This window comes from Paraburkholderia sp. GAS199 (assembly GCF_050436585.1).
Lineage (GTDB): Bacteria > Pseudomonadota > Gammaproteobacteria > Burkholderiales > Burkholderiaceae > Paraburkholderia.
Genome location: NZ_JBNDMM010000003.1, coordinates 399,299 through 629,984, shown reverse-complemented (window position 1 = coordinate 629,984; position 230,686 = coordinate 399,299). Strand labels below are relative to the sequence as shown.

At 63.8% G+C, this 230,686-nt stretch carries 202 protein-coding genes (2 of these 202 cut by a window edge); 91 read left to right on the top strand and 111 right to left on the bottom strand.

From position 1 onward, the window contains the following. Positions 1–237, bottom strand: partial view of a J domain-containing protein gene (locus tag P3T18_RS14500; RefSeq protein WP_429300608.1) — the beginning only. 420 nt of this gene lie to the left of the window's left edge; 237 of the gene's 657 nt are visible here — the first part of the coding sequence; it begins with the start codon at positions 235–237; its stop codon lies off the left edge, out of view. Between the two features lie 419 nt (positions 238–656). On the opposite strand from P3T18_RS14500, the gene P3T18_RS14495 reads away from it, so the two are divergent. The 5 genes from P3T18_RS14495 to P3T18_RS14475 all read left to right on the top strand — a co-directional run bounded on the left by P3T18_RS14495 (position 657) and on the right by P3T18_RS14475 (position 5,541). Further along, positions 657–1,340, top strand: coding sequence for an NADPH-dependent FMN reductase (locus P3T18_RS14495; RefSeq protein ID WP_429300607.1), 684 nt, complete (start codon positions 657–659; stop codon positions 1,338–1,340). Between the two features lie 446 nt (positions 1,341–1,786). Continuing rightward, positions 1,787–1,999, top strand: a complete 213-nt coding sequence (locus P3T18_RS14490; protein WP_429300606.1) for a transcriptional regulator — start codon at positions 1,787–1,789, stop codon at positions 1,997–1,999. Between the two features lie 81 nt (positions 2,000–2,080). Beyond that, a complete protein-coding gene (iaaH, locus tag P3T18_RS14485) occupies positions 2,081–3,535 on the top strand; it encodes an indoleacetamide hydrolase (protein WP_429300605.1) in 1,455 nt (484 codons plus the stop codon). Positions 3,536–3,564: 29 nt separating this feature from the next. After that, positions 3,565–4,305: a CDP-diacylglycerol diphosphatase gene (locus P3T18_RS14480; protein ID WP_429300604.1), complete on the top strand. Its 741-nt coding sequence runs from the start codon at positions 3,565–3,567 to the stop codon at positions 4,303–4,305. Positions 4,306–4,458: 153 nt separating this feature from the next. Next, a complete protein-coding gene (locus P3T18_RS14475; RefSeq protein WP_429300603.1) occupies positions 4,459–5,541 on the top strand; it encodes a fatty acid desaturase in 1,083 nt (360 codons plus the stop codon). On the opposite strand, the gene P3T18_RS14470 is transcribed toward P3T18_RS14475, so the two are convergent. Together P3T18_RS14470 and P3T18_RS14465 are read right to left on the bottom strand one after the other, a co-directional pair. Continuing rightward, positions 5,494–6,069, bottom strand: a complete 576-nt coding sequence (locus P3T18_RS14470) for an O-methyltransferase (RefSeq protein WP_429300602.1) — start codon at positions 6,067–6,069, stop codon at positions 5,494–5,496. The two genes, P3T18_RS14475 and P3T18_RS14470, sit on opposite strands and share 48 nt — an antisense overlap. Before the next feature lie 12 nt (positions 6,070–6,081). Beyond that, positions 6,082–6,267 (bottom strand): hypothetical protein, encoded by a 186-nt coding sequence (locus tag P3T18_RS14465; RefSeq protein WP_429300601.1) that lies wholly within the window; start codon positions 6,265–6,267, stop codon positions 6,082–6,084. A 253-nt stretch (positions 6,268–6,520) separates the two neighbouring features. Here P3T18_RS14465 and P3T18_RS14460 point away from each other — a divergent pair, with 253 nt between their 5' ends. After that, the gene (locus P3T18_RS14460) at positions 6,521–6,799 is read left to right on the top strand and encodes a DUF1488 family protein (RefSeq protein ID WP_429300600.1); all 279 of its coding nucleotides are present in this window, start codon (positions 6,521–6,523) and stop codon (positions 6,797–6,799) included. A 26-nt stretch (positions 6,800–6,825) separates the two neighbouring features. Then, positions 6,826–7,617: a phosphate/phosphite/phosphonate ABC transporter substrate-binding protein gene (locus P3T18_RS14455; protein WP_429300599.1), complete on the top strand. Its 792-nt coding sequence runs from the start codon at positions 6,826–6,828 to the stop codon at positions 7,615–7,617. Between the two features lie 18 nt (positions 7,618–7,635). Here the strand turns inward: P3T18_RS14455 and P3T18_RS14450 are convergent, their stop codons facing one another. The 4 genes from P3T18_RS14450 to P3T18_RS14435 form a co-directional block, all read right to left on the bottom strand. After that, a complete protein-coding gene (locus P3T18_RS14450) occupies positions 7,636–9,684 on the bottom strand; it encodes an acetyl/propionyl/methylcrotonyl-CoA carboxylase subunit alpha (RefSeq protein ID WP_429300598.1) in 2,049 nt (682 codons plus the stop codon). Between the two features lie 120 nt (positions 9,685–9,804). Next, positions 9,805–10,590 carry an enoyl-CoA hydratase/isomerase family protein gene (locus P3T18_RS14445; RefSeq protein WP_429300597.1) on the bottom strand — a complete coding sequence of 262 codons (786 nt, stop codon included), beginning with the start codon at positions 10,588–10,590 and terminating at the stop codon, positions 9,805–9,807. 25 nt (positions 10,591–10,615) lie between these two features. Next, positions 10,616–12,223, bottom strand: coding sequence for a carboxyl transferase domain-containing protein (locus tag P3T18_RS14440; RefSeq protein ID WP_429300596.1), 1,608 nt, complete (start codon positions 12,221–12,223; stop codon positions 10,616–10,618). Positions 12,224–12,303: 80 nt separating this feature from the next. Further along, the gene (locus P3T18_RS14435) at positions 12,304–13,485 is read right to left on the bottom strand and encodes an isovaleryl-CoA dehydrogenase (protein ID WP_429300595.1); all 1,182 of its coding nucleotides are present in this window, start codon (positions 13,483–13,485) and stop codon (positions 12,304–12,306) included. Positions 13,486–13,750: 265 nt separating this feature from the next. Between P3T18_RS14435 and P3T18_RS14430 the strand changes: the two genes are divergently transcribed. The 3 genes from P3T18_RS14430 to P3T18_RS14420 all read left to right on the top strand — a co-directional run bounded on the left by P3T18_RS14430 (position 13,751) and on the right by P3T18_RS14420 (position 16,677). Further along, the gene (locus P3T18_RS14430) at positions 13,751–14,545 is read left to right on the top strand and encodes a TetR/AcrR family transcriptional regulator (RefSeq protein ID WP_429300594.1); all 795 of its coding nucleotides are present in this window, start codon (positions 13,751–13,753) and stop codon (positions 14,543–14,545) included. A gap of 64 nt (positions 14,546–14,609) precedes the next feature. Then, on the top strand, positions 14,610–15,413 hold the full coding sequence (locus P3T18_RS14425; protein ID WP_429300593.1) for a DUF72 domain-containing protein: 804 nt from the start codon (positions 14,610–14,612) through the stop codon (positions 15,411–15,413). A gap of 145 nt (positions 15,414–15,558) precedes the next feature. Next, on the top strand, positions 15,559–16,677 hold the full coding sequence (locus P3T18_RS14420) for a 3-deoxy-7-phosphoheptulonate synthase (protein ID WP_429300592.1): 1,119 nt from the start codon (positions 15,559–15,561) through the stop codon (positions 16,675–16,677). 168 nt (positions 16,678–16,845) lie between these two features. Here P3T18_RS14420 and P3T18_RS14415 read toward each other — a convergent pair whose 3' ends face one another. After that, on the bottom strand, positions 16,846–17,124 hold the full coding sequence (locus tag P3T18_RS14415; RefSeq protein WP_408498383.1) for an HU family DNA-binding protein: 279 nt from the start codon (positions 17,122–17,124) through the stop codon (positions 16,846–16,848). Positions 17,125–17,730: 606 nt separating this feature from the next. Here P3T18_RS14415 and P3T18_RS14410 point away from each other — a divergent pair. Then, positions 17,731–19,698, top strand: a complete 1,968-nt coding sequence (locus P3T18_RS14410) for a putative bifunctional diguanylate cyclase/phosphodiesterase (RefSeq protein ID WP_429300591.1) — start codon at positions 17,731–17,733, stop codon at positions 19,696–19,698. A 10-nt stretch (positions 19,699–19,708) separates the two neighbouring features. On the opposite strand, the gene P3T18_RS14405 is transcribed toward P3T18_RS14410, so the two are convergent. Next, positions 19,709–20,437, bottom strand: a complete 729-nt coding sequence (locus P3T18_RS14405; protein ID WP_429300590.1) for a DUF899 family protein — start codon at positions 20,435–20,437, stop codon at positions 19,709–19,711. Positions 20,438–20,630: 193 nt separating this feature from the next. Between P3T18_RS14405 and P3T18_RS14400 the strand changes: the two genes are divergently transcribed. Next, the gene (locus P3T18_RS14400) at positions 20,631–21,569 is read left to right on the top strand and encodes a LysR substrate-binding domain-containing protein (RefSeq protein WP_429300589.1); all 939 of its coding nucleotides are present in this window, start codon (positions 20,631–20,633) and stop codon (positions 21,567–21,569) included. 83 nt (positions 21,570–21,652) lie between these two features. After that, entirely contained in the window at positions 21,653–22,906 is a 1,254-nt protein-coding gene (locus tag P3T18_RS14395) for an MFS transporter (RefSeq protein ID WP_429300588.1), read from the top strand. 9 nt (positions 22,907–22,915) lie between these two features. Here the strand turns inward: P3T18_RS14395 and P3T18_RS14390 are convergent, their stop codons facing one another. Further along, entirely contained in the window at positions 22,916–23,530 is a 615-nt protein-coding gene (locus tag P3T18_RS14390; RefSeq protein ID WP_429300587.1) for a peroxidase-related enzyme, read from the bottom strand. A 325-nt stretch (positions 23,531–23,855) separates the two neighbouring features. On the opposite strand from P3T18_RS14390, the gene P3T18_RS14385 reads away from it, so the two are divergent. Further along, positions 23,856–24,875 carry a VTT domain-containing protein gene (locus tag P3T18_RS14385; protein WP_429300586.1) on the top strand — a complete coding sequence of 340 codons (1,020 nt, stop codon included), beginning with the start codon at positions 23,856–23,858 and terminating at the stop codon, positions 24,873–24,875. Between the two features lie 12 nt (positions 24,876–24,887). Here the strand turns inward: P3T18_RS14385 and P3T18_RS14380 are convergent, their stop codons facing one another. Then, a complete protein-coding gene (locus P3T18_RS14380; protein WP_429300585.1) occupies positions 24,888–26,381 on the bottom strand; it encodes an aldehyde dehydrogenase in 1,494 nt (497 codons plus the stop codon). Positions 26,382–26,490: 109 nt separating this feature from the next. Continuing rightward, positions 26,491–27,042 carry a cupin domain-containing protein gene (locus tag P3T18_RS14375; protein WP_429300584.1) on the bottom strand — a complete coding sequence of 184 codons (552 nt, stop codon included), beginning with the start codon at positions 27,040–27,042 and terminating at the stop codon, positions 26,491–26,493. 396 nt (positions 27,043–27,438) lie between these two features. On the opposite strand from P3T18_RS14375, the gene P3T18_RS14370 reads away from it, so the two are divergent. From P3T18_RS14370 to P3T18_RS14320, 11 genes are all read left to right on the top strand, one after another. Then, positions 27,439–27,660, top strand: a complete 222-nt coding sequence (locus P3T18_RS14370) for a hypothetical protein (RefSeq protein WP_171983793.1) — start codon at positions 27,439–27,441, stop codon at positions 27,658–27,660. Positions 27,661–27,964: 304 nt separating this feature from the next. Further along, entirely contained in the window at positions 27,965–28,759 is a 795-nt protein-coding gene (locus tag P3T18_RS14365) for a gamma-glutamyl-gamma-aminobutyrate hydrolase family protein (RefSeq protein WP_429300583.1), read from the top strand. 34 nt (positions 28,760–28,793) lie between these two features. After that, positions 28,794–30,128 carry a glutamine synthetase family protein gene (locus tag P3T18_RS14360; RefSeq protein ID WP_429300582.1) on the top strand — a complete coding sequence of 445 codons (1,335 nt, stop codon included), beginning with the start codon at positions 28,794–28,796 and terminating at the stop codon, positions 30,126–30,128. 46 nt (positions 30,129–30,174) lie between these two features. Beyond that, entirely contained in the window at positions 30,175–31,611 is a 1,437-nt protein-coding gene (locus P3T18_RS14355; RefSeq protein ID WP_429300581.1) for an aspartate aminotransferase family protein, read from the top strand. 73 nt (positions 31,612–31,684) lie between these two features. Further along, entirely contained in the window at positions 31,685–32,806 is a 1,122-nt protein-coding gene (locus P3T18_RS14350) for a polyamine ABC transporter substrate-binding protein (protein ID WP_429300580.1), read from the top strand. 216 nt (positions 32,807–33,022) lie between these two features. Then, entirely contained in the window at positions 33,023–34,186 is a 1,164-nt protein-coding gene (locus P3T18_RS14345) for an ABC transporter ATP-binding protein (RefSeq protein ID WP_429300579.1), read from the top strand. Then, complete coding sequence (locus P3T18_RS14340; protein WP_429300578.1) at positions 34,183–35,157, top strand: ABC transporter permease subunit; 975 nt, start codon at positions 34,183–34,185, stop codon at positions 35,155–35,157. Before P3T18_RS14345 ends, P3T18_RS14340 begins: the two co-directional genes overlap by 4 nt. Continuing rightward, a complete protein-coding gene (locus P3T18_RS14335) occupies positions 35,154–36,065 on the top strand; it encodes an ABC transporter permease subunit (RefSeq protein ID WP_429300577.1) in 912 nt (303 codons plus the stop codon). The genes P3T18_RS14340 and P3T18_RS14335 overlap by 4 nt, the downstream gene beginning before the upstream one ends. A 36-nt stretch (positions 36,066–36,101) precedes the next feature. Beyond that, the gene (locus P3T18_RS14330; RefSeq protein ID WP_429300576.1) at positions 36,102–37,682 is read left to right on the top strand and encodes a DUF3138 family protein; all 1,581 of its coding nucleotides are present in this window, start codon (positions 36,102–36,104) and stop codon (positions 37,680–37,682) included. A 71-nt stretch (positions 37,683–37,753) separates the two neighbouring features. Then, the gene (locus tag P3T18_RS14325; protein ID WP_429300575.1) at positions 37,754–39,046 is read left to right on the top strand and encodes an NAD(P)/FAD-dependent oxidoreductase; all 1,293 of its coding nucleotides are present in this window, start codon (positions 37,754–37,756) and stop codon (positions 39,044–39,046) included. Then, the gene (locus P3T18_RS14320; protein WP_429300574.1) at positions 39,046–40,368 is read left to right on the top strand and encodes an NAD(P)/FAD-dependent oxidoreductase; all 1,323 of its coding nucleotides are present in this window, start codon (positions 39,046–39,048) and stop codon (positions 40,366–40,368) included. Before P3T18_RS14325 ends, P3T18_RS14320 begins: the two co-directional genes overlap by 1 nt. Positions 40,369–40,383: 15 nt before the next feature. Here P3T18_RS14320 and P3T18_RS14315 read toward each other — a convergent pair whose 3' ends face one another. Next, positions 40,384–41,265, bottom strand: a complete 882-nt coding sequence (locus P3T18_RS14315; RefSeq protein WP_429300573.1) for a LysR family transcriptional regulator — start codon at positions 41,263–41,265, stop codon at positions 40,384–40,386. Between the two features lie 221 nt (positions 41,266–41,486). Here P3T18_RS14315 and P3T18_RS14310 point away from each other — a divergent pair, with 221 nt between their 5' ends. The 4 genes from P3T18_RS14310 to P3T18_RS14295 are packed head-to-tail and all read left to right on the top strand — an operon-like array spanning position 41,487 to position 45,881. Continuing rightward, positions 41,487–41,711: a DUF3311 domain-containing protein gene (locus P3T18_RS14310; RefSeq protein ID WP_429300572.1), complete on the top strand. Its 225-nt coding sequence runs from the start codon at positions 41,487–41,489 to the stop codon at positions 41,709–41,711. Further along, the gene (locus P3T18_RS14305) at positions 41,708–43,186 is read left to right on the top strand and encodes a sodium:solute symporter family protein (protein WP_429300571.1); all 1,479 of its coding nucleotides are present in this window, start codon (positions 41,708–41,710) and stop codon (positions 43,184–43,186) included. The genes P3T18_RS14310 and P3T18_RS14305 overlap by 4 nt, the downstream gene beginning before the upstream one ends. 5 nt (positions 43,187–43,191) lie before the next feature. Continuing rightward, a complete protein-coding gene (locus tag P3T18_RS14300) occupies positions 43,192–44,388 on the top strand; it encodes an amidohydrolase family protein (protein ID WP_429300570.1) in 1,197 nt (398 codons plus the stop codon). Between the two features lie 32 nt (positions 44,389–44,420). Then, entirely contained in the window at positions 44,421–45,881 is a 1,461-nt protein-coding gene (locus tag P3T18_RS14295; RefSeq protein ID WP_429300569.1) for an amidohydrolase family protein, read from the top strand. Between the two features lie 15 nt (positions 45,882–45,896). Here P3T18_RS14295 and P3T18_RS14290 read toward each other — a convergent pair whose 3' ends face one another. Continuing rightward, the gene (locus P3T18_RS14290; RefSeq protein WP_429300568.1) at positions 45,897–47,099 is read right to left on the bottom strand and encodes an amidohydrolase family protein; all 1,203 of its coding nucleotides are present in this window, start codon (positions 47,097–47,099) and stop codon (positions 45,897–45,899) included. A gap of 291 nt (positions 47,100–47,390) precedes the next feature. Between P3T18_RS14290 and P3T18_RS14285 the strand changes: the two genes are divergently transcribed. The 3 genes from P3T18_RS14285 to P3T18_RS14275 are packed head-to-tail and all read left to right on the top strand — an operon-like array spanning position 47,391 to position 50,057. Continuing rightward, on the top strand, positions 47,391–48,086 hold the full coding sequence (locus P3T18_RS14285; protein WP_429300567.1) for a DUF969 domain-containing protein: 696 nt from the start codon (positions 47,391–47,393) through the stop codon (positions 48,084–48,086). After that, a complete protein-coding gene (locus P3T18_RS14280) occupies positions 48,086–49,036 on the top strand; it encodes a DUF979 domain-containing protein (protein WP_429301101.1) in 951 nt (316 codons plus the stop codon). Before P3T18_RS14285 ends, P3T18_RS14280 begins: the two co-directional genes overlap by 1 nt. A gap of 10 nt (positions 49,037–49,046) precedes the next feature. Continuing rightward, positions 49,047–50,057, top strand: coding sequence for a DUF2891 domain-containing protein (locus P3T18_RS14275; RefSeq protein ID WP_429300566.1), 1,011 nt, complete (start codon positions 49,047–49,049; stop codon positions 50,055–50,057). Between the two features lie 209 nt (positions 50,058–50,266). On the opposite strand, the gene P3T18_RS14270 is transcribed toward P3T18_RS14275, so the two are convergent. After that, complete coding sequence (locus tag P3T18_RS14270; protein WP_429300565.1) at positions 50,267–50,692, bottom strand: PRC-barrel domain-containing protein; 426 nt, start codon at positions 50,690–50,692, stop codon at positions 50,267–50,269. Between the two features lie 216 nt (positions 50,693–50,908). Between P3T18_RS14270 and P3T18_RS14265 the strand changes: the two genes are divergently transcribed. Together P3T18_RS14265 and P3T18_RS14260 are read left to right on the top strand one after the other, a co-directional pair. After that, positions 50,909–53,275, top strand: a complete 2,367-nt coding sequence (locus P3T18_RS14265; protein ID WP_429300564.1) for a DNA polymerase II — start codon at positions 50,909–50,911, stop codon at positions 53,273–53,275. A gap of 9 nt (positions 53,276–53,284) precedes the next feature. Continuing rightward, on the top strand, positions 53,285–54,244 hold the full coding sequence (locus P3T18_RS14260) for an LLM class oxidoreductase (RefSeq protein ID WP_429300563.1): 960 nt from the start codon (positions 53,285–53,287) through the stop codon (positions 54,242–54,244). Positions 54,245–54,277: 33 nt separating this feature from the next. Here the strand turns inward: P3T18_RS14260 and P3T18_RS14255 are convergent, their stop codons facing one another. The 3 genes from P3T18_RS14255 to P3T18_RS14245 all read right to left on the bottom strand — a co-directional run bounded on the left by P3T18_RS14255 (position 54,278) and on the right by P3T18_RS14245 (position 58,828). Then, the gene (locus P3T18_RS14255) at positions 54,278–55,720 is read right to left on the bottom strand and encodes an MFS transporter (protein ID WP_429300562.1); all 1,443 of its coding nucleotides are present in this window, start codon (positions 55,718–55,720) and stop codon (positions 54,278–54,280) included. 135 nt (positions 55,721–55,855) lie between these two features. After that, the gene (locus P3T18_RS14250; RefSeq protein ID WP_429300561.1) at positions 55,856–57,796 is read right to left on the bottom strand and encodes an aconitase family protein; all 1,941 of its coding nucleotides are present in this window, start codon (positions 57,794–57,796) and stop codon (positions 55,856–55,858) included. A gap of 129 nt (positions 57,797–57,925) precedes the next feature. Beyond that, positions 57,926–58,828: a LysR family transcriptional regulator gene (locus P3T18_RS14245; protein WP_429300560.1), complete on the bottom strand. Its 903-nt coding sequence runs from the start codon at positions 58,826–58,828 to the stop codon at positions 57,926–57,928. Between the two features lie 157 nt (positions 58,829–58,985). Between P3T18_RS14245 and P3T18_RS14240 the strand changes: the two genes are divergently transcribed. Further along, positions 58,986–59,903, top strand: coding sequence for a hypothetical protein (locus P3T18_RS14240; protein ID WP_429300559.1), 918 nt, complete (start codon positions 58,986–58,988; stop codon positions 59,901–59,903). A gap of 203 nt (positions 59,904–60,106) precedes the next feature. Continuing rightward, positions 60,107–61,033, top strand: coding sequence for a LysR family transcriptional regulator (locus P3T18_RS14235; RefSeq protein ID WP_429300558.1), 927 nt, complete (start codon positions 60,107–60,109; stop codon positions 61,031–61,033). Positions 61,034–61,216: 183 nt separating this feature from the next. Here P3T18_RS14235 and P3T18_RS14230 read toward each other — a convergent pair whose 3' ends face one another. The 3 genes from P3T18_RS14230 to P3T18_RS14220 are packed head-to-tail and all read right to left on the bottom strand — an operon-like array spanning position 61,217 to position 63,702. After that, a complete protein-coding gene (locus tag P3T18_RS14230; protein ID WP_429300557.1) occupies positions 61,217–62,419 on the bottom strand; it encodes an FAD-dependent oxidoreductase in 1,203 nt (400 codons plus the stop codon). Further along, on the bottom strand, positions 62,416–62,586 hold the full coding sequence (locus P3T18_RS14225; RefSeq protein WP_429300556.1) for a rubredoxin: 171 nt from the start codon (positions 62,584–62,586) through the stop codon (positions 62,416–62,418). The genes P3T18_RS14230 and P3T18_RS14225 overlap by 4 nt, the downstream gene beginning before the upstream one ends. A gap of 60 nt (positions 62,587–62,646) precedes the next feature. Further along, a complete protein-coding gene (locus P3T18_RS14220; RefSeq protein WP_429300555.1) occupies positions 62,647–63,702 on the bottom strand; it encodes a Rieske 2Fe-2S domain-containing protein in 1,056 nt (351 codons plus the stop codon). Between the two features lie 482 nt (positions 63,703–64,184). Between P3T18_RS14220 and P3T18_RS14215 the strand changes: the two genes are divergently transcribed. Beyond that, positions 64,185–65,363 (top strand): porin, encoded by a 1,179-nt coding sequence (locus tag P3T18_RS14215; protein ID WP_429300554.1) that lies wholly within the window; start codon positions 64,185–64,187, stop codon positions 65,361–65,363. An 83-nt stretch (positions 65,364–65,446) separates the two neighbouring features. On the opposite strand, the gene P3T18_RS14210 is transcribed toward P3T18_RS14215, so the two are convergent. The 3 genes from P3T18_RS14210 to P3T18_RS14200 all read right to left on the bottom strand — a co-directional run bounded on the left by P3T18_RS14210 (position 65,447) and on the right by P3T18_RS14200 (position 68,026). Continuing rightward, complete coding sequence (locus P3T18_RS14210) at positions 65,447–66,358, bottom strand: helix-turn-helix domain-containing protein (RefSeq protein WP_429300553.1); 912 nt, start codon at positions 66,356–66,358, stop codon at positions 65,447–65,449. Between the two features lie 70 nt (positions 66,359–66,428). Then, positions 66,429–66,986 carry a carboxymuconolactone decarboxylase family protein gene (locus tag P3T18_RS14205; RefSeq protein ID WP_429300552.1) on the bottom strand — a complete coding sequence of 186 codons (558 nt, stop codon included), beginning with the start codon at positions 66,984–66,986 and terminating at the stop codon, positions 66,429–66,431. A 116-nt stretch (positions 66,987–67,102) separates the two neighbouring features. Beyond that, positions 67,103–68,026, bottom strand: a complete 924-nt coding sequence (locus P3T18_RS14200; protein WP_429300551.1) for a LysR substrate-binding domain-containing protein — start codon at positions 68,024–68,026, stop codon at positions 67,103–67,105. A 173-nt stretch (positions 68,027–68,199) separates the two neighbouring features. Between P3T18_RS14200 and P3T18_RS14195 the strand changes: the two genes are divergently transcribed. The 4 genes from P3T18_RS14195 to P3T18_RS14180 all read left to right on the top strand — a co-directional run bounded on the left by P3T18_RS14195 (position 68,200) and on the right by P3T18_RS14180 (position 72,404). Continuing rightward, positions 68,200–69,132 (top strand): transketolase, encoded by a 933-nt coding sequence (locus P3T18_RS14195; RefSeq protein WP_429300550.1) that lies wholly within the window; start codon positions 68,200–68,202, stop codon positions 69,130–69,132. Continuing rightward, the gene (locus P3T18_RS14190) at positions 69,129–70,130 is read left to right on the top strand and encodes a transketolase family protein (protein ID WP_429300549.1); all 1,002 of its coding nucleotides are present in this window, start codon (positions 69,129–69,131) and stop codon (positions 70,128–70,130) included. Before P3T18_RS14195 ends, P3T18_RS14190 begins: the two co-directional genes overlap by 4 nt. Before the next feature lie 9 nt (positions 70,131–70,139). Next, positions 70,140–70,985 (top strand): NAD(P)-dependent oxidoreductase, encoded by an 846-nt coding sequence (locus P3T18_RS14185; RefSeq protein ID WP_429300548.1) that lies wholly within the window; start codon positions 70,140–70,142, stop codon positions 70,983–70,985. A 93-nt stretch (positions 70,986–71,078) separates the two neighbouring features. After that, the gene (locus P3T18_RS14180) at positions 71,079–72,404 is read left to right on the top strand and encodes an MFS transporter (RefSeq protein WP_429300547.1); all 1,326 of its coding nucleotides are present in this window, start codon (positions 71,079–71,081) and stop codon (positions 72,402–72,404) included. 316 nt (positions 72,405–72,720) lie between these two features. On the opposite strand, the gene P3T18_RS14175 is transcribed toward P3T18_RS14180, so the two are convergent. From P3T18_RS14175 to P3T18_RS14140, 8 genes are all read right to left on the bottom strand, one after another. Further along, positions 72,721–73,020, bottom strand: a complete 300-nt coding sequence (locus P3T18_RS14175) for a hypothetical protein (protein WP_429300546.1) — start codon at positions 73,018–73,020, stop codon at positions 72,721–72,723. Positions 73,021–73,220: 200 nt separating this feature from the next. After that, a complete protein-coding gene (locus P3T18_RS14170) occupies positions 73,221–73,625 on the bottom strand; it encodes a hypothetical protein (RefSeq protein ID WP_429300545.1) in 405 nt (134 codons plus the stop codon). Next, positions 73,622–77,278 (bottom strand): RHS repeat-associated core domain-containing protein, encoded by a 3,657-nt coding sequence (locus tag P3T18_RS14165; protein WP_429300544.1) that lies wholly within the window; start codon positions 77,276–77,278, stop codon positions 73,622–73,624. Before P3T18_RS14165 ends, P3T18_RS14170 begins: the two co-directional genes overlap by 4 nt. A gap of 39 nt (positions 77,279–77,317) precedes the next feature. Continuing rightward, positions 77,318–77,608, bottom strand: coding sequence for an RHS repeat domain-containing protein (locus P3T18_RS14160; RefSeq protein ID WP_429300543.1), 291 nt, complete (start codon positions 77,606–77,608; stop codon positions 77,318–77,320). Between the two features lie 280 nt (positions 77,609–77,888). Next, positions 77,889–79,109 (bottom strand): porin, encoded by a 1,221-nt coding sequence (locus tag P3T18_RS14155; RefSeq protein ID WP_429300542.1) that lies wholly within the window; start codon positions 79,107–79,109, stop codon positions 77,889–77,891. 129 nt (positions 79,110–79,238) lie between these two features. Then, on the bottom strand, positions 79,239–80,582 hold the full coding sequence (locus tag P3T18_RS14150; RefSeq protein ID WP_429300541.1) for an MFS transporter: 1,344 nt from the start codon (positions 80,580–80,582) through the stop codon (positions 79,239–79,241). Positions 80,583–80,689: 107 nt separating this feature from the next. After that, a complete protein-coding gene (locus P3T18_RS14145) occupies positions 80,690–81,049 on the bottom strand; it encodes a protocatechuate 3,4-dioxygenase (RefSeq protein WP_429300540.1) in 360 nt (119 codons plus the stop codon). After that, positions 81,046–81,891 (bottom strand): gallate dioxygenase, encoded by an 846-nt coding sequence (locus P3T18_RS14140; RefSeq protein WP_429300539.1) that lies wholly within the window; start codon positions 81,889–81,891, stop codon positions 81,046–81,048. The genes P3T18_RS14145 and P3T18_RS14140 overlap by 4 nt, the downstream gene beginning before the upstream one ends. A 402-nt stretch (positions 81,892–82,293) precedes the next feature. Between P3T18_RS14140 and P3T18_RS14135 the strand changes: the two genes are divergently transcribed. Beyond that, positions 82,294–83,541 carry a LysR family transcriptional regulator gene (locus P3T18_RS14135; protein WP_429300538.1) on the top strand — a complete coding sequence of 416 codons (1,248 nt, stop codon included), beginning with the start codon at positions 82,294–82,296 and terminating at the stop codon, positions 83,539–83,541. A 44-nt stretch (positions 83,542–83,585) separates the two neighbouring features. On the opposite strand, the gene P3T18_RS14130 is transcribed toward P3T18_RS14135, so the two are convergent. Further along, positions 83,586–84,731, bottom strand: coding sequence for a 4-oxalomesaconate tautomerase (locus tag P3T18_RS14130; RefSeq protein WP_429300537.1), 1,146 nt, complete (start codon positions 84,729–84,731; stop codon positions 83,586–83,588). A gap of 303 nt (positions 84,732–85,034) precedes the next feature. Here P3T18_RS14130 and P3T18_RS14125 point away from each other — a divergent pair, with 303 nt between their 5' ends. Then, positions 85,035–85,634, top strand: a complete 600-nt coding sequence (locus tag P3T18_RS14125) for a molybdopterin-dependent oxidoreductase (RefSeq protein ID WP_429300536.1) — start codon at positions 85,035–85,037, stop codon at positions 85,632–85,634. A gap of 51 nt (positions 85,635–85,685) precedes the next feature. On the opposite strand, the gene P3T18_RS14120 is transcribed toward P3T18_RS14125, so the two are convergent. Further along, the gene (locus P3T18_RS14120) at positions 85,686–87,854 is read right to left on the bottom strand and encodes a tetratricopeptide repeat protein (protein WP_429300535.1); all 2,169 of its coding nucleotides are present in this window, start codon (positions 87,852–87,854) and stop codon (positions 85,686–85,688) included. A gap of 382 nt (positions 87,855–88,236) precedes the next feature. On the opposite strand from P3T18_RS14120, the gene P3T18_RS14115 reads away from it, so the two are divergent. Together P3T18_RS14115 and P3T18_RS14110 are read left to right on the top strand one after the other, a co-directional pair. Then, positions 88,237–89,031, top strand: a complete 795-nt coding sequence (locus tag P3T18_RS14115) for a DeoR/GlpR family DNA-binding transcription regulator (RefSeq protein ID WP_429300534.1) — start codon at positions 88,237–88,239, stop codon at positions 89,029–89,031. Then, a complete protein-coding gene (locus tag P3T18_RS14110; RefSeq protein ID WP_429300533.1) occupies positions 89,028–90,200 on the top strand; it encodes an MFS transporter in 1,173 nt (390 codons plus the stop codon). Before P3T18_RS14115 ends, P3T18_RS14110 begins: the two co-directional genes overlap by 4 nt. On the opposite strand, the gene P3T18_RS14105 is transcribed toward P3T18_RS14110, so the two are convergent. The 17 genes from P3T18_RS14105 to P3T18_RS14025 all read right to left on the bottom strand — a co-directional run bounded on the left by P3T18_RS14105 (position 90,173) and on the right by P3T18_RS14025 (position 106,544). After that, on the bottom strand, positions 90,173–90,874 hold the full coding sequence (locus P3T18_RS14105) for a methyltransferase family protein (RefSeq protein ID WP_429300532.1): 702 nt from the start codon (positions 90,872–90,874) through the stop codon (positions 90,173–90,175). The genes P3T18_RS14110 and P3T18_RS14105 overlap by 28 nt on opposite strands. Positions 90,875–90,881: 7 nt before the next feature. Continuing rightward, positions 90,882–92,222: a vWA domain-containing protein gene (locus P3T18_RS14100; protein ID WP_429300531.1), complete on the bottom strand. Its 1,341-nt coding sequence runs from the start codon at positions 92,220–92,222 to the stop codon at positions 90,882–90,884. 31 nt (positions 92,223–92,253) lie between these two features. Continuing rightward, positions 92,254–92,913 carry a TadE/TadG family type IV pilus assembly protein gene (locus P3T18_RS14095; protein ID WP_429300530.1) on the bottom strand — a complete coding sequence of 220 codons (660 nt, stop codon included), beginning with the start codon at positions 92,911–92,913 and terminating at the stop codon, positions 92,254–92,256. Between the two features lies 1 nt (position 92,914). After that, positions 92,915–93,424: a TadE/TadG family type IV pilus assembly protein gene (locus P3T18_RS14090; protein WP_429300529.1), complete on the bottom strand. Its 510-nt coding sequence runs from the start codon at positions 93,422–93,424 to the stop codon at positions 92,915–92,917. Beyond that, complete coding sequence (locus P3T18_RS14085) at positions 93,421–94,287, bottom strand: sterol desaturase family protein (RefSeq protein WP_429300528.1); 867 nt, start codon at positions 94,285–94,287, stop codon at positions 93,421–93,423. The genes P3T18_RS14090 and P3T18_RS14085 overlap by 4 nt, the downstream gene beginning before the upstream one ends. Positions 94,288–94,336: 49 nt before the next feature. Further along, positions 94,337–95,296, bottom strand: coding sequence for a type II secretion system F family protein (locus P3T18_RS14080; protein WP_429300527.1), 960 nt, complete (start codon positions 95,294–95,296; stop codon positions 94,337–94,339). A 39-nt stretch (positions 95,297–95,335) separates the two neighbouring features. Further along, complete coding sequence (locus P3T18_RS14075; RefSeq protein WP_429300526.1) at positions 95,336–96,313, bottom strand: type II secretion system F family protein; 978 nt, start codon at positions 96,311–96,313, stop codon at positions 95,336–95,338. A gap of 43 nt (positions 96,314–96,356) precedes the next feature. Continuing rightward, positions 96,357–97,736, bottom strand: a complete 1,380-nt coding sequence (locus tag P3T18_RS14070) for a CpaF family protein (RefSeq protein WP_429300525.1) — start codon at positions 97,734–97,736, stop codon at positions 96,357–96,359. A 52-nt stretch (positions 97,737–97,788) separates the two neighbouring features. Beyond that, positions 97,789–99,018 (bottom strand): AAA family ATPase, encoded by a 1,230-nt coding sequence (locus tag P3T18_RS14065; RefSeq protein WP_429300524.1) that lies wholly within the window; start codon positions 99,016–99,018, stop codon positions 97,789–97,791. 45 nt (positions 99,019–99,063) lie between these two features. Next, positions 99,064–99,351, bottom strand: coding sequence for a hypothetical protein (locus P3T18_RS14060; RefSeq protein ID WP_429300523.1), 288 nt, complete (start codon positions 99,349–99,351; stop codon positions 99,064–99,066). Positions 99,352–99,373: 22 nt separating this feature from the next. Further along, the gene (locus P3T18_RS14055) at positions 99,374–101,338 is read right to left on the bottom strand and encodes a type II and III secretion system protein family protein (RefSeq protein WP_429300522.1); all 1,965 of its coding nucleotides are present in this window, start codon (positions 101,336–101,338) and stop codon (positions 99,374–99,376) included. Between the two features lie 87 nt (positions 101,339–101,425). Next, positions 101,426–102,259 (bottom strand): Flp pilus assembly protein CpaB, encoded by an 834-nt coding sequence (gene cpaB, locus P3T18_RS14050; RefSeq protein WP_429300521.1) that lies wholly within the window; start codon positions 102,257–102,259, stop codon positions 101,426–101,428. A gap of 37 nt (positions 102,260–102,296) precedes the next feature. After that, complete coding sequence (locus P3T18_RS14045) at positions 102,297–102,836, bottom strand: A24 family peptidase (RefSeq protein WP_429300520.1); 540 nt, start codon at positions 102,834–102,836, stop codon at positions 102,297–102,299. Positions 102,837–102,971: 135 nt separating this feature from the next. Next, on the bottom strand, positions 102,972–103,157 hold the full coding sequence (locus tag P3T18_RS14040; protein ID WP_429300519.1) for a Flp family type IVb pilin: 186 nt from the start codon (positions 103,155–103,157) through the stop codon (positions 102,972–102,974). 79 nt (positions 103,158–103,236) lie between these two features. Further along, positions 103,237–103,752: a hypothetical protein gene (locus tag P3T18_RS14035; protein ID WP_429300518.1), complete on the bottom strand. Its 516-nt coding sequence runs from the start codon at positions 103,750–103,752 to the stop codon at positions 103,237–103,239. A gap of 435 nt (positions 103,753–104,187) precedes the next feature. Next, positions 104,188–105,504, bottom strand: coding sequence for a chloride channel protein (locus tag P3T18_RS14030; RefSeq protein WP_429300517.1), 1,317 nt, complete (start codon positions 105,502–105,504; stop codon positions 104,188–104,190). A 95-nt stretch (positions 105,505–105,599) separates the two neighbouring features. Continuing rightward, complete coding sequence (locus P3T18_RS14025) at positions 105,600–106,544, bottom strand: LysR family transcriptional regulator (protein WP_429300516.1); 945 nt, start codon at positions 106,542–106,544, stop codon at positions 105,600–105,602. Between the two features lie 161 nt (positions 106,545–106,705). Here P3T18_RS14025 and P3T18_RS14020 point away from each other — a divergent pair, with 161 nt between their 5' ends. Further along, positions 106,706–107,584 carry an NmrA family NAD(P)-binding protein gene (locus P3T18_RS14020; protein ID WP_429300515.1) on the top strand — a complete coding sequence of 293 codons (879 nt, stop codon included), beginning with the start codon at positions 106,706–106,708 and terminating at the stop codon, positions 107,582–107,584. Between the two features lie 59 nt (positions 107,585–107,643). Here P3T18_RS14020 and P3T18_RS14015 read toward each other — a convergent pair whose 3' ends face one another. The 6 genes from P3T18_RS14015 to P3T18_RS13990 form a co-directional block, all read right to left on the bottom strand. Then, positions 107,644–109,317, bottom strand: a complete 1,674-nt coding sequence (locus tag P3T18_RS14015) for an FAD-dependent oxidoreductase (protein WP_429300514.1) — start codon at positions 109,315–109,317, stop codon at positions 107,644–107,646. Between the two features lie 186 nt (positions 109,318–109,503). After that, positions 109,504–111,510 (bottom strand): putative bifunctional diguanylate cyclase/phosphodiesterase, encoded by a 2,007-nt coding sequence (locus P3T18_RS14010; protein ID WP_429300513.1) that lies wholly within the window; start codon positions 111,508–111,510, stop codon positions 109,504–109,506. 135 nt (positions 111,511–111,645) lie between these two features. Beyond that, positions 111,646–112,716, bottom strand: coding sequence for a rhodanese-like domain-containing protein (locus tag P3T18_RS14005; protein ID WP_429301100.1), 1,071 nt, complete (start codon positions 112,714–112,716; stop codon positions 111,646–111,648). Positions 112,717–112,836: 120 nt separating this feature from the next. Beyond that, a complete protein-coding gene (locus P3T18_RS14000; protein WP_429300512.1) occupies positions 112,837–115,122 on the bottom strand; it encodes an LPS-assembly protein LptD in 2,286 nt (761 codons plus the stop codon). Positions 115,123–115,273: 151 nt separating this feature from the next. Continuing rightward, positions 115,274–115,687 (bottom strand): hypothetical protein, encoded by a 414-nt coding sequence (locus P3T18_RS13995; RefSeq protein ID WP_429300511.1) that lies wholly within the window; start codon positions 115,685–115,687, stop codon positions 115,274–115,276. Beyond that, positions 115,680–115,856, bottom strand: a complete 177-nt coding sequence (locus P3T18_RS13990; protein ID WP_429300510.1) for a hypothetical protein — start codon at positions 115,854–115,856, stop codon at positions 115,680–115,682. Before P3T18_RS13990 ends, P3T18_RS13995 begins: the two co-directional genes overlap by 8 nt. A 397-nt stretch (positions 115,857–116,253) precedes the next feature. On the opposite strand from P3T18_RS13990, the gene bamA reads away from it, so the two are divergent. Continuing rightward, positions 116,254–118,509: an outer membrane protein assembly factor BamA gene (bamA, locus tag P3T18_RS13985; protein ID WP_429301099.1), complete on the top strand. Its 2,256-nt coding sequence runs from the start codon at positions 116,254–116,256 to the stop codon at positions 118,507–118,509. A 21-nt stretch (positions 118,510–118,530) separates the two neighbouring features. Here the strand turns inward: bamA and pstS are convergent, their stop codons facing one another. Further along, positions 118,531–119,613, bottom strand: a complete 1,083-nt coding sequence (pstS, locus tag P3T18_RS13980) for a phosphate ABC transporter substrate-binding protein PstS (protein ID WP_429300509.1) — start codon at positions 119,611–119,613, stop codon at positions 118,531–118,533. Between the two features lie 331 nt (positions 119,614–119,944). On the opposite strand from pstS, the gene P3T18_RS13975 reads away from it, so the two are divergent. Beyond that, positions 119,945–120,349 (top strand): PPC domain-containing DNA-binding protein, encoded by a 405-nt coding sequence (locus tag P3T18_RS13975; protein ID WP_429300508.1) that lies wholly within the window; start codon positions 119,945–119,947, stop codon positions 120,347–120,349. An 83-nt stretch (positions 120,350–120,432) separates the two neighbouring features. Here P3T18_RS13975 and P3T18_RS13970 read toward each other — a convergent pair whose 3' ends face one another. The 5 genes from P3T18_RS13970 to P3T18_RS13950 form a co-directional block, all read right to left on the bottom strand. Then, on the bottom strand, positions 120,433–121,284 hold the full coding sequence (locus P3T18_RS13970; protein WP_429300507.1) for a carbohydrate ABC transporter permease: 852 nt from the start codon (positions 121,282–121,284) through the stop codon (positions 120,433–120,435). Between the two features lie 10 nt (positions 121,285–121,294). Next, positions 121,295–122,278: a carbohydrate ABC transporter permease gene (locus tag P3T18_RS13965; protein ID WP_429300506.1), complete on the bottom strand. Its 984-nt coding sequence runs from the start codon at positions 122,276–122,278 to the stop codon at positions 121,295–121,297. Positions 122,279–122,362: 84 nt separating this feature from the next. Next, the gene (locus tag P3T18_RS13960; RefSeq protein ID WP_429300505.1) at positions 122,363–123,616 is read right to left on the bottom strand and encodes an ABC transporter substrate-binding protein; all 1,254 of its coding nucleotides are present in this window, start codon (positions 123,614–123,616) and stop codon (positions 122,363–122,365) included. 143 nt (positions 123,617–123,759) lie between these two features. After that, positions 123,760–125,733: a beta-galactosidase gene (locus P3T18_RS13955; RefSeq protein ID WP_429300504.1), complete on the bottom strand. Its 1,974-nt coding sequence runs from the start codon at positions 125,731–125,733 to the stop codon at positions 123,760–123,762. Positions 125,734–125,744: 11 nt separating this feature from the next. Continuing rightward, complete coding sequence (locus P3T18_RS13950) at positions 125,745–126,902, bottom strand: ABC transporter ATP-binding protein (RefSeq protein WP_429300503.1); 1,158 nt, start codon at positions 126,900–126,902, stop codon at positions 125,745–125,747. Positions 126,903–127,105: 203 nt separating this feature from the next. Between P3T18_RS13950 and P3T18_RS13945 the strand changes: the two genes are divergently transcribed. The 6 genes from P3T18_RS13945 to P3T18_RS13920 all read left to right on the top strand — a co-directional run bounded on the left by P3T18_RS13945 (position 127,106) and on the right by P3T18_RS13920 (position 133,744). Next, a complete protein-coding gene (locus P3T18_RS13945) occupies positions 127,106–128,137 on the top strand; it encodes a LacI family DNA-binding transcriptional regulator (RefSeq protein WP_429300502.1) in 1,032 nt (343 codons plus the stop codon). A gap of 286 nt (positions 128,138–128,423) precedes the next feature. Further along, on the top strand, positions 128,424–129,188 hold the full coding sequence (locus P3T18_RS13940; RefSeq protein ID WP_429300501.1) for a flagellar brake protein: 765 nt from the start codon (positions 128,424–128,426) through the stop codon (positions 129,186–129,188). Positions 129,189–129,571: 383 nt separating this feature from the next. Further along, the gene (locus tag P3T18_RS13935) at positions 129,572–130,576 is read left to right on the top strand and encodes a sugar ABC transporter substrate-binding protein (RefSeq protein WP_429300500.1); all 1,005 of its coding nucleotides are present in this window, start codon (positions 129,572–129,574) and stop codon (positions 130,574–130,576) included. 92 nt (positions 130,577–130,668) lie between these two features. Next, positions 130,669–131,655 carry an ABC transporter permease gene (locus P3T18_RS13930; protein ID WP_429300499.1) on the top strand — a complete coding sequence of 329 codons (987 nt, stop codon included), beginning with the start codon at positions 130,669–130,671 and terminating at the stop codon, positions 131,653–131,655. A gap of 27 nt (positions 131,656–131,682) precedes the next feature. Further along, positions 131,683–132,480, top strand: a complete 798-nt coding sequence (locus tag P3T18_RS13925; protein ID WP_429300498.1) for an ATP-binding cassette domain-containing protein — start codon at positions 131,683–131,685, stop codon at positions 132,478–132,480. A 37-nt stretch (positions 132,481–132,517) separates the two neighbouring features. After that, positions 132,518–133,744 carry an ROK family transcriptional regulator gene (locus P3T18_RS13920; protein WP_429300497.1) on the top strand — a complete coding sequence of 409 codons (1,227 nt, stop codon included), beginning with the start codon at positions 132,518–132,520 and terminating at the stop codon, positions 133,742–133,744. A gap of 29 nt (positions 133,745–133,773) precedes the next feature. On the opposite strand, the gene P3T18_RS13915 is transcribed toward P3T18_RS13920, so the two are convergent. Beyond that, entirely contained in the window at positions 133,774–136,893 is a 3,120-nt protein-coding gene (locus P3T18_RS13915; protein ID WP_429300496.1) for a transglycosylase domain-containing protein, read from the bottom strand. A gap of 254 nt (positions 136,894–137,147) precedes the next feature. After that, the gene (locus P3T18_RS13910) at positions 137,148–138,086 is read right to left on the bottom strand and encodes a LysR family transcriptional regulator (protein ID WP_429300495.1); all 939 of its coding nucleotides are present in this window, start codon (positions 138,084–138,086) and stop codon (positions 137,148–137,150) included. Positions 138,087–138,213: 127 nt separating this feature from the next. On the opposite strand from P3T18_RS13910, the gene P3T18_RS13905 reads away from it, so the two are divergent. The 5 genes from P3T18_RS13905 (at position 138,214) to P3T18_RS13885 (ending at position 143,095) form a co-directional block, all read left to right on the top strand. Next, positions 138,214–139,152 (top strand): dihydrodipicolinate synthase family protein, encoded by a 939-nt coding sequence (locus P3T18_RS13905; protein ID WP_429300494.1) that lies wholly within the window; start codon positions 138,214–138,216, stop codon positions 139,150–139,152. A gap of 441 nt (positions 139,153–139,593) precedes the next feature. Next, positions 139,594–140,163, top strand: a complete 570-nt coding sequence (locus P3T18_RS13900) for an RNA polymerase sigma factor (protein WP_429300493.1) — start codon at positions 139,594–139,596, stop codon at positions 140,161–140,163. Beyond that, on the top strand, positions 140,163–140,948 hold the full coding sequence (locus tag P3T18_RS13895; protein ID WP_429300492.1) for an anti-sigma factor: 786 nt from the start codon (positions 140,163–140,165) through the stop codon (positions 140,946–140,948). Before P3T18_RS13900 ends, P3T18_RS13895 begins: the two co-directional genes overlap by 1 nt. A 44-nt stretch (positions 140,949–140,992) precedes the next feature. Further along, entirely contained in the window at positions 140,993–142,291 is a 1,299-nt protein-coding gene (locus P3T18_RS13890; protein WP_429300491.1) for an NAD(P)/FAD-dependent oxidoreductase, read from the top strand. Between the two features lie 108 nt (positions 142,292–142,399). After that, entirely contained in the window at positions 142,400–143,095 is a 696-nt protein-coding gene (locus P3T18_RS13885) for a TetR/AcrR family transcriptional regulator (protein WP_429300490.1), read from the top strand. Between the two features lie 110 nt (positions 143,096–143,205). Here the strand turns inward: P3T18_RS13885 and P3T18_RS13880 are convergent, their stop codons facing one another. The 3 genes from P3T18_RS13880 to aroQ are packed head-to-tail and all read right to left on the bottom strand — an operon-like array spanning position 143,206 to position 145,934. Next, positions 143,206–144,567, bottom strand: coding sequence for an MFS transporter (locus P3T18_RS13880; protein WP_429300489.1), 1,362 nt, complete (start codon positions 144,565–144,567; stop codon positions 143,206–143,208). 48 nt (positions 144,568–144,615) lie between these two features. Further along, positions 144,616–145,482 carry a shikimate dehydrogenase gene (locus P3T18_RS13875; RefSeq protein ID WP_429300488.1) on the bottom strand — a complete coding sequence of 289 codons (867 nt, stop codon included), beginning with the start codon at positions 145,480–145,482 and terminating at the stop codon, positions 144,616–144,618. Beyond that, entirely contained in the window at positions 145,479–145,934 is a 456-nt protein-coding gene (aroQ, locus tag P3T18_RS13870; RefSeq protein ID WP_429300487.1) for a type II 3-dehydroquinate dehydratase, read from the bottom strand. The genes P3T18_RS13875 and aroQ overlap by 4 nt, the downstream gene beginning before the upstream one ends. Positions 145,935–146,266: 332 nt before the next feature. On the opposite strand from aroQ, the gene P3T18_RS13865 reads away from it, so the two are divergent. The 3 genes from P3T18_RS13865 to P3T18_RS13855 all read left to right on the top strand — a co-directional run bounded on the left by P3T18_RS13865 (position 146,267) and on the right by P3T18_RS13855 (position 149,121). Then, positions 146,267–148,150 (top strand): bifunctional sugar phosphate isomerase/epimerase/4-hydroxyphenylpyruvate dioxygenase family protein, encoded by a 1,884-nt coding sequence (locus tag P3T18_RS13865; RefSeq protein ID WP_429300486.1) that lies wholly within the window; start codon positions 146,267–146,269, stop codon positions 148,148–148,150. Positions 148,151–148,312: 162 nt separating this feature from the next. After that, positions 148,313–148,645 carry a hypothetical protein gene (locus P3T18_RS13860; protein ID WP_429300485.1) on the top strand — a complete coding sequence of 111 codons (333 nt, stop codon included), beginning with the start codon at positions 148,313–148,315 and terminating at the stop codon, positions 148,643–148,645. A gap of 218 nt (positions 148,646–148,863) precedes the next feature. Next, positions 148,864–149,121, top strand: a complete 258-nt coding sequence (locus tag P3T18_RS13855; RefSeq protein ID WP_429300484.1) for a hypothetical protein — start codon at positions 148,864–148,866, stop codon at positions 149,119–149,121. 83 nt (positions 149,122–149,204) lie between these two features. Here P3T18_RS13855 and P3T18_RS13850 read toward each other — a convergent pair whose 3' ends face one another. The 3 genes from P3T18_RS13850 to P3T18_RS13840 all read right to left on the bottom strand — a co-directional run bounded on the left by P3T18_RS13850 (position 149,205) and on the right by P3T18_RS13840 (position 151,348). Then, positions 149,205–149,534, bottom strand: coding sequence for a hypothetical protein (locus P3T18_RS13850; protein WP_429300483.1), 330 nt, complete (start codon positions 149,532–149,534; stop codon positions 149,205–149,207). Positions 149,535–149,543: 9 nt separating this feature from the next. Then, on the bottom strand, positions 149,544–150,311 hold the full coding sequence (locus P3T18_RS13845; RefSeq protein ID WP_429301098.1) for a helix-turn-helix domain-containing protein: 768 nt from the start codon (positions 150,309–150,311) through the stop codon (positions 149,544–149,546). A 314-nt stretch (positions 150,312–150,625) separates the two neighbouring features. Beyond that, on the bottom strand, positions 150,626–151,348 hold the full coding sequence (locus P3T18_RS13840; RefSeq protein WP_429300482.1) for a response regulator transcription factor: 723 nt from the start codon (positions 151,346–151,348) through the stop codon (positions 150,626–150,628). Between the two features lie 414 nt (positions 151,349–151,762). Between P3T18_RS13840 and P3T18_RS13835 the strand changes: the two genes are divergently transcribed. Together P3T18_RS13835 and P3T18_RS13830 are read left to right on the top strand one after the other, a co-directional pair. Further along, positions 151,763–153,073: an MFS transporter gene (locus P3T18_RS13835; protein ID WP_429300481.1), complete on the top strand. Its 1,311-nt coding sequence runs from the start codon at positions 151,763–151,765 to the stop codon at positions 153,071–153,073. Positions 153,074–153,220: 147 nt separating this feature from the next. Next, complete coding sequence (locus tag P3T18_RS13830; RefSeq protein ID WP_429300480.1) at positions 153,221–154,717, top strand: MFS transporter; 1,497 nt, start codon at positions 153,221–153,223, stop codon at positions 154,715–154,717. A gap of 123 nt (positions 154,718–154,840) precedes the next feature. Here P3T18_RS13830 and P3T18_RS13825 read toward each other — a convergent pair whose 3' ends face one another. The 6 genes from P3T18_RS13825 to P3T18_RS13800 all read right to left on the bottom strand — a co-directional run bounded on the left by P3T18_RS13825 (position 154,841) and on the right by P3T18_RS13800 (position 157,557). After that, the gene (locus P3T18_RS13825) at positions 154,841–155,113 is read right to left on the bottom strand and encodes a hypothetical protein (RefSeq protein WP_429300479.1); all 273 of its coding nucleotides are present in this window, start codon (positions 155,111–155,113) and stop codon (positions 154,841–154,843) included. Between the two features lie 69 nt (positions 155,114–155,182). Further along, on the bottom strand, positions 155,183–155,614 hold the full coding sequence (locus P3T18_RS13820; protein ID WP_429300478.1) for a DoxX family protein: 432 nt from the start codon (positions 155,612–155,614) through the stop codon (positions 155,183–155,185). Positions 155,615–155,777: 163 nt separating this feature from the next. Continuing rightward, positions 155,778–156,185 carry a VOC family protein gene (locus P3T18_RS13815; RefSeq protein ID WP_429300477.1) on the bottom strand — a complete coding sequence of 136 codons (408 nt, stop codon included), beginning with the start codon at positions 156,183–156,185 and terminating at the stop codon, positions 155,778–155,780. A 124-nt stretch (positions 156,186–156,309) separates the two neighbouring features. Next, a complete protein-coding gene (locus P3T18_RS13810; protein ID WP_429300476.1) occupies positions 156,310–156,774 on the bottom strand; it encodes an RbsD/FucU family protein in 465 nt (154 codons plus the stop codon). Then, on the bottom strand, positions 156,768–157,160 hold the full coding sequence (locus P3T18_RS13805) for a hypothetical protein (RefSeq protein WP_429300475.1): 393 nt from the start codon (positions 157,158–157,160) through the stop codon (positions 156,768–156,770). Before P3T18_RS13805 ends, P3T18_RS13810 begins: the two co-directional genes overlap by 7 nt. A 28-nt stretch (positions 157,161–157,188) precedes the next feature. Further along, positions 157,189–157,557 (bottom strand): nuclear transport factor 2 family protein, encoded by a 369-nt coding sequence (locus P3T18_RS13800; protein WP_429300474.1) that lies wholly within the window; start codon positions 157,555–157,557, stop codon positions 157,189–157,191. 200 nt (positions 157,558–157,757) lie between these two features. On the opposite strand from P3T18_RS13800, the gene P3T18_RS13795 reads away from it, so the two are divergent. The 4 genes from P3T18_RS13795 to flhC all read left to right on the top strand — a co-directional run bounded on the left by P3T18_RS13795 (position 157,758) and on the right by flhC (position 161,488). Beyond that, positions 157,758–158,648, top strand: coding sequence for a helix-turn-helix domain-containing protein (locus P3T18_RS13795; protein ID WP_429300473.1), 891 nt, complete (start codon positions 157,758–157,760; stop codon positions 158,646–158,648). A gap of 170 nt (positions 158,649–158,818) precedes the next feature. Continuing rightward, positions 158,819–160,042: a YeeE/YedE family protein gene (locus P3T18_RS13790; RefSeq protein WP_429300472.1), complete on the top strand. Its 1,224-nt coding sequence runs from the start codon at positions 158,819–158,821 to the stop codon at positions 160,040–160,042. A 543-nt stretch (positions 160,043–160,585) separates the two neighbouring features. Beyond that, on the top strand, positions 160,586–160,906 hold the full coding sequence (gene flhD / locus P3T18_RS13785; RefSeq protein WP_007177882.1) for a flagellar transcriptional regulator FlhD: 321 nt from the start codon (positions 160,586–160,588) through the stop codon (positions 160,904–160,906). Between the two features lie 12 nt (positions 160,907–160,918). Continuing rightward, positions 160,919–161,488, top strand: a complete 570-nt coding sequence (flhC, locus tag P3T18_RS13780; protein ID WP_408499993.1) for a flagellar transcriptional regulator FlhC — start codon at positions 160,919–160,921, stop codon at positions 161,486–161,488. Positions 161,489–161,639: 151 nt separating this feature from the next. Here flhC and P3T18_RS13775 read toward each other — a convergent pair whose 3' ends face one another. From P3T18_RS13775 to P3T18_RS13750, 6 genes are all read right to left on the bottom strand, one after another. Further along, entirely contained in the window at positions 161,640–162,968 is a 1,329-nt protein-coding gene (locus tag P3T18_RS13775; protein WP_429300471.1) for an Nramp family divalent metal transporter, read from the bottom strand. Positions 162,969–163,028: 60 nt separating this feature from the next. After that, positions 163,029–164,231, bottom strand: a complete 1,203-nt coding sequence (locus P3T18_RS13770; RefSeq protein ID WP_429300470.1) for an acyl-CoA dehydrogenase family protein — start codon at positions 164,229–164,231, stop codon at positions 163,029–163,031. Positions 164,232–164,359: 128 nt separating this feature from the next. Continuing rightward, a complete protein-coding gene (locus tag P3T18_RS13765; protein WP_429300469.1) occupies positions 164,360–165,016 on the bottom strand; it encodes a methionine ABC transporter permease in 657 nt (218 codons plus the stop codon). Continuing rightward, positions 165,009–166,169, bottom strand: coding sequence for a methionine ABC transporter ATP-binding protein (locus P3T18_RS13760; protein ID WP_429300468.1), 1,161 nt, complete (start codon positions 166,167–166,169; stop codon positions 165,009–165,011). Before P3T18_RS13760 ends, P3T18_RS13765 begins: the two co-directional genes overlap by 8 nt. Before the next feature lie 13 nt (positions 166,170–166,182). Next, positions 166,183–167,541, bottom strand: a complete 1,359-nt coding sequence (locus P3T18_RS13755; protein ID WP_429301097.1) for an LLM class flavin-dependent oxidoreductase — start codon at positions 167,539–167,541, stop codon at positions 166,183–166,185. A 90-nt stretch (positions 167,542–167,631) separates the two neighbouring features. Further along, positions 167,632–168,471, bottom strand: a complete 840-nt coding sequence (locus P3T18_RS13750) for a MetQ/NlpA family ABC transporter substrate-binding protein (protein ID WP_429300467.1) — start codon at positions 168,469–168,471, stop codon at positions 167,632–167,634. Positions 168,472–168,588: 117 nt separating this feature from the next. Between P3T18_RS13750 and P3T18_RS13745 the strand changes: the two genes are divergently transcribed. Continuing rightward, complete coding sequence (locus tag P3T18_RS13745; protein WP_429300466.1) at positions 168,589–168,852, top strand: hypothetical protein; 264 nt, start codon at positions 168,589–168,591, stop codon at positions 168,850–168,852. Positions 168,853–168,920: 68 nt separating this feature from the next. Here P3T18_RS13745 and P3T18_RS13740 read toward each other — a convergent pair whose 3' ends face one another. The 4 genes from P3T18_RS13740 to P3T18_RS13725 form a co-directional block, all read right to left on the bottom strand. Further along, the gene (locus P3T18_RS13740; RefSeq protein WP_429300465.1) at positions 168,921–170,477 is read right to left on the bottom strand and encodes an efflux transporter outer membrane subunit; all 1,557 of its coding nucleotides are present in this window, start codon (positions 170,475–170,477) and stop codon (positions 168,921–168,923) included. Between the two features lie 13 nt (positions 170,478–170,490). After that, positions 170,491–173,676 carry an efflux RND transporter permease subunit gene (locus P3T18_RS13735; RefSeq protein ID WP_429300464.1) on the bottom strand — a complete coding sequence of 1,062 codons (3,186 nt, stop codon included), beginning with the start codon at positions 173,674–173,676 and terminating at the stop codon, positions 170,491–170,493. Between the two features lie 76 nt (positions 173,677–173,752). After that, on the bottom strand, positions 173,753–174,964 hold the full coding sequence (locus P3T18_RS13730) for an efflux RND transporter periplasmic adaptor subunit (protein ID WP_429300463.1): 1,212 nt from the start codon (positions 174,962–174,964) through the stop codon (positions 173,753–173,755). A gap of 64 nt (positions 174,965–175,028) precedes the next feature. Next, entirely contained in the window at positions 175,029–175,883 is an 855-nt protein-coding gene (locus P3T18_RS13725) for an alpha/beta hydrolase (protein WP_429300462.1), read from the bottom strand. A 176-nt stretch (positions 175,884–176,059) separates the two neighbouring features. Between P3T18_RS13725 and P3T18_RS13720 the strand changes: the two genes are divergently transcribed. Beyond that, positions 176,060–177,064 carry a LysR family transcriptional regulator gene (locus tag P3T18_RS13720; protein ID WP_429300461.1) on the top strand — a complete coding sequence of 335 codons (1,005 nt, stop codon included), beginning with the start codon at positions 176,060–176,062 and terminating at the stop codon, positions 177,062–177,064. Between the two features lie 233 nt (positions 177,065–177,297). Continuing rightward, entirely contained in the window at positions 177,298–177,603 is a 306-nt protein-coding gene (locus tag P3T18_RS13715; RefSeq protein ID WP_429301096.1) for a DUF4148 domain-containing protein, read from the top strand. 870 nt (positions 177,604–178,473) lie between these two features. Here the strand turns inward: P3T18_RS13715 and P3T18_RS13710 are convergent. After that, positions 178,474–179,547 carry a purine-nucleoside phosphorylase gene (locus P3T18_RS13710; RefSeq protein ID WP_429300460.1) on the bottom strand — a complete coding sequence of 358 codons (1,074 nt, stop codon included), beginning with the start codon at positions 179,545–179,547 and terminating at the stop codon, positions 178,474–178,476. A 195-nt stretch (positions 179,548–179,742) separates the two neighbouring features. On the opposite strand from P3T18_RS13710, the gene P3T18_RS13705 reads away from it, so the two are divergent. Then, a complete protein-coding gene (locus P3T18_RS13705; RefSeq protein ID WP_429300459.1) occupies positions 179,743–180,723 on the top strand; it encodes an aldo/keto reductase in 981 nt (326 codons plus the stop codon). 102 nt (positions 180,724–180,825) lie between these two features. On the opposite strand, the gene P3T18_RS13700 is transcribed toward P3T18_RS13705, so the two are convergent. The 4 genes from P3T18_RS13700 to P3T18_RS13685 form a co-directional block, all read right to left on the bottom strand. Continuing rightward, positions 180,826–181,731, bottom strand: a complete 906-nt coding sequence (locus tag P3T18_RS13700) for a cation diffusion facilitator family transporter (RefSeq protein WP_429301095.1) — start codon at positions 181,729–181,731, stop codon at positions 180,826–180,828. A 147-nt stretch (positions 181,732–181,878) separates the two neighbouring features. Then, positions 181,879–186,720, bottom strand: coding sequence for an NAD-glutamate dehydrogenase (locus P3T18_RS13695; protein WP_429300458.1), 4,842 nt, complete (start codon positions 186,718–186,720; stop codon positions 181,879–181,881). 190 nt (positions 186,721–186,910) lie between these two features. Next, the gene (locus P3T18_RS13690) at positions 186,911–187,675 is read right to left on the bottom strand and encodes an alpha/beta fold hydrolase (protein ID WP_429300457.1); all 765 of its coding nucleotides are present in this window, start codon (positions 187,673–187,675) and stop codon (positions 186,911–186,913) included. Continuing rightward, the gene (locus P3T18_RS13685) at positions 187,672–188,709 is read right to left on the bottom strand and encodes a M14 family zinc carboxypeptidase (protein ID WP_429300456.1); all 1,038 of its coding nucleotides are present in this window, start codon (positions 188,707–188,709) and stop codon (positions 187,672–187,674) included. Before P3T18_RS13685 ends, P3T18_RS13690 begins: the two co-directional genes overlap by 4 nt. Positions 188,710–189,142: 433 nt before the next feature. On the opposite strand from P3T18_RS13685, the gene phnC reads away from it, so the two are divergent. From phnC to P3T18_RS13665, 4 genes are all read left to right on the top strand, one after another. Then, positions 189,143–190,045 (top strand): phosphonate ABC transporter ATP-binding protein, encoded by a 903-nt coding sequence (phnC, locus tag P3T18_RS13680; RefSeq protein ID WP_429300455.1) that lies wholly within the window; start codon positions 189,143–189,145, stop codon positions 190,043–190,045. Between the two features lie 82 nt (positions 190,046–190,127). Continuing rightward, on the top strand, positions 190,128–191,105 hold the full coding sequence (gene phnD, locus P3T18_RS13675; RefSeq protein WP_429300454.1) for a phosphonate ABC transporter substrate-binding protein: 978 nt from the start codon (positions 190,128–190,130) through the stop codon (positions 191,103–191,105). Further along, entirely contained in the window at positions 191,102–191,947 is an 846-nt protein-coding gene (gene phnE / locus P3T18_RS13670; RefSeq protein ID WP_429300453.1) for a phosphonate ABC transporter, permease protein PhnE, read from the top strand. The genes phnD and phnE overlap by 4 nt, the downstream gene beginning before the upstream one ends. A 184-nt stretch (positions 191,948–192,131) precedes the next feature. After that, complete coding sequence (locus P3T18_RS13665) at positions 192,132–192,965, top strand: EamA family transporter (protein WP_429300452.1); 834 nt, start codon at positions 192,132–192,134, stop codon at positions 192,963–192,965. Positions 192,966–193,067: 102 nt separating this feature from the next. Here the strand turns inward: P3T18_RS13665 and P3T18_RS13660 are convergent, their stop codons facing one another. Continuing rightward, a complete protein-coding gene (locus P3T18_RS13660) occupies positions 193,068–194,636 on the bottom strand; it encodes a PLP-dependent aminotransferase family protein (RefSeq protein WP_429300451.1) in 1,569 nt (522 codons plus the stop codon). 136 nt (positions 194,637–194,772) lie between these two features. Between P3T18_RS13660 and P3T18_RS13655 the strand changes: the two genes are divergently transcribed. From P3T18_RS13655 to P3T18_RS13645, 3 genes are all read left to right on the top strand, one after another. After that, positions 194,773–196,056: a 4-aminobutyrate--2-oxoglutarate transaminase gene (locus P3T18_RS13655; protein ID WP_429300450.1), complete on the top strand. Its 1,284-nt coding sequence runs from the start codon at positions 194,773–194,775 to the stop codon at positions 196,054–196,056. A 676-nt stretch (positions 196,057–196,732) separates the two neighbouring features. Continuing rightward, positions 196,733–198,184, top strand: a complete 1,452-nt coding sequence (locus P3T18_RS13650; protein ID WP_429300449.1) for an NAD-dependent succinate-semialdehyde dehydrogenase — start codon at positions 196,733–196,735, stop codon at positions 198,182–198,184. Positions 198,185–198,347: 163 nt separating this feature from the next. Then, a complete protein-coding gene (locus tag P3T18_RS13645) occupies positions 198,348–199,133 on the top strand; it encodes a substrate-binding domain-containing protein (protein WP_429300448.1) in 786 nt (261 codons plus the stop codon). 85 nt (positions 199,134–199,218) lie between these two features. On the opposite strand, the gene P3T18_RS13640 is transcribed toward P3T18_RS13645, so the two are convergent. Then, positions 199,219–200,193, bottom strand: a complete 975-nt coding sequence (locus P3T18_RS13640; protein WP_429300447.1) for a response regulator — start codon at positions 200,191–200,193, stop codon at positions 199,219–199,221. A 374-nt stretch (positions 200,194–200,567) separates the two neighbouring features. On the opposite strand from P3T18_RS13640, the gene P3T18_RS13635 reads away from it, so the two are divergent. Continuing rightward, positions 200,568–201,728: a porin gene (locus tag P3T18_RS13635; protein ID WP_429301094.1), complete on the top strand. Its 1,161-nt coding sequence runs from the start codon at positions 200,568–200,570 to the stop codon at positions 201,726–201,728. Between the two features lie 46 nt (positions 201,729–201,774). Here P3T18_RS13635 and P3T18_RS13630 read toward each other — a convergent pair whose 3' ends face one another. After that, positions 201,775–202,401, bottom strand: a complete 627-nt coding sequence (locus P3T18_RS13630) for a TetR/AcrR family transcriptional regulator (protein ID WP_429300446.1) — start codon at positions 202,399–202,401, stop codon at positions 201,775–201,777. 145 nt (positions 202,402–202,546) lie between these two features. Here P3T18_RS13630 and P3T18_RS13625 point away from each other — a divergent pair, with 145 nt between their 5' ends. Next, positions 202,547–202,876, top strand: coding sequence for an H-NS histone family protein (locus P3T18_RS13625; protein WP_429300445.1), 330 nt, complete (start codon positions 202,547–202,549; stop codon positions 202,874–202,876). Positions 202,877–202,896: 20 nt separating this feature from the next. Here P3T18_RS13625 and P3T18_RS13620 read toward each other — a convergent pair whose 3' ends face one another. The 4 genes from P3T18_RS13620 to P3T18_RS13605 form a co-directional block, all read right to left on the bottom strand. After that, on the bottom strand, positions 202,897–203,157 hold the full coding sequence (locus P3T18_RS13620) for a hypothetical protein (RefSeq protein ID WP_429300444.1): 261 nt from the start codon (positions 203,155–203,157) through the stop codon (positions 202,897–202,899). 35 nt (positions 203,158–203,192) lie between these two features. Further along, positions 203,193–203,399, bottom strand: a complete 207-nt coding sequence (locus P3T18_RS13615; RefSeq protein WP_429300443.1) for a hypothetical protein — start codon at positions 203,397–203,399, stop codon at positions 203,193–203,195. Between the two features lie 152 nt (positions 203,400–203,551). Next, on the bottom strand, positions 203,552–204,331 hold the full coding sequence (locus P3T18_RS13610; protein ID WP_429301093.1) for a glucose 1-dehydrogenase: 780 nt from the start codon (positions 204,329–204,331) through the stop codon (positions 203,552–203,554). Positions 204,332–204,414: 83 nt separating this feature from the next. Next, positions 204,415–205,029 carry a TetR/AcrR family transcriptional regulator gene (locus P3T18_RS13605; protein WP_429300442.1) on the bottom strand — a complete coding sequence of 205 codons (615 nt, stop codon included), beginning with the start codon at positions 205,027–205,029 and terminating at the stop codon, positions 204,415–204,417. Between the two features lie 82 nt (positions 205,030–205,111). Here P3T18_RS13605 and P3T18_RS13600 point away from each other — a divergent pair, with 82 nt between their 5' ends. Next, a complete protein-coding gene (locus P3T18_RS13600; protein ID WP_429300441.1) occupies positions 205,112–206,218 on the top strand; it encodes an MBL fold metallo-hydrolase in 1,107 nt (368 codons plus the stop codon). A gap of 49 nt (positions 206,219–206,267) precedes the next feature. Here P3T18_RS13600 and P3T18_RS13595 read toward each other — a convergent pair whose 3' ends face one another. Beyond that, positions 206,268–208,604 carry a cytochrome P450/oxidoreductase gene (locus P3T18_RS13595; protein ID WP_429300440.1) on the bottom strand — a complete coding sequence of 779 codons (2,337 nt, stop codon included), beginning with the start codon at positions 208,602–208,604 and terminating at the stop codon, positions 206,268–206,270. 126 nt (positions 208,605–208,730) lie between these two features. Here P3T18_RS13595 and P3T18_RS13590 point away from each other — a divergent pair, with 126 nt between their 5' ends. The 4 genes from P3T18_RS13590 to P3T18_RS13575 all read left to right on the top strand — a co-directional run bounded on the left by P3T18_RS13590 (position 208,731) and on the right by P3T18_RS13575 (position 211,247). Beyond that, entirely contained in the window at positions 208,731–209,570 is an 840-nt protein-coding gene (locus tag P3T18_RS13590; RefSeq protein WP_429300439.1) for an IclR family transcriptional regulator, read from the top strand. Positions 209,571–209,772: 202 nt separating this feature from the next. Further along, positions 209,773–210,093 (top strand): DUF4148 domain-containing protein, encoded by a 321-nt coding sequence (locus P3T18_RS13585; RefSeq protein ID WP_429300438.1) that lies wholly within the window; start codon positions 209,773–209,775, stop codon positions 210,091–210,093. A gap of 196 nt (positions 210,094–210,289) precedes the next feature. Continuing rightward, positions 210,290–210,490, top strand: a complete 201-nt coding sequence (locus tag P3T18_RS13580) for a hypothetical protein (protein WP_429300437.1) — start codon at positions 210,290–210,292, stop codon at positions 210,488–210,490. A 4-nt stretch (positions 210,491–210,494) separates the two neighbouring features. After that, on the top strand, positions 210,495–211,247 hold the full coding sequence (locus P3T18_RS13575; protein ID WP_429301092.1) for a hypothetical protein: 753 nt from the start codon (positions 210,495–210,497) through the stop codon (positions 211,245–211,247). On the opposite strand, the gene P3T18_RS13570 is transcribed toward P3T18_RS13575, so the two are convergent. From P3T18_RS13570 to P3T18_RS13535, 8 genes are all read right to left on the bottom strand, one after another. Then, a complete protein-coding gene (locus P3T18_RS13570; protein WP_429300436.1) occupies positions 211,244–211,930 on the bottom strand; it encodes an SDR family NAD(P)-dependent oxidoreductase in 687 nt (228 codons plus the stop codon). The two genes, P3T18_RS13575 and P3T18_RS13570, sit on opposite strands and share 4 nt — an antisense overlap. Positions 211,931–212,013: 83 nt before the next feature. Next, complete coding sequence (locus tag P3T18_RS13565) at positions 212,014–212,781, bottom strand: DeoR/GlpR family DNA-binding transcription regulator (RefSeq protein WP_429300435.1); 768 nt, start codon at positions 212,779–212,781, stop codon at positions 212,014–212,016. Between the two features lie 144 nt (positions 212,782–212,925). Continuing rightward, positions 212,926–214,113, bottom strand: a complete 1,188-nt coding sequence (locus P3T18_RS13560; protein ID WP_429300434.1) for a sialidase family protein — start codon at positions 214,111–214,113, stop codon at positions 212,926–212,928. A gap of 25 nt (positions 214,114–214,138) precedes the next feature. Then, positions 214,139–215,563, bottom strand: coding sequence for a sodium:solute symporter family protein (locus tag P3T18_RS13555; protein WP_429300433.1), 1,425 nt, complete (start codon positions 215,561–215,563; stop codon positions 214,139–214,141). Positions 215,564–215,722: 159 nt separating this feature from the next. Next, positions 215,723–218,065, bottom strand: a complete 2,343-nt coding sequence (gene pdxA, locus P3T18_RS13550) for a 4-hydroxythreonine-4-phosphate dehydrogenase PdxA (protein WP_429300432.1) — start codon at positions 218,063–218,065, stop codon at positions 215,723–215,725. Then, positions 218,062–219,231 carry an iron-containing alcohol dehydrogenase gene (locus P3T18_RS13545; protein WP_429300431.1) on the bottom strand — a complete coding sequence of 390 codons (1,170 nt, stop codon included), beginning with the start codon at positions 219,229–219,231 and terminating at the stop codon, positions 218,062–218,064. The genes pdxA and P3T18_RS13545 overlap by 4 nt, the downstream gene beginning before the upstream one ends. 38 nt (positions 219,232–219,269) lie before the next feature. After that, positions 219,270–220,157 carry a 4-hydroxy-tetrahydrodipicolinate synthase gene (gene dapA / locus P3T18_RS13540; RefSeq protein ID WP_429300430.1) on the bottom strand — a complete coding sequence of 296 codons (888 nt, stop codon included), beginning with the start codon at positions 220,155–220,157 and terminating at the stop codon, positions 219,270–219,272. A 101-nt stretch (positions 220,158–220,258) separates the two neighbouring features. Next, the gene (locus P3T18_RS13535; RefSeq protein ID WP_429300429.1) at positions 220,259–221,431 is read right to left on the bottom strand and encodes a porin; all 1,173 of its coding nucleotides are present in this window, start codon (positions 221,429–221,431) and stop codon (positions 220,259–220,261) included. A 411-nt stretch (positions 221,432–221,842) separates the two neighbouring features. Here P3T18_RS13535 and P3T18_RS13530 point away from each other — a divergent pair, with 411 nt between their 5' ends. The 4 genes from P3T18_RS13530 to P3T18_RS13515 all read left to right on the top strand — a co-directional run bounded on the left by P3T18_RS13530 (position 221,843) and on the right by P3T18_RS13515 (position 227,222). After that, positions 221,843–224,161 carry a sigma 54-interacting transcriptional regulator gene (locus P3T18_RS13530; protein WP_429300428.1) on the top strand — a complete coding sequence of 773 codons (2,319 nt, stop codon included), beginning with the start codon at positions 221,843–221,845 and terminating at the stop codon, positions 224,159–224,161. Next, entirely contained in the window at positions 224,151–225,377 is a 1,227-nt protein-coding gene (locus tag P3T18_RS13525; RefSeq protein WP_429300427.1) for a DUF917 family protein, read from the top strand. The genes P3T18_RS13530 and P3T18_RS13525 overlap by 11 nt, the downstream gene beginning before the upstream one ends. A gap of 8 nt (positions 225,378–225,385) precedes the next feature. Continuing rightward, entirely contained in the window at positions 225,386–226,111 is a 726-nt protein-coding gene (locus P3T18_RS13520) for an aspartate/glutamate racemase family protein (RefSeq protein WP_429301091.1), read from the top strand. A 919-nt stretch (positions 226,112–227,030) separates the two neighbouring features. Further along, positions 227,031–227,222 carry a hypothetical protein gene (locus tag P3T18_RS13515; RefSeq protein WP_429300426.1) on the top strand — a complete coding sequence of 64 codons (192 nt, stop codon included), beginning with the start codon at positions 227,031–227,033 and terminating at the stop codon, positions 227,220–227,222. A gap of 14 nt (positions 227,223–227,236) precedes the next feature. On the opposite strand, the gene P3T18_RS13510 is transcribed toward P3T18_RS13515, so the two are convergent. The 3 genes from P3T18_RS13510 to P3T18_RS13500 all read right to left on the bottom strand — a co-directional run bounded on the left by P3T18_RS13510 (position 227,237) and on the right by P3T18_RS13500 (position 230,308). Next, positions 227,237–227,932 carry a hypothetical protein gene (locus P3T18_RS13510; protein WP_429300425.1) on the bottom strand — a complete coding sequence of 232 codons (696 nt, stop codon included), beginning with the start codon at positions 227,930–227,932 and terminating at the stop codon, positions 227,237–227,239. A 61-nt stretch (positions 227,933–227,993) separates the two neighbouring features. Further along, positions 227,994–229,358, bottom strand: a complete 1,365-nt coding sequence (locus tag P3T18_RS13505) for an MFS transporter (protein ID WP_429300424.1) — start codon at positions 229,356–229,358, stop codon at positions 227,994–227,996. A gap of 134 nt (positions 229,359–229,492) precedes the next feature. Continuing rightward, complete coding sequence (locus P3T18_RS13500; protein ID WP_429300423.1) at positions 229,493–230,308, bottom strand: IclR family transcriptional regulator; 816 nt, start codon at positions 230,306–230,308, stop codon at positions 229,493–229,495. 290 nt (positions 230,309–230,598) lie between these two features. Here P3T18_RS13500 and P3T18_RS13495 point away from each other — a divergent pair, with 290 nt between their 5' ends. Next, positions 230,599–230,686, top strand: partial view of a hypothetical protein gene (locus P3T18_RS13495; protein ID WP_429300422.1) — the beginning only. The gene runs 299 nt beyond the window's last position; 88 of the gene's 387 nt are visible here — the first part of the coding sequence; its start codon is at positions 230,599–230,601; its stop codon lies off the right edge, out of view.

Sequence of the window (230,686 nt, the reverse complement as noted above, 5' to 3'; positions counted from 1 at the left end):
TTGCGCTTCCCAGCCGCGCATCTGCTCGGCGTAGACGGTGTCGTACACCTTGCGTTGCGCGGCGTCGGAGAGAATCGCGTACGCGTCCTTGATTTCCTGGAAGGTGGCGCGCGCGACTTCTTCGGCGCCGTTGTTGCGGTCGGGATGCCACTTCATCGCGGCCTTGCGGTAGGCGCGCTTGATTTCCTCGTCCGTGGCGTGCATGGGCACACCGAGCGTGTCATAAAGAGTTGCCATTGCCTGCTCGACCTCGCCGGAATTCACGTCGCGGACCATCGTAGCACGCGAAAAACGGCGCGCTCGTGACGCGTCGCGCGGACAAAAAAAATGCCCCGCCACTGGCGTGGCGAGGCCGAGTCCCATGTCAAGGAGGTGTCATGGAGGAGACAGGCCCATCCTAGCCCTACACCGTGACGCGTCCAACCAACCGTTCGACATATGCTTATCCCGCCGCACCTGAACTGCATTTCATTGCACCGGCAGGCGCGCCACCGCACGGTAGTTCACCTCGACCGGTTATATCGTTAGAACAAAAAGTCGCTTCGTGCGGGCTGCAGGCGTCATTAAGATGACACTTCAAAGACCGGTTCGTCCCGGTGTGTCTGCGCGCAGCCCCGCGCCAGCATGTCGTGAGCCGCTACCGAAGGAGCATTTCGTTGACCCGATCCGATCATCACCGCCGCCCGCTCGTCGTCGGCATTGGCGGCACGACCCGCGCGGCTTCGTCCACCGAGCGCGCGCTCGGCTTCGCCTTGCGCGGCGCCGAAGCGGCCGGCGCGACTACGCGCCTGTTCGGCGGCACCTTTCTGCATAGCTTGCCTCACTATGCCCCGGAAAACCCGCAGCGCACCGACGAACAACTCGAACTGATCGAAGCCGTCCGTCACGCCGACGCCCTCATCATCGCGACGCCTGGCTATCACGGCGGCGTCTCCGGTCTGGTGAAAAACGCGCTCGATACGCTGGAAGAGCTGCGCGCCGACGAGCGCCCGTATCTCGACGGCCGCGCCGTGGGCTGCATCGTCACCGCCTACGGCTGGCAGGCAGCGGGTTCGGTGCTCACGTCGCTGCGCTCGATCGTGCACGCCTTGCGCGGCTGGCCGACGCCGTTCGGCGCGGGCATCAACACGCTCGAAACACGCTTCGATACCATCGACACCTGCTCGGACCCGAAGGTCGTCGACCAGCTCGCTACGGTCGGTCAGCAGGCCGCGCAATTCGCGCTGGCCTTCAACGCGCATCGCCCCGCGAGCGTCGTGCTCGACAGCGCGGCAAGTTCGCTCGCCGACGCCCAACCCGCGCAAACGTCGACACCGGCGCGTCTGCTGCACGCGGTCTGAAGAACGCCTGCCCCGCGCGCCGCAAGCGCGGGCTATCCGCATCGGGTTCAAATCCAACGCCATGGACCGGCACGCCGCTCCATGGCGTTTTTTCATCGCGCCGCCGCCGGCCGTTTTACAGATAGCGGCACACGCAGCGGCACATGCAGCGGCACACCCATCGACACAAACCCTGCCCCCTCGCCGAGCGTGCGGCACATAACAGACGGCTTGCGCGGATCGCCAGATAGTGTGCTCAAAGCGATGTATGGCGACTGATCCGGCCACCTGATGTCCGTTCCAGAATCGCGCTGATTTGCTTTCGAGGAATGATTGGTTCACCCGCTGCGCGGCGCGGCCTACGCTTCACCCTGCCCGCTCGTTCACCGGTTGCCTGACGCACGACGTTGCCTCTTCGAAGCCGGCTTTTCAGCAACATATATGCGGGCATACTCACTGCCACGACTATGAATTCACATATCCGCTACAAGGGCTACGAAGTCGCGCCGGCCGCGCAGCAATTGCCCAACGGGCTGTTTGCCGCGAATCTGACGATCGAGAACACCGCGGCGAATCATCAGGCCTATTCGTTCGACGCACTCGACTATTTCTTCGACGAAGAACACGCGCTCGCCTATGCGTTCCGCTGGGGACGCATGTGGATCGACAACCATCAGTAAGCGTCCCTGCGCGGGCGGCGTCGGCTTTGCGAAGGTTGTGCCAGAATACGCGACACATTCGCTCGTTCTCTGCACGCCGCCATGACATGGACAGTCGATGAACAACTCGCGTTGACCGCAATCGAAGCGGTCGGCGCCATCCAGTCGGGGCGCCTCCCGGCGGTCGACTACGTCGGCACGCTGCTCGCGCGCGCTGCCGCACTCAGCAGTCTGAACGCATTGACCACACTCGATCTGGACGGCGCGCTCGCCACCGCGCGACGCATCGACGCGCTCACGCCCGAGGCGAAAGCGCAGTTGCCGCTCGCCGGTCTGCCGGTGGTCGTGAAAGACAACATCAATACCGCCGGTCTGCAAACTTCCGCGGGCACGCCAGCACTCGAAGGCTTCGTGCCGAAGGCCAACGCGCCGTCGGTGCAACGGCTCGTCGACGCCGGCGCGATCGTGCTCGGCAAAGCCAACATGCACGAACTGGCGTTCGGCATCACGAGTACGAATCTCGCGCAGCACGCCGGACCAGTGCGTAATCCGTACGACCCCGGCCTCATTCCAGGCGGCTCGTCGGGCGGCACGGCGGCGGCGATCTCCGCGCGCATCGCGCCCGCCGGTCTCGGCACCGACACCGGCGGCTCGACCCGCATTCCGGCCGCGCTGACCGGCATCGCGGGCTTTCGTCCGTCGGTCGGCAACGGCGGCGCCGAGCGTCGCTATCACGATCCGGATGCCGTCGTGCCGATCAGTCATACGCGCGACACAGTCGGTCCGATGGCGCGTACTGTCGCGGACATCGCGCTGCTCGACGGTGTCATCACCGGCGCCGGTCCATTGCCCGCGCTCACGTTGAACGGTCTGCGCATCGGCCTGCCCGCGCCGTTGTGGGACGGTCTCGAAAAGCAGCTCGACGACGTGGCCCGCGCCGCCCTGCAAAAGCTGGAGGCGGCGGGCGTCACCTTCGTGGCAGTGGCGATGAGCGAACTGGACATGCTCAACGGCATGGTCGGCGGACCGGTTGCGATCCACGAAGCGCGTCATGACGTGCAGGCCTGGCTCGTCGCCAATCATGCACCGGTGCAAAGCGTAGCCGAACTGGCCGCCCGCATCGCGAGCCCGGACGTGCGCGAGATTTACGACGGCGTACTGGCGGGCGTGCTCGACGCGCAGTACGACGCGGCGCTCAACCTCTGGCGTCCGCGTTTGCAGCAATACATGGCCGATACCTTCGCCGACGCGCAACTCGATGCGCTGCTGTTTCCCACTACGCGTCTCGCCGCCGTGCCGATCGACGAACTGAACGGCTCGTCCACCGTCACGATCGACGGATCGCCCTCGATCGGCACGATGGACGCCTTTCTGCGCAACACCGATCCGGCCAGCACGTCGGGCATTCCGGGGCTCTCCCTGCCCGCGGGCATGACCGCGAGCGGCCTGCCGGTCGGTCTGGAACTGGACGGCCCGCTCGGTAGCGACCGCCGGCTGCTCGCGATCGGCGTCGCGTTCGAACAGGTGCTCGGCGCGTTGCCGGCACCCGTGCTTTGATCGCCGCTCGCGCCCGCTGGCGGCGGGTTATGTCGCGCGGTGCAGTCGTCGTTGCGCTGGCTTTCGCGGCCACAGCCTGCGCGCGCCTTGCCGCGGTCGACTCCAACGCGCTGTGGAAAATCGTCTCGCTGCGCTGCGTGCCGTCGCAGGAAGCCACCGGCACGCCGGGCCAATGCACGAGCGTCGACCTAGACCAACGTTATGCGATCCTTAAAGATATCGTCGGACGCTCGCAGCATCTGCTGATTCCCACCGACCGCATCACCGGCATCGAGAGTCCGCTGATCCTCGCGCCCGACGCACGCGACTACTGGGTGGATGCGTGGACGTCGCGCGTGGACGTCGAGAAGGCCGTCAAACGCAGCCTGCCCGACAACCAGTTGAGCCTCGAAATCAACTCGCAGTTCAGGCGCACGCAGAACCAGTTGCATATCCACATCGACTGTCTGCGTAGCGACGTGAGCGCGGCGCTCGCGCTTCATGCGCACGACACGCCGGGCGAATGGCGTTGGGCATCGCTCGACGGCAATCGTTACCGCATCATGCGAGTGATGTCGCTGGCGCAAACCGACAACCCGTTTCGCCTCGTCGCGCGCGACAACCCCGGTTCGGACGCGATGGCGACGCAGACCATCCTCGTGACGGGCGCCGGGCCGTCGGCGGAACAGGACGGCTGGCTCGTGGTGAATAGCGGACTGGATATCAAGGACGGCAGCGGCACAGCCGAAGGTCTGCAAGATCACGCCTGCCACGTGGCGGACGCGGGCTGAGCATGAGCGGCTGAGACGCACATCGACGCGTTGGACAACCCGGCCCCGCCGCCTATGCAGGATCGGGCAAAAGCATTGCCGAACAAAATGGTTCTGAGCGCTGGGATTGGTCCGTAGCATGAATACGAACATGCACGAAGACCGATCCAGCCGATGGCGATTTACCTAGACGAAACGCAACGCGCAGCCCTCGCCGGCATGGCGCAAAGCCGCACCTGGCGCAGCCAGTGGCCGACCTGGCTTCTGATCGCCACGATCTACGGCGGCTGGTTCGGCACCGCGACGCACGCACGCGAACTCGGCCTGCCGCTCACCACGCTGCTGCTCGTGCTCTTCAGCACGTGGTACATGTCGCTGCAACACGAACTGCTGCACGGTCACCCCACCCGTTCCGCGCGTCTGAATGCGTCGTTCGGCTTCGCGCCGCTGGCCGTCTGGTTTCCGTATGGCGCGTATCGCGATTCGCATCTTCAACATCACGACGACCCGCATCTGACGCATCCCGAACGCGATCCCGAAAGCTATTTCGTCGCACACGTCACGTGGATTCGCGCGGGTGCGCCGATTCGCGCGCTGCTCACTTTCCGTAATACGTTTATCGGCCGGATGCTGGTCGGTCCGGCGTTCGCCATCGCCGCGACCCACGTCGCCGCGCTCGCCCGCATCCGCCGTGGCGACTGGCGCGACGTGCCGATGTGGCTCGCGCATTTCGCCGCGCTCGCCGCGCTGACGCTCTGGCTTCAGCAGAGCTGCGCATTTCCCGCGTGGCTCTTTATCGTGGGCGTGGGTTACGGCGCGTTGTCGCTGAGTTCGGTCCGCTCGTTTCAGGAGCATCGCGCGGCGCACGAACACGCGCATCGCACGGTCGTCAACGAAGCCGCGTGGATCTGGCGGCTGCTGTTCCTGAACAACAACTATCACGCCGTGCATCACGATCTGCCGCACGTGCCGTGGTTCGCGCTCAAACGCGTTTATGAAGCGCGGCGCGAGGCCTACCTCGAACGCAACGGCGGGTTTCTGGTGAAGGGCTACCGGGAATGGCTCACGCGCTATGCGCTGAGCGCCGTGGGTTCATGCGTGCATCCGCAAAGCGAACATGCGGCCGATAACGGCAAAGGCAGCGGCGTGGACAGCCGCCCGCGCTTCTCGCCGCTGCCATGGACCGGCAACGGACGCCGGCTCGAACGCTCAACAATAGCGGCTGACTTCCAGACCCGCGCCGAGCGGCAACGATAGGCTGCGCATGTGCGGCTTCGCGCGCACCGCGTCGAGATAGCGGCGCGCGTCCTCGCCGCCCGGACACAGCATGTTGTCCGCCACGATGATCGCGCCGGCGTTGAGCTTCGGATAAAGCGCGTCGAGACACGGCACGTAGAGGTCTTTCCACAGATCGATCAGCACGAAGTCCAGCTTGAACGGCAGATCTTCGATCAATGTCACCGCGTTGCCGACCTTGAAGTCGACGTAAGCCGACAGGCCCGCCTTCTCCGACATCTCGCGCGCGAAAGCGGCCTTGTCGTCGTGTAACTCCATGCTGGTGAGACGGCCGCCCGATGCGCGCGCGGCGCTCGCCAGCCAGATGCTCAGATAGCCATACGAGGTGCCGAGTTCGAGAATCTGCGGCTTGTCGAGACTCGCGGCCAGCAGCTTGACGAACTGGCCCGTCGCCGGTGCGGCGGAAGACGGGCGACGCTCCGGCGCGGCCGGCGCGTCGGCGATCCGCTCGTGATAGACGCGCAGCACGCCCAGTACGGCCTGATCCATCGACACGCTCCGTCAGCGGCAACCGATCGCACAGCCCAGCAAGCTGAATGCACCGACGATGCCGACACCCGCGCCGAGCCCGAACGTTTCCAGCGAAGTCGCACAGCCCTGCAGACCGCAGGCGAGCGATAGCGCCGAAACCAGCAGCGCCCGCCGTGCGCCGGTGCGAAGTACGCCGTAGAGACCGCCGTGGGACATCGTTCTTCCTTCTGCGTGAATTGGACTGGAGAAACTCGACTTTCGACGGCGAGTGTAGCGAGCGTCGTCCCGTGCAAAACGCTCGAATATCGGGCAGGAAGCCCATGCCGCTTACCAAAGTTTCCAAGCCTCACCCCATGCAAGATTTTCCGCGCGGCGCGCCGGCCAATTTGCGCTCAATGCCGGTTTTCCCACATACCCGCGTAGAGGCTTGCGTCATCCTGAACACTCAGGCGCTCGAGGGGAGATCGCTATGTCTGTCTATGTCGATGAAGGGTTTCGGCCCTGCGTGACCGAATGCGCGACGGTCGCATTCCGCGTATGTTTCGATGACCGTCCGATGATTTTCGAAGTGAGCGCCGAAGCGCTGATGACCTATTACGGCGCACCGAGCAGGCGGCGCCGCGATCTGCTGCTGGCCTTCGCCGGTGCGCAGTCGGAGATATTGTCGGTGGCGGCGCAGAAAGGTGCGGTCGCACCGGTCGAGCCCGTGCGGCTCGACGTGGACGAATTCCGAATGGTCAGACATTGACCGTCGGGTATGACAGAATCCCGGCCATGACCTGGATCGCCGCCCTGCCGATGTACAACGTTTCGCCCGCGCTCGCCGCCGACTGGCGCGAGTGGCTGGGCGGTGTATTGCGCCGGGTCAAGCCGGCGTGCCGCATCGTCGAACCCGACGAAGAACTGCATGGCTTCTGGCGGCGTCCCAATCTGCTGCTGTCGCAAACCTGCGGCTATCCGCTGATGCATGGTTTGCACGAAGACGTGCAACTGGTGGCCACGCCGTGCTTCGACGCGCCGGGCTGCGCGGGCTCGAACTATTCGAGCGTCCTCGTGACGCGCGCCGATGCCGCCTACGAGTCGCTCGCCGCGTGCCGGGGCGCACGCGCGGCCTACAATCAGGACGATTCGAATAGCGGCATGAACGTGTTGCGCCATGCGGTCGCGCCGCTCGCGCGCGAGGGCGCATTCTTCAGCACGGTGATGCGCACGGGCTCGCACCTGGGTTCGCTGCGCGCCGTGGCGCATCGTCACGCGGACGTTGCCGCGATCGACTGCGTGACCTGGGCCTTCGTGCGCGACGAGTTGCCGGAACTGGCGAACTCCGTGCGGGCGATCGGCGCGAGCGCGGCTTCACCCGGACTGCCGCTGATCGCATCGAGCACCGTGCCGGAAGCCACCGTCGTCGCGTTGCGCGAAGCGCTCGCGGCCGAACTCGACGCTCAACCGGAGCGCGCACGGCGGCTGCGTCTGAAAGGTTTTTCCACGCTCTCGCTGGCCGACTACCAGCGCATCGAGCAACTGGAAGACGAAGCGCACGCGATGGGTTACGCGCGCCTCGTCTGACACCCTGCATCAAGCGCCTTATTCGACGTTCAGCACCAGAAGCTGCGCGCCGTCCGCGACCTGATCGCCGACCGCATACAACACCTCGGACACCGTGCCCGCCGCGGGCGCGCCGATGGTGTGCTCCATCTTCATCGCTTCCATCACGATGAGCGGCGTGCCCTTCTCCACCACGGCGCCGGGCTCCACCAGCACCGCGATGACCTTGCCGGGCATCGGCGCGGTCAGCCGGCCTTCGCCGCCTTCCACGTCCGCGGCATGCGCGAGCAGGTTCTGCCACTCGAACGCCAGCGCCTCGCCGAGGCAGAAAACGTGGAACGTATCGCCGTCGACGAACACGCGGCCGGTCACGCGCGCGTCGCCGATGGTGGCGCGGAACTCGTGCTCGCCATTGCCGGCTGACCACGCGAAGTCTTCGCGCACGCCGTCGTGTTCGAGCGTCTGCACGGCGCCGTCGCGCGCGAACGTGACGGTGAACGCGCTCTCGTCGCCCGCGCCCTGCGCACTCGCGTGATCGACGGTGCGCCAGCCGAGCGTCTGCGTGTAGCCGCTATTCAGACGCCAGTGCGACAACGCGTCCCACGGCGAAGCGCCGTGCGCGCTGCCGCCTTCACGCGCGAGCAGGGCCGCGCAGGCAAGCGCGAGCGCTTCCCTGAACGGCTTCTTCGCGGGCGCGAACAAGGCGTCGTGATGACGCTCGATCAGGCCCGTGTCGAGGTCGCCGGTCGCGAACGGCTCGCTGGCGACGATGCGTTGCAGGAACTCGACATTGGTATGCGGACCGACCACCTCGCAGGCGCGCAACGCGCGACTCAGCCGCGCCAGCGCTTCCTCGCGCGTCGCGCCGTGCACGATCAGCTTGGCGATCATCGGATCGTAGAACGGCGTGATGGTGTCGCCCTCGCGCACGCCGCTGTCGATACGCACCGGCGCCTTGCGGCCGGACTCGCCTGAATCCGCGCCGATCGAAAACTCGACGCCCTCTGGCATGCGCAAATGTTTGAGCGTGCCGGTGGACGGCAGAAAACCGCGCGCCGGATGCTCGGCATAGATGCGCGCCTCGATGGCATGGCCGTCGATCCGCAACTGGTCCTGCGTGAGCGGCAACGCTTCGTTCGACGCCACGCGCAGTTGCCACTCCACCAGATCCTGGCCGGTCACCATTTCCGTAACGGGATGCTCGACCTGCAGGCGCGTGTTCATCTCCATGAAGTAGAACTCGCCCGTCTCGGTCATGATGAATTCGACCGTGCCTGCGCCGACGTAATTCACCGCGCGCGCGGCAGCCACCGCGGCCTCGCCCATCTCGCGCTTGACGCCGGCCGGCAGCCCCGGCGCGGGCGCTTCTTCCAGCACTTTCTGGTGACGCCGCTGCACCGAGCAGTCGCGATCGAACAGATAGACCGCGCCGCCGTGACGGTCGGCGAATACCTGCACTTCCACGTGACGCGGCCGCGTCAGATATTTTTCGATCAGCACGCGATCGTTGCCGAAGCTGCTGGCGGCTTCCCGTTTGCACGACGCGAGCGCCGCCGCGAAATCTTCGCTGCGCTCCACCACGCGCATGCCTTTGCCGCCGCCGCCCGCGCTCGCTTTGAGCAGCACCGGATAACCGATCGAATCCGCTTCGCGATGCAGCAGTTGCGCGTCCTGGTCGTCGCCGTGATAGCCCGGCACGAGCGGCACCGCCGCCGCGTGCATGAGCGCCTTGGCAGCGGCCTTCGAGCCCATCGCGGCAATCGCCTCGACCGGCGGTCCGATGAAGACGATACCGGCCGCCTCGCAAGCCTGCGCGAAGTCTTCATTCTCGGACAGAAACCCGTAGCCCGGATGCACGGCCTGCGCGCCGGTGGCCCGCGCCGCCTCGATGATCCGTTCGACGCGCAGATAACTTTCCGCCGCCGTCGAGCCGCCGATATGCACCGCCTCGTCGCAGGCCGCGACGTGTTTGGCCTCGGCGTCCGCGTCGGAATATACGGCGACGCTGGCGATGCCGAGCCGCTTGCAGGTCGCGGCGACGCGACACGCAATTTCACCCCGGTTCGCAATCAGGATCTTGTTGAACATGATCTGTCTCGATGAGAGTGCCCGAAGTACAGGCTTCGGGACTGTTGTTCTGTTGAGGGCCGGCGAGCGCTGCTTCGTTTGCTCGCCGCCGCTTCGGTCATGCTACCGCGCTCAGTGCACTCAATCGCGCCACGACGGCGTGCGTTTTTCGAGGAACGACGCCACGCCTTCGCGGCCTTCCGCTCCGGCGCGCGTGCGCGCGATGCGCGCCGCCGTGTCTTCGATCAGCGCCGCATTCAGTTCCTGGCCCGCGATGTCCTGCACCAGTTGCTTGCAGGCGCGAACCGCCTGCGGACCGTTCGCGCACAACGTGGCGGCGATCTGCTGAACCGTCGTGTCCAGTTGCTCCGCGCTCACCGCTTCGCTCACGAGGCCGAGACGCAGCGCGGTTGCGCAATCGAACTGCTCGGCCGTGGCGAAATAGCGGCGCGAAGCCTGCTCACCGAGCGCGCGAATCACGTACGGCGCGATGGTGGCGGGAATCAGCCCGAGCCGTGCTTCCGACAGACAGAAGCGCGCGCTCTCCACCGCCACGACGATGTCGCACGCCGCGATCAGTCCCATGCCGCCGGCGTAGGCATCGCCGTTCACGCGGGCAATCACCGGTTTGTTGCATCGGTAGATCGAGGCAAGCATGCCGGCCAGCAGCATCGCGTCGGCGCGGTTCTCGTCGTCCGAGTAACCGGCCATCTTCTTCATCCAGTTCAGATCGGCGCCTGCGCAGAATGCCTTGCCGTTCGCGGCCAGCACGACCGCGCGCACGTCTTCGTTCGCGTTCAACGCGGTGAAGGCCGACGTGAGTTCGGCGATCATCGTTTCGTTGAAGGCATTGCGCACGTCCGGCCGGTTCAGCGTGAGCGTGGCGACGCGGCCGTCGACTGCGAATGTCAGCGTTTCATAGTGCATGTCAGTGACTCCTTGCGCTGCGCGCTCACATTCTGAAGACGCCGAAACGCGTGTCTTCGATCGGCGCATTCATGGCGGCCGACAGACCAAGACCGAGCACGTCGCGCGTTTGCGCCGGGTCGATCACGCCGTCGTCCCACAGGCGCGCGCTGGCGTAATACGGATGCCCCTGATGTTCGTATTGCTCGCGGATCGGCTGCTTGAACGCCTCTTCTTCTTCCGCGCTCCACGCGCCGCCCTTGCCTTCGATGCCGTCGCGCTTCACGGTGGCCAGCACCGACGCCGCCTGCTCGCCGCCCATCACCGAGATGCGCGCATTCGGCCACATCCACAGGAAGCGCGGCGAATACGCACGGCCGCACATGCCGTAATTGCCCGCGCCGAACGAGCCGCCGATGATCACCGTGAACTTCGGCACCTTCGCCGTGGCCACGGCCGTGACCATCTTCGCGCCGTTGCGCGCAATGCCCTCGTTTTCGTATTTGCGGCCCACCATGAAACCGGTGATGTTCTGCAGAAACACGAGCGGAATCTTGCGCTGGCAGCACAGTTCGATGAAGTGCGCCCCCTTGAGCGCCGACTCCGAAAACAGAATGCCGTTGTTCGCGATGATGCCGACCGGATGTCCCCAGATATGCGCGAAGCCGCAGACGAGCGTGGCGCCATAGCGCGCCTTGAATTCGTCGAACGCGGAATCGTCGACGATGCGTGCGATTACCTCGCGAATGTCGAACGGCTTGCGGGTATCGACGGGAATCACGCCGTACATGCTTTTCACGTCGTAGCGCGGCGGCTTCGGTTCCTGCAGCGCAAGCGGCACATGCTTGCTGCGATTCAGATTGCCGACGATGTTGCGCGCAATGGAAAGCGCGTGCGCGTCGTTCTGCGCGAGATGATCGACCACGCCCGACAGACGCGTGTGCACGTCGCCGCCGCCGAGGTCTTCGGCACTCACCACTTCGCCGGTTGCGGCTTTGACGAGCGGCGGTCCGCCGAGAAAAATGGTGCCCTGATTCTTGACGATGATCGACTCGTCGCTCATGGCCGGCACATACGCGCCGCCCGCCGTGCACGAACCCATGACCACGGCGATCTGCGGAATGCCCGCTGCCGAGAGATTGGCCTGGTTGAAGAAGATGCGCCCGAAGTGATCGCGATCGGGAAAGACGTCGTCCTGATTCGGCAGATTGGCGCCGCCGGAGTCGACCAGATACACGCAGGGCAAATGATTTTCCGCCGCGATTTCCTGCGCCCGCACGTGTTTTTTGACGGTGACGGGATAGTACGTGCCGCCCTTGACCGTGGCGTCGTTACAGACGATCACGCACTCCTGGCCGGCGATCCGGCCGATGCCGGTCACGACGCCCGCGCCCGGCGCGTCGTCGTTGTACATGCCGTAGGCCGCGAGTTGCGAGAACTCGAGAAAGGGCGTGCCCGGATCGAGCAGTTTTTCGATGCGCTCACGCGGCAGCAGCTTGCCGCGCCCCGTGTGTTTATCGCGCGCCGCCTGTCCGCCGCCTAGCGCGAGCTTGTCGATCTTTGCGCGAAGATCGGCAACCAGCGCTTCGAGCGCCGTCGCATTGGCGCGGAAATCGTCCGAGCGCGGATTCAGCTTTGATTCGATGATCGGCATTGCGTGACTCTCCTGTTCGCCGTTTTTTTATACGCCCGCTCACGGATCGGACAACGGGCATGACGCGCTGACGCTTTCGCTCAAGCCGTCTCGGCAAACAGTTCGCGGCCGATCAGCATGCGGCGGATTTCGCTGGTGCCCGCACCGATTTCATAGAGCTTGGCATCGCGCCACAAACGGCCCACCGGATATTCGTTGATATAGCCGTTGCCGCCGAGAATCTGGATGGCCTCGCCGGCCATCCACGTGGCTTTTTCCGCGGTGTAGAGAATCACGCCCGCGCAGTCCTTGCGAACCTGGCGCACGTGCTCCTTGCCGAGCGTGTCGAGTTGACGGCCCACGGCGTAGAGGTACGCGCGGCACGCCTGCAGCGTGGTGTACAGATCGGCGACCTTGCCCTGGATCAGCTGGAATTCGCCGATCGGCTGGCCGAACTGTTTGCGGTCGTGGATATACGGCACCACCGCGTCCATGACCGCGACCATGATGCCGGTCGGGCCGCCCGCGAGCACCGCGCGCTCGTAATCGAGGCCGCTCATCAGAACCTTCGCGCCGCCGTTCAGTTGACCGAGAATATTTTCTTCGGGCACTTCCACGTCCTGAAACACCAACTCGCCGGTGTGCGAGCCGCGCATGCCGAGTTTGTCCAGTTTCTGCGCGATCGAAAAACCCTTCATGCCTTTCTCGACGATGAAAGCCGTGATGCCGCGCGAATTCGCTTCGGGATCGGTTTTCGCGTAGACCACCAGCGTGTCGCAATCCGGACCGTTGGTGATCCACATCTTCGTGCCGTTGAGCACGTAATGGTCGCCCTTCTTCTCGGCGCGCAGTTTCATGCTGACGACGTCAGAGCCCGCGTTCGGCTCGCTCATGGCGAGCGCGCCGACATGTTCGCCGGACACCAGCTTGGGCAGGTATTTGCGTTTTTGCGCTTCGGTGCCGTTGCGGTGAATCTGGTTGACGCAGAGATTGGAATGCGCGCCGTACGAGAGCCCGACCGAGGCCGAGGCGCGCGAGATTTCTTCCATCGCGATCATGTGCGCCGTGTAGCCCATGTTCGCGCCGCCGTATTCTTCCGAGACCGTCATGCCGAGCACGCCGAGGTCGCCGAACTTGCGCCACAGGTCCATGGGGAATTGATCCGTGCGATCGATTTCCGCGGCGCGCGGTGCGATTTCCTTGGCGGCAAATCCCGCGATGCTGTCGCGCAACATTTCGATTTCTTCGCCGAGCGGGAATTGCAAACCGGGCAGATTGCTCATTGCTGTGTCTCCAGAGTTCGTTGGCGGCCGGTCAACCTGGTGGGGCGCCGGCGGGTCTCTCAATACGGCCGGGCTCGCGGGCCGTCCGTTTGCCGCGTGGTACGCGTGCTCGTTCAATGCGCATTTCACGCCAGATTGCCGTATACGTCAATAGGTATTTTTGAGTGTCACTCAGAAATCGTTTATGACGCCCGGATGACCGTCTCACCGTGATAGTATCGTCTCGAACGGGCTCGACGCCCTTGCCGATCTGAACCCGACTCATATGACGCTTGCCATGAAGGCCGACCTGTCCGACCCGCGCCCATCCAGCTCTCCGCCCGACGCCATGCCCGCTTCCCGGCGTCAGCCGGCCGGACGCAAATCGCAGCAGCGCGTGAAGGAAATTCTTCAGGCGGGCCGCGACGTGTTCTCCGAGAAAGGCTACGAGCGCGCCACCACGGCGGAGATCGCGCAGCGCCTGGGCATTTCCGAAGCCACGGTGTTCAGCTACTTCCGCGGCAAGCGCGAGTTGTGCGCGCGGGTGATCGGCGACTGGTACGACGAGATCATCGAGGCCATCGAAACCGGCCTGCCGCGCGACGGCAACGTACGTCAGCAGTTCGCCTTCATCGTGCGCACGCATTTGCGGCTGATGCTGGTGAACGGCACGGATCTGTGCGCGCTGGTGCTGTCCGAGGGCCGCGCCCGTCATCACGAACTGAGCGAAGCGCTCACCGAACTGCAGCGCCGCTACACCGCGCCGCTCATGCGCGTGCTCGCGCAAGGCCAGGAAAGCGGCCAGATTCGCGCCGACATGCCGCTGCGTCTTCTGCGCTCCATGGTGTTCGGGCCGATGGAACACGTTCTGTGGGACGCCACGCTCGCGAACCGCCATATCGACATCGACGCCACCGCCGGCCAACTCATCGACGTTCTATGGACCGCGCTGACGCCGCCGGACGTTGCAGTCAACGCATTGCAACAGTTCCGCATGGAAGTCGCGGAAGCCACGCGCCGCTTCGAACAGGCGGCCGCGCAGGAAGCGGCAACGGCATCGAATAAACGCGGCAGCAAATAAACACGCCGATACGCTAATCTGTTTCTCCCGGCGCGGTCACGCGGTCATCCAGGAGAAAACGAGCATGCCCTCAGCAAAAAGCGGCAAGATCCGAATCGGCATCGGCGGCTGGACCTTCGCGCCCTGGCGCGGCACCTTTTATCCCGACGACCTCACGCAAAGCCGCGAACTCGAATACGCCAGCAGTCATCTCACGTCGATCGAAATCAACGGCACGTTCTATGGTTTGCAGAAGCCGTCGAGTTACGAGAAGTGGTATCAGGAAACGCCGGACGATTTCGTCTTCTCGCTGAAGGCGCCCCGCTATGCCACGAACCGGAAAGTGCTCGCCGACGCAGGAGAAACCATCGAGCGTTTCCTGGCCAGCGGCGTATTGCTCCTCAAGCAGAAGCTCGGCCCGATCAACTGGCAATTCGCCACCACCAAGAAGTTCGACCCGGACGACTTCGAAGCCTTCCTGAAACTGCTGCCCGCGAGCGTCGAGGGTCACAAACTGAGGCACGCCGTCGAGGTCCGCAACGAGAGCTTCAGGTCGCCCGACTTCATCGCACTGGCGCGCAAGTACAAGGTGGCCGTCGTGCTGGCCGGCGACAGCGAGTACCCGCAGATCGCCGACCTCACCGCGCCCTTCGTCTACGCGCGCATCATGGGCACGACCGACAAACCGGTTAAAGGCTACGCGCCGAAAGCGCTCGACGGCTGGGCCGAACGCGCCCGCCAGCTGGCCGCCGGCACGACGCCCGCCGATCTGGACACCTCCGCCGCGGCGCCCGGCAAAAGCGCGGCACGCGACGTCTATCTTTACGTCATCAGCGGTTTCAAGGAACGCAATCCGGCCGCCGCCATGGCGCTGATCGAACGACTCTGAGGGCGTCGATACGTCGCGAGCGCGGCAACGGCAGGCGAGTGTCATAATCGCGGGATTCCGTGGAAACCGCGCGCACGAGACCGCGGTTCCCCCTGCAATCGCGGCCGCCAAGGCCATTTCAACACCCAAGGTCCGGGAGAATATTTTGAGCGCCATCGACAATCCTTTGCACGATCAGGAAGTCGGCTCGGCCGACGCCACCCAGGACACCACGCGTATCGACGACGTTCGCATCGGCGCAGTCCGCCCACTCATTTCACCTGCCCTGCTGCAGGACGAATTGCCGGTGCCGGCGCCCGTGCAGACGTTGGTCGAAAAGACGCGCGCTGAAATCGCCGACATCCTGCACGGCCGTGACGACCGCCTCGTGATGATCGTCGGTCCGTGTTCGATTCACGACCACGACCAGGCAATCGAATACGCGCGCAAGCTGAAGGTCGCGGCAGACCGTTACAAGGACGACCTGCTGATCGTCATGCGTGTGTACTTCGAAAAACCGCGTACCACGGTGGGCTGGAAAGGCTATATCAACGACCCGCGTCTCGACGGCAGTTTCCGCATCAACGAAGGTCTGCGCCTCGCGCGCCAACTGCTGCTCGACATCAACGGCCTGGGTCTTTCCACGGCCACCGAATTTCTCGATCTACTCAGTCCGCAATACATCGCCGATCTGATCGCGTGGGGCGCCATCGGCGCGCGCACGACCGAGAGCCAGAGTCATCGTCAGCTCGCTTCCGGACTGAGCTGCCCGATCGGTTTCAAGAACGGCACGGACGGCGGCGTGCAGATCGCCGCGGACGCGATCGTCGCGGCGCGCGCGAGCCACGCGTTCATGGGCATGACGAAGATGGGCATGGCCGCGATCTTCGAAACGCGCGGCAACGACGACGCGCACGTCATCCTGCGCGGCGGCAAGAAAGGGCCCAACTACGACAGCGCGTCGGTGAACGCCACGTGCGCGGCGCTCGAATCAGCCGGCCTGCGTCAGCAGGTCATGGTCGACTGTTCGCACGCGAACTCGGGCAAGTCGCATTTGCGTCAACTGGAGGTGGCGCAGGATATCGCGCAACAACTCATCGCAGGCGAGCGCCGCATCATCGGCGTCATGCTGGAGAGTCATCTGGAAGAAGGCCGTCAGGATCTGAAGGCGGGAGTGCCGCTGCGTCACGGTGTATCGATCACCGACGCTTGCGTGAGCTGGGCACAGACCGAACCGGTGCTCGAGACGCTGGCCGAAGCGGCGCGCAAACGTCGCGCGGGCTGATCGGTCGCGCAAGGCGCCGGTCGGCGACGCACGCGCCGCGCCAACCACCGAACAGAAACGTCACGGAGTTGGGGCAGCGCGTTGTTCCTCACGCCCGTTGCATCGTTCGCCGCGCCGGATGGCGGCGTGGACCGATGCGCCAGCGTGAGGCGCGTTGCACGACAATGCTTACGACGCGTTGACGGCTTCCTTGAATGCCTTGCCGGCAACGAACTTCACGGTTTTCGCAGCAGCGATCTGGATCTCTGCGCCGGTCGACGGATTGCGGCCGACACGTGCTGCACGAGCGCCGGTCGAAAAAGAACCGAAACCGACCAGTTGCACCGTATCGCCGCCAACCACTGCCTTCGTTACCGCTTCGACGATCGCGTCGATGGTCTGGCCGGTGGCCGCTTTGCTTTCGCCCGTCTGTGCGGCGACTGCGTCAATCAGTTCCTGTTTGTTCATAGCACTTCCCGTATGGTAATCATGGAACCGGCGCCACATCTGTTGCGCCGGGACCGACACACTAACGCATAGGCGCGCATTCGCGCAAACCTTGCCTGTAAGCCTTGTATCACGCTTGCAGCGCCGGTTTCAGGATTTTTCGCCCGAAAGTGCCATAAGAATCGCGCGCTTACGCGCTTGCGTCAGATTACGCCGGCCTGGCGTTCATCACATTCCGTTGCAATTTCAGTGGCTTAGCGCGGCTCTATCGAACACTGGCGGGCGTTTGGCCGATGTTATGGTCGGCCGCACGCAAGCGTAGACAGACGCTCGGCGGCCGGTTCACGTCGATGAATTCTTAACAATTAAAACGATAAATTTCGTCGCGCACGCGTCACATCCCACCTTTGTCCGCCCCCACTGCACCGGGCTTCATGGCTGCAGCTGCACGCGACGGACCGCCGAAACACGCGCGACAAGCACAAATGACATCTCGCCTCGGCACGCCGGGCGCTTTTACCGTTCGCGCATGAATCGGGATTTCCCTTTGAAATCAGGCTCAAGCTGCCGAATATGCTGCCGTTATAAAAGGCTGCGTGCGCAGCGCAAACGTTTTCAAGGAAGCAAATGGTCCGATTAGCCAGATTGAGGGAGATGCTATCGGTCGCCGAGGGCGACCCGGAACTCGTGCGCTCGCAACTCGAGGCGTTCCGCCGCCAGACACCGCTGCTTTATTTCATCCTGCTGGTGAACACGCTGGCTGTCGCCGTCACGCACCTCGGGATGGCGCCGGCGTGGCTGACCATCTACATTCCCGCCGTGCTGTGCTCCCTGTGTGTCGTCCGTTGCGTGCAATGGTGGCACAACCGTCAGCGCGTCTTGACGCACGCCAAGGCCGTGCCCGAACTGCGCAAGCTGGTCTGGCTGTCGGGTTTGTTCGGCACCGCGTTCAGCGCGTGGTCGCTGATGCTGTTTCCGTACGGCAGCGCGTACGAACAGGCGCAAGTGGCTTTTTATATCGCCACCACCGTGGTCGGCTGCGTGTTCTGCCTGATGCATCTGCGCGCGGCTGCGTTGCTGTTGCTGTCGATTTCGATCGTGAGCTTCGCGAGCTTCATGGTGTCGACGGGTCACCCCGTTTTCATCGCGATGGCGATCGACATGACGCTCGTCGGCGTGGCGCTCGCGTTCATCATCGAACTGTATTACCGGACCTTCGCGGGCGTGGTGCACGCCCAGCGCGAATTGCAGGCAAGCCAGCAGAAAACCCAGAAACTCAGCGACGACAACTTCCGGCTCGCGAGCATCGACAGCCTGACCGACCTGCCGAACCGGCGCAGTTTCTTCGCCTCGCTGCGCGCGCTGTCGGAACAGTCGGCCGGCGGCAACGGCGGCTTCAACGTCGGGCTGATCGACCTCGATGGCTTCAAGCAGATCAACGATGTGTACGGTCACGCAAGCGGCGATATCGTGCTGCAGGAAGTGGGCTTCCGTCTGCTCGCGCTCGCCGAACCCGGCATTTTCTTCGCGCGCCTCGGTGGCGACGAGTTCGGCATACTCGCGCAGAGCAAGCTCTCGAACGAGGCGCTCGTCGAACTCGGACAACGCGTCTGCGACGCGCTCCGGCAACCGTATCGGGTCGCCGGCAACGTGGCGGAACTGACCGGCACGATCGGCTGGGCCGCGTTCCCGGAAGCCGGCGACACGGTCGCGCAGGTGTTCGAACGCGCCGACGCCGCGCTGTACGTCGGCAAGGAAAGCCGTCGCGGCACGCCGGTGATTTTCTCGAAAGAGCATGAAACGCGGATTCGCCGGTCGAGTCTCGTCACGCAGGAGTTGCGGCACGCCGACCTCGAAGCGGAACTGTTCCTCGAATTCCAGCCGATCTACGATCTGCTGACGCAGCGGCCAATCGGTCTCGAAGCGCTCGGCCGCTGGCACAACGCGCGCCTCGGCGCCGTCAGACCGGAAGAGTTCATCCGCATCGCGGAGCGCACCGAACTGATTCTCGGCGTGACCGAAGTACTGCTGCACAAAGCGCTCGCCGAAGTGTCGCGCTGGCCGGCCGAGCTGTATCTGTCGTTCAATCTGTCGGCCATCGACATCTGCACGTCGCCGCGCGCGCGCCGCCTCGTGGATATCGTGGAGGCGAGCGGCGTGCCGCCGCATCGCGTCACCTTCGAGATCACCGAGACCGCCGTGACGCGCGATTTCGAACAGGCACGCAGCTCGCTCACGATGATCAAGCAGGCCGGCTGCCGCGTCTCGCTCGACGACTTCGGCACCGGCTATTCGAGCCTCAGCTACGTCCACCGCCTGCCCTTCGATACGATCAAGATCGACCGCAGCTTCATGACCGACGTCGACACCAATACTGCGTCGAAGAAGATCGTCCGCTCGGTGCTCGACCTGTGCCGCAATCTCGGCCTCGAATGCGTGGTCGAAGGTCTCGAAACCGTTTCACAGGCCGAGGTAGTCAAAGGACTCGGCGCGCGTGCCGTGCAGGGCTATCTGTTTGCCCGGCCAATGCGCGCGGGCGCCGTGGCCGGCTACCTCGAAACCGCTACCGGCGACGACTACCTGCTGATGACGTAAGCGCGCTTCGCTAGCGCGCAGCGGCGCCGTAGTCGAGCTTCGGATACCAGTTCGTGCCGCGACCGGCCGGCGTCATGTCGAGCACGGTCCAGAGCGGCATGACGTCCGGTGCGCCGCGCGGGTCCTGACCGGGGTCGGCGGTCGACGGCCCCATCTCCGCGGCCCAGAAGTGACGCACCACCTTCCCCGAGCGCGAGAACACGTTGAAGGCCGGGATGTCGTCGCCGTCCGGATCTTCGCCGGCGTAGTCGCGATTGAAGGTATTGCCGCCCGACGAATAGAGCCGCAAATGTCGCCAGCCCCGCTCTTTCGCGAACGCCATCAGCTTGTCGATGGGCGAGCGGCCGATCACGGCGAACGCGACGCGCTGCAGGATATCGGGCATTTCGCCGTCGTAGGCACTCAGCAGCGACGTGCACATGGGACACGGCCGCTCGCGACGCGGACCGAACATCCAGTTATACGTGATCAGCGTGTCGTGCGCGCCGAACATCTGCGAGAGCGTGACCGGCCCCGTTTCGCCGACGAAAACATAGTCTTCCGGCACCACGCCGCCTGGCGGCAGCGCGCGCCGCTGCGCCGCGACCCGTTCGATATGGCGGCGCAATTCGATTTCTTCGGCCAGCAGCGCGTTGCGGGCGCGCCGGTAATCGGCGCTTTCGCCGGGAAAGCGCCTCGGCAAATCGGCCATCTGTCGGGCGGATTTCAGAGCCGGAGTGGCGGATTCGATTCCAGTCATCGGCAATCTCCTTGCATGACGTGAAGGACAATGCTGCGATGCAGCGCGACGTCTTGTCTTGTCGCGCCGCTCATCGCAGCGGCTTCAACCTGACGACGATCCGCGCGCGTCCGGATCGACATGGCGGCAAAAAATATTTTCGTGAAGGCGCGGTATTCTTCACGGTAATTTATTCACCCCGAGGAGTGCTGTCATGCCGCTTCGTCTGCCTCCGCTGCCCGCGCTGCGCTTTTTCGAGGCGGCCGGCCGGCATCGCAGCTTCAAACTCGCCGCCGCCGAACTGAACGTGACGCCGAGCGCGATCAGTCACGGCATCGTCGGACTCGAAGAGGCGCTCGGCGTCGAGCTGTTCGTGCGGGAGCCGCGCGGCATTTCGCTCACGCCGACCGGCGCCGATTACCTCTCGTATATCGCAGAAGCGTTTTCGCTGATCGCCATCGGCACGCAGCGTCTGCCGAATCACCGGAGCAACCGCCCCATCGCGCTCAGTTGCGCGCCCACCCTCGCCTCGCGCTGGCTGCTGCCGCGCCTGCAAGGTTTTCGCGCGCGCTGGCCGGACGCCAATGTCACCGTGGATACTTCCCATCGTCAGGTCGGCTTTCCCGTCGACGGCTTCGATTTCGCGATCCGCATGAGCCGCACGCCCGTTGCGGGCGCATCGTGGACGCGGCTCTTCGGCGAACGGCTCGTGCCCGTGTGCAGCCCCGCCTATCGCGACGAATTGCGCGAACGGCACGGCACATTCGATCTGCGTCACGCGACCCTGATTCACGTGAACGCGGCAAGCGAAGACTGGCAGGCGTGGTTCGACGCAACCCGCGAAACACTGCAATCGCCGACCGACGATCAGGAACCCGAACTATCAGACGGCTTACGCGTGGACACCATCCAGCTCGCTTTCGAAGCCGCGTCGATGGGTCTCGGCGTCGCGCTCGGCAGGCGTCCGCTGGTGGATCGCGATCTCGCCAGCGGCCTGCTCGTCGAAGTGTGCGCGCCGACGGTCGCTGCCAGCACGGCCTACTGGCTGGTCAGCGCGGACAACGTCGAACGCCGGCCGGAGTTGTTCGACTTCCAACAATGGCTGGTCGCGCAGGCCGAACCATTCGACGTGCCGGAAACCGCGCACAGGTGAGCGCCGCTCATCTGTCGTCAAAAACTTTTCTTTTGCCGGTTCCAGGTCTCGCTGCGACCATGTTGTCGAAGGAGACCCGAACCATGTCCAGCACTCATCACTCACGTTTGCCCCTTCGCCTCGACCCGGTCACGCTCGTGATCGTCGCCGGCGCCCTCGTTCTCAGCGCGGCGATGGGCACGCGGCAAACCTTCGGCCTGTTCATCGGGCCATTCTCGTTCGACCGCGGCCTGCCGGTCACGCTGGTTGCCTTCGCGATCGCGCTGCACAACCTGGTGTGGGGTTTCACGCAGCCATTCGCAGGCGCGGCCGCCGATCGTTACGGCTCGGCGCCGGTGGTCGCATTCGGCGCCACCACGTTTGCGGCGGGGCTCGGCCTGGCGGCCGTGGCGCCATCCGGTCCGCTGCTGATCGTCGGCATGGGATTGCTGGTCGGCATCGGCGTGAGTTGCACGACCTTCGGCGTGGTGCTGCCGGCAGTCGGCCGAATCGTCTCACCGGAGAAGCGCAGCATGGCCATGGGGCTGGTGAGCGCGGGCGGCTCGGCGGGTCAGGTGCTGCTGGTGCCGTTCGCGCAGGGCGTGCGGCTCGGTGCCGGGGTCGCGGCCTCGCTGTTCGCGCTCGCCTTCCTGATGCTGCTGATCGCGCCGCTCGGCATGCTGCTCGATCGCCGTGCGAGCGTGGGCGTGCCGCAAACGGACGCGCGTCCCGAAGCGCTGCGCGCCGTGCTCGGCCGTGCGTTCCGCCACCGCGGATACCGGCTGCTGACGCTCGGTTTCTTCACTTGTGGATTCCAGCTCGCCTTCATCGCCACGCATCTGCCCGAATATCTGATGCTCTGCCATATGCCGGTCGGCCTCGGCGCGACCGCACTGGCGCTGATCGGGCTGTTCAACATGGCGGGCAGCTGGGGCTGCGGCTGGCTCGGCGGGCGCTTTCGTCAGCATCGCGTACTCGGCTGGCTTTACCTCGTTCGCAGCGCCACCATTGCGGCGTTTTTCGTGTTGCCGAAAACGTCGGTATCGGTGGTGATATTCGCCGCTGTCATGGGACTCACGTGGCTCGGCACCGTGCCGCTGACGAGCGGACTCGTCGCCAAGGTGTTCGGCACCCGGCATCTCGGTAGTCTGTTCGGCTTCTGCTTCCTGAGCCACCAGATCGGCTCGTTTCTCGGCGCCTGGCTAGGCGGTCTGGTGTTCGATCTGACCGGCTCGTATTCGCTGCTGTGGGAAGCCACCGTGGCCGCCGGCCTGATCGCCGCGCTGCTGCACTTCCCAATCGACGACAGCGCGCTCGGCACGCCCGCGCCGCTCGCGAAACAGCCGGCACGGGCCTGAGCGCTCCGGCTACTTCTTCGCGTCCTTCTTCGTTTCGCCGGGACTCTTCGGCACGCGTCCCATCAGGAAGAACTCGTCGTTGGGCCGCATGGAAATCACGTTCGCCATGCGGTTCGAGAGCCCGAAGAATGCCGTGATGGCGGCGATGTCCCAGATGTCTTCGTCGGAAAAACCCTGCTCGCGCAGCGTGGAAAAATCGTTGTCGTCGACGGTGCCCGAAGCACGGCACACTTTCAGCGCGAAATCGAGCATGGCCTTTTGCCGTGGCGTGATATCCGCCTTGCGATGATTGACGGCCACCTGATCGGCAACCAGCGGCGCCTTTTCGTAGATCCGCAAGATCGCGCCGTGCGCGACCACGCAGTACAGGCACTCGTTCACCGCGCTGGTTGCCACCACGATCATCTCGCGCTCGCCCTTGGTGAGGCCGCCTTCCTTGAGCATCAGGGCATCGTGATAGGCGAAGAACGCGCGGAACTCGTCGGGGCGATGCGCCAGCGTCAGAAAGACATTCGGCACGAAGCCGGCCTTCTCCTGCACGTCCAGAATCCGGGCTCGAATGTCGTCGGGCCATTCGGCGGGCTTCGGCACGGGATAGCGGCTGATCGGCTGGGCGTTTGCCATGGATGTCTCCGTTTGTTTTAGCGCCTGCGCGGCATTGCATGCAGGCGCGGTCGAGGTCCGACGATTGTAGCAACCCTGCCCCGAACCGCGCGGGCGCCACCTCGCTTTCAGGTCGCCATTCCAGCCGGCACTCCTCGCCTTCGCGCCTGCTTTGCGCCGGCGCGGACGCATGCTTTCATCAACCTGTGCTTAAATCCGCCTGTCGGGTGCCGGCGTCCGCTTCTGCGCCGCGCAGCCATTCGTTCGACCGCTCGCGCGTCGGGAACGAAAGCTGCGAGGGCCCGGTCATCAGGCAATCTTTCATTCGCTCAAGAGGAACGCGGTTGTGTGGCATTTTCCCGTAGCAATTCCACCCTCGCTCGGCGTCTGGGCCGTATTCATGAGCGTGCTCATCACGCAACTCGGCATGCCGATTCCGGCCGCGCCGATGCTGATACTCGGTGGCACCATGGCCGCCATGGGACAAGCCTCCTACGCGGGCGTACTGGGCGCCGCGATCGGCGCGACGCTGATTGCCGACTGCCTGTGGTTCTTCACCGGCCGCCTGTACGGCCGCCGTCTGCTGAACCACCTCGTACGCTTTTCCCTTTCGCTCGACACCACCGTGCGGCTCACGCGTAACACGTACGAACGTTACGGCGCGCCGATTCTCACGGTCGCCAAATTTCTGCCGGGCCTCGGATTGATTTCGGCACCGCTGCTCGGCACGACCGCGATCGGCGTCGGCGTGTTCCTGATGTGGGATTTCCTCGGCGCGGCGCTATGGGCCGGTGTGTGGGTAATCGGCGGCGCGGCGTTGCACGATCAGATCGTGGCCGTCGTTCTGCTGGTGCGGCACAACGGCGGCACCATCGTCGACGCGTTTGCGGTTATCTTCGCGGCCGTGATGTTGTACCGATGGGTACGCCGCTGGCAATTTCGCCGCTGGCTCGCGGACGTGCGCATCACGCCGGATCAGCTCGACGGCATGATGAAATCGGCCGAACCGCCGCTGATTTTCGATGCCCGTCCGCGCAGTGTCCGCGAGAAGGAATCGCATCGTATCGCGGGCGCGCAGCCGCTCGATCTCGACTCGCCCGATGCCATCGATCCCGAACTGCTGAAGCGGCCTATCGTGGTGTACTGCGTGTGTCCCAACGAAGCGACCGCGAAACGGATCGTCGGTCAGTTGCACCGCAAGAAGCTCCATCATGTGCGGGCGCTGAAAGGCGGTCTGGACGCGTGGGAAAAGCGCGGCTATCCGGTCGAGCCGTTACCGGCCGACTTCGACATTACGCGCGCCCATCTGCAGGAAGACGAGGGCGACGAGGGCGAATACACCGTACGCGCCACCCTCGCCAAATAGACCCTTGCGTTTTTAGCGCAAACGCACCAGCGTGGATTTCAGCTCCGTGTACTTCTCCAGCGCGTGCAGCGACTTGTCGCGACCGTTGCCCGACTGCTTGTAGCCGCCGAACGGGAAGTTCATGTCGCCGCCCTCGTCATAGCAATTGACCCACACTGTGCCCGCGCGCAGCTTGCGCGAGACTTCGTGCGCGGTGGTCAGGTTCGACGTCCACAAGGCGGCGGCAAGCCCATATTCGCTGTCGTTGGCGATTCTGATCGCTTCTTCGATAGTGTCGAACGTGATGACCGACAACACCGGTCCGAAGATTTCCTCGCGCGCCACCTTGGCGCCGGCAGCCGGAATGTCGAAGATGGTCGGCTCGATATAGAAACCACCCGACTCTTCTTTCACACGCGAACCGCCGAGCAACAGCTTCGCCTCGGCGCGGCCCGCTTCGATATAGCCGAGCACGCGTTCGAGTTGCACCTTGTCGACGATCGCGCCCATCGAGGTTTTCGGATCGAGCGGATTGCCCGGCGTATAACTGCGCGCGGCAGCGATCAGCTTGTCGAGGAAGACGTCCTTGATGTCTTTATGCACGAGCAGACGCGAACCCGCCGTGCACATCTCGCCCATGTTGTAGAAGATCGCGCCGGCCGCCGCTTTTGCCGCGCGGTCGAGGTCCGGACAATCGGGCATGACGATGTTCGGCGACTTGCCGCCGAGTTCGAGCCACACGCGTTTCAGATTCGACTGCCCCGCGTATTGCATGATGAGTTTGCCGACGTTGGTCGAACCCGTGAAGGCGAGACAGTCCACGTCCTGGTGCAGCGCGAGCAGTTTGCCGGGCTCGCCCGCGCCCGGCAGCACGTTGAACACACCGGCGGGAATGCCGGCGTCGTACGCGAGTTGCGCGAGACGGATAGCCGTGAGCGGCGACTTCTCCGAAGGCTTCAGCACGACGCTATTGCCCGCGGCCAACGCGGGCCCGAATTTCCACGACGCCATCAGAATGGGGAAATTCCACGGCACCACGGCGGCTACCACGCCGATCGGCTCGCGCGTGACGAGTCCGACCAGATGATGATCGGCCGGTGCGACTTCGCCGCCGACTTTGTCGATGGCTTCGGCGAACCATTCCACGCAATACGCGGCGCCCGGAACGTCAACCGTGGTGGTGTCGCCGATCGGCTTGCCCGCGTCGAGCGTTTCCAGCAGCGCGAGTTCGTCCTTGTGCTCGCGAATCGAAGCGGCCCAGCGCAGCAAAACGGCCTTACGTTGACGCGGATTCAGATCCGACCACACTCCCGAGTCGAATGCCTGACGCGCGGACGCCACCGCCGCATCGACATCCTGCGCGCTACTGTCGGCCACTTTCGCGAGCAGCCGGCCGTCGATCGGGCTCAGGCAGTCGAAGGTACGGCCGCCTGCAGCGGCGCGATATTCGCCATCGATGAACGCGCGGCCTTCGATCGAAAGCGTTGCGGCTTTGTCTTGCCAGAAAGCGAGTGTCTTCTTGTCCATCAGGATGCCTCAATGTTATGCGCCCGGCGCGTGCCGGCCCGCATCGCCATCACGCGACACGGGTTTCCTGCGGCAATGAACTGCGCCGGGGCGCGTTGGCGCGGAGTCTTTAGAACGTAGGCGGCGAATTCGCCGACACGATCTCGCAGAGATGCTCCGCGCTGGGATTGCGAAAACGATGCGGTAAGCGACTTTCGAAGTAGTAGCTGTCGCCGGGGTCGAGCAACCACGTCACGCCGTCTACCGTCAGTTCGATCTGGCCGCGCACGATCACGCCGCCCTCGTGCCCTTCGTGCGCCAGCATTTCCGGGCCTGTGTCCGAGAGCGGCTGATACACCTCGCGCAGAATGCCCATGTTGCGATCTTTCACGCTGGACCCCGCGAGATAGAACTCGATCGCCTCGTTGCCGAGATTCGGCATGTCGGCGCGGCGCGATACCACCGAGCGCTCCGTTTCGACCTCGAAGGTGAAGAATTCCGCGAGACTCATCGGAATACATTCGAGCAGTTTCTTCAACGAGCCCACGGATGGGCTCACGCGGTTCTGCTCGATCAGCGAGATGGTGCCGTTGGTCACGCCTGCCCGTTTGGCCAGTTCGCGTTGCGACAGTCCGTTCTTTTTACGGATGTACTGCAACCGGGTCGCTACTTCTATAGACATCGCTAGGTTCTCTGACATGAAAACGATCGGGGCGCGTTGACTCGGGCAATGCCTGCCCGCGAGTGTTGAATATTCTAATCACTTTAATCATCGCGCCGCTGGGGAAAACCCTGAAAGGATTACGAAATATGTTTAGCGCAATGAATGTTCCCACTCCGCATGATCGGATCCACAACCTCGGGAAAGCCCTGATCCATCTTTCTTAAAAATGATTTGACGGCATTATTGGCTCGTATATGCTGGTTCCCAGGCGATCGTCATACCGAAGTCATGAAGCAAAGCGAACCCGTTCGCATCGGTGTGAATCGATTATCCCAACGTCCTGTTTCTTTAAACGCCCCGTGCGATATCGAGCAGACCGTTCAATACTTTCAACGTCGCTAGTCGAGTGTAATCGTGAGAGTCCGAGGCCCTTTGGTGAGATGGAATCGTAGTCAGGCGAGTTGTCCTCGCGCTGACGGCGCCATCGCCGACGGCAGCAACGGCAGCCTTGCGTTCCGCCGCTTCCTGTCCGTCTTCACGATCCTGTCCCGCCGTTCAGTTCGACGCCACAACTCTATCTCCGCGCGCGCCTTCATTGCCGTTCGCACGGACGAAGTCGCCTCGCTGCTGCCGTAGCGCCTCCCCCTTTTTCCCGCCGTTCGTTTCGTCCGTTTGCGTGAGCGCGCTCGATTGAGCCCTGCGTTCGTGCAGGTGCGGTGTCGTCTGCCGCGCATGCGCTTCGCACTGCATTCAAGCCGTGGCTCACGGCCGCGGACGAAGCGAACGGCCAATCCGATCATCACGCGCGGCGCGTTTCGCAACGCCACCGCCTGCACCACTCCGGTGGCTCGACGCCTCGCGTCCGGCTGCGGAATCGTGCCGCGCTGTGTTTAACGTCGTTCATGCCGCGTCCCGCGGGGAACACACACGTCTATTCGTTATGCGAAACAAACCTCTGGTCGGCATCAGCGCCGACAGAACGATGATGGGAGTTCATCCGTCGCACGTGGTCGGCGAAAAGTACATCGCCGCCATCGTGGACGGCTCGAATGCGCTGGCCATGTTGCTGCCGGCGCTCGGCGAACGCCAGGCGGCCGACGATGTACTGGCCACCGTCGACGGGCTGCTTTTCACCGGCAGCTATTCGAACGTCGAGCCGCATCGTTACGGCGGCCCGGCGAGTGCGCCGGGCACCTTGCACGACGCCGCCCGCGACGCGACGACACTGCCGCTGCTGCGCGAGGCAATCGAAGCAGGCGTGCCGGTGCTGGCCATCTGCCGGGGTTTTCAGGAAATGAACGTGGTGTTCGGCGGGACGTTGCATCAAAGCGTTCACGCGGTGGCCGGTCTGAACGATCACCGCGAGAACAAGGAAGACGACCTCGACGTGCAATACGCACCCTCGCATCCCGTCGCGCTGACGCAGGGCAGCCTGTTGCAACGCCTCGCGAGCGGCGCGAACGAAGCGCGCGTGAATTCATTGCACGGACAAGGCGTCGAGCGGCTGGGCGCCGGCCTCGCGGCCGAAGCCACGGCACCGGACGGACTGATCGAAGCGGTGAGCGTGAAGAACGCGCGCGCATTCGCACTGGGTGTGCAGTGGCACCCGGAGTGGAAGCATGCGAACGACGCGCTCTCGACAGCGATCTTTCGTGCCTTCGGCGACGCCTGCCGCGATCGAATGCGCACCAGGGCCGGCTATGGCGCGGCATCCGCCGCCGCCACGCATGCCTGAGCCGGTCGCGCACCAAAAAACAGAGAGAACAATCATGCATGACATCGACGATTTTCTGAAAAAGAACCGTGTCACCGAAATCGAAGCGATCATTCCGGATATGGCCGGGATCGCACGCGGCAAGATCATTCCGCGCAGCAAATTCGAGTCCGGTGAATCCATGCGCTTGCCGCAGGCGGTGATGATCCAGACCGTCACAGGAGACTATCCGGAAGACGGCACGCTCACCGGCGTGACCGACCCGGACATGGTGTGCGTGCCCGACGCCAGCACGATTCGCATGATTCCGTGGGCAGTCGATCCGACCGCCCAGGTGATTCACGATTGCGTCCACTTCGACGGCACGCCCGTCGCCATCTCGCCGCGCCGTGTGTTGCGCAGCGTGCTCGAACTGTACAAGGCCAAGGGCTGGAAACCGGTCATCGCGCCGGAGCTGGAGTTCTATCTGGTCGATATGAACAAGGACCCGGACCTGCCGCTGCAACCGCCGATTGGCCGCACCGGCCGTCCGGAGACCGGACGTCAGGCGTATTCGATCGAAGCGGTGAACGAATTCGATCCGCTCTTCGAAGACATCTACGAATACTGCGAGGTGCAGGAACTCGAAGTGGATACGCTGATTCACGAAGTGGGCGCGGCCCAGATGGAAATCAACTTCATGCACGGCGACCCGCTCAAACTCGCCGACAGCGTGTTCCTCTTCAAGCGAACGGTGCGTGAAGCCGCGCTGCGTCACAAGATGTACGCGACGTTCATGGCCAAACCCATGGAAGGCGAACCGGGTTCGGCCATGCACATGCATCAGAGTCTGATAGACGAGGAAACCGGCCAGAACGCGTTCACCGGACCAGACGGCAAGGCGACTTCCCTGTTCACGAGTTATATCGCCGGCTTGCAGAAATACACGCCCGCCTTGATGCCGATTTTCGCGCCGTATATCAACTCGTATCGCCGCCTGTCGCGCTTCATGGCCGCGCCGATCAACGTGGCCTGGGGTTACGACAATCGCACGGTGGGCTTCCGTATTCCGCATTCGGGGCCGGCTGCGCGCCGCATCGAAAACCGTATTCCCGGCGTGGATTGCAATCCGTATCTGGCGATTGCCGCCACGCTCGCGGCCGGCTATCTGGGTATGACGCAAAGGCTCGAAGCCACCGAGCCTTTACTGAGCGACGGCTATGAACTGCCCTATCAGTTGCCGCGCAATCTCGAAGAAGGCCTGACCTTGATGGGCGCGTGCGAACCCATCGCCGAAGTACTCGGCGAGAAATTCGTCAAAGCCTATCTCGCACTGAAAGAAACCGAATACGAAGCGTTCTTCCGCGTGATCAGTTCATGGGAACGCCGGCATTTGCTCCTGCACGTTTGAGCAGAACCCGGCAATCGACACGCAGAAACGAAAAACTGGAGGCAGTATGAGCTACAGAACCGAAGAAGTCGCTTACGTGCAACCGGCGCAGCCGGCCGCGAGCGCACAGGCAACGCAACAACGCAGCACCGCGGAATATCGCGCGCTGGACGCGGCCCACCACATCCATCCGTTCTCCGACATGGGCTCGCTCAACCGCAGCGGCAGCCGCGTGATCGTGAAAGCGCACGGCGTGTACCTGTGGGACTCCGACGGCAACAAGATCATCGACGGCATGGCCGGTCTGTGGTGCGTCAACGTCGGTTATGGCCGCAAGGAACTGGCCGACGCGGCGTACCGCCAGATGCAGGAACTGCCGTACTACAACACTTTCTTCAAGACCACGCACCCGCCGGTGATCGAACTCTCGGCGCTGCTCGCCGAACTCGCGCCCGAACCGTTCAATCACTTCTTCTACTGCAATAGCGGCTCGGAAGGCAACGACACCGTGCTGCGCCTCGTCCATCAGTATTGGGCGACGCAAGGCAAGCAGGCGAAGAAGGTCGTGATTTCCCGCAGGAACGGCTATCACGGTTCCACTATCGCAGGCGGCACGCTGGGCGGCATGGGCTACATGCACGAGCAGATGCCCTCGAAGGTCGAGAACATCGTGCATATCGACCAGCCGTATTTCTTCGGCGAAGCGGAAGGCAACCTCACGCCGGAAGAATTCGCTCTGGCGCGCGCCCAGCAACTCGAAGCGAAGATTCTCGAAATCGGCGCGGAGAACGTTGCCGCTTTTATCGGTGAGCCTTTCCAGGGAGCGGGCGGCGTGATTTTCCCGGCTGCCACGTACTGGCCGGAAATCCAGCGCATCTGCCGCAAATACGACATTCTGCTGGTGGCCGACGAAGTGATCGGCGGCTTCGGCCGCACCGGCGAATGGTTCGCGCATCAGCACTTCGGTTTCGAGCCGGACCTCATCACCCTCGCCAAGGGTCTCACCAGCGGCTATGTGCCGATGGGCGCTGTGGGTCTGCACGATCGCGTGGCCAAGGCGATCATCGAGAACGGCGACTTCAATCACGGTCTGACCTATTCGGGCCATCCGGTCGCCGCCGCGGTGGCGGTCGCGAACCTCAAGCTGTTGCGCGACGAAAAGATCGTCGATCGCGTGAAGACGGATACGGGTCCGTATTTCCAGCAGAAATTGCGCGACACCTTCGCGAATCACCCGATCGTCGGCGAAATTTCGGGTGCGGGTCTCGTGGCCGGTCTGCAACTCGCGCAAGACCCGACAACCCGCAAGCGTTTCGCCAACGGCGGCGACGTCGGCACGATCTGCCGCGACTTCTGCTTCAACGGCAACCTCATCATGCGCGCCACCGGCGACCGCATGCTGCTCTCGCCGCCGCTCGTCATCAATCGTCTGGAAATCGATGAAATCGTCTCGAAGGCCAAAAAAGCCATCGACGCGACTGCACAACAACTCGGCATTTCGTAACGGCAGTTCGTTCTGGCATGAGCACACCCACTTTCCACGCTCATGCCGGATCTTCACATCAAGGGAAAAAACCATGAGCGTTTGTCATCTTCGTCATGCGGTCGCGGGCGCCGCGCTTCTCGCCTTTACCGGTTTTGCTGCGCTGTCGGCGACGCCGGCCCTTGCGGCCGACACGGAACTGAACGTGTACAACTGGTCGGACTACATCGCGAAAGACACGATTCCGAACTTCGAGAAGCAGGACGCCATCAAGGTCAAGTACGACAACTACGATAGCGACGACACCTTGCAGGCCAAACTGCTCGCGGGAAGTTCGGGCTACGACATCGTCGTGCCGACGTCGAACTACATGGCCAAGCAGATTCAGGCCGGCGTGTATCAGAAGCTCGACAAATCGAAGCTGCCGAATCTCGCGAATCTCGACCCCGTGTTGATGAAGATGATCGCCGACGCCGATCCGGGCAACCAGTACGGCGTGCCCTGGGCGTACGGCACGGACGGCATCGGCTACAACGTGCAGGCCGTGCAGAAAGCGCTCGGCGCCAATGCTCCCGTGGACAGCTGGGCGCTCGTGTTCGATCCCGCCAATCTCTCGAAGCTGAAGAGCTGCGGCGTGTCGATTCTCGACCAGGCGGTGGACGTGTTCGCCGCCACCTTGCAATACATGCATAAAGATCCGAACAGCACGAACCCGGCCGATTATCAGGCGGCCTTCGAAGTGCTGAAAAAGATCCGCCCGTACATCACGCAATTCAATTCGTCGGGCTACATCAACGACCTCGCCAATAACGACGTGTGCGTCGCGCTGGGCTGGTCAGGCGACGTGGGTATTGCAAGCCGTCGCACCGAAGAAGCCAAGCGTTCGTATCAGATCAAGTTCTCGAACGTGAAGGAAGGCGGCCTGTTGTGGTTCGACGTGATGGTGATTCCGAAAGACGCGCCGCATCCGGAAGCCGCGCTGAAATGGATCAATTACATCTCCGATCCGAAGGTCAACGCCGCGATCACCAACGAAGTGTTCTACCCGACCGCGAACAAAGCAGCACGCCAGTTCGTCACGCCGGCGGTCGCGCAGGACAAGACCGTTTATCCGGGTGACGACGTACTCAGCAAGATGACGCTGATGAAGCCGATGCCCACCGACATTCTGCGTCTGGAGAACCGTCTCTGGGCACAGCTTAAAACCGGCCACTGATTTTCACGTTATTTAAAAGCGATTGATCCCGCGCTCAGGGATCGCTCGATCCCTGAGCGCATGAAGTTGCCATTACCGTAGTCAGCCTGCGCGCTTTTCTGCTTTTCCCAGCGGCGCGCAGTCCCATGTTTTCAGATCGCAGCGCAACGTGCGAGCCGCTTTCCGCGCCTCGCAGGGAGACACTTGCGCCCGCGATCCGCAAGGAACGGTTACATCATGAACTCGACGACCTCACATAGCGCGGCCGGCGCCGCCCAGACGGCCCGCCCCGCATCGGCGACAAAATCGAAAACGGACGAATTCGTTCGCATCGAAAATGTCGTGAAAAAATTCGGCGACAGCACGGCTGTCGACAACGTCAACCTCAGCATCGCGAAGAACGAGCTGTTTGCGTTGCTTGGCAGTTCCGGCTGCGGCAAGTCCACGCTGTTGCGCATGCTTGCCGGTCTCGAGACGGTGACGTCCGGCCGTATTTACGTCGACGGCGAAGACCTCGCCGCCATGCCGCCGTACAAGCGGCCCGTCAACATGATGTTCCAGTCGTACGCGCTGTTCCCGCACATGAGCGTGGAAGCGAACATCGCGTTCGGGCTCAAGCAGGAAGGCACGCCGAAGAACGAGATCCGGGAACGCGTCGCCGACGCGCTCAATCTCGTGCAGATGAGCAAATACGCGCAGCGCAAGCCGCATCAGCTTTCCGGCGGCCAGCAGCAGCGCGTGGCACTGGCGCGCTCGCTGGTCAAACGCCCCAAGCTGCTGCTGCTCGACGAGCCGATGTCCGCGCTCGATAAAAAGATCCGCCAGAAGACCCAGCTCGAACTGGTGAACATCATCGAGAAGGTGGACGTGACCTGCGTGATGGTCACGCACGATCAGGAAGAAGCCATGACGATGGCCGGCCGGCTCGCGGTGATGAGCGAAGGCCGCATCGTGCAGATCGGCTCGCCCAGCCAGGTGTACGAGCATCCGAATAGCCGCTTCTCCGCCGAGTTCATCGGCTCGACCAATCTGTTCGAAGGAACGGTCGTGGAAGACGAACCGGACCACATCTTCGTGGAGAGCGACGAACTCGAAGCGCGCATGTACGTGAGCCACGGCATCACCGGGCCGCTCGGCATGCCGGTCGGCATCTCGGTGCGTCCGGAGCGCGTGAAGGTCTCCCTCGACAAACCGTCGGCGCAGCACAACTGGGCGCGCGGCGTGGTGTCGGATGTCGCGTACATGGGCAGCTATTCGCTCTATCACGTGCGTCTGCCGAGCGGCAAGACGGTCGTGTCGAATCTGCCCAGCTCGCAACTCATCGGCGACGGTGCGCCGTCCTATAACGACGACGTGTTCGTCTACTGGTCGCCCGCCAGCGGCGTGGTGCTGACGCAATGAGAAATCCCGCCACCCACTCCCCCGCGGCGCTCGGCGCGCCGTCCGGCAGCCGCCTGTCCGGCTCGCTGATCAAGCGCCTCTCGTGGTTCGTGCCCTCGGGCCGTTCGACCGTGATCGGCGTGCCGTTCCTGTGGCTCACCGTGTTCTTCGCGCTGCCGTTCGTGCTGGTGCTGAAGATCAGTTTCGCGGACCTGCGTCTGGGCATTCCGCCCTACACGGATCTCGTGACGGTCAAGGACGGCATGGTGCACTTCGCCATGCAGTTGAGCCACTACGCCTTCCTGCTGCAGGACGATCTCTACGTTGCCACGTATATCAGCTCGCTGAAGATGGCGGCCGTCTCGACCTTCTTCTGTCTGCTGATCGGCTATCCGGTCGCGTATTACATCGCGCGTTCCGAGCCCACCAAACGCAACCTGCTGATGATGGGCGTGATGCTGCCGTTCTGGACGTCGTTCCTGATTCGCGTCTACGCATGGATCGGCATTCTGAAGGACGACGGCCTGCTCAATCACACGTTGATGGCGATCGGCGTGATTCATTCGCCGTTGCGGCTCTATCACACGGATATCGGCGTGTATATCGGCATGGTTTATTCGTATCTGCCCTTCATGGTGATGCCGCTCTACGCTCACCTCGTGAAGATGGATCTCACCCTGCTCGAAGCCGCCTACGACCTCGGCTGCAAACCGTGGACGGCGTTCACGCGCATCACCTTGCCGCTGTCGAAGAACGGGATCATCGCCGGCAGCCTGCTGGTTTTCATTCCGGCGGTAGGCGAATACGTGATTCCCGAACTGCTCGGCGGCGCCGACACGCTGATGATCGGCCGCGTGATGTGGGACGAGTTCTTCAACGATATGGACTGGCCGATGGCATCCGCCGTCACCGTCGCGATGGTCTTGCTTCTGCTCGTGCCGATGGCCGTGTTCCAGTACTACCAGGTCAAGGAACTGGAGGGCTCGAAATGATCAAGCCGAATAAAACCCTGTCTGCCGGCGTGCTGACGTTCGGATTCCTGTTTCTGTACATCCCGATCATCAGCCTCGTGGTGTACTCGTTCAACGAATCGAAGCTCGTCACCGTGTGGTCCGGCTTCTCGCTCAAATGGTACGGCGCGTTGCTGCAGGATGGTGAGTTGCTGGGCGCGGCCTGGCTCTCGCTGAAGATCGGTCTGCTGACCGCGTGCGCCTCCGTCGTGATCGGCACCTGGGCGGGCTTCGTGCTCGCGCGCTTCGGCCGCTTTCGCGGTTTCACGCTGTTCGCCGGCATGATCAACGCGCCGCTCGTGATTCCCGAAGTCATTCAGGGCATTTCGTTGCTGCTGTTGTTCGTCGCACTCGAACAGATGCTTGGCTGGCCGAAGGGCCGCGGTCTCTTCACGATCTGGATCGGTCACGTGATGCTGTGCGTGTCGTACGTGGCGATCATCGTGCAGTCGCGCGTGAAGGAGCTGAACAAGTCGCTCGAAGAAGCGGCGCTCGATCTCGGCGCCACCCCCTTCAAGGTGTTCTTCCTGATTACGCTGCCGCTGATCTCGCAGGCCTTGATGTCCGGCTGGCTGCTGTCGTTCACGCTCTCTTTCGACGACCTCGTGCTGTCCGCTTTCCTCTCCGGTCCCGGTTCGACCACGTTGCCGCTGGTGGTGTTCTCGCGCGTGCGTCTCGGCCTGAATCCGGAAATGAACGCACTCGCCACCATCTTCATCACCACGGTCACGATCGGCGTGATCGCGGTGAACCGCTGGATGCAACTGCGCGAGCGCAAACGCAACAAGGACATGCAGATGGCGTTCGCTCTCGCCGAAGCCGCCGATCCGCAGCCCGTTCCACCACAACAAGCCGCCGTACGAAAGTCGCTCGATACGGCACGCGCCTAGAAGTTTTTTGCAAGACGATCAATAAGGAGAATTTGCATGAGAAAGAAGCTCATCTGTCTGTTGGTGGCGGGGAGTCTGCCTGGCTTTGCCATGGCGGACGCCACCAGCGACCAGATCAAGGCGCTGCAGGCGCAACTCAACGCGCTGCAAAAAGAAGTGAAGCAGTTACGCGCCGAAGTCGCCACCAAGCCGAAGGCCGCCACAGCGACAGCGGCCACGGCGGCACCTTCCACGCCGGCAGTGGCCGCCGCGCCGGTGGACGTTTCTTCGCCGGAATACGGCCGTGCGCAGGCCACGCTCACCAACGACGACGTCACGGCGATGAAGCAGCAGATCGCCAACCAGCAGTTGAAGGTGGACTCGCTGGAAGACGCGGCGCAAACCGGTCCGATCGCCGGTTTGTCCGTCACGGGTTATATCGATCCGACCTACATGTATAACCGCGCGCAGAGCAGTTCGTCGTTCCTGTTCGCGAACCACGAAAGCAGCTACAACTACTTCAACAGCACGTTCGGCGATCTGTACCTCGATATCAAGAAGACCTTCGGTGTCGGCCCGATGGCGCCGTCGGCGGAAATCACCTTGATGCCGAATCGCGGCAACGGCATTACGCTGCTGCAGAACTCGCATGGCGATATCGGCAACAACATTCTGAACACCGCCGTCGTGAACGTGCCGGTTTCTGCCACCACCACACTTGTCGCCGGTTTGATTCCTAGCTTCGGCGGCTATGAAGTGCAGCAGTCCAACCAGATGCTGACGCTCACCCACAACCTGCTCTACGACTTCTCCGATCCGGGCAGCTACATCGGCGTCGGCGCGAATTACACGGCGGGCAACTGGGCGTGGAAGTTCTTCCTCGGCAACGAGCAGTACCGCACTTACGGCGCGACCACGCAGATCGGCACGAACGCACTCGGCGATCCGATCACCACCAGCAACAAGATTCCGACCTTCACGGCGCGCACGGACTATACGTGGTCGAGCGCACTCGATGTCGGCGGCTCGATCAATATCGGACGGCAGACCTTGCCTAGCGCCATCGACGCCAATACCGGCGCGGTCAGCTACGGCGTGGGCGGTCAGTCGCCGAGCGCGGGCGGCACCTTCTTCTTCACCGAAGCGGACCTGACCTACACGCTCGCCGACGTGCAGTACAACGCCGAACTCGACTACGGCCAGCAGCAGAATGCCGCTTACAACGGCGGTCAGGCACAGTGGTACGGCCTCTCGCTGCTCGCGCACCGCAAGTTCAATCTGCCGGTGGTGGGCCGCATGGGCGCCACGATCCGCTACGACCTGCTGGTGGACAGCAAGAACGGCGGCGGCGGTGGTGGCATCGCGTTGAACGGCAACGGCATGGACACGGCCAACGGCTTCGGCGTGGGCGCGGACTGTCTCGCCAATTCGCAGGCCAATGGCGGCCTCGGCTTCGAGTGCAAGGGCGCCACCCGTCAGGACGTGTCGCTCGACCTGCTGTTCTATCCGACCCAGCAGATCACGGTCAAGGTGGAATATCGCCACGACTGGGCCAACAAGCAGGTGTTCCTGAAGAACGACGGTTCGTACGGCAAATCCAACGACCTGCTCGCGACACAGTTCATCTACTCGTTCTAACCCGCACTGCCCGCAAACGTGGCGCGTTCGAAGAACGACCACCCTTGCGGGCTTTTTTGCATACTCTGCCTATGCTTTCATTCTCGAACCAGCCGCACGTCGCCTCCTATTACGCGGCCACCGCCAACGACACCACACGCCATGCGCCGCTCGACGACACGATCACCGTCGACGTCTGCGTGATCGGCGCCGGTCTCACCGGCATTTCCGCCGCGCTCAATCTGGCCGAGCGCGGATTCTCCGTGGCGGTGCTGGAAGCATCGAAAGTCGGCTGGGCGGCAAGCGGCCGCAACGGCGGCCAGTTGATCGGCGGTTTCGCGTGCGATATCGATACCTTCGCGCAGTTCATGCCCGCCGAAGACGTCAAGCGCATCTGGGACATGGGTATCGAAACGCTGGATATCGTGAAAGACCGCGTAGCGCGTCACGGGATCGAGTGCGATCTGAGCTTCGGCTATCTGACCGCGGCCAACAAACCGCGCGACACCCACGCGCTGCAAAAATGGCGCGACGAAGCGCAACGCCGCTTCGGCTACGAACACTTTCATTATGTCGATGCCGATAGCGTCGGTCAGTACGTGCAGTCGCAGCGCTATCTCGGCGGCCTGTTCGACGCCGCGAGCGGCCACCTGCATCCGCTGAATTACACGCTCGGCCTCGCACGCGCGGCGCGAGAGGCCGGCGTGCAGATCTTCGAAGACAGCCGCGTGACCGCCCTGCGCGAGGAAAGCGGCCAGCATGTCGCCGAAACCGCGCATGGCCGTGTGCGAGCGAAATTCGTCGTGCTCGCCTGCAATACCTATCTCGGCCAGCTCGCGCCGCAGGTCGCCAGCAAGATCATGCCGGTCGGTACCTACGTGATCGCCACGGAACCGCTCGATCCCGATCGCGCCGAAGCCCTGATGCCCGCCAAAGCGGCCGTCTGCGATAGCCGCTTCGTGCTCGACTACTTCCGCCCCGCCCCGGACCATCGCCTGCTATGGGGCGGCAAGGTCAGCTACTCGACCTTCGCGCCGCGCAACCTCGGCGAAGCGATGCGCCGCGATATGCTGAAGACTTTCCCGCAACTCGACGACGTCAAGATCGACTACGCGTGGGGCGGTTTCGTGGACATCACCATGAATCGCGCGCCGCATTTCGGCCGGCTCTCGCCAACGGTTTATTTCGCGCAGGGCTTCTCGGGGCATGGCGTGAATACCACAGGTCTGGCCGGCAAGCTGATTGCCGAAGCAATCTCGGGGCAGGCATCGCGCTTCGATCTGTTCGGCAAGATTCGTCACCGCGATTTTCCGGGCGGCGCTACACTGCGCACCCCTGCCCTCGTGCTTGCCATGGCCTGGTATCGAATGAAGGATATGCTCTGATGAACGCCGCCACTCCCGGTTTCAACGCACTCGACCAGCGCGCCGACGCGCTTATCGCCAACTCCTGGTACGAAGCGAGCGTGACTCGTCCGCCGGTCGACGATCCGACGCTGCAAGGCAGTATCGACGCCGACGTGTGCGTGATCGGCGCGGGCTACGCGGGGTTGTCGGTGGCGCTGGAATGCCGGGAGCGTGGCCTCTCCGTGGTCGTGCTCGACGCGCATCGTCCCGGCTGGGGTGCATCGGGTCGCAACGGCGGCCAGACGCTGGTGGGTTTCGCCAAAGACGAGATCATCGAACGTCAGCTGGGGCTCGACGGCGTGCGCGCCGCGTGGGCCATGTCGGTGGAAGGCGTGGCGCTGGTGCGTGAGCGCATCGAGCGCTACGGCATCGATTGCGATTTCACGTCCGGCTATCTCACGGTAGCGACCAAACCGAAACGCGTGGCCGATTTGCGATCGTGGATGGACGCCGCCTCGCAACGCTGGGGCTATTCGAAGCTCACCTGGCTCGATACCGACGAAGTGCGCGCCCGCGTCGCATCGCAACGCTATCTGGCCGGCGTCTACGACCCGTTTTCCGGGCATCTGCATCCGCTCAAATATTGCCTCGGACTCGCCGACGCCGCACGTCGCGAAGGCGCGCAACTGTATGCGCATTCGCCGGTGCTGGAAGTGGTGCGCGGCGCGAAACCCATCGTGCGTACCGCGCACGGCGAAGTGCGCTGCCGCTTCGTCGCCGCCTGCGGCAACGCCACCATCGGCGACGTGTTGCCCGCGGCGGTCGCCGCGCGCATCGCGCCGATCGCGTCGTACATCGTCGCGACGGAACCGCTCGGCAAGGCGCGAGCGGACGCGCTCATCAAAGGCCGCGAGGCCATCTGCGATAACAACTTCTTTCTCGACTACTTCCGCCTGTCGGCGGATCATCGCGTGCTGTTCGGCGGCCGGGCCAGCTCAACCGGCGCGTCGCCCGCGCAACTCGGCGAGGCGATCCGCACGCGCATGACCGGCGTGTTTCCGCAACTCGCGGACGTGCGAATCGACCATGCGTGGGGCGGCTTCGTCGACGTGACGCGCAACCGTGCGCCCGATTTCGGGCAGATCGATCCAAACTATTACTACGTACAGGGCTTTTCGGGGCACGGCGTGGCGCTGACGGGTATCGCCGGACGCGTCGTCGCAAAAGCGATGGCCGGCGAAAGCGCGGCCTTCGACCTGTTCGCGCAGCTACGGCATGCGCGCTTTCCGGGCGGCCCGGCATTACGCGGACCGGCGCTCGAACTCGGCATGCTGTATCACCGGGTTCTCGAACTGTTCTAACGGCGCAGCAAGCATTCAGCGGCGCTGCGGTCCGAGCATGCGGGCCAGCGCCCGCGCCAGTTCCTTGACCACGGCGTCGGCCGTGGGACGATGCAATAGCGCGATGTCCATGGTTTCGATCGCGGGCAAACCGCTCTTCGGCGTCAATACGACGTGATCCGAGGTGACCGCGCGCGCGGGCAACAGACTGATGCCGAGACCGTCGGCCACTGCCGCCTGAATACCGCTGAGGCTCGAACTGATGAAGCTCATGCGCCAGCGGCGGCCCAGACTTTCGATGGCATTCGTCATGTCGTCACGATAAAGGCCACGCGGCGGAAACGCCACGAGCGGAATCGGATCGAGCCTGTACGACGGGTTTTTCGCGCTGTCGATCCAGCGCAACTGTTCCGGCCAGCACGCCACCGCTTCGCGGCTATTGCGGCGCTGCTTCACGATAATCAGATCGAGTTCGCCGCGATCGTAGTTGTTGCCCAGATCGCGACTCAAACCGCTCGTCACTTCCAGTTTGACTTGTGGATGTTTGCGGTTGAACGCCGCGAGCATATGCGTAGTCGGACCGCCGACAAAATCTTCAGGCACACCGAGTCGCACCGTGAGGCCGACCGTCGCGCCGGACAGCGCCTCGATCATTTCGTCGTTGAGCGCGAGCATTCTGCGCGCGTAGGCCAGCAGCGTTTCTCCGGCGTCGGTGGGGCTCACGTCGCGACTGCCGCGCTCGAGCAGCTTATGGCCCGCCATTTCCTCCAGCCGCCTCACTTTCTGACTGATGGTGGATTGCGTGGAATGCAGCCGCGCGGACGCCGCCGTGAATGTGCCGCAGTCGGCCACCATCACGATGGCCTTCAGCAGGTCCAGGTCGAATAGCGGGGTACGGGCTTTCGCTTCGGGTTTCATCGAACGATTCGGGCTTCAAATACCAGTGCAGGAAATGTTATTCGATTTTCCACTGACACGCATTTGAACATTTAATTTTTTAATGTGCGACGGGATGGCTAAGATCGGGCGCTATCGATGCGGTGAATGCGGTAGCTGCAGTGACATTACCCAATGGTCCTCGTTACCGGCTTTCATCAGAAGTTTTGTCGGGACTCGCAAGACTCACTGGGAACGAAGCTATGAAATTCCGTTTTCTGCTCGCCGCACTGCCGTTCATCGGCATCTATTCGGGCGGCTCGCTCGCCGCCGATACGCCACTGCTGTTCGGTCTGCCGTTCCTGCTGGTGTGGAATCTGTTCTGGATGGCGGCAACCGCCGGCATCCTCGCGATCATTTTTCATCTGGACAGCCGCGATGAAGCGGCGGCGGAAGCAGCGCATGCGCGAATGGAGAACGGACAATGAACGCCGCGCTCGTCATCATCGTTCTGTTCGCGCTGTTCGCATTGGCGGTCGGGCTATACGCGCGACGCGGGAAAACCCTCAGTCTGGAACAGTGGGCGGTGGGCGGCCGCGGCTTCGGCTCGCTGCTCACTTTCCTGCTGATGGCCGGCGAGGCCTTCTCCACCTTCTCGTTTCTCGGCGCGAGCGGCTGGACCTATAGCAAGGGCGTGCCCGCTTTCTACATCCTCTCGTACGGCTGTCTCGCCTACGTCATCGGTTACTGGATGCTGCCGGCCATCTGGCGTTACGCGAAAGAACACGGCCTCGTTTCGTTCGCCGACTACTTCGCGGCGAAGTACGACAGCCGCGCGATCGGCGTGCTGGTGTCGGTGGTGGCCGTATTCGCGATGATCGCGCTGCTCATCATCCAGTTGCGCGGACTCGGCATCATCGTCTCCGAAATGTCGTATGGACTGATTTCGCAAGACACCGCCATCTGGATCAGCGCCACGCTGATGGTCGTGTACATGAGCGTGTCGGGTATCCACGGTTCGGCCAGCATCGCGATTTTCAAGGACGTGCTGATCCTCGCGCTCGCGATTTTTCTCGGCACGTATCTGCCGTTGCACTACTTCGGCAGTTTCGGCGAGATGTTCGCGCGTATCGACGCCGTGCATCCAGAACTGCTGCGCATGCCGGAACATGGCTTCAATCTCAGCTGGTACAACTCCACGCTGCTGCTGACCTCGCTGGGCTACTATCTTTATCCGCACGGCTTCACGGCGGTGTACGTGGCACGCGACGCGTCGGCGCTGCGCAAGAACACCATGCTGATGCCGATCTACCAGGTGCTGATCGCTTTCCTGTTTCTCGTCGGATTCGCCGCGGTGCTGACCGTGCATGGGCTCGAAGGCGCACAGACCGATCTCGCGCTTCTGCGGCTCGTCAAGCAGACGTTCCCGTCGTGGTTCGTGGGCATCGTCGGCGGCGCGGGACTGCTCACCGCGCTCGTGCCCGGCTCGCTCATCATGCTCAATGCCTCCACCATGATCGCGCGCAATATCTATCGCGAAGGTTTTGCGCCCCACGCGAGCGACCGCGAAGTGGGACGTGTCGCGCGCATCGTGTTGCCGCTGTTCACGCTGGTCGTGGTCTATTTCGTGTTGCATGGCGGCTCGAATTTCGTGGCGCTTGCCATCTTCTCGTCGAGCCTGCTGACGCAACTGGTTCCGATGCTCGCCTCCAGTTTTCTCAAGCGCCCGTTCGGTACACGCGAAGCGGCATTCGGCGGCATCTTCGCCGGTGCGATCGTGCTGGCGCTGGCAAACTGGCGTGGCATGACGCTGGCGTCGGTCTTTCCGGCTGCGCCGCTCGCCTTCACCTCCATCAATACCGGCCTCGTCGCGCTGGTCGTCAATGCCGCCGTGTTCGTCGCCATCAGCGCGGCGCAGCGCGCACTGCGAGCGCGCCTGGCGACGTCGGTCGAATCGGTATGAACACCATGAACCGCTCACTTTTTCTCAGCAATGTCCGCACGGCCGATGGTCAGGCGGTTTCCGTCAGCATCGTGGACGGCCGGATCGAAGCGCTCGGCGCACATCTGCAGGCGCAACCCGACGCAGCGCTCGAAGACGGCGGCGGCGCCCTGCTGCTGCCGGGTTTTGTCGAAGGACACACGCATCTCGACAAGAGCCATTGGGGCCAGCCGTGGTATCGCAACGAAGTCGGCCCCGCGCTGACGGACCGCATCAGCAACGAACGCGAATGGCGCAAGACCTCGGGACACGATGCCGGCACGCAGTCGCTCGCGCTCGCGCGCGCATTCGTGCAGGCGGGCACCACGCGTCTGCGCACGCATGTGGACGTGGATACCGACGCAGGGCTGCGCTATCTCGAAGGCGTGCTGGCTACGCGCCAGACTTTGCGTGACGTGATGGACATGCAGATCGTGGCCTTTCCGCAGTCGGGCATGCTGATTCGTCCCGGCACGGTCGGGCTGCTCGGCGAGGCGCTCGCGGCCGGCGCGGACGTGCTGGGCGCGCTCGATCCCGCATTGATCGACGGCGATCCGGCGGCGTCGCTGAACACCACGTTCGAACTGGCGCAGCGCTACGGCAAACCCATCGACATTCATCTGCACGAGCCCGGCGAAGTTGGCGCATTCTCGCTGAAACTGCTGCTCGATCGCGTGGCCGCGACGGGCATGCAAGGGCGCGTGGTGGTCAGCCACGCGTTCTGTCTCGGCGCACTGCCCGAGCGCGAGCGCGACGTACTGCTCGAGCGGCTCGCGCATTTGCGCGTGGCGCTGCTCACGAGTGCGCCGGCTTCGCGGCCCGTGCCGCCTCTGAAAATCTGCAAGGAAAAAGGCGTGACGATTTTTGGCGGCAACGACGGCATTCGCGATACGTGGACGCCGTACGGCGTGCCCGACATGCTCGAACGCGCCATGCTGATCGGTCTGCGCTACGATCTGCGCCGCGACGACGATCTCGCCCTCGCCTTCGGTTGCGTGAGCGACACCGCCGCCGAGGGTTGCGGGTTCGACAACTACGGTTTGCGTAGCGGCGCGCGCGCCGACCTCGTACTGGTGGAAGCCGACACACTCGCTCATGCCATCGTTTCGCGTCCCAAACGAAAGCTGGTGATGGCGAACGGCCAGATCGTGGTGCGCAACGGCGAGTGGCTGAAGGCAGCCTGATCGGAAAAACGCTTCACGTCCGGCACTTTTATATGAACAGTCAGCAACACATCGACATTCTGATCGAACACGGCTGCGTGATCACACTCGATCCCGCGCGCCGCGTCATCGAAAACGGCGCGGTTGCCATCAAGGGCGATCGCATCGTGGCCGTGGGAGACACGGACACACTCGCGCGGCAATATCGTGCCGACCGCGTGATCGACGCGCGTCGCAAAGCCGTGCTGCCCGGATTCATCGACGCGCACGCCCATGCCGGACACGCCATGCTCAAAACGATCGGCGGCGCCGACGGCGATGCATGGACGGCCGCATGCGAAGCCATCTACACCCGCGCATCGGACGAAAACTTCTGGGAAATGGAATCGCACCTGGCTGCGCTGGAGCGCCTGAAAGCCGGCGTGACGACAGGCGTTTCCCTGCTAGGCGGCGGCGATTCCATCATGCGCGCGGACGACCCCGTGTATGCGCGGCGTCATTGCGACGCGGTGCTGAAAACCGGCACGCGCTCGATGGTTGCGGTAGGTCCGTCGCGTCCGCCCGAACCGCGCGCTTATACGCGGCACGGCGCGGCAGACAAAAGCGGCAACGTGACGCGCGAAATCGATTTCGAGCAGATGTACGAGGTCTGCAAGGAGATTATCGACAGCTGCCACGGCGACGGCAACGGCCGCATCCAGATCGCCCTGACGCTGCCCGTCTACGCGCCGCAGCACTATCCGGCTCAGGCCGCGTACGAGCAGTCGTTCCGGCGTCAGGCGGAACGCTATGGCGCGCTTGCGCGCGAGCGAAACCTCGGCTTCACGCAGGACGGTCATCGCACGGGCACACTCGATTTCGCGCATCGCGAGTTGGGCTTGCTGGGCGCGAAGTCGTTCATGTCGCACGCGATCGATCTGAACGAAGCGGATATCGCCGCGTGCGTCGAAACCGGCGCGTCGATCGTGCATAACCCGAGCGCGATCATGTCGATCATTGGGCGCTGCCCCGTGCCCGAACTCATCGACGTGGGCGTGACGGTCGCCATCGGCTCGGACGGCGCGGCGCCCGACCGGGGCTACGACATGTTCCGTCATATGTGGCAATGCATGCATTATCATCGCCGCCACTTTCGCGATCCCGACGTATTGCCGCACGGCAAGGTACTCGAAATGGTGACGATCGACGCAGCCCGCGCGCTCTCCATCGACCACGAACTCGGTTCGCTCGAAACCGGCAAACTCGCCGACATCATTCTCATCGATCTCTACAAGCCGCACCTCATGCCGATGAACATGCCGGTTCATCGCGTGACCTGTTTCGCCAATGCCGCCGACGTGTGCATGACGATGGTCGGCGGAAAAATTCTGATGGAGAACTACGAGGTGCTCTCGGTGGACGAAGCGGACATACTCGAACGCGTCTCGGCCGCGGCCGAAGAAACATTCGAGCGCGCCGGGTTGCATCACCTGCTGGACGAGCCGGCCACGTTGTGGCGCGGCAGTCGTTACTAAAGCTTATTCCAACACTCAATCCGCGTTGAACAACGAACGCGACGTGGCTGCGCCGTCTCCCCAGAATTCACCGTTCCGCACGATTGCGCGGCCAGCGGGAACGGCGGCCACCGCCGCGGCGGCGTTCGGCGCTTTCACGATCACGAAGCTCGCTTCGTTGCCCACCTCGACACCGTAGCCGGTTTTGCCCAGCACGGCGGCGCCCGCCTGCGTTGCCATGTTCAGCGCGATACGCAATTCCTCGTCCGTATAGAAACCCGAGCGATAGCCGATCAACATGGCCCGCTGCAACATGTCGCCGTTGCCGTAGGGCCACCACGCGTCCTGAATGTTGTCGTTGCCGGTGAACACCTGCACGCCTGCTGCGCGCAATGCGAGAACCGGCGGAAACGCGCGATCGCCCGGCGCGTTCGTCATGATCGACACGCCCGCGTCCGCCAGCGCGGCCGCGATGCGTTCGACCACGTCCGGCGCGACGTCGCCGAGTGCATAAGCATGACTGACGGCGACCCGGCCGTTCAGTCCCGCCGCTTTGGTCCGCGCCGCGATCCGATGCAATTGATCGATGCCCTGCTGTCCCGGTTCGTGAAGATGAATGTCGATTTTCACGCCGCGTTTTTCGGCGATACCGAAGACGATATCGAGTTGCGCCTCGGCGTCGTTATCCAGCGTGGTCGGATCGATGCCGCCCACCACCTGCGCGCCCTCCTGCACGGCCGCGTCGAGCATCTGCGCGGTGCCGGGACAGGACACCACGCCCGCCTGCGGAAACGCCACCAGTTCGATATCGACGACGCCACGCCACCTTTCGCGTGCCTGCATGACGGCGTGCAAATGCGTCAGCCCGGTCGTCGCGTCCACGTCGACATGACAGCGCATGGCCATGGTGCCGAACGACGCCGCCTGCCGAATCAGCGCATCGGCGCGCTCGGCAATAGGCGCGGCGCTCGCGAGCTGCTGCTTTTCGACCGCGAGCCGCTCGCGCAAACTGCTTGCCGGACGATGCGGACGCCAGCGGTCGCCGACAAAACTCTTGTCGAGATGAATATGGCCGTCGACGAAACCGGGCAGCACCAGATGCCCTTGCAGGTCGACGATTTCCGCGCCGCCGCTTTCAGGGCGCTCACCGCCGATGGCGGCGAAACGGCCCTGCCGTACGGCGAGATTCAGCGGTGCGCCGTCGGCGTCCACGGCATTGACGAATACGCGGTCGAACATGATCTGCCTCTGTCGTTCATGGCCCATGATGGGCAATCGCTGAACCTTATCGGAGCGTCGCGGCCTCGACAAATTAAATGTTGGACTGACGCCTATTTGCTTTCTGGATGGTTTCCCGACGGTTTCTCGTCCACGCGTCGCGTTTGAAAGCACACGCCTTGCACGCTACGAATCTCGGCGTTTACCCTGAAACGGTAATTCGTTAACTATTTATCGATAATTTATCGTGTTAGATTTCGTCGCCTGCGTGCAGCAACAGAAAAGCGACAACCGCGACAGAGGAGAACGGGAATGTGGGTTTTGATTGGCGTGCCGATCGTCGTGCTCGGCTTTGCATTGCGATTCAATGCACTGCTGGTCGTGACGATCGCAGGCATCGCGACCGGCATCGCCGGCGGTTTGCAAACGGTGGAGATTGTCAGCGCATTCGGCAAGGCATTCGCGGATAACCGCTACATGGGCCTGATCTGGCTCACATTGCCGGTGATCGCGCTGCTGGAGCGCAACGGCCTGAAGGAACAGGCGCGGCATCTCATCTCGCGCCTGCACGCCGCCACGACCGGCCGCGTGCTGATGCTCTACTTCGTGATCCGCCAGATCACGGCGGCACTCGGGCTCACGTCGCTCGGCGGTCATGCGCAGATGGTGCGCCCGCTGATCGCGCCCATGGCCGAAGCTGCCGCCGCCAACCGTTATGGCGAGTTGCCCGACGAAGTGCGCCAGCAGATTCGCGCCAATGCATCGGCGGTCGACAACATCGCCGTGTTCTTCGGCGAAGACATTTTCATCGCCATCCAGTCGATCCTGCTCATCAAGGGCTTTCTCGAACAGAACGGCATCGTGGTGGAACCGCTGCATGTGTCCGTGTGGGCCATTCCCACCGCGATCGCCGCGCTCGTCATTCACGTCGCGCGTCTGATGCTGCTGGACCGCAATCTCTCGCACAAGATGGGTGCACTGAGCGCCGCACGAGGAGTCGCACGTTGATGATCAAACTCGAATCGCTCTACGTGCTGGCCGGTTTGATGTTCGCGGCGTTCGCACTCTTCAATCTGAGCGACCGCACGAATCCGCGTCGCGTGGTCAACTTTCTGTTCTGGGGCATCTACGCGGTCACGTTCATGTTCGGCGGTGAACTGCCGCACTTCGTGACGGGTTGTCTTGCCATCGCGCTCGCGCTGATCGCTGGGTCCGGCAAGCTCGGCAAGGGCAAATCCGACGCCGACAGCAGCGCCGCTGCCGCGCGCCGCGAAACCAACGCGCAGCGCTTCGGCAACCGCCTTTTCATTCCGGCGCTGCTGATTCCGTTCGTCACCTTGCTGGGTACGTTGACGCTGAAATACGCGCCGTTCGTCGAAACGAAGAACGTCACGCTGATTTCGCTCGTGCTCGGCACGCTGGTGGCGTTCGGCACCGCGCTCTTCATGTTGCGCGACTCGCCGGTGCATGCGCTGAAAGACGCGCGCCACACCATGGATACCGTCGGCTGGGCCGCCATCCTGCCGCAAATGCTCGCGGCACTCGGCGCGCTGTTCGCACTCGCCGGCGTGGGCCACGTGGTATCGGATCTCGTGAAAACCTGGATTCCGGTCGACTCGGCTTTCGCCGTGGTCGCGGCGTATACGTTCGGCATGGCAATCTTCACCATGATCATGGGTAACGCATTCGCGGCGTTTCCGGTCATGACGGCCGGCATCGGCCTGCCGCTGATCGTCCATCAATTCCACGGCAATCCGGCCATTCTCGGCGCCATCGGCATGCTGTGCGGCTTCTGCGGCACTTTGATGACTCCGATGGCGGCCAACTTCAATATCGTGCCGGCTGCGCTGCTGGAACTGAAAGACCAGAACGGCGTGATCAAGGCGCAATGGCCAACCGCTTTACTATTGCTGATCGTCAATACCATACTGCTGTATCTGTTCGTATTCCGATTCTGAGGAGACGCCGATGACCGTTCAACTTACCGCCGAATTCGCGTCGCGATTCGCCAATCTCGCCCTCGCTCATCTGACGCGCGAGTATCCGAACAAGCTGACTCACTCGCTGGCCGGACCACAGGACGTGCAGGGACCGCGCGCGCTGCATCCGATCTTCTACGGCAGCTACGACTGGCATTCGTGCGTGCATGGCTACTGGCTGATCCTGCATCTGCTCGATCGTTTTCCGGATCTGCCCGAAGCCGGACGCATCATTGCCGTGGTCGACGAGCATTTCACCGCGGCCAACGTGGCGGGCGAACTCGCCTACCTGGAGTTGCCGCACAATCGCGGCTTCGAGCGTCCGTACGGCTGGGCGTGGCTGCTCGCGCTCGGCGGCCAGCTGCACAGCATGAAGCTCTCGCAGGCCGCGCAGTGGTCGAAGATCATGGCGCCGCTGACCGAGACTTTCGTGGCGCGCTTCGAAGAGTTCTTGCCGAAGGCCACCTACCCGCTGCGGGTCGGCACGCACTTCAACATGGCGTTCGCACTGGCGCTCGCGCTCGATTTCGCGCGCCAGACGTCGCGTGATTCGCTGGAAGCGTTGATCGTGAATACGGCCGAGCGCTGGTTTCTGAACGACGTCGCGTGCCAGGCATGGGAGCCTGCCGGCGACGAGTTCCTGTCGCCCTCGCTCATGGAAGCGGAGCTGATGCGGCGCGTCCTGCCGCCCGCGCAATTCGGCACATGGTTCGGCCGTTTTCTGCCGGACATCGGCGCGAAAAAGCCGCTTACGCTGTTCGAACCGGTGACCGTGACGGATCGTACGGACGGCAAGATCGCCCACCTCGACGGACTGAATCTGAGCCGCGCGTGGTGTCAACGTTCGCTGGCGCGCGCGCTGCCTGCCGGCGACGTGCGGCGCACCGTGCTGTTCGAATCGGCCGAGCGGCATCTGCACAGTGCCTTGCAGCACGTCGCCGGCGACTACATGGGCGAACACTGGCTGGGTACGTTCGCCACGCTGGCGCTCGAGGCCTGAGCGACGCAGCATAGAGACCGCGCCTTCGCGGCGCACCCATGCAAAACGGCGCTCATTCGCGTGAACCGGGCTACTGAACTGACTAGCCGGCTCGCGCAATGAGCGCCGTTCGTTTTTCTACTGCTTGTCTTCCAGGCTTTTCCCAGCCTTTTTGCTTCCGCTCCGATCCGCGCGCAGCGGATCGGCCGGCGTGCAGGCTGGAGAGCCGGTTACTGGCCCGTCAGCTTTTTAGGCTTCGGCGGCGCCTGAACCTTGTTGTACTGGAACTCCGGCGTTGCCTTCAGCGCGTCCTTGCTTGCACCCGCCAGATAGAAATTACCCGAGCGGATATCGAGCGCGGCGATAGGCACGGCTACGTCGTGCGACGCAACGCCGAGGAACCCGCCTGCCGAAACGATGGCCGCCGACAGCGAGCCGTCCGGAGCCACCACCAGATCGCGGATCGCGCCGATCTTTTCGTTCTGGTCGTTGTAGACCGTCTTGCCGAGAATGCTCTTCTTCACGCTCCAGCCGCTCAGCAAGGCGTTGGATTGTTCCACCGTGACGCTCAGCGGTTGCGTGCCGGCCACCTGCGCCTGTGCACCGAAGCTGGTTGCAGCTACTGCGACTACAACAACAAGTTTGCTCAAAGTCATATCGTTCACTCCGTTCATACAAGGCTTGACCGACGCATAGTGCGCCGAAGATTCGCTGCAAAGGGATCATACAGACTACGCGGCGAATACGCATTCTGCGTGCCTGGTCGCGGCGTTTCTGCGTGGTCCGGCGGCATGCTCATCGGCGCGGCACAGTGCAACGGCGCATAACGGTAAAATTGCACGAGGCGACGATGCCCGTTTAGAGGTGGTAGTTTGACTGAGCTTGAGCAGGGCTTCATTCTGACCCGACACTGGCGCGATACGCCCGCCGGTACGGAGGTCGATTTCTGGCTGGCAACCGACAGCGGGCCCCGTCACATCCGTTTGCGCGCGCAACCATCGGTGGCATTCATCCCTGCCGACCAGCGCGAGCGCGCCGAAACCATCCTGCGCCGCGAAGCGCCGCTCGATCTGCGGCCACTCGAATTGCGCGACTTCCAGCATCGTCCGGTGATGGGTCTTTACTGTCCTCAGTACCGGCAACTGGCCGGATACGAGAAGCGTCTGCGGCAAGGCGGTGTGGACGTGTACGAAGCCGACGTCTATCCGCACGAGCGCTACATGATGGAGCGGTTCATCACGGCGCCCGTCTGGTTCAGCGGCGAGCCGCAGAAAAACGGCCCGCTTCTGAATAGCGAATTGAAACCGGCCGCGGACTACCGGCCGCAATTGAAACTGGTTTCGCTCGATATCGAAACGAGTGCGCACGCCGAGCTTTATTCCATTGCACTCGAAGGCTGCGGCCAGCGTCAGGTCTATATGCTGGGGCCACCGAACGGCACGCCCGGCCAGCTCGATTTCGAGCTGGAGTACTGCGAAACCCGCGCACAGTTGCTGGAAAAGCTGAACGCCTGGATGGAGCGGCACGATCCCGATGCGATCATCGGCTGGAATCTCGTGCAGTTCGACCTGCGGGTGTTGCAGCAGCACGCGGAGCAATATCGCGTGCCGTTGCGGCTGGGTCGCGGCGGTGCGGTCATGGAGTGGCGCGAGCACGGCCTGAAGCAGAATCACTTTTTTGCGGGCGCGGCGGGCCGGCTGATCATCGACGGCATCGAAGCCTTGCGCTCCGCCACGTGGAGTTTCCCGTCGTTCAGTCTGGAACACGTCTCGCGTTCGGTCCTCGGCGAAGGCAAGGCGATCGACAATCCGTATCAGCGCATGGATGAAATCCAGCGCCGCTTCGACGAAGACAAGCCCGCGCTCGCGCGCTACAACCTCAAAGACTGCGAGCTGGTCACGCGCATCTTCGAGAAAACCGAACTGCTGCACTTTCTGCTCGAACGCGCGACCGTCACCGGCTTGCCGGCGGATCGCAGCGGCGGATCGGTGGCGGCGTTCACGCATCTGTACATGCCGCGCATGCATCGGCAGGGCTATGTCGCGCCGAATCTCGGCGACGTGGCGGGCGCGGCGAGCCCCGGCGGCTTCGTGATGGATTCGCGGCCCGGCCTCTACGATTCCGTCCTGGTGCTCGACTACAAGAGCCTCTATCCGTCCATCATCCGCACGTTTCTGATCGACCCCGTCGGTCTGGTGGACGGCATGCTGAATCCCGACGACGACCATTCGGTGCCGGGCTTTCTCGGCGCGCGCTTTTCGCGCAACCGCCATTGCCTGCCCTCGATCGTCGCTCAGGTATGGCAAGGCCGCGAAACCGCCAAGCGCGAACGCAACGCGCCGCTTTCACAGGCGCTCAAGATCATCATGAACGCGTTCTACGGCGTACTGGGTTCGACCGGCTGCCGTTTCTTCGATCCGCGTCTCGCGTCGTCGATCACCATGCGTGGTCACGAGATCATGCACACCACGCGCCGACTGATTCAGGCGCAAGGCTACGAAGTCATTTACGGCGACACCGACTCCACCTTCGTCTGGCTCAAGCATGCGCACGACGAGCAGGAAGCGGCCTCGATCGGGCGGGCGCTGGTGGAACACATCAATGCATGGTGGCGGCAGAATCTGCAGGAACGCTTCGGCCTCGACAGCGCGCTCGAATTGCAATTCGAGCGGCACTACAAGCGCTTTTTCATGCCGACCATTCGCGGCACCGAAGAAGGCAGCAAGAAACGCTATGCGGGTTTGACGGTGCTGGCCGACGGCCGCGAAGACGTGGTCTACAAAGGTCTGGAAACCGTGCGCACCGACTGGACGCCGCTCGCGCAGCAGTTCCAGCAGGAGCTTTATGGGCGCATTTTCCGGCAGCAGCCGTATCAGGACTACGTACGCGATTACGTGCGCGACACACTGGCCGGCAAGCTCGACGACCAGCTCGTGTATCGCAAACGCCTGCGCCGTCCGCTCGGCGACTACGAGCGCAACGTGCCGCCGCATGTGCGCGCCGCCCGCGTAGCCGACGACTTCAACCGTCAGCAGGGACGCCCGCTGCAATACCAGAACGGCGGCTGGATCAGCTACGTGGTGACCACCGCGGGACCGGAGCCGCTGGAAACGCTGCGCTCCGCAATCGACTACGAGCACTATCTGACGCGCCAGCTGCAACCCGTCGCGGACGCCATTCTGCCGCTCTTGCGCGACGATTTCACCACGCTGATCAGCGGCCAGCATCAACTGTTCTGAGGCAAAACGATGGAGCCGGATTCCAAGCAGCCCGTGACAGCGGCAAACCGTGTTTTCTCCGAAGGCGCGCTCACACTCGGGCTCACCTTGCCGCTTCTGCGCGCGGGCGTGATCGTGGCCGACTTCCACGAGCAGCTGGCCTTCGCGCGTCTGGCGGACCAGCACGGCTTTCGCGCGCTCTGGGTCCGCGACGTGCCGTTGAACAGCGCGGATTATCCGGACCCGGTGGGCCATCTCGATCCATGGGTTCTGCTCGGCGCGCTGGCGACGAATACGCAGCACATCGCGCTTGCCAGCGGCGCCATCGTGCTCACGCTGCGGCACCCTTTGCATATCGCCAAGGCGGCGGTGTCCGTGAATATGCTGAGCAATGGGCGCTTCATTCTCGGACTCGGATCGGGCGACCGGCCACCGGAATACGCCGCCTTCGGTCAGGATTCGGACGCGCGGCGCGATCTCTATCGCGCGCATTGGGAGACACTGGCGGCGGCACTCGGCAAGCCTTCGCGCGTTATCCCCGACCAGACGCCGGAAGGCGCGCCCACCTTCGAACTGCTGCCGGCGAGCCCGCGCACCGTACCGCTGCTCGCGGTGGGATCGGGCGGCCAAAGCGTCGACTGGATTGCGCGCCATTCGCTCGGCTGGATGACCTATCACCGCGAGCCCGAGGCGCAGCGCGCCCGTTACAGTATGTGGCGCGCCGCAGTGGATCGCGCGGCGCCCGAGGCTTTTCGCGCTTTCGGCGAGGCCATGCGGCTCGAACTCGTCAGTGATCCGAATCAACCGGCGGAGCCAGTTTCACTGGGCTATCGCACTGGCCGCCACGCACTGGTGCGCATTCTCGACGATATGCGCGCGAGCGGCACGCATCACGTCACGTTCAATCTATCCGCGTCGGAGCGTCCAATCGCGGATGTCCTCGACGAACTGGCTCAACACGTGTTGCCGCTCTTTCACACCACGACCTGACGGCGGCCGTCGCCGCGAACCGCGGCGTCCCGCTCACTTCGAAATCTTCTCCAGCTCGATGCCCTTCGTTTTCGGTCCCATCAGTCCGATTGCCAGCATCACGATCAGCATCGCGCCCGCGATAAACACGAATACGCCGATGGTGCCGAATTCTCTCAGCACCATCGCGATCAGAAAGGCCGTGAAAATAGCGGAAAAACGACTCCACGAATAAACGAAGCCCACGGCGCGCGCCCGGATACTGGTGGGAAAGAGTTCCGTCTGATAAGCGTGGTAGCTGTACGAAATGATATTGCCCGCCAGCGTCAGACAGACGCCGAGGCTCACCAGCAGCAACGCGCCCGACGCCTGACTGAACCACAGGCCGCAGACGATATTCGCGCCGGCCATCACCACGATCACGGTCTTGCGCTCGAAACGGTCGCCGATAAAGAGGCCGATAATCGGACCGAGCGGCGCGGCCAGCGCAATGACGCTGGAGTACATCAGGCTCGTGGTGATCGTGATGCCCTGCTTGATCAGCAAGGTCGGCACCCAGTTCGCAAAGCCGTAGAAGCCGACCGTCTGGAAGATGTTGAAGATGGTCATCATCAGCGTGCGGCTGCGGTACGGCGGCACCCACATGTCGCGGAAGCTGCCGCGCGGCGCAACCGGCACGGCCGGCTGAGGCAGCGGCAATTCGCGGCCGTATTCCTTGCGCACTTTCGCTTCGAGTTCGCTCATCACGCGGTCGGCTTCGGCAAGACGTCCCTGCTGCGCGAGCCAACGCGGACTCTCCGGCAACGCGCGCCGGATCCACCAGACGAACAGCGCACCGTGCGCGCCGATCAGCACCACCCAGCGCCAGCCGTCCAGACCGAACGGTGCGCGCGGCACCAGCAGCCAGGACAGAAACGCCACCACCGGTACGGCAGTAAAGCCCACGGCCTGCTCGCACGCAAAAGCGCGGCCGCGAATCTGTTTCGGCACCAGCTCCGAGATGTACGTGCCGATCGTCACCAACTCCACGCCGATTCCGACACCGGCCACGAAGCGCCAGAAATTCAGACCCGTGGCCGTTTCCTGAAACGCCATGATGACGTTGGCCGCGGTGTACCACAGCAACGAATAGGTGAACACGGCGCGGCGGCCGAAGCGGTCGGCGAGAAAGCCGCACGCGATCGTGCCGATGAAGAGCCCGCTAAACAGCGCCGCGATGAAACTCGCGACGCCGGTCGAGCCGAACAGGCCGTGCGTGGTCGCCGTGAGCAGACCGCTTTTCACGAGGCCGGGCGCGACGTAGCCGGAATACAGCAGATCGTAGAGTTCGAAGAAGAAGCCGAGGCTCAGCAGCACCACGAGCTTCCAGATGGAACGCGTGGCGGGCAGGCGATCGAGGCGCGCGGAAATGCTGCCGGCGTCGAGCGGAACGGACGCGGTCGACGCCGCGACGCCAGCGCCGCGCACGACGGATTCGGCGTGATCTGGGGATGCCATATTGTTTGTCTCCTGGTGATGCAAATGATACTGGCGGAGCACGACGATGCTCGCCTGACCCGGTCTTGCGCCGGACTTTCGTACTTGTGTGCATCACACGTATCACGACGCCGGACACAGGGTCCGGCCAGCATTCTAGCCGTGCACGCGTTTCAATTGTTCGAAGGTGGTGATTTTTCCGGCCAATGCGCTCGCCGCCACCGTGTACGGGCTCGCCAGCCATACGTTGCCGGGACCCGAGCGCCCCGGAAAATTACGGTTGATCGCGCTGATGGTCACTTCGTTCGCCTCGGCCGACTGGCCGGGGCCGCAGTTGGCGCACGACCCGCAACCCGGCATCACGAGCGTCACGCCGGCGCGCTCGAATACCGGCAAATAACCCTGCGCTTCGCAATAGGCACGCACCGCCATGGTGCCGAACTGCAGATACAGACGCGTGCTGTCCGGCACTTTCAGGCCCTGCTCGACGCCCCAGCGCAAGACCTCGTGATAGAAGTCGAAGTCTTCGCGCTTGCCCGCCGTGCACGAACCGCCGTACGCGATGTCGATGGCGATGTCCTGCTCCGCTTGCAGCGCCGGGACGCCGTTGCCGGGGTCGCCGGGACGCGCGAGCATCGCTTCGATGGCGCCGGCGTCGAGGCGGATAACGTCGCGGTAGCTGGCGTCCGCGTCGCTTTTCATCCAGTTTTCAAGGGTGAAATCGACATTGCGGCGCTCTTTCAGGAAGGCCACCGTGCGCTCGTCCGGTTCGACGATACCGGTAAAACCGCCCAGTTCCGCGACCATATTCGTGAGCGTCGCCCGTTCGTCGATCGACATGGCGCGCACCGCCGTGCCGCCGTATTCGAACACGAGGCCGATTGCGCCGCCCGTGCGGATCGCGTCCATTTGCAAAAGATGCAGGACGACGTCTTTCGCCGTCACGCCGTCGCGCAACGTGCCGTCGATTTCGATCCGCAACGTTTCCGGCACCTTGCAGCGCACGTAGCCCGTCACCCAGCTATTGGCGATTTCCGTTGCGCCCGCACCGAATGCGAGGCAGCCGAGCGCGCCCGAATGCGGCGTGTGCGAATCCGTGCCGCACACCACCTGACCCGGCAACGCGTATTGTTCGGCCATCAGCGCATGACAGATGCCTTCGGAACCGGGCATGCCGTCGAGCGCGCCGTGCGAACGCACCGGGTAGTCGCGCGAGAACGTGGTGTGTCCTTCCATCAGATTGGCGACGCCGGGCAACAGGCCGTCGCGCACGTGCGGAATGCTTTGCGCGGCCAGCACGAGGTGATCCTGAAACGCGATGATGTGATCCGGTGCATGCAAAGGCGCGAGTTTGCCGAACGCGCGATGCATCAGATGCGCGCACATGCCGGTGAAATAGTCGTGGCTGAAGCGCCAGTCGGCGGCGATGAACACGCCGTCGCCACGCTGCGCGCTCGCGATACCGGGATGAAGATGCCGCTCGATGATCTTCTCGACCAGCGTTTTCGGCGTATTGGCAGCGAGCGTGCCGCGTTCTCGCGGCGCGGGCCATTCCGCGAAACGGCTGTACGCGAGCAGCCCGCCGCTGCGGATGATCTGCTGCGTGAGCGCGTCACGGCCCTTGAGAAATTCTTCGACCGGCACGGCCTCGCCTGCGATCAGGCGATCCAGCACGGAGAAATCGGTGGTGGTGAGAATGCCGATGTTGTCGCAATTCTGCTGGTAAATGCGCTCGAAACTCTCCGCCACGATCAGGCGGATACCCGCCGAAAGTTCCGCGAGCGGACTCGATTCGCGCGAGGAGCCCTTGCCGTAGCGCTTGCCCGCCACCGTCACCTGAAAGCCGCCATTCCTGATCGCGTCGCGGCCGATCGGCATGCGCTCGCCCGCCTTGAAGCCGACGTACGGGTATTGCCCGAGGCGTTCGTCGTAGGTGAGCATGACGGTCACGGGCGTGATTTCGTCGGTCGATACGTTATCGCGCAGCGCGCCCGCCGTGTCGCGCGTGAAGTTCTCGCCGGCGAGTTGCGCCTCGATCACCGCGGGGTTCCCGGACAGGTACAGCACGCGGCCGTCCAGACGAATCGTGTCGCTCATGAGCATTCTCCTTGCGACCACTATACGGCGCGCGCGGCGATTGCCGAAGTGCCGGTACGGCAACGCAGACCTCTCGTTCGGCGACCCCGGGCGCATGCGGGGCGCGTGCCGGACGACGGGCCGGCCCTGCTAACGCTGATTGCCGAGAAAGCTCACCAGCGCGGCCGCGCTCGCCGTGAGCTGCTCGCGCGCCTTGAAGATCATCACGAGATGCCGCACGGCCCAAGCATCGCTCAGCGGCAGCAAACGCACGTCCAGCGCGTTCACGTACAGCAGACCGACCTGCTCCGGCACGATGGCCATGCCTAGCCCGGCGTGCACCATGCGGCACAGCGCGTCGAGACTGCTCACGCGTATCTTCACGTCCATCTGCCGTCCAGCATTGGCCGCCTGCTGCGCGAGCAATTGCGTCAGCGCGCTTTCGCTGCGTAGCCCGACGAAACTGTCGCCGAGTAAGTCGGCGAGGGCGACACGCGCAGCCGCCGCGAGACGATGGCCGCCAGGCACCAGCACGGCCAGACGGTCTTCGCGATACGGCACCTGCTCGAAAGCCTCGCTGCCCGCCACGGCGTTGCAAATGCCGAAGTCGGCGCCGTGTTCGCCGACGATACGCAGCACGTCCGTACTGTTTTCTTCTTCGAGTTCGATCGACACATCGGGAAAAGCACGTCCGAACGCGGCCACGTCTTCAGGCAAAAACTGCACGATCGACGACAGATTCGCCACCACGCGAACCCGCCCCTTGGCGCCGGACGAGAAGCGCGACAACTCCGCGCTCATCTGTTCGATATTGCCGATGATCGCCAACGCGTAGCGCAACACGGTCTCGCCCACCGGCGTGACCGTAATGCCGCGCGATTGACGCTGGATCACCGGCAAGCCGATCAGGGCTTCGATCTCGGCAATCCGCCGGCTCACCGCCGACGACGCGATGAACTCGCGCTCGGCCGCACGCGCGATGTTCTGCTCCTGACAGACGGCGACGAACAGGCGCAGCGAGGTGAGGTCGAGTTTCTTGAGAAGATTTTCCATGGTCTCGGGTACTGGGCAGGCAGCGCCGCTTCGATGCGGCGCGTGCTCAAGCGGTCAAGGTCGGCTTGCCCCACACTATGTCGATCGTTATATTACGCTGCGAGGCCGCTGAACGATCGCGCGCGCACGAAACCACTTTGATTCGAAGGGAGAAGTCATGCTGTCGATACGGAATGCCGCACGAACACGCGCCGCCATCGCGGGAATGCTGCTAGTGCTGCTCGCCGCCTGCGCGACGGACACCACGACGCTGAAGTCGCAACGCGTCGCCGTGGATGCAAAGCCCAACGGCATCGCCGTGCGGCCGGGCGACGGCATGGTCTTTCTGACCGACGACACCACCGGAAGCATTCTTTCATCCGCCGACGCCCACACGTTCACGCCGTATGCCGCCATTCCTGCCGGAGGCGCCGCCGGAAACAGCTTGAGTCAGCTGAGTTTCGCCGACGCCCGCACGCTGCTGATCGAACGGTTCGGCTTCGGCACGTCGAGCGCGTTGCTGGCGGTGAATGCGCCCAACGCGGTGACCGTGCTGGCCGGACCAGACCCGGCACGCCGGCGTCTGGGCCTCGCGATCGTCGCGCCGGGCCAGGCGCTCTCCACGTGGTTCGTGAAGGACGGCAATCAGCCCGCGCGTGGCGGCCTGAGCCTGCTGACCTACAACCTTGCGGCCGGCACGGCAACCGAGCGCGATCTGCTCAGCGGGCTCGGCAAACCGGTCGGTGTCGCGATTGCCGGGAATACCGTCTTCGTGTCGGACCAGGCGAACCATGCCATCGTCAGCGCGCCGCTCGACGCTCTGCTCGCATCGACGCAGCCCAGCGCGCAACACCACGTCGTCGCGCGGGTGGAAAGCCCGGATCTACTCGCCGCGGACAGCAACGGCACGCTCTACACGAAATGCAATTCCACGGACTTCTGCCGCATTTCATCCGATGGTACGGCGTTCGTGATCGCCAGCGACTTCCACGACGCGCGCGGCGTCGCCATCGACACCGCGCGTCATCGGCTTTACGTGGTGGATCGCGCGGCGTCGGGCGGCCCCAGTTACGTGCATATCCTGTCGCTGCCGTAAAACCCATACGCATTTCGTTTCACCACGCTGCCAGCCGCGATACCTCGCGGCTTTTTTCATAGCTTCGCGCTCATCATTGCCATATCGGCTTGCGCATGAACCAGACCGGACGCGGCTTTGCGCTGCATGGCCCCGCCACGTGACGTTGACCGGCGAAATATCCGTGCGTATATTTCGAAGCAGAATTTACGTTACAGGTGCGCATGGCGATGTCGAAGGCAAGCATTGACTCTCACATGCTCAGAGTCCTCCATACGCTGCTCACCGAATCGAGCGTGTCGCGCGCGGCGACCTTGCTCGGACAATCCCAGCCCACGGTCAGCCTCGCATTGCGCCGGTTGCGAGAACTCACTGGCGACCCTTTGCTCGTGCGCAGCGGCAGCAGAATGGTGCTGACCACGCACGCCCTCGCGCTCATCGATCCCGTCGCTCAGGCATTGACGAGTATCGAAGCGATTCTTCATCCGCATACGGGATTCGATCCGGCCACGACCACGAACACGTTTCGTATCGGTTCGCCGGATTACCTCGACGTGTCGTTCGTGCCGGCCGTGATCGACGCTTTTCATACTGCCGCGCCCAACGCCAAGCTCGAATTCAAGCATCTCATGATGATCGACGGCGGCTACGAAAACGGCCTCGAAACGGGTCTGCTCGATCTCGTGATCGGCAACTGGCGAACGCCGCCGGAACATCTGCATCTGCAACCGCTGTGCAACGACGAACTGGTCTGCCTGATCCGCAACGATCATCCGATTGCGCGCGGCGAACTCACCCAGCGCGCCTACGAAGAGGCCGAACATCTGGCCGTGACCACGGTGAACACGACGACGTGGGGCACCATCGATATCGAACTCGCGCGCAACGGCTTGTCGCGCACGGTGACGACCACGCTGCCCTACTTCGGCATGGCGCCGTACGTGCTGGTGCGATCCAATCTTCTCTTCACGACGACGCGCACTCTCGCGACTCACTACGCGAGCATCCTGCCGCTGCGCATCGAGCCGATTCCCGGCGCGAAGGCCGCGCTCACCTACTATCAACTCTGGCACGATCGCGTGCATCGTGGCGATTCGGCTATCTGGCTGCGTCGACTGGTGTCGAACGTGGCGCGCACTTTGAGTCCCTGAGAACATCGGAATACGCGTAAAACAAAAAAGGCGCCGCAAGCCGATGCTTGCGACGCCACGAACGGTTCGACATGATGTCCGCGAGACAGGACGCGGACGCGCAGCCGAAGACCGCGACGCTGGTCGGTCAGAATGAAGCGGCGTCGTAATGGAGACGGTCCTGCGTAAAACGCCAGAAAACGCCTAGACGGGTGCTGCCGCCATCGCTTTGATCAACTCGGCCTTGCCCGCGGTGGCCTGCCCCAGTAATGCGAAGCCGAGCAGCTTGCGATCGGGCGGACTCTCGCACACGGCGCGCAATGCCGCGGCCGCAACACCACTGGCTTCGCTTTCTACGCCGTCGACGCGCCACTCGCCCTCTCCCGCCGGTGTCACGATGACGGCCGGCAATGCCGGTGTTTTCACCGTCACCGGCATCACCGGAAAATCGACACGCGTTTCGTTGCCCGACAGCGTGCGAGCCAACGCGCGCGCCGCATGCATGATCGGCAGGACATAGGGCTGCACTTTGCCGTCTATCGCCGCGCAATCGCCTAATGCAAAGACGTCCGGCGCGCTCGTGCGGCACCATGCATCAGTGCGTACGCCGTTGTCGATTGCAATGCCCGCACGCGCCGCCAGACCGGTTCGCGGCGCGAGGCCGATGGCCGACAGAACGAGATCGGCGCTCAAGCTCTCTCCGTTCGAACAAGTCAAACGGTAGCCCTGCTGCGTGCGCGTCATTTCAGTAACAGAGGTACCCAGGTGCAGATTCACGCCATGTTTGCCGAGTGCAGCGGCAAGCGCGTTGCCCACCGTTCCGGGCACGAGTCGAGAGAGCGGCGCGGCGGCCGGATCGAGCAATGAAACGCGATAGCCCGCCAGCGCGAGATCGTTGGCGAACTCACAGCCGATCAATCCCGCGCCGAGAATCGCGACCGATCCGGCCTCGCGCAACCGTCCACGAAATTGCGCGTAATCGCTGAGATTGTTGACCGAGAGGATGTCGGCCGCGCCGTCGCCGGCAACCGGAATACGTCGTGCGTCGGCGCCGAGTGCCAGCACGAGTTGCCGGTACTGAAGCGTGTTTTCGCCGACGACGACTTCATGCCGCTCCACGTCGATGCGCTCGACGACACTATGCGCAAGAACACGCGCGTTCAATTGCGCGGCCATGGTCCTCGCATCGGAGACCGCCAGTTCGCTGGCCTGTTTTTTCATCGCGAGCGCGTTGGAGAGCGTCGGCTTCGAATAAAAGCAGCCGTCGTCTTCGCTGATCAGCACGAGCGGCACGGTGCTGTCGAGTTTGCGCAGTTCACGCGCGACGGTATAGCCCGCGAGTCCCGTGCCGACGATTACCACGGCCGGCGCGTTCGCTTCGAAGTCGCTGTTTTTGCCTTTATTCATGCGCTCACCGCCTGCATGTCGAAGTCGTGCTTACCCGTGCCGCAGTCGGGACACAACCAGTCTTCGGGTACGTCTTCCCAGCGCGTGCCGGCCGCGATGCCCGCTTCCGGCAAACCGAGCGCCTCGTCATAGCGAAATCCGCAGATCACGCATTCCCAGATTTTCATGATGTCTCTTCCTCTTTCCAACTGTGCTGTTAAATGCGCGTCGACACGTGCCGACGCTTATCAACGCACATACGCCTGGCCCAGACCGATATCGGCCAACGCGCGTCGATATGCACCGGACGAACGATCGGCAAGGATCGGCGCTTCCGCGCTGCGGTCGATCGGCAGATCTTCGGGACATTGCAGTTCGACGATCGCGCGATCTTCTTCGAAGACCTGGCGATTGAATTCGTAAACGTCGTCGAGCGGCAGATCGGTGTCGAAATTGCGGGCGATCGGCACGAACAGCCGCGTCAATCGCGAGGAAACCGGACTCGCCGCATTCAGGATCGACAGACGTCCGTTCTCCGGAAAGTGCACCGTGAGACGCGCGAAGAACGGCACGTCCACTTCGAATACGCGACGCCACGGGAATCCGTCCGGCGCGCGATGCTGCATCGATTTCGGAAAGTTGCTGACCGTGCTCACGTATTCGGCGCGCAAGCCACGATCGCGACGCTCCACGGAATACTGCGGCACCACCGGGTTGTGCCGGTCGGCGAAACTGTCGTGGTGAATCCAGGCGAAGTGCGCGACGTCGATAAAACCTTCGGTCTGACGGCCGGCGGAAGCCTTGATGTCGATCGAAGGCGGCAGGATCTGTTGAAAGCCTTCGCTATTCCACGCCGGAAAATCCGGCAAAGGCTGAGTGCCGCCGCCCAACGATACCCACACGAGACCGTAGGCTTCCTGCGCGGGATACGTGGTCAGATGCAGGCGATCCGGGATGGGTCCGTCCGATTGCGACGGAATGTGTTTGCACTTGCCGTCCGCGCCGTAACCGAGCCCATGATACGGACAAACCAGATGGCCATTCTCGACCCATCCACGGCTGAGCGGCGCGCCGCGATGCGGACACACGTCGCGTGCGGCGAATACCTTGCCGTCGAGCCGATAAATCACGAGCGCTTCGTCGAGCAGAGTGACGGACAGCGGCTTGTCGCCGAGGTCCGCATTGAATGCAACCGGATGCCAGTACTGGCTCAGGATGTTCCAGTCGTGCGGATCGAACGTGCAGTTGCGCGGCAGGTTCGGGGAACGCTGAAACGTCAGCGAGGAAGCCTGAGGTGTGGCCATGCTTGTCTCCAATGTTCTGTGGGGCGTAGAGCGGTTCGGTCGCGAAGTTCTGTCGATCCCACCGCCTGAAGACAACGATAGCCGTGCACCTTTTGCGGGCCAATCCGGCCGCGAACATTGACTCTATTTCGACCGGGCAATGTGACCCTGACATGTGTGTCAGAAAGGCGACAAATTCCCAAGATATGGTTTACGGAACGGTAACGGACCGTTATATTTCGCAACATATAACGGGACGCATCCTGTTGTCTGACTGAACGTCGCCAGACACGCAGTGAACATGGCGCACAACGCCGTTCACGCGGCCCCGCCAGCTCCATCGTATTTCCCAGACCTGACCTGTTTTCAGCGCAGCCGTGCGCGGCTACGCCGTGGGCGCTCGTCTCGCTTATTTGCCGCATCTGTACTCATTGCCAACTCTGATTCACGCAGCGCGCGATCTCGACGCGCCGCACGATCAGCCTGAAAAGAAGAAGGAAAAAATGAAGAAGACCATTCTCGCCGCCGCCGTTCTCGGAAGCGTCACGCTCAGCGCTCACGCGCAAAGCAGCGTCACGCTGTACGGCCTGATCGACGCAGGTATTAGCTACGTCAATCACGCCCGTGCCGGCACGGGCCACGACGATCTCGTCAAGTACGACGACGGCGTTGCATCGGGCAGCCGTTGGGGTCTGCGCGGTACGGAAGATCTGGGTGGCGGCCTGAAGGCGCTGTTCGTGCTGGAAAACGGCTTCAATAGCGGCACCGGCGCACTCGGCCAGGGCGGCGCACTGTTCGGCCGCCAGGCTTTCGTCGGTCTGTCGCAGAACGGCGTGGGCTCGCTGACGTTCGGTCGCCAGTACTCGTTCTCGACGGACTTCCTGGGCGGCTCATATTCGACCGGTAGCCAGACCGCCGCCGGCAACTACGCGTACCACATCAACGACGTCGACCAGCTGACGTCGAGCCGTATCAACAACGCGGTGAAGTTCACCAGCGCGAACTTCTCGGGCTTCACGTTCGGCGGTTTGTACGGCTTCTCGAATCAGGCTGGCGCGTTCGCCGGCGCACCGGCAACCGGCACGACGGCGGCACCGGTCGCGGGTTCGTCGCGCACGTACAGCTTCGGCGCGAACTACGCGAACGGCCCGGTTAGCGTGGGCGCGGCGTACACGGATATCCGCTACCCGAGCCAGGCAGCACCGGCATTCTCGACGACGCTCGCGAACGTTCCGGCGGCCAACGTGGCAACCGGCAATATCCGCGATCTGCGTACTTTCGGCGTGGGCGGCCGCTACGCCATCGGCGCGGCGACGCTGTGGGCGTTGTACACCAACACGCGCTTCGAAGCGATTTCGGGCGCGGCATCCACCTTCACCGCTTACGACGTCGGCGCGAAGTACCAGTTCACGGCAGCATTGAACGTCGGCGCAGGCTACACGTACATGCATCTGGGCGACGCCACCAAGGGTCACTGGAATCAGGCCGACCTGAGCGTCGACTACAACCTCAGCAAGCGCACCGACGTCTACGCGCTCGGCATCTATCAGCTCGCTTCGGGCCGCAACGGTACGCAGGACGTGCAAGCGCAGATCGGTTCCAGCACGAGCTTCTTCGGCCCGTCGGGTCCCGGTGCGGACAACCAGCTCGCCTTCCGCGTCGGCGTGCGTCACCGCTTCTGATGCAGACGAGCCTCGCGGCCCGCGAGGCTTCGACAAAGCAGGCCGCCCGCTTTTACGCGGGCGGCTTTTTTTTGCACTCGCCTTCAACGTTCCGCTGGAGAAGCCGACGCCTGCACCGTGCCGAACAACGCCAGATGACGCGCCTCGGTCGCGTCGTCGGCCGGGAACATGCACTCGATGCGCAACTCCTGCGCGGCGATGCTCTGCGGCGTGCCGACACTGGCGACCATCGAGAAGTAGTTGAGTACTTCGCCGTCTTTGACGAAGCCAATCGGAATCACCGGCATGGCCGGCGAAGGCGAAAGCGTGGCGGCTTTCTGCTGCGGCGCAGATTCGGATGCAACAGCGGATGCAACATCGGACGCCTCAGCGGAAAAGGCCTCCAGTTCGGCCAGCAACGCGTGTGTCTCTTCGTCCGCTACGCGCCCCACTGCTTCGCGATGAACACGCTGAATCAGACTATCGGAGACCGCCGGCCAGTCGGCCACGAATGGACGCATACCCTGCGGGTCGAAGATCAGATGCAGCATGTTGCGCGGTCCCTTGCGCGCCGCCATGTCGATGAAGCTGTTGAAGAAACGCGGCGCGGCGTCGTTGGTCATCAGCACGTTCCAGTGCCGGTCCATCACGAGCGCCGGAAACGGCTCGTGCTGCCGCAACATGCGACCCAGCGCACGCGTCACGCTCTCCATTTCCCGCGCGTTCCAGGCAGCGTCGGAATAGACCGGCGCATAACCCGCCGCCAGCAGCAGCGTATTGCGTTCGCGCAGCGGAATGTCGAGCGTCTGCGCGATATCGATCAGCATCTGGCGGCTCGGCACACTGCGTCCGCTTTCGATGAAACTGATATGGCGCTGCGAGACGCCCGCATTGAACGACAGATCCAGCTGACTCGTGCCGCGTAAATCGCGCCAGTAGCGCAGCAGCGCGCCGAGTTCGCCCGGCGGCGTCGCGGTATTCGCACTGGCTTTGGCATTCACTTTCGCAGGCTTCATCGGACGGTCATCCACGAAGGGTTGTCGATCATGCGGGCAAGCATACTCTCCACCGCTGCCCGCTTCGGCATCAGGCGTCCGACGCGCGCCATGCATGCACCTGGAACTGCGATTCCAGCGGCGGCTGGGTGATATTGCCCACGTAATTCGTGATCGTGGACGCCGCCAGCACCGCCAGCAGTTCGAGTACCTGATCGCGGCGAAAACCTGCCTCGATGAAGGCATGCAGATCATCGTCGTCGAGATGGCCGCGTTTCTGGATCGCGGTTTTCGTCAGCGTGGAAAGTGCGGCGTAACGGCGATCTTCGGGCGCGCGAGCAGCGCGAATGGCGTCGACATCGGCGGCTGTCAGACCCTGCTGCAACGCGAGTGCGTTATGAAACGCCACGGCCCACGTGCATGCATTGGTCACGGCATTGGTGAGCAGCAAGGTCTGGATTTCGGCTTCGGTGAAACTGCCGGCATGCACGCGCTGAAACACGCCGATAAAAGCGTCGATCAGCACGGGAGATTCCGCCATCGCGCCCGCGATGTTGGGCACGAAGCCGAAGCTCTGCTGCAACTGTCGCAATACGGGCTTCGATTGCTCGGGGGCGGATTCGATCGTATGAATGTGAAACGTCGACATGATGTGTCCTCGGTCATTAGCGCGATCCGGGATGAACCGCGCGATGACCGAAGATTAGTGGCGGGTGCGAGGCCCGCCAATTACCTCGCATGTAATAACGGCCGCGAAACGCGACATCACGACGATGCGTCGTCCTGGCTTCGATCGGCGCCATCAGGCTCGATTTCCAGCTCTTTCAGCAGCCAGGACTTGAAGATATCGAACGCGAGATGATGATGATACCGCTTCGGATACACGAGGTAATGTCCGATATAGGGCACTTCCCGCGTGCGTCCGAGCAGCGGCGTGGCGAGCGTGCCGTTCTTCAGTTCGCGATCGGCCAGCAAGGTCGATTCGAGCACGACGCCGAGTCCGTCGACCGCGGCCGCGATCGCCATCGAACTGCGGTCGAAGTGCAGGCCGTAATGGCTCGGCGGCGTCAGATCGTTCGCTTCGAACCAGCCTTTCCACTGGAACATCTGCACGTCGCATTGAATCAGTGTGTGCGCATAGAGGTCTTCCGGGCTGCGAATCTGCCCGGCCAATTCCGGCGTACACAACGGCGTGAGCTTCTCCAGCGCCAGCGGAATCTTTTCGTGCGGCGACGGTTTCGGCTCGCCGTACACGATGTCGAGATCGAAGTCGTCGTTTTCGAAACGCGCGTAATCGGTGCTGGCGGAAAAGCGCAGGTCGATATTCGGATTTTCGCGCACGAAACCCGACAGGCGCGGCAGCAGCCATTGCGTCGCGAAACTCGGCGCCGTATGCAGGCGCAGCGGACTCGGCCCTTCGTTGGCGAGCAGCGCGAGGCCACGTCGCATTTCATCGAGACCGCGCTGCACGTGTTCGAGCAGGACCGCGCCGTCGCGGGTCAGTTTGACCTCGCGCGTGCTGCGCTGAAAAAGCCGCAGGTTCAAGGTCTCCTCCAGTTTGCGGATGGAGTGGCTCACCGCGCTTGGCGAGAGGTCCAGTTCCTCGGCCGCCAGTGCGAACGAACTGGTGCGGCCGGCCGCCTCGAAGACGCGCAGGAACGGCAGCGGCAGCTTGCGAATCGACGTCATGCGTGAATTCCATTCATGAATAGGTGCAATCTTTTCTTTTGTCAGGCGGTTTTTCCCAATGACACGCTGCCTCTGCGTCGAATAGATTGGCAACAGATGAATGAAACGCACCTGTCCGCGCCAAGCTGTTCAGCTACGACTCACAACTTCCCGAAAAGCACCAGGACGGAGACATGACACCCATCACCGACTCACCGCGGCCGGCCGCCGACGCGCCCGCTCAACGCACCGCCGCCTCCGGCGCCTCCGACACCTCCACGCACGCCGCCCGCCACGCCGAGCTTGCCGACCACGCCTACCGGATTCGCCGCTTCGCGCTGCGCATGGGCGAAGTGCAGGGCCAGGGCTATATCGGTCAGGCACTCGGCCTCGCCGACGTGCTCGCCGTCGCGTGGTGCCACGCCATGAACCTGCGTCCGGAAGACCCCGAATGGGAAGGCCGCGACCGCTTCCTGCTGTCGCACGGACACTACGCCATTGCCCTTTACGCCGCGCTGATCGAAGCCGGCGTCATTCCGGAAGCCGAACTCGACACCTACGGCTCGGACGACAGCCGCCTGCCGATGTCGGGCATGGCGACCTACACGCCGGGCATGGAAATATCCGGCGGCTCGCTCGGCCAGGGTCTGACCATCGGCGTCGGCATGGCGCTGGGTTTGCGTCTGAAAGGCAATCCGGCGTTCGTCTACAACTCGATGTCGGACGGCGAACTCGACGAAGGCGCCACCTGGGAAGCCGCGCTCTCCGCCGCGCACCATCGCCTGTCCAACCTGATCGTACTCGTGGACATCAACCGTCAGCAGGCCGACGGCCCGTCGCACGACATCCTCGCGTTCGAACCGCTCGCGGACAAATGGCTGGCCTTCGGCTGGCACGTGGAACGCGTGAACGGCAACGACCTCGCCGCCGTGATCGAAGCCTTCGACCGGGCGCGCGCGCTGACCGACGAGAAGCCGCGCGTGATCCTGTGCGACACGCTGATGGGCAAAGGCGTGCCCTTCCTCGAGGCACGCGAGAAAAATCACTTCATTCGAGTCGATCAGGAAGAGTGGCAGCAAGCGATTGCCGTGCTCGATCAGAACCACCAGCAAGGAGATCGCTCATGAGCGCCGTTGCCGAAAAGAAACCCCGCTTGACCACCTCCGCGATGATCGCGTCGATCGCATCGGAAGGCCAGCGCACCCGTCCGGCGCCATTCGGTCACGCGCTCGTTGCCGAAGCGGAGAAACGCCCGAATATCGTCGGCATGTCCGCTGATCTGTCGAAGTACACCGACCTGCATATCTTCGGCAATGCGTTCCCGAAGCGCTTCTTCCAGATGGGCATGGCCGAGCAGTTGCTGATGGGCGCCGCAGGCGGCATGGCGAAGGAAGGCTTCATTCCGTTCGCCACGACCTACGCGGTGTTCGCCACCCGCCGCGCCTACGACTTCATCCACCAGGTGATCGCCGAAGAAAACCTCAACGTGAAGATCTGCGCAGCATTGCCGGGCCTGACCACGGGTTACGGTCCGAGCCACCAGGCCACCGAAGACATCGCGCTGATGCGCGGCATTCCGGGCCTCACCATCGTCGACCCGTGCGATGCGCTCGATACCGAACAGGCCGTCAGCGCGATCGCGGCTCACAATGGCCCGGTCTATATGCGCCTGCTGCGCGGCAAGGTGCCGGCCGTGCTGGACGATTACGACTACACCTTCGAACTGGGCAAGGCCAAACTGCTGCGCGACGGCACCGACGTACTCATCATCTCGTCCGGCATCATGACCATGCGCGCGCTCGAAACCGCGCAGGCCATGGACGACGGTTCGGCCAGCGTCGCCGTGCTGCACGTGCCGACCATCAAGCCGCTCGACGAAGCCACCATCATCGAGCAATGCAAGCGGCCGGGCCGGCTCGTGATCGTCGCAGAGAACCATAGCTGCATCGGCGGACTCGGCGAGGCTGTCGCCACCGCGCTGATGCGTGCACGCGTCATGCCGGAATTCCGGCAGATCGCGCTACCCGACCAGTTCCTCGACGCGGGCGCCCTGCCGACGCTGCACGATCGCTATGGCATCTCGACGTCGTCGATCGTCGAGAACATCAAACACTGGCTCAAGTAGGCGAATATCATGAAGGTAACGTTTGTGGGAATCGGAGCGATCGGCCTGCCGATGGCGCTCCGCGTGAAGCAGGCCGGACATGACGTGACCGGCGTCGATCTGTCGAGCCAGGCGCGCGACATCGCGCAGACCAGCGGGCTGTCCGCGGTCGGCTCGTTCGACGCGGCCCCCGCCGCCGAAGTCGTGATCGCGATGGTAGCGACGCCCGCGCAACTGGCCTCGCTGGTCGACAGCGTGGTCGACGCGGTGGCGGGACAGCGCTGGCTCATCATGTCCACGGTGGGTCCGGCGAGCGTGCGTGAACAGGGCGCGCGTTTGCGTGCGGCCGGCGCGCGCGTGGTCGATGCACCCGTGACGGGCGGCGTCGCGCGGGCCAAAACCGGCGAGCTGGTCCTGTTCGCCTCGGGCAATCACGACGACATCGGCGCCTTGCGTCCCGTGCTCGACGCGATGGGCAGCGTGCGCATCACCGGCGAGAATCTCGGCGACGGACAGAGCATCAAGGTGGTGAACCAGCATCTGTGCTCCGTGCACATCGTGGCCGCCGCCGAGGCCTTGAGCCTCGCCGGCTCGCTCGGTCTCGATCCGGCCACCGTGCTCGAACTGATCGAGAAAGGCGCGGCCGGTTCGTGGATGTTGTCCGATCGCGGCCCGCGCATGCTCGGCGGCACCGACGTATCCGTGACGAGCGCCATCAATATCTTCGTCAAGGACAGCGACCTGGTCGCCGCTGCCGCCGAGGGTTGCGGCGCCGACGTGCCCCTGCTCGCGATTGCCAATGCCCGCTACCACCAGGCCGCGGACTCGGGCCTCGGCGCGCGGGACGATAGCCGCGTGATCGAAACGTGGCGCTAAGTTGCCGCCGCGACCGCCACGCTTCCCAGCGCGCGAGAAGACTTAAATAAAACGACTCGACAACGACTCGAAAACGATCTGGAGACACAAGCCATGAATGCCTCACCTGCGACAACCGCCGCGAAAGACAACCCCGTCAAGGTCTCGTTTGCCTCGATGATCGGCTCAGCGGTCGAGAGTTACGACTTTTTCATCTACGGCACGGCCGCCGCCGGCTGGTTCGGGAAGATCTTCTTCCATACGAACGAGCCGATCATCGGCATCCTCGCGGCCTTCGCGACGCTCGCCGTCGGCTTCCTGATGCGTCCGTTCGGCGGCTATCTGGCGGGCCATTTCGGCGACCGGCTCGGCCGCAAGACCGTGCTGTTCTGGTCCCTGCTCGCGATGGGCGCAGCGACCGTGCTGATCGGCGCGTTGCCTACCTACGATCAGGTCGGCGTGCTCGCGCCGGTGTTGCTGATCCTTCTGCGCATGGTGCAGGGCGTGGGCTTCGGCGCCGAATGGGGCGGTGCCGTATTGATGGCGTGTGAACATGCGCCGGCGAAACGCCGCGGCTTTTTCGGCGCGGTGCCGCAAGTGGGCATTCCGCTCGGACTGCTGCTCGCCAACGGCGCGTTCCTGCTCTCATCGCATCTGTTCGAAGGAAACTGGGTGTGGCGCGCGCCGTTCCTCGTCTCGTTCGTGATGGTCGCGATCGGCATCTTCATCCGTTTGAGCGTGAAGGAATCGCCCGCATTCGAAGCCATCAAGGCGAGCGAAACGATCATCAAGCAACCCGCGCTGCAAGTGCTGCGCAACGACTGGCCAATGATTCTGAAGATCATCGGCCTGCGTCTCGCGGAAACCGGCGGCTACTACATCACTACCAGCTTCATGCTCTCGTACGTGATGCTGGCGCATGTGTCGAGCAAGGAAAACGTGCTGTGGGGCACCATGATCGGTTCGGCGATCGGCCTCGGCAGCCATCTGCTCTACGGCGCTTTGAGCGACCGACTGGGTCGGCGTCCGCTGTTCCTGTTCGGCTCGCTGTTCACGATCCTCTTCGGCGTGCCGATGTTCCTGCTGATCAACACGGGCGCGGGCATCATGGTCATTACGGCAGTGTCGCTCTCGCTGCTGTTCAGCCACGATCCGATTTTCGCCGTGGAATCGAGCTGGTTCTCCGAACAATTCCCCGCCAATGTGCGTTCGTCGGGCATTTCGCTGGGCTACAACGGCGCGTCGGTGGTGGCGGGATTGCTGCCGTTCCTCGCGACCGGACTGTATGGCGTGGTCGGCTGGATGGGACCGGCCATCATGTTCTCGCTGCTCGGCGTGGTGTCCAGTCTGTGTGCGTTGTCGATGCGCGAGACTGCACCTGCGGTGGTGGAGCGAGGCGCGGATGTGGGGATGGGAAGGGCTGGGGTGAGGACGCGATAGGAGGTCGAGTTGGCGTAGGTCTAATGCTTTTCCAAAAGTCGAGAAAAGTGACTTATTACGCCGCCTGCGAGGCAAAGGGGCCGCTTGTGCGGCCCCTTTTCTGTGAAGATTTATGAAAGACCCACAACACGCTTTCACGCCGTTAAAGGATTGCTGCTCGGTCCTGATCGCCTCACGGTCTAGTACCAGAGATTGCTGCAGACGTATGCACTCGTCTGCTTGGTTGCGTAGCCCCAACCAAGCTTCATGGATGAATTTTCGCCTCGCCGCTCTGTGATACAGGTGCTGCAATTGCCCAGGGATATTGCAGTTTGACTCAATCAGGCAACGTCTCGCACAGCCAGGTGCCATCTCCTTTCAGCGCCCTCGTCAGTTTCGCCCCGTAATCGTACAGAATCCATTGCGCGTCACATCGAACCTCTTGGTCTGAATATGGCCAAGTCGAGAGTTTTCCTCCGAGATCAAACTGAAAGATCGTTTTCATATCTTTCCGCGTGACCTCAATGGATTCCAACTTCTGCCCATCGAGAAATCTGAGCGCCTTGTCGATCACCGTGTTCGACGTTTCATTGGCTGCAAGCTGCAAACCATCAGCATCGATCGCCCAGTTGCACATATAGATCCAAAGATACCACTGTCCAAACACTGTCACTTGGCGACGAGCGGCAAGTCTTCGAGCAGATGGCGAGGCCGATTGGGATATGTAAGGCTCCCGAATTCGCAGACGCGGCGCCCCGAATTCAAGAGTAAGAAACGAGCCAACTCCCTTCCGAACCTGCCAGGTTGGTAAGCCGTATAGTTCCGAAAAGGCGTCTCTCACTTTCGACCGTTCTCAGCAAAATAGCGCTCGCATAGTTCGATGTCTTGAGGACGGCAATCTTCCGGCGCCGCAAGATACTCCCGAAGGCGCCGCTCCAGGCGAAGCTGAACCTCTTCAGCTCGCAAATCAACCAACTTGATCCGTACAACGTAGGCGGCGACGCCAAGAAGTACCTCGTAGAGTGCAGTATGCAGGTTGCGCATTATCGTTTCTTCAGGAGAGCCAATATATCGACCTTCAAGCTCATCTGCCATGTCGTAAAGTCCCTCGATGGAATATCGACCCGATCCGGATACGCTCGGCGAGAGAGAACGCAAATCGATTTCGACAGGCCACTCGGAAATTGCACGAGAGAACAATTCACTGAATTTGACTGGCATATATTTTCCTTCGGTCTTCATTTTCGGATACGTCCATCCGGCCAGATGCTTTGAGGGGCACGGCCGTTTTCCCACGATTTCCGATTCGGCCAACGCTTCCACTGATCACCACCGTGACTAGACGTATCCTTTTCCCAAACGGATCCATCGATACATTGCTTTCCGCGGCTACCATTGATATTGCCAAACCTCTCCGGTGCTTCGGTTGGATTGTTAGGATAAACAACAGGATCATCAGCGTTGCCGTCCGCAAAGGTTCCACCCGCGGAATCGTTTGGCCAGTCGTCAACCCCTCGCGAATGCGATCCAGGCGTCCAAGGACCTCTTCCACTGCCAGGAACGAACGGAACTGGGGTATATCCCCCGATCGCCCACTGCAACCCCGCCGGATCAGTCAGTTGCACCGGATCCCCACCCACATAAGCATACGCATTCGTCTGCCCACTCGCCCAGCCAATCGGATCTTCACTGATGAACCGTCCCGTCGCCGGACTGTAATACCGGTTCCGGTAGTAATACAGCCCCGTCCCGTCGTTCTCCCGCCCCGTGTACTGCTGCGTATTCGGATACGCCGCGCCCGTCTGCGTGGTCACGCCGTACGGCTGATACCGGTACTGCGTCTGGCTCTGCTGGTTCGCATCCGTCAATGCGATCACGTTGTTGTTCGCGTCGCGCAGGACATAGCGGTCCTGGCTCGCGTCGTCGCCGATGCGCTGGTACGTCAGCTCGTCCAGCCCCGTCTCCGGATACGGTGAGAACAGCCGGTTGCGATGCGCGTAATCGTCGTCGCCGATCGTGAAGCTCAGTTCGTCGCCGATCCAGTACGACTGCGTCCGGTGACCGTTGACCGTCTGGTCGCGCCGGTGACCGTCGATGTCGTAGATGAAGCTCGCCGTCACGCCGCCGGTGATGCCCGCAAGCAGCCCCTGCGCGTTCCAGCTGTACTGGTTCACGCCGTCGCTGGCGAGGTTGCCGTTCAGGTCGTACGTCAGTGTTTTGCCCGACCAGCGCGTGAGCTGGTTCGCCGCGTTGTACTGCGCGTCGTTCACCGCCTGCGGCAGGTCCACTTTCGCCAGGCTGCCGCCCGCGCTCACGCGACGCCCGGCAAGGTCGTAGCCATACGTCAGGTCGCCCAGCACGCTGCCGTCGGCGCGCCGGTACGTGATGCCGGTCAGCTGGCTGGCCGCGTCCCATGCATAGGTAATCGTGATGCCGTTGGCCAGCGTCGCCTGACTGCGCCGGCCGAGTGCGTCGTAGGCGTAGCCGAACACGCGGGCTGGCTCGCCGTTCAGCGTGTAGCTGATCTGCGTGACGCGGTGTTCGGCGTCGCGCTGGTACGCCACCGACGTGTCGTTCATGTCGAGGCGCGAGAGATCGCGACTGTCCGCGTCGTAGCCCAGCGATACCAGCCCCTGCGAGCTGCCGATCTCCGAAAAACCGTTGGCATAGCCGGTCACACTGTCATACGTGCGAGTCGTTCCCCTTGGCGGCTGGCCAGACCCGGTGTCGATCGTGTGCTGCAGCCTCCCGTACGCGTCCCAGTCGTAACTCCAGTTGCGCAGCGGCCTGCCGTTCGGATTGCCCAGCGGGGGAAAATAAACGCTGACCAGCTGTCCGGCCGCATCGTAGACGTACGTCCTTATCTGGTTCAGCCGGTCGGTCGCCGACGCCAGTTGCCCGGCGCTGGTCCACGTCCACGTTTCGGTATGGCCCAGCGGATCGGTCCTGCTCACCGGCCGGCCCACCGCGTTGTACGTGTACTGCGTGCTCACGCCCTTCGGGTCGCTTTCCGCCAGCAGGCGGCCGTTGCGGTCCCACGTGAAGCGGGTGACGCCGTCCAGCGCGTCGGTGACGGTCAGCGTACGGTCCAGCGCATCGAGCGTGCGGGCCGTCACATGCCCCAGTGGATCGCGCATCGCCGTGATCCGCCCCGCGGCGTCGGGCGTGAACTGCGTCGTGCGGTTCAGCGGATCGGTGATGGCCGTCAGGTCGGCGCCCGTCCACGTGTACTTCGTCACGCCCTTGAGTGGGTCGGTGACCGTCAGGAGGCGTCCCTGCGCATCGCTGGTGAAGGTGGTGCGGTTACCCAGGCGGTCGGTCACCGTCAGCGGGTTGCCGCGCGCGTCGTAGGTGTACACGGTGCTCACGCCGCGCTGCGCGTCACCCGCCTGCGCTTCGCCGAGCAGGGCGTTGTAGCTGTCGAAGGTGCGCGTGACGAGCGTGCCGGACTGGTCGCGCTCGAGCGTACGGTTGCCGTTCGTGTCGTACGCGTACGTGTACTGGCGATCACCTGCGCTGAGGTCCGTCACGCGTCCCGTTGCGTCGCGCGCAAAGGTCTGGGTCTGCGCGAGCGGCTGGTCCGCCGGATAGGTGTTCTTCACGACACGACCGTTGGCGTCGAACACGACGCGCCGGATGCTGCCGCGCCGGTCGGTAACGTCCGTCTGCGCGACCCGGCCGGCCGTCACGGTGTAGGCAAAGCCGAAGGTGCTGTGATCGGCGAGCGTCTGGGACGTGACGCGGTCGTTCGTGTCGTAGGTATTGGTGACCTGGACATTGCCCTCGGGATCGGTCACGCTCACGAGACGGCTTCTGCTGTCCCAGCCGTATTGCCATACGCCACCGTTCGCGTCGGTCACCTGCGTGAGGCGGTCCTGACCGTCGTACTGGTAGCTCACCTGGCGGTTCAGCGGATCGGTGACACGCGAGACGAGCGGTGTGCCACGCGCGCCCACGACCGTCGTGAATGTCAGTACACGGCCATTGGGGCTGGTGATGCGGGTGACGGCGCCGGTGCTGCTGTCGCGTGTGATCGTGACCGTGTTGCCGTTGCGGTCCTGCAGGCTGCTCAGGCGATAGCGCCCTGCGGTCATCGCGAACTGGCGCACGCGGCCATCGCGCAGCGTGAGCACGCGCGTCGAGCCGCTGGTGGTCAGGCTCGCCCGGTAGTACTCGCCCGGGCTTGTGAGATCGTCCCAGGCGTTGCTGCTGCCGGCGCGCGCGGTGAACGGCACCCGCACGCCACTGGCCAGCACGAGCTGCACGCTCTGGCGGATGCCGTTGGCGTCGGCCGCACCTAGCGCGAGGTAGCTGTCGTAGTTGAACGTCGTGCCGACACCGAAGGCGCCCGCCATCGGACGGCCGCTGCCGTCGTAGGCGCCGCTGCGATAGACGCGCGCGAGGTCGGCCGCAATCGTGTCGGCCAGATGCAGGTCGTGCGCGACCAGATGGAACTTCCCGGTGAACAGGCGCACCGGGTCGCCGCCCGAGGTGCTGCTGCCGCAACCGGCGGTGGCGTCGCCTGCCACGCCACCGCCGCCACCGCCACAACCACCGGCGCTGCCCGCCTGACCGTCCACGCCATCGCCGTCGAGCGCGGTGCTGTCTTCGGGTGAAGCCGGCTCGTCGATGTCGGTGCCGCTCGGGCTGCCGCAATAGGCGGCGATGGTGGCGGTGTCGCCGCACACATAGCCGCCCAGCCCGCCGAAGTTGGCCGATGCCGCTTTCAGCGGGCACTGCGGGTCGGCCGGATACGCACCGGAGAGCGCATACAGCGTGCTGCATTCGAGGGCGCGCGCCTGCGGCGCCGCGAACCACGACAGCAGCATGAAAAACAGGACAATGAACGGACGAGCACAGGCCCGACGCGCGAGAACTGCGTCGACAGATTGCATGAAATCAACCAGAACGGAAAAGGGAAACGGACTGACGCGCTAGCGCCCGGCGGTCTGCGTGACGGAAGGTGGCTTGCCGGGCACGGTGGCAACGGAACCGGCGGCGTCCTGCGAACGGTCGGAAACCAGTGTTCCCTGCCGTCTGATGGCCGTGATGTTGCCCGCCGCGTCGTAGTCGTAATAAGCGGTGGCGCCTGCCACGGTGACGGACGTGAGACGGCCCAGCGGGTCGTAGCCGTAGGCAATGTCGTCCGCGTGGGCGAGCGCGGCGGCGCAGACACTGCCCATCAGCAGGCAGCGAACCGCGAGTCGTGCAGACGGGGTCCGCAACGAGGCGACGCGCGCAGTAACGCGTCCGGGCTCAAAAAACGTTCTGACAGACAATCGATATCCCCTCGGCTATTCAGCAACAGATTTGTTTTGCATTGCCAAACAAGATATCGAAAGCGCGCTGTAAAACCCACTTCTTTTGTGTCAAATTTGGTCAACGGTTACGCCGTTGATCGCGATCAAAACATTGGCGTCCACCAAAGAAAAATGCCGTCCAGTTTCTCAACTGGACGGCATCGCATCACTTCCCTATCACGCGCAAGACCGAGCGCGATCTCGGTCAAAACCGATGAATAATCCCCACCCCCACCGCCAGCTGATTACTCGACCCCGACGGCGTGCTGTTATAGCCATCGCCGATCGTCGCGGTGGCGTCGATGATCTGCCCTGCCCCGTTCGTGCCGAGCGTCTTGCCCTTCGCCTTCTGATACGCCTCCAGCGCATACAGTCCGGTCCGCTTCGACAGCGAGTAGTACTGTGACAGATTGAACTGGTGATACTGCGCGTTATCGTCGATACCGTTGGCGCGCGTCGCTCGCGTATAGCTGTATCCCGCGCCGAAATCCCATGCCACGGCCGGCTTCCAGTGCAGCACCAGACCGCCCGTGTTGAAGATCGCCGTGTCGTGGAATTTCGAACCCGTGCCCGGCACGTACTGCACGTTCGAATACGTGGCGCTCACGTCCCATGCGCTGTTGAAAACATAGCCGCCGCCCACGGCAAAGCGCTGCTGCGCCTGCGCGGTCTGATAGCCGTTGGTGAGCGCGGACACGCCGATCTGCGAGCCGCCGTTGGTCGTGGTGGAATCCGCGCCCCACGCGCCGCCGCCCTCGGTCGAATTGTTGATGCGCGAAAAACCCACCGCGAGTCCGACGGGGCCCATCGCATACTGCACCGCGGTCGACCACGTCGAGCCGCGATTCGTGCTGCCGGCCACGCCGCCGAGCGAATACGAACCGCTCACCGTCACGCCGTACAGTTTCGGTGACGTGTACTCCAGCGTGTTGTTCGCGCGATAGATCGTGTCGAGGCCGTCGATATCGCCGGGATGCGCACCGTAGTAGCCGGTGATCCACGTCGTCGGGCTATAGGGCGAAAGCAGCTGGTAGTACGACGCATACTGCCGCCCCGCCGTGAACGTGCCGTACGTGGGATTGGTCACGCCGACCCAGGCCTGGCGGCCGAACATCGCATTGGTGTATTGCTGGGCGCCGCTCGCCGAGTTGAAGCCGGATTCGAGCTGGAAAATCGCCTTGGTATTGCCGCCCAGATCTTCGCCGCCCTTCAGGCCGAAGCGGCTGCCCGCCCACACGCCCGGCGTCATCTTCACAGCCGATTTGCCGTTGCCGGTCGAGCCGAGCGTGGTCTGGTTATTCGTGTACGACACGCCGTTATCGACAATCCCGTACAAGGTCACGCTGCTTTGCGCGAAGGCCGGCATGGCACTCGCAAGCGCAGCGCCGAACAGAACGGCGTCCACTCGCCTGATTGATTTCGTCATGCTAAATATCTCCAGTTTTATACGTGTTGTTGAAATACTTTTTTTAGATGCCGCCAGTCGTCATGCAATCAGGGCGGCTTCGGCAACAGGGTTCGTCAGACTCGCGGCACCGCCGGATCCCGCAAGTCTTCACGCATCCGCCACCGGGCTCGTGATAAAGCGCAGCGCGAGCCGGTTCATCACGATGGCAGCTGCGGCAATCAGCGCGGGCACGGCGAGTACGGCGAATACCGTTTCGAAGCTGAAGCCGAGCGAGAGCAAGGCGCCGCCCACCAGCGAGCCGAGAATTCCGCCGAGGCGTCCGAAGCCGAGCATCCAGCTGACGCCGGTGGCACGTGCACGAGTGGGATAGCAGCTCGGCGCGAGCGCATTGAGGCCCGTCTGCGCTCCGCTCATGAAGAAGCCGGCGCACGTCACCAATACCGGCAGCAGGTTAGATTTCAGCGTGCCCATGCCCAATGCGAAGATGAACGCGCCGCCGAGCAGATACGCCGCGCCGATCACGGCATTGCGGTCGAGCCGGTCCATGGCGAAGCCGACTGCCACGGCGCCCACCGTGCCGCCGAGCTGGAACAGTCCGGTGATCGCGGCAGCACGTTCGACGGGCAGGCCCGCGTCCTTGATGAGCGTGGGCAACCAGCCGGTCAGCAGATAGATGATCAGCAGTCCCATGAAATACGTGAGCCACAGCATCAACGTGCTGAACGCGTAACCGTCGGCGAACAGCATGCGGACCGGCGCTTTTGCGGCTACCACGGGTTCGGGTGCGGTGAAGCGCACGTCTTTGGCGAACACATGACCGCAGACGCGCCCGAGCGTCGCGGAAATGCGCTCCACCGGCATCTTGCGCACCAGCATCAGACGCGCGGACTCCGGCAGCAGCCACAGCAGCAGCGGCACGCTGAGAATCGGCAGAATGCCGCCGAACATGAATACGGCGCGCCAGCCGAAATGCGGAATCAGCGAGGCCGCGACGAAACCGCCCGCTCCCGAGCCGAAATTGAAGCCGGTGAACATGATGGTGAGCAACAGCGAACGGCTGCGCGACGGCACGTATTCGGAGAGCAAGGTGGTGGAGTTCGGCATGGCGGCGCCGAGGCCGAGACCGGTCAGAAAGCGCAGCGCCACGAGTTGCACGGGCGATTGCGCGAAGGCGCACAGCAAGCTGAAAAAGCCGAAGCACAACACGGACGCCACCAGCACTTTCTTGCGGCCGATGCGATCCGCAATCGGGCCGGCAGTCAGCGCGCCGATCGCGAGTCCGACCATCGCGGCGCTCATCACCGGACCGAAGGCCGCCCGGCTCACGGTCCAGTCGTGCATGATGACCGGCGCAACGAAACCCATCACCGCCGTATCGAGTCCGTCCATCATGACGATCACGAAACAGAGTGCGAGCACGAGCCATTGGTATGCCGACACCTTGCGCGCGTCGATGAACGCCTTGATGTCGACCGAGTCTGCAGATTTCATGCGTGTCTCCGGAGAAAATAGTTTCCCGTCCCCGGTTTCTGTCGAAGCCGGGGTTCTTGTTGGTATGAAATGAAAAGGCCGCTGACGGCGGCGCCGAAGCCCGTGTCTTACACGGCGTCGGGCACCAGGCGCGTTTTCAGAAACGCTTCGAGCGTTTCGCCGCGCATGCTGGCGTACATGCCGAGGTTGGTGATCTTCACCACGCGCGCGAACTTCTCCAGCACGAAGAAGCACACGCCGTAGCGAATCAGTCCGATCCAGTCGGTGTTGTCGACGAGCGCGCGTTCTTGCGCCGTGAGCTTCGCGGCGTCATACGCGGCCGCACGATTTTCCAGCCACAGTGCGCGCGCGGACGCCTCGCGCATCTGCCAGAAAAAGCGGTTCAGACGCATTGCCTTGATGCTCTGGCGGATATCGAACGGATACGTGCCCGTGAGTTCTTCCACGCCGGTCAGTTGCGGGTTCATTGCGCCACCTCGTCTTCGTAGATCGTCACGGCCATCGCGGTGCTGGTGGCGAGGTAGTAGTTGCGATGCAGTTCACGCACCGTCGGGCCCAGCGCGCCGCGCATGGCGAGCCACATGATGGTCTCGACGCTTTCCGCACCGCCGAGCCGCACGTAGTCCACGTGCTTCATCGCCGCGAGCTTTTGCGGATCGCGCACGATCAGATCGAGAAACTCCATGTCCCAATCCGTATTGTTGAAGCCGCTGCGCTCGCCGTGCACCTGATGGGACAAACCGCCCGTGCCCACCACGACCACGTCCAGGTCCTGCTCGAACGATTCGATGGCCCGCCGCAGCGCCTGGCCGAGCCGATAGCAGCGATTCGCGGTCGGCAGCGGATATTGCAGCACGTTGACTTCCATCGGCACGATCGCCATCGGCCAGCCGCCTTCGTGCGGCAGCATCAGCGAAAGCGGCGAATTGCAGCCGTGATCGAGCGGACGGTCCTGAAAAATCGTCAGATCGAATTCGTCGTTCACGAGTTGCTCGGCGATGTGAATCGCCAGATCGGGATGGCCGGCGATATCGGGCAAGGGCCGCTTGCCCGCGCCTTCGTCGGCGAATTCGTGACTCGGTGAAACACCCAGCGCGAAAGTCGGATAGCAGTCGAAGAAAAAACTGTTGGCATGGTCGTTGTAGAACATCACCATGACGTCCGGCTTGCGCTCGGCGAGCCACTGCGCGACCGGCTCGTAGCCCTTGAAAAGCGGCGCCCACGCGGGGTCGTTCTGCTTGCCCTTGTCGTACGCCATGCCGATTGTCGGCACGTGCGACGTTCCGATTCCACCAATGATCCTTGCCATATCCTGTCTTCCGTTACTTCGTGCTGCACGCAACGTGCGCGCCGTCCGTTCAGGCCGCCGGCTTCGCAACCCTGTCAGGATTCAACGATAGGGATTCCGCGTACCCGTAGAAAGTGCGGGTAAACCACACACGAATGGACAAAACTTCTTTCGGCAGCTTTCCTCAGCCTGTTCCTACGCCACGCCGAAACGCCGTGCGCCTTACGGGGCAAGGCATTCAGGCCATGCCGCCGATGCCGGCCCAGGCTCGCCGCCGCGCCCTTCCTGCACCAGCCCGATAAACAGAACAGATGACCCCGAAACGAACTCGCAAGCCCCGTGGCGGCCGTGGTACGGCGCGCGACGCGTGGCTATACTGGCGGCGTCGAATCAGTGCAGACGGTCACACCGGGCAAGGCTCCCATGAGCAGCAAAGAACTTCTGAATCTGGCGCAATTGCGCGCATTTCGCCTCGTCGCCGACATGGGCAGCGCGACGCGCGCGGCCGCCGCGCTGTTCCGCGCGCAGTCGGCGGTGACGCGTTCCGTCCAGGAACTGGAAGCGGCACTCGGCGAGCCGCTGTTCGACCGCGGCCCAGCGGGCATGCTGCCCACTCCGGCGGGCCGCGCGGTGCTACAGCGCAGCGAGCGCATCTTCGGCGAACTGGAAGAACTCGCGCAATGGTGCTCGGCACGCCAGACGCGCCGCCGTCCGGTTGCGGAAGGCGCGCTGCCGGCGTATCTGCTCAATACGCGGCGTTTGCAGCTGTTCGCCGCGCTTGCGCGCCATCGGCACATGCCGAGTGCGGCGAAGACGTTCGGCATCAGCCAGCCGGCGGTCAGCGCGGCCATTCGCGTGCTGGAGAGCGGCGCCGGCATGAGTCTGTTCCACCGTAGTCCGCGCGGCATTCTGCTCACGGCCGAAGGCGAAACGTTTCTGCTGTACGTGCGCCGCGCGCTGAACGAACTGCGTCACGTACCGGACGACATGGCCGCGTTGCACGGCAAGATTCAGGGCGCGGTGACGGTGGGCGCGCTGCCGCTCGGGCGCACGCTGATCCTGCCGAAAGCGATCGCCCGTTTGTCCGTGGACAACCCCGGCGTGCGGGTCGTCACGGACGAAAGCAACTACGAAGCGCTGGTGGCGGGTTTGCGTGCGGGCGATATCGATTTCATTCTCGGCGCGCTGCGGGAAAACGATGCGGCCAGCGGTCTGAAAAACGAGCGGCTGATGTCGGACCACATGGTTCTGCTGGTACGTCGCGATCATCCGCTGCTGCGCGTGCGCGAACCGGGCATCACGGATCTGCGCGACGCGCAATGGATTCTGCCGCGCAGCCACGCGCCGGCGCGCGCGCTGTTTGAGGCGCAATTCAAGCGGATGAAGGTGAAACCGCCCCAGCCGACGGTCGAGACCGCCGATCTCGCGGTGATTCGCGGCCTGCTGCTCGGCACCGACATGGTCGCGGCGCTGTCGGCGCAGCAGTTGCATTACGAAGTGGAGTCGGGCCAGCTCGCGGTGCTGGACGTGGCCTTGCACAACACGCGGCGGGATATCGGCCTGACCGTGCGCGCAGTCGGCACGCCGTCGCCGGCGGCACGCGCGCTGATCGATGCGATCCGTTTATCGGTGGTGGATGTGCCGCGTACGGTGAGTCTCGCGAGCGGCTAGATCGCGTTCGACAATGCTCTGATACGGCAGTATTGCCGTGCGGATCAATTCCGCCAGACCGAGGCCGGTATCGCGACCACTCCGTCGAACAGCCAGCGCGCCGTGCGCAACAACGCGGCGCTCAACACGTCGGGGCGGCCCGGGTCGCCGCCGAGCGTCAATTCCACCGTGAATTCGCCGGTGGGATGTTCGACCTGCACGCGCTTGCTCGCGCCATCGGAATCGATTTGCGCCACACCCTCGCAGACCGTGCCGGGCAATACGGCGGCGCTTGCCACGCTCACCGCGCCCAGCACGCCGATCGACGCATGGCAGCGGTGCGGAATGAAGCTGCGCGTGGCGATCGCTCCACCGTTGCGCGGCTCTGCCACGAGGCACATCTTCGGTACCGTGCGCGCGCTGACGTCGCCAAGATTCATCAGCGGGCCGGCCGCGAGACGGATCGCTTCGACACGCGTTTTCAGGTCGGCGTCCGCGTCGAGCTGTTCGCGCGACTCGTAGCCGGTGCGGCCGAGATCGCGCGCGCGCAGTATGACGAGCGGCATGCCGTTGTCGATGCAGGTCACTTCGACGCCGTCCACCGTGTCGATCAGATGACCTGTCGGCAGCAGCGCGCCGCAGGTCGAGCCGGCGGTGTCCCTGAATTCGAGTGGAATCGGCGCGGCGCAGCCCGGCACGCCGTCGATGCGCGTCTCGCCTTCGTAGCTCACGCAGCCGCCCGGCGTGAGCACGGTGGCGACCGCTATCTGTCCGGTGTTGACCATATGAATCGCGACGCGCGTAGTGCCTTCCTGCGCTGCCACCAGTCCGCGTTCGATCGCGAAAGGTCCGACGCCCGCGAGAATGTTGCCGCAGTTCTGGCCGACATCCACGCGCGCTTCGTTCACCACGACCTGGACGAACAGATAGTCGACATCGGCGTCTTCGCGCGACGACGGCGAAACGATCGCCACCTTGCTCGTCAGCGGATCGGCGCCGCCCATGCCGTCGATCTGCCGCGGATCGGGCGAGCCCATCACCGCGAGCAGCACACGGTCGCGGGTCGCGGTGTCGGCAGGCAGATCCGACGCCATGAAATACGCGCCTTTCGACGTGCCGCCGCGCATCATCATGCAAGGAATGCGGGTTTGCCGGCGCGTCTGGGCGCGCTGCTGCGTTTCCCTGCCTGCCACCATCGCTTCTTCTGCCATTTTTGTCCAGCTACCGTCCGCTATCTCCAGTCCTCATTGTAGGTTTGGGACGTGCCGGCAGCGCACCTAAAGGAGCGCGCCTTGCCATCTAATCTGTTTATTGGACGGTAGAATGACGAACGTAAGGCAAAGGTTCGCGGCACGCTCATCCGGCTCGGCGGCGGTGCGCCATACGCCACACGGATACGCGCACAGCGGCGCTATACAGGCCGCCGTCACACAGACCCCGAAGCTTGCACGACAATAACGTCCGCGACGCTGCCCACCGGCGTATCGCTCTCTCACGAAACCACGAGTCAACCCATGAACAAGCGCCAATTTCTCGCCAGCAGCGCGGCTGCACTGGGCGCGACGGCTGCGCCCGCTTTCGCGCAAAAGCCCCGGCATCATGAAGCGTGTACTCCATCGCCGGTGCTGCTCACGCTCACCGGGGCGATCAAACGCAGTAATCGCGGCGCGCTCGACCCCGCATTCGATCAATTGATGGCCAAGCAGCAAGTGAAGTTTTCGGCCGGCTATGGCGTCGATTTTGCGTGGCTCACGAGCCTGCCCGCCGTGAGCATCAAACCGACCACCGAATACGATTCGCGTGCGCACACCTTGAGCGGCCCTTTGCTAACCGACATTCTGGAGCGCGTCGGCGCGCCCAGCGCGGGCGACACGCAGATCCTGCTGCGCGCCGTCGACGGCTATGCGGTGATGACGAAACTCGACACCGTGCGCGACCGGCGCTTCATCGTCGCGACCCATAAAGACGGCCAGCCGATGCCGCTCGGCGGGATCGGTCCGCTGTGGGCCGTCTACGACGCCGACTCCATTCCCGAACTCGCGAGCAAGCCGCTGAAAGACCGCTTCGAGTTATGTCCGTGGGGCCTTTATCACATTCAGGTGATCGAAGCATAAGGCCGTGGCCTGCATGGAGCCCTGCATGGAGGCCATGCCGGCACGCCCGGCTCACTTCTCCATCAAGGCCTGGCGCACGCGCTCCACGCTCACCGCCCAGCTTTCTCCCGGCGCGCGGCGGAACAGCCGCAGCGTGTCCGGATACCACGGCGAATCCGCGCGTTCGTGCATCCAGCGCCAGTCCACGTCCCTGGCGGGCAGCATCACCCAGCACGGCTTGCCGAGCGACGCGGCCAGATGCGCCGTAGACGTATCCACGCAGATCACCAGATCGAGTTGCGAGACGATCGCTGCGGTGTCGGAGTAATCCGCGACGCGCGAGCCGAGATCGAGCAAGGGCTGATTCGCGGGCGGGCAGCGCGCTTCGTCCTCGCCCGCGCCTTTTTGCAGACTCACGAAGCGTGCATCGGGCACGCTCCAGAGCGGCGCCAGTTCTGTCAGCGAGGGCATGGAGCGATGCGTGTCGTTGTGATGAAGCAGATTGCCCTTCCAGACGAGACCGATGCGACGCCCCGCGGGCAGCGCGTCGAGTTCGGCACGCCAGCGTTCGGCAAGCGCCGCTTGCACGGCAAAGCGGGGCGCCGGCGGAATCGTCGCGACAGCGGTGCCCAGGTGCAGCGGCGCGCTCATCAGGCTCGTCCAGCAGTCGTAACGCGACGAACCAGCGAGCGCCGTGTCGTGATCGAGCACGGCGTCCACCCCCTCGACCTCGCTCATCAGCCGATGCAGCGAAGGCGCGCACGCGAAGACGATATGCGAAGCGCCCCGCGCCTTCAGCAAGGCGAAGTAACGGCTGAACTGGATCATGTCGCCCAGACCGTCTTCCTGCCAGACCAGCAAGGTGCGCCCGCGCAGCGCATCACCCTGCCACTGCGGACAACTCAGGCGCTTCCTCGTGCTGAAGTGGACGAAACCCGCGTGCTCGTAGCGGCACTCGTACAGCGGCCAGCCTTCGTCGAAACGGCCCATGCCGAGCAGCAGGACCGCGAGGCCGAAACGCGCATCGCCGTAGTCGGCGCGCAGGACGAGCGCGCGACGATACGCGCTTTCGGCTTCGGGCAGCCGTCGCAACTGCGCGAGCGTCGCGCCGAGGTTGTAATGCGCTTCGGCGAGTTCGGGGCACAGGCTGAGCGCATGCACGAAAGCGCCGACCGCATCCGGCAGACGGTCCTGCAGACGCAGCACGCAACCCAGGTTGTTGTGCGCGTGAACGAGGTCGGGCCGCCAGCGGATCGCGTCGCGATACGCGGTTTCGGCTTCGCTCAATCGTTCGAGACTCGCCAGTACGAGTCCGAGGTTGTAGTGCGCCTCCGCATAATCCTCACGATGCGCGACCGCGTCGCGGTAGGCCGCTTCGGCTTCATGCAGACGCTGCAGTTGCGCGAGCGTCGTGCCGAGCGTGAAGTGCGCCTCGGCGTAATCGGGACGAACCGCGAGCGCCAGCCGGCAAGCCAGTTCCGCCTCGGCAAAACGGCCCGCCTGTTTCAGCAGGGCGCCGAGATTGCTGAGCGCTTCCGGATATTGCGGCCGGATCGTCAAGGCCTGACGAAATGCTGCATCAGCCTCGTCGGGACGACCGAGCGCGGCCAGCACGTTACCGAGGTTGTTGTAGGTTTCGGCGTGTTCGGGCAAGCCTTCCAATGCCTGCCGATACGCCGCCTCGGCTTCCTCCAGACGTTGCAGGTCGTGCAGCACCAGCGCGTGGTTGTAGCGCGCTTCGGCGTAATCCGGCTGCAGCTCCAGCGCGTGACGATACGAAGCCTCCGCCTCTTCCTTGTAGCCGAGCCCGTAGAGCGCGGTGGCGAGGCTATGGTGCGCCCGCGCCTGCGACGGCCGCAGCGCCACCCAGCGGCGATACAGGGACTTGGCCGCCGAAAGCCTTCCGCACGACTTCATCAGCATGCCGAGGCTGTCGTAGACCTCCGCGTAATCCGGTTTCGTGCGCAGGCATTCGCGCCAGTACACCTCCGCTTGCGCGAAACGGCGCAACGCGAACGAGCAGACGCCGGCGATGTTCAAGGCGTCGGCGCGCGCGGCGGGCGTCGCGTGTTGCGCGGCGCCGCTGGCACAGTCGGCGCCGGACGCGTCCGGTGTGCCGGCGACGTCGAGCAGCGGCGCGACGCTGGCGAGCGCCTCGGCGTAATGCCCGGCTGAACAGAGAGAGGCCGCCTGCTGGTTGAGGTCGGCATGCGCAAGCTCGCGCGTCGGCGTTTGAATCATGAAGCGGTCGTCAGCGGACTCGGCAGCGCGCCGCGTCGCCGGTCGCATGTTGCGAGCGGCCGGGCGCGCCGGGTTCGTCCTCGTTGCTTTGCCGTGTGGATTGCGTCGGGATGGTCGGCCGCGCCGCCGCCCGCCGTGCAGTCGTGCTGCCTCCGGGCGACGACCGCCCCGCCACGGAACACGGCTCCGTGCGGGCGACATCTGTGCTCAGAGTAAGACAATCCGCGCCGGCCCAAGGCGGCGAACTGAGCGCGTTTTATCCCCTAGCTTTCCAAATGTGACCGCGTGTGACCGCTTGCGCATACAACACGTTTACGATACTTTATGCTCGATTATGATCGTTTTAGATCGAACCTTTCAGATCGAACCAGAGGACCGACACATGCAACGAAGCAGGCAGGACGCCGCGGACGGGCTTCTCCCCGACGAGCGGGAGCGGCTGATACTCGAACGCTTGCGCAGTCAGGGCCGCGTGCTGGCGTCGGAACTCGCGGCCGAATTCCAGACTTCCGAGCACACCATCCGCCGTCACCTGCGCGAACTGGCCGATCAGGGACACTGCAAGCGCGTCTACGGCGGCGCACTCGTCGTCTCGCCGGCCAATACGGCCACCTCCGTGCGCATGGGCGAAGCCGTCGAACGCAAGGCGTCGCTTGCCGCGACGGCGGCGTCGATCGTGCGTCCCGGTCAGATCATCCTGCTCGACGCCGGCTCGACCAATGTGGCGATTGCCGCCGCGCTGCCGGATCACGCGAATCTCACCGTCGTGACGAATTCGCCGCAAGCCTGCGTGCGTCTGCTGGAGCGGCCCGGCTTCAAGGTCGTGCTGATCGGTGGGCAGATGGATTCGCGCGCCGCCGGTGCAGTCGGCGCCACGGCCTTGTTGCAGGTTCAGCAGATGCGCGCCGACCTCTGTTTTCTCGGCGCCTGCGCCTTCGATCTCGACGAAGGCGTGGCCGCCTTCGACGCCGAAGAAGCCGAACTCAAGCGCGCCATGGTGAAAGCGAGCGGCGCCATCGCGATTGCCGTGACCTCGGAGAAAATGACCACCGCCGCGCCGTATCTCGTCGCGCCCGCCGCCGACGTGGACTATCTGTTCGTCGAGGCCGACGTGCCCGCGGCCCATCTCGCGCGCCTGAAAAAAGCCTGCGACACCGTGATGGTGGCCGGATCATGAAACCCGTTCGCGAACGTATCGCCACGCTGGCCGTTTTTCTCGCCAACGGCTTCGGCATCGGCGCGTGGGCCGTCGAAGTACCGCGCATCAAGGAAAGTCTCGCACTCAGCGACACCTCGCTCGGCATCGCGCTCTTCGCTTTCGCGCTGGGCGCGATCGTCGCGATGCCGCTGGCCGGCCAACTGGCGCCGCGCTTCGGCAGCGGCCGCGCCACTGCGCTGCTCGGCGCGGCCTTCGTGATCGCGTTGCCCCTGCCGGCGCTCGCGCCGAATCTGATCTCGCTGTGCGTCGTGCTGCTCGCGCTCGGCGCGGCCAACGGCGCGCTCGACGTCTCCATGAACGGTCACGCCAGCGCGATCGAAACGCAGTGGCAGTCGCCGATCATGTCATCGTTTCACGCGGCGTGGAGCGCGGGCGGTCTGCTCGGCGCCGCGACCGGCGCCATGCTTCAGACCGGTGGAATCGGCGTGGTGGGCGGCCTGCTGGTGCCGGACGCACTGATCGCCGGCGCCATCCTGTTTGCCGCGCTGCTCGCGCTGCGCGATCTCGGTCCGCGCGCGGCGGCCGGCGGCGGCGGCTTCGTGCTGCCCAACGCCGCCGTGATGAAGCTCGCGCTGCTCGCCTTTCTCTGCATGCTGGTGGAAGGCGCGGTGGCCGACTGGAGCGCGGTCTACCTGCGCTCGGCGCTCAACGAAGCGGCCAGCGTGGCGGCCGTCGGTTACTCGGCGTTCGCGTTCTCGATGGCGGCATGCCGGGTCATCGGCGACGTCTCGGTGCGGCGCTTCGGTTCGAGCCGCATCGTCGGCGTGGGCGGCCTGATCGCGGCGGCGGGACTGGCGCTGGTGCTGAGCGTGCCGACCGTGCTCACTGCCTGCGTGGGATTCGCGATGGTGGGCGTCGGCCTCGCCAACATCGTGCCGGTGATTTTCAGTGCCGCGGGACGCTCCACGCTCACACCGGCCATCGGCGTTTCGATGGCCGCCACGGCGGGTTACGCGGGCTTCCTGGTCGGACCGCCGCTGATCGGCCTGGGCGCCGGCCTGATCGGCTTGCGGCTCGCGCTCGGCGTGCTGGTCGCGGCCACCCTCACGGTGTGCGTGCTCGGCGGCAAAGCCGTGCGCGGCTCGTCGCGGGTCGCGGTTCAGAACACGCCGGGAATCACGCGGTAACGCACCCGGCCCTTGTAGGTGCGATAGCCTTCGTCGCCGGATAGCAACTGTTCTTCGCGGACGATGCGGCCCACCTGCAGCGCGAACTGGCAGCTATACACCAGCAGGTTCTGCAAACCGAAGTTGACCAGCAGAAAGCCGATGTCGGTAACAAAGTAGCCGAGATACATAGGATGCCGTACGAAGCGGTAGGCGCCGCGCGAGACGACTCCGCGATTAGCCGGCAGGATGCCGAACGAGCGGCGCAGCGAAGCCTTGGCGAACAGCTGCCAGAAGATGCCGAGCACCTGAAGCACCGCGCCCACCGTCTCCGGCACCAGTTGCGTGCCGGGCGCGAGGCGCACCGCGAGGAAGTAATACGTGCCGCCCATCGAGCAGATGAACGCAAACGGCCGCCAGTCGCGCCGCACCGGCACGCGCGAAAACAGCGAAAGACCCACCGTCACGAAGGCGGACACCACCAGCAGCAGCAACGTGATGCGCGAGGGCTGCGCGCGCCATTGCAGGATGGTGGCATAGCCGAACAGGCTGAGCATGGTTGCCGCGCCGACTCTCGACGCGACTTCGATCAATGCGTCGCGCATACCGGCGGGTGCGCTGCCGTCGGCCGGATTGGCGGCGGGCGCCGGGCTTTCCGTGCGGTCCAGTTCGTGGATCGGATTGGTCGGGGTCATCGCGCGCTCACTTGGAAATGCGGAGGATTTGCGAAGCCAGTTGCGAGAAGCAAGGCTTCAGGTCGGCCGGCGTTGCAGCGTAACAATACACGCCGACGGGCTGCTTGGGGTTGTAGCAACGCGCCAGCGAATCCGCGGTATTCGCCATGCATTTGAGAATGTCCTGACCCGGTTCGTTGTCCGGACCGGTCGGCGAAAGCAGTTCGGCGCCGTAACCGAGCGTGAACACATACGTTCCTTCGGCACGCGCCGCAGCCGCCATCGCTTCGAGCAGATTGCGCGACGCGCGGTTGACGTTCACATACGTGACGTTGCCGTTCGGCACCGCGCGCGGCGCGGTCACCGGCCAGATCGGGAAAGTCTGTTCGTTGACGTTGTGCGCGTTGTACCACTTCGGCAATGCGGTCACGAGCTTGGTGACGTTGCTCTGGAAGCACGGCGAGCCGAGCGACTGGCTAAGCGCATTCATGCTGTAGAGACCGGACATCGTGCCCGAGCTATCCGGACTCGCGATCGTGCCGGCGGTGTTGTTGCAGCCGCTCTGGTTGGTCGTCATGAACGAGGCGAAGCTGTTCGGCGCGCCGTCCGAGAAAAACACGATCACGCGCAGACTCGACGGCTGGGTGATCACCGTGTTCAACTGGTTGCGCGCGTTCCAGACGCCTTCCGCCGAGTTCGTGCTGCCGCTGAACGAATAGTTGTTGATGTCGTTGGTCATCGTCGTGCGGTCGAAGCCGCGCGCGTTGCCGTTGAACGGCACGTCCACCACCGTGCCGTAGGCGAAGTGCATGAGCGCGACGCGGTCGTTCGTGACATCGAAATTATTCAGGAATGCCACGGCGTTCGAGCGCACCGCGGCCGGCACGCCGGACGTATTCAGCGACCCCGTGGTGTCGATCACGAACGCCATGTCGAGCGTCTTGCGGATTGCCTGCGAAGTCGAACTGACGTTCAGCACCTTGAAGCCGAGCGTTTTTGCAAAAGTGACCGGCACGCTCGCCGTCGCGGTCATGCCGATGGTTACCGTGCCCGCATTGAATACGATCGAAGGCGTGCCGGCCGTGACGGTCGAGCCGAGAAAGCCGACCGGATAATTCGCCGCGAAAAACGCGTTGGCTGCCTGCTGCGCGTTGGCGGTCTGCTGCGTCTGGTTGCTGCCGCGCGTGACGGCTTCGCCCGCGGCAATCACCGCACCGTCGGTGGCGGCGTCGAGCCGCGCCTTGACCATGTAGCCGAGCCCGGAGTCGATGGCGAGTCCGAGAATACCCAGCAAGGCGATCAGCGAAACCGCGACGATGATGCTGATCGAGCCTCGCTCACGCCGCTTTCGTAGCGTTATTGTTTTCATCCCTTCCCCCGACCTGCTTTTTTTATTCGACTCAGAACACTGTCATTGCATAGAGATTCGGCGCGAGCGCGGGCGTCGTGATGCCGCCGCCGAGTTTCAGCGAACCCAGCAACGGCGTTTGCAGATAGAACGCTTCGACCGCGTAAGCGATCTGGCCGTCCGACAGCTTGCCTTGCAGCAGATTCACCACCGGCGACGCATTACCCGCCGCCGGAATGCCGCTGCAACTGCCGCTGCCGTCGGTCGCCCAGCGCGTGCCGCTCGTGCCGCAATTCCACAACTGGCTCGCCGGATAATAGTTGCCGCCGTTCCAGCGATACTGCGCCACCACCACGCCCGTGCAGTTGTTGCCGCTCGCGTCGCAGTTGTTGTTGCCCATGATCTCGGTGATGTAGATCATGCCGTGCAAGCCCATGTTCAGCGGCGGCGTGGTCGCCGTGAGCGAATTCATGATGGTCTGCATCGGATACGTGAGCGAGGCGCGCGAAGAAAGACTCGCGCCCTCGCGGCTCACGTTGATGAGGATCATCTGCGCCTGGATGTTGCGCGCGATGTCGTACACCGGCAACGCGAGCGCGACCAGAATGGGCAGCAGCAAGCCCATCTCCACGCTGACGATGCCGCGCTCGCGCCGGCCCGGCGCGCCTCGTCGCGGCGCACGCCAGCTTCCCCGCCATGAACGTGTGCGCATGTCAGAAACCCTCGTTACGCATGGTGGCCGCCACGCTGAAACTGAACTTGCCGTTGTTGAAGAACGGCTTGACCAGCGGTGTGAGCAGCGGCCAGATGCAGTTGATCTGCAACACGACGATGTCGCCCGGACTGCCGAACATGCCGGTGCTGTAGCTGGTCTGCGTGTTGTAGCTTTGCGTCGCGCCGTTGATGGTGATCGTGTACGTGGGCGACACCAGCGAGTACAGACCCATCGAGCTGTTTTTGATTTCCTGCACGATGGCCAGATAGCGCTGCTGGTTGGTCGCGTTCGGATCGAGATTGCTCTGACCCGTGATCGAGTAGCGCGCGCCTTCGCGCACGGCATATTGCATGGTCAGGTTGACCCAGAGCGCGACGCCGAGATCCATGGCGATGCACAGCAGCAGAAACAGCAGCGGCGCGAGCAGCGCGAATTCGATGGTCGCGACGCCCTCCTGTTTGCCGGACCGGCGGCGGCTCGCGGCGAGCCTCGGGCGCACGGTTTTCATTTCGACTCCTTGTCGAGAATCGCAACCGGCTTGCCGTCGAGCGCCGTGGGACGGCCGGCGTGCATGCGCAGCGGCCAGCTCAGGGCCGAGAACAGCGAACGCGGCTGGACGCCGTCGTCCAGACCCGTGGCCGGCCATTCGTGTTTCGCCGGAATCCAGAGCGTGCCGAACAGGTGATCCCACAGCGGCAGCAGTTGCGTGAAGTTGTGGTCGAAATGCTCGGGGCGCGACGAATGATGCAGACGGTGAAACTGCGGGTTATTGACCCAGATCGTGTAGCGGCCGAGGTCCACGCGCAGGTTCAGATGCACGAAGTAATTACCGATCATGAACACGAAGGTGGTTGCACCGACGATCACCGGATCGACCTTGAACAGCACGCCGACGAGCGGATACATCAGACAGCCCTTGATGAGCGCTTCGAGCCAGTGATGCCGCAAGGTCACGGTCACGTTGAGGTCGAGCGCGCTATGGTGCAGCGAATGCAGCTTCCACAGAAGCGGCCAGGTGTGCTGCAAACGGTGAAACGCGTATTCGAGCACGTCGATGGTCAGCAGCACGATCACGAACGAAGCCAGCGCGCCCCAGCCGTGCGAGGCCAGCACCACCATGCCGCCGCCCAGACCGTTGACGATGGCGACGGTGGCGGCCGCCGTGAGCGGCCGCAGGCCCTCGACGATCGCCGTGTAGATAGCCGCGTAGACGATGTTCAGGCGCTGCGCCGAGCGCGACTGCAGGAGTTCGATCGGCCGGCGCCGCTCGAGCGCCGCGCCGATCGCCATCATCACGAGCACGATCGCATAGCCGCGCAGCCACAGGCCGGCGTGATGCAACAGGTCAGAAAACGGGCTCGACGCAAACATGGAAATTCCCCGGTGATCTGCCATGGCAGGTATGGAGGCGCGACTGCGCTCAACCGCCCGACATGGCGCGCATGGTCGGAAACAGCTGCCGCGCGACCTGAATCGCCGACGGTCCCACCAGCACGGCCAGCAGCGTCGGAAAAATAAAAAACATCAGGGGAAACAGCAGCTTCAGTGCGATCTTCGCAGCCTGTTCTTCGGCGCGCAAGCGTCGTTTGGTGCGCAGGTTGTCGGTATAAACGCGTAGCGAATCGCCCACGCTCGTGCCGAAGCGGTCCGCCTGGATCAGCATGCCCGCGAGCGTGTCGATATCTTCCACGCCGGTGCGCAGCGACAGGTTGCGCAGCGCCTTGTCGCGGCCCGAACCGGCGCGCAGTTCCAGCATCACCATGTCGAACTCGTCTTTCAGCGCATGGCTTTTCACGCCGATTTCCTGGGTCACGCGCATCATGGCGGCGTCGAGGCCGAGCCCTGCCTCCACGCACACGGTCATCAGGTCAAGCGCGTCGGGCAGGTCTTCGAACAGCTTGCGCTGACGGCTTTCGATCAGGCGCGTGAGCACGAGATTCGGCAGATAGAAGCCCACCGCCGACACCGCCAGCACGGTAAGCAGCAGGTAGAGACCTTCGTCGGCGCCGAACAGGCTGCCCGCGCCGATCAGCGCGAGCGCCGGCAACACCACCGCCAGCACCGTCTTGATGGCGAAATAGATGGCCGGCGCGGACGGCGCGCGGATGCCGGCGTTGGCAAAACGCAGACGCAATGCCGATTTGTCCCAGTCGTCCTTGGGCAGCGACAGCCTCGCGACCCGTTCGGATACCTTGGTGACGGTCTCGACCCATTTCTGCGTGCCGGCGTCGGCATCGACGCCGTTCGGATTGCCGGGCAGCGCGAGTCCTTCGAGACGCCGTTGCACCGGGTCGGGCCGCAGCAGCGACATCGCCTTCAGCGCCGCGCCGAACACGATCAGGAACATCACGGCCAGCAAGAGGATCTGTTGTATCTTCATGGTCTGCGGGCAGGCCCGCGCTCCTCGTGAATCCCGGGTCTAGACACGGATGCGCACGACCTTGCGCATCCACAGAATGCCGCACAGCATCATGGCGAGCGAAGCGCCGGCGAGTTGCATGCCGGCCGGGTCGGTCCAGAACACCTTGACGTAGTCCGGATTGAGCACGCTCAGCAGCGCGATGATCGCGAACGGCAGCACCGCGAGAATCCACGCCGACAACCGCCCTTCTGCAGACAGCACGCGCACCTTGCCCAGCAGCTTGAGCCGCTCGCGAATGATCGCGCCGATGCTGCCGAGAATCTCGGCGAGATTGCCGCCCGCTTCGCGCTGGATCAGCACGGCGATCACGAAGTAGCGCAGATCGTCGACCGGCACGCGGTTCACCATGTTGAGCAACGCGTCGCTCATCGACACGCCGTAATTGATTTCGTCGAACACGATGGCGAACTCGCCTCCGAGCGGCTGCGGCAACTCCTCGCCGACCATGCCGAGCGCCGCCGGAAACGAATGGCCGGCGCGCAGCGCGCGGGCGATCAGATCGGCCGCGTCGGGCAACTGGCGCTCCAGTTGCGCCACGCGTTTGGCGCGTCGGCTGCGCAGGATGAGTGCCGGTATGCCGCCGAACAGGGCCGCGAGCACGGCCATCACCAGCGCGGGCGTCTGCAGGGCAAAACCGGTCATCGCGCCGCCGAACGCGGCAGCGCCCGTATAGGCCGCGAAGCGCGCCACCGACCAGCTCAGCCCGGACTGCTGCAACTGCCGGTCGAGCGCCTGCACGCGCGGCACGCTGGAAAGCAGCCGCGTGACGAACGGCGAGTCGCTCAACATGCGCTGCTTGAGAATGGAGAGCTTTTCGGTGCTGACGCTGCCGCCCGCCGAGAGTGCCCGGAAGCGCTCGTCCATGCGCTTGACCGACGCACCGTGGCGGCTGTTCCAGAACAGGTACGCGGCTTCGATCAGCAGCACGACGGCCAGAAACGCAAGCACCGCAAAAACGATAAACGAAGTATTCATGTGCGTCTCCGTGGCGTCCGATCGACCTGTGTCATGGGCGCGCTCATACTTCGAAGCGCCGCGCCGGGTCGAACATCTGGTCCGGCAGCGTGATGCCGAAGCCGGCCAGCCGTTCGCAGAATTTCGGACGCACGCCCGTGGCGGCGAAATAGCCTTTGATCATGCCGTTTTCATCTACGCCGGTGCGCTTGAACGTGAAGATTTCCTGCGTGTTGATGATGTCGCCTTCCATGCCGGTGATTTCCTGAATACTCATCAGCTTGCGGCGTCCGTCGGTGAGACGCGAGGCCTGCACCACCACCGTGATCGCCGAAGCGATCTGCTGACGCACCGCCTTGATCGGCATCGTCAGGCCAGCCATGCCGACCATGTTTTCGAGCCGCGTCAGCGCGTCGCGCGGCGTGTTCGCGTGCAGCGTCGCCATCGAACCTTCGTGACCGGTGTTCATGGCGTGCAGCATGTCGAGCGCTTCGGCGCCGCGCACTTCGCCCAGCACGATGCGGTCCGGCCGCATCCGCAGCGCGTTGCGCACCAGCGAGCGCTGCGAAATTTCGCCCTTGCCTTCGATATTCGGCGGCCGCGTTTCGAGCCGCAGCACATGCGGCTGGCGCATCTGCAATTCAGCGGCGTCTTCGATCGTCACCACGCGTTCGTCTTCGGGAATGAAACCGGAAAGCAGATTGAGCAAGGTCGTTTTACCGCTACCTGTACCGCCCGAAATCAGCACGTTCAGCTTCGACTTGATCAGTGCTTCGAGCAGTTGCGCCATCGCGGGCGTGAAGCTCTGGTTGTTCACCATGTCGGTGACGGTGAGCGGATTCACGGCGAAGCGGCGGATCGACACTAGCGGACCGTCGATCGCCGAAGGCGGAATGATCGCGTTCACGCGCGAGCCGTCGGGCAGACGCGCGTCGACCATCGGCGTGGATTCGTCGATGCGGCGGCCCACGCGCGAGACGATGCGCTCGATGATCTTCATCAGGTGCGCGTCGTCGTAGAAGGTCACGTCCGTATGTTCGAGGCGGCCGCGCCGTTCCACGTAGACGTGTTGCGAGGTGTTGACCAGAATGTCGGAGATGGTCGGATCGTTGAGCAGCGGTTCGAGCGGACCGAGTCCGACCATTTCGTCGTGGACGTCCTGCGCGAGACGGCGGCGCTCGACTTCGTTCATCTGCAGCTTGTCTTCCTCGACGATACGTTCGACCAGCTGCGCCAGTTCGCGACGAATCTGCTCGGGCGACAGACGCTGCAGCTTGTCGAGTTCGACCCGGTCGATGATCGCCTGATGGATGTTCATCTTGAGTTGCTGATACGCGCGCCGCGCCGCCAGGCTTTCGGCCGCCACGCCCGCCACCGCCGCGGCGCTGGCGCCGTCGAACGGCATGCTGCCGCTTTGCATCATCAACTGTTCGCGCAATGACATGGTGCTCTCCGCTTCCTGAACTGCCTTTTTTCCGGCTGCGTGAATAAATGGCTCAGTGACCGGCCTTCAATTGCGGCGCGACATTCGCCACGTTCGCTTCATTCGGCGTCCTGCTCCGGCTCGCGAACAGGCGACCGAGCACGCTCTTCGCGGCCTCGGCCGGACGCGGCCACAACATGTCGGCCAGCAGCGCGATGCTGTGCGTGAGTGCACTGCCCTTCGCGGACGTCACGAGCGGCACGCCATGATCGAGCGCTTCACTCGCCTGCTTTTCGTCGCGCGGCAACTGGTGCGCGACCTTCACGCCGAAGGTCGCTTCGAGCATCGCGAGCGTGACGCGCGCGTTTTTGTCGAACTGGTTGACGATCAGCTTCAGCTTGCTCGCCGGATAACCGAGTTCCTTGAAGATGTCGAGCATGCGGCGGCCAGCGTGCAGATACAGCATGTTCTGCCGCACCACCATGCAGATCGAGTCGCTGTGATCGAGTGCGTGGATTGCGAGCGGATTGATGTTCTGGCCGACGTCGATCAGCACCGCGTCGTACTGCTCGCGCACCAGCGTCAGCAGACGTTCGAGATGCGCCGCGCGCAGGTCGCCCGATTTGACCGGATCGCCCGCACCGGCCAGCACGTCGAGGTTCGCGTGCACGTGCATCACGCAGGCTTCGAAAAGCGCCACGTCGAGCCGGTCGATTTGCGCGCACAGATCGGCGAGCGTCGCGGGCGGCGGCTTGTCGGCCACCAGCAGACTCGCGTCGGCGAACTGCTGGTTCAGGTCGATCAGCAGCACGCGCTTGTCGCGCAGCGCGGCGAGCGTGTAGGCCAGATTCACCGCGATCAGCGTGGTGCCGCTGCCGCCCTTGCAGGACGTGAACGACACCACGCGGCCGTCGCGCCGCACGCCGGCATTTTTCTTCGACGAGATGTGCGCGAGCGCGTCGGCGATGTCGTTTGCGTCGAGCGGCCACGAGAGCACGTGCCGCACGCCCACGCGCATCGCGGCCATCAGCAGCGACGTGGACGGCGTCGGCGTCACCAGCATGCAGTGCAGATGCGGTGTCTGCGACAGCGCCTCTTCCACGCCGCCGAGTTCGCGCGGCGTCAGTTCGGCGTCGTCCACGATCAGCAGATCGGCGCTCCTGATTGCCGCGGCATGCACGCGCAATTGCTTCGCGGTGCCGTGCACCGTGCGCAGACGGAACGCGACGCCGCTCGCTTCGAGACGCGCGGCGATCTGCGGAGCGCGCTCCGTGCTGGACGAAATCAGAAGAATGTCGATCATGGTATTTCTCCGCTGGCCCGAATCCGGGCCGGTTAGGCGCGTCGTTTAGTAGCTGCTCGCGCCGACGCCGATCGTGAACGTCGGTGCTGGCGGCGGCGCCGTGAACGACTTCGTGTAGCTCTTCTGCGCCGCGGCGGCCGCCTTGCCGTCGATGCCCGCCACCGGATCGGTGTTGGCCGAGCCTTGCGGATTGAGCGTCTGCATTTCCTTGATCTGGTTGACGGAGTCGCCGAAGGTGGCGTCCCAGTGCGGCGTCGACGTCAGGCAGCCGGCGAGCGTCGCGCTCAGCGCGGCGCACAGTGCGGCGCGGATCAATGTCCTGGTGGATGTCATGTCAGTCTCCTGTGAGCCGGATTCAGCGTGCGGCTTGCAAGTCGCGGCCGCTTTGCGCAAGCGTGGGCGATTGCGGTGGGTTCTTGTCGGCGGCTGGTGTTGCCAATGCGCGCGGCGAGCCGTTCGACGCGACCGGTGCCGCGGACTTGTCGGCCGGCGCGGGCACGGGCTGCGTCGGGGCGCCGGATGCCGAAGGCGTGGCCGGTGCGGGTGCGGCAGCCGGCGCCTGCGGTGCCGGTGCCGCGGGTGCGTTAGGTACGTTCGGTGCGGCGGGTGCCGACGGTGCGTTCGGGTCGGCCGGCACGGTCGGTGCGCGCTTCTTGCCTTCCATGTGGCCGGTCAGATAAACGTTGGCTTCGCTGGCGTCGCCGAAACCGTCGGTCGGCAGCGGATAGTGTTGCGGCAGCGGCTTGGCCAGACGCGGCGTCACGACGAACACCAGTTCGGTCTTGTCCTGCTCGTAGCTGGTGCTGCGGAACAGCGCGCCGAGCACCGGCAACTCGGCCGCGCCCGGCAGACCCTTGATCGAGCCGGTCACGTTGCTCTTGAGCAAACCGCCGATCGCAAAGCTCTGGCCGTCGAACACCTGCAGCGTGGTCGAGGCGCGGCGCGTCGTGATGAGCGGCAGGATCGTAGTGTTGCTGGAGTTGCCCGCGCTCACCACCACACCGGTGGACGACAGCTCGGACACTTCCGGCGACACCTTCAGGTTGATGCGACCGCCTTCGAGCACGGTCGGCGTGAACGTCAGGCCGACGCCGTACTGCTCTTCCTGCAACACGATGGTCGTGCCGTTCGCGCCGTTGCTTTGCGGCACCGGAATATAGACCTTGCCGCCCGCGAGAAAACTCGCTTCCTGACCGCTGATCGCCATCAGGTTCGGCTCGGCGAGAATCTTCACGAGCTGGTCGGTTTTCTGTGCGTCCACGGCAAGCTTGAGCGGCGAGTTGTTGGCCTTGGAAGCGCTCAGCGCGCTCAGGCCGCCGGACAGGTAGTCGGCCAGCAGGCCGAAACTCCAGCTGCCGATCCCGCCATTGATATTGGCCGCCACGCCGAGCTGGTCGATCAGCGTCTTCGACACTTCGGCCACTTTCACTTCGAGCATGACCTGCTGCGGCGCGGCGATCTGCATCATGTTGATGATGCGTTCGCCGCTGCCGCTGCCGAGCGACGGCGCCGGCGCGCCCACGGCGCGCGCCGCGCCGCCCACCGGCAACGGACCGCCGGCGGCGCTGCCCATGGCCGCGCCGCCTTGCAAGGCCGTGACCGGGCGAGCCACGAAGGCGCGCGCGAGTTCGAGCACGCGGTCGGCCTTGACCGCGTCGGAGACCGTGCCGGTCAACACGAGAGTGTCGGCGGCAGCCTTCACCTGAATGCCGGTTTCTTCGGGCATCAGCGCGGCGAGGGTCTGTTGCAGCGCGCCGGGATCGGCGCCCACGCTGACGTCGATGATCGTGCACGAGCCGCTGCGGCCCTGCACGATCATGTTGGTCGTGCCGACATCCGAGCCGAGCAGATAAAGCGTTTGCGGCGACACGAGCATGGCCTGCACGATCGACGGATTGCCGACCGTGCGTGTGCGCACCGGTTCGCGCACGTCGACCATCGCCGACTTGCCGACGGGGATCGACACCGAGCTATGTTCGGCGACCGGGCCGCTGCAATTCGGACCGCGCGCGCTTTGCGCGGCGTTCGACGACGCACCGGCACCGCCGCCGCTCGCGGCGATGGTCAGATGCACGGGTCCGTTGGCGGCCACGGTGAGCGGCACGTCGGGCAGGCCCGGCACGTTGCCGTTCTGACCGGCGGCGTGCGCGACCGGCAGCATCGTCAGATAGAGACCGAGCACGATGCCGGCGCAGGCTTCGGCGATCCGCGTGCGGCCTCGCGGCGAGCGCGGTGCGTCCGGGCGATGCGATGCGGGCGATGCGCTCGGGACGAGCGGGTCCTGCGGCGCGCGTGCGCGCCGGTCGATTCTGGCGTTCATGTCCTACCCCCGTTATGTGCCGCTTTTTTTACGCGCCGGACTTCCGGCCCGGTCGCGTATCCGGTCACGGCTTGCAGGCTGAGCCTGTCAAAAGCATTCCTGTCTTGCGTCGGCGCCGTCGAGCACACGCACGCAGTTGCCCGGCGCATGCGCGGCCACTTTGCGTACGATGTGCACCGGCTTCGGTTCCGGCGCCGCGGCCACCGCGACCGGCGTCTTCAGCAGCGACGCCTTGGTGGCGCCCGCGGTGTCGATGGCCTGCGGGTCCACCTGATTGCGCAACACCAGCGACAGCGTGCCGATGCTGCGCGCCAGATCGATTTTCTCGGCCTGGTCGGGTGACACTTCGAGCGTCACCGCATCGACCACTTTCGGTTTGGTTTCGTCGCGGCCCACTTCCTGAGCGACCGCGAGCACGAGAATCTTTTCGAGCACGATCTTCGAGATGTTCTGATCGCGCTGCACGCCGGGGTCACGTGCGTCTTTCTGCGTATTGACGATGATGTCGACGTAATTGCCGGGCAATGCGAAGCCCGCCACGCCGATCACGTCATTCACGCGCACCGTGATGGCCCGCTTGCCTTCACCGATCACCGCGGAGAGACCGCCGAGCGTGCCGACCGGCGAGAGCTTGGCTTCGAGAATCGGCTCGCCGTGCAGCAGGCTTTCCTTGAGCACACGGCCGTCGAGTTTCGCGATGTCGTTGAACGAACCCGGCGGCACGCTGTTCGCCGGCCAGTCGATCACCTTGAGAAAGTCCGGGCCGATACGCTGGCCGAGATTGATGTCGCTGGCGGCCACGACGACTCGCGTCGTGGTGTTCGACGTCTGCGACATCATCCAGCGCGAGGCGAACACCACGGCGCTCAGGCCGGCCAGTGTCGCGATCAGCAGCATCGTTAGAGCGCGCGCGTTTTTCATTTTCAACCCCCGAGAATTGCCAGCCTGCCGGCTTGCGTCACACGCTGTAGAACAGGACGAGTGCGCTGCCGATCGCTATGGCCACGCCATACGGCATGGTCCCCGTGACACTGTTGCTGGCCACGCTGCCGTGTGCCTGTTTTGTGGTGCCGTTTGCCGGCGTCACGCAATTGACCAGCACGGCCGCCGCCTCATTCAGCCCGGCGCGCATCTGGCGTCGCCGGATCAACCACGCGAGCGACCAGACTCCGCCGATCGCGCACGTCACCAGACCGATTTCGAGTGCGCCATAAGCGCCGCAGAAAGCGCCGACCGCCGCCATCAGCTTCACGTCGCCCGCGCCCATCAGACGCAGCACGTAGCCCGGCAGGAAAATCGCGCCGCCAACCAGCAATCCGCCCAGCCACATCTGCAAACCGTCGATGCCGCCCTGCGTGAACCATTGCACCGGCAGTGCCACGACGAGACCCGTCGCCACCATCCAGTTAGGAATCCGTCGGGTTTGTATGTCCCACAACCCCGCGAAGAACACGAGCGCCATGACACATGGACCGACTGGAAAAGGAACCCCGTTCATTGCCTGCTCCGCTTCAAGGATCGTATTGCCCTGCTGGAGTCGATTTATGCGGCGCGGGCGCCGTCGCCTACCCTGTTCCGAAGGACCGTCGAAACAGGGCGAGCGATCGGCGTGCGCCTGCCCTTGCGTGCTGAATCAGGCACCCGGGTTCGCCACGCCGCCCAATGCCGTCGAAACGTACGTGAAGACGTTGTTCAGGTTGGTGCCAACCAGGCGCACCGTCACGATGATCGCGACCGCGATCAGACCGGCCAGCAGGCCGTATTCGATCGCTGCAACGCCGTCTTCTTCACGCAGAAACTGTTTGATCGTGTTCTTCATGCTAACCCCCGTAAGAGTGGATTTGACTTCGGTTGTGCCGCCCTTCGCTTCCGTGAAACAGCTGCCTCGGTGCGGCGTTTCAGGTCCGCCCGGATGGACGGAAAAAAATGGCGAGGTCATCGCTTCGCGTTGTCCGGTCGCGAATGACCGGCAACCCCATGCCGGTCATTCGTGCCGCTTTTTTAGACATCCGTTTTTCGTTGGCCCCGCCGCACCTCGTAAAACGCGTTGGCTTCCCCCAGCGCGATCCACGAAGACTGTCTGCTGCTGCCGGCGCGCACTGCTGCGATGCTGCTGCGCTCGTTACTGCATTTGCTACTGCGTTTGCTACTACCTGCTGCCGGTCACAGCGTTTGTCGTGGTGCGACTCTCTTATTGCAACGGCTATGCCAGGCGGGCGCAAAGCGTTGCTGGGCGTGGCTTTGCGGTATGGCGGGAGCACTCGCGCCACGTTCGCAAGGCGCGACGGTTCGACTTTGAGACAGCCGAACAGACAGGAAAGACTGACCGAGAGGTCGCCTGCTGACGCTTTCTGAAGACGTAAAAAGTCCGCGAAATCAATGGCTGGCAATGATTTAACGAGTAATTCGGTCATAAATTCCGACAAAGGGAGCGACCGCGTAGCTCTTACATCACGTTGTCCCAGGTGTCGCAGACGTGAGACGTCGAAGTACGCCGACGCCCGTCGCGTGGCGGGTTGGCGACGTCACGCAAATGCTTCGCAATGTGCGGTGGCCCGCATTCGAGGGCTTGACCTCGCGCGAGCGAATCGGTTGTCGAACGGGGTCGGCGTCGGCGGCGAAAAAAGTTTTTGCCGTGGCCAGGGCGAGATCACGCCGCGTCCGGTGCAAGAGCTAATGAGGGAGAAGCTTGACTGGCGGGGCTCGCCGGGGCGTGGGGGATGGACTGCGGGGAACTCGCGCTACGAGTGCAGCGCGAGCGGTCGATCGGATTGTCGTCGAAACCTGCCGGGCGAATCGCCCCGGCAGCCGGATGTCCGGATTCGTTCAGCCTTGCGAGAGCAGACTGCTTACGGCTTGGTCTGCTGCGGGGCGTCGTAGCGCGTCGACAAGGCTTCGTACAACGGCGGCGCAAAGAAACGCGATACCTGACTCGCGATCAGCGCGGTGGCCATCAGCGAGATCACCAGTGCATGACCGTTGATCATCTCGATCACGATCACGAACGCCGTGATGGGACTCTGCGTGACTGCCGCCAGATAGCCGACCATGCCGAGCGCGATCAGCATCGGCAGTTGCATCTGTCCGAGCACCAGATGCAGCAGGTTGCCGATGCCCGCGCCGATCGCCAGCGACGGCGCGAACAGGCCGCCCGGCACGCCCGGCAGATACGAAGCGACCATCGAAGCCATCTTGAACAGCGGATACAGCACCGTGAGATGCGCGCGTCCTTCGAGCATGTTGCGCGCTTCCAGATAGCCGCTGCCGAAGGTATGACCGCTCGACGCAATGCCGACCACCGCGATGGCCAGGCCGCACAGCGCGCCGAATACCACCGGCCGCATTTCACGCAGACGCAGCAGACGCGCGGGCATCCAGCGCCGCGTGTTGAGCAGCAGCCAGCAGAACACGCCGCCCGCCACGCCCGTCAGGACACCGGTGAGCAACACGGCGACCGCGAGCAGATCGGGAAACCGGCCGCCGATATCGATCGTGCCGAAATACGTGTAATTGCCCTGAATACTGAGCGACACCACACCCGCAAAAATGATGGCCGTAATCAGCACGCCGCTGGTGCGCTGGGAGAAGCTGCGCGTCAGTTCCTCGATGGCGAAGACCACGCCGGCGAGCGGCGCATTGAACGCCGCCGACAAACCCGCCGCCGCGCCCGCCAGCGCGAGCCGCTTTTCGAGCGTGGCGCCGCGCATGGCCTGAAAGCGTTTGGGATAGAACACGCGCAGGTTGTACATCAGTGCGGCGCCAACATGAATGGTCGGTCCTTCGCGGCCGATCGTGAAGCCGCCGAGAATGGCGAGGAACGACACGAGAATCTTGCCGACCAGAATGCGCAAGGTGAGCAGACGTGCCGCGATTTCGCTGGGACCGTGCAGTGCGGCGATCACTTGCGGAATGCCGCTGCCCTCGGCGCCCTGAAAAAACGCCCGGGTTATCCACACGCACAATGCGCTGACGGCCGGTGTCAGCAGTAAAGGCAGCCAGCGGTAGCGCGAGGTGTACTCGACGAATTCCGCGTAGCCGAAGTCGATCAGGCGGGCGTAAGCCACGGCGAGCAGACCCACCACGACGGCACCGAGCCAGAACACGCCGTAATGAAGCCACAGGCGGCGAGCGCGCAGTAGCGCGAAGCGACCGGTTGTCCGGCGCAAGCTGTTTATTTTCGTGACCATTCGCCGAATATATCAGTTCATGAGATAAGTGGACCGTTTACAGGGCATGCCATCACGCGCCGGCGCCGGATGATTCATGTCTGAGACGGCAGATCCTGCAGCATGTTGAGGAAGGCCCGCACCTTGGCGCTCAGCAAACGGCGCGAACTGTAGAGCGCCCAGATTTCCACCGGCGCGCCCGTCGCGATGCCCCATCGCACCAACCGCCCCGCCGTGACGTCCTGCTCGACCAGCAGCTTCGGCAGCAACGACGCACCGTTCCCCGCCACGACCGCCTCGCGCACCATCAGCAGCGACGACAGCCGCAGCACCGGCTTCGGCGCCCACGCGAAAACCGTATCGTCGTCGGTCTTCACGGTCCAGAGCGATTCCGCCGACGCCGCGGACAGCACGACTGCCGGCAGCGGCGTGGCCGACGAGGACGCGGCTGTCATCGCTGCCGGCATATCCACGTCCGTTTCCGATCGGACGCCCCGCGCTTCCTGCGCGATCGCGTTATCCGGACGCGGCACACCGGGCGCCGCGACCAGCCAGCGCTGGTCGCTGAGAATGCGCCGGCCGACCAGCAGTTCGTCGTGCGGAGGATTGATGCGCACGACCACATCGAAGCCGTCTTCCGCAGGATCGGCCATGCGGTCTTCGGCGACGAGTTCCACCTCGACCTGCGGATAGGCCAGCGCAAAGCGGGCCGCGATTTTGCACAGCACCACATGCGAGAACACGATCGGCGCGCTGATGCGCAGACGACCGCGCGGCACCGGTGCGCGCGAGGCGACGGCTTCGCCCGCTTCCTGAATCTCGGACATGAGTCCGCGCGTGCGCTCGTGCAGCACCTGCCCTTCTTCGGTCAGACGCAGACGCCTCGCGCCGCGCTCGATCAGCCGCACGCCGAGTTCTTCTTCCAGTTCGGCGACGCGCCGCGACAAGGTCGCCTTGGGACGGTCGAGCGCGCGGGCGGCGGGTCCGAAACCGCCGTGCACGGCGACCGCATTGAAATCGGCCAGCGCCAACAGATTCATGAACGCTCCGACATGAGGGGGCAAAAGAAGGCAATAGATCGCTGCCGATCGTTCCACTGACGAGACGACCCGTCCTGATTATGGCGCTTTCGACACTCCTTTGGAACGACTATTGTTCGTCTCACGGACCGACGCGGTCCATTCAACCCAGGAGAGAAATCATGGCAATCCTCGTAACCGGCAGTACAGGCGTAATCGGCGCACAGGTTCTGGCGCATCTTGCAGGCAGCGGCGCCGACGTGCGCGCGTTGACCCGTTCACCCGAGAAAGCCCGCTTCGCCGACGGCGTCACCGCCGTCAAAGGCGATCTGTCCGACCTCGACTCGATCCGCAACGCGATGAGCGGCGTGAGCACGCTGTTCCTGCTCGCCCCGAACGCCGCGGACGAGCTCACGCTCGCCCTGCAAGCGCTCAGCGTGGCGCGTGAGACGGGCGTGAAGGGCGTGGTGTATCTCTCGGTGTTCAAGGGCGCCGAGTACGTCGACGTGCCGCACTTCACCGGCAAGTATTCGGTCGAACGCATGATCGAACACTGCGATCTGCCGGTCACGGTGCTGCGTCCGGCGTATTTCATCCAGAACGACGTGCGTCTGAAAGACGCGCTGCTCACGTACGGGGCGTACGGCATGCCGATCGGCGGCAAAGGTATTTCGATGGTCGACGTGCGCGACATCGGCGAAGCGGCCGCGCGCGAACTGCTGCGCCGCGAGCACGCGCCGCAGCCTCTGCCGCGCGAAACCTACGAACTGGTGGGTCCCGACGCGATCGACGCACAAAGCGTGACGGCCATCTGGAGCGACGCGCTCGGCCGCCCGATCGGCTACGGCGGCGACGATCTGGACACGCTCGAACAGCGGCTCAAGGCGGCCGCTCCCGGATGGCTGGCTTACGACATGCGCCTGATGATGGCGCGCTACCAGCAGGACGGCGCGGTGGCAACACCGGACCAGCTGGCGCGGCTCACCGCCCTGCTCGGCCGCGCGCCGAGGTCGTACCGCGACTTCGCGGCCGAGATGGCGGCGCAGTGGAAGAACGGCTGAAGCCGCGGATCGTAAAGACGAAAGACCGGCCGCCGCGGCGCGACACGAGCCGTCCGCTTTCAGCGATGCAGCGCGAGATATTGATGCACCGCCTGAATCGCCGCGGCGCCTTCGCCCACCGCGGCGGCCACGCGTTTGACCGAGCCGCTGCGCACGTCGCCGGCGGCGAAAATGCCGGGGCGGCTGGTCTCCAGAAAATGCGGCGGCCGCTCCGATTTCCACTGACCGAGCGTGTCCACGCCGGTCAGCACGAAACCGTTCTTGTCGAGCGCGACGCAGTCACCCAGCCACGCGGTACTGGGTTGCGCGCCGAGAAACAGGAACACGTGCGGAATCGCCTTGTGCTCGATATGCCCCTGCCGGTCCCATTTCACCGATTCGAGCCGCGTCTCGCCGCATAGCTCGACGATCTGCGTGCGCGTGTGCAGCGTGATATTGGCGGACGCGTTGATGCGCCGGATCAGATAGTCCGACATGCTCGCGCTGAGTCCTTCGCCGCGAATCACCACATGCACGTGGCGGGCGAAGCGCGCGAGAAACACCGCCGCCTGTCCCGCCGAATTGCCGCCGCCCACCACGATGAGTTCCTCGTCGTTGCAGAACGCGACTTCCATGAAGGTGGCGCTGTAGTACACGCCGCGTCCTTCGAAATGCTCGAGACGCGGCAGTGCCGGCTTGCGATAGCGCGCGCCGCTCGCAATCACCACGGCGCGCGCATAGACGCTTTCCTCGTGATTCAGGCCGATGTGAAACGAGCCGCCGTCTTCGCAATCGATCTCCAGCGCCTCGATCGGCACACCCACTTCCGCGCCGAACTTGCGGCACTGCGACAGGCCGCGCCCGGCCAGCGCCTGACCCGTGATGCCGGTCGGAAAGCCGAAGTAGTTTTCGATCTTCGAACTGGTGCCGGCCTGGCCGCCGGGCGCCTTGGCGTCGATCACCGCCACGCTCAGCCCTTCCGAGGCGGCGTATACGGCGGCGGCCAGCCCCGCCGGCCCCGCGCCGACCACCACGAGATCGAAGCCCTGACCATTGAGGCGATCCGGACTCAGGCCAATCGCGTCGGCCACGGCGCGATTGCTCGGTTGCCGCAGCACCGTGCCCTGCGGCGTGACGACCACGGGAATATCGGCTTCGGTGACGCCGTAGCGTTCGAGAATCGCGGGCGTTTCCGGATGGTCAACGATGTCGAAGTAAGCGGCCGGCTGAGCGTTGCGGCTCAGAAAGTGGCGCAGATGATGCGTGTGCGACGAGGCGCGGCTACCGATCACCATCAGCCCGGCGTGCTGCGCCTGAATGAAGGCGACGCGGCGCAGGATGAACGCACGCATGATCGTCTCGCTCAACTCGGCCTCGGCGATCACGAGCGAGCGCAACGATTCCTCGTCGATGACGATGACTTCGCAGTCGGTGACGGCGTGCGTGGTGGCGGCCGCCGCGCGGCCGGCCAGCGTACCGACTTCGCCGGTGAAGCTGCCCGCGCCATGTTGACCGAGTATCTGCGGTCCCTGAAACGACGAGCGCGATGCTTCGATCGTGCCGGAAACGATGGCGAACATCGGAACGTGACGGTCGCCTTCGGCGTACATCACGTCGCCCGCCTTCAGCTTGCGCCGCTCGCCGTAGCGTTCGACGATCGCCATCTGCCGGTCGCTCAACGTGGGATACACCTGATGGTAGCGGCTACCGCCCGACGACAGGTCGTTGGCGCTGCCGGAAGTGTCCTTGCCCATGGCGGATTCCTTCGAGTCGAGAAGCGATCCTGGCGATGCTGCGGCAGGATCGGAAAGCGGCCATCATACCCGCGCGGCCACGGCGCGGCAGACTGCGCGCCAGACTTCCCCGGCCGTCACGAAAGCACGGCCTTCACTTCACGCAAGGCCTCCCGGCCTGATCCGGCGCAACGATAGCGCCGGCCGTCACACGAGGCCGAGACCCTGACTCCGGCTTTTTTCGCTGTCGCAGGCAACGAGGGGTTCGGCGGTGGTCTCCGCAGTAGTCTCGGCGGTGGCCTCCGCACTGGTCTCCGCGAGACGGGCGATGAGTTCGCCGCGCTCCGGCTTGCCGAGCAGAAAGCCCTGCGCGTGCGTGCATCCGCAGACGATCACGAAGTCGAGTTGCTCCTGCGTCTCGATGCCCTCGGCCGTGGTCGGCATGCCGATCTCGCGCGCCAGCGCGACGATGCCGCGCACCACCGCCGCCGACTCCAGCCGATGCGCCGACTCGCGTACGAACGAACTGTCGATCTTCAGCTTGTCGAAAGAGAAACGCGTCAGCGTGGACATGGTCGAGAAGCCGGTGCCGAAATCGTCCAGCGCGAGACCGATGCCCAGCGCGCGAAGTGTCGAGACATTGCGGCGGGTGGCGATGTCGTCGCTCAGCAGGACGGTTTCCGTCACCTCGATATTGAGCCGCGAGGGCGGCAGCTTCGTCTCGCGCAGAATGGCCGACACCGTGGCCGCGAACGATTCCTCGCGCAGCTGCACCGGCGAGACGTTGACCGCCACGGTCGCGCCGTCGCGCCAGCCCGCCGCTTCCAGACACGACTGGCGCAGCACCCATTCGCCGAGCGCGAGTATCAGGCCGGTGCGCTCGGCGGTGGGAATGAAAGCGGTGGGCGAGAGTTCGCCGCGCGTCGGATGCGCCCAGCGCAGCAGCGCTTCGCGGCACGAAATGGAGCCGTCTTTCAGATCGACGATAGGCTGATACTCCACGCGCAAGCCGCTGAAACTGCGCAGCGCGCCTTCGAGGTCGCTGCGCAGCAGGCTGAGGTTTTCGTCCGAGGCGTGGCGGCTTGCATCGAATACGGAGAACGCGCTCTTGCCGCTGCGCTTGACCGCGTAAAGCGCGCGGTCTGCGCAGATCAGCAGTTGCGGGCCGCTCGTGCCGTGCGCCGGATACAGCGAGACGCCCACGCTCGCGCCGATGTGCACGAGCGCCTCGCTCAACGTGAACGGCCGCGCCAGCGTCTTGACGATGCAGTCGGCCAGCGCGTGCACTTCGCCGATGGTGCCGCAGCCGTCCGCAATGGCGACGAATTCGTCACCGGCCAGACGCCCGACGAATTCGCCGCCAGGCAGCAGATCGCGCAAACGGATCGCCGCTTCCTGAAGGATGCGGTCGCCGGCGGCGTGGCCGAGGCTGTCGTTGATGGCCTTGAAGCCGTCGAGGTCGATCAGCAGGAGAGCGAACGAACGCTGCCCCAACGCGGGGTTTGCCGCCGTGCGCTCCAGCAGCAATTCGTTGATGCCCGCACGATTCGGCAAGCCCGTCAGACTGTCATGCCGCGCCAGCCGCTGACTGGTTTCGCGAGCCAGCAGCAAGGCGACGGTATCGCGATTGCTGCGTAGTGCGACGGTAAAAAAGCCGGCGGCGCAGAACGGCGCCTGAAACAGCAGCACCAGCTTGCCCTCGCCCGGCGAGAGCGCCGCGCCCAGACCCAGCAGGCCGAGAATGCAGGTGATCTGGATAAGAACGAGGCGCGGCGTACCCGCATTGCGCCCCGCAAGACCGCCGATCACGCCGACCGCGCAAACGTTTCCGAGCAGAAACAGCGTCTGGTTTCCGCTGATATTGCATAGCAGACTACCGAATCCGAACAGCACGCTCCACAGAATGCTAGCCAGCAAAAAGGCGGAAGTGGGCGTGGGCTGCTGTCTTGCGCTGCGCCGGCAGCACAGCCAGATCAGCAGCAGGCGCGCCATCAGCAGCGCAACGACGGCGCTACCCCACGCAGCGTAGAGCGCGTTGGGAGAAAGATAAAACGCCGTGGCGCACACGCTGATTTCGCAGATGGACGCGAAAATAATGGAGGCGGTGCGCGTGAACAGATTGGCGAGAAGAATCTGGCGATTGCCGACGCTCAGGTCTTGAGCGGAAGACACGACCCACTTGAAAAACGGAGACCTTGGTTCACTGAAAGCCATGACCTACGCATTTATAAAAGTTAGTGGGCCACTACATTTGTACGCCGCAATTATTACGTAAACGCAAAATATCAGGAAAAATTCCTGACTCCGATTGATCGGCGCCGCACTAAAGGCACCTGGCGCGCGACGTGGCTACATGGCGGCGTTTTCCACCGCGCGCCCTTCGGCACGCCAGCGCAGCATGCCGCCGGGCAGATTGGCGACGTTCTCGAAGCCCGCCCGCCGCAGCACGACGGTGGCTTGCGCGGAGCGGCCGCCCGCGCGGCACACCGTCACGATCGGCCGTTCCTTGTCGAGTTCGCCGGTTCGGCCCGACAGTTCGCCCAGCGAAATAAGCCGCGCCTGCGGCAAGCGTCCCAAGGGTCCATCGAATTCGTCGGGCTCGCGGACGTCGATAATCTGCACTGCACGCAGATTCTCTTCGAGCCACTGCGGGCTGAGTTCCCAGATGCCCGCGAACGAATACGAGAGCGGCGCCCAGTCCGGATCGGCCGCTTGCGCGGGAAGATTCGCGGCACTCCCGCAAGTGAGATTGGCCGGCACCGCCACGTCGATCTGCCTGGGATGCGGCAGGCCGAGGTTGGTCATGTAACCGACGAAATCCGCTTCGCACAACTCACCGCCCAGACGCGGATTGAAACGGCGCTCCTCGCCCACGCTCGTTACCGTCAAACCGCGGTAGTCGTGAGCAGGAAACAATAAGCAGGTTTCGGGCAGGCTGAAAATACGTTCGTGGACGGCGCGAAACATTGCGTGCGGATCGCCGCCCTGAAAATCGGTGCGGCCGGTGCCGCGAATCAGCAGACAGTCGCCGGTGAACGCCATGCTTTCGTCGTCGAGCACGAGCGTGATGCAACCGTTCGTGTGACCCGGCGTGGCGCGCACGGTCAGACTGCGCGAGCCGAAGCCGCAAATGTCGCCGTCGGCCAGATAACGATGCGCGCCTTTTGCGCCGCTTGCCGCCGAAATCGCGATCTGGCTGCCCAACCGGTGGTTCAGCATCCACGCACCGGTGACGTGATCGGCGTGCACGTGCGTGTCGATGGTACAGACGAGCCGCAAGTGCAGTTCCTCGATCAAGGCCGCATCGCGCCGGACCTGTTCGAAAACCGGATCGACGAGCACGGCCTCGCCGGACTCGCTGTCCGCGAGAAGATAGGTATAGGTGGAAGACTGCGGGTCGAACAGTTGCCGGAAGATCAGCACGATGGGCCTCCGTTGCCCGCGACGGCGGGCGAATGTCTGCATGATGCACTGATAGCGCGAATCAAAACAGTACTCGAAGATCGACCCGTGCGCCCTACCTATTACACGGCACGCCGTTCACGGATAGTTGCTGAAACGCGAAGTCGGCGTGGTGTCGGGTGTCTCCGGCGTATAACCCGGCACGTTGGCGCGAAACTGGTTGAGCAGGCCATTGTCGATCTGCGAAAAACCTTTCAGCTGGAGTTGCATCAGAACGCGCGTGCCAGTGCTCGGGGCCGTCACCGAACTCGTCGCGTTGGTGTACTTTTCCAGAGCCAGGCCGAGCGACCAGCAACTCGCGTCGTACTGAAGCCCGAGCAGGCCCGCGATCAGACGGTGTTCGCTCATGTCGTAATTGATGCGCGCCACGCTCACCACATGCCGTGTGAGCGGCCATTGCTCCGATACGATGAACTGGTTGACGGGTTCGTAGTCGAGCGTGCTGTTGGCACGCGTGTAGCGATACGCCACGTTCAGCACCTCACCCCTGGCGGGCGACCAGCCGAATCCCAGCGCCGTATGCGTGAGGTAGTGATTGGCCTGGCTGTACTCCACGGCCTGCTCCGTCGACAATCCCGCGCCGATCTTGTACGCGGCGCCGCCCACCACGCTGGTGCGCGCCACGGTGCCCACTGCGTCGCCGCTCGCGAGTGTGACCTGCGGTGTGCGAAAGTCGTAAAGCTCGGCGAGAACGAAACGGGCGCGCTCATCACCGCTCGCGGCGTCGATGAAACGCGAAGTCAGGGCCGCCGTCACGCGATTGCTGTCGGACACGCGATCGTTGCCCACGAAACTATTGGTGGTGAACAGTTCGCTCAGGCCGAAATCGGCTTGCGCCGTATCGAACAACGGCGCGAACAGCTGATTGCGGTATGGCGTGTACACGTAAAAGAGCCGCGGCTCCAGCGTCTGGATATACGAGGTGCCGAAGAGGCGCACGCCGCGCTCGAAGCGCAGCCCGGAATCGAGGCTCAGTGTCGGCACGTTGACGTTGAAGTTTTTCGGCTGACCGGCGGGCGCATCCGAGCCGATCGAAGTCAGATCGTACGAAGCGAAATGCCACTGCAATTTCGGCGTGATGTACCAGCCTGGCCGCTCGGCGGTGTAACTCACGTAGGGATTGAAGACGAAGCGGCTGCCTTGTGTCGTGTCGTCGCCCGGCAGCGTGAAGCGCGTGGCGTCGGCCTCCGCGCCGAAATCGAAACCGCCCACGTTATAGCGTGCATATTTCACGTTGACCTGCGGCTCGCGGTTGTAGGTGGAGTCGCTGGAAAAGCTCTGCCAGCGCTGCTCGCGCGCGAGCACGCTCCACGGTCCGTTCGTCCACGTCAGCCCCGCTTCCTGCTGATATAGCGTAGTCGAGCCGGTCGGGAACGCGACCCCCGACGCCAGATCGGTCGAAACATTGGCGTCCGATACGCGGTTGTAATCGACATACGCGCCGAAGCCGGAACCGAGGTTCCAGTGCTGGTCGAGCGAAATCGAATAACGGTCGGTGTGGGTAATGCGGTCGTTGGGCAGGTAGGCGAAAGAAAGCGAGCCCGACTGATTCGCGCCGAGATAGCGGTAGTCGGCGCTTAGCATTTCGCCGCGCTTGGACAGAATGCGCGGCGTCAGCGTCAGGTCGTAATTCGGCGCGAGATTGAAGTAATACGGTAGCGCGATATCTTCGCCGTTAGTCGAACTCACCGAAAACGTGGGCGGCAGAATACCGCTGCGCCGCGCACCCGACAGCGGAAACGACAGCCATGGGCTCGCCATGATCGGCACGCCCTGAAAAAACAGGATGCCGTTGTGCGCAATGCCCTCGTCGTTACCGGTGTCGATGTCGAACTCGCTCGCCTTCAGATACCAAGCGGGGTCCGCTTCGCACTGACACGCGCTATAGGTGCCGTGGCGCACCACCGTGCGTTCGCTGTCGATCAGATCGGCGCGTTGCGCGCTGCCCCAGCCGCCGCTCAGATAGAAGCGGTATTTCGGCACGCTGATATAGCCTTCATTCGCGCCGACCAACAGATGCGCGTCGGGTCCGTCGAATACGTTGCCGTTATCGACCAGCCGCACGGCGCCGTATGCGTCGGCCATGTCGCTATCCACGTCGTAATGCAGCGCATCGCCCTTTACGGTGGACGCGTACTGGCGCAACTGTGCGTGGCCTTTGAGCGAGACATCCGTGCCGGTGGTCGCGGTCACGGCATCGGCTACGACCGTGGTGGCCGGCCGCGCGCCGAGCGGCATGGCCTGCTCGTCCAGCTGCGGCGCAATCTGCAGACTCCAGTCGCCGTCGATCCGCGTGGCGAGCGCGGCGTCGCCGCTCAACTGCGCATGTGCGAACAGCGGCGTGCATCCGTAAGCACACAACATCAATGAAACGAGCGGCCTCAAACGTAGGCGTCGAAATGCACGGCGCGAAATCAAAATAGAGAGTATCGGAAAGAATGACGGACGTGCAGGACCCGCGCGCCGCGTGAGCGCGCGAAAGCATGAAGGCGGATAACCGTAATGGACTGGCGCGCTATTGCAGCGTGACGTCGCCCGTGCGGCCGGCCACGGCTTCGGCGCCGGACGCGCTCATCGAGCCCACGGCGCCGTCCAGTGCCTGCAAAAGAAACGGAATCTGCGCGGCCGGCAGCGAGAACGACAAGCCCGCGCTGCCCGACAGGCGGAAACGGATCACCACCATTTCCGTGCCGTTCAGCCGCCCGACTTCCCAACCCTGGCAATGCAGCGCGAAGCCCATTTCCTGGTTGTCGTGCAGCACGCGATCGGCGTGTTCGATGGCATTGGGCAGCGCGACCAGCAGTTCGTTTAGCACGGAACGATGCAGCGCCGCCGTGGGCTGATGGCCGTGGATGAGCAGATACTGGCCGTCGGCCGTCAGTTGCATCTGCGTGATGGAATTGACTACCAGGGTGGACGAATCAGACACGGAGCGTGCCCTCCGTCGTGACGGCGTTGCTGTGAGCGGCCGTGCTCGCGGCGTGGCGCGTCTCGCGCGGCGCGAACATCGACGCGCGCGCCAGCCACGCGGAAAAGATCGGCGACGAACTGGCGCGCAACACCGCCGACAGAACGGCCGGCGAAATAAATTCAATCATGTCACTTCTCCAAAGCGCGTGAACGCCGAGCGAAATCGAAGACCCGACGATACCCGCCCGCCGAGTTCGCTGCGTTACGCCCGCCCTACGCTTCCTTTGGTTCTGTAACGCATTATTTCAGCCGCCACGCCGAAATAGGCACGGTGCCGTACTGCCGCTGCAACGCCTGCGCCGCACACGTTAGCAAGCCTAATGGAGAGAAAGTTTTGCGTAACGCGGCCTAAGGGAGCCGTCCCTATACTTCGCGCTTCCCGGAGTCATGGACACCGCTTCGAACACGCACCGATGCGCCGAATGTTGTTGTCCGCCCGCCGCGCGCCGTATCAGGATCTGACCACTCAAGATGAACTTTAAAGCTTTAACGAGCCGTATCGCCAGTACGTTTCCCCTCGCCGGCATGGCGCTGGCAAGCTCGCCGGCTCATGCGGTTCAGCCGTTCACGGTGCAGGACATCAGGATCGAAGGACTGCAACGCGTCGAACCCGGCACCCTGTTCGCGTACCTGCCGATCAAAAAAGGCGACACCTTCACCGACGACAAAGCCTCGGACGCGATTCGCGCGCTCTACGCAACCGGCTTCTTCAGCGACGTGAAGATCGCATCCGAAGGCAACGTGGTGATCGTGCAGGTCATTGAACGCCCCGCGGTCGGTACGGTGGATTTCGCCGGCATTCACGAGTTCGACAAGGACAATCTGAACAAGGCCTTGAACGCGGTGGGATTGTCGGCGGGACGTTACTACGACAAGGACCTCGTCTCGCGCGCGGAACAGGAACTGAAGCGCCAGTATCTGACGCGCGGCTATTACGCCGCGGAAGTGACCACCACCGTGACGCCGATCGACCGCAACCGCGTGGCGTTGCTGTTCTCGGTGATCGAAGGACCGAACGCGAAGATCCGGCAGATCAATTTCATCGGCAATCAGGCGTTCAGCACCGATACGCTGCGCGACGAAATGCAGCTCTCCACGCCGAACTGGTTCTCCTGGTACACGAAGAACGATCTCTACGCCAAAGACAAACTCACCGGCGATCTGGAACGCGTGCGCTCGTATTATCTGAATCGCGGCTACCTGGAATTCAATATCGAATCGACGCAGGTGTCGATCACGCCGGACAAGAAAGAGATGTATCTCACGGTGACGCTGCACGAAGGCGAGCCGTACACCCTCTCTTCGGTCAAGCTCGCGGGCAATCTGCTCGACCGTGAAGCGGAATTGACGAAGCTGATCGGCATCAAGCCGGGCGAGCGTTTTTCGGCGGAGAAACTGCAGGCCACCACGAAAGCGATTGTCGACCGGCTCGGCCAGTACGGTTACGCATTCGCCACGGTCAACGCGCAGCCGCAGATCGATCAGCAACATCACACGGTCGGCATCACGCTGCAAGTGGACCCGAGCCGGCGCGTGTACGTGCGGCATATCAACGTGGTGGGCAACACGCGTACGCGCGACGAAGTCGTGCGCCGCGAAATGCGCCAACTCGAAAGCTCGTGGTTCGACTCGAACCGTCTCGCGTTGTCGAAAGACCGGGTCAACCGGCTCGGCTATTTCACCGACGTGGACGTCACGACCGTACCCGTGGAAGGCTCACCCGATCAGGTCGACGTGGACGTGAAAGTGAGCGAGAAACCCACCGGCGCGATCACGCTCGGCGCAGGGTTTTCGTCCACGGACAAAGTGGTGCTATCCGCCGGCATTTCGCAGGACAACGTGTTCGGGTCGGGCACGAGTCTCGCCGTGAACGTGAACACCGCCAAGACCTATCGCACGCTCACGGTCACACAAACCGATCCGTACTTCACCGTGGACGGCATCAAGCGCATCACGGACGTCTACTACCGCACCAGTTATCCGCTTTACTACTACACAGATACGAGCTTTCGCATCATCACGGTGGGCGCGGACCTGAAGTTCGGCATTCCCTTCTCCGAAGCGGACACCGTTTACTTCGGCGTCGGTCTCGAACAGAACCGGCTCTCGATCGATTCATCGACCCCGCAAAGCTATAAGGATTACGTGGCCGAATTCGGTCATGTGGTGAACAACGTGCCGCTGACCACCGGCTGGTCACGCGACGACCGCGACAGCGCCCTCGTGCCGAGCCGCGGCTATTTTCTGCAGGGCAATGGCGAAGTCGGCACACCGGCGGGCGGCACGGAGTACTACAAGGCCGACGCCCAGGCGCAGTATTACTACTCGTTCGCGCGCGGCTTCATTCTCGGCCTGAATCTGCAGGGCGGTTACGGCAACGGCTTTGCGGGCAAGGCCTATCCGATCTTCAAGAATTACTACGCGGGCGGCATCGGTTCCGTGCGCGGCTACGAGTCCGGCTCGCTGGGTCCGCGCGACGCCACCACCGGCGACCCGATCGGCGGCTCGCGCATGGTCGTGGCCAACGTGGAGATGACCTTCCCTCTGCCGGGCAGCGGCTGGGACCGCACCCTGCGCGTTTTCACTTTCGTCGACGCGGGGAATGTGTGGGGCAACGAAGGCAACAGCACGGGCGCCAACGGCTTGCGTTACAGCTACGGCGCAGGGCTCGAATGGATTTCGCCGATCGGGCCGCTCAAGCTCTCGCTCGGCTTCCCGATCGTCCGGCACGCCGGCGACGACTATCAGAAGTTCCAGTTCCAGATCGGCACCTCGTTCTGATCGGGATGCGCGCCTGACGCCTTATTGTCCCGCCAGCGCTTTCTTCGGTACGTCTTTGAGTTGCGCGTGCAGATAGGTCTGCACTTCGGCGGCCACCGTTTCCGGCAACGGAATGTAGTCCAGCGCTTCGGCGGTCTGCGCGCCGTGAGTCATGGCCCAGTCGAAAAACCGCAGAATCGCTGCCGCGCGCGCGGACTTGTCGCCATCCTGACTGGCATGCAGCAGCACGAACGTTGCGCCGACCACCGGCCAGGCCTGCTGACCGGGTTCGTTAGTCAGGAACGGATAGAGCGAGCGCGACCAGTCGGCGCTCTCGGCGGCCGCCTTGAAAGTGGCGGGTCCGGGCTGAATGCTCGCGCCCGTGGCATTGCGCATGGCCGTATAAGCCATGTGATTCTGCTTGGTGAAGTCCCAGGCCACATAACCGATCGCGCCCGGCACGTGCTGCACGTATGTCGCGACGCCTTCGTTGCCACGTCCGCCCAGGCCGCGCGGCCAGCGCACGGTCGCGCCCTCGCCGATGCGGCTTTTCCATTCGGCATTGGCCTGCGCGAGATAGTGCGTCCAGATCAGCGTCGTGCCGGAGCCGTCGGCGCGCCGCACCACGGCAATCGGCATGTCGGGCAGTTTCAGCGTGGGATTGAGCGCGGCGATGGCGGGCGCATTCCAGTTGACGATCTTGCCAAGATAAATATCGCCGAGCACCTGGCCGGATAGCGTCAACTCGCCCGGCTTGATGTCCGGAATATTGACGACGGGCACCACGCCGCCCACCACCGTTGGAAATTGCACGAGCCCCTGCTTCGCCAGATCGTCGTCACTGAGCGGCGCATCGGAGCCCGCGAAATCGACTTCATTCGCGACGATCCGCTTGAGGCCCTCCGTCGAGCCGACCGGTTTGTAGTCCACCTTGCCGCCGCCGGACTTCTGATACGCCTCGGCCCACTTGCCGTAGATCGGCGCGGCGAACGTGCTGCCGGCGCCGGTGAGATTCACGGCGGCGCCGCTATTGGAATCAGGGTCTGCGGCAGGATCGGCAGCGTGGGCCGCGACGGCGATCAGCACGCCCGTCAGCGCGACCGACAACGAAAGCACGTGTCTCACGTCAACCTCGCTTCGAATTATCGTTGGATATCGGCGTCGTGAAGTCCGCTTGATGCGGGCAACCGGAGAGCGCACATCCAGCGTTTCTGCTGCGCTCGCACAAATGCGGCTGCGAATCGCACTATTACGAACTCAATCCGCGTAGTGGATAAGCCACGACTTAGCCGAAAACGGACAGGCCCCGCGCGTCTTCGGCGCTCGGCGGGAACACTGCCTTTTTCGAAAACGACGTGACGTGGACGCTTTTTCAACGTGAGAGACAAAGCGGCGAGACGATCGCCTTGCCAATAGCTTTACACTAGGCCGCATCCCATCATTGCGAAGCCGAACCATGCAAGCTTATCCACTGCGCCTGTCACCGGGCGACGATTTGCGGCTCGTCCTCGAAAACGCACTCCGGCAACTCGGCTTGCAGGCGGCTTTCGTGATTCAGGGCATCGGCAGTCTCAGCGTCGCGCAATTGCGTTTCGCAGGCGTCGACTTGCCGACCGAATTGCGCGGCGACCTGGAGATTCTCACGCTGGGCAGCTCGCTTTCGGTGGACGGCGCGCATCTGCACATGTCGGTGTCCGACTCGCGTGGCAGTGTCAGCGGCGGACATGTCGCGCACGGTTGCGTCGTCCGCACGACGGCTGAGATTCTGCTTGCGCTGCTGCCGGACCATCGTTTTTCGCGCGAGCACGATCCGCAGTCGGGCTTTCTTGAACTGTCGATCGGAGCCAGAAACCCAAAGTAACCCCTTCCCGCAGACGAAAAAAAGCCCGCTTTCGCGGGCAAGCTTCTCGCCACAACCTGAGAACACGGGTACGCGCTAACGACTCATCCCTTGGTTGCCCCAAAGGTCAAACCGGCCACGAAATGTTTCTGCATGGCGAAGAACATCGCCACGGAAGGCAAAGCCGCCAGAATCGATCCGGCCGACACCAGGTTCCACGCGGTCGTCCATTGGCCTTTCAACGCGGCCACACCCACGGTGATCGGCGCGGCGTCGTCGCCTTGCGTCAGGCACAGCGCCCAGAAGTAGTCGTTCCACACGAAGGTGAACACGAGAATGGCCAGCGCCGCGAGCGCGGGACGGATCAGCGGTAGCACGATTTTGAAGAACACGGTCCATTCATTCGCGCCTTCGATACGTGCCGCCTCGATCAGCTCGAACGGCAACTGCTTGATGAAGTTGCGCAGGAACAGTGCGCAGAATCCGGTCTGGAACGACACGTGAAAGAGAATCAGCGCACTCACCGTGTTGAACAGACCGAGTTGCAAGGACAGATCGCGCACCGGAATCATCAGCACCTGCACCGGTACGAAATTCCCCGCGACAAACGTGGCGAACAGCGTAGAGTTGCCGCGAAAGCGATAGATGGCGAGTGCGAAGCCGGCCATCGCCGCGAGCGCAATCGACCCCACCACGGCCGGCACCGTAATCAGCACGCTGTTCCAGAAGTAATGCAGCATCGGCGAAGTGGTCAACGCCTCGCGATAGTTGTCGAACATCGCGAAGTGCTTCGGCCAGCCCCAGTAGTTGCCTTCGCTCAGTTCCTCGCTGGAACGCACCGACGTGACGAGCACGGCGATCATCGGCAACAGCCAGATCAGCAGCGCAATCGGCAAGGTGAGTTTGTAGACGCGGCGCGATGCCGGTTTCCATTTGTCGATCGGAATCGGAAACATGGTCGGCTCCTTATTGCTCGGCGCGCAGCATTCGCCGCAGGTGATAAACGATGTAGATCAGCATGATCGCGAACAGCACCACCGCCACCGCCGCCGAATAGCCGATGCGGTAGTACTTGATGGCCTGGTCGTACATGTAATAAGCCAGCACGGTCGAGCTTTCGAACGGGCCGCCGCCCGTCATCACCGAGATCAGGTCGAAGCTGCGCAACGCGCCGATGATCGTCACGACGATCGCCATGAACGTGGTGGGCCGCAATTGCGGCAGGATCACGTTCCACAGCATCGACCAGCCGTGCGCGCCTTCCATGCGTGCGGCTTCGATCTGTTCGGCGTTCAGCGAGGTCAAACCCGTGAGGTAAAGAATCATGCAGTAGGCGGTTTGCGGCCAGAGCGCCGCAAACACGATGCCGAACGTGGCGTAGCGCGGGTCGCCGAGCACCGGCACGCCGTGGCCGAGAATCACCGCGAGCAAACCGAAGGTGGGATCGTAGAACCACGAAAAGATCAGACCCACCACCACGCCCGACAGCACGAAGGGCGCGAAAAACAGCGACTTCACGATGCGAATGCCCGCCACCGCCTGGTTCAGATACAGCGCGACGGCGAGTCCCATGGGCGGCGCCAGCAGGAACAGCAGCAACCAGATCAGGTTGTTCTTCAGCGCGGTATAGAACGTCTGCGTATGGAACAGTTCGACGTAGTTCGCCAGGCCCACGAACGAGGGATCGGTCATGCCGTCCCAGTTGAAAAAGCTCAGGCGGATGGTCGAAAGAATCGGCCAGACGACGTAGATCGCCACCATCACGCAGGCCGGCGCGAGAAACAGGAAGGCGGCCCGGCGTTGCCGGCGCGCGGTCGGCGACGGACCGCGCCGGCGCGCCGCGGCAGAACCGCCGCGCAATGCGCCGCCGGGCGACGGCGCACCGGAGCCGCCGGACCCGCCGGAGGGCGCGGGTCCGCTGACTGTGGAACGGGTGACGGAGTGCGACACGATCTTTCTCCCGATCGAACGTTGGCGATCGAAGGTTGGCAATCGAAGCCGGCGATCGGCGGCCCGCGAACGGGCCGCCGTCGCTTACTTCTTGTAGATGCGCTTGCGGGTCTGCTCGAGTTGCGCGAGCACGTCGTCGAGCTTCGAAGGATCGGAGATGAACTGCTGCATCCCCTTCATGCCTTCGTCGGCCATTTCCTTCGTCATATCGCGATCATAGAACTGCGCGATGCCGCCCTTGGTGTTGGCGAGAATCTGGAAGCCGATCTTCGAAATCGGATCTTCCGGTTCCGGCGACTTGCTGTTCGCCGACAGCGAGCCCAGACCCGCGGCGAGCTTCGCGCCGATCTCCGGCGTCTCGACGAACGCGAGGAAAGTATGCGCGTCCGCCTTGTTCTTCGCTTTCGACGGAATATGCAGCGATTCGACCGGACCGTCTTCGGCGGTCGGAACCTTCGCGTCGATGATCGGGAACTGGAAGTAGCCCATTTCCGGCTTCACGTTCGGCGGGAAGCCGGCGGTGATGAACGTGCCCATCAGCATCATCGCCGCCTTGCCCTGGAACAGGAACGGCTGCACCGAATCCAGATCGTAGGAGAGCGAGTTGTCGATAAAATAGCCGGCATCGATCAGTTGCTTCCACGTGGTGTAGACCTTCTTCACGCGCGGATCGGTGTACGGAATTTCGCCGGCCATCAGTTTCTGGTGGAACGCGTTGCCGTTCAGGCGCAGATCGAGATAATCGAACCAGCCTGCGAGCGTCCACGAGTCACGACCCGCCACGGCAATCGGCGTAATGCCCGCGGCCTTCAGCTTCTTGCAGTCGTCGAGAAACTGATCCCACGTTTTCGGCTCGCCGCTGATACCGACCTTCTGGAACAGGTCCTTGCGATAGAACATGCCCCACGAGTAGTACACGGTCGGCGCGGCATACTGCTTGCCCTTATACGACGACGCTTCCTTAGTCGAGGCATACATGTCGTTCCAGCCGTTCTTCGCCCAGTCGCCGCTCAGGTCTTCGAACAGACCGCGCTGCGCGTAGTACGCCATGCGCTCACCGTCATGCCAGTTGACGATATCGGGCGCCACCGTCGAGAGCCAGCCCGGCAACTGCACCTTGTACGCTTCTTCGTCGATGAACGAGACCTTCACGTCGATGCCGGGATGCGCCTTCTTGAATTCGTCGATGGTGGACTGCCATACGGCGCGCTGGCTCGCACCCTTGAACGCGATGTTGACCGCGAGCGTGCCGGCTTGCGCCGTGCTGACGACCGACGTCCCGGCGGCCGCCGCGGCCAGCGCGAGCGCCAGCAGAATCTTGCGTGGTTTGATTGTCATGTTGCCTGTCTCCTTTTATTCCGTGATTTTGCGTCGTTGTTTGCGTCGTTGCCTATGCTGCGTGGAATGCTTCGGAACACTACTCAACGTCTTCTGCTTGATCGGCGTCTGCTTTGTCGGCGTCTGCTTTGTCGGCGTCTGCTTTACCGGCTTCGAAAGACCGCCACGCCCTGCGCTGCTACCTCACGCGTGCCGAACACGAAGGCGTCGTCAGCGGCGTCGGCAATCGTATAGGGTTCTTCGCCGTAGTTGAACACGTAAGTCAGCGCGCCGCGCCGGCTGATCCGCACGCCGTCGCCGAGGAACTGCGCCGCCAGACCCGCTTCGCCGGCAATCTGCGCGAAGAAGCGCGTGGTCAGCGCGTCGTCGAACAGGCTCGTGAGGTAATGGAACGCGCCGCTGCGTGCGTAAGCGGGATGGCCGTCCGCGAAACGGGCGCGCACGTCGAGCGTAGCTTGCGCGTCGCTGTCGATGAAATCGCGCCAGTGCCGTGCGTAACCCGCGCTTTCACCGTCGGCGAGACTGACGGCCTCGGTCACGTTCGGACGCATCGATTCGACGCGCCACACTCGCAACGGCAGCACCGAACTCAGCGCGCCCGGCGGCAGATTCGCCGGAATCTGCAGGTCTGCGGTCTTCGAACCCGTGCGCGGCCCGAACACCACCTGTGCGCCCGAATTCGCCAGACGCGCGGCAAAATCGGCGGGCACCACCGGCAGCGGCGGCACCACGATCAGGCGGTAGCCGTCCAGCGGCGCGTCGACCGGCACGACATCCACGTCGAGACCGAGCGAACGCAGCGCCGAGTAATACTCGAAGGCGAAACGCGGATAGTGAAAGTCGGCGCCTTGCGGATGAATCTCGAACAGCCATTTCGCTTCGTAGTCGTACACCAGCGCGACCTTCGAGCGGATCGACGCGTTGGCGTCGGCGTCCGCGGCGAGCACGGTGCGAATTTCGCTTGCGACTTGCGCGGCCTCGTTGCCGCCCACGTCGAGCCGGTTATCGGGCGTGTTCAGACCGGCATGCATCTGTTCCTGCGCGAACGGCGCCTGACGCCAGCGGAAATACGACACGCAGCCCGCGCCGTGCGCGAACGCTTCCCAGCTCCACAGCCGCACCATGCCCGGCAGCGGCGCGGGATTCCACAGCGCCCAGTTCACCGGACCGGGCTGCTGCTCCATCACCCACAACGGCAGCTTCGACATGCCGCGATAGACGTCGTGATTGAACGACGCGAAGTCGGGATGACCGGTGCGCAGCCAGCGCGCCTTGATCTCCGGCGCGAACCATTGTTCTTCGAGTGCGCCGAGCGGATAGCTGTCCCATGTGGCGATGTCGAGATCGGCCGCGACCTTGTAGTGATCGAACTCGGTGAAGAGTTGCATGAAGTTGTGCGCGACCGGCCGGCCGGGCGAATGCGCGCGGATGATCTCCACCTGCATGCGGTTGTAGCGCGCCACTTCGTCCGACGCGAAACGGCGATAGTCGAGACGGTGCGACGGATGCGCCTCGGTCACGGTCGCGACGGGCGCGTCGATCTCGTCGAAGCTGCGGTATTCCATGCTCCAGAACACCGTGCCCCAGGCGTCGTTCAGCGCGTCGACGGTGCGATAACGCGCCTTCAACCATTCGCGGAAACGTCCCACGGCAGCCGGCGAATAGCTGACCACCGTGTGATGGCAGCCGAACTCGTTGTCGGTCTGCCAGAACGCGACCGCCGGATGCTTGCCGTAGCGCTCGGCCACCGCCGTGCAGATTTTCTGCGACGCGGCGAAATACGAAGGCGACGAAAAATCGTAGTGACGACGCGAACCGAACGCGCGCGGGCGGCCGTCCGCGCCCACCGGCAGGATGTCCGGATGACGGTCGATCAGCCACTTGGGCGGCGTCGCGGTGGGCGTGCACATCACCACCTGCAGACCGGCCGCGCCGAGCACGTCGATGGCGCGATCCAGCCAGCCCCAGTTGTATTCACCCGGCGAGGGTTCGATCCGGCTCCACGCGAACTCGGCGATCCGCACCTGTTCGATGCCGAGTGCTTTCATGCGGCGAGCGTCGTCTTCCCACATCGACTCGGGCCAGTGTTCCGGGTAATAGCAGACTCCAAGGCGCATCCGAATGTCCTTTATACGTAGTGTTCGACGGATTCGAGCGAAGCGGCCGCGAAGCCGTCTTCGAAAAACAGATGACAGGCGCGCGCCGGCACGCGCAGGCTGGCGCGGTCGCCCGGCACCAGACGCGTGTCGCCGGGCGCCTTGGCGATCAGGGTCGTGCCGCCGGGCTGATCGAGGTGAACGTAGCTGTGTTCGCCGAGTTGTTCGACGAGCGCGACGGTACGCGTGAGCACCGAGTCGTGCGCGGCGTCCGCTACGGCGGTCTCGACGAATTCCAGATGCTCGGGGCGCACGCCGAGCGTAACCGCTTGCGACACCTGCAGCCCTTCGCTGCTCACCGGCACGCGCACGGTTTCATTCGTCTGGTCGAGCGTGATCGTCACGCCTTGCGCATCCACCGACGCCACGCGCGCCGGCAGGAAGTTCATGCGCGGCGAGCCGATGAAGCCGGCCACGAAGCGGCTCTTCGGACGGTGATACAACTCGAGCGGCGCGCCGATCTGCGCGATGGAGCCGTAACGCTCGGTGTCTTTGCCCGCGTGCAGCAGCACGATCTTGTCGGCGAGCGTCATGGCTTCGATCTGGTCGTGCGTCACGTAGACCACGCTCGCCTTGGCGAACTGCTTGTGCAGTCGCGCGATCTCCACGCGGGTCTGGCCGCGCAGCGTGGCGTCGAGATTGGAGAGCGGTTCGTCGAACAGGAACACGCCGGGTTCGCGCACGATCGCGCGGCCGATCGCCACGCGCTGACGTTGACCGCCGGAGAGCGCTTTCGGGCGACGCTCCAGCAAGGCTTCGAGTTGCAGGATGCGCGCGGCTTCCCGCACCTTGCGGTCGATTTCGTCTTTCGGGGTTTTGGCGAGCTTCAGGCCGAAGGCCATGTTCTCGTACACGGTCATGTGCGGAAACAGCGCGTAGCTTTGGAACACCATCGCCACGCCGCGCTGCGCGGCGGGCACGTCGTTGACGAGCCGCCCGCCGATCGAGAGTTCGCCGTCGGTCACGTCTTCGAGGCCGGCGATCATGCGCAGCAACGTGGACTTGCCGCAACCCGAGGGGCCGAGGAACACGCAGAACTCGTTCTCGCCGATCTCCAGATCGACGTCGCGAATCACCAGCGCGCCCTCTCCATACGCCTTCTGCACGCCTTTCAACGAAATGCTCGCCATTGCATCGACTCCGTGATTTAATCGGCTCGAAGTCGGAGATTAAGCGCTTAATCAGCTGGCCCAAAAAAATCGATCGCATGCGATCGCTGGGCCTTGCCTGTCTCCGATATCGTTTTGTCTGTGCGACAAATGTTGCCGCTCCTTGGGCTGCGATGCAAATGCCGGACAGTCATCCCAAATAATGAACAAGACGTTCCCCGATCATGCCCACTCTCAGTGAAGTTGCGCGTCATGCCGGCGTCACCCCGGCCACGGTGTCCAACGTGCTGCGCAATCGCGGCCGGGTTGGCGCGACCACCCGGCAACGCGTACTCGACGCGGTCGATGCGCTCGGCTACCGTCCGCACCTCGCCGCCCGCGCGCTGGCCGAAGGCCGCGCGCCGACGCTCGCGTTGATGGTGTCGAGCATCGCCAATCCGTTCTATCCGGAATTCGCGCTGGCCGTTGAGCGCGCCGCGCGCGGCAGCGGCCACTTCGTGATCATCTGCAATACGAACGAAGATCCGCACACCGGCCGCGCCTATCTCGACCAGATTGCCGGCACGCTCTCCGAAGGCGTGCTGGTGACCAACGCCAACCTCGATTTCGCCGACCTGCACACCACCGAATCGCGCGGCACGCCGGTCGTGCTGTGCATGTGGGAGCGGCCGCACGAGCCGCCCGGCCTGCCCTGCGTCGCGGTGGATTTCCGGCTCGCGGGCGAGCTGGCCGGGCAGCATCTGCTCGACCTCGGTCACCGGCAGATCGGCGCAATCGTCGGCAGCAAATCGTCGGGCATTCATGCGGCGCGTCTGGCGGGTTTCGTCGATGCCATGAGCGCGGCCGGCTTGCCGCGGTCACGCGTCAAACATGCGCCGGACACGATCCAGGGCGGCTACACGGCCGCGCGCGCCCTGCTCGAAGCCAACCCGAAACTCACCGCGATCTACGCCACCAACGACTTGCCCGCGCTCGGCGCGATGCACGCCGCCGCCGATCTCGGCCTGAGCGTGCCGCGCGACCTTTCCGTGATCGGCATCACGGACATCCAGCTTGCGCGCGAGTCGCGTCCCGCGCTGACCACCGTGGCCGTGCCGACCGTCGAAGTGGCCGAACTCGCAGTGTCCCTGCTGCGCGAACTGATCGAAACCTCGTACGGTCAGGCGGGCACGCGCAACGCCGAGGTGCCGATGCGGATTTCCTCGCCGCCGCAGTTGGTCGTGCGCGCTTCGACCGGCGCGCCGCGCGCGTCGTAACGTGGCCGTAACAGCGTCGGCGGCGTTACGTAGCGAACGCTGCAAACGCGCTCGAAGGCCGTCTTGCGAATTCCATGCGACGCGCGGCGAGCGTCGCTAAACGCCCGTCTACAAAGGATATTTTCAGACGCCAAGCAGTCGCCCGCGATATTCCATGCAAGTTGGCACGGTCTCTGCAATCAAGCAGGGAAAAGAGGAAAGGAAAGGCCGCGCACCCGCATGCAAGTCATGCCTCAGCGCTTCCTCACCGGCCAGGCCAGGGCCCACGACACGCATGGATATTCAAATGATTGCCGATCTTCTGCAGGACACGGACGCGACCGCAACGACCCACGAAGCCGACTCGACTTTCGCGCAACGCCATCCGTTGCAGATCGCCGTCTGCCTGCGCCATCTGGTAGCGGGACAGGACTTCGTCACCGTGGAATTCGACGGCCGGCAAATCGTCACGCAGGTGCTGGACGTGGACTCGCGCAACGCGCGCTTCGTGTTCGACGCAGGCAGCGTGGCCGACGACAATCACGCCTTGCCGCAAGCCCCGCAACTGATGTTCCGCAGCCTGCCCGGCGGCATTCGCACCGAATTCGCCACGCTCAACGCCACCGCCGTCGAATTCGAAGGACGCCCGGCTTTCGAGGCGGCCTTCCCCACCTTGCTCTACTACGTTCAACGACGCGAATTCTTCCGCGTGCAAACGCCGGTGCTCGACCCGTACGTGGCGAGCGGCCCGTACGCGGATGGCGGCTCGTTCCGGCTGGAATTGCAGGATTTGTCGCTCGGCGGCGTCGCGCTGAAAACCGGCGACGCGCGTTTCGGATCGCTCGAAACCGGCACCGTGCTGCGCGACGTCACGCTGCAACTCGGCACATTCGGTTCGCTGCGACTCGATCTGGAGATCGTCGCGCCCCGTCAGATGACCACGCCGCGCGGCGATCAGCGTTACGTGATCGGCTGCCGTTTCGTCGAAACGCCGGGACCGGCCGAGCGCACGTTGCAACGCGTCGTCACGCAACTCGAAACGAAACGGCAAACGCTCGCGCCGCGCCGGTAACGGACACGGGCTCCGAAGCGGGGCGCTGAAACGGGGCTCCGAATCCGCAAGACTTTGGCCGCTTCGATTCCGGCAACAGCGCTTCACGCTGCCGCCGGAATCGACATCTTATGCACGCCTGATCACACCGAAAACCCGTTCGCGGTTTTCAATCCACTTTCAAGCCAGCCAGGACTTTCACCAGGCAGGCACCTTCGATCTTGCAGCGCACCAAGTCCGCCGTGTCCCGCCGCGCAAGGACTTGCGCCTTCCCACGTCGCTTCGAATGGCATCGCGCGTCGAGAACGCTTTCTTGACGCGCGTTCGCGCGCCTGCTGTACTAAATCAATCCAAGTGATTTAGGCAGTCCACAACGTCGTTGCCAATAACCGGAGGAGCGTCCCATGAACCTGAATTCCCGCAGGCATCCCGCCGCCAGAACAATCGTCACGATGTGCGTCGCGGCAACGGCCGTGTGGTGCGCGAGCGCGACCCAGGCCGCCGACCAGCCCACCGTCGGCCTCATCACCAAGACCGATACGAATCCGTTCTTCGTGAAGATGAAACAGGGTGCCGAAGCGGCCGCGCAGAAAGACGGCGCGAAACTGATTACCGCCGCGGGCAAGTTCGACGGCGACAACGCGAGCCAGGTCACCGCTATCGAAAACATGCTGACAGCCGGCGCAAAAGCGATTCTGATCACGCCGAGCGACACCAAGGCGATCGTGCCGAGCATCAAGAAAGCGCGCGCCGCCGGCGTCATGGTGGTGGCGCTCGACACGCCCACCGAGCCGCAGGACGCCACCGACGCCCTCTTCGCCACCGACAACTTCAAGGCCGGCGTGCTGATCGGCCAGTATGCGAAAGCGGCCATGGCCGGCAAGCCCGCCAAGATCGCCACGCTCGATCTCGCGCCCGGCGTGTCGGTCGGCGTGCTGCGTCACAACGGCTTTCTGCAGGGCTTCGGCGTGAAGGAAGGCGATGCGTCGATCGTGTGCAGCCAGGACACGCGCGGCGATCAGTCGAAGGGACAGACGGCGATGGAAAACTGTCTGCAGAAGTCGCCGGATATCAACGTGGTGTACACGATCAACGAACCGGCGGCAGCGGGCGCGTATCGCGCGCTCAAGGCGGCGGGCAAGGACAAGAGCGTGATGATCGTGTCGATCGACGGCGGCTGTGAAGGCGTGCGCAACGTGAAGGCCGGCGCAATTGCCGCAACCTCGCAGCAGTATCCGCTGAAGATGGCTGCGCTGGGCGTGGAAGCCGGCGTCGCCTACGCGAAGACCGGCAAGAAGGTCTCCGGCTATCAGGACACCGGCGTCACGCTGATCACGGACAAACCCATGTCCGGCATCGACAGCAAGGACACGAAGTTCGGCCTCGACAACTGCTGGGGCAACAAGTAACGCGCTTGACACGGCCGGTCCGCCGCTGAAGCGGACCGTCGCCTGATTTGCCGCGTGGCGCCTGCCACGCTCTTGCATCGAGGAACTCCATCATGTCGACTCCTTCCGCGCCCGCCGGTCACTCACGCAATCTTTCGGACCGCTTACCATCGCTCGCCGAGATCGGACCGCTGATCGCGCTGGTGCTGGCCTGCGGCTTCTTCATCTCGCAGAGCAACCGTTTCCTGTCGTTCCAGAATCTCTCGCTGATTCTCCAGCAAACCATGGTGGTGGCCGTGATCGCGATCGGTCAGACGCTGATCGTGCTGACCGGCGGCATCGATCTGTCGTGCGGCATGGTGATGGCGTTCGGCTCGATCATCATGACCAAGTTCGCGGTCGCGCTCGGCGTGCCGCCGGTGCTCGCGATTCTGTGCGGCATCGGCGCCAGCACGCTGTTCGGCGCGCTCAACGGGCTGTTGATCACGCGCATCAAACTGCCCGCGTTCATCGTCACGCTCGGCACGCTGAACATCGCGTTCGCGCTCACGCAGATCTATTCGAACGCGGAAAGCGTATCGAATCTGCCGGACGCCATCATGTTCTTCGGCAACACCTTCAGGGTGGGTCCGGCCGACGTCACCTACGGCACGGTACTCACCTTGCTGATGTATCTCGCCACGTGGTTCGTTTTGCGCGACACCGTGCCGGGCCGGCATCTCTATGCGCTCGGCAACAACCCCGAAGCGGCGCGTCTGATGGGTCTTTCGTCGCAGAAAATTCTGCTCACCGTGTATTCGCTGGCCGGCGCGATCTACGGCATCGCCGCGCTGCTGTCGGTATCGCGTACCGGCGTGGGCGATCCGCAGGCAGGACAAACCGAAAACCTCGACAGCATCACGGCCGTGGTGCTGGGCGGCACCAGCCTGTTCGGCGGACGCGGCTCGATTGTCGGCACGCTGCTCGGCGCGTTGATCGTCGGCGTGTTTCGCAACGGGCTGACGCTGATCGGCGTGTCGTCCGTGTACCAGGTGTTGATCACCGGCATGCTGGTGATTCTCGCCGTGGCCGCGGACAAACTTTCCCATCGTCGCGGTTGAGCCGCACTTTCGTGCATGGAGCCAGTCATGTCGACACCTGTTTCCGCTTCAGCCGTGATGCCCGTTCTGCAGGCGCGCGGACTCGTCAAACGCTACGGTAACGTCACCGCCATCGACGGTTGCGATTTCGAAGTACTGCCCGGCGAGATTCTCGCCGTGATCGGCGACAACGGCGCGGGCAAATCGTCGCTGATCAAGGCGCTCTCCGGCGCCGTCGTGCCCGACGAGGGCGAGATTCTGCTCGACGGCAAGCCGGTGAAATTCCGCAGTCCGCTCGACGCGCGCGCCCAGGGCATCGAAACCGTCTACCAGGAACTGGCGGTGGCGCCCGCCATGAGCATCGCGGAAAACCTGTTTCTCGCCCGCGAACTGCTCAAGCCGGGCTGGCGCGGCTCGCTCTTCAAGATGATCGACAAGCGCCGCATGCTGGAAGAAGCGACCGCGCACATGAAAGACCTGCAGATCGGCATCCGCTCGATGCGTCAGGCGGTCGAGACGCTCTCGGGCGGTCAGCGGCAAGGCGTGGCCGTGGCGCGCAGCGCGGCGTTCGCGCGGCACGTGGTGATTCTCGACGAGCCCACCGCCGCGCTCGGCGTGAAAGAAGGCAACATGGTGCTCGAACTGATCCGGCGCGTGCGCGACCGCGGCCTGCCGGTGATCCTCATCAGCCACAACATGCCGCACGTGTTCGAGATCGCCGACCGCATCCACATCCAGCGGCTCGGCCGGCGCGCGGCGCTCGTCAGAACGGCGGACATCCACATGTCCGAGGCAGTGGCGATCATGACCGGCGCGAAGGAAGCGGACGTCAAGGCGATCGCATGACGCCCGCACCGCACGCACTGAGCTGAGCGGCGCGCCCATGGATACCACCGGCACCCGCTCGCCCCCGAAACGCACGGTCGGCTCGAACCAGGTCGGCATGCGGCAGTTCAACGAACGGATCGTGCTGCAGGCGATCCGTCTGCATGGCCCCCTGCCGAAAGCCGACGTGGGACGTCTGACGCGTCTGTCGATGCAGACGGTTTCGATGATCGTCGATCGTCTCATCGACGACGGTCTGCTGGAAAAGCAGGCGCGCGTGCGCGGCCGCATCGGCCAGCCTTCGGTGCCGATCGCCTTACGTCCCGACGGCGCGTACACCATCGGCATCAAGGTCGGGCGGCGCAGCCTGGATGTGCTGGCGATGGATTTCGCCGGTCACGTGGTGTGCCGCGACGTCTTCGACTACGCGTATCCCGACCCGCGCAGCCTGTTTCCCGCGCTCGAAAGCAAGCTTGCACGGCTGAACCGCACGCTCGGCGCGAAGGCCAACAAGGTGGTCGGCGTGGGCGTTGCCGCGCCGTTGTGGCTCGGCGGCTGGCGCGAGTTTCTCGGCGCACCGCCCGATGCGCTCGACGCCTGGCACGAGATCGATCTGCGCAGCCGCATCGCCACCATGACCGGTCTGCCGGTCGAATTCGCCAAGGACACCACCGCCGCCTGCGCCGCCGAACTGGTGATCGGCCAGGGACGCGGGATTCACAATTTCCTGTATCTGTTCGTCGGGACCTTCATCGGCGGCGGACTCGTGATCGACGGACGCCTGCACGGCGGCCCGCACGACAACGCGGGCGCGGTCGGCTCGATTCCGCTGAAAGACGGCTCGGCCCGCAAACCCGCGCGGCAGTTGTTGCACGCGGCATCGGGCTTCGTGCTGGAACAGTTGTTGAGCGACGCCGGCGTGCCTGCCGCCGCGGCTCACGATCATCGCGCGCTGTCGCCCGACGTGTGGCGGCAAACCGAGCAATGGCTCGACACGGCCTGCCCCGCGATTGCCAACGCATTGACCAACGCGGCCGCATTGCTCGACCTGGAAGCCGTGGTGATCGACGGCGAACTCGACCGGCAACTGGTACGCGAAATCATCCGCCGTACCGAGCGTGTGCTCGATCGCTTCGAATGGGAAGGGATGGTGCGCCCGCAACTGCTGGAAGGCACGATCGGCGCAGACGCGCGCGCGATGGGCGGCGCCATTCTGCCGCTCTACGCGCATTTCGCGCCGGTCCATGAACTGTTTCTGAAACCGGCGGCAGACGCAGATTACTAAGCCAAACTAACTTTTTTTCGTTGCCGTTGCTACTGCGCCGCCACCTTGTCGACCGAGGCGGTTTTCACCGGCGGCTGATCCTTCAGCAAAGGCTGCAAGACCGGCGCCAGCGACTTCAGCAACTGCACCGACAACGCGCTGGTGAACTCGTAATGCGCGGCATACGGTTCGTGCACCCACGCGGTCAGCGTGCCGTAGAAACGGTCGCCCATGACGAACACGAACGTCGCGCTGCGATTCACCTTGCGCGACTCGATCAGCCGCGCGCCCTTGGCGAACACGTTGAAACGCTGGTCGCCCGTGCCGGTTTTGCCGTAAATCTGCAGCGTTTCGCCGTCGGGGAACGTCATGCCTTGCGCAAGGCGTTTTGCCGTGCCGCCCACCACCACATCACGCAACAGGCTGCGCGTCACGTTCGCGATTTCCGGCGACAACTGCCGTTGCGGCGCCACCGCTGCGCGCCTGAAATGCGTTTCGTACGGCGTGTCTTTCGCGAAGTCGAGTTGCGTGAGACTTTCGGTCGGCATCTTGTTGCCGTCGTTCGCGATTACGCCGATCAGCTGCGCGAGCGCCGCCGGCCGGTCACCCGACGCGCCGATGGCCGCCGCATACGAAGGCGTGAGCGTCTCGAACGGATAGCCCAGCGCCTGCCACGATTTGCCGATGGCGTCGAAGGCGCGCAACTCCACCATCCGCTTGATGCGGCGATCCTGAGTCGCGTGATAACGGGTCTTGAAGAGCCACGAATACGTGGAAAGACGCACGTCGCGGCTGGCGCTCTGAATCTGCTCGGGCGTGGCGTCCGGGTGCGCGCGCAGATAGTTGAGCGTCCACAGTTCGAGCGGATGAACGCCCGAGATGTAGCCGCGATCGTTCAGGTTGTAGCGGTCGATGGCGTAGCGGGTATAGAGGCTCGCGAGGTCTTCGTCGTCGAGTACGGAAGCCGCGGGCGTGTTCTTCAGCGCCGCACGCATCTGCGCGTTGAACCACGCGGCGGGTTCGTCGGGCGCCACGCTTCGCAGCACGACCGCCATTCTCGGCGGCGACTTGCGCACGCCGAGCACGAGCAGCGCGAGCGCCTGATCGGGCGTCTTGCCGTGATACTTCGTGTAGAAACGATTCATGTACACACGGCTTTCCTGATCGGCGAAACGCGTCAGATACATCGTGCGCGTGGCGGGATCGTTGAGCCATTGCGCGGACGGCCCGGTGGTCTCGAGCATTTCGTAGTGGACGATGTCGCGCATCAAACGCACGAACACCAGATTCACCGAATGCTGGAACGCGCGGCGCACGGTCAGAATGCGGCTGTTGTCGTCGGACTCGAAGTTGTTGAAGGTCTGCGCGCCGCCGCCCGTATAGAAGGTTTCGCCGGGATTCGCCGAGTATTTCCGTTCCACGGCTGCGTCGAGCATGGCTTGCAGCGAGCGGTCCGATGTGTGCGAAAGATAGTCGAGCGCCCAGCGCGTGAGTGCATCGCTGGGGTCGGGCTGCACGGCCTTGCGTTCCGCCGCGCTCATCGGCGCATAACGCGCGTGCAACGCCGACACGATCTGCAGATACGTGACGATGGTGCGCAGTTTCGCGGTCGAGCCGAGATTCAGGCGCGCGCCGGAGTTGATGTCGAACGGCTGGTTGACGCTATCCGTTTGCACGCGCACGAGGTTGGCGCCGTCGCGCCGCTCGAACAGCGTGAAGCTGTAGGCGATGTGCGAGGGATCGTCGGACGCGCGCAGCATTTCGAAACCAACGAGACCCGCCGCTTTCGCGCCGTCACGTGTCGCGGCCGCGGCGAGCCGTTCGCTCACCGCCTGCTGCACGGCATTGTTCAGCGTGCCCTTTGCCTCCATGTCCAGCCGGTCGAGTTCGTAGAAACTCGGCACGCCCAGCGACGCGAGCAGATGCGAGCGCATCGACGTGACGGCCTTGCGCGAGACGAACGAGTCGGCGGCCGGCAGGTGCGCCGGCCGGCGATGCAACTCCACGGACGCGGCCAGCGCCGCGTCGCGCAACGGCGCGGAAATGACGCCGCCGCTCGCCAGCAGCCGCAAATAGCTGTCCGTCAGACGTTCCAGTTCCGGATAGCCGCGATGCAGGAAGAACGACGGCGCGCGTTGCGCGATCATCAGCGAAAGCACCTGGCGGAATGCTTCGCCCTGCGCGGCCAGCGTGTCGCTCGTCGAAGGCGCCATCAGGATGCGGTTCACGTCGGCGAAATCGCGACCGTACCAGGCGGCGAGTCCGTCGCCGATACCGTTGATCTCGCCGATGCCGGGTTGCGCCGCGAGCGGCACGGAGTTCAGGTAGCGCACGACGATCTGCTGCCGCGCCGGCATGGTTTGCGGGCCGTTCAGATAGGCGCGCACGGAAGCCGAGGCGATCTGCCGCAATTTCTCCGGCGGCGTCGCGGTGCGGCCGTCCGCCGAATGACGGAATTTCTCGATCTGGGTGGCGAGCGTGCTGCCGCCCGGCGCCGCCTGATGCCGGTTGACCAGCCGCAGGCCCTGATCGGCCAGCGCGCGGCTGAAGCGTCCCCAGTCGATGGCGGGATTGCGGTTCGGTTGGTCGGGGTCCAGCAAATAACGGTCTTCGATGAAGAGCAACGAATTGACGATCAGCGGTGGAATCGCGTCGAAGCTGCCGTTCGCATGCCCCGGAAAGCTGGCGGCAAAGAGCGGCGCACCGGTGCCGTCGAACAAGCGCAGTCCGGCCTGGTCTTTCTCGGCGTAAGGCAGGAAAAGACCGTTATCGGCGAGCGACAACATGCGTTCGGAATCGCGTGCCTGCGCGGTGACCTCGAACCCGCGTTCGAGCAGGCGCTGCTGGAATTGCGGCAACAGGGCGTAGCCGAGACGGTTGTCGTAAGGACCCGCTTCGGGACCCGACCTGGGGTCTGTGCCGGCGCCTTTGCCGTCCTGCGGAAAGCGGATCGAATGGCTGGGACCGTCCGCGACGGAAAAGCCCACGTCGCGAGTCAATTCGGAGAGGTAATGCGCCTGGAGTCGCGAGGTGTCGATCTCCACCTGAACGAAGCGCGCCGCCAGGGCCACGGCCAGCAGAAACGCCGCCGCCAGCCCCCATTTGAGCCACCTCCTGACAGGCGTTGCGCCTGCCGCGCGAAGCGGAAACCGAACCACTGGCCGATTCATGGCAGCACTCCCCGAGCGGGCGCCATGTTTCTGGAGATGGCGCGCCTTCGATTCAGTGTAGCGCGGAAAATGAAGGCGCGATCTGCCCGGATCTACCCTGAGTGTCGCCGCCGCAACACTGTTTTGCGAAGCATGGCGCGGCGTTCTCCGGCATGCGATATTGACTGTCTTGCCGCTGCGTGAAGATGCGCTTTTGCGGCATTTTTTCGGCGGCCGCTAAAGCCGTATTCAACCCTGCCGCGCCTTGCCGGCAATCAGGCTGCGCTAGTGGTCTGCTGCGTCAACAGCTGGATGAATGCCTCGGCCGGCGGCGGCAGCACGCCGCCCTTGCGCGCCACGACACCGAAGGTTTGCGAGGGCGATTTGAGCCGCACCGGCACGATGCGCAGCATCTTCTGCCGCACGAAGGGCTGCGCAATCGCGGTGGGCAGCAACGACACCAGATCGGCGCTGTCCTGCAGCAACGACACGGTCACGAACGTCGAAGCGGTGGAGATCGGATTGCCCGGCATCGTCACGCCGGCGAGATCCATTTCCCGTTCGAGCAAGGCATGCAGCGGCATATGCGACGGATACGTCACCCAGCGGTGCCCCGTCAGATCGCGCAGGCTCATTTCCTTTTTCGGCAGCGGCGCATGCCCGTAACCCACCACTACCGATAAAGGCTCGTCGCCGAGCGGCAGGTAGCGATACTTCGACGGATCGGCGGCGACGGCCGCGCGTCCGATCACCAGGTCGAGGCGGCCTTCGTCCAGTTGCAACAGCATGCGCGCGCTGGTGTCTTCCATCACTTCGATGGATAGATCCGGCTGGCCGGCGTGCAGTGCGTTCAGCGCCGGCACCACGCATTCGGGAATCGCCCCCATGATGGCGCCGATCGCGAGCCGCCCGCCGCGTCCCGAGCGGATCTCGGCCACCTCCTGGCACAGCGAGGTCAGATCGGTGGCGAGCAGCCGTGCATAGCGGATCACGCAATGGCCGAGCGGATTGGCGATCATGCCGGTCTTGCTGCGCTCGAACAGCGGCGCCTCGAACATGGACTCCAGTTCCTGCAACGCCTTGCTCGCCGCCGATTGCGTCATCGCCATGGCGCCGGCGGACTTGTGCATCGATTTGTGGTCGTCGAGGGCGATCAGCAGTTGCAACTGCTTCATGCGCAGTCTCGACAGCAGAATGTTGAACGTGTCTTTCATCGACGGGGTGAGTCGCAAAAGCGATCACAGGATGGAAACAATTCAATATACCTTGCCTGGCGCCGCGCCGTATAGTCGACGGCGGAGACATTCGAACACCCTACTTCCACGTTCATCGGCCATGACCATGACTACCGCCCGACCATTCAGCCAGACGCCCCTGCGCGGCGTCTTTCCCGTGGTGCCCACCATTTTCGACGAGGCCGGACGTCTCGATCCCGACGGCCAGAAGCGCTGCATCGATTTCATGATCGACGCCGGTTCCAACGGCCTGTGCCTGCTCGCCAATTTCTCCGAGCAGTTCGCGCTGTCCGACGACGAACGCAACACGCTCATGCATCTGGCGCTGGAGCACGTGGCCGGACGCGTCCCGGTGATCGTCACGACCACGCATTTCAGCTCGCACCAGTGCGCCGAGCGCAGCCGTAGCGCGCAGGCGGCGGGTGCGTCGATGGTGATGGTGATGCCGCCGTATCACGGCGCGACCATTCGCATCGGCGAGCGCGGCATCTACGAGTTCTATCGCGCGGTGTCCGACGCCATCGACATTCCGATCATGATCCAGGACGCGCCGGTGAGCGGAACGGCCCTGTCCGCGCCGTTCCTCGCGCGAATGGCGCGAGAACTCGCCAACGTGTCGTACTTCAAGATCGAAACACCGCAGGCGGCCAACAAGCTGCGCGAGTTGATCGAACTCGGCGGCGACGCTGTGATCGGTCCATGGGACGGCGAAGAGGCGATCACCCTGATGGCCGATCTCGATGCCGGCGCAACCGGTTCGATGACAGGCGGCGGTTATGCGGACGGCATCCGTCTGATCGTCGACGCCTACGCGGCCGGCGACACCGAAGCCGCGGCCGCGCATTATCAGCAATGGCTGCCGCTGATCAATTACGAGAATCGCCAGGGCGGCCTTGCGTCGTGCAAAGCCTTGATGAAGGAAGGCGGCGTGATTCGCTCGGACGCCGTGCGTCATCCGCTGCCGGCCATGCATCCGGCCACGCGCGAAGGTCTGCTGAAAGTGGCGCGCCGACTCGACCCGCTCGTGCTGCGCTGGGGCCGCTGAACTGAATAACCGATTCGCTGCGCCCGAAGCGAAAAGGTGCGCGCGAACTCATTCCCGGTCCGGCCGGGCGCCGGCTGACGCTGCTGCGTCCGGCATCCGGCCGGACCCGAAAGGAATGAGTCCGGCTCACCACCCCCAACTGCTGTCGTCCGCGTTTTTTGCGCTGACCATCCCGCATCGCGTGACGCCGTTGCCTGCCTTGTGACGCGCATGTGCAACGGTCTGGCCTCCCGGTACACGCACCCCGTGTCCCATCGAGTCTCTGTCTCTGCCCCTGCCTCTGCGCCGGCTGCCGTTCACGGCAAGCGCGACGGTCCCCCGCCCGTGCAGCCATATACGCGAACCTCGCCTCGCCGGATGCAGCGCCTTGGGAAAAAACCACATATAAGCTCGCGTCGAAAGTGGGTAACATAGGCTCGCAAGTCCACCACGACACTTTCCATGACAGCCAATCCTCGAGAACTGACGCCGGAAACCCTCGCCGAACTGCTCGAACGCGTTGCCAAAGAAGACGCCGCGGCACTGCGCGAGTTATATGATCTCGCCGCCCCGAAACTGTTTGGCCTCGCGCTCCGTATATTGAGCAGGCACGAGTGGGCAGAAGAAGTGTTGCAGGACAGTTTCGTCAATATCTGGCGCTTTGCCGGCGACTATCGCCGTGCATTGTCCGCGCCGATGACGTGGATGTCCGCGATTGTCCGGAACCGTGCTCTCGATCACCTGCGGCGAGTCAACACGCAGGAAACAGAATGGAGCGACGCGTTGGACGACCTTGTTGCGACCGGCGATCCGGATCCCGAAGCACTTACCGCCGTCAGCTTGCAGGCGCGTTTGCTGGCGGGCTGCATGCAGCAGCTCGAACCGGCGCAGCGTCAGGCAGTCGCCCTCGCTTACCTGCGCGATCAAAGTCATAGTGAGATCGCCGACGTGCTGACGGTGCCGCTCGGCACCATCAAGTCGTGGATCAGGCGCGGCCTCGCCAAGCTCAAGACCTGCCTGGGAGGCGAGTGATGAACCTCGGTCGCTATCCTCAACTGGTCGACATGCTGGCCGCCGAATACGTGCTCGGCACGCTGCGCGGCGGCGCACGCCGGCGCTTCCAGCGTTACGCCGACCATGACAGCACGGTTCGCCGCGCGGTCGACGAATGGCAACGGCGCATCTCGCCGATGGCCGAACTCGCCGAGCCGCGCATGCCGCCGGCCGCGGTGTGGGAAGCCATCGAGCGGCGTCTGGGCCTGGCATCCACACGCGAAGCGGCGCGTCCTCGTACGGTGGTCGAAACACCGGCGCGGCCGTCGGGCAGCATCTTCGAAAACCTCGCGTTCTGGCGCGGCTGGGCGATCGGCGTGACCGGCTTCGCGGCGGTGGCGGTGGTCGTGGCGATCCGCTCGCTGCTGCCGGCCGCCAGTACCCCGACACCCGCGCCGACGGTCGCACAGCAGCAGCCCGAAGCTGCCGTCACGCACGTCGCGGTGCTGAACAACAAGGACGCGCATCCGGTCATGCTGGTTGCGTGGGACGAAACGCATTCCACCATGACCTTGCATCCGCTCGGCAATGTCGGTCTGCCGCCGGGCAAGACCATGGAGTTGTGGGGCATTCCGGCGAGCGGTCATCCGGTGTCGCTCGGCTTGCTGCCTGACAACGCGAGCGGCAAGGTCACGGCCGGTCAGCAGAAGCCGGAGAGCTACGCGGCGCTGGCGGTGTCGATCGAAGCGCCGGGCGGCTCGCCCAACCACGATGCGCCGACCGGTCCGGTGGTGTTCAGCGGCAAGCTGTTGCCGGTGTCCTGATCCGCTGCGGCGCTGCGCTCGCGCGCGGCGCCGCTTCCCAAGCCATGCAAAGTTTCTACGAAGCAAGCGTTTCCCGTAGCACGGATTACGCGCCGCTCGCGGGCCGGCGTGCCGCGCATGTTTGCGTGATCGGCGGCGGCCTGGCGGGTCTTTCCACCGCACTCGGACTCGCCGAGCGCGGCGCGGGCAGCGGCGATGGCATCGTGGTGCTCGAAGCGCAGCAGGTCGGCTTCGGCGCATCCGGACGCAACGGCGGCTTCGTGTTCGGCGGCTACAGCCTCGATTGCGCCGATCTGCTGAAGACGCTCGGCGCGCAAACGGCACGCGAACTCTATGCGCTGACCACCGACGCCGTCGACCTGATGCGCCGCCGCATCCAGCGCTATGCGATCGACTGCGACGTCACCGACGCCGGCGTGATCCTCGCCAACTGGTTCGACGAACCAGCGCGGCTCGAAAGCCAGCGGCGTCTCATGCGCGATTCGTTCGGCGTCGACTGGGAACCGCTTTCCGCTGCGCAACTCGCCTCGCAACTCCGCACCGACCGCTATCACGGCGGACTGTTCGAGCGCAACGCGTTTCACTTCCATCCGCTCAAATACGTGCTCGGCGTCGCGGCCGCGGCGGCCGGCGCGGGCGTCACGATTCACGAGCAGTCGCCGGTACTGCGTTTGCAACGAGACGGCGCCGGCTATCTCGTGCACACACCGCACGGTGCGATCGAGGCACGGCATGTGGTGATGGCGGGCGGCGGCTACGCGCGCAACGTCCATGCACGCGTCGAGCGCGCGGTGCTGCCGATCGCGACCTACGTGATGGCAACCGAGCCGCTCGGCGCGCGTCTGCGAGAGGCCATCGATACACGCGCCGCCATCTACGACACCCGCTTCGCCTTCGACTACTACCGCCCGCTCGCCGACACGCGCATTCTGTGGGGCGGCCGCATCTCCGTGCGCGAGCGCGAACCGGCCGCCATCGCCAGGTTGTTGCGGCGCGATCTGCTGCGCGTCTATCCGCAACTGCACGGCGTACGCGTCGACTACGCGTGGGGCGGACTGATGAGCTACGCGCGGCACAAGATGCCGCAGATCGGCCGCGACACGGACGGCGTTTGGCACGCGGTCGGCTTCGGCGGTCATGGCATGGCGCCCACCACCGTGTCCGGCGAACTGCTGGCGGCGGCGATCAGCGGCGAGCGTCCCGTGCCCGACGCATTCGCGGCCTTCGGGCTCACGCCGGTGTATGGCGCCTTCGGGCTGGCCGCCGCCCAGTTGACCTACACCGCCATGCAGACGCGCGACGCCGTCGCCGGACGCCGCCGCGCGCCGCGTCCGGTGTCCTGAGATGCGCTCGCGCAATCGGCCACCTATGCCGTGGCTTATGCCCAGAACCCGCTCTGGTGGCGGGTTTTGCCATGCTAGAATGCGCCGTCAACGCCGCTCGAATACACAATGAAAAAGGGAAGCAAGGCCGCCGAGCCTGATACCAACGGCACCGCGTCAGAGACGCCGCGTTCCGACGCGCGACGCAAGTACGATCCCGAACAGACGAAGCGCAACATCCTCGACGTTGCGACCCAGGAGTTCTCTGCGATGGGATTGACCGGCGCGCGGGTCGACGCGATCGCGGAGCGCACCAACACCACCAAGCGCATGCTGTACTACTACTTCGGCAGCAAGGAAGGGTTGTATCAGGCCGTGCTCGAAAAGGTGTACGGCGACATTCGCGCGCTCGAACAGGATCTGCATGTCAGCGAACTCGATCCGGTCGAGGGCATGAAGGCGCTGGTCGAATTCACCTTCGACTATCACGACCGTCAGCGCGATTTCGTTCGGCTCGTCACCATCGAAAACATCCATGGCGCGAAGTACGTCGAGCAGGTCAAGACGTTCAAAGGCCGCAACGTCACCGTCATTCATACGATCGAAGATCTGCTCGCGCGCGGCATCGCAGCGGGCCAGTTCCGCAGCGACATCGATCCGATCGACCTGCATCTGCTGATCAGCTCGCTGTGCTTTCATCGCGTCGGCAATCGCCATACGTTCGGCACGGCATTCGGCCGCGATCCGTCGCATCCGCGATTGCGCGCCCGGCATCGCGCGATGATCGTCGACGCCGTGCTGCGCTTCGTGCGCAAGGACGACTGATCGCGCGGGTCCGGTCTTCGAACTCTGCATAAAAAAGCGGGACGTGGCCTGATGGGCACGTCCCGCTTTTTTCACTGCATTGAAGGTGCGGCCTGAATCAACGGCGCAAATCAGTCCACCAGCACGATGCGCTTGATATCGCCGACGATGAAAATGTACGACAGCGCGCCGACCAGTGCGATCGCGCCGATGAACACCAGCGCGCCGACGAACGACCCCGTTGCCGCGACGATGAAGCCGACCACCAGTGGCGTGACGATGCCCGCGAGATTGGCGGCGAAGTTGAAGATGCCGCCGGTCACGCCGAGCAGACCTTCGGGCGCGATGTCCGAGACCAGCGTCCAGCCGAGCGCCGCCATGCCCTGCGCGAAGAACGCCACCGACAGAATCGCGATCACCACCACGTTGCTTTCCACGTAGTTCGCGAGAATGATGGTGGACGCGAGCAGCAGTCCGGCGATGATCGGCAGCTTGCGCGCCACGTTCGCCGACTTGCCGCGCCGCAGCAGCCAGTCCGAGAAGAAGCCGCCGAACATCACGCCGATCGAAGCGGCGATGAACGGCATGATCGCGAAGAAGCCGATCTTCAGCCACGCCATGTGACGCTCGGTGGCGAGATACGTCGGGAACCACGTGAGGAAGAACACGAGCGTCGAATTGCCGGCGAACTGGCCGAGACAGATGCCCGTCAACTGGCGATGCTTGAGCAGACGCCCGATGGTGCGCCACTCGAAACCGCTCTTGGCCGGCGCGGCCGCGGCGCCTGCCGGCGACGGGTCTTTCTTGCGCTGCGTGAGACCACCGCCCGCTTCGATGTAATCCAGTTCCGCCTGATTCGCCGACGGATGATCGCGCGGCTCGCGATAGGACGTCCACCAGATCAGGCCGAACACGAGACCCACCGCGCCCACCACGTAGAACAGCGAACGCCAGCCGAACGCGCCCATCAGCATGAAGAGGAACGGGCTGAAGAACGCGAGGCCGATGTATTCGCCGACCGTGTAGGTGCCGGTCGCCATCGCGCGTTCGCTTTGCGGGAACCAGGTGGCCACCACGCGACTATTGGTCGGAAAGCACGGCGCTTCCGAGACGCCCAGACCGAGGCGAAACACGAACAGTGCGCCGATGCCGTGCACGAGTCCTTGCGCGAGCGTGCAGAGCGACCAGAACGTCATCGAGAGAAAGTACGTGATCTTGCTGCCGAAGCGGTCGAGGAACAGGCCGCCTGGAATCTGCGCCGCCACGTAGCTCCACGAGAACACTGAGAACAGCAGCCCCATCAGCGCGGCGTTGATGCCGAGTTCTTTGGTGAGTTGCGGCGCGGCGATGCCGAGCACCGTGCGGTCAAGATAATTGATCATCGTGCCGACCGCGAGCAGGCCGAGAATCTGGTAGCGCGCTTTCGAGCGGCGCACGGTACTGGCCGCGCTCGCGCCCGGATTGGCGGAAGTGGATTGAATCGGTTGCGACATAAAGTTCTCCGTCCCCTCGATCTGGTAATGACCGGCTTTGGCGCCGGTTTAGCGTTGCAACAACGACTGGAAATGCGTGTACACGCGCTCGGCGTCCGGCTCCAGTCCGGTGAAGATGCGCATGGCGTCCACCGCCTGATAGACCGCCATGCCGCCGCCGCTCAGCGTGCGGCAGCCGAGCGCCTCGGCGGCCTGCAACAGCGCCGTGCGGATCGGGAAATACACGATGTCCGCCACCCACAGATCGCGATGCAGCAATTCGGCGGGCAGCGGCAAACCCGGCAGCTTTTCCATGCCGGTGGGCGTGCAGTGAATCAGACCGTTGGCGGCGGCGAGCGCCTCGCCGAGCGCTGCGTTACCGGACGCACCCGGCTCGACCGTCGACTGCGGAAAGCGCTTCTGCAATTCGTCGGCGAGCGACGCGGCGCGCGTGGCGTCGACGTCGAACACGGTGAGCGTCTTCGCGCCCATGGTCAGCGCGGCATGCGCGACCGCCGCGCCGGCACCGCCCGCGCCGAGTTGCACGACGCGCTCGAGCGACACATCCGGCAGGCCGCGTTGGAATGCGCGGGCGAACCCGGACCAGTCGGTGTTGTGGCCGATGCGTTTGCCGTCCTTGAGCAGAACAGTGTTGACCGCGCCGAGCGCGCGGGCGTCGTCGGAGAGTTCGTCGAGCAGCGGAATCACGCTCTGCTTGCACGGGTACGTCACGTTCAGACCGTTGAAACCCATGCGTTCGGCCGCTTGCAGCAGATCGGGCAGCGCATCCGGACCGAGCTCGAGCGCGGCGAGGTCGATACGGCGGTAGACGTAATGCAAGCCGAGCCGGCTGCCCTCTTCCTCGTGCATGGCCGGCGTGAGCGAACCGCCGATGCCCGAGCCGATGAGGCCGACGAGATAAGACTTCGTATTCATTTTGCCGCCCTATTCTTAAGGATGGTCGCCATCCGCTCCAGCGCGAGCACATAGCCCTGCGTGCCGCAGCCGACGATGATCGCGTCCGCGACCGCCGACACATACGAGTGATGCCGGAACGCCTCGCGACGATGCACGTTTGAAATATGCACTTCGATCACGGGCTTTTCGATGGCGGTGAGCGCGTCGGCGATCGCCACCGAGGTATGCGTATAAGCCGCCGGGTTGATGACGATGCCATCGACCTTGGTGCGGGCCGCGTGCAGCCAGTCGATCAGTTGATGCTCGGCATTCGACTGGCAGAAGTCGATCGACAGATCCAGACGCTCGCCCGCCTCGCGACACAGCTTCGCGACGTCGTCGAGCGTTTCCGAGCCGTAATGGGCCGGCTCGCGCGTGCCGAGCAGATTGAGGTTCGGTCCGTTGAGGACCAGTACCGATGCAAAACTCATGACAGCCACTCCCGCAAATTGAGGCGTAAGGCGAAGTACAACGTGGAGCGAAGTGTGCGCGCATTGCAGCGCTTCGTCATTCGGGGTTTCTACGAATTTGTACCATCTAGTTAGTTTGTATAAACTGGCGGCAATTCCGGTTAGCATGGACAATTGTGGGCGGCGCCGGGCTGCGGCTCGCGGGTTTGGGACTGCGGCTTGCTACGCCTTATTCACCAACTGGTCCATATTTGCGCATTGCAGCACGAGGCGCCGTGACCTCGAACGGGTTGCGCCGCAGCCGGCAAGGCGCTGCGACCACCGCTGTTTTCATTGTTTTGCAGGAGCCGTTCATGCAACGTTCGATTGCCACCGTGTCGATCAGCGGAACCCTCGTCGAGAAGCTGACCGCCATTCAGGCGGCAGGCTTCGAAGGCGTGGAAATCTTCGAGAACGATCTGCTGTATTTCGACGGCTCGCCCGCCGACGTGCGGCGCATCGCCGAGGATCTCGGGCTGAAGATCATGCTGTTCCAGCCTTTCCGCGATTTCGACGGTGTGAGCCCCGAGCGTCTCGAACGCAATCTGGAACGCGCCCGCCGCAAGTTCGACGTGATGCACGAACTCGGCACGGATCGCATTCTGGTGTGCAGCAACGTCTCGCCCGACACCATCGGCGACGACGCGCTGATGATCGACCAGCTCGGCGAATTGGCACGCGCGGCGCAGGCAGCCGGCGTGATCGCCGGTTACGAGGCGCTGGCGTGGGGCAAGCACGTGAAGACTTACCGTCACGCGTGGAAGCTGGTCGACGCCGTGAATCATCCGAATCTGGGGCTCGTGCTGGACAGCTTTCATACGCTGTCGCTCAACGACACGGTGGACGGCATCGCCGACATTCCGGGCGAGCGCATCGCTTTCGTGCAGATCGCGGACGCACCCAAACTCGCCATGGACGTGCTCGAATGGAGCCGCCACTACCGCTGCTTCCCCGGCCAGGGCGACTTCGACCTCGCGGGTTTTACCGCGCAGGTCGTGAAAACGGGCTATTCCGGGCCGCTTTCGCTCGAAATTTTCAACGACGGCTTTCGCGCCGCGCCGACCACCATCACCGCCGCGGACGGTCATCGCTCGCTGCTGTTCCTCGAAGAACAGACGCGCGCGCGGCTCGACGCCGAACGGCAGCCGGTCGGCGATCTGTACCGCTCGCCGGCCGCGCCCGCGCACGTCGGCTATCAGTTCCTCGAATTCGCCGTCGATCACGCCACCCGCGCCCAGCTCGTCGACTGGCTCGGCAAGCTGCGCTTTCGCGAGGCCGGCCGGCATCGCTCGAAAGACGTCACACTGTTCCAGCACGGCGCGGCGTCGATCGTGCTGAACGCCGAGCCCGATTCGTTCGCCAACGCGTTCTTCCAGCAGCACGGGCTTTCGCTGTGCGCGTCGGCATTTCGCGTGGACGACGCCCATCAGGCGTTCGAGCGCGCCGCCGGCTTCGGCTACGCGCCGTTTTCCGGCCAGATCGGCCCGAACGAGCGCGTGTTGCCCGCCGTGCAGGCGCCGGACAGCAGCCTGAACTATTTCGTCGACGAAACGCCGGATCAGCCCACCTTGTTCGAAGCGGATTTCGTTCTGACCGACATCAACGGGCCGACCGAGGTGGGGCCGCTCACGCGCATCGATCACGTGTGTCTGTCGGTGCCGGCCAACTCGCTGGATACGTGGGTGCTGTTTCTGCGCACGGCGCTCGGATTCGACGCGGAACCCGGCGTGCTGGTGCCCGATCCTTACGGACTGGTACGCAGCCGGGCCCTGCGCAGCCGCGACGGCTCGGTGCGCATCGTGCTGAACGCGTCCGTGGACCGGCATACGGCGGTGGCCGAAGCGCTTCATACGTATCACGGCTCGGGCCTGAACCACGTCGCCTTCAGTACCGGCGACATCTTCGGCGCGATTCCGGAGTTCGTCGCCGACGGCGTGCCCGTGCTGCGCATTCCGCGCAATTACTACGACGATCTGGCGGCCCGCTACGCGCTGCCGGACGAAACGCTCGAGGCCATGCGCGCCCACAACATCCTGTACGACCGGGACGAGCGCGGCGGGGAATTTTTCCACGCTTACACGGAATTACTCGACCAGCGCTTCTTCCTCGAAATCGTCGAGCGGCGCGGCGGTTACGACGGTTACGGCGCGGGCAACGCCGCCGTGCGACTGGCGGCGCAGGCGCAGCGGCGCAAGTAGGCGGCCGGCGTACCGGCAGGCACGCAGCGTGCGGCAGCGATGCCAGCGGGCCGCCACATCGAGACGCACCGATATAATGGCGGCTGATCCGCGGTCAGGCGCCGCGCGACGCGCCGAACGGGCGTCGCGCGAGCGTTTGCTGCACGAAACGCCAGGAGAGATATGAAGAAGTTTGCCGTAGTCCTGTCAGTCCCACTGCTTTTCAGCGCTTGCGCGTACTTCCAGAAAAACCCCGATGCCGGCGAGCCCGTCACCGACAGCACCACGCAGCGCTCGGTCAACGATGTCATTGCCTGTCTGACGCAAGTGGCGACGAGCCACAACGCCGCGTTCAAGTCCACCGCGATTCCGCAGGGCCAGATGCTCGATTTCGGCGACTCGAACATCATCAAGGTACGCAGCGATAACGGCGCGACGACTTACCGTTTCTATGCGGGCAAGCGTCACGTCGGGAATCTGTGGATCGAAGCGGCCGGCAAGACCTGCGCGCCTTGAGGGTGGGCGGCAGCCCGGTGCACGGGCTGATGCAGGTCGCGGAGGGTGCCGATCCTGGCGGTGGCTCGACAGCCGTCGCCGCCTTCTGGCGTAAGCGCCCGTAATCTCTCTGCGCGCAATCTTAGTGTCACGGTGTTACAGGACAATGGTGTCTTAAGAATCGTTTAAGACTTCGTCCGCATCATCCACCGGACACTAACCCGCACAAGGTGCGACCCATGAATCAGCCCGATAACAACCCGAACGATTCGCCGGCTCAGGCCAAGCGCCCGACCATGCTGCGCCGCCTGCTGAGCCATCACGAACTGGCCACGCTGCTGCTGTTGCTGCACGCGCCGATCGACGCGTCCGCGAAACCCGAAATTCCGCAGCTTCACGAAGCCGGCCTGATTGAAAGCGTTTCCAACGAAACCAGCTCGCATTTCCGTCTGACGAAAGAAGGCAACGCCGTGTTGCGCGGACTTGGCGTGAAATAAGGCCCGCGTGCGGCGCTGCGTGCATTGCCCACGCGACCGACGCTGCCCGGCCCGAAACATCATCCTCAACGTCCAGCGCGGCTTCAGGCCTGCCAGACTCCGTATCCCGCCTCGCGCAGCCCGATTCCCAGTTCCACTTCCATGTCTTGCGCGCCGCGATACGGCATGGGATTGAACACGGCATACAACTCCGGCAAGAGCCGCAGCCCGTAATCGCGCACATAGCGATTCGCCTGAATGTCCGCCTTATGGCGGTCGAACCGCAGATCCGGGTCGAGACCCGTCATTCCCACGTAGACGCATGGCTTGTCGTGCCGGTAATCCGGATTCGCACGGCGAAAGCGCGCCTCGTTCCAGACCGTGTCGTCGAGCAGAACGACATACACATAGTAATGATGCGAGCGACGGGGCATGTACCGGGCTTAACTTCGCGTGGTTCCGTGCAGCAGCATGCGGTATTCGGTCGGCGTGACGCCGACGGTCGCCTTGAATTGCCGCGTAAAGGCACTGTGGTCGGTATAGCCGCACAGCGCGGCGACATCGGTGACTTTGTCGTGCGAAACCAGTAGCGCCGTGGCCGCGTCCAGACGCGTTTTCAGCAACACCTGACGCGGCGTCAGATGAAACACCTTGTGAAAGTAACGCTCCAGTTGCGCCACCGACATATCCGCCATCGCCGCAAGCTGCTTGAGGTTGAGCGGCTGCACGTAGTTTTCCTGGATCGACTGCACCACGGCGGCTAGCCGGCTGTAGGCCGGATGACTGCTTTCGTCGGCTCTCAGGTCGCGCGAAATGCCGGCGAGTCCGACCACCCTGCCCGACGGATCGCGCAGCGGCTGCTTGCAGGTCAGACACCAACCCGGCTGGCGGCCCGGATACAGATGCAGTTCGAGCTGGTCGATCATCTGGTTGCCTGCGTGAATGACCGCCTTGTCCTGCGCGGTATAGATGCGGCCGAAGCGTCGCGGGAAGACGTCTTCCGCGGTCTTGCCGAGCAAGCCCGATTTTTCCTTGAAGCCACAGCGCGAAGCCAGCGTGCGATTGACCAGCGCGTAACGCGCCTGCGCGTCCTTGACGAAGAACACGACGTCCGGCATGGCGTCGAACACCGGCTCGAGCAGCGTGAAATGCGCAAGCATGCCCGACAGCGTCGTGTCGTCGAGGTCGAGCGGATGAGCCAGCGTGTTCATCGTGCGGTCCCGTTGTGTGCTGTTCGTGGCGTGGGCGGTGCTGATGGTGCCGACGGTATTTCGGTCGCGCATAGCCCCGGTCGTGGCATGGCGACGTGTCCGCTCGATTATATGGGTCGCCAGACGGACGACAAAATCCCCGCCGGACTCGCCGGCGTGACAGGCGAATCATGCGCGCCACAGCGTGGCGGATGAATGGGCATGGGAGAACGGAGAGGGCCGGTCTCGTGCATGTTTCATGCATGAGAGCACGAAAGCACGAGACGGAGACGATGCGTAGGTTTCCGAAGCGAGGAAGAGGAAAGAACAGCCGCTCAGGCCGCCTCTTTCTCGGTCTCGTCCACTTCGCTCTGACGCAGATAGAGCAGACGGTAGCCGCTCTTGTATACAGGCTGCAGCCGGAAATCGTTCTCCGGCTCGATTTCGAGCAGAAGACGCAACCGCGACACGTGGCTGTCGATCGTGCGCGTGAATTCGCGGAATTCGCGGCCCCAGACCATCGCGAAGATGTGATCGCGCGACATGACGCGGCCGATGTTCGAGAAGAACAGCGAGGCAAGACGGTACTGCGTGCCCGAGAGTTGCACGGGTTGTCCGCGCAGCATGACCAGTTGGCGCCGCGTATCGAAGTGATACGGGCCGACGTCGAAGCTCGCGCCGTTGAAGCGGTCGGGATACGCGCGGCGCAGCAACGCCGACACGCGCTCGCGGAATTCGCCCAGCCGCAGCGGCAGCGTGACGTAGTCGTCGGCGCCGTTGACGAGGGCACGCATCGCGCTTTCCTCGGACGTGTCCGCCGAGACGAAAATAACCGGCGTACGATCGCCGCCGACCGAGCGCACCGATTTCAGCACTTCCGCGCCCGACAGGCGGCTGCCCTGCCAGTCCAGCACCAGAAGATCGACGGTGGATCGGGCGAGCGCCTTGGACATGGAAAGACCGTCGTCATAGGCGAGGCAGGTGTGGCCGGCGCCCATGAGGAGTTTTTCGATCGACTGACGCAGGACCGGGTCACGCTGAAGGATGGCAATGCGCATTGGGGCACCTCTTAACTTAACTGATAGCTCGGAGGCGATTCTCAGAGGGGCACCCACCCCAACCCATAGGACCAATCCTAAATTGCACGCGCGTCTGCAAGCGCTGACACCCTCTCTCGACATCCCTACAGTCTTCCGCCGTTTATCCGAGGGGCGGCGCTTCCGGGCGCTGGGTCGTCCCCGAAAAAACACAAGTTGGGGAACTTTTTCCAATCTAATTAAGCACTTCCCGAGGCAAATGTCTTTCATCCTGTAAAATCACGGGTTGGCCTCAGTCGTCAGCGTGCGCGCCCTATCCGGGCCGGCACGCCGGTGTCCCGTGCTCTACCCAGCGCCTGTCACACTTCTCGCCCGACGACCGCCGTTTTTCCACGCGCTACACGTGTGGCTCTCAATTCAGACAACGACATAGCAATGCAAGCGACAAATCTGGGTGGAGCGCAGGCTGTCACCCCACGCCCTCTTGGGCGCAGCGATTACAAGACACTCGGCCTGGCCGCGCTCGGCGGCGCACTCGAGTTCTACGATTTCATCATCTTCGTGTTCTTCGCGCCGGCCATCGGCCAACTCTTCTTCCCGGCCGCGATGCCCGACTGGCTGCGTCAGGTGCAGACCTTCGGCATTTTCGCGGCGGGCTATCTGGCGCGGCCGCTCGGCGGCATCATCATGGCGCACTTCGGCGACCTGTTCGGCCGCAAGCGCATGTTCACGCTGAGCGTGCTGCTGATGTCCATTCCGACGCTGATGATGGGCCTGCTGCCCACTTACGCCAGCATCGGCGTCATGGCACCGGTGCTGCTCCTGCTGTTCCGCGTGATGCAAGGCGCGGCGGTCGGTGGCGAAGTGCCGGGCGCGTGGGTGTTCGTGTCCGAACACGTGCCGCAGCGGCACGTCGGCTATGCATGCGGCACGCTGACAGCCGGCCTCACGGCAGGCATTCTGCTGGGTTCGCTGATCGCTTCGGCGGTGAACCGCAACTTCTCGCCGGCCGAGATCTCGTCCTACGCGTGGCGCATTCCGTTCCTCGTGGGCGGCGTATTCGGCATGTTCTCGGTCTATCTGCGCCGCTGGCTGCATGAAACGCCGGTGTTCGCCGAACTCAAGCAGCGCAAGGCGATTGCCGCCGAAGTGCCGCTCAAGGCCGTGCTGCGCGACCATGGCCGCACCGTGATCGTGTCGATGCTGCTCACGTGGATGCTGTCGGCGGCGATCGTCGTCGTGATTCTGATGACGCCTACGCTGCTGCAAAAGCAGTTTCATATCGCACCAGCCACGGCACTGCTGGCCAATTGCGTCGCCACCTTGTGCCTGACCATCGGCTGCGTGCTGGCGGGCGCGATCGCCGGACGCATCGGCGCGGGACGCACGATTTTCGTCGGCGGCCTCGCGCTCGCCGTGACGTACTACGCGATGTTCCAACAACTGGCGGTCGACACCTCCAACCTGGTGCCGCTCTACGCGCTGGCGGGGCTGTTCGTCGGCGTGATCGGCGCGATTCCGTTCGTGATGGTCAAGGGTTTCCCGCCGGTCGTGCGTTTCTCGGGCATTTCGTTTTCGTATAATGTCGCGTATGCCGTGTTCGGCGGCCTCACGCCGATCGCCGTTTCGCTGATGATGAAGTCGAACTCGATGGCGGCGCCGTTGTACGTCGGCGCCATCTGCATTCTCGGCGCGCTGACCACGCTGTTCATCAAGGACGCACCGGCCTCGCGCCAGTCCGCGTAAGTCTGTCGGCCACGACGGCGCGCCGCCGGTGCGCCGTCGTTCGTGCTGAAGACGCAGGCCTCGCCGTTGCAGCGGCTCGTTCGGCCGCTCCACTGACATCGACACTTCACGGCGCACCGAAACATGGTGCGCCGCGACGGGCCTACGATGTCAGGCATGAACTCCGATATCTCCCCCTCCCGTCTCACGCCCGCACTCGGCCGCGTTCTCGCGACCGTCAGCGTCGGCTTCGTCGTCACGCAACTCGACGTCACGATCGTCAACATCGCACTGCCGAAAATCGGCGCCGATCTGCATGCCGACGTGGCCGGCCTGCAATGGGTCGTGGACGCCTACACGCTCGCCTTCGCGGTGCTCATGCTGTCGGCGGGCGCGCTCGGCGACCGGCTCGGCGCGCGGCGCATGTATGCGCTCGGCATCGTGCTGTTCGCGCTGGCGTCGCTCGCCTGCGGGCTCGCGCTTGACGCCTCGATGCTGGTGGCCGCGCGCGCCGTGCAGGGCATCGGTGCGGCCGCGATGCTGCCCAACTCGCTGGCACTGCTGAACCAGTCATCCGGACACGACCCGAAACTGCGCGCCCGCGCAGTTGGTCTCTGGACCGCCGCCGGCGCCGTATCGATCGCGGCGGGGCCGGTGCTGGGCGGACTTCTGATCGCCGCGTTCGGATGGCGCAGCATCTTTCTCGTCAATCTGCCGATTTGCGCGGCCGGCCTGCTGGCCACGTGGTATTGGGTACCGCGCCCCGAACAGGCACCGCGCGACGCCCACTTTGACACCGCCGCCACCAGCGCCCGTCCCGCGCACGCAGCACAAAGCCAGCCGCGCGGACTCGACCTCGGCGGCCAATGTCTCGCCATCGTCGCGCTGACCGCGTTCGTCGCCGCCGTGATCGAATGGCGTCCGCTCGGCCTGAGTCATCCGCTGGTGGCCGGCGGCTTCGTGCTCGCGGCAATCGCGGCGAGCGCCTTCGTCGTCGTCGAATCGCGTGTCGCGACGCCGATGCTGCCACTCGAACTGTTCGGCAAACGCACTTTCAGCGCCGCCGTGCTGTTCGGCATCTGCGTGAACCTGACCTACTACGGCATGGTGTTCGTGCTGAGCCTGTATCTGCAGCGCGTGCGCGGCTACACGGCATTGCAGGCCGGGCTCGCGTTCCTGCCTCTCACAGGCGGCTTTCTGCTCTCGAACGTGGCGAGCGGCTGGGTGGTGGGACGTTTCGGCGCGCGCGTTCCAATGTTGGCGGGCGCGGTGACGGCCGGGCTCGGCTACGGTCTGCTGCATCTCGTCGATGCCAACTCGTCCCTGCTCGCGCTGTTACTGCCATTCCTGCTGATCCCGTCCGGCATGGGCCTGGCCGTGCCGGCGATGACGACCGCGGTGCTGGCGAGCGTCGAGGCGAAACGCGCCGGCACGGCGTCGGCCGTGCTGAACACGGCGCGGCAGGCCGGTGGCGCAGTCGGCGTGGCGGCTTTTGGCGCGCTGGCGAGCGGCGCGGCCGCTTCGCAGATCGTCGCGGGCTTGCATGGCGCAACCGCCGTGTCGGCCGCACTGCTCGTGCTGGCAGGCGTGCTGGCGTGCCTCGTTCATCCAGAGCCACACCGGGCAGGACAGGCACGAAACAAGGCCGCCGAGGCGCGGCCCTGAAAATGGACCATACATGCCTACGCGCGCGGACACTCGCGCAAAAAAACAACCCCACGCGACGAGAGCCGCGCGGGGTTGTTTTTTCTGCATTGCCACTGGCGCAGACGCGCCGCGAACAGGCGCTTAAAGCGAGGCTTCCTGAATCGTGCCGGTGTCGATGGCGCGCTCGATCAATCCTTCGTTCTGGGCCTTGGTGATCGCGTCGGCAATCAGTTTCTCCGGCTCCTCGATCTCGGCCTTGATCGTGCTGATGATTCCCGATGCGTCGAATACCACCAGCGTCTTGGCCGAATCGGCCAGACTGATGATGACGCGATGCGGTGTAGGACCTTCGCCGAGGCTCGCGCACAACTGCGTAACCTTGCCGCCGATGGTTTGCTCGAAACTCTGAATCATTATGTGCTCCCTTGAAGACAAGCCGGATCAAAAGCAGTTAGTAGTGAGCAGTAGCACTGAGCGTGCCCATCAAAGATTCAATCCGCCGCGCGGCGAACGCGCGCCGTCGATGCTGATACGGCCCGCGCCGGTGACGAACAGCAGCAGGAAGCCACCCGCGATGCCGATGTTCTTCCAGAAGTGGATCACCATGTCGCGTTGCAAGGCGGGATCGGTGACGTTCCAGAAGTCGTGTCCCAGCACCGCCGTGGCGACCGTATAGACCGCCATGAGCAGCCCGAGCGGACGGATTTTGAAGCCCACGACCAGAAACAGGCCGCCGAGTACTTCGACCGCCGTGGCGATCGGCGCGGCAACCTGGACAAACGGTACGCCCTTCGAATGCAGATAGCCGACGAACCCCGCATAGCCCAGCAGTTTCATCACACCGCTCCACAAAAATAGAACGGCAAGCGCGAAGCGCGCGATGAAGATGATGCCGGAATCGACGGGACGCGTCATGAGGGGCTCCTGTAAATGAATAAGCAGCAGACCCGGACCAGCGGCCGCAGTTCCCACGCAATTGTCACTTTGCACCTGAGCATAGGTGCAGGGGCCGCCATTTCCAAGCTTCGTTCAACATGAGCGCGATGCGAAGGCCGCACGAAACCGGCGACATTCGCGACTACGGATGGGGATAAGTTGCGACCTCGATCAGGTTGCCGTCCGGATCGCGGCAATACACGGAGGTCATCTTGCCGCGCGCGCCGTCGCGTTGCACCGGACCGGCTTCGATCGCCACACCTTCGGCGAGCCAGTGCGCTTTCACGTCCTGCGGATCTGCACGGGTGACGAAGCATAGATCGGCGCTGCCCGGTACGGCTTCGCGCCCGGTGAACCATGCGACGGTATCGGCATTCGCCGGTCGCAGGTTGATTTTCTGATTGCCGTAGGTCATCGCTACGCGCGTGCCGCTGCGCGATTCGAATTCGATGCGCTGCATGCCGAGCATGCGCGCATACCAGGCCGCACTGACTTCGACGTCCGCGACGTTCAGCACCAGATGATCGAGACTGTCTATCGAAAAACTCATGAGCGTTTCACCTGCGTTTCGCCTGCATTTGGCCTTACTGACCGATGAAAAGCGGCCGCTTATGCAGCGGCCACTCGCCTTCCTGCCAGACGAAAACTTATCACGCCCGCGAGCGACCTGTCTTTCAGGTGCGGGGAGCGTCCGGCGCGAGCAGCACGCCCTTGGTGAAGATAAAACAGCCGTAGCCGCGTTCTTCGCCCGTCGCAATCACGCAATAAGCCTTGCGCGCGCGCTCGTAAAACGCAAAGCGTTCGATCGACGCGAACGGCACCTCGCGCCCTTCCGCCGCGTTGATTTCGCTCTGCGCTTCGCGCTGCACGGCCGGCAAGGTAGCAGGCTCGCCGACCACTTCCATACGCTCGGCGGGATGCGTGATGAAGGTATCGAGCGGCATGACCGACAACACGGCGCGAATCGCGCGCGGCGCGCTCACGCCGTCGAGGCGCAGCAGTTTGCCCGAGACGGTTTCGCGTGCAACGGAGTCGCCGGGAAAGTTGGCGTCGCAGATCACGAGTTCGTCGCCGTGACCCATCGAGCGCAGTGCGTGCAGGATGTCGGCGTTGAGCAGCGGGTCCAGATTTTTTAGCACGGAGTGTCCTTGAAGTGCGATTGCGGGGCGCTGAGCGGAGTGAACGATGCTTGCGCGGTTTCACGTCCTTGCGCACACGTCGCGGACGATTGTAGCAAGCGCGGCTCGCGCAATGGCGTCGACGCGCGCCGGCATGTGCCGCGCGACGCCTTGCATGCGTGCGCGCGGCATTGCCAGCGTAGCCAGCCGATCAGCGCCAGCAGCACGAGACCCGCGCCGCCCATCACCGGCTCGCGCAACGTCAGCACGACGATGAACGTGAACGCGCGCGCGCCGGCGAAAAGCGCGAAGCCCGCAATCGCGCTCGACAGCGAATCGACCGCGCGGGCCAATCCCATGAACCCGGCAACGGATGCGCCGACGGTGTCGGCTGGGCTCTCGTGCATGTTCGTCTCCTTCAACGAATCGGGTGGCTCAGGTTGCGGCCGGCGTCTGATCGAGAAACCCGGTGACGGCACGCAGACGGCCGTGCGCGTCGACCACGCCGAAGTCGGAGCCCTTCACCAGCGCGTCGCCCGCGGGCGTCGTCAGTTCCCAGGAAAAACGCAGCCGGTCGGCGAACGCGTCGACTGGCGTGGTGCGGCGAAACGTGTGATGCGGAAAGCGTTCGTGCACGGCACGGATCATCGCGTCGATGCCGTCGTGGCCCGCCCCGCTCAGCAGCGGGTCGCGATAATCGGCGTCGACGGTCCACGTCGCCGCGATCAACTCGCGACGGCGCGCCGCGTCGGTTTCGTTCCATGCGTCGAAATAACGGTCGATCAGATCGGTATGCGAATTCATCACTCACTCCTTTTCCATGACAGGGCGCGACGTTGCACTCACATCGATGAGCAACGGGCCCGGAATGAAGCGTGACGTGTCGCGCGCAGCCGGTCGATTACGCGGGAGGTAATCTCTCCGGTGCGGCTGCTGTGTGGCCACCGCAGCCTTTTACCTCGCAGGTAATGGTTTTATGGCGGTCAATGGATATCATCGAAAACATGAACACACTCCCGCTCGCGCAAACCGCATCGCCGCAGCCGCCGGCAACCAGCCGCACCGTCGGCGATCTGCTGCGCGAATGGCGTCAACGCCGCCGCATGAGCCAGCTGCTGCTGGCGTCCGAAGCCGACATTTCCACGCGCCATCTGAGCTTCGTCGAATCGGGCCGTGCGTTGCCGAGCCGCGAGATGGTCATGCATCTGGCCGAGCGGCTCGACGTGCCGTTGCGGGCGCGCAATGCCCTGCTGGTCGCGGCGGGTTATGCGCCGCTTTTCCGGGAGCGTCCCTTGACCGATCCTCAACTGACCGCCGCGCGTGAAGCCGTCGAACTGGTGCTGAAGGGACATGAGCCGTATCCGGCGCTGGCCATCGACCGGCACTGGACCGTCGTCGCCGCGAACGATGCGCTCGCCGCGCTGCTGTCCGGCGCGAGTCCCGAACTCCTCAAGCCGCCGGTCAACGCGCTGCGTTTGAGCCTGCATCCGCAAGGCATTGCCGCGTCGATCGTGAATTGGCACGAGTGGCGCGCGCATGTGCTGGCGCGCTTGCAGCGGCAGATCGACGTGAGCGGCGACGCCACGCTCGGCGCGTTGCGCGACGAACTCGCGGCCTATCCCGCGCCGCACGACGCGCAGGCCGCCGTGCAACACGACGACCCGGCGATGAACCAGGTTGCCGTCCCGCTGCGGCTGCGCACGCCGATCGGCGTTCTGTCGTTTTTCAGCACCACGACAGTGTTCGGCACGCCGGTGGACATCACCTTGTCGGAACTCGCCATCGAAGCCTTCTTCCCCGCCGACCCGCAAACCGCCGCCGCCTTGCGTGACTACGCGGCCACCCAGCCGGCCGGCAAAGCAACGAGTAACGAGGCCGGCCCGGCCGGCGCCTGAACCGAGTGCACGGCCAACCCGAACCGGCAATCCGTGCTATCTTTTTTAGCTAACCGCCCGCCTGGCTTGCTGCCCCGGCGGTTTCGTCTTCATTGTTCGTCATCCGATCCCTGAACCGGCTGTTCGCCGCGTCCGGCCTGTCGTCTCCCGTTGTTGTCTGTCAACTCATCATGTCCGATCTGTCCACTTCACTTCCCCGCGTGCCACGGCGCTTCGATATCAATCCGAAACCGCTCGGCGCGGCGCTCGTTCTCATCGCGCTCGGCGCAATCTATCTGGCACAGGCCGTCAGCGGCCGCCAGGCAGCGCTATATATAGTCGGCGCGCTGCTCGGCATGTCGCTGTATCACGCGGCTTTCGGTTTTACGTCGTCGTGGCGGGTGTTTATCGCGGACGGCCGTGGCGCCGGCCTGCGCGCCCAGATGCTGATGCTGGCGCTCGGCGTGCTGCTGTTTTTCCCGGCGCTCGCAGCCGGCACGCTGTTCGGCCGGCCGGTGGTCGGCCTCGTCGCGCCGGCGGGAACGTCGGTGCTGGTCGGCGCCTTCATGTTCGGCGTCGGCATGCAACTGGGCGGCGGCTGCGCGTCCGGCACGCTCTACACCGTGGGCGGCGGCAGTACGCGCATGATCGTCACGCTGACGGCATTCGTCGTCGGATCGGTGGTGGCCACCGCGCACATGCCGTTCTGGACCGCGCTGCCGTCGCTCAAGCCCATTTCGCTGGTGACCACGCTCGGCGCGGGCAGCGCCATCGTGCTGAATCTGATCGTTTTCGCGGCCATCGCGGCGCTCACGGTCTGGATCGAGCGGCGGCGGCACGGCCAGCTCGTCAACGAAACGCCGCGCGAGCCGCACGCCTCGCCGTGGCTGCACGGCCCGTGGCCGCTGTTCGTGGGCGCGATCGCGCTGGTTCTGCTCAATTTCGCGACACTGGCGCTGTCGGGCCGTCCGTGGGGCGTGACCTCGGCATTCGCGCTGTGGGGCGCCAAGATTTTCGCGGCGCTCGGCGTGAACGTGGCCAGCTGGCCGTACTGGGCCGCGCACGCCAATGCGGACGCGCTGGCCGCGCCTGTTACACATGACGTCACCACGGTGATGGATATCGGCATCATTCTCGGCGCCATGACGGCGGCGGCGCTCGCCGGCCGTTACGCGCCGGTCTGGAAGGTGCCGGCCCGCTCGCTGGTCGCCGCCGTGGCCGGCGGCCTGCTGCTGGGCTACGGCGCCCGTCTCGCCTACGGTTGTAACATCGGCGCCTACTTCAGCGGCATCGTGTCGGGCAGCCTGCACGGCTGGCTCTGGCTGGTCGCGGCTTTCGCCGGCAATGTGCTCGGCACACGTCTGCGGCCGGCCTTCGGTCTCGAAGTCGAACGCGTTCGTCAGACTGGCTGCTAATCGTTACATCAGTTGTTACCAGAGTTGTTACATGTGGCGCCCAGTTTGTAACTGGGGCCGCAGCAACGTGTTACACCTTTGATTCGTCCCCAAAGCCGCCCGAATAAACGGCATTTATTACTTCGTATTGGGCTCGCTTTCTACTTCCTTTCTAAAATCGGCGCGATTTTAGTGTCGCGCGCCGGTCCTCCCTCTTTATTCAGATGATTTGCCAAGGCGCCCTGCCTGCAAGGGTTTCCATGGATCAGACGATACTCCGCGACTGCAAAAAATCCGCTACGCATCGACTATTACAGGCCCGTGAAAGAGTTACCGAAATTAGATGTATCTTTTTGGGATATTTTTTTGAGAAGGGATTGATTTCTTGTTTTACCCTTCATACAATTCGTCCCAAGCTGTTACGAAATGTAACGCGATGTATCAAAAGGTCGTTGCCTGTATCAGGTGGTGACATGTAGCCGGAGGACAACGTTTCCGGTGAGGCACAAAAGACATAACGGCAAAAAGCCGACATAGTAATTCGGGGCTTCGGAAACACAGAAAATGGACCGTAGCAGCGAGACGTTGGATTCAATCCGCGAAATCAACTTGTCTTACATCATGCTCGCGCAGCGTATGCTGCGTGAGGACAAACCGGTCGGCATGTTCCGGCTCGGACTGTCGTCGGAACTGGCTGATCTGCTTGCCGGGCTGTCGCTTGCGCAGATCGTCAAGCTGGCCGCTTCCGATCAGCTTTTGTGCTTCTTCCGCTTCAACGACCACTCCATGTTGTCGGCGTTGACGCAAACGACGAAGCACACAGCAGTTGCACCGACTCACGCGGCGATCCTGCTTGCAGGCCAGCCGGCTGAGCAGTTTGCTTAAGAGGTGACTGCGATGCTCAAGCGTAGCCTGACGGAAGACGCACAGGAAGTATTCCGCGCCATCGCGCTGATCGAACTCGGCGCGCGCATGCAGGTGCTCGAAAGCGAGTTGACGCTCTCGCGCGACCGCATGATCCGCCTGTATCGCGAGGTCAAGGGTGTATCGCCGCCGAAAGGCATGCTGCCCTTCTCGGCCGACTGGTACATGACGTGGCTGGCGAACATTCACGCGTCGCTGTTCTACAACACGTATCTGTTTCTGAAGAACGAAGCGCGCTGCTCGCATCTGGACGCGCTGACCAAAGGTTATCGCCTGTATCTGGAGCATTGCCAGCACAGCGAAACCGAACCGGTGCTGGATCTGACGCGTGCATGGACGCTGGTGCGTTTCTTCGACGCCGACATCCTGCAACTGACCAAGTGCTGCCGCTGCACCGGCAAGTTCGTCGCGCACAAGCACGACCTGCAACACAACGTGGTGTGCGGCGCTTGCCAGCCGCCGTCGCGCGCAGGCAAGACGAAGAAGGCCGCTGCCGCCCGTCAGGAAGCGCTCGAAGCGTCGCAGATCGCTCAGGCCGCCTGAGTCGTACGTTATTTGCAGTGAATCGATGAGGGCCGGTCCAGCCTGAGTCGAACCGAAGCCGCAAAAGTAAAAGGTCCGCGTTCAAAAGAACGCGGACCTTTTTTATTGGCTGCACGGCCCGCTTCGAACCGTGCGGCGATCCTTCAGGCAGTCAGCCCACCAGTCCCACCGTCTGTACCACCAGCCAGAGATTCGCCGCGCTGATGATGCCGAACAACGCCCACGAAACGAGTCGCGTCGGCAGCCGGTTGGCAAACTCGCCCATCAGCGCGCGGTCGCTCGTCATGCGGATCAGCGGATACAGCGCGAACGGCAGTTGCAGACTCAGCACCACCTGGCTCGCCACCAGTAATTTGCCCACCGCGCCATTGCCCATCATCTGCACGCCGATCAACGCCGGAATCAGCGCCAGCGCGCGCGTGATGAAACGCCGCTGCCAGCACGGAATCTTCAGCTTCAGGAAGCCTTCCATGATGACCTGCCCCGCCACGGTACCGGTGAAGGTCGAACTTTGCCCCGACGCCAGCAGCGTGATGGCGAACAGCACCGCCGCGAACCCCGTCCCGACGATCGGCGCGAGCAACTTGTAAGCGTCTTCGATTTCGGTGACCTGATTGTGGCCGGTGGCGTGAAACGCGGCGCCGGCCAGAATCAGGATCGCCATATTGATCAGCAACGCCAGCACGAGCGACACGATCGTGTCGATGCGCGACATGCCGATCGCCGTGCGGATGCTCGCGGTATCGCGCTTCACCGCGCGAGTCTGCACGATCGAAGAATGCAGGTAGAGGTTGTGCGGCATGACCGTCGCGCCGAGAATGCCGATCGCGAGATACAGCGGCTCGCGGCTGCTGAGCGCCTGCCAGGAAGGAATCAGCCCTTGCGCGACGGACGGCCAGTGCGGTTTCACCAGCGCCAGTTCGATGATGTAACCGACGCCGATGGTCGCGATCAGCCCAAGCATGATCGCCTCCAGATCGCGGAAATTCTTGCCCTTCAGGCCGAGCACGATCAGCGTGTCGAACGCGGTGAGCAGCACGCCGGTGGTCAGCGAGCATTTGAAGATCAGATGAAACGCGAGCGCGCCGCCGAGCACTTCGGCGAGATCGCAGGCAACGATCGACAGTTCGGCGAGCAACCACTGGAAACGCGCGACGCCGGGCGAATAACGCTCGCGCGACAATTCGGCGAGGTCGCGCCCGGTGGCGATGCCGAGACGCATGCTCAGGCATTGCAGCGCCATCGCGGCAAGACTGGAGAGCAGCACCACGAACAGCAGGCTGTAACCGTAGCGCGAACCGGCTTCGATGTCGGTGGCCCAGTTGCCGGGGTCCATGTAGCCGATCGAAATCAGCAGACCCGGTCCGGCGAATTGCAGGATTTTTTTCCAGAACGGCGCGCCCGGCGAGACGGAAACCGAGCCTTGCACCTCGGATGGGCAAAACGGCGCCGTGGCGGTGGTCGGTAGTTTGAACTGCAATCCGGTGGTCTCTTGAAGGGGATAAAACGCGACGCCGCGTGACGGCCATCGCGAACCGCCTCAAGTGTACAAAGAAACCTCCGGCAATGTCCCGCTCAGTGCATAACGGCCGACATCGCGCACGCGGTAGTCCAGCGGATCGTGCAAGGTATGCACGCGAGCGTTGCGCCAGAAACGGTCGAGCGCGAGCGGCGCGTGCGTGGCACGGGCACCGCACGCATCGAACAGCTTTTCGCTGACGTCGAGCGCCGCGCGATGCGCGACGATCTTCGCCTCCGACGTGGCGAGCGCGACATGGGCGCGTGCCTCGGCCGTGAGCGCAGGACCTTGCTGCCAGGCGTCGTCGATGACATACGCGGCGCGCGTGGCCAGCGCCTCGGCACTCACCGTCTGCAAATGCATTTCGCCGAAACGCTGGATCAGATACGGGTCGTCGGTGGCTTTCTCGACGCCCGAATTGACCCACGGTCTGCCGTGCTGGTTCACGTAGGCACGCGCTTCGTCGAGCGCACCCTGTGCAATGCCGACGAACAGATTCGTCAGCACCAGTTGCGAGATCAGCGTGCGCAGACTCGCGTACGGCGTGTCGGCTTTATGCAGCACTTCTCGCGCGTCCACTCTCACTTCCGAAAACGATACGCTGCCGCTGTCGGTCTGCCGCTGCCCGATCGGATTCCAGTCTTCGTGAACGGTGATGCCTTCGCGCGTGGTCGGCACGGCCGCAAAAACCGGCTTGCCGGTGGCGGGATCGTGCGCGGAAATGGTCATCATCTGCGAGCCGCGCGTGCCCGAGCAAAAACCCTTTTGCCCATTCAGCAGATAGCCGCCGTCAGCCGTTGCGGTTGCCACGAGGCGCGTGTCGAGCGGATTGACGGCGTTGCCCCACCACCAGCGCCCCTGCACCGTGCCGCCGAGATAGCGCTCGCGTTGCCCGGCGTTACCCCACACGTTCACGCTCACGACCTGCAGACACGTGAAGCCGAGCAGATGCGCGAGCGCACTGTCGACCCGCGCAATGGTGCGGATCGTCTCGTAGATGTCGGGCCAGCGCGCGCCTTGACCGCCGAATTCTCGCGGCACGGCGAGCGTCAGCAATCCGGCGTCGGCAATCCACTGCTTTTCCTGCGCGGCATGGCCGCCATCGCGGTCGCGTTGTGCCGCACTGGCACGCAGCGCGTCGAGCAGACCGCCGAGATCGCGCACCGGACCGGCGCCGGTGCCGTACCGTGCTGCCTGCGCTGCGAGTGAGCGAGGTTCGTTCATGCAAGTTCCACCTGAAAATAAGCCAACGGCGCGCACGCCTGAGTTTTCATGATTAGCGTTCGACACGAAAACGCGGTACAGGTACGTCTATTCTTCACGCGGATAGTCGATCGAACTGACGCAACACTTCACGCCCGATCGGCAAGCCGTCGCACGAAACGATCGCCCACAAACTGCACTGCCGTGACGATTGCGATCAACAGCACGATCACCGTGACCATCACGGTCGTGTCGAAACGCTGATAACCGTAACGGATAGCGAGGTCGCCGAGACCGCCCGCACCGACTGCGCCCGCCATCGCCGAGGAGCCGATCATCGCCACCACGGTAATCGTGAAACCGCCGAGAATGCCGGGCAAGGCTTCGGGCAGCAGCACATGCCAGATGATATGACGTCGCTGCGCGCCCATTGCTTGCGCGGCCTCGATCAAACCACGGTCCACTTCGCGCAAACTCACCTCGGCCACGCGCGCAAAGAAGGGAATCGCGGCAATGCTGAGCGGCACGACCGCCGCCCACACGCCGATCGTCGTACCGATCAGCAGACGCGTGAGCGGCAGCAACGCGACCAGCAAAATGATGAACGGCGTGGAGCGGAATGCATTGACCAACGCGCCGAGCGACCGGTTCACCGCCCGCTTTTCAAAAATACCGCCGCGCGTGGTGGTGACCAGCACGAGTGCGAGCGGAATGCCGAGTAGGGCCGCAAAGAAAGCGGACGCACTCACCATCACGATGGTGTCGCGAATGCCGTCTGCCAGTTCGGACAGCCAGAGATCAGACATAACCGAGTACCTCGACATGATTGGCGTAGCGGCGCGCGCGTTCGAGCAACGCTGCGATCTGCGTCTGCAAGGCGCCTTCCGTATTCGCGCTCAATTGCGAGGACACGACCAGACGGCCTTGCGAATGACTTTGAATCCGATCGATGCCGCCGTGCACGAAGTTCACCCGACCACCGTCCACACTCAGCGCATGAGTCAGCGCGCCCAGATCGGGTTCGCCGGCATCGGCGCCCGTGAAGCGCACGTCGAGCAGAACACGCGTCCCGCCGTGCTGCGCAACGTCAGGCGAAGTTCTCACGCGAGCGGCGAGATCCGCGGGCAGATCGTGCACCAGCGTACGCAGCAGCGCGCGCGTCGCGTCGTGCCGTGGATCGCCGAAGACGCGCCACACGGGGCCCGTTTCGACCACTGCGCCACGTTCTATTACCGCGACCGTATCGCAGACTTCGCGAATCACTTCCATCTCGTGCGTGATCAGCACGATCGTCAAACCGAGGCGCCGGTTGATATCGCGCAGCAACGCGAGAATAGCCTGCGTGGTTTCCGGGTCGAGCGCGGACGTGGCTTCGTCGCACAGCAGAATATCCGGATCGGTCACGAGCGCACGCGCAATACCCACTCGCTGCTTCTGACCGCCCGAGAGGCTTGCCGGATACGCATCGCCTTTCGCCGTCAGGCCAACCAGCTCAAGCAGTTCTGCCACCTTCCGTTCTATTGCCGCTTTCGGCACGCCCGCTATTTTCAGCGGCAGCGCAATGTTCTCGCGTACCGTTTTCGCGGAGAGCAGGTTGAAATGCTGAAACACCATGCCGATGCGCCGTCGCAGGCTGACGAGACCGCGCTCGTCCAGTTCGCCGACATTCACGCCGTTCACGCGCACCGCGCCCGTGCTCGGCTTCTCGAGACCGTTCACCAGCCGCAGCAAGGTGGACTTGCCCGCGCCGCTGCGTCCGATGATGCCGAACACTTCGCCGCGCGCCACCTCCAGCGCGACGTTCGCGAGCGCAGCGGTGGGCGCGCCTTTCGCACCGGCGAATACCTTGCCGACGCGATCGAAAACGACGGCGGCGTGACCGGCTTTCGTCGCGCCATGCTCTGCCGCGAACGTCGGGGCGTCTTCGATAAAATGGGGGACGTCGAACAGATTCGTCATCGCGAAACTCCTTTTACGCTTCCACGGTAGCGCGCGCACGGCGCCGGTGTTGCGCGCCTGCATGCGTGTCCGGCAAGCGGGCACGGCCGCCGCCGAAGAGCTTTTCGCGCAAGGTCGGCGCGGGATCGTAGTCTTCCTTGTAGACGCCGCGATTCTGCAATTCCGGCACCACCAGATCGACGAAGTCTTCGAACGATTCGGGCATGACCGTGCGTGTCAGATTGAAGCCGTCCACGCCGGCTTCTTCGATCCACGACACGAGTTCGTCCGCAATCTGCGCGGGCGAGCCGACCACCGGTTTCGCGCGACCGCCGAGCGTCATCTGTTCGAGTACCTTGCGTTTGGTCCACACGCCACTGGTGCTCTTTTTAGAAATGGCTTCCATCGCCGATTGCATCGACTCGGTTTTGACATAGGAAATCGGTTCGTCCAGCTCGTATTGCGAAAAGTCGATACCGGTCGAACTCGAAAAGTGCGCGATGCCGCCTTCCGCACTGGCATAGCGGCGATATTCGGCGAACTTCTCCTGCGCCGCACGCTCGGTTTCGCCGACCACGACCGTGATGCCGGCAAAAATCTTGATGTCGTCGGGCGCGCGGCCGAAGCTCACGGCGCGTGCACGAATGTCGTCCACGATCGACCGCGTCAGCTGTTTATTCTGTCCGCCGACGAACACGCATTCCGCGTGACGTGCCGCAAAATCGACACCGCGGCTCGACGACCCGGCCTGATAAAGCACCGGCGTACGCTGTGGCGACGGCTCGCTCAGATGAATCGCGTCGATCGAATAGTAGGGGCCATCGTGCTTCACGCGATGCACCTTGTCGGGATGCGAAAAGATGCGTGCCGCGCGATCGCGCACCACCGCGTCGTCTTCCCAGCTTTGCTCCCACAGTTTGTAGACCACGTCCATGTAATCGTCGGCGCGATCGTAGCGGTCGTCGTGACCGATCTGTTGCGCGAGGCCCATGCCTCGCGCCGCGCTGTCCAGATAGCCGGTCACGATGTTCCAGCCCACCCGTCCTCGGGTCAGATGATCCAGCGTGGACATGCGGCGCGCGAACAGATAAGGCGGCTCGTAGGTGAGATTCGACGTCACGCCGAAGCCGATATGTTTCGTCACGTGCGCCATGGCCGGCACAATCAGTGCGGGATCGTTGATCGGAATCTGCACCGACTCGCGCAACGACGTGTCCGGCCCACCCTGATACACGTCGTACACGCCGACGATATCCGCCAGAAAAATGCCGTCGAATTTGCCGCGCTCCAGTGTTTGCGCGAGATTCGTCCAGTAGTCGAGATCGGTGTAATGCGCCGAACGGTCGCGCGGATGCGTCCACAAACCATGATTGATATGCCCGACCGCGTTCATATTGAAGGCGTTCAGCAGAATCTTTTTCTTCGCCACCGTATCACTCCTCGTGCTGTGCGCCGACCGGCCGATCCACGCGTACTTTGCTGCTTACCACGCCACCGCGTAGAGATTGCCAAAGGCCTTGTCGAGCGCCGCGCGCACGGCCGGCGAATGCTGATAGATCGAAATGAACTTGCGGATACGCGGATCATTCGCGCTTTCCGGACGCACGACCCACTGGATCGCGTAGTTCTTGTTCTCCAACCCGTCGAACAGCAGCGCACTGTTCGGGTCGGTCGTGCCCGCGAGTTTGATGAAGCTCGGATAACCTTGCGCCAGATCGACGTCGTCGAGCGAACGGGCCAATTGCGACGCTTCGAGTTGCACGATCTTCAGATGCTTCGGGTTATCGACGATGTCGAGCGTGGTGGCGCGATAGTCGACGCCCGGCTTCAGCTTGATGAGACCGGCGCGTTGCAGCAGCAACAGACCGCGTCCGCCGTTCACCGGATCGTTGGCGATGGCGACGGTCGCGCCGTCTTTGAGTTCGTCGAAGCGTTTGATCTTCTTCGAGTAGAGGCCGATCTTCATGATCGTGCCCGGTGCAATGGCGACGAAGTTATAACCGCCCTGCTTCTTCGCATTTTCCAGAAAGGGAATGTGCTGGAAGTAATTGACGTCGATGTCCTTGTTAGCGAGCGCGGCATTCGGCGTGTTCCAGTCCGTGAATTCGATGATCTTCACGTCGAGCCCCTGCTCTTTCGCTTCGTGCGCCGCCACTTTGAGCGCCTCGATCTGCGGACTCGTCGCCGTGCCGATTTTCAGCGTCGGCGTGTCAGCCGCATTGGCCGTGAGAGCCGATAACGCAAGCGCGAGACCGAGCGCGCCGAACAGAGAGACAGACGACGCGCGCGCGAGGCGCCGCAAATTGAAAAAAGAATGACGCATGATTAGCTCGTTAAATTCGGGTCGTAGTTCGGGTCGTAATTCGGGTATCGAATCGATGCCTGCTCCACGTTCGCTCGGGACGAGACGAACCGGCGGCACGACGAAGGCCGTGCCGGCATGGCGGGAACAGTGGATATCCGCCACGGTGGCGGCAAAACAGAACGCGCTAAGGTGTCGACGCAAACCGTAGCGCTAACAGCGGTGCTAACGACAACACAAACAGCGGCAGATCGGACGGGTCATCGCCTCTCTCCAGATGAGGTGCGATTCATCATAGAGGCTGCCCTTGCGGCGGTCTACGAAGGGATTTTCGAAAGGAAAGCGGTAAAAATGATTTGGAGCGACGGTGCATCGGTCAAGCGCCGCACCGGCATCCAATAAAAAAGCCGGACCGCGCTTTCGCGCGATCCGGCTTTCACTACTTCGTTTTACGACGGGGTCGAGGCTGCTTATTGCCCGGCTACCTGCTGCGCCGGAGCACCCGAAGCCGCCGCGCCCGACGCCGGCGCAACCGCGCCAACCGCCGTGCCGGGCGCATTCACGTCGCCCCAGCCGCCGCCCAGCGCGCGAATCAGATTGACCGTCGCCACCGCCTGCGTGCCCGACAAATGGCTCGCCTGCAGTTGCGAGATCAACACCTGCCGCTCGCCGTCGATCACGTCCAGATAGCTGACCGCGCCTTCCGTGTACTGGGTACGCGACAGATGCGCGGCCCGTTGCGACGCTTGCACGGCAACGTTCTGCTCGCGCATCTGGTCGTCGAGCAAACGCAGATCGGCCAGATTGTCTTCGACCTCGCGGAACGCCACCAGCACCTGCTGACGATACTGCGCCACGTCTTCGTCGTACTTCGACCGTGCCTGCGCGAGATTGGCCTTGCGGCGTCCGCCGTCGAACAGCGGCACGGTCAGCGCGGTGCCGGCCAGCGGCCCGAGCAGGAACGCGCGGCTCGACCACATGAACAGATCGCCGAGCGTCGCCGACTCGTAACCGAACGCACCCGTGATATCCAGCTTCGGGAAGAACGCCGATTTCGCGAGACCAACGCGCGCATTCGCCGCCGCCATGGCACGTTCCGCCGCCGAGATGTCCGGACGCCGTTCGAGCAGCGCCGACGGCAGACCCGGCGGCACACGCACCGTCACCGGCGCGAGCGGCGCCTCCGCGAAGGAGAAATCCGCGGGCGGCTCGCCGAGCAGAATGGCGAGGCTGTGCTCGGAGGCCGCGCGCTGACGCGCCACACCCACGGCATCGGCACGCGCGCTCGCCAGTTCGTTGCGGGCACGCGAGACGTCAAGTTCGCCGATATCGCCTTCCTTGAAGCGCCGTTCGACCAGCTTCAGCGTGTCTTCACGCAACGCCACGGTACGGCGGTACAGATCCTGATCCGTGTCCAGCTCGCGCAACTGGAAGTAGTTCTGCGCCACATCGGCTTGCAGCGACAGTTGTACCGAGCGGAACAAGGCTTCGCTCTGCTGTTCGTCGGCACGCGAGGCGCTCACATTCGAGCCCACGCGGCCGAACAGATCGGCTTCATACGACGCACCCACCTGCGCGCGCCAGATCGTGCCCGTGGTGCCGCCCGCGCTGTCCGGCAGCAGTTGCGAGGCCGCCGAAGCACGCTCGCGTGTCGGACCGAAGCCCGCGTCGAGCTTCGGGAACCAGTCGGACTTCGCCGCCTGCGTCACGGCGCGTGACTGCTGCACCCGTGCCGCCGCCGCTTTCAGATCCTGGTTGGCCGCCGCGGCCTGTTCTTCCAGGGCGTTCAGTTGCGGATCGCCGAACACCGCCCACCAGTCGCCACGATGCGCGTCGTCGGCGGGTTGTGCCGGCTTCCACGTACCGGTGTCGTGCGCGGACGCCGCAGGCGTTTCCTTGAAGGCAACCGGCGTATCCACGTCGGGCCGCTTGTAGGTCGGCTCGACGGAGCAGGCTGCGAGCAGGGCCAGCAGCAGGCCGCTGGCCGCCGCCTTGCCCCATCCGCCTAAAGATTCAAAGCGTTTCATTGTTGTTTTCTCCTCAGACGTCCGTCACCGGGCCGCCAATGTGCGGCGAGTCCTTCTGCGCGACGTGGATCGTGCCACCCGCCAGCGTGCGCAGCACCACGTAGAACACCGGCGTCAGCATCAGGCCGAACAGCGTCACGCCGAGCATGCCGAAGAACACCGCGATACCCATCGCGTGACGCATTTCCGAACCGGCACCGCTCGATACGACCAGCGGCACGACACCCATGATGAACGCGATCGACGTCATCAGAATCGGGCGCAGACGCAGCCGGCTCGCCTCGATTGCCGCCGCCAGCGGCGTGCGTCCGTCATGCTCCAGTTCGCGGGCGAACTCGACGATCAGAATCGCGTTCTTCGCCGACAGCCCCACCAGCACCATCAAGCCGATCTGCGTGAAGATGTTGTTGTCGCCATGCGTGAGCCAGACACCGGTCAGCGCGGACAGCACGCTCATCGGCACAATCAGGATCACCGCGAGCGGCAGCGTCAGGCTTTCATACAGCGCGGCCAGCACGAGGAACACAAGCAACACGCTGATCGGGAACACCCACAGGCCCGCATTGCCGGCGATGATCTGCTGGTACGTCAGGTCGGTCCATTCGAGCTTCACGCCGTGCGGCAAGGTCTCGGCCGCCACGCGTTCGGCCGCGGCCTGAGCCTGCCCGGACGAGAAGCCCGGTGCCGGTCCGCCGTTGATGTCGGCAGCCGTGTAGCCGTTGTAGCGCACCACCATTTCCGGACCGTAGGTCGGCGTCACCGTCACCAGCGAAGACAACGGCACTATGTCGCCCGCCGCGTTACGCGTCTTCAGTTGCAGGATGTCGTCGGCACGTTGACGGAACGGCGCATCGGCCTGCACCCGTACCTGATACACGCGGCCGAAACGGTTGAAGTCGTTCACGTACAGCGAGCCGAGATAGATCTGCATCGTGTTGAACACGTCCGTGACCGGCACACCGAGTTGCTTCGCCTTCACACGGTCGAGGTCCACGTTCAGTTGCGGCACGTTGATCTGATAGCTCGAGAAGGTCGGGCCCAGTTCAGGCGTTTGCGCCGCTTTCTTCACGAAGGCTTCGGCGGCCTTGTTCAACTCCGCGTAACCCACCGCGCCGTGATCTTCCAGCTGCATCTTGAAGCCGCCGAGCGTACCGAGACCGAGCACCGGCGGCGGCGGGAACACCGCCACGAACGAATCCTTGATCGCGCCGTACTTCTGGTTCAATGCGCCCGCAATCGCCCCGGCTGCCAGCGTCTTGCTGCCGCGCTCCTTGAACGGCTTGAGCGTGACGAACACGATGCCCGCGCTCGAACTATTCGTGAAGCCGTTCACCGACAAACCCGGGAACGCCACGGCGCTTTCCACGCCCGGCTGCTTCAACGCAATCGCGCTCATGTCGCGGATCACTTTTTCCGTGCGGTCGAGCGAGGCGCCGTTCGGCAGTTGCGCGAATGCGATCAGGTACTCCTTGTCCTGCGCCGGCACGAAGCCGCCCGGCACGACACGCGAGATCAGCACGGTTGCGCCCAGCAGGATTGCGTACACCGCGAGCATCGCGCCCTTGCGGCGCAGCACGCCCGTTACGCCCTTGCCGTACGCCGTCGAGCCGCGATGGAACACCTTGTTGAAGCCCTTGAAAAAGCGGCCCAGCAGACGGTTCATCACACGCGTCAGGAAGTCTTCCTTCGCGCCGTGACCGCGCAGCAGCAGAGCGGACAACGCCGGCGACAAGGTCAGCGAGTTGAACGCCGAGATCACCGTCGAGATCGCGATGGTCATCGCAAACTGCTTGTAGAACTGACCCGTCAGGCCCGTCATGAAGGCGAGCGGCACGAACACGGCCACCAGCGTCAGCGCGATGGCGATAATCGGCCCACTCACTTCCTGCATGGCCTTATACGTCGCATCCCGCGCACTGAGCCCGTTCTCGATGTTCCGCTCGACGTTCTCCACCACCACGATTGCATCGTCAACCACGATCCCGATGGCGAGCACCATGCCGAACAGCGAGAGCGCGTTGATCGAGAAGCCGAAGGCCAGCAGCAGCGAGAACGTCCCGACGATCGACACCGGCACCGCGATCAGCGGAATGATCGACGCGCGCCACGTTTGCAGAAACACGATCACCACGATCACCACCAGCGCGATCGCTTCGAGCAGCGTGTGAATCACGGCCTCGATACTCGACCGCACGAATTGCGTCGGGTCGTAGACGATCTTGTATTCGACACCGGCCGGCATGTCTTCGGCGAGTTCCTTCATCGCCGAGCGAACCTGGTCGGAAATCGCCAGCGAGTTCGCACCCGGTGCCTGGTTGATGGCGAGCGCCACGGCCGGTTTGTTATCCAGCAGCGAACGCAGGCCGTATTCCGATGCCGCGAGTTCGATCCGCGCGATGTCGCGCAGATACGTCACGCCGCCGTCCGGCGCGGTCTTGACGATGATGTCGCCGAATTCGCCCTCGGTCTTCAAACGGCCGCGCGCATTCACCGACAACTGCAATTGCGTGCCCGGCACCGAAGGCGATGCGCCGATCACACCGGCCGCCACCTGAATGTTCTGCTCGCGAATCGCGTTGACCACTTCGGTCGCCGTCAGGCCGCGTTGCGACACTTTCTGCGGATCCAGCCAGACGCGCATGGCGTAGTCGCCCGAACCCCACAGCTGCACTTCGCCGACGCCCTGGATCCGCGCAAGACGATCCTTCACGTTGAGCACCGCGTAGTTACGCAGATACGTCATGTCGTAACGGTCGTTCGGCGAGATCAGGTGGACCACCATGGTCAGCGTGGGCGAGCTCTTGATCGTCGTGATGCCGAGACGTTGCACGTCTTCCGGCAAACGCGGCAAGGCCTGATTCACACGGTTCTGCACCAGTTGCGTGGCGAGATCGGGATTCGTGCCCAGCTTGAACGTGACGGTCAGCGTGAGATTGCCGTCGCTATTCGCCTGCGACTGCATGTACAGCATGTTCTCGACGCCGTTGATCTGTTCTTCGAGCGGCGCCGCGACTGCTTCGGCGATCACTTTCGGATTGGCGCCGGGATATTGCGCGTGCACCACCACCGAAGGCGGCACGACTTCCGGATATTCCGAAATCGGCAGCTTGAAGAGCGCGATGATGCCGCCCAGCAGAATCAATACCGATAGCACGCCGGCAAAGATCGGCCGATCGATGAAGAATTTGGATATGTTCATGGGAAGCTCTTAACGTTGGAGCAAGCGCCGGCTGCGACGCGCGCAATGGATCGCGCGGTGCAGCGGCGCGCGAGGCTCACGAATTCTTGTCGGCCGCTTTTGCGCGAGTCTGCGCGAGCGGCGCGCTGTTCGGATCCTGGTCGGCGGTCATCGGCACGACGTGGGCGCGCACTGCATCGCCCGGACGCACACGCTGAATACCGTTCACGACGATGCGGTCATTCGCTTTCAGGCCGCCCTTGACCACGCGCAGATTGCCCTGCATGCCGCCCACCGCGATCTCGCGATACACCACGTGATTGTTCTGATCGACCACCAGCACGAACTTCTTGTCCTGATCGGTGCCGACTGCCGCGTCGTCGATCAGCAGCGCCGGATGCGGCTCGCTGCCGCCCACTTTCACGCGTGCATAGAGACCCGGAATCAGCGCGCCGTCCTGATTGTCGAAGCGCGCGCGCACGCGAATCGTGCCCGACGAGGTATCGAGTCGGTTATCGACCGACTCGATCACGCCGCTACGCGAATAGCCGCTTTCGTCCGCGAGACCGAGTTCCACCGGCACCTTGCTGCCGTCTTTCGCGCGATTCAGGTACTGCAGATAGGTCTGTTCGTCGGCGTCGAACGAAGCGTAGATCGGCGAGACGGACACCAGCGTGGTCAACGGCGCCGAGCTCGCGCCCGCCGACACCACGTTGCCCACGGTGATTTCCGCGCGCGACACGCGGCCCGACACCGGCGCGACGATCTTCGTATAGCCGAAGTTGATGCGCGCGGTTTCGACGGCCGCTTGCGCCGCCTTCAGGTTCGCGCTCGCTTCACGCGCGGCGTTCTGCTTCTCGTCGTAGTCGCGTTTGGCGATGGCGTTGTCGGCGATCAGGCGCTGTGCGCGCTCCCAGTCGCTTTGCGTGTAGCCCGTGCGTGCCTGCGCCGCGGCGAGTTGCGCTTCGGCGCGATCCACTTCGGCTGCATACGGACGCGGGTCGATCACGAACAGCGTGTCGCCCTTCTTCACGAGCGCGCCGTCCTTGAAGTTGACGGAGACGATCGTGCCCGGCACCTGCGAACGCACGTCCACTTTTTCGACCGCTTCGAGGCGGCCGGAATAGCTCTGCCAGTCGGTGATGGTTTTCTGCACCACGGTCGCCACATCGACTTCCGGCACGATGGTCGGCGCCGCCGGCGCACTCGCGTCGACGCGAATTGCGCCGAACGTACCCAACCCGGCCACGACGACGACGGCTAGCGCTGCAATCGCCACACGGCGACGGGAAAGAGGAAGGATAGTCATATGAAGCTCCCGGTATCGTTGAAAAAGTTCTGCTTATTTCCGCTGTTTCCAGCTTGTTTCTGTTTTATCGATGGGCGCGGGCGTCGAAGCGCCACTGAAAAAATCGCACCGCTTCCTGCAAGGCCGGCGGATGATCGGCAAGCGCCGCATGCGAGACGCTCGGATAGCGCACCACCTGCGTGAGCACGCCCGCGTCGATCAGACTGCTTGCGTATTTCTCCGCTTCCACGTGCAGGACGTCGTTCTGCGCCGTCGCGATCAGCGTGGCGGGCAAGCCCGCGAGCCGCGACGATTCGAGCGGCGCGGCATACGGATGCATGCGCTGCGACGCTTGCGGCAGATACGCGCGGTAGCAGGCGGCGCACTCTTTTGCCGTGATGTCCGAGCCGAGCCGCTGTTCGTCGCCGAGGCGCGTCAGGCTCGGGTCCAGCATCGGGCCGAACAGCGCCTGAGCGGAAATGCGTACGTCGCCGCGATCGCGTGCAATGAAGGCGAGACAGTTCGCCAACTGGCCGCCTGCGTCGTGACCTGCCACGCCGACCTTCTTGCTGTTTCCGCCAAACGCACGCGCCCGCGTCTGCACCCAGAGTGCCGCGCGATGTGCGTCTTCCGGCGCGGCCGGAAACGGAAACTGCGGTGCCAGCGAATAACCCACCGACACCACGAGTGCTGGTAAGTGGTCTGCGAAATAGCGTGCGGCGTAGTCGGCCTGGTCGATCGAGCCCTTCGTAAATCCGCCGCCGTGAAAGTAAAGCAGTACCGGCAGTGCGGTCTTTTCAGCCTGCCGGTACAAACGCAGCGTAATGTCCTGTGCGTGTCCTTCGATCTGTACATCGGTGATCTGAAGTGCCGTGTCTTCGGCCTGTGCCGGGCCGCTGCCAGCAGGCACGAACGAGTACGGCGGTTTAAATGCATCCATGTCGAGCCGCGCAATGCGCATAGAACTTCAATGGTGCGAATTGTGGGTTCGGCAGACTCGTAAATAAATGCCTATAATCCGGCAACACAATTCGGCGCCCCTGAACAATCCGGATGCGATTGCTCTGCGGATTGTTTCTCTGCACGGTGCGCCCGCCCCTTTTCTGGAGGTTTGCAATGGACCGGCTTCAGGCCATGCAAGTGTTCACGCGTGTCGTCGACACAAACAGCTTTACCCGTGCAGCGGAAACGCTCGATCTCCCGCGCGCCTCGGTCACCACGATCATTCAGAACCTCGAAGCGTTCCTCGGCACGCGCCTGATGCATCGGACCACGCGGCGTCTGTCGCTGACGCCGGACGGCGCCGCGTACTACGAACGTTGCGTGCGCATTCTTGCCGACGTCGAAGAGACGGAAGCCAGTTTCCAGAGCGGCAACAAGAAGCCGCACGGCAAGCTGCGCATCGACATGCCCGGATCGATCGGCCGACTGCTGGTCATTCCTTCACTGTGCGAATTCCACACGCGCTACCCGGACATCGACCTGCAACTGGGTCTGACCGACCGCCCGGTCGATCTGCTGCAGGAAGGCGTGGACTGCGTGGTACGTGTGGGCGCTTTGCAGGATTCGTCGCTGGTCGCGCGGCGCATCGGCCTGTTCGAGGGCGTGACGTGCGCTGCGCCCGACTACATCGAACGCGCGGGCATGCCCACGTCGCTCGAAGATCTCGAGAACCACAAAGCGGTCAACTATTTCTCGAGCCGCACGGGACGCACGCTCGACTGGGCCTTCCTGGTTGACGGAAAAGAAATCGAAGTGAAGATGAAAAGCATCGTCTCGGTGAACGACGCCGATGCCTACGTCACGTGCGGACTCGAAGGTTTCGGCCTGATCCAGCCCGCGCTGTTCATGGTGTTGCCGCAACTGCGTTCCGGCCAGCTGGTTGAAGTACTGCCCGAACTGAAGCCCTTGCCGATGCCGATTTCCGCAGTCTATCCGCACAGCCGGCACCTGTCGCCGAAAGTCCGTGTTTTCGTAGACTGGATTGCCGAGCTGTTCGACCGCTGCCCGTTGCTGAGCGGACGCGGCAGTCTCGACGCGACCTGCACCAAGCGCACATTCGAAGAGCGCGAGTCGGCACCGGCACTCGATACGCCGGTCATCACCGAGTGGGTTGCGTGAGAGGCGGAGTGAAGCGCAAACCGCATGCAAATGAAGTACAGAAATTGAAACAGTGAATTTCAACCGCGGCGCTAATGCCGCGGTTGCTTATGCAGGTGCGGGGCCGTCGCGATTGTTCCGAAATCACGACAATTCATTTCATCAAACTACGGTTTATCCCGTACCTCCCAGCCTCTACATTTCACCCTGTCGCGGCGCCACTCGTGCTGCAAACGAATCGACAGGAGTGAATGATGAAACGCAATCTCTTAGCAGGTCTGGCACTTTCGCTCCTCGTGAGCGCTCCGGCATTTGCACAAAGCAGCGGTGGCATTGGCCGCGCCGGCACGTATGACACGCAACCGGCTCCGACCGCGAACGCGAAGACGCGTGAAGAAGTGAAAGCGGAAATCGTCGCCTCTTACCGTGACGGATCGCTGCCCGCGTTGAACCGCACGTCTTATCCGAACAAAGGTTTGATCGGGCAGACGCAAGCCGCACGCATCGCCTTGCAGGAAGACAAAGCAGAAGATACGACGCGACTGGCCAAGGGGCAGTGAGGTTTTAGCTTTCTTCCGCTTCTTCCGGTTCTTCCTTTTCTTATTGTTTGTTATCCGAAACGTTTTTGGAGAATATCATGACGCCTTCTGAACTCGATCATTGGGATAGTGATGTGGCTGTTTGGGTGCCGTATCGGGCTCCGCAACGGTAGGGTTTGACGCTGTGGCGGGTTTGGTTTTTTTTGCCTGCTGGCGGTGGTGTTTCTTTTTGTTTGCCTGCGGCGGTGGTGTTTCTTTTGTTTGTGGTTTATTAGTGTTGCCCCTGTGCGGGGCGGCACTTACTTTCTTTGCCGCGGCAAAGAAAGGTAAGCAAAGAAAGCCGCTCACACCGCTAATGCTATTCGTTATCGGTGGCAGTTCGTGGCGGCGGTGGCCCCGGAGCGTCCGTGTCGTCGCGCACTCCGCGTGAGTGACAAGGCCGTCATCAGTTCCGGCGGCGCTTCGCGCGCCGAGCGGCATGCTGGGGAAACCGCAGGTTTCCATTGAGCTTTTCGCCGAGGCGAAGCCGATGGCCCCCGCAAACAAAAACCGAAGTGAGTGGTTTGGTGAAGTACCGCTCCGGCGCGCGCAGCGTCGCCGGAACGGATGACTGCTGTACCACTGCGGGTGACGATCCACGGTCGGCCCTATCGGTCTCCACTCCCTCTTGTTATGAGAGATGCCCGCTTAGGGTTAGCGGTGTGAGCGGCTTTCTTTGCTTACCTTTCTTTGCCGCGGCAAAGAAAGTAAGTGCCGCCCCGCACAGGGGCAACACTAATAAACCAATAACGCAAAGAAAGAGCGCCGCCGCAGGCAAACAACAAAAACCAATAAGAAAAGAAACCCCACCGCCGCAGGCAAACAACAACAAACCCGCCGGGAAGCAAAAAATCACCTCCGTGGAACCCCCTCCCTCCATTCCCCCCAATGCATAGCAATATCCTGCACCAGCGGATTGCCCGATAAAAACAGATTCTGAATCGCAATCGCAAAGCCGCCCTGCGCAGCATAATTCAATAAGTTATCCGCGCTGCTCTGTCCATCGTATGGTCGATCGAAATCGGAACCCGCTCTCAACACCGCGACGCGATTCAAATCCACCTTGTGCACCGAGGCCGCGCGCTTGAGCGCCTCGTAGGTCGCGTTGTCTTCCTGCTGTGTCGTGCAATACACCCCTTTGCCGTCGGTCAGAATCTTTGTCCAGTCGCGAGCGCGCTGTCCTAGCAGCGTGCCCGACCACCACGTGTCGCCGGCAAGCGTGTCGCATTGAATGACGGTGGGCGGTTTGTTCGCCGGAGCATAAGAATATTTGGCACGCGCCGCCTGCGCCTGCGTGTTGTCCGAAAGCGTGACGTTGCGCGATAACGCAAACGCGGTGTCGGCCAACTGCGTGTTCAGCTGGAATACCTCGGTGCGGTAGTCGAGCGGCGGTTTATCGGTGGGGCTCTTCGTGTTGATGCCCAGATAGCCGGTGTTCCATGTCGGCGGAATCTCGCGGCCGTCGATCTCCCACTGAATGCCGAAGTCCACGAGATATTTCGCCCAAGCGGCCGACCCCACCGTGCCTTGCTGCGGATCGATGCCGGCAATGCCCGCGACCATGAAGTACGTGTGACGCAAATCGAAGCGCGGCGAGAACGTCAGCGCCATGATCGACGCTGCGGCATTGGTGTGCCCCATGCCGGTCGTCATCACGCACACGTCCTGTTTGTTGCAATGGACAGTCGGGTAATCCGGCGACAAACCGTCGACCGCTATTTCGCGCCAGGGTCCGAGGTTGTCGAGCCAGACCTGCCCTTCCGGACCGAACATCGAAATGATCATCACCTTGACGGGTCGTCCATGCGAACCGTTGTCGCCGTGCGAGAAGCCGTCGTTGTCGTCGGCACTCGCGGGACCCGGCGTGAAGGCCGCGCAGGCGGCAAGCGTGATGGCGGAGATGGCGCCCAGCGTGCGAATCAGCATCGTGATCCTCCTGTTGTGTCATGCAGATTGGGAGAAGGTGCAGCTTTCAGGCCGAAAGAAGTATAGGTGCGACGAAATTAATTGCCACTGTGCAGTGCGGTCTGCCCTGCCCCCAGCACGCTCGGCACGTGCTCCCTATAATGGGTAGTTCGCTGCGCGCACCGGATTTGTGCAACTCTCAACAGGAGCATCACGATGGATTATGTGAAACTCGGCCGTACCGGCCTCGATGTATCGCGTCTTTGTCTTGGTTGCATGAGCTATGGCGTACCGGCTCGCGGCACGCATCCCTGGTCGCTGGACGACGAAGCGTCGCGTCCCTTCATCAAGCAGGCACTCGATCACGGCATCAATTTCTTCGACACCGCCAACGTCTATTCGGACGGCACCAGCGAGGAGATCGTCGGCCGCGCGCTGAAAGACTTTGCCAAGCGCGACGAAATCGTTCTGGCCACCAAGGTGAATAGCCGCATGCACAAAGGCCCGAATGGCGCGGGACTGTCGCGCAAGGCCATCATGGCGGAGATCGACAACAGCCTGCGTCGGCTCGGCACCGATTATGTGGATCTGTACCAGATCCATCGCTGGGATTACGACACGCCGATCGAAGAAACCATGGAAGCGTTGCACGACGTCGTGAAGGCCGGCAAGGCACGCTATATCGGCGCGTCGTCCATGTACGCGTGGCAATTCGCCAAAGCGTTGAACGTGGCGGAGCGCAACGGCTGGACGCGTTTCGTGACCATGCAGAACTACGTGAACCTGCTCTATCGCGAAGAAGAGCGCGAGATGTTGCCGCTGTGCGAAAGCGAAGGCATTGGTGTGATTCCGTGGAGCCCGCTGGCACGAGGCCGTCTCACGCGTGACTGGAATACGGAAAGCGCGCGCTCGGAGACCGATGAGTTCGGCCGCACGCTGTATGCGGACACCGCCGAAGCGGATCGCCGCGTGGTGGAACGGGTCGGCGAAATCGCGAAGGAACGCGGTGTGCCGCGCGCACAAGTGGCGCTGGCCTGGGTGCTGCAAAAGAAGCCGATTAGCGCGCCGATCGTCGGCGCCACCAAACTGCATCATCTCGATGACGCGGTGGCGGCGCTCTCGCTAAATCTGAGCGCGGAAGAAATCACGCGCCTCGAAGAACTGTACGTGCCGCATGCGGTAACGGGCTTCAAATAAGCGATCAAACCCAACGGAGCAGCGGCACGCGTCGCACGAACCCGCTGCTCCAATTCACCACGCGCATCGAAATGCACATCGAAACACCCATCGAAGCGCCCCTCAGGCGCGCGGCACGTCCGGCTCGAAAAACACCCAGCGCACCTGCGGAAACGCGGCCTGCAGATCGGCTTCGATCACGTTGATCGCGTCGACCATCGCACGGCCGCTCGCGTAATCGATCATTTCCGCCTGAACCGCCACCACCACGTGGCGTCCCCATTGCAGCGTAATCATGTTGATGATGCTGCGAATCTCGCTACGCGCACGCAAATGCGCTTCGATTGCGCGGCGCACTTCCGGACTCGCCGATTCGCCGACGAGCATCGACTTCACCTCGCGCGCCACGAGCCACGCAATCACCATCAGCAATAGACCCACGCCGATCGACCCCAGCGCGTCGTAGACGGGATTGCCGGTCACCATGGTCATCAGCACCGCCACGAAGGCCATGGCCAGGCCCGCCAGCGCCGCGATATCTTCACCGGCCACCACCAGCAGATCGGACTCGCGCGTTTCGCGGAACCAGCGCCACATGCTTTTCTCGGGATGCGTCTTGCGGATTTCCTTCACCGCGCCCCACAGCGAGAGCGCTTCGAGCACGACGGAAACGCCGAGCACGCCCAGCGCGACATACGCGTATTGCAGCGGCTCGCGCGCGAACAGCCGATGGATGCCCTCGTACACCGAGAACGCGCCGCCGACGAAGAACAGCAACAACGCCACCAGCAGCGAATAAAAATTGATCTCTCGCCCGCTGCCCATCGGATGCAGCGGACTCGCCGGCTTGCGCGCCTCGCGCAGGCCGAACAGCAGGAGAAGCTGATTGCCGCAATCGGCGGTGGAATGAATAGCCTCGGCGAACATCGAGCCGGAACCGGTAAACGCGGCGGCCGCGAACTTGCAGACGGCAATGCCGAGATTGGCGGCGAGCGCGTAAAAAATGGCTTTCGGCGATTCTTCTTTCATCGTCGTGGAGAGGGCGTGAGTGTGGGTGAAGTTTTCGTCGAGCTTTCGGTCGGCATCAGCCCGTATTATGGACATGCCGGGCGGCATGCGTCCAACCGAAACCCAATCAGGCTCCGGTTGGCCCTGCCCGTCTTCACGTCACTCGCCTTATACCCGCTCCAGCGCCGCCATTTCCCGCACGATCACGAGCAGCATCGACAGACTCGCGCCGCCCGTCGCGCGCAGGTCGGCGAGCAGCCGGCCATAGCGTTCGAGTTGCGCGGCACGGCGCTCGCGCCATTGCTCGACCAGCGCTTCGGGTGTGGAAGCCTCGTCGGCATCGGCGAGCGCGCTGGTGGTCAGCGCGCGCTTGAGCCGTGCCAACTCGGCCAGCGCCGTGGCGCGCGCCAGCATGTCCCAATGCGTGGGCGCGGGCAGCGCAGCGGCGCGCTCGCTGATCCAGCTGTAGTTCAGCAAGGTGCCGAGCGCGAAATAGACGCCTGCCACGAGTTCGATACTGCGCCCGCACGTGGACGCCACCTCGGCGATATCGAGCAACGCCGCCGATATTTCGCCGCTGGCGATGCGCACGGCCAGTTCGCTATCCACGCCGGCATCCACGAGCACGCGTTGGCGCTCCGAGAGCGCCTCCATGTCCGCGGCGGGCAACAGAGAGGGCCATTGCGGCGCGAGCCGCTGGGCCGCATCGCGGCAGCGCGCGAGCAGCCCGGCAACGTCGCCGTCGCCGACCGCGCCGGTCTGCAACTGCCGCAGGAACCACAGCGCCGACCGTTCGACGAGCCGCGCGACTTCGACGAACATGCGCGCCTGAACATCGTCCGCCACGCGATTGTCGAGCGCGTCGATGCTGCGCCAGACGTCGTCGAGATCGAACACGTCGCGCGCCATGATGCACGCGCGAACGATCGCGCCCGGCTGCGCGTCGGTCTCCTCCATGAGGCGGTGTACGAACTCGCAGCCCACGCGGTTCACGAGCGCGTTGGTGAGATGCGTGGCGAGAATTTCACGCCGCAACGGATGGCGTTGCATCGGTTCGCTGAAACGCTGACGCAACGGCTTCGGAAAGTACTCCACCAGCATGTCGGCGACCAGCGGGTCTTCCGGCATCGGCGAATCGAGCAGCGCGTCGTACAGCCACATCTTGCTGTACGCCAGCAACACCGCGCGCTCCGGCGTGGTGAGCCCCTGCTTGGCCGCCATGCGTTCGGTGACTTCATCATCGGTCGGCAGGAATTCGATCACGCGATTGAGCCGGCCAGCGCGTTCCAGATAGCGCATCAGACGGGCTTCGGCATCGAGCAGTTCGACGCCGTAGCGCCCGGCAATGGAGAGCGCCTGAGTCTGATAGTAGTTGTCCTGCAACACGAGCAGGCCGACTTCATCGGTCATTTCGGCGAGCAGCGCATTGCGCTGCTTCTCGGTCATCTCGCCGTCCGACACCACGAGGCCGAGCAGAATCTTGATGTTGACTTCGTGGTCCGAACAATCCACACCGGCCGAGTTATCGATCGCGTCGGTGTTGATGCGGCCGCCGCGCTGCGCGAACTCGATGCGTCCGAGTTGCGTGAGGCCGAGATTGCCGCCTTCGGCCACCACCTTGCACTGCAGATCGGCCCCGTTCACGCGGATCGCGTCATTGGCGCGATCGCCCACTTGCAGATGCGTTTCGCGGCTCGCTTTCACGTACGTGCCGATCCCGCCGTTATAGAGCAGATCGACCGGCGCCTGCAAAATCGCGCGCATCAGTTCGGTCGGCGCGAGTGCGGCCGCGCTGATACCGAGCACGGTCTGCACGGCGGGCGATAAGGGAATCGTCTTGGCCGTACGCGGGAACACGCCGCCACCCGCGGAAATCAGCGCGGGGTCGTAATCGGCCCAACTCGATCGATCCATCACGAACAGCCGGCCGCGTTCGGCAAGACTCACGGCGGGATCGGGATTCGGATCGAGAAAAATATGCCGGTGATCGAACGCGGCCACGAGCCGGATATGCGGTGACAACAGCATGCCGTTGCCGAACACGTCGCCCGACATGTCGCCCACGCCCACCACCGTGAAGTCGGTCGCCTGCGTGTCCACGCCCATTTCGCGGAAGTGCCGCTTGACCGATTCCCACGCGCCGCGCGCCGTGATCGCCATCTTCTTGTGGTCGTAACCCACCGAGCCGCCCGACGCAAAGGCGTCGTCGAGCCAGAAGCCGTATTCCTGCGAAATGGCGTTGGCGTAGTCGGAGAAGGTGGCCGTGCCTTTGTCGGCGGCGACCACCAGATAGGGATCGTCGGGATCGTGGCGCACCACGTCGGGCGGCGGCACGACATCGGTGCCGGCGAGATTGTCGGTGAGGTCGAGCAGGCCGCGCAGGAAGGTCTGATAGCAGGCAATGCCCTCGCGCATCCATGCATCGCGTTCGGTGACCGGCGGCGGATTCTTGACCACGAAACCGCCCTTCGATCCCACCGGCACGATCACGACGTTCTTCACCATCTGCGCTTTCATGAGACCGAGCACTTCCGTGCGGAAGTCTTCGCGCCGGTCCGACCAGCGCAGTCCGCCGCGCGCCACCCGTCCGCCACGCAGATGCACGCCTTCCACACGTGGCGAATACACCCAGATTTCGAACATCGGCTTCGGCTCGGGCAAACCGGGCACCTGCGACGGATTGAACTTGAACGACAGATACGGCTTCGGATGTCCGCTGGAATCGAAGCGGTAGTAGTTGGTACGCTGCGTCGCGTTGATGACGCCGAGAAACTGCCGCAAGATGCGGTCTTCGTCGAGATTGGGCACCTGATCGAGCGCGCTCTCGATGGTCTTCAGCCAGCCGTCGACATGGGCCTCGCGAGTGTCGCCGAGCGCCGGGTTGAAGCGCGCGATGAACAGTTCGACCAGCATGCGCGCGATCGACGGATTGCCCGTTACAGCGCGCTCGATGTAGGCGTCGCTGAACGTGGAACCCACTTGCCGCAGATACTTCGCGTAGGCGCGCAAGATCGTCACTTCGCGGGCATTCAGTTGCGCGCGCAGAACGAGACGGTTGAAATCGTCGCTTTCTATCGTGCCGGTCCACACCTGCTCGAACGCTTCTTCGAACAGGTCTTTCACGCGCTCGATATCGAATTCCGCGTCGTCCGCGAGTTCGAGGCCGAAGTCGTGAATCCACGCCGGCGTTGCGCCGATTGCTTCGATCAGATACGGCCGTTCTTCGTCCACACGCACGCCGAGATGTTCGAGCATCGGCAAGCTGCGCGACAACGCAATCGGCGAACCCGCGCGGTACACCTTGAAGCGGAACGCACGCGGCCCGGATTCGATCGGGCGGTACAGGTTCATCGCGAGGCGCTCGCTGCCCTGCACGCGCTCGATCAACTCGATGTCGCGTACCGCCGTGCGTGCGGGATAGTCGTCACGATAGCCCGCGGGAAACGAATCCGCGTAATGTTGCAGCAGACGGTTGCCCTGCTCTTCGCCGTACGCGTCGAGCAAGGCATCGGCGAGGTCGTCCTGCCAGCGGCGCGACACCTGCACGAGACGCGCTTCGAGTTCGCGCACGTCGACGCTCGGCATGCCGTCGGGTTTCGCGTGCACGACGAAATGAATCCGCGCCAGCGTGGACTCCGAAAGCAGCGGCGTGAATTCGACGCTCTCGCCGTTGAACGCGTCGGCCAGCAGATTGGCAATGCGCTGCCGCAAATCCGTGTTGTACTTGTCGCGCGGCACGAACACGAGACACGAGACGAAGCGATCGAAGCGGTCGCGCCGCACGAATAGCCGCGTGCGCTGGTGCTCCTGCAAACGCAGCACGCCGAGCGCGATATCGTAGAGCTGGTCTTCGTCGGCCTGGAACAGTTCGTCGCGCGGATAGGTTTCGAGCACCGTCACCAGCGATTTCGCGAGATGACCTTTTGGCAGGAATCCGGCGCGCCGCACGATGTTCGCGCATTTGCGCCGCACGATCGGAATCTCCGCGGCGGAAACCAGATAGGCCGTAGACGTATAAAGGCCGATGAAGCGTCGCTCGCCCGTCACCTTGCCGTCGGCGCCCGTCAGCTTGATGCCCACGTAGTCCAGATAACCGGGCCGGTGTACCGTGGCGCGCGAATTGGCCTTGGTCAGGAAGATCGGCGAGGCGCCGGCAATGATGTCGGCGGCGGCCGCCGGCAAAGGCGTGATTTCGGCGGCGCCGACCGGACGCAACGCGTCGCGCAGAATGCCGAGGCCCGAGCCCGGCACGGCGCGCAGGCCGTAGCCGACGTCGTGCCGTACAAGTTCGTAATCGCGCTGGCCGAGAAAGGTGAAGTGGTCGGCCACCATCCATTCGAGAAACGCGCGGGCCTCCAGCCCTTCCGGGCCGCCCTCGCCCGCCTTCATGCCCTTGATGGTGACGCGCGCGAGTTCGACGATCTTCGGCCAGTCTTCGACAGCGGCGCGCACGTCGCGCAGCACGCGGGCAATCTCGTCGCGCAAGGCGTCGAGCCTGGCGGCGTCGCCGCAGCGGTCCACTTCGAAATGGATGAACGAGGCGAGTTGCGAGCGCGAATCGGAGGCCTCTTCGGCACCCTGGCTCACGCGCACGATGCTGCCGTCCGGCCCGCGCCAGATGCGGAACACCGGATGCACGACCGAGTGCAGCGCGAGCCCGAGCCGGTTGACGGCCATCGACACCGAATCGACGAGAAACGGCATGTCGTCGTTGACGATCTCGATCACGGTGTGATCGGAATGCCAGCCGTGCTGCTCGAGAATGGGGTTGTAGACGCGCAGGCGTTCGCTGCCCGGCACGAAGCGCTGCGCGGTCTGCCAATGCGCCAGCGCGGCGCCGTACAGGTCGGCAATGGTGCGGCTTTGCAGATCGTCCGCGTCCACGAAATCGTAATAGTGACGCAGGAAAGGCTCGATGACCGCAAAGGTCGGCTCGGGTAAGCGGCCGCGAGCAAACTCGAAGACATCGTTCAGCAGGTGCGTGACGGCTTCTTCATTTTTCGCTTGCATGATGAACTCCCCTGACGGGCGGCATTGGCGAGTGTTGCGTGGTGTTCCCCGCGCGGTCCGGGCATGCTTCTGTCTCACTCGCCTGGACGTGCCGGGGTCCTGCCTGTCAAACCTCGTATTGCGCGATTCGCATGCTTCGTCTGAAGGGGAATTATGCGCCTACCTGTGCGCAAGCGAAGCCTCGCGGCCCTCAGGTTATACCCGCTGACTGTGACAGCCACGCGCGCACGCGCCCTGCCGTCCACGCCGGATCGTCGTGTGGAAGGTCGTGTCCCGCCCATGCGTGCTCGTCGTGCTGCGCGTCCCAGGCCACGGCGAGTCTCGCCGAACACACCGGATTGACCAGTTGATCGCCGCGCGAAGACAGGATCAGCACGGGACATGCCGGCGGTTCGGCGCCCGCGCTGAAGCGCGCGGCGGCCAGCAGTTGCCGCAGCGCATTGGCGCGGCTGACCGGCGCGCTGCGGCGTATTTCAGACCATTGGTCGAGATCGGCGCCGAGCGTCTCGACGTTATTGCACGTCAACCCGTGTATCGCAGCCTCGGCGCGCGGCGCATGGCGCCAGTTCATCGCCACGCCCAGCAGCGCGGGCCATGCCGAGGGACGCAGCCGCTCCGGCATCCGGCTGAACGGCCGCATGCTGGTGTTGATCAGCACGAGACGTTCGATGTCGGGCGGATGCCGTTGCGCCCAGGCCGTCGCGACCATGCCGCCAAGCGACATGGCCAGCACGCGATACGGCGCGCTCACGCCGCTTTGCACTGCAGCATTGCGCACGAAGCCGACCATATCCGCGACGTCGGCGGGCGCGCGCAATGCGTTGAACTCGCCGTTCCCCGGCAGATCGACCAGCAGCAGACGATCGCCGCCGGTCGCCTCGCGTAGCGCCGCGGGAAGCCGCCCCCAGTGACGCGTTTCGCGCGTGAGTCCGCGCAGCAGAATCCACGTGCTCATGCGGGGTCCGCTTCGGCGGGTTTGTACCAGTGGTCGATCGCGCTTTGCAGCAATTGCTCACGGCGGTTGCCCTGCGGCAGCCAGCGTTGCGACGAAAATGCAGCGCGTGCGAGAAAGTCCAGCAGGTTGGCGTGGCGCCGCAACACACGCGCGGTGCGATGCGCTTTCACGGGATTGAACATGCCCTGACGCGAAAACAGCTGCCGTGGATTTTTCTTGATCCATAGCCACGAGCCGAGTTCGAGCGTCATCGGCAAAAACACATTGGCGGCGGGCGCGCGGTCGTAGGCGAAGTCCCACAAGTCGCCGTGCAGCAGGTATTGATGGCTTTGCGGTTCGAACGCGTAACCGTGATGCGGATGCGCGCGTTCGAACATGGTCTTCAGCACGTACATTTCCGGCAGATGCGGCATGAGCTTGCGGGTACGCGCGTAAGGAAACCAGATGCTGTCGCTCCAGCCGTAACCGGAATGACAGTCCAGCGCGATGCTCAGCGGCCGCACGGCGAGTTCGGCCTCGACCACTTTCAGCAAGGCGGCGGCTTCGGTCTCCATCGGCTCGCCGGGGCGTCCGCGATACCAGGGCAACCACGCACCGACACGTTGACCGCCGGCGAGCAGCGGGACGCGCGCGTCGGCGTTCTGCGGGGCGTTGCGCATCAGATCGACGCCGTTGGGATTGGCGCGCGTCGCGGCCCACATTCCGCCTGGGTTGACGATCGGCATGAAGATGAGGCGGATCGACTGCAATTGACGGACCAGCAACTCGTCCCATTCGAGCCGCGCGAGCAGCGCGCGCATGTAGTCGAGCACGAGTTGCGAGCCGATCCGCTCGAGTCCATGAATGCCGCCGAAGAAACCGATGGCCGGCGCGAGCGGATCGGTCGAACCGATGCTGGCCGTGTAGACGTTGAATTGACGTCCGCGCACGCCGGCCTCGCACACGGCGCGAATCTCGAAGCTGGCGCTGCCCTGCTCGAGGATGGCCTTGAGGTCTTCGTATTCCGCGAAACTGTCGGGCAGCAGGCTATACATGTCGAGAGATCGCCTCGCGCACGGAAATGAAAGCGGAAGCGGATGCGAAAGCGGATGCCACGCACGTGTCGTGTCTTGCCCGGTCTTGCCTGTGCAGCGTAGTTTTTCGCATTGCGATCCCCGTTCCGCTCTCTTGCGCCTGCGACGCGAAAGGCATCGTATCAAATCCCGGCCCGGCGTTACGAATTGGCGTGCGCGGCCACGCATGACCGCCAATCAAGTCATTTCGATGACACGGCTTTATGTCCCCGCTTTATGACGCACGGCGATGCGCGTCGACAGCGCGCGAAAGCACGAATTTATCTTTCCGGCTGCAAGCGCGCCGCGGCAAAATTCGTCTAGACGTTGCGATGCCTTCACTCAACCGTCACAGTCGCTTTCTAGAATAAGCCCCACACATGCCGGCACTGGCCGGATGCATCAAGGGGTACTCATGGAAGCAATTCGCGAAGCGATCCGTATCGAGCGTCTGAGCAAGACTTTCGGCAACGGACGCAAGGCGCTCGACGAAATCGATCTGCGTGTGGCGCCCGGTGAAATGGTTGCCCTGATCGGCGCATCCGGCTCGGGCAAGTCGACACTGTTGCGTCATATTGCAGGCTTCACCGCATCGGACGCCCAGCCTTCGCAGATCTCGATTCTCGGCCGGCCGATCCAGCAGAACGGCAAGATCGTGCGCGAAGTGCGCAGCATTCGCCGCGATATCGGCTTCGTGTTTCAGCAATTCAATCTGGTGAACCGGCTCAGCGTGGAGCGCAACGTGCTGATCGGCGCATTGGCGCGGTTGCCGCTGTGGCGTCGACTGAGCGGACGTTTTCCGGTTGCCGAACGGGCGCTGTCGATGGCCGCGCTCGATGAAGTCGGCATCGGCGAACATGCACGCGAGCGCGCCGCCAATCTTTCCGGCGGACAACAGCAACGCGCCGCGCTCGCCCGCGCGCTGGTACAACGCGCGCGCATCGTGCTCGCCGACGAACCGATCGCCTCGCTCGATCCGGAATCGTCGCGCCGCGTGATGGACATGCTGCGCACGCTGAACGTCGAACATCAATTGACCGTGCTGGTGTCGCTGCATCAGGTGGATATCGCCATGCAGTATTGCCCGCGCACGATTGCGTTGCGCGGCGGCAAGGTGGTGTACGACGGCGCGTCTGGGGCGCTCACGCCCGCGTTGCTGAAAAAGCTTTACGGCGACGCTGCCCGCGAACTGCTCGACGAAGAAACGTCCAGCGAAGAAGGCGCTGCCACCGCACCGGACAGCACGCTGCCGAACGAAGCCAACCCGCCGGCTTCGACACGCTACGCGTTCGCGCTCAAGCCGGCGCACTCCAGCTAGCGACACACGTTGCGGCGTGACTGCGCCGCAACCGTTCATCTCTCACGTTCACCGTTTCGTTCACCTTACCGGACTCAAACCGATGAAATTCCTGCGTTCACTGATTACGCTGACCGTCGGCGCCGCCGCATTCGCCTGCGCCGCCTCCGCTCAGGCCGAAGACCTGTCCCTCGGCATCATCTCGACCGATTCCTCCTCGGTGCTCAAGCAGCGCTGGGAACCGCTGATCAACGACATGAACAAGCAGACCGGCCTGAACGTGAAAGCGTTCTTCGCGACGGACTACGCCGGCATGATCGAAGGCATGCGCTTCAACAAGGTGCAGGTCGCCTATCTCGGCAACGCTGCGGCAATCGAAGCCGTGGATCGTTCGCAGGGCGAAGTATTTGCCAAGGTGCTGTACGCCAACGGCGATGCGGGCTACAAATCGGTGCTGATCACCAATGTGAACAGCCGCTTCAAGACGCTCGACGACGTATTCAAGAATACGAAGGACGTCACGCTCGGCTTCGGCGATCCGAACTCCACGTCGGGCACGCTGATTCCCGGCTATTACCTGTTCGCCAAACACAACACGCCGGTCAATACCTCGTTCAAGAACGTGCTGCCGTCGAGCCACGAAGCGAATCTGCTGGCCGTGGTCAACAACAAGGTGGACATCGCGACCAACAACACCGAGATGCTCGACACGCTGCAAAAGCAGCACCCGGACAAGTTCGCGCAGGTGCGCGTGCTGTGGACTTCGCCGCTGATTCCGTCGGACCCGATCGTGTGGCGCAAGGATCTGCCGCAAGCCACCAAAGACAAGCTGCGTAACTTCTTTGTCAACTACGCCAAAACCGATCCGCACGAAAAAGCCGTGATGGCGGCCATTTTCGGCTACGGCGGCTTCGCTGCCTCGTCCGACGCGCAGCTTCTGCCGATCCGTCAGGTTGCCCTGTTCCAGCAGAAACAGAAGATCGAGGCCGACACGCACCTCTCGGCCGACGACCGCAAGTCGCAACTCGCCGCGCTCGATGCGAAGCTGAACGCGCTGAACGTCGAAGTCGCCAAGCAATGAACAGCGTCGATCTGATCACGTCGCCTGCCCGCGCGAGCGAAGCGCTCGCCGGGCGGCAGGCAGGCCGCGGCGTCGCGCCGCCGGCGGGCAAGCGCAGCTGGGTGTCGCTGGTCAGCTGGATCGCGGTGCTGGCCGTGCTGGGCGGCGCCTGGCACGGCGCCGACATGCGTCCGTGGGATCTGCTGTCCGATTCCGGCAACATGGGCCAGTTCGCCAAAGACTTTTTCCCGCCCGACTTCTCCGACTGGCGCATCTATCTGCACGAGATGTACGTCACGCTGTCGGTGGCAGTGTGGGGCACGGCGCTCTCGCTGGTCTGCGCGGTACCATGCGGGCTGATGTCGGCGCACAACATGGCGCCCGCGTGGATCGTGCAGCCGATGCGTCGCGTGATGGACGCCTGCCGCGCCATCAACGAAATGGTCTTCGCGATGCTCTTTATCGTCGCCGTCGGACTCGGTCCGTTTGCCGGCGTGCTGGCGCTGTGGGTGCATACCACCGGCGTGCTCGCCAAGCTGTTCGCCGAAGCGGTCGAAGCCATCGACCCACGGCCGGCCGAAGGTGTGCGCGCAACCGGCGCCACCAGTCTCGACGAAATCATCTACGCCGTGCTGCCGCAGGTGCTGCCGCTGTGGATCTCGTACGCGCTCTATCGCTTCGAATCGAACGTGCGCTCGGCGATGGTGGTCGGCATGGTCGGCGCGGGCGGCATCGGCGTGGTGCTGTACGAGGCGATCCGCTCGTTCAACTACGCGCAGACCGCCGCTGTGATGATCATGGTGATCGTCGTCGTGACGGCCATCGATCTGGCTTCCGCCTGGTTGCGCGAACGGGTGACCTGAAGCCTTTTGCCGTCACGCGCTAGGCGGGAACAAGGGGAGAAAAGCGGCGCCACAATCCGCCGCTTTTCTCCACATAAAGCCCCTTCGTTTTAGTTGTCCACTCTTCGATTCCGGCGTTCTGCTGGAATAATCATGGGCTTGCGGCCCATCCGGCGGCCGCCTCTCCTTCTTTGCCTCTCCGTCGATGGAAACCTTTGTCGTCCTGCTGGTCCTGATCTCGGCCTTGCTTCACGCTACCTGGAACGCGTTTCTGCATCTCTCCGAAGACCGCATCTGGCTGCTCGGCATGATGGCGATTCCGTACATTGCCGTCAGTGCGGTCGGGGTGGTCGTGCTGCCGCTGCCCGCGCCGGCCGCGTGGCCCTACATTTTCGCTTCGGTGGTGCTCGAATTCGGCTATCTGCTGGCATTGATCCGCGCCTACCGCAGCGGCGACTTCGGCCAGATCTATCCGATCGCGCGCGGCCTTTCGCCGATGCTGGTGTTCGCCGGCGCGCTGGTATTCGCGCACGAAGCGCTCAAACCGCTCGCGGCGGCGGGCGTCGCGCTGGTGTCGATCGGCATCGTCTCGCTGGCGTTCCGGCGCGGCATGCGTTTCTCCGGCGAAAGCGTGCCGTTCGCGCTCCTGACCGGCTTTTTCATCGCGGCGTATTCGGTCGTCGACGGCCTCGGCGCGCGCGAAGCGGGCAACGGTCTGAGCTACATCATGTGGGTATATCTGATCTGGAACGTGCCGCAGTTCCTGTTCGCCTGGTATTGGCGCGGCGCCAAAGGGCTGTTCATCGGCCGCGCGATGTGTCTGAAGGGCATGGCGTCCGGCGCGCTCGCGCTGAGCGCGTACTGCCTCATCATCGAGGCGTATCGCTATCTGCCGATCGCCATGGTCTCGGCGCTGCGCGAGATGAGTTCGATCTTCGCGGTATTGATCGGCTGGCTGTTCATGCGCGAAAAGCTGACGCAGCGGCGCATCGCGGCATGCGCGCTGGTCACGCTGGGCGCGGTGCTGATCCGGCTTTGAGAGGACGCCTTGCGGAGCGGTGTTAAGGCTCGGTTATAAGGTGCGGCTTTGCGTGCGAGTGCTGAAGCCGCGCGTTTTTCAGCCGCGCCTGCCCCCGCGTCCTTAGGCAAACTCGCCGGTGATCACGCGGGTTGCGTCGATGGCATCGGCGAGCGTGTTGAAAGCCGGCGCGATTTCTTCGTCCGGCACGCATGCGTAGCCGATCAGCAAGCCCGACGGCGCCAGCGACGGCTGCGCGTAATACCCCGACAGCGGCCGCACGACGATGTTGCGCTCCAGCGCCGCGTTCGCCACGGCGCGGTCGTCGCGGCCCTGCGGCAACTGCATCACCAGATGCAGGCCGGCGTCGCCCCCCACCGCCTGAAATTCGTCGCCATAGCGTCGCGCGGCTGCGTCCAGCAAGGTCTGTCGGCGCTGCCCGTAAAGCGTGCGCATCTTGCGGATGTGCGACGTGAAATGCCCTTCCGCGATGAACTCCGCCAGCATCGCCTGCTGCAGCAATTGCCCTTCCCGATACAACTCCGCGCTCGCGGTCGCGAAACTTTCCGCCAGCGCTTCCGGCACGACCAGATAGCCGATCCGCAAACCGGGAAACAGCGTCTTGCCGAAGCTGCCCACGTAAATCACCTGACCCGACGTGTCGAGACCTTGCAGCGACGCCAGCGGACGGCTTCCGTAGCGGTATTCGCTGTCGTAGTCGTCCTCGATGATCCAGCATTGATGCTGCCGCGCGTACTCCAGCAGCATGCGGCGCCGCGCCAGACTCATCACCATGCCCAGCGGGTACTGATGCGAGGGCGTGACGAGCATCAGCTTCGGCGGCTGGGCGAGATCGTCCGCGCCCGGATTGATGCCCTCCTCGTCGACGGGAATCGGCCGCGATTGCAGACCGGACACATGCAGCACGCTGCGCACGCCCCAATAGCAGGGGTCTTCGGTCCAGATCAGATCGCCCGGATCGGACAACAACCGCACGGCCAGATCGACGGACTGGTGAATCCCCGTGGTGATGATGATCTGCTCGGGCGTGCAGCGCACCGAGCGCGACGTGCGCAGATAGTCGGCCAGCGCGTGCCGCAGCGAGGCGAGGCCGCCGCCGGGCGCGTACGTCAGCAGATCGGGACGCAGACGACGCCAGTACTTGTTGTGCAAACGGCTCCACACGCGCGACGGAAACCGGGTGACGTCCGGCACGCCGGGCATGAACGCGCCCCATTGCCGTTTCGAGACCCCGGCTCCCGCGATCAGCCGCGCGCCGCGCGTCGATAGCGCGCGTTTCGCTTGCGCAGGCTGCGGCTCGTGGTGGGCCGCCGGTGTTTGCGTGTGCGCTTGTGCGTTTGCGTGTGCGTCTACGTGTGTTTGCGTCTGCGTTTGCCCGTCCGGCGCGCCGACGATCTCGTCCGGGGCACTGTCGGCGACGAAGGTGCCACGGCCGGTCGCCGAACTGACGTAGCCCTCCAGCGCCAGCTGCTCGTAGACCTGCGTCACCGTATTGCGGCCGACGCCCAGTTCCTGCGCCAGCAGACGCGACGACGGCACCTTGGCGCCCGCCGGCAACTCTCGCGTCAGGATCGCCTGCTGCAACAGCCGGTGCAGCTGACGATAGATCGGCTGGCCGTTGCCCCGGTCGAGGCGCTGCGCCAGCCAGTCCGACAACACGCTCGTGCGCATGAATGGCTCCTACATTTTTATAAAAATGGCTCTGAAATTAAGAGCCAAATCTCATTATAGTCGCTGCATGTGCCGCGCTGCCTGCGCGGCTTGCCCGAAAGCGGCCCAGATAAACCGAGGAGCAAAGGAGATGACCATGAAGAACGCAGACCTGAAGAGCCGCAAGGACGCCGCCACCCCGCGCGGCGTCGGCGTGATGTGCGATTTCTACGCAGAGCGCGCCGAGAACGCCGAGTTGTGGGACGTCGAAGGCCGCCGTTTCATCGACTTCGCGGCCGGCATCGCCGTGTGCAATACGGGTCACCGTCACCCGAAAATCGTCGCGGCGATCCGCGATCAGCTCGATCACTTCACGCACACCGCGTATCAGATCGTGCCGTACGCGTCGTATGTCGAACTGGCCGAGAAGCTCAACGACCGCGCGCCCGGCGATCATCCGAAGAAAACCGCGTTTTTCACGACCGGCGCCGAAGCCGTCGAAAACGCCATCAAGATTGCCCGCGCCGCGACCGGCCGCCCCGGCGTGATCGCCTTCACCGGCGGCTTCCATGGCCGCACGATGATGGGCATGGCGCTGACCGGCAAGGTCGCGCCCTACAAGGTCGGCTTCGGCCCGTTCCCGGCGGACGTATTCCACGCACCGTTCCCGAATCCGCTGCACGGCGTGACCACCGCCGATTCGCTGAAGGCGATCGAGTTTCTGTTCAAGGCCGACATCGATCCGAAGCGTGTCGCTGCGATCATTTTCGAACCGGTCCAGGGTGAAGGCGGCTTCTACGCCGCGCCGGTCGAGTTCGTGCGCGCCTTGCGCAAGCTGTGCAACGAGCACGGCATTCTGCTGATCGCCGACGAAGTGCAGACCGGTTTTGCACGCACGGGCAAGCTGTTCGCGATGCATCACTACGACGTCGTGCCCGACCTGATGACGGTTGCCAAGAGCCTCGCCGGCGGCATGCCGCTGTCGGGCGTCATCGGCCGCGCCGAGATCATGGACGCCGCCGCACCGGGCGGTCTTGGCGGCACGTACGCCGGCAATCCGCTGGCGGTGGCGTCCGCGCATGCCGTGCTCGACATCATCGACGAAGAGCAACTGTGCGAGCGCGCCACGCTGCTCGGCGACCGCATCAAGGCAAAGCTCATCGCCTTGCAAAGCGAAGTCCCGCAGATCGCGGATGTGCGCGGCCCCGGCGGCATGGTGGCAGTCGAGTTCTGCAAGCCGGGAACATCCGACGCCGACGCCGAGTTCACCAAGCGGGTGCAGGCTCGCGCGTTGGAGCGTGGGTTGCTGCTGCTGGTGTGCGGTGTTTATTCGAACGTAGTGCGGTTTTTGTTTCCGTTGACGATTCAGGAAGCGGTGTTTGATGAAGCACTGGGGATTCTTGAAGAGGTTTTGAAGGAAGTAGTAGGGGTTGTTGTTTGATTTTTTTTGTCTGGCTGACGGCTGGTTGTTTGCCTCTGCGTGGCGTGCTTTCTTTGCGTTGTTGGTTTATTAGCGTTGCCCCTGTGCGGGGCGGCACTTACTTTCTTTGCCGCGGCAAAGAAAGCTAAGCAAAGAAAGCCGCTTTGAACCGCCAATGCTATTCGTTATCAGCGGCACTTCTCTACCGCAGTGGCCCCGGAGCGTCCGGCGCGTCGCACACTCCGCGTGAGTGACAAGGCCGTCATCAGTTCCGGCGGCGCTTCGCGCGCCGAGCGGTATGCGTGGGAAACCAGCGGTTGGAGCATCTCGCCGAGGCGAAGCCGATGGCCCCCGCAGAGAAAAAACGAAGTGACTGTTTGAATGAAGTACCGCTCCGGCGCGCGTAGCGTCGCCGGAACGGATGACTGCTGTACCACTGCGGGTGACGATCCACGGCCGGCCCTATCGGTCTCCACTCCCACTCGTTATGAGAGGTGCCCGCTTAGGGTTAGCGGTTTGAGCGGCTTTCTTTGCTTACCTTTCTTTGCCGCGGCAAAGAAAGTAAGTGCCGCCCCGCACAGGGGCAACACTAATAAACCACTAACGCAAAGAAAAGACCACCGCCCACAGGCAAAAAAGCACACCGCCGCAGGCATCTAAAAGAAACACCATTGCACGAAAAAAACAGAGCCAACCAATGATCAATCTCACCTCCCCTTTCCTGCTGAAATCAACCGCCTACGTAGCCGGCGAATGGCAACCCGCCGACAACAACGCCACATTCGAAGTCAAAAACCCCGCCACCGGCGAAGTCATCGCCACGGTGCCGCTCATGGGCACCACGGAAACCCGTCGTGCCATCGATCAGGCCAATGCGGCCTGGCCGGCATGGCGCGCCACCACCGCCAAACAACGCTCGGCAATCCTGCGTAAATGGCATGACCTGATGCTCGAACATGCCGACGATCTCGCGCAGATCCTCACGGCCGAGCAAGGCAAGCCGCTCGCCGAAGCCAAGGGCGAAATCCAGTACGCGGCGTCGTTCCTGGAATGGTTCGCGGAAGAAGGCAAGCGCGTGTACGGCGATACGATCCCCACGCCCGCCAGCGACAAACGCATCGTCGTGACGAAAGAACCGGTCGGTGTCTGCGCCGCCATCACGCCGTGGAATTTCCCGGCGGCCATGATTACGCGCAAGGTCGGTCCGGCGCTCGCGGCCGGTTGCCCGATCATCGTCAAACCGGCTGAGGCCACGCCGCTCTCGGCGCTGGCGCTCGCGGTACTCGCGGAACGCGCAGGCGTGCCGCGCGGCGTATTCAGCGTGCTGACCGGCGACCCGAAAGCCATCGGCGCGGAAATGACCGGCAATCCGATCGTGCGCAAGCTCTCGTTCACCGGCTCGACGCCGGTGGGACGTCTGCTGATGGCGCAATGCGCGCCGACGGTCAAGAAAGTCTCGCTGGAACTCGGCGGCAATGCGCCGTTCATCGTGTTCGACGACGCCGACCTCGACGCGGCCGTCGCGGGCGCGATCGCGTCGAAGTATCGCAACAGCGGTCAGACCTGCGTGTGCACGAACCGCTTCTACGTGCACGATAAAGTCTACGACGCGTTTGCCGACAAACTGCGCGTGGCCGTCGAACAGCTCAAGGTAGGACGCGGCACGGAAAGCGGCATCACGCAGGGTCCGTTGATCAACGAGGCGGCCGTGCTCAAGGTCGAGTCGCATATCGAAGACGCGCTCGCCAAAGGCGCACGCATCGTCACGGGCGGCAAGCGTCATGCGCTCGGTCACGGCTTCTTCGAACCGACCGTGCTCGCGGACGTCACGCCGGACATGAAGGTGGCGCGCGACGAAACGTTCGGGCCGCTCGCGCCGCTGTTCCGCTTCTCGTCGGACGAGGAAGTCATTCGCCTCGCCAACGACACCGAGTTCGGCCTGGCATCGTATTTCTACAGCCGCGATATCGGCCGTGTATGGCGTGTTGCCGAAGCGCTCGAATACGGCATGGTCGGCATCAATACCGGACTCATTTCGAATGAGGTTGCACCGTTCGGCGGCGTGAAGCAGTCGGGACTCGGCCGCGAAGGTTCGCACTACGGTATCGACGATTACGTTGTAATCAAATACCTGTGCGTCGGCATCTGAGGCGACGGCTTTCGGCATCTACCGCGCCTGAACGCCTGCGCCGATAGCAACGGGGTTCGGCACGATTGCCTGCACGGGCCGTGATGTTTAAGGTTATGGTTCGACGGTGCCGCGCTCTTTCGGGGCGGCACCCACCTTCATTGCCGCGAACTCACACGAGCCCATGTCTTCATTGAATAAAACCCTGCTCTTCAAACTTTGCACCTGTGCGCTACTCGCCACCACGGCGGTTGCCGCGAGTGCGGCCGAGTTGCATGTCATGAGTTCGGGCGGCTTTACGGCCGCCTATCAGGTGCTGGGGCCGAAATTCACGGCGGCGACCGGCAATACGCTCGACACGCAACTCGGGCCGTCGATGGGTCAGGCGCCGCAAGCCATTCCGAATCGTCTCGCGCGTGGCGAACCCGCCGACGTGGTCATCATGGTCGGCTATGCGCTCGACGATCTCATCAAGCAGGGCAAGGTCGTGGCGGGTTCACGGGTCGAACTGGCGGACTCGCGCATCGGCATGGTGGTGCGCGATGGCGCGCCGAAGCCGGACATCGGCACCGAAGCGGCGCTCAAGCAGACCTTGCTGCACGCCAGATCGATTGCTTACTCGGACAGCGCGAGCGGCGTCTACATCGAACGCGAGATGTTCAGGAAGCTGGGTATCGAAGACGAGGTGAAAACGAAGGCAAAGATGATTCCGCGCATTCCGGTCGCCTCGGTCGTGGCAAAGGGCGATTATGAAGTCGGATTCCAGCAGGTGAGCGAGCTGCTGCCGGTGCCGGGCGCGACCTTCGTCGGCAAGATTCCCGAGTCGGTGCAATCGGTCACGCGCTACGCGGCGGGTATTCCCGTTGGCGCCCAGCATCCGAAAGAAGCGAAGGCGCTGCTCGATTATCTGGCCTCGCCCGCCGTTCAGCCGGAAGTGCAATCGACCGGACTCGATTCGATCCCGCACTGAAACACGTGAAAGTTGCGCGCCCAGCCGAAAGGCCGGGCGGACTTCGGCGCCGGAGAAGCGGAGTTAACCGGGGGTTAGTCGGGGGTTAGCCAGGCGCGCGCTGGCTGCGGTCGCTGCGCCATTGCGCGAACGTCAGCGGGCTCAGGCCCACCGCGGACGGCTCGATGCGAGCCCAGCCGTAGAACGCATCGTCCCAGCCGGGAATCTGACGCGGCGTCATTTCCTTGAAGCTGGTGCCGGGCCGATAGGCCATTTCCGGCCAGAAGAGCGGCATGGTTTCGCGCACCGACATGCGCTTGAGCAGATCGGTCGGACCGCTTTCGTCGGCGACGATCTCGCCCTGCGAGATCCAGTCGCTCTCGGCCCAGGCGACGAACACGCTCGGGTCGCCGGCGCGGTCGAACATGAGAATCGCGTTCTGTTCGGGACGCCAGTAGTACTCGACGATACCCTGCGCCGCCACCACTTCGTCGATCACACGACGCGTGCGCGGATCGCAGTACGTCATGCCGTTTTCGCCGAGACCGAGCCAGCCCGCTTCTCCGCAATGTCGGCGTTTGGCGTCGTTCAGGAAGTGCAGCAGACGGTTGGCCGAATCGCCGTCGGTTTTGCGCAGGTACAGATCGACGATGCCGGCGTTGAACGCCTTGACCGCGACCGTTTCGTCCGCCACGCCCGTCAGCAGCACTTTCGAGCAACGCAAATTGGAGAGCGACGAGAGAAATTCCACGCCGCTCATGCCCGGCATGTCGTAATCCACCACGACGGCCGCCACTTCCTCGAAGCGCAGGTCGCGGGCCAGAATGTCGCGTTCGGCCGAGGTTTCGACGAAGCGCTCGATACCCGTTTCGCTCAGACAGGCCGACGCGGGCGCGAATTCCAGCGAGTTTTCGCGCGCGTGCTTGCGGATGAAAGCCAATGCCGTTTGCGGCCGGGTGAAGAACAGATTCGTGGAAACATCTGGAAAGAACCGGCGCAAGGCGTCCAGATAGCTGTCGTTGTCGTCGACAAAAACAACAGAGGCCGGATATAAAACTGGGGGTCGGATAAAATTGTTCATGTTTTCACGTGGTTCGTGACGGCGCTGCCTGATTCCCGTAGAACCATATAGTACCGGGGTCTTGGATCAACTGTGTAATTTGCACATGCTTTCCGTTGCTTATGCGAATTAGATAACAACAACACGAGTTCATCGATACCCACCCCGCTCACGGTTTATCGCCCCCAATCAGACGCACGCCGCGTTTTTTTCGCAACACCCGATTTATTTTCAACCCCTATGATTGGCGTGTTCCCATTGCGCCGCACCGTTTGATCCCTGTCCGCCCTGCCGCGTTCCAGCTGGCCCGAAGCCGGCAGTGGACAGTCGCGCTCGCCGCACAGCGCCAATCATTCAACACTTGCGATCATCGCCTGATTACGGAGCCTCTCATGATGAAAAAATCCCTCTTTGCAATGGCGCTTGCCGGCGCGTTTGCCATTCCGGCGCACGCGCAAAGCAGCGTGACACTTTACGGCCTGATCGACACCGGCTTCGTCTACACCAATAATCAATTCGGCCACAGCAACTGGCAAGTGGTGAGCAGTTCGACCCAGAACACGGTATTCGGCCTGAAGGGTTCCGAAGACCTCGGCGCCGGTTTGCACGCCATTTTCAAGCTTGAACAGGGCTTCGTGCTCAATAACGGCGCCCAGGCATTCTCCGGCGACGGCTTCGGCTCCCAGGCATGGGTCGGCCTGCAAAGCGACGCGTACGGCACCCTGACCTTCGGCCGCCAGTTCGACGCGATGAACGACCTCGTCGGACCGCTCACGGCCGAATTCAACACGTGGGGCGGCAGCCTCGCGGCGCATCCGTTCGAAAACGACAACCTCGCGGCGAACTCGGTCGTCATCAACAACTCGGTCAAGTACGCGAGCCCGACGTACATGGGCGTGACGTTCGAATCGATGTATTCGTTCAGCAACCAGGCGGGCAACTTCGCGAACAACCGCTCGTATGGCTTCGGTCTGGCTTATGCGCAAGGTCCGATCAACCTCGCGGCCGGCTACCTGCAACTGAACAACGCGGGCGCGGGCAGCGGCGCCGTGACCTCGGGCGACGCCAGCGCGAACTTCATCGCGCAGCGCCAGCGCATCTGGTCGCTCGGCGGCAACTACACGTTCGGGCCGGCCACGGTCGGCCTCGTCTGGAGCCACAGCCAGATCGACAACCCGGCGGGCGTGTTCTCGTTCGGCACCGGCACCTATCTCGGCGCGGCCGATACGTCCGCCGGTTCGCTGGGCGGCTCGCTGCGTCTGGACAACTACGAGGTGAACGCCAAGTACGCGCTGACGCCGGCCGTCACGCTTTCGGGTGCCTACACGTACACGCATGGCGCCTACAACGGGTCGTCGCCGGGCTGGAACACCGGCATGCTGCAAGCCGATTATTCGATCAGCAAGCGTACCGACTTCTACCTCGAAGGCGTCTATCAGAACGTGCACGGCGCGCCGGCCGACTCGGTCCTCTCGCACGCCATGATCAACACCTTGTCGCCGTCCGCCACCAACACCCAGGTGGCCGTCACGGTGGGCATGCGTCACGCGTTCTAAGGCGCCGCGCCGCGTTCGAACGCGGCACGCTCCCGGCCTGCCGGCCTCAGCGCGCTTTGTCCGCCGAGGCCAGCAGGCCGCGCAAAAACACCATCGTCATGTGCCCGACGGGCACGTTTTCCACCACCGTGCGCTGCATGGCGAGGCCGTGCGCCAGCGCCATGAAAGATGCGGCGAGCGTCGTGGGCGCTTCGGGCGGCACGCGTCCGAAGCGCGCAAAAAGCTGGGCGATGCAGATCGCGAGGCCATCGCGATGCGCGTTCCACAAGGCCTGCGACGCCTCGGCAAATTCCGCGTTGCGGCTTGCCAGAAGTTCGAATTCGATACCGAGCACCGACCATTCGGGATCGGTGTCGAGCGTGCGGGCCCACCCCTCCAGCGCGGCAAGCACGTCTTCCGCCGACGTGGCCGGATCGCGGAATACCTCGGCGATCTCGCCCACTTCCATCTTCGCCCGTTCCTGCATGAGTTCGAGGAACAACGCTTCCTTGTCGGCGAAATTCGAATAGAACGCGCCTTGCGTGTAGCCGGCCGCGGTGGCGATGTCCCGCAACGAGGTCGCGCCGAAGCCGCGTTCGACGAACAACTGTTTTGCCGCCGCCAGCAGGCTGGCGCGCGTCTGCGAACGGCTTTCTTCGCGGCTGAGTCGCGGGGGCGGAGTCGTCTTCTTCATGGGCGAGAGAATATCAGTTGATATTTGGATATCAATTGATATGATTACGATTGCATTTCATATCTCAGTTGATATGTCAAAACACCGGGCGCATCACGGCGCGTTCGGTCACGACCCGGCACACCACGAACAGACGGAAGAGGACATGAGCAGCAGGATCACGATGCTGAAGCAGCAACTCGCGAAACTCGACGAACAGATTTCGGCCGCATGGCAGCAGGAGCAGGAAGCGGCGATCGAGCACATCCGTCAGGTCATGAATTTCTTCAACCTCGTACCCAACCAGTTGCGCGTGAACCGACGCGGCACGTACAACACGCGACCCATCCAGATGAAGTATCAGGACCCGGAAACCGGCGCGACCTGGAGCGGCCGGGGCCGTGCGCCATCGTGGATCAGGAATCGGAGTTACGACGAATTTCAGGTCGACAAGCCGGCTGGGAAACGGGTCAAGCTGGTCGGCAAATCCCGTTAGCGCAACGGGAAACCGCGGACTCAGACGAACAGCGGCAGCGATTCGACCACGGCTTGCGGCACGCGCCGGCGCGGCGCCTGCGTACCTTGCGGCCTCGCTCGGGCCTTCGGGCGCGCAGCCGCTTTCAGCCCGGACGACCCGAGCCGCCGGTTCAGATCCGACAGCGCCTTGCATACCGAGTTACGCGCGGGCTCTGCGGCCAGCGCCAGTTCGAGCTGGTCGAACAGTTCCGGCAGATTGATCTCGATGGCGTTTTGCCGTGCCGACTTCCGCTTACGCATAAGACCGCTCCATTTCCATTCCGACGGCAGCGCGTTCAGAAAAGCTGGGCGCCGAGTTCGCGCAGACTGTCCCATTTGACCGTGCTGACGAAGGTCCGGCCCGAGGTGTCGCGCGACTCGATCATGGCGCGTTGTCCGCGCGCTTCGGCCACCACGCGAACGATGCGCGCCTGGTATCGGAGCAGCGCACCGATTGGCGGACATAGTGCTTCCCGGCAACGCCGCGTTCGATTCTTTTCCATACCGCTTTTTCTGTAGAAATTCAGCCAGTTGCAGGGCCACGGCAAAGTCGCGGCATCGCAGTCCGGATGCTACCAGGTCAGCGCACATGCGTCCAGGCCGACGAGCGGTTTTGCCACATCACACAGTCGTCATGAAGCGCTGGATCGAGCCTTCAGAGCGTGGCCGTCACGCCGCCGTCTACATAGAGAATATGGCCGTTGACGAAGTTCGACGCGTTGCTGGCCAGGAACACCGCCGCGCCGACGAGATCGTCCACCTCGCCCCAGCGCCGCGACGGCGTGCGCCCGATCAGCCAGTTATTGAAGGTTTCGTCATTGACGAGCGCTTCGGTCAGTTCGGTTTTGAAGTAGCCCGGCCCGAGCCCGTTGACCTGAATGCCGTGTTGTCCCCAGTCGATCGCCATGCCCTTCGTGAGCATTTTGACCGCGCCCTTGCTGGCCGTGTACGCGGCGATATTCGGGCGGCCCAGTTCGCTCTGCACCGAACAGATGTTGATGATCTTGCCGCGACCGCGCCCGATCATGTGCCGCGCCACCGACTGTCCGACGAGAAACACGCTGTCGACATTGGTCTTCATCAACTCCTGCCACTGGGCGTGCGAGAACTGCTCGAGCGGTGCGCGGCGTTGCATGCCCGCGTTGTTCACGAGAATGTCGAGCGCGCCGATGTCGCGCTCGATGGCGCCGATCGCGGCATCCACGTCATCGGCCGACGTCACGTCGAAACCCGCCGCGTGCACCTTCGCGCCTTCCGCGCGCAAGCGGCCGACCGCTTCGGCGAGCCTCTCTTCGTTGCGGCCGTTCAGCACGACTTCCGCGCCTGCGGCGGCGAGCCCGCGGGCGAGCGCGTAGCCGATGCCCGTGCTCGAGCCGGTCACCAGCGCCCGGCGTCCCGACAGATCAAACAGATTCAGATTGCTATTCAACTCGATCGCTCCCGGCTTCAATCCGTTTCGTTTTGCTGCGACCACGAACACGTCCATCACGCCTCGATCACGCCTGGACTGTGGCGCACTCAAGCATAGCGCGCGAGAAACATATCGGCCGCCGACTCGGCCACCTGACGCTGCTCCTCGACGCTCAGCGGCGGCTGCCCCATCGTCACCTGCGGCCAGAACGCGAAGGACTTGACGAGCCCCTGCAACTGCAGCGAGGCGAACAGCGGGTCCTCCGCCTTGAGGCGACCGTCGGCGACGGCTGCACGAATCCACACGGTCAGGTCTTCTTCGCGCTCGCCCATGCGCGCCACCATGTCGCGCGCGCGCTCCGGCGAGTGGATGCCCGCCGCGATCGCAACCCGCGCGAGTGATAAGAACGCGTCGTTATTCAGAAGGCCGAGTTTTTTCGACAGAAGCTGCAGCAACTGCGCGCGCAACGGTTGCGCGGACGAATAGGCGGGCGCCTCACCCGTATCGCTCGAATCCCATAGCTGCCGGAGGATGGCGGCGAACAGCACTTCCTTGCTCGGAAAGTGGTTATAGACCGTGCGCTTCGAGACGCCGGCGCGAGCCGCGATGCGGTCCATGCTGGTCGCGTCGAAACCGGCCGCGAGAAATTCCTCGATGGCGGCCGCAATCACCGCCGCGCGCTTGCGGTCGGTGAGTCGTAAAGAGTTCGATGGTTCGCTCATGCTTAAATTTTACACCGCCTAGTTTACTTTTCTCGAAAATAAACTACACTGGGTAGTCTACTTTCTGGATCGAGACGGCTACATGGCAACGTTCACTGCTTCTATTCGCCGCGCGCTGGGTTTTAGCGCGGCACGGCGCGGGCGCGAATCGTTCGAAACGTCGGCCCAGCATGACGGCGAGCGCTTTCGCAACGTCAAGCCGCGGCCCGTCGAGGGATTCGGCAAAACCTTGAGCATTGCGTGGACGATGCTGTTCAAAAAGCCGGCCGGCACAGCGCCGACCGGCCGTCTGCCCGTCGAAACCTTGTCGCGCGAGCAGCTTCTGGCTGCGCCCGATCGCAGCCTCTACCGTCTCGGTCACTCCACCATGCTGCTCAAATTGCGCGGCGAGTTCTGGCTGACCGATCCGGTTTTCGCCGAACGCGCGTCGCCGTTCAAGCGGCTCGGTCCCAAGCGCTTCCATGCGCCGCCCATCGCGCTGGAAGACTTGCCGCCGCTGCGTGGCGTGATCCTGTCGCACGACCACTACGATCACCTCGACCGCGACACCGTGCTGGCGCTCGCCTCCACCACGGGCGTGTTTCTCACGCCGCTCGGTGTGGGCGACCGTCTGATCGAATGGGGCGTGGACGCGGCGAAGGTCAGGCAGTTCGACTGGTGGCAGAGCGTGGAGATCGGCGGCCTCGCCTTCACCGCCACGCCGGCGCAGCACTTCTCGGGCCGCAGTCTGTTCGACGGCAATAGCACCTTGTGGGCCTCGTGGGTGATCGTCGACGGCGATCTGCGCGTGTTCTTCAGCGGCGACACCGGCTACTTCGACGGCTTCCGGACCATCGGCGAGCGGCTCGGTCCGTTCGACGTAACGCTGATGGAAACCGGCGCTTACAACGAAATGTGGCCGTACGTGCACATGCAACCCGATGAAACCGTGCAGGCGCACGTCGATCTGCGCGGCCGCTGGCTCGTGCCGGTTCACAACGGCACGTTCGACCTCGCCATGCACCGCTGGCAGGAGCCTTATGAACGCGTCAGCGGACTCGCGCTCGCGCGCGGCATTCCGCTCTCGACACCGCGCATGGGCGAACGGCTCGACCTCGGCGCGCCGCATCGCGGCGACAAATGGTGGCGCGAAGTGGCGGAGAAAACGGATATTCGTGTCGAAGAGCCCCGCAAACAGGGCTATATCTGATGCGACGGCGCGAGGGGTGCATGGAACTCATGCACCCCACGCGCGAGCTTCACAGTTCCAGTACGAGCCGCTTGCCGGCCGCGCGCGAACAGCACGTCATCATGCGCGTATTCGACTGCCGCTCGCCTTTGGTGAGCACCACGTCGCGATGATCGACCTCGCCGGCCAGCACGCGCACTTCACACGACCCGCACAAGCCTTCTTCGCAATCGCTCTGCACGTCCACGTTCGCCTTGCGTAGCGCCGCCAGCAGCGTCTGACCGGCGCCGACTTCGACGACCAGTCCCGAGTCCTTCAGCTCGACTTCGAAGGCATGTTCATTGGCCGGGTCGAGCGCGCCGAGCGTCGATTCGAAATGCTCGACTTTCAGCGCGTCGTCGGGCCACGCAGCGCTGGCCGCCTGCAACGCGTCGAGCATGCGAACCGGACCGCACGCATAGACCTGCACGCCCTCTTCCACGTTCAGCGCGCTGAAATCGTTGCGCACGCCTTCTTCCGACACATAGACGCGCACGCGCTCGCCGTGCAGCGCGATCGTTTCCGCCAGCAGCGCCATCGCCGCCCGCGTGCGGCCGCTCAAATGGACTTCGTAGTCGATGCCGAGCGCGCGAGCGCGGCGCGCCATCGCGCTGATCGGCGTGATGCCGATGCCGCCGGCAATCAGAATCAGTTTGCGCGCGGTTTCGTCGAGGCGAAAATGATTGCGCGGTCCGCGAATCTTCAGGTGCGTACCAGGCTGGACGTTCTCGTGCATCCATGCAGAACCGCCCCGGCTTTCGCTTTCCTTGAGCACGGCGATCTCGAACGCAGCCGTATCTTCCGGATCGCCGCACAGCGAGTATTGACGCGAAATGCCCGTTGCCCCGCATTCCACGTCGATATGCGAGCCCGCGGTCCAGCGCGGCAAAGGTCGGCCGTCCGGCCACGCGAGCCGCACGCGCACGATGTCGTGTGCGTCGCGCGACACTGATGTCACCACCACCGGCCGGCTGATGGCATGCGCCGACGGTTCGCCGATACGCACGGCCGCGCGCCGTTCGAGCACCGTGGCATCGGCGCGTTCCGGATTGAGCGACGGGTCCCACTCCACCAGCAGATGTTCCGGACCACGAAACGATGTGTTGGGAACATACGTGAAACGCTGTTCGGCGAGCTTCATATGCGGCAGGCGTCGCGTGAACTCTTCGAGGAAAATCTGCATCTCCATGCGCGCGAGATTCTTGCCCATGCACTGATGCGAACCGTAGCCGAAGGTGAGTTGATCGCTGGCATTTTCACGGCGAATGTCGAACAGATCGGCGTCGGCGAATTGATGTTCGTCGTGATTCGCCGACGACGTCACGATCAGCAGCTTCGATCCCGCCGGAATGTCGATGCCGCCGATCACCACGTCGCGCGTGGCGAGGCGTCGCCATGCCGCGACTGAACCGTTGTGCCGCAGGCACTCTTCCACCGCGTTCGGAATCAGGCTCGGGTCTTCGCAAATGTCGCGCCACGCCTGCGGATGTTCGAGCAGCAGTTTCATGGCGTTGGCCGTCGCGTTCGCCGTGGTTTCGTGCGCCGCGACGATGCCCGCCATCATCATCGAATGCAGATAGGAATCCGTCACGACGTCGGGCAATTCCTTCTGCTTGCGAATGCCGTATTGCATCCAGCCCGGACGGTCCGGCTCCTGGCGCATCTTGTCGAGCACCTTGCCGGCGAAGGTCCAGAACTTGCCGACCGCATGCGCCACCGCGACCTGCTCTTCCGGCTTGGGACGTCCCCACGTATTGACGGTGTGCGCGATCGAATACTCGCGCAACGTGTCCATGTCTTCTTCCGGCACGCCGAGAAAATGCAGGGCAACGGTCAGCGGCACTTCCCACAGCATCTGATCCACGAGATCCGCGCGGCCGTCGTCGATGAAACGGTCCACGTATTCGCGCGCCAGCGCCCGCACCATCGGCTCGTGATGCAGCAGTTCCTCCGGCGTGAACGGGTCCATCAACGCACGACGGCGCGGCATGTGCGCCGGCTCGTCCTCGTTCACGAGCGTGCGGTTCAGCGCGAAGCCGTAAGACGCGAGTACTTCGTTCGCTTCCGGTCCGGTCGGCGTGATTTTTTCGAGCGCGATGGACGGGCTGAACGTGAGGTTGTCGCGAAAGATCGCCTTGATGTCGTCGTAGCGAGTCACGACCCAGTAGCCGAGCCTGGGACTGTAGAACACCGGCTCCTGCTCGCGCGCCCAGCGCACGTATTCGGGCGGGTCCTGCTGGTAGCCGTCGCCGAACGGGTCGAATTCCGCGGCGCGATGGCTGACGGGACAGCCGCCCGGCGCCGCGGGCGCCGCCTCGCGCGCAAAAGGACAAGCCGCGCTCGGGACGGCGGAATGCGTGTCGCTCATTGACGTCTCCTGCAGATCATTTGCATTTGCGTAACTATAGTACGCAATGCGTAAATTGCCGCTCAGGGTTTACCTCAGACCCGCTTGTCCGCCTTGCTGGCAGGCGCCTCCCGTTAGAATGCAGCCATGAAAAAAAGCCCGAAGACCACGCCCGACACGTTCGCCGATTCCGCCCTCGCCGCCACGCCGGAGCGCGAACGGCGGCAGCGCGTGCAATCCGCCACCACGGCGGTCGTGCTGCTCAAAGGGCTCGCCGCACTTGGCGGGCGGGCCTCGCTCACCGCGCTCGCCTCGTACGTGAACGAGAGCCCGGCGAAGGTGCACCGCTACATGGTCAGCCTGATGGAAGAGTCGCTGGTGGCGCAGCAACCGCTCACGCAGATGTACGTGCTCGGTCCCGAATGCCTCGCCATCGGACTCGCGGCCATGCGCATCGTCGATCCGATCCGCGAGGCCGAGCCTTCGCTCGTGCTGCTGCGCGAAACGCTGGAGGTCACGTGCTTCGTCGCGGTAATGGGCAATCGCGGTCCCACGATCGTGCGTTTCGAAGAACCAGGCTTACCGGTCACGGTGAATGTGCGCGTGGGTTCGGTGATGTCCGTGCTGTGGTCCGCCACCGGCCGCGTCTTTCTCGGCCTGCTGGACGAATCGCGCATCCGCGCCATGGCGGAACACGAACTGCAGCATGCGCCCGCCGACCTGCGCGATCAACTCGACCACGACGATCCCATCGGCGCGCTGAAAAGCGAGGTGCAGTCCACGCGCTGCGCGGCGGTGAAAGACACCAACCTGAAGGGCATTAGCGCGGTCTCCGCCCCGCTCTTCGACTTCAATGGCCGCCTGTGCGGCACGCTGACCGCGCTCGGCGCAACCGGCGGCTTCGACTCTTCGCTCGACGCGCCCATCGCTGCCGCCGTGCGGCGCGAAGCACAAGTCATCAGCGCGCGACTCGGCTTCGCCGGGTAAGCGCGGCTGCGCCGACGCGGCGGCGTCTGCCGTCGCCGCGCTTCATCCGGCTTTCGCTAACCTGAGCGATTCCATATCTCACAGCCCGATTCGCCGGAAACGGGAATAAGAAGTCCACTCCCTCGGTTAACACTTGCAGAGCGCGCTGATGACGAGATGCATCGGCTTCGGAACGCCGCGCTCGCACTCGAGGAGTATCGACATGAAACCGACCCTGTTGAACCGGCTCGCGGCCCGCGCCATATCGGCCGCACTCGCGGCGGGCGCCGCGCTTTTCGTCATTTCGACCGGCGCGCACGCGCAGGCATCGTCCGGTCCCGGCGCGCATCCACTCACGCGCGCCGAGGTCAGGCACGAACTCGAGGAGCTGGAAGCCGCCGGCTACAACCCGTCGCAAGGCGACGACAGCAGCTATCCCGTCGACATTCAGGAAGCCGAACAAAAAGTCGCGGCGATGCATGCGGGCCAAGCCCATGCGTCCAATGAAAATCAGCCGGCCATGCAGACCATGCCCATGCATTGACGGCAACGGTGTGTGTGAACCTGTGGACAGCGGGTTCCCTTTCGAGCGTCGGTTCCATTGGATCGACGCTCTTTTTTTGATCCGCCCTTTCCCGAAGACACATCACGGGCAACAGCGCGGGCAACAGCGGCACGCGGGAATAAGCGCCCGCCATCACGCGTCTTACAGTCACGAAGACACCACTGGAGACACTCAAATGGACATCATCGACATGGCTCGGCAATCCGGTATGGCGGTCGTTCTCGACGCGCGGATCGGTCGCGAGGAATACCACAGCGTGTGCGGCTCGCTGGCGGCGCTGCAGAAATTCGCGGACGCGATTCGCAGCACGACGCGCTGCACGACGGAACAGGATCACATGGAAGAACGCCAGGCCCGCCCTGCGCGTCGTGCCTGACATGATGCGCCGCTTTCAGCTGATCTCCGGCGTGGTGCTGCTGGTCTATCTGTTCCTGCATCTGGTCAATCACACACTCGGGATCTGGTCGCTGGATCTCGCCGGACATGGTCTCGTGCTCGCCATCAAGGTGTGGCGCAGCGTCCCCGGCACGGTGTTGCTCTACGGCGGCTCCGCCGTGCATTTCGTGCTGGCGCTGCGCACGATCTACACCCGCCGCTACTGGAAGCTGCCGCTTGCCGAATGGATTCGCCTGTGGGCCGGGCTGAGTCTGCCGCTGCTGCTGATCCGGCATGCGGTGTCCACGCGGCTGGCGGCTTCGCTTTACGGTTTCGAGCCGGATTACGAGCGCATCGTGATCGCGCTCATCACCAGCGGCACCCAGGGCTTGCAACTGGCCCTGCTCGCGCCGGGCTGGCTGCACGGCTGCATGGGACTCTGGCTGCGCATCCGGCACTATGCGTGGGCGCAACGCGCGAAACCATGGCTGCTCGGCGTACTCGTTCTGATGCCCGTGCTGTCCGCCGTGGGTTTCGTGCGAATGAGGCAGGCCGTGCTCGGGCTCAACGCAGGCGCGCTGCATCCCGACGCCAGCCTGATCGTGCATCAGGCGGCGCTCGAAACATGGCGTCACAACATGGTGGTGGCCTATCTGTCACTGCTGATCAGCGCGTTTCTCGCCGGGCAGTTGCGCAACTGGCTGGAGCGCAGAAGGCAGCGGCGCGCGCCGATGCGGATCGGCGTGCGCAGTCTTTAGAGCGACGCGCCGCCGCACACCACGATCTGTTGCCCCGTGATCGAGCCGGCGTCCGGTCCGAGCAGAAATGCGGTGAGACCCGCCACTTCCGAGGCTTCGATGAAGCGGCCGATCGGCGGCATTCGGGGCGGAGTGCCCGCCCGCGCCGGATTGCGTAGAAAAGGAGTATCGGTTGCGCCGGGCGCCACGACGTTGACCGTGATGCCGCGGGGCGCGAGTTCGGCGGCCCACGAACGCGCCATGCCGACCAGCGCGGCTTTGGTCGCCGCATACTGGCTGCGCGTCGGCGCGCCGTTGGCCGTGCGGCTGCCGATCAGCACGATGCGGCCGCCGGCCGGCATGCGCGGCAGCAGGGCGTCGGCAAGAAACGCGGCAGCGTCGACGTGAATGCGCCACATGGCCGCGCCGTCTTGCGCCGAGAGTTCGCCGAGCGGCGCCGTTTTCATGAAACCGGCCGCATGCACGAACGCGTCGCAGGCACCGAGCGCCGCCGCGACGGTGTCGAGCGCAGCGAAATCGGTCACGTCGACCGGGACGATGGTGAGCCGCTCGACCGTCTCGCTCGCGGGCGTGCGGCACAAGCCGGTCACGCGCCACCCTTCGCTCAACAGCCGCTGAACGATGGCCTGGCCGATGCCCGACGAGGCGCCGGTCACCACGGCATGCTTCGGTTTTGCCGCCATTTCATTCGTCGATGTTGCTTGCACTGCGCTTCCCCTGTTCGTCATGCTTCATGCTGCCGGCAGACGGGGAGCGCCGGCCGCGCTCAACGAACCGCGGCCGTCTCCACCGTCACGTCGCCCCGTTCGTCGAACAAGGCCAGTTCGCGCGGCTCGGCCGCGTCGTCGGTGATCAGCGTCCACTCGCGTTCGAGCGGCGTCCAGTGCTGCTGACTCGCACGCCCGAGTTTGTCGGCCGTGACCAGCACGAACACGCTCGCCGCCTGGCGGATCACGCATTCCTTCAGATAGGCCTGCTCCGCCGTCGCTTCGCACAGGCCGCGCGCCGCCGTGACACCGTCGGCGCCGAGAAAGGCCTTGTCGAAGGTGAGACGGCTCAACGCCAGTTGTGCGAGCGGCCCGAGCGTACTCATGCTGGTCGAACGGATGTCGCCGCCCACCAGCGTGACCCGCACCTTGCTCGACGCCAGCGCGCCGACCACCAGCAGGTTGTTGGTCACCACATGCACCGAGCGCTGCCCGATCAGCTGACGCGCGAGCGCCGCCGTGGTGGTGCCGCCGTCGAGAAACAGCGTGTCGTCTTCCTGCACGTGCGCGAGCGCGGCACGCGCGATGGCGTCTTTCTGCTCGCGGAAGCTCTCGCTGCGCTCGTCGAGCGAGGCCTCGGGTTCGTGCGCGCTGACCGCCGCCGCACCGCCATAGGTGCGCAGAATCTGGCGGTCTTCCGCGAGCGCCCGCAGATCGCGCCGTACGGTCGCCTCGGACATGCCGAAGTGCTCGCACAGCGTCCCGACATCTGTCATCCCGCCCAGCACAGCGTGAAGCATCGCCTCGCGGCGTTTCGCAACTTTCATGATCTTGGATCGGAGGAACCGGTTTAGCGACAGCGCGCGACGGGCACGCCGAAAAGTGCGCCTAGTGTAGCGAATTTCCAACGCGCGCCGCGATCGCCGGCGAGCCGCTCCGATCCTGCTTCATCTTGCCGATGCGCCGACGCCTCAGCCACGCACCCACGTTTCGTCGACGCGAACGTATTTGATGCGCTGACGGAAGTACGTGAACGCGATATGCAACGCACCGTCGGCCGACTGCACGATCGACGGATACGAGTACTCGCGGTTGCGCTGCTCCGACGAGTTGTTCGTCATGCAGTAGCCGTCGCCGATCTCGATTGCGCGCCGCCGTGTCCAGCTCTGGCCGCCGTCCTCGGAAATGGCCAGCGACATCGGCGAGCGCGGCACGCCCCACACCGCCGTGCCGTGCGCGGACGCGCTCTGGTCGCGCAGCGCGCCGCTGTCTTCCGAGTCTTCGATATCGTCGTAGAGCGACGCGCGGCGCTCGGTGCTGTGCGAGGCATCGCTCTCGTTGAATACCAGCGCGAGGTGGCCGTTTTTCAGCGGCACGAACTGGATCGACGAATTGTTGTTCGGCAGACCGGTCGGCTTCGGCGCAGTCCACGTGCGGCCGTCTTTCGAACGGCTCGCGTAGATGAAATCGGCCCAGCGGCTGCGATACAGCGCAAGCAGCGATCCGTCGGCCAGCACCTGCACGTTCATATGAACGCAACCCACGCTCTCCGGCACTTCGTGCTCGCGCCAGGAGCGGCCCGCGTCCTGCGAAATCATCACGGCGCTGATGTCGTTGTTGCCCACCCAGCGCTCGCCGGGTTCGGTGCGGCACAGGAACACCGGACACAGCCACGCGCCGTCCGGCAACACGACGATGGGCTGACGCACGAAGGTGCCCGGCCGGTCGAACAGCGTTTCGATCGGCCCCCAGCTGAGGCCGCCGTCGGTCGACACGCGCCGCCGCACGATCGCCGTATTCTGATGTCCGGACAACTGCGCGGTGTAGGTCAGCCACAACTGACCGTCGGGCGCGCTGAACAGCACGGGGTTCTGCTCCGAGCGCGTCGGATCTTCGGAGAGCTTCTGCGGCTCGCTCCAGACATCGCTGCCCGCACGCAAACGCGACAGGTAGACCGACACGTCGGGAATGCCTTCCTGGGTGCCGCCAAACCACACGCACAGCAGATCGCCGTTCGGCAACGCATGCAGATTGGCCGCGTGATTCTGCACGCACGGCGAAGGCAGCCAGGCGTCGCGGCGCTGCGCGTCGGCGTAAGGCGCGCGCACGCGGCCGTCCCAAATGGCCCGATCGGGCGCTTCTGCGAGGATGGAAGTCATCCGGTGTTCTCCTGATTACGACGATTCAATGTGATTCGCGGTGCGTGAGACGCTCGCCGTTCGCGCCGACGGGTTTCGAGCCCGACGGAAACAGCAGCTTTTCCAGCACGATGACAACCGCCGGCGTGATCAACGAGACGTACATGTTGTCGATTCCGAGCGGGTTGCCGAGCAGATACCAGGCCGTGGTGGACAGCGTGGCGACGATCAGCGCGGCCATCGCGCCGCGGCTGCTGTTGAAGAACGGCAGATAGATGCCGATCAGCGCCACCACCGAGACCGTCAGACGCAAGGCCCGCGTGAAGAACGACAACGCGAGAATCTGCGGCACGAACAGCACGAACACGAGCGGCACGAGGCCGACCACCAGCGAGATCCAGCGCGTCATGCGCAGTTCCACGTCAGGCGTGGGACGATAGCGCGGCACGTAGAAGTCTTTGACGATCAGCGAAGCGATCGCGAGCGCCACCGTACACACGCTCACGAAAATCGACGCGACCAGCGACGTGGTCACCACGCCGGCCAGCAACGGGTTCATGTGCTGCAGGAAAACCGGCAGCGCGTACAGGCTCTTGATGCCCGGAAAGAGGTACTTCGCCGCGACGCCGAGAAAGCCGAGCGCGATCGAAATCGGCACGCACAGCAAGGCTGCAAGCAACGACGCACTGCGCGCGGCGCTCGCCGAACGTGTCGAAGAAATGGCCTGGATGATGAACTGTGTGGAAAAGATCGCCCCTGCCGTGCCGATGATCCATGCGCCGATCGTGCCGTTGCTGAGCGAGCCGTTCCAGGTGAAGTAATGCTCGGGCATGCTCGCCATCATCGGCTTGACGCCGCCGGTCATGCGCCATGCCACCACCACCAGAATCGCAATGCCGATCAGCTTGACCGCGCTATGCACGATGGTCAGATAGGCCACGCTCTTCAGGCCGCCCCACGCAAAGTAGATCGTGCTGACGATCGCCGTGATGACCGCCGCGGTCGGCAGATTGATGCGCATCACGGTCGAGATCGCCGCCGCGCCGCTCACGTAGTTGCCCACGTTCACGAGAAAGAGCGCGTAGATCATGATGGCCGACACCACGAGCTTGGCACGCTTGCCGTACTTCATGGCAATGAAGCCGGAAATCGTGAATTCGCCCGAACTGTAGAGCCGTTTGGCCATGAAGAGGCCGAAGAACAGAAAGCCGATCGACGCCGCGATCACCGACCACGACGCCGCGATGCCCGCGCTGAACGCTTCCTGCGAGGTCCCCACGGTCGACTTCGCGCCGATGAACTCCGACATGAGCAGCACCGCCACCACCACGACCGGCATGGAGCGTGACGCCACCATGAACTGCTCGGAGTTGCGGCTGCGCAGCTTCACGCTGAACCAGCTCGTGACGAGAATATAGACCACGACCATGCCGATGATGATCGCAGTGTCCCAGTAGCTGAAAGTTGCCATGGTGTCTCCAATATATTTCTGACGACGCGTCGGCGTCGAAAAAATCCGGCTGCCCGGCGTGTGTCCGCCGTCGTTGCAGCCCGATGTTCAATCCCGTATTCAATCGCGTATCCGATGGCGCGGCGCGTCGTGCATCCGATGCCGCGCCGGGCGCAAGCCTCAGGCTTCCAGTTCGGAGCGCCGCGTGGCCAGTTCGAGTGCCTGCTTCAGCGCTTCGAGCATGCTGCCTTCGTCCGCGATACCCTTGCCGGCGATATCGAACGCGGTGCCGTGATCCACCGACGTGCGGATCACCGGCAAGCCGACCGTCACGTTCACACCGGCTTCGAGTCCCATCACCTTCACCGGACCGTGGCCCTGGTCGTGGTACATCGCCACCACCACGTCGAAATCGCCGCGTCCGGCGCGGAAGAACAGCGTGTCGGCCGGCAGCGGGCCTTCCACGTCCCAGCCGCGCGCCTGCAGAACCTGCACCGCGGGAATGATCTTTTCCTCTTCTTCGCCATAACCGAACAGACCGTTTTCGCCCGCGTGCGGATTGATGCCGCACACGCCGATGCGCGGATTGTCGATGCCCGCGCGCACCAGCGTTTCATGCGCGCGCTCGATGGTCCGTTGCACGAGACCGGGTTCGATCCGGCGGATCGCGTCGAGCAGACCGATATGGGTGGTGACGTGGATCACGCGCAGCTTCGGCGCGACCAGCATCATCGACACTTCGTCGATGCCGGTGAGGTGCGCGAGCATCTCCGTGTGGCCCGGAAAAATGTGGCCGCCCGCGTGCAGCGCTTCCTTGTTCAGCGGCGCCGTGCAGATCGCGTCGAGTTCGCCGGCTGAGGTCAGCGCGACTGTGCGCGCAATGTACTGATACGCCGCGTCGCCCGCGACGGCGGAGAGCTTGCCGTACGGCATGTCGGCGGGGATCAGGCCGAGGTCGATGCAATCCACCACGCCGCATTCGAAGCCCGCGTCGGCGGGACTCGCGATCGAGCGCACCTCGAGCGACACGCCCGCGCGGCGGCCCGCGTCGCGCAGACGCGCTGCGTCGCCGATCACGAGCGGACGGCACTGGTCGTAGACCGACGAGTGAGCCAGCGCCTTCATGACGATTTCCGGGCCGACGCCGGCAGCATCGCCCATGGTGATGCCGATAACTGGACGATAGGTCATTGTGGTCAGTCCTTTGATGATGGCCGCGGGCGGCCGTGCAGTGTGCTGGACGCCGGCGAGTTTTCGCCACGCCAGATCGAGCGTATCGGGATGACCGAAGCCACCCGCCTTGGTCACGACGCCGAGACGGCGTCCCTGATGAACGGCGTGCAACAACGGCACACCGCTTTCGATTTCTTCGACGATGCGCAATTCGCCGATGCCTGCCGCGCACAACAGCGCGCGCGCCGTTTCGCCGCCGGTCGCGATCACGCCGCCCGCAAAAGCGAGCGCGGGCGTGAGCAGCGCGCCGAGACGCTGGCAGAACAGCAGGCCGTCGGCCACGCTGGTGCGATCGGCCTGACTCAGCGAAACGACGACATGCCGGCCTTGCCGCAGCGCGGCGCTCACTTCGCGAGTCAGATCTGTGTGCGCCGTGTCGAGGTTGCGCAGACTCGCGGGATCGACTTCGAACGCGGCGAGCGTATCGCCCGCCGCTTCCTTGAGGCGGCCGAGCTGCGCGTGCGAGACGCTCGACATGCTGCCGATCACGGCGAGCACGGGCTGCTTCGGCGCGGCTTCGGTCGAATTGGCGTTCGAGGCGTCGTCGTTGCCGTCGCATGCCCGAACCGATGCGAGATCCAGCGCCTGCATCAGATCGCCCGCCAGACCGGCCGAGCCGACCCAGAACACACCGGTCAGCGCCGCCGATGCCTGCGCGACGCGGCGCAGGTCGTCAGCGGTTTCGGCGTCGCACACGACAGCCTGTACGTGCGCGTCGCGCATCGCGGCGAGGCGATGGGCCAGCGAAGCCTCGTCCGCGCGAATCTCCTGCAGCGACAAACCCTCGGTGCGCAGATCGTGCCGCGCCAGCATCGACGGCAAATGCGCTTCGCCGCCGATGTCTTCGTTGCGCCACACTTCCGTCTGCTCGACGCGCACGCCCTTGAGCCACTGACGTCCCTCGCGCGTGGTACGGCCCGCTGCCGGAAACGCCGGCGCGACGATCGCCATGCCCGCGAGCGGCACGAGCGCGGCCACCTCGGCGGCGACATTGCCGCGCAATGTCGAATCGATCTTCTTGTACAGCCGCGTGTTTGCGCCGCCGAGTTCGCGCCAGACCTGCGCATTGGCGAGCGCCGCCGCAGCCGCATCGAGGCGGCGCGAATCGGCGTCGATTGCCAGCACGTCGATCGCGGTATCGCCGGATACCGTCGCGGCATGGCGGCGCGCGTCGAGCGTCACCACGCTGCGCAAGCCGAGACGCGCGCCGGTGACGGCGCAGTCCGCCGTGCCCGAGAGGTCGTCGCCGATGATGAGGAGCCGTGGCCCTCGCTGGTCCGCGCGATTCATGGCAGCAGACGGCGGTAGATCGCCTTCATGTCGTCGAGCGACAGCGGCTTCGGATTGTTGCCGAGCAGTCGTTTGACCTTGGCGGCCGCGACCGCGAGCGCGTCGAGATCGCCCTCGCTCACGCCGAACTTGCGCAGATCCTGCGGAATATCGACGGCAGCCGTCCAGCGATCGATGCACGCGATCAGCTTCGCGGCAGCCGTCTCGTCGTTGTCTTCGTGCGAACAGAGCGACAGTGCGCGCGCCACGTCGGCGAGACGGCCGGCGCAGGCGTCCATGTTGAACGCCATGACGTGCGGCAACAGCATGGCGTTGGCCACGCCGTGCGTGATGTTGAACATGCCGCCGAGCGGATAGGCCAGCGCGTGAACCGCGGCCGTGCCGGCCGCCGTCAGCGCGAGACCGCCGTACATCGAGCCGAGCATCATCGCTTCGCGCGCCTTGACGGACTCGCCATGCTCGTACGCTTCGACAATATTCGCGCCGATCAGCCGCATCGACTCCATCGCGAACATGTCGCTGATCGGATTGGCCTTGGTCGAAATATACGATTCGAGCGAATGGACGAATGCGTCCATGCCGGTGGCGGCGGTAATCGCCTTGGGCAAACCGAACGTGAGCGCGGCATCGAGAATGACGAGTTGCGGCAGCAGATGACGGCTCACGATGCCGACCTTCAGCTCTTCGTCCGGCAGCGTGACGATCGCGTTCGGCGTGACTTCGGAGCCGGTGCCCGCGGTGGTCGGCACGAGGACGAGCGGCACGCCGGGCTTCGCGATCAGATCGATGCCGAGCCACTCGCGCAACGGCTGGTCGTTGGTCAGGCGAACCGCAAACAGTTTGGCGGCGTCGAGCACGCTGCCGCCGCCGATCGACAGAATGGCGTGCGGCGCGAACGGCGCGATCTGTTCGCTGAATACGCTTTCGACATTGCCGATGGTCGGCTCGGGTTCGACATCGCGCACGATCAGCACTTCGATGTCCTTGACCGCGAGACTCGCGATCACGCGATCGATCACGCCGAGCGCTTCCATCGCCGGCTGGGTGATGAGCGCGATGCGTTTGACCGGCGTATCGAGCAGCGCGAGTTTGTCGGCCAGCAGGTCGAGGCTGCCCGCTCCGTGCACGATGTGCTTGACGGTCTGAAAGTGATAAGTCGTGGTCATGGCAATGTCTTGATCCGGAAAATAGGTGACGGGCGGCTTCAGCGCGTCTCGCGATACACGGCGAGCGCCTGTTCGAGCCGCGCACGCGCATTGGCGTCGAGCGGCTGGGCGGGAGAGCGCGCCGGACCCGCCGGCATGCCGAGCATCTGCGCGGCGGTTTTCAGCACGACCGGCATGGTGCCGAGCGCGAACGCGTCGCGCAGCGCCCGCAGCGATTCCTGCGCCTTGCGCGCCGCCGCGATGTCGCCGGCCTGAAAGTGTTTCCAGATCGACGTGACCACGTCGGGGACCGCATTGGTGGTGGCCGCCACGGCACCGTCGCCGCCCGCGATCAGCGTCCAGAGAATCATGGAGTCGGTGCCGGTGAAAACGGCGAAGTCGTCGCGGCGCAGATTGATGAGTTGCAGCAGACGGTCGAAGTCGCCGCCGCTGTCCTTGATGCCGCGAATGTTCGGGATTTCCGCGAGACGCCGCACAGTGTCCACGTTCAGCGTGATGCCGGCTTTCGCGGGAATCGTGTAGAGCATCACCGGCAAGGTGGTGGCGCGCGCAATGCGCTCGTAATGCGTGAACAGTTCCGCCTGGGTCGCGCCGTTGAAGTACGGCGTAATCACCGACACGGCATCGACGCCCACGTCGAGCATCTTGCTGTTCAGATCGATTACGTCGCGCGTCGCGTAAGCACCGGTTCCGGCGATCACGGGCACGCGCGAACCGGCCTGGTCCACGGCGATCTTCGCGATGCGCAGCTTCTCCGCTTCGTTCAGCGCGATGAACTCGCCGTTGGTGCCGAGCACGAACAGCGCATGCACGCCGGATTCGATCAGGCGCTCGATCAGCGTGCGCAAACCGGCTTCGTCCACGTCTTCGGTGGCCGTCATCGGCGTAATGAGTGCGGGAACGATCCCTTTGAACAAGACTGTCATGCTCGACTCCACTTCGTTGACGGAAGGCCGAATCGCCTTCCTGTCAGATCAAATTGCCTGAAAAAACTGCCGCGAGGCGCTCGAATCTGCAACTCGCGCCTTTAGAACTTGTGACGCAAACCCAGTGCCGCGACGAACTGATGCGAGGTGCTGGACGCCGTAATCGGCCACAGCGCGGCGGTTGCCGCATGACCCGTCGAATCGATGCCGCTCGCGGCCTGCCAGCCCGCGCTCAGATAAACGTCGGTGCGCTTGGACAGCAGGTAGTCCGCGCCCGCGTTCACCTGGTTGTAATGCGCGTCGCCCGCGCCATGCGTGCGCGTGTAGTTGTAGGCCACGCCGAGCAGCGTCGCGGGTGTCAGCTGGTAGCGGAAATTCGCTTCCACGTTGTCGAAGGTCGCCGTCGCTCCCACGAAACGCGCCACCGGCGCAGACGCCGCGCCCGATCCCAGGTCCTTGAATTTCGAATTCGAATAGATCACGCCGAAGGTCGCCGCGCCCAGCGTGTAAGCACCGCCCACCGACGCAATCTGCAGCGTACGCGCCGACGCGTAGCCCGAATAGATCGGCGTGTTGTTCGGCGAAATCGCCGCCGCGCCGGCCGTGCCGTCGAACAGGCCCGTATTCGGCGAGTTGGCGTTCACGTACGACGCCGCGACCACGAACGGACCACGCGCGTAGGTGGCGCCGAGGCCCCACACCCGATTGTTGGCAAAATCGCCGGCCGTGCCGCCAAAGCTGAACAAGCCGCTGAAGCGGAAGCCCGCGTAGTCGTTACTGGTGAACTTCACGCTGTTGCTGACCCGCTCGTTCACGTAAAGATTGTCGGTGTTGCCGGGGTGCGCGCCCAGACCGCCCGCCCACTGATTGGCCGCGGTCAGCGGACCCACGAAGTCGGCCGACGTGTCGTTCTGCCGGCCGGCCGTCAGCTTGCCGAAGCCGCCGCTCAGACCGACGTAGGCCGCGCGTCCAAACTCGCGGCCGTTCTGGCCGAGCGTGCCCGCCGTGCTGCTGAAGCCGTTTTCGAGAACGAACAGCGTGCTCAGCCCGCCGCCCAGGTCTTCCTGACCGCGCAAACCCCAGCGGCTGCCCGACAGGGTGCCGCTCGACATCTGGATGTTCGCGTGACCTTTCTGGCTATTCGAATAGACGAGCGCGGTGTCGATCAGGCCGTACAGCGTGACGTTGCTTTGCGCATGAGCGACGGTCGAGGTGGTCGTGGCGGCGCCAAGGACGCCCAAAGTGGCCAGGACCTGAAAGGAACGCTTGTTCAATGCTGTCTCCGAAATTTTTTTGTTGAGGACACGTCGTGACGCTTCCGGCCACGTTGAGACGGCGCCTTATCCAGAATGACTGATTCGCTCAGGATTAACGACCGTTTCGATCAATATAATGATCGGACCGCTCGCTTGCAAGCATTTTTTTCGATTCAATCATTTTGATGACTGAATCAGTCAATCCGTTAAATAAGCGGGTGATAAGGCTTAATTTCCCTTCGGCAAGAACCGCGGCTAGCCGTCATACTTCTTCCCTTCTTGCGATGGACGGTTCCGACCATGCGCCAGGAGACTTCCGCAAATGTCTCCCGACGCATGACCGTTCATCCCGCCGTACAGGCGGTTATTTCCTCGTAGCGCTGGCGCTCGTGCCAGTCCTATACGCAGCTCAAGTGGAGTTTTTCTGGAATGAGTCACCCTTCTGTCGTTCCGTTTGCCAACGACAAGGCCGATCCCGGTGCTTTCGTGGGCGGTGCGCCGACGTTTCGCCAACTGGTTCGAATGATCGATCGGGTTGCCCCGACCGATCATCCGTTGCTCATCTTCGGCCCGACCGGTTCGGGCAAGGAACTGGTCGCGCGCCGCGTGCACGCCAACAGCCAACGCCACGATCAGCCGTTCGTCGATGTGAACTGCGGGGCGATTCCCGAGAATCTGGTCGAAGCCGAACTGTTCGGCCACGTGAAGGGCGCCTTCACCGGCGCGGGCGAAAACCGTCAGGGTCTGTTCCAGCAGGTCGGCAAAGGTACGTTGCTGCTCGATGAAATCGGCGAACTGCCGCTCGCCTTGCAACCGAAACTGCTGCGCGTGCTCGAAACGCGCACGTTCCGTCCGATCGGCGCGTCGACGAGTCTGCGTTTCGAAGGCCGCGTGGTGGCCGCGACTCACCGCGACCTGCGCGAACTCGCCCGCGAAGGGCTGTTCCGTGAAGACCTGTTCTACCGGCTGGCGGTTTTCGTGCTCGCGGTGCCCGGACTCGAACAGCGTGTCGAAGATATTCCCGCGCTGGTCGCGCATTTCGCCGCGCAGCACACGCGCCGCCTGGAGTTCTCGCCGGCCGCCATCCGCCGTCTGAGTCAGCACGCCTGGCCGGGCCACATCCGGCAGTTGCGCAATCTCATCAGCCAGTTGAGCGTGCTGGCCGAGAACACGCAGATCGACGTCGATTCGCTCGAACCGTTTCTCGCCAACGAAACCGGCGGCCCGGTTTCACGCGCGACGCTCGCCGACATGCTGTTGCAACTCGAAGGACGCGACAAGCTCGCGGCCGCCGAGGACCTGCTGATCGATCGCGCGCTCGAACGCACCGGACGCAACAAGAGCGCGGCGGCCACCCTGCTGGGCGTCGGCCGCAAGACGATCGAGCGGCGTCTCAAGTCGCGCGAGGAACATCACCGTGAAGCGCGCAAGTCTCTCGAACAGGCCAGCGCGCTCGCCGAAGAATCGAAATTCGCCGAAGCGATTCCGCTGCTGCGCCGCTGTCTCGATCTGCTGCAAACGCCGCACGAACCCGAGGCCGCGCGCCGCCTGCAGTTCGACGCTTACCGGCTGCTCGGCATGAGTCTGCGCAGCGTGCACGGCTGGTTGTATGCGGAGGCCACCGCCTGCTACGCCGCCGCGCTGGCCATCGGCGAAGGCGTCTGCACGCCCGCCGAAATCGCCGCGATCCAGTTCGGCATCTGGACCACCCAGCTCACCACCCTGCAGTTGAAGCAGGCTCGCGCCACCGCACAGAACATGCTGGAACGCGCGCAGAACGGCGGCGACCGCGTCTCGCTCGACGAAGCGCACGTGGCGATGACCAACACGCTGTTCTGGCTCGGCGACAGCGAGGAAGCGCTCGCCTGTCTGTCGCGCGGCAATCTGCTCGGCGTGGGCCAGGGCGACACGCGCACCGGCTCGCAAGGCATCGACCTGGCCAGTCTCGCGCTCACGTTCGAAGGACTCGCGGCCTATCAGATCGGTGCGTTCGGACAGGCCCGGCGCGCCATGGAAATGCTGATCCTGCGCGCCTCGGAACCGGGCGCGCACGCGTTCGCGCATGCCGTGAACCTGCAAGGCGCGTCCTGGCTCGCCTGCCTGTTCGAAGACACCGAGCGCCTCGGCCACCTCGCGAGCGAACTCGAAACGGTATCGATCGCCAACGGCTTCGCGTTCTATCGAGGCGTCGGCCAGATTCTGCGCGCCTGTCACCTCAGCGCGCTCGGCCGCTCCGACGAAGCCGAGACTGTCATGCTCGACGGCTTCGAAAATCACGTGGTCTGCAACGGCGGCGCCCTGTTCTATTCGTTCATGGCGTGGCAGCACGGCGAACTGCTGCTGCGCGCCGGCCGGGCAAAAACCTGCGAAGCCATGCTCGCGCGTGCAATCGACGAAACGCTCGCGCGCCAGGAACGCGTCTATCTGGGCGAGTTGCTGGTGACGCGGGCGCGCGCGCAATGGGCGCTCGGCGACGTGAATGCGGCTGAACTCGGCTTGCGCACGGCGCTCTCCACGGCGCTCGCGTTCGGCTCGGTGCCGGCGCGCGTCGACGCGGCACGCTATCTCGCCGACCTGCTGCGCGCCACGGACCGCAGCGCCGAAGCCATCGATATCATCGAACGCGGCTTGCGCTCGATGCAAACCGATCCCACCACCCGCGTCAATCACGCCGTGGGTTTGCTAGCCGAACTCCGGCAGGACGCTTCTTTCAATCTGGACAGTAAAGGAATCGCAAATGGCCTATGAGTTACGCCGGGAAGATCTGGAACCGCTGCTATTGGGAGCGGCGTTCTTCGGTAGCGGCGGCGGCGGCACGATCGAATCGGCGCGGCATCTGGCGGCGCATTTCGTCACCGGTGACTATTATCCGAGCGACACCGTGAAGGTCGTCACGGTCGAAGAAGCCACCGAAGGCGCGGCCGTCATGGTCGCCTACCTCGGCGCGCCCGAAGCGATCAATTCGGCGATCTATCCGCTCGGTCCGGTGACAGCCGTGCAGAACGTGCAGAACCGGCTTGCCTCGCAGTCCACCCGGCTCGCCTATGTGATGCCGCCGGAAAGCGGCGCGCTCGGCTTCACCGTGGCGGCCCTGGTGGCGGCCAAACTCGGCCTCGCGGTGATCGACGCCGACGGCGCCGGCCGCGCTGTGCCTTCGCTGCCGATGCTCACCTTCGCGGCCGCCGAGATCGACCCGCGCCCGGCGTTTCTCGTGAGCCAAGGCGGCCTGTGCGTCGAACTCGACGTCACGCCGCGCGACACCAGCCGCGGCGCGCCGACTCACCAGCGCGACGTATCGGCGATCGTCGAACAGATGATGCGGCCGGTCGTGGCCGATCCGGAGTTCGGGCAGTTCGGCGGCCTCGCGATGTGGGTCATGAAGCCGGCCGATATCGGCCGCGCCACGCCGATTCGCGGCACCCTCACCCGCGCGCTCGAACTCGGGCGTGCCGTGCAGGCCGGCCGGATCGACAGCGCCGCGCAGATGATCCAGTACCTGTCGGAGCAATGCGGCCTCGCCGCGCACGCAATCTCGGAACCGGGCGAACTGGTGTCGGCGCAAGTCGATACCAGCGGCGGCTTCGACGTGGGCAAGGTGCGCATTCAGGCCGGCCAGCGCACGTACACGGTGCTGTACGAGAACGAATCCCTGCTCGCGTGGGACAGCGAGCGTGCGCAGCCGATCCTGCTGGCGCCCGATAGCGTGGCGTATTACGTCGGCGGCGAAGGTCAGTCGATCTTCAGCAATGGCGACCTCGTGCAAGCCGACGGCTCGCTGAATCCGGCCATCGGCAAGCGTCCCGTGACGCTGATCGCATGGCGCGCCGAAGCGCCGCTGCGCCAGCCCGGCCTGATTCTCGACAGCTTCATGCAGGACTTGAACACGCTGGGTTATCTCGGGCCGTACGTGCCGCTGGAAACCTTGCGTTCGTCCGGCTCGTCGGACAAAGGAGCGGCTTCGTGAGCGCGCCTTTGAAATCTCCGCTGCGCATCTGCGTGCTGGTGCCGGTCAACACCTCGCAATACAACGACCGCATTCTGCAGGCCATCGCGCCGGTTTTGCCGTCCGACGTGCAGATCGAGGTTCGCAACATCACGCAAGGTCATCCGGACATCGAGAACCGCACCAACTGGCTGCAGAACGGCATGCCGGTGGTCGAACTCGCGCAGGCCATCGCCAACGACGGCTTCGACGGCATCTGGCTGACCGACTTCGACATGTGCGGCGTGGAAGCGGCGCGCGAAGTGATCGACATTCCGATCATCGGCGGCTTTCCGGCAGCGGCATTCACGGCGCTTGCGCTGAGCCAGCGTTTCTCGATCATCACGATCCTGCAAAGCACGCTCGCCATGCAACGCGGTCATCCGCAGACGTACGGCATCCAGGACACGTTCGCGTCGATCCGGGCGATCGACTGCCCGGTCGCGCAGCTCGAAAACGTGGACGTGGTGGTGATGCGTACCTTCGAAGCCGCCATGAAGGCGATCCAGGAAGACGGCGCGCAGGCCATCCTGCTTGGCTGCACGGGTTTCGTGGACGTCGCGAGCCGCGTCAGCGCGCTGCTCACCGAGACGCTGGGCAGCTATGTGCCGGTGATCGATCCGAATCAGGCCGGCTTCAGCTTCCTCGTCTCGCTGGTGCGCATGCAGGTCCGTCCTAGCCGGCTGACGTACAGCAAGGTCAGCCTTCAGTCGTAACCGCTCCGTTTTGTCCAGATCAGTCCGCCGCGGCACGCCATGCCGCGGCGGACTTTTTTTCGTCTCGCGAAAGTGGACTAAAACGCCCGCCCGGCTTGGCGCCGAGCGCGCCTGGACGAAAACGTCCAATCCTATCCCAAAACCTGGACGCGTTTGACCAGCGCGGAGCGGCTCGTCGAGCGGCCATGACGCCCATACGTCCTTTGAAAGCTTGGCACGCTCATTGCTTTAATAAGACGAAACAACTCACTGCTGCGGCGGTTCTTGCCGCGGGAAATAAAGCAAGACAAGTTAAAGCGCGTTCCGGTGTCGGATCCGGAGCGCGCGAAGCATTTGACCGACAAGCCGGGGAACCTGAGAGACCAAAAACAGATCGCGCGAGGCACTTGATCGCGATCGTTCGCAACACTCATGCCGGGCGACGTTCAGGCTGCATCAGACAGCCGGCGTCGCCGACCGAAGTCATCGCCATGCGGTGCGAGTCTTCGGTGACGCATGCGAACGATCGACGAACGAAGGCCGACGCGCCGATCGAAGCCGACGAGATTGAGTCGCCGGAGACAGACCGAGAGGGGCTGTGCTGTTGCTGTAGAGATGGCTGTCGCATGTCGACGCGTGGCGACCGAAGATTTCCTCAGAGAGGTCCGTCGCACTACGTTATGCCGAAAGAGCGGAATCTGTCCGGCTATGTACCGGAGAGCCGCTGCGGGGCTCGGCCGTCGTTGCTGTTCCTGAATCAAAGAGAGGGAGCTGCAGCGGCGGTTCGTCCGTTTTTTCCCGCCTTTTGCACTGCTTCGTCCGGTTAGCGCCGGACGAAACGTTGCGTAAAACTCGAAATTAGTTAGGAACCCTACGCTGTGTCAGATTGTCATCGACATCGCGAGCGAACCGCCATGGCCATCTACGGGGATTCACATTCATGCATCACCACATTCTCGAAAGCGAACTGACTCATCTCGAACGCGTGATTGCCGGCGCGCCGCAGGAGCCCTTCTCGTTGGCCTATTGGCGCGATCGTGTCGAGCATCTCAAGACTTCCCCGCAGGCGCCGTTGTACCGCAATCGCATTGCACGCCTCGTGCAGATGGTTGCCGAACTCGACGCAGCGTAAAGCGGCGTAAAGCGTTAGTCGTTGCCGTGAACCGGCGGTTCAGGCGGGTTCGGATGGCAGGCGAACACCAGATCGTAGATTTCGAACTGATCGGGCTGGATATGACCCAGGTCGCTCGCACGGGCGATCGCGCGGTCGAGCGAACCGGCATCGAGCGCTTCCATTAGCAGCAGACCCGCGAAGGCGCCTTCCGAACTACGCCGCATGGATTTCTCCTGCGTAGCGATCGACGTTGCGTCGTCTTCGACCGACATGATCTGCGTGTTCGCCACCCAATCGATTCTCGCCAGCGCGCTCACCAGAGTTCGCCCTGCTTCGCCGCTCAGGCGTTCGGGCAATGCCTCTTCGAAACGCGCGATCGCCACATGGCTGCCGTGTCCCGCAGGATCGCCGCCCTGCGCGACGATCGTGCCGCCGCCGCGACGAAACCGTTCGAGGCTTGGCATGATCCGCTGAGTCCAGGGCGTCGGATCGTTCAAACGCGCCAGATAGCCGGGGCTCGACATCACGCCGGCATGGTCGAGTTCGTACAGCATCATGTATTCGGAAGGCCGGCTGCCGCGGCGCCGGAATACGCGGCCGGATTGAAAACCCGCCACGCGGGTGCGTTCGAAAACATGCTCGCGCGTCAGCCAGTGGAGGTAGTCGATTTCGGATTCGGGCGCGATCGTGCTCCAGATCGCCAGCAAGCCGGGTTCGTGGTTCGTCATCTGCGTTCTCGCTGTGTGTGCTCGTGAAGATATGAAATGGCGCGGCGGGGCGTCGTGATTGTCAAAAGGAAGCCTGGCGCGATACCGGCTCGTGCTCGCCGGCGATTTCAGCGGCCGAATCGAGGCGGTTCATGTCGACGCCGGCGGTTTCGGGTCCGATTGCGATCATGCAGAACGAAAGAATATTGAGCGCGCCGACCAGCGCCACGAGTGCCCACGGCGAGCCGTTGCCAAGATGCAGCAACCACGCGGCGACGACCGGAATCGGGCCGCCCGCGAACAGACTGGCACCGGTGAAGGCAAGCGCCGAACCCGAGTAACGGACATTGGTCGGGAAAGCTTCGGCGAAGGCGACCGGCTGAATGCCGGTCTGGACCTGCGTAAAGCCCATGAAGAGGCCCATGGCAATCGCCATCGGCACAAAACTGCGCGTGGCCAGCACCGGGAAGTAGAACATCATGATGACGAAGGTCGCCGCCGACGCAATCATCAAGGCGCGCTTGCGGCCGATACGGTCGCTCAGCAGACCGCCGCCGATCGAACCGGCGATGGCGCAGGCATTGGCAATCATCAGCAAGGTGAAGCCGGTTTGCTTGGGTACGCCGAGCGTGTTGGTCAGATAGCTCAGCGTGAACACGACGGCGAGATAGAAGAGCGCGGTCGGTCCGCAAAAGAACAGCATCATGCGCAGGATCGTCTTGTAGTGCAGACGGAATGCGTCACGCAGAGGGCTGCCCACTTTGGCAACAGCAGATTGCTGCATCTTCACGAAGGCGGGCGTTTCGGCCACCCGCAGCCGGATATAAATGCCCACGAGGACGAGGATGAAACTCAGCACGAACGGAATGCGCCAGCCGTAGCTCGTGAAGGCGTCCGCAGTCATGGAGAAGGACAGCAGCAATAGCACGGCGTTGGCGAGAATCTGACTGAGCGGCGCGCACATGCCGATCAGTCCGGAATACTTGCCGCGCCGGTCAGCGGGCGCGTGTTCGAGCGCCATGAGTTGACCGCCGGTGGATTCGCCGCCGAGCGCGAAGCCCTGGATGATGCGCAGAAGCACGAGCAGCAAAGGCGCGTAGACGCCGATCTGCGCGTAGGTGGGCAACAGTCCCATCAGCACCGACGTCAGTCCCATGACCGACACCGTGCCGAGCATCAGATTGCGGCGGCCGATCTTGTCGCCGAAATAGCCGCAGATGATTGCACCGAGCGGACGCGCCGCCAGCCCGACGCTGAACGTGGCGAGCGAGGCCAGCGTGGCCGAATTCGAGTCCATCGCCGGGAAAAACAGTTTCGGCAGCACGGTGGCGGCAACCGACCCATAGAGTGTGAAGTCGAACCATTCGAGCGCCGTGCCGAGCGTGGCGGCGCTCACTGCCCGATTGGCCATGGAATGCGATGCGCCTTCTTCCGTGACGTGATTCATGTGTGTCTCCTGCTGTTTTAAGTTAGTCGATCGTGACGCGTGGCTTTATTATTTGCTTCGTCATACTAAATTCCTGATATGAACGACGGCACGAATCGCCTTCTGTTTCGCCGCCGTTCAGGACATCCGTTGCTTCAGCGCTCCGCGCCCGCTGTGCGGGTCGCGCCTTGCATGGCCTGCCGGAGCATCGGCGACACGCCGCTCGCGTCCGACAACTCCACGGCCGTTTCCTTCAGCGCGGGAACCAGCTCCTTCATGCGCTCTTCGGTGAGACGCGACATGGGACCGGCAATGATCAGGATGGCGCGCACCTCGCCGTTCGGCGCGCAGATAGTCGTCGCCATCGAACTCATGGCGGGCAGAAACATGTCCTGGGTCGTCGCGTAGCCGTTCTTGCGGGCGAGCGCGATCATGGGCAACAGCGCCTTGAACGTGGTGGGCGCGCGCGGGCCGAAGTCGGCGGGCATGCCGAAACCTTGCAGCGAGACGAGCCGCAGCGCGTCTTCTTCGCTTTTGCTGGCGAGCCAGATCATGCCCGCCGCGCTGCACGAGAGCGTGACTGCGCGGCCCATTTCCGGGTCGTAGCGAATGCCTTGCCGCGCGCCTTGGGCCTTGGCAACGTAGATAAGTTGTTCACCGTCCACGATGGCGAGCCGGATCAGTTCTCCCGACGCCGCGGCGAGCCGCTCCAGAATGGGCTGCGCGACATCCACCACGCCGCCGGCGCTCAGAAAACGCAGCCCTAGTGAGGGCAATTTCATGGTCAGGGAGAATTCGCCGCGCCGTTCGTCTTTGCGCACATAGCCCTGTTCGACGAGATCCGCGAGCAGGCGATGCGTCGCGCTGACGGGCATGTCGAGGGTATTCGAAAGTTCTGAAAGCGTTTTACCTTCCGGCGCGCTGGCAAGCTCTTCCAGCATGCGAAGGATACGATCGGCTACGGCGCTCATTGCTTCTCACCTGTTTCGATGGCCACGACAGGCACGCCCCCTTGGCGCGCCGACCCGGCACGGAAACCAGTTTATTGGAAAGTCTTTCCAAAAAGCAAATACTTTTCGAAAATCGATGCAAAGCGCCGGCGGCGCGTCCTTCCCAGCGCATCCGCTGCCAGATGACAGCACGATGACTAAACCGATGGCTAAACGTCCACGGATCGCCTAAGTTAGTTCATACGAACAAGCGGCGTGAACGCGGCAAGCCAGGCCAAGGCAGCGCGCGTGACGAGAACACGGAGGGACCGATGCGGACGACACTGACCTTCTGCCACCGGCTTCTGGCGTCGGTACTGCTGGTGGGCGCGACCCTGCATTCGTCCGTTGCGCGCGAAG

Excerpts from the sequence above, each read along its gene's own strand:
- P3T18_RS14490 (WP_429300606.1), top strand. The coding sequence starts at position 1,787 with ATGAATTCACATATCCGCTACAAGGGCTACGAAGTCGCGCCGGCCGCG.
- iaaH (WP_429300605.1), top strand. The coding sequence starts at position 2,081 with ATGACATGGACAGTCGATGAACAACTCGCGTTGACCGCAATCGAAGCG.
- P3T18_RS14480 (WP_429300604.1), top strand. The coding sequence starts at position 3,565 with ATGTCGCGCGGTGCAGTCGTCGTTGCGCTGGCTTTCGCGGCCACAGCC.
- P3T18_RS14475 (WP_429300603.1), top strand. The coding sequence starts at position 4,459 with ATGGCGATTTACCTAGACGAAACGCAACGCGCAGCCCTCGCCGGCATG.
- P3T18_RS14470 (WP_429300602.1), bottom strand. The coding sequence starts at position 6,069 with ATGGATCAGGCCGTACTGGGCGTGCTGCGCGTCTATCACGAGCGGATC.
- P3T18_RS14465 (WP_429300601.1), bottom strand. The coding sequence starts at position 6,267 with ATGTCCCACGGCGGTCTCTACGGCGTACTTCGCACCGGCGCACGGCGG.
- P3T18_RS14460 (WP_429300600.1), top strand. The coding sequence starts at position 6,521 with ATGTCTGTCTATGTCGATGAAGGGTTTCGGCCCTGCGTGACCGAATGC.
- P3T18_RS14455 (WP_429300599.1), top strand. The coding sequence starts at position 6,826 with ATGACCTGGATCGCCGCCCTGCCGATGTACAACGTTTCGCCCGCGCTC.
- P3T18_RS14450 (WP_429300598.1), bottom strand. The coding sequence starts at position 9,684 with ATGTTCAACAAGATCCTGATTGCGAACCGGGGTGAAATTGCGTGTCGC.
- P3T18_RS14445 (WP_429300597.1), bottom strand. The coding sequence starts at position 10,590 with ATGCACTATGAAACGCTGACATTCGCAGTCGACGGCCGCGTCGCCACG.
- P3T18_RS14440 (WP_429300596.1), bottom strand. The coding sequence starts at position 12,223 with ATGCCGATCATCGAATCAAAGCTGAATCCGCGCTCGGACGATTTCCGC.
- P3T18_RS14435 (WP_429300595.1), bottom strand. The coding sequence starts at position 13,485 with ATGAGCAATCTGCCCGGTTTGCAATTCCCGCTCGGCGAAGAAATCGAA.
- P3T18_RS14430 (WP_429300594.1), top strand. The coding sequence starts at position 13,751 with ATGACGCTTGCCATGAAGGCCGACCTGTCCGACCCGCGCCCATCCAGC.
- P3T18_RS14425 (WP_429300593.1), top strand. The coding sequence starts at position 14,610 with ATGCCCTCAGCAAAAAGCGGCAAGATCCGAATCGGCATCGGCGGCTGG.
- P3T18_RS14415 (WP_408498383.1), bottom strand. The coding sequence starts at position 17,124 with ATGAACAAACAGGAACTGATTGACGCAGTCGCCGCACAGACGGGCGAA.
- P3T18_RS14410 (WP_429300591.1), top strand. The coding sequence starts at position 17,731 with ATGGTCCGATTAGCCAGATTGAGGGAGATGCTATCGGTCGCCGAGGGC.
- P3T18_RS14405 (WP_429300590.1), bottom strand. The coding sequence starts at position 20,437 with ATGACTGGAATCGAATCCGCCACTCCGGCTCTGAAATCCGCCCGACAG.
- P3T18_RS14400 (WP_429300589.1), top strand. The coding sequence starts at position 20,631 with ATGCCGCTTCGTCTGCCTCCGCTGCCCGCGCTGCGCTTTTTCGAGGCG.
- P3T18_RS14395 (WP_429300588.1), top strand. The coding sequence starts at position 21,653 with ATGTCCAGCACTCATCACTCACGTTTGCCCCTTCGCCTCGACCCGGTC.
- P3T18_RS14390 (WP_429300587.1), bottom strand. The coding sequence starts at position 23,530 with ATGGCAAACGCCCAGCCGATCAGCCGCTATCCCGTGCCGAAGCCCGCC.
- P3T18_RS14380 (WP_429300585.1), bottom strand. The coding sequence starts at position 26,381 with ATGGACAAGAAGACACTCGCTTTCTGGCAAGACAAAGCCGCAACGCTT.
- P3T18_RS14375 (WP_429300584.1), bottom strand. The coding sequence starts at position 27,042 with ATGTCTATAGAAGTAGCGACCCGGTTGCAGTACATCCGTAAAAAGAAC.
- P3T18_RS14365 (WP_429300583.1), top strand. The coding sequence starts at position 27,965 with ATGCGAAACAAACCTCTGGTCGGCATCAGCGCCGACAGAACGATGATG.
- P3T18_RS14360 (WP_429300582.1), top strand. The coding sequence starts at position 28,794 with ATGCATGACATCGACGATTTTCTGAAAAAGAACCGTGTCACCGAAATC.
- P3T18_RS14355 (WP_429300581.1), top strand. The coding sequence starts at position 30,175 with ATGAGCTACAGAACCGAAGAAGTCGCTTACGTGCAACCGGCGCAGCCG.
- P3T18_RS14350 (WP_429300580.1), top strand. The coding sequence starts at position 31,685 with ATGAGCGTTTGTCATCTTCGTCATGCGGTCGCGGGCGCCGCGCTTCTC.
- P3T18_RS14345 (WP_429300579.1), top strand. The coding sequence starts at position 33,023 with ATGAACTCGACGACCTCACATAGCGCGGCCGGCGCCGCCCAGACGGCC.
- P3T18_RS14340 (WP_429300578.1), top strand. The coding sequence starts at position 34,183 with ATGAGAAATCCCGCCACCCACTCCCCCGCGGCGCTCGGCGCGCCGTCC.
- P3T18_RS14335 (WP_429300577.1), top strand. The coding sequence starts at position 35,154 with ATGATCAAGCCGAATAAAACCCTGTCTGCCGGCGTGCTGACGTTCGGA.
- P3T18_RS14330 (WP_429300576.1), top strand. The coding sequence starts at position 36,102 with ATGAGAAAGAAGCTCATCTGTCTGTTGGTGGCGGGGAGTCTGCCTGGC.
- P3T18_RS14325 (WP_429300575.1), top strand. The coding sequence starts at position 37,754 with ATGCTTTCATTCTCGAACCAGCCGCACGTCGCCTCCTATTACGCGGCC.
- P3T18_RS14320 (WP_429300574.1), top strand. The coding sequence starts at position 39,046 with ATGAACGCCGCCACTCCCGGTTTCAACGCACTCGACCAGCGCGCCGAC.
- P3T18_RS14315 (WP_429300573.1), bottom strand. The coding sequence starts at position 41,265 with ATGAAACCCGAAGCGAAAGCCCGTACCCCGCTATTCGACCTGGACCTG.
- P3T18_RS14310 (WP_429300572.1), top strand. The coding sequence starts at position 41,487 with ATGAAATTCCGTTTTCTGCTCGCCGCACTGCCGTTCATCGGCATCTAT.
- P3T18_RS14305 (WP_429300571.1), top strand. The coding sequence starts at position 41,708 with ATGAACGCCGCGCTCGTCATCATCGTTCTGTTCGCGCTGTTCGCATTG.
- P3T18_RS14300 (WP_429300570.1), top strand. The coding sequence starts at position 43,192 with ATGAACCGCTCACTTTTTCTCAGCAATGTCCGCACGGCCGATGGTCAG.
- P3T18_RS14295 (WP_429300569.1), top strand. The coding sequence starts at position 44,421 with ATGAACAGTCAGCAACACATCGACATTCTGATCGAACACGGCTGCGTG.
- P3T18_RS14290 (WP_429300568.1), bottom strand. The coding sequence starts at position 47,099 with ATGTTCGACCGCGTATTCGTCAATGCCGTGGACGCCGACGGCGCACCG.
- P3T18_RS14285 (WP_429300567.1), top strand. The coding sequence starts at position 47,391 with ATGTGGGTTTTGATTGGCGTGCCGATCGTCGTGCTCGGCTTTGCATTG.
- P3T18_RS14280 (WP_429301101.1), top strand. The coding sequence starts at position 48,086 with ATGATCAAACTCGAATCGCTCTACGTGCTGGCCGGTTTGATGTTCGCG.
- P3T18_RS14275 (WP_429300566.1), top strand. The coding sequence starts at position 49,047 with ATGACCGTTCAACTTACCGCCGAATTCGCGTCGCGATTCGCCAATCTC.
- P3T18_RS14270 (WP_429300565.1), bottom strand. The coding sequence starts at position 50,692 with ATGACTTTGAGCAAACTTGTTGTTGTAGTCGCAGTAGCTGCAACCAGC.
- P3T18_RS14260 (WP_429300563.1), top strand. The coding sequence starts at position 53,285 with ATGGAGCCGGATTCCAAGCAGCCCGTGACAGCGGCAAACCGTGTTTTC.
- P3T18_RS14255 (WP_429300562.1), bottom strand. The coding sequence starts at position 55,720 with ATGGCATCCCCAGATCACGCCGAATCCGTCGTGCGCGGCGCTGGCGTC.
- P3T18_RS14250 (WP_429300561.1), bottom strand. The coding sequence starts at position 57,796 with ATGAGCGACACGATTCGTCTGGACGGCCGCGTGCTGTACCTGTCCGGG.
- P3T18_RS14245 (WP_429300560.1), bottom strand. The coding sequence starts at position 58,828 with ATGGAAAATCTTCTCAAGAAACTCGACCTCACCTCGCTGCGCCTGTTC.
- P3T18_RS14240 (WP_429300559.1), top strand. The coding sequence starts at position 58,986 with ATGCTGTCGATACGGAATGCCGCACGAACACGCGCCGCCATCGCGGGA.
- P3T18_RS14235 (WP_429300558.1), top strand. The coding sequence starts at position 60,107 with ATGGCGATGTCGAAGGCAAGCATTGACTCTCACATGCTCAGAGTCCTC.
- P3T18_RS14230 (WP_429300557.1), bottom strand. The coding sequence starts at position 62,419 with ATGAATAAAGGCAAAAACAGCGACTTCGAAGCGAACGCGCCGGCCGTG.
- P3T18_RS14225 (WP_429300556.1), bottom strand. The coding sequence starts at position 62,586 with ATGAAAATCTGGGAATGCGTGATCTGCGGATTTCGCTATGACGAGGCG.
- P3T18_RS14220 (WP_429300555.1), bottom strand. The coding sequence starts at position 63,702 with ATGGCCACACCTCAGGCTTCCTCGCTGACGTTTCAGCGTTCCCCGAAC.
- P3T18_RS14215 (WP_429300554.1), top strand. The coding sequence starts at position 64,185 with ATGAAGAAGACCATTCTCGCCGCCGCCGTTCTCGGAAGCGTCACGCTC.
- P3T18_RS14210 (WP_429300553.1), bottom strand. The coding sequence starts at position 66,358 with ATGAAGCCTGCGAAAGTGAATGCCAAAGCCAGTGCGAATACCGCGACG.
- P3T18_RS14205 (WP_429300552.1), bottom strand. The coding sequence starts at position 66,986 with ATGTCGACGTTTCACATTCATACGATCGAATCCGCCCCCGAGCAATCG.
- P3T18_RS14200 (WP_429300551.1), bottom strand. The coding sequence starts at position 68,026 with ATGACGTCGATTCGCAAGCTGCCGCTGCCGTTCCTGCGCGTCTTCGAG.
- P3T18_RS14195 (WP_429300550.1), top strand. The coding sequence starts at position 68,200 with ATGACACCCATCACCGACTCACCGCGGCCGGCCGCCGACGCGCCCGCT.
- P3T18_RS14190 (WP_429300549.1), top strand. The coding sequence starts at position 69,129 with ATGAGCGCCGTTGCCGAAAAGAAACCCCGCTTGACCACCTCCGCGATG.
- P3T18_RS14185 (WP_429300548.1), top strand. The coding sequence starts at position 70,140 with ATGAAGGTAACGTTTGTGGGAATCGGAGCGATCGGCCTGCCGATGGCG.
- P3T18_RS14180 (WP_429300547.1), top strand. The coding sequence starts at position 71,079 with ATGAATGCCTCACCTGCGACAACCGCCGCGAAAGACAACCCCGTCAAG.
- P3T18_RS14175 (WP_429300546.1), bottom strand. The coding sequence starts at position 73,020 with ATGTGCAACTGGGCGATCGATGCTGATGGTTTGCAGCTTGCAGCCAAT.
- P3T18_RS14170 (WP_429300545.1), bottom strand. The coding sequence starts at position 73,625 with ATGAAGACCGAAGGAAAATATATGCCAGTCAAATTCAGTGAATTGTTC.
- P3T18_RS14165 (WP_429300544.1), bottom strand. The coding sequence starts at position 77,278 with ATGCAATCTGTCGACGCAGTTCTCGCGCGTCGGGCCTGTGCTCGTCCG.
- P3T18_RS14155 (WP_429300542.1), bottom strand. The coding sequence starts at position 79,109 with ATGACGAAATCAATCAGGCGAGTGGACGCCGTTCTGTTCGGCGCTGCG.
- P3T18_RS14150 (WP_429300541.1), bottom strand. The coding sequence starts at position 80,582 with ATGAAATCTGCAGACTCGGTCGACATCAAGGCGTTCATCGACGCGCGC.
- P3T18_RS14145 (WP_429300540.1), bottom strand. The coding sequence starts at position 81,049 with ATGAACCCGCAACTGACCGGCGTGGAAGAACTCACGGGCACGTATCCG.
- P3T18_RS14140 (WP_429300539.1), bottom strand. The coding sequence starts at position 81,891 with ATGGCAAGGATCATTGGTGGAATCGGAACGTCGCACGTGCCGACAATC.
- P3T18_RS14135 (WP_429300538.1), top strand. The coding sequence starts at position 82,294 with ATGAGCAGCAAAGAACTTCTGAATCTGGCGCAATTGCGCGCATTTCGC.
- P3T18_RS14130 (WP_429300537.1), bottom strand. The coding sequence starts at position 84,731 with ATGGCAGAAGAAGCGATGGTGGCAGGCAGGGAAACGCAGCAGCGCGCC.
- P3T18_RS14125 (WP_429300536.1), top strand. The coding sequence starts at position 85,035 with ATGAACAAGCGCCAATTTCTCGCCAGCAGCGCGGCTGCACTGGGCGCG.
- P3T18_RS14120 (WP_429300535.1), bottom strand. The coding sequence starts at position 87,854 with ATGATTCAAACGCCGACGCGCGAGCTTGCGCATGCCGACCTCAACCAG.
- P3T18_RS14115 (WP_429300534.1), top strand. The coding sequence starts at position 88,237 with ATGCAACGAAGCAGGCAGGACGCCGCGGACGGGCTTCTCCCCGACGAG.
- P3T18_RS14110 (WP_429300533.1), top strand. The coding sequence starts at position 89,028 with ATGAAACCCGTTCGCGAACGTATCGCCACGCTGGCCGTTTTTCTCGCC.
- P3T18_RS14105 (WP_429300532.1), bottom strand. The coding sequence starts at position 90,874 with ATGACCCCGACCAATCCGATCCACGAACTGGACCGCACGGAAAGCCCG.
- P3T18_RS14100 (WP_429300531.1), bottom strand. The coding sequence starts at position 92,222 with ATGAAAACAATAACGCTACGAAAGCGGCGTGAGCGAGGCTCGATCAGC.
- P3T18_RS14095 (WP_429300530.1), bottom strand. The coding sequence starts at position 92,913 with ATGCGCACACGTTCATGGCGGGGAAGCTGGCGTGCGCCGCGACGAGGC.
- P3T18_RS14090 (WP_429300529.1), bottom strand. The coding sequence starts at position 93,424 with ATGAAAACCGTGCGCCCGAGGCTCGCCGCGAGCCGCCGCCGGTCCGGC.
- P3T18_RS14085 (WP_429300528.1), bottom strand. The coding sequence starts at position 94,287 with ATGTTTGCGTCGAGCCCGTTTTCTGACCTGTTGCATCACGCCGGCCTG.
- P3T18_RS14080 (WP_429300527.1), bottom strand. The coding sequence starts at position 95,296 with ATGAAGATACAACAGATCCTCTTGCTGGCCGTGATGTTCCTGATCGTG.
- P3T18_RS14075 (WP_429300526.1), bottom strand. The coding sequence starts at position 96,313 with ATGAATACTTCGTTTATCGTTTTTGCGGTGCTTGCGTTTCTGGCCGTC.
- P3T18_RS14070 (WP_429300525.1), bottom strand. The coding sequence starts at position 97,736 with ATGTCATTGCGCGAACAGTTGATGATGCAAAGCGGCAGCATGCCGTTC.
- P3T18_RS14065 (WP_429300524.1), bottom strand. The coding sequence starts at position 99,018 with ATGATCGACATTCTTCTGATTTCGTCCAGCACGGAGCGCGCTCCGCAG.
- P3T18_RS14060 (WP_429300523.1), bottom strand. The coding sequence starts at position 99,351 with ATGACATCCACCAGGACATTGATCCGCGCCGCACTGTGCGCCGCGCTG.
- P3T18_RS14055 (WP_429300522.1), bottom strand. The coding sequence starts at position 101,338 with ATGAACGCCAGAATCGACCGGCGCGCACGCGCGCCGCAGGACCCGCTC.
- cpaB (WP_429300521.1), bottom strand. The coding sequence starts at position 102,259 with ATGAAAAACGCGCGCGCTCTAACGATGCTGCTGATCGCGACACTGGCC.
- P3T18_RS14045 (WP_429300520.1), bottom strand. The coding sequence starts at position 102,836 with ATGAACGGGGTTCCTTTTCCAGTCGGTCCATGTGTCATGGCGCTCGTG.
- P3T18_RS14040 (WP_429300519.1), bottom strand. The coding sequence starts at position 103,157 with ATGAAGAACACGATCAAACAGTTTCTGCGTGAAGAAGACGGCGTTGCA.
- P3T18_RS14035 (WP_429300518.1), bottom strand. The coding sequence starts at position 103,752 with ATGACCGAATTACTCGTTAAATCATTGCCAGCCATTGATTTCGCGGAC.
- P3T18_RS14025 (WP_429300516.1), bottom strand. The coding sequence starts at position 106,544 with ATGAATCTGTTGGCGCTGGCCGATTTCAATGCGGTCGCCGTGCACGGC.
- P3T18_RS14020 (WP_429300515.1), top strand. The coding sequence starts at position 106,706 with ATGGCAATCCTCGTAACCGGCAGTACAGGCGTAATCGGCGCACAGGTT.
- P3T18_RS14015 (WP_429300514.1), bottom strand. The coding sequence starts at position 109,317 with ATGGGCAAGGACACTTCCGGCAGCGCCAACGACCTGTCGTCGGGCGGT.
- P3T18_RS14010 (WP_429300513.1), bottom strand. The coding sequence starts at position 111,510 with ATGGCTTTCAGTGAACCAAGGTCTCCGTTTTTCAAGTGGGTCGTGTCT.
- P3T18_RS14000 (WP_429300512.1), bottom strand. The coding sequence starts at position 115,122 with ATGTTGTGTGCTTACGGATGCACGCCGCTGTTCGCACATGCGCAGTTG.
- P3T18_RS13990 (WP_429300510.1), bottom strand. The coding sequence starts at position 115,856 with ATGATTGAATTTATTTCGCCGGCCGTTCTGTCGGCGGTGTTGCGCGCC.
- bamA (WP_429301099.1), top strand. The coding sequence starts at position 116,254 with ATGGCGCTGGCAAGCTCGCCGGCTCATGCGGTTCAGCCGTTCACGGTG.
- P3T18_RS13975 (WP_429300508.1), top strand. The coding sequence starts at position 119,945 with ATGCAAGCTTATCCACTGCGCCTGTCACCGGGCGACGATTTGCGGCTC.
- P3T18_RS13970 (WP_429300507.1), bottom strand. The coding sequence starts at position 121,284 with ATGTTTCCGATTCCGATCGACAAATGGAAACCGGCATCGCGCCGCGTC.
- P3T18_RS13960 (WP_429300505.1), bottom strand. The coding sequence starts at position 123,616 with ATGACAATCAAACCACGCAAGATTCTGCTGGCGCTCGCGCTGGCCGCG.
- P3T18_RS13955 (WP_429300504.1), bottom strand. The coding sequence starts at position 125,733 with ATGCGCCTTGGAGTCTGCTATTACCCGGAACACTGGCCCGAGTCGATG.
- P3T18_RS13950 (WP_429300503.1), bottom strand. The coding sequence starts at position 126,902 with ATGGCGAGCATTTCGTTGAAAGGCGTGCAGAAGGCGTATGGAGAGGGC.
- P3T18_RS13945 (WP_429300502.1), top strand. The coding sequence starts at position 127,106 with ATGCCCACTCTCAGTGAAGTTGCGCGTCATGCCGGCGTCACCCCGGCC.
- P3T18_RS13940 (WP_429300501.1), top strand. The coding sequence starts at position 128,424 with ATGATTGCCGATCTTCTGCAGGACACGGACGCGACCGCAACGACCCAC.
- P3T18_RS13935 (WP_429300500.1), top strand. The coding sequence starts at position 129,572 with ATGAACCTGAATTCCCGCAGGCATCCCGCCGCCAGAACAATCGTCACG.
- P3T18_RS13930 (WP_429300499.1), top strand. The coding sequence starts at position 130,669 with ATGTCGACTCCTTCCGCGCCCGCCGGTCACTCACGCAATCTTTCGGAC.
- P3T18_RS13925 (WP_429300498.1), top strand. The coding sequence starts at position 131,683 with ATGTCGACACCTGTTTCCGCTTCAGCCGTGATGCCCGTTCTGCAGGCG.
- P3T18_RS13920 (WP_429300497.1), top strand. The coding sequence starts at position 132,518 with ATGGATACCACCGGCACCCGCTCGCCCCCGAAACGCACGGTCGGCTCG.
- P3T18_RS13915 (WP_429300496.1), bottom strand. The coding sequence starts at position 136,893 with ATGAATCGGCCAGTGGTTCGGTTTCCGCTTCGCGCGGCAGGCGCAACG.
- P3T18_RS13910 (WP_429300495.1), bottom strand. The coding sequence starts at position 138,086 with ATGAAAGACACGTTCAACATTCTGCTGTCGAGACTGCGCATGAAGCAG.
- P3T18_RS13905 (WP_429300494.1), top strand. The coding sequence starts at position 138,214 with ATGACTACCGCCCGACCATTCAGCCAGACGCCCCTGCGCGGCGTCTTT.
- P3T18_RS13900 (WP_429300493.1), top strand. The coding sequence starts at position 139,594 with ATGACAGCCAATCCTCGAGAACTGACGCCGGAAACCCTCGCCGAACTG.
- P3T18_RS13895 (WP_429300492.1), top strand. The coding sequence starts at position 140,163 with ATGAACCTCGGTCGCTATCCTCAACTGGTCGACATGCTGGCCGCCGAA.
- P3T18_RS13890 (WP_429300491.1), top strand. The coding sequence starts at position 140,993 with ATGCAAAGTTTCTACGAAGCAAGCGTTTCCCGTAGCACGGATTACGCG.
- P3T18_RS13885 (WP_429300490.1), top strand. The coding sequence starts at position 142,400 with ATGAAAAAGGGAAGCAAGGCCGCCGAGCCTGATACCAACGGCACCGCG.
- P3T18_RS13880 (WP_429300489.1), bottom strand. The coding sequence starts at position 144,567 with ATGTCGCAACCGATTCAATCCACTTCCGCCAATCCGGGCGCGAGCGCG.
- P3T18_RS13875 (WP_429300488.1), bottom strand. The coding sequence starts at position 145,482 with ATGAATACGAAGTCTTATCTCGTCGGCCTCATCGGCTCGGGCATCGGC.
- aroQ (WP_429300487.1), bottom strand. The coding sequence starts at position 145,934 with ATGAGTTTTGCATCGGTACTGGTCCTCAACGGACCGAACCTCAATCTG.
- P3T18_RS13865 (WP_429300486.1), top strand. The coding sequence starts at position 146,267 with ATGCAACGTTCGATTGCCACCGTGTCGATCAGCGGAACCCTCGTCGAG.
- P3T18_RS13860 (WP_429300485.1), top strand. The coding sequence starts at position 148,313 with ATGAAGAAGTTTGCCGTAGTCCTGTCAGTCCCACTGCTTTTCAGCGCT.
- P3T18_RS13855 (WP_429300484.1), top strand. The coding sequence starts at position 148,864 with ATGAATCAGCCCGATAACAACCCGAACGATTCGCCGGCTCAGGCCAAG.
- P3T18_RS13850 (WP_429300483.1), bottom strand. The coding sequence starts at position 149,534 with ATGCCCCGTCGCTCGCATCATTACTATGTGTATGTCGTTCTGCTCGAC.
- P3T18_RS13845 (WP_429301098.1), bottom strand. The coding sequence starts at position 150,311 with ATGAACACGCTGGCTCATCCGCTCGACCTCGACGACACGACGCTGTCG.
- P3T18_RS13840 (WP_429300482.1), bottom strand. The coding sequence starts at position 151,348 with ATGCGCATTGCCATCCTTCAGCGTGACCCGGTCCTGCGTCAGTCGATC.
- P3T18_RS13835 (WP_429300481.1), top strand. The coding sequence starts at position 151,763 with ATGCAAGCGACAAATCTGGGTGGAGCGCAGGCTGTCACCCCACGCCCT.
- P3T18_RS13830 (WP_429300480.1), top strand. The coding sequence starts at position 153,221 with ATGTCAGGCATGAACTCCGATATCTCCCCCTCCCGTCTCACGCCCGCA.
- P3T18_RS13825 (WP_429300479.1), bottom strand. The coding sequence starts at position 155,113 with ATGATTCAGAGTTTCGAGCAAACCATCGGCGGCAAGGTTACGCAGTTG.
- P3T18_RS13820 (WP_429300478.1), bottom strand. The coding sequence starts at position 155,614 with ATGACGCGTCCCGTCGATTCCGGCATCATCTTCATCGCGCGCTTCGCG.
- P3T18_RS13815 (WP_429300477.1), bottom strand. The coding sequence starts at position 156,185 with ATGAGTTTTTCGATAGACAGTCTCGATCATCTGGTGCTGAACGTCGCG.
- P3T18_RS13805 (WP_429300475.1), bottom strand. The coding sequence starts at position 157,160 with ATGCACGAGAGCCCAGCCGACACCGTCGGCGCATCCGTTGCCGGGTTC.
- P3T18_RS13800 (WP_429300474.1), bottom strand. The coding sequence starts at position 157,557 with ATGAATTCGCATACCGATCTGATCGACCGTTATTTCGACGCATGGAAC.
- P3T18_RS13795 (WP_429300473.1), top strand. The coding sequence starts at position 157,758 with ATGAACACACTCCCGCTCGCGCAAACCGCATCGCCGCAGCCGCCGGCA.
- P3T18_RS13790 (WP_429300472.1), top strand. The coding sequence starts at position 158,819 with ATGTCCGATCTGTCCACTTCACTTCCCCGCGTGCCACGGCGCTTCGAT.
- flhD (WP_007177882.1), top strand. The coding sequence starts at position 160,586 with ATGGACCGTAGCAGCGAGACGTTGGATTCAATCCGCGAAATCAACTTG.
- flhC (WP_408499993.1), top strand. The coding sequence starts at position 160,919 with ATGCTCAAGCGTAGCCTGACGGAAGACGCACAGGAAGTATTCCGCGCC.
- P3T18_RS13770 (WP_429300470.1), bottom strand. The coding sequence starts at position 164,231 with ATGAACGAACCTCGCTCACTCGCAGCGCAGGCAGCACGGTACGGCACC.
- P3T18_RS13765 (WP_429300469.1), bottom strand. The coding sequence starts at position 165,016 with ATGTCTGATCTCTGGCTGTCCGAACTGGCAGACGGCATTCGCGACACC.
- P3T18_RS13760 (WP_429300468.1), bottom strand. The coding sequence starts at position 166,169 with ATGACGAATCTGTTCGACGTCCCCCATTTTATCGAAGACGCCCCGACG.
- P3T18_RS13755 (WP_429301097.1), bottom strand. The coding sequence starts at position 167,541 with ATGAACGCGGTCGGGCATATCAATCATGGTTTGTGGACGCATCCGCGC.
- P3T18_RS13750 (WP_429300467.1), bottom strand. The coding sequence starts at position 168,471 with ATGCGTCATTCTTTTTTCAATTTGCGGCGCCTCGCGCGCGCGTCGTCT.
- P3T18_RS13745 (WP_429300466.1), top strand. The coding sequence starts at position 168,589 with ATGGCGGGAACAGTGGATATCCGCCACGGTGGCGGCAAAACAGAACGC.
- P3T18_RS13740 (WP_429300465.1), bottom strand. The coding sequence starts at position 170,477 with ATGAAACGCTTTGAATCTTTAGGCGGATGGGGCAAGGCGGCGGCCAGC.
- P3T18_RS13735 (WP_429300464.1), bottom strand. The coding sequence starts at position 173,676 with ATGAACATATCCAAATTCTTCATCGATCGGCCGATCTTTGCCGGCGTG.
- P3T18_RS13730 (WP_429300463.1), bottom strand. The coding sequence starts at position 174,964 with ATGACTATCCTTCCTCTTTCCCGTCGCCGTGTGGCGATTGCAGCGCTA.
- P3T18_RS13725 (WP_429300462.1), bottom strand. The coding sequence starts at position 175,883 with ATGGATGCATTTAAACCGCCGTACTCGTTCGTGCCTGCTGGCAGCGGC.
- P3T18_RS13720 (WP_429300461.1), top strand. The coding sequence starts at position 176,060 with ATGGACCGGCTTCAGGCCATGCAAGTGTTCACGCGTGTCGTCGACACA.
- P3T18_RS13715 (WP_429301096.1), top strand. The coding sequence starts at position 177,298 with ATGAAACGCAATCTCTTAGCAGGTCTGGCACTTTCGCTCCTCGTGAGC.
- P3T18_RS13710 (WP_429300460.1), bottom strand. The coding sequence starts at position 179,547 with ATGCTGATTCGCACGCTGGGCGCCATCTCCGCCATCACGCTTGCCGCC.
- P3T18_RS13705 (WP_429300459.1), top strand. The coding sequence starts at position 179,743 with ATGGATTATGTGAAACTCGGCCGTACCGGCCTCGATGTATCGCGTCTT.
- P3T18_RS13700 (WP_429301095.1), bottom strand. The coding sequence starts at position 181,731 with ATGAAAGAAGAATCGCCGAAAGCCATTTTTTACGCGCTCGCCGCCAAT.
- P3T18_RS13695 (WP_429300458.1), bottom strand. The coding sequence starts at position 186,720 with ATGCAAGCGAAAAATGAAGAAGCCGTCACGCACCTGCTGAACGATGTC.
- P3T18_RS13690 (WP_429300457.1), bottom strand. The coding sequence starts at position 187,675 with ATGAGCACGTGGATTCTGCTGCGCGGACTCACGCGCGAAACGCGTCAC.
- P3T18_RS13685 (WP_429300456.1), bottom strand. The coding sequence starts at position 188,709 with ATGTATAGCCTGCTGCCCGACAGTTTCGCGGAATACGAAGACCTCAAG.
- phnC (WP_429300455.1), top strand. The coding sequence starts at position 189,143 with ATGGAAGCAATTCGCGAAGCGATCCGTATCGAGCGTCTGAGCAAGACT.
- phnD (WP_429300454.1), top strand. The coding sequence starts at position 190,128 with ATGAAATTCCTGCGTTCACTGATTACGCTGACCGTCGGCGCCGCCGCA.
- phnE (WP_429300453.1), top strand. The coding sequence starts at position 191,102 with ATGAACAGCGTCGATCTGATCACGTCGCCTGCCCGCGCGAGCGAAGCG.
- P3T18_RS13665 (WP_429300452.1), top strand. The coding sequence starts at position 192,132 with ATGGAAACCTTTGTCGTCCTGCTGGTCCTGATCTCGGCCTTGCTTCAC.
- P3T18_RS13660 (WP_429300451.1), bottom strand. The coding sequence starts at position 194,636 with ATGCGCACGAGCGTGTTGTCGGACTGGCTGGCGCAGCGCCTCGACCGG.
- P3T18_RS13655 (WP_429300450.1), top strand. The coding sequence starts at position 194,773 with ATGAAGAACGCAGACCTGAAGAGCCGCAAGGACGCCGCCACCCCGCGC.
- P3T18_RS13650 (WP_429300449.1), top strand. The coding sequence starts at position 196,733 with ATGATCAATCTCACCTCCCCTTTCCTGCTGAAATCAACCGCCTACGTA.
- P3T18_RS13645 (WP_429300448.1), top strand. The coding sequence starts at position 198,348 with ATGTCTTCATTGAATAAAACCCTGCTCTTCAAACTTTGCACCTGTGCG.
- P3T18_RS13640 (WP_429300447.1), bottom strand. The coding sequence starts at position 200,193 with ATGAACAATTTTATCCGACCCCCAGTTTTATATCCGGCCTCTGTTGTT.
- P3T18_RS13635 (WP_429301094.1), top strand. The coding sequence starts at position 200,568 with ATGAAAAAATCCCTCTTTGCAATGGCGCTTGCCGGCGCGTTTGCCATT.
- P3T18_RS13630 (WP_429300446.1), bottom strand. The coding sequence starts at position 202,401 with ATGAAGAAGACGACTCCGCCCCCGCGACTCAGCCGCGAAGAAAGCCGT.
- P3T18_RS13625 (WP_429300445.1), top strand. The coding sequence starts at position 202,547 with ATGAGCAGCAGGATCACGATGCTGAAGCAGCAACTCGCGAAACTCGAC.
- P3T18_RS13620 (WP_429300444.1), bottom strand. The coding sequence starts at position 203,157 with ATGCGTAAGCGGAAGTCGGCACGGCAAAACGCCATCGAGATCAATCTG.
- P3T18_RS13615 (WP_429300443.1), bottom strand. The coding sequence starts at position 203,399 with ATGGAAAAGAATCGAACGCGGCGTTGCCGGGAAGCACTATGTCCGCCA.
- P3T18_RS13605 (WP_429300442.1), bottom strand. The coding sequence starts at position 205,029 with ATGAGCGAACCATCGAACTCTTTACGACTCACCGACCGCAAGCGCGCG.
- P3T18_RS13600 (WP_429300441.1), top strand. The coding sequence starts at position 205,112 with ATGGCAACGTTCACTGCTTCTATTCGCCGCGCGCTGGGTTTTAGCGCG.
- P3T18_RS13595 (WP_429300440.1), bottom strand. The coding sequence starts at position 208,604 with ATGAGCGACACGCATTCCGCCGTCCCGAGCGCGGCTTGTCCTTTTGCG.
- P3T18_RS13590 (WP_429300439.1), top strand. The coding sequence starts at position 208,731 with ATGAAAAAAAGCCCGAAGACCACGCCCGACACGTTCGCCGATTCCGCC.
- P3T18_RS13585 (WP_429300438.1), top strand. The coding sequence starts at position 209,773 with ATGAAACCGACCCTGTTGAACCGGCTCGCGGCCCGCGCCATATCGGCC.
- P3T18_RS13580 (WP_429300437.1), top strand. The coding sequence starts at position 210,290 with ATGGACATCATCGACATGGCTCGGCAATCCGGTATGGCGGTCGTTCTC.
- P3T18_RS13575 (WP_429301092.1), top strand. The coding sequence starts at position 210,495 with ATGCGCCGCTTTCAGCTGATCTCCGGCGTGGTGCTGCTGGTCTATCTG.
- P3T18_RS13570 (WP_429300436.1), bottom strand. The coding sequence starts at position 211,930 with ATGGCGGCAAAACCGAAGCATGCCGTGGTGACCGGCGCCTCGTCGGGC.
- P3T18_RS13565 (WP_429300435.1), bottom strand. The coding sequence starts at position 212,781 with ATGAAAGTTGCGAAACGCCGCGAGGCGATGCTTCACGCTGTGCTGGGC.
- P3T18_RS13560 (WP_429300434.1), bottom strand. The coding sequence starts at position 214,113 with ATGACTTCCATCCTCGCAGAAGCGCCCGATCGGGCCATTTGGGACGGC.
- P3T18_RS13555 (WP_429300433.1), bottom strand. The coding sequence starts at position 215,563 with ATGGCAACTTTCAGCTACTGGGACACTGCGATCATCATCGGCATGGTC.
- pdxA (WP_429300432.1), bottom strand. The coding sequence starts at position 218,065 with ATGAATCGCGCGGACCAGCGAGGGCCACGGCTCCTCATCATCGGCGAC.
- P3T18_RS13545 (WP_429300431.1), bottom strand. The coding sequence starts at position 219,231 with ATGACCACGACTTATCACTTTCAGACCGTCAAGCACATCGTGCACGGA.
- dapA (WP_429300430.1), bottom strand. The coding sequence starts at position 220,157 with ATGACAGTCTTGTTCAAAGGGATCGTTCCCGCACTCATTACGCCGATG.
- P3T18_RS13530 (WP_429300428.1), top strand. The coding sequence starts at position 221,843 with ATGAGTCACCCTTCTGTCGTTCCGTTTGCCAACGACAAGGCCGATCCC.
- P3T18_RS13525 (WP_429300427.1), top strand. The coding sequence starts at position 224,151 with ATGGCCTATGAGTTACGCCGGGAAGATCTGGAACCGCTGCTATTGGGA.
- P3T18_RS13515 (WP_429300426.1), top strand. The coding sequence starts at position 227,031 with ATGCATCACCACATTCTCGAAAGCGAACTGACTCATCTCGAACGCGTG.
- P3T18_RS13510 (WP_429300425.1), bottom strand. The coding sequence starts at position 227,932 with ATGACGAACCACGAACCCGGCTTGCTGGCGATCTGGAGCACGATCGCG.
- P3T18_RS13505 (WP_429300424.1), bottom strand. The coding sequence starts at position 229,358 with ATGAATCACGTCACGGAAGAAGGCGCATCGCATTCCATGGCCAATCGG.
- P3T18_RS13500 (WP_429300423.1), bottom strand. The coding sequence starts at position 230,308 with ATGAGCGCCGTAGCCGATCGTATCCTTCGCATGCTGGAAGAGCTTGCC.